The organism is Bdellovibrio sp. HAGR004, from assembly GCF_055397015.1.
Genome location: NZ_AP029176.1, coordinates 1 through 223,226, shown reverse-complemented (window position 1 = coordinate 223,226; position 223,226 = coordinate 1). Strand labels below are relative to the sequence as shown.

The window sequence follows — 223,226 nt, the reverse complement described above, 5'->3', positions numbered from 1 at the left end:
GGATTGTGCGCCGGCATGCGAGTCTGAATCACGGAGCAGACATTTCGTTGAATCTCTTCAGGGTCTGCATCAAAGTTGTGAGTGATCGTGATCACATTCTGGAAGAAGTGAACCTGACGAACACCTTCAACTTGAAACAACGCGGACGCCAGCAGGCTTTGATCAGCCTCTTTTGCGTCAGCATAGGTCGCCTTGCCCTCTGTCAGGACTGGACGATCCAACACAAACTTCCACGCGTTGGGATTTGGGGTGGCTTGAATACGGATGAGTACATCTTGGGTGCTCATAACAACATCTCCCGGGCCTTTGCCACGGCTTTAACTAAAGCATCAATATCTTCATGATTATTATAAACTGAGAACGAAGCGCGAACTGTTCCTGGGACTCCCAATCGAGCCATCAGAGGCTGGGTGCAATGGTGACCCGCGCGAACAGCAACCCCTTCCTGATCCAGAATCTGGGCCACATCCGAATGATGAGCCCCCTTCAGATTGAAGGAAAGGATCGCCCCTTTGTTGGAAGATGTTCCAAAGATCTTCACATCAGGAATCGCCAGCAGTTTTTCAGTCGCTGACTTTAGGATTTCCATTTCATAGGCATGGATCTTATCCAGACCGATCTTTTCAACAAAATCCAAAGCGGCATGCAAACCCACAGCCCCTTCCACATGCGGTGTTCCTGCTTCAAAGCGAGTGGGAACATCATTGAACGTGGTCTTTTCAATGGTGACTTTGGAAATCATGCTGCCGCCACCTTGATACGGAGGCATCTGATCCAGAATCGCTTTCTTGCCATAGACAGCACCGAAGCCGAAGGGACCAAAAAGCTTGTGCGCAGAAAAAACGAAGAAGTCACAGTCCATATCCTGCACATTCACCGGAAGCTGGGACACAATCTGGGCGCCATCCACCAGAACCTTGGCTCCGGCCTCATGCGCCAGACGAGTCAAAAGCTTCACATCGGTGTTTGTTCCCAACACATTAGAGGAAGCGGTGAAAGCCACAAGTTTTGTTTTGGCGGAAAGCTTGCTCTTGAAATCCTCAAGATTCAGCTCTCCGTTGTCGTGAATGTCCGCCGCCACGACCTTGGCGCCTACTTTTTCTGCAACCATCTGCCAAGGCACGATGTTCCCGTGATGCTCCATCACGGTGATCAAAATCTCATCCCCGGCCTTCAGGTTCGAAAGCCCCCAGGAGTTCGCCACCAGGTTCACGCCCTCGGTGGTTCCACGCGCGAAGATGATCTCTTCAGACTGGGAAGCCCCCAGGAAATCCGCCACTTTCTGGCGGGCGGCCTCAAAATGCCCCGTCGCCACATCACCGAGGTAATGCGCGCCACGGTGCACGTTGGAGGTTTCATAAGAGTAAAAATGAGAAATACGATCGATCACGGACTGGGGCTTCAAAGTTGTCGCCCCGCTGTCCAGATAAACCAGTTTCTTGCCATGAACCAATTGGGTCAAAGCCGGAAACTGACTGCGAACACTTGTAAATAACTCTTCTAAATTGCCCATAACACTTACCGATTCAGGCTGAGGTGACTAAACGCCTCATCCAAATGGCGAGACAACCAAGTCTGGATGTTCTCGTCGGAAATTTTATAAATCACTTCAGAAAGGAAGCCGTAACTTAACATTGGAATCGCTTTGTCTTTCGGAATCGCGCGGGACTGCAGATAGAAAAGCTCTTCGCGGTTCAACTGCCCCACGGTCGATCCGTGCGCCGCCTTCACGTCGTCAGCATAGATCTCAAGACAAGGCTTGCTGTCAGCTTCGACTTTGGTACTTAAAAGCAGGTTGTTGTTCAACTGAGCGGAGTTGGCTTTCTGTGCACCTTTTTCGATCAGCACCTTGCCACAGAAGACCGCCTTGGATTCACCATCCAAAATGCCCTTGTACAATTGATTGGTGTTGCACTCACCCACGTGGTGATCGATCAAAGACGTGTTATCCACATGCTGAGAACCACGAACTGCGTATACGCCCAGGATCTCAGAGTTAGAGCCCGGACCCTTCAGCACAACATCCAAAGAATGACGAGACAAAGCAGCCCCTGTTGCCAGGGCCAGACTTTCCAAGTTTGCATTCTTTTCAACCAAGATGCGTGTGCGACCGATGTTGAAGGCCTTTTCACTTTCAGCCTGCACGCGCACATAAGTCACTTTCGCACTGTCGGCGATATGCAGATCAAAAACGGAATTCACAAAATAGACGGCATCCTGAAGACCATAATGGCTTTCAAGAACCTTCACCGAGGATCTTGCACCGACCTCCAGACGAATGCGGGGGTGAACCATCAGGTTCCTGCCGCCCTCATTGGAAGTGAAGAAAACAAAATTCACAGGTTTTTCCACAGACGTTTCTTTTGCAATAGAAACTTCCAAAGCCTTCGTCAGGTAAGCACCGTTCAGAGCATCAAAGGCATCGTCAAACTGCTCAGGGTACTGAAGAGCCTCGCTCAACACCACTCCAGCTGGAAGTTCTGCCGACAATGTCTTATTCAACACACCGTTGAAGAACACCACGTTGGTAAAATCAGAATTCAGGCGCGCCTTGATCTGCAGCAGAGTTTCATGGCTGGGCTCAAAAGAGCTCGTCGCTGACGTAAAGGCTCCTTCACTGATCGCCTTCACACTGGTGTAGTGCCAGTCTTCATCTTTGCGTGTAGGCAGACCCTTGTTTAGAGCATAGTCATAACCTGCCTGGCGGAAGGTGGCTAAAGCCCCTTGCGCCGGGTGTGCCTGACTAAATCTGTCGTAAGTAGATAGCAAGTTCATAGTTTTTATTCCTACCGCCGACTAGTTGATCAACCAGTCGTAACCTTTTTCTTCCAGTTTCAAAGCCAAAGAGCTGTCGCCTGTTTCGATGATTTTGCCGTTCACAAGAACGTGAACGAAGTCCGGCTTGATATAATCCAAAAGTCTTTGATAGTGAGTCACCAGGACAATCGCGTTGTCTTTGCGGCGAAGCTTGTTCACGCCATCTGAAACCACACGAAGGGCGTCGATATCCAGACCGGAATCTGTTTCATCCAACAAAGCCAGACGCGGAGACAAAACCGCCATCTGCAAAATTTCATTCTTCTTCTTTTCACCGCCAGAGAAACCTGTGTTCACCGGACGATCCAGATATTCAGGCTTCATGCTGACAATTTTCATTTTCTGGTAAAGGAATTCACGGAACTCCCCTTCCGGCATAGGCTCAGAACCCTGATGGGCCAACACAGAGTTGAACGCCGTGTGCAGGAACGTGAAGTTGGAAACGCCGGGAACTTCGATCGGATACTGGAAGGCCAGGAAGATGCCTTCTTTGGCTCTTTCATCCGGCTCCAAATCCAGCAAGTTCGCCATTTGGAAGTTCACTTCATATTTCACTTCACCCGCGGTCACTTCATACGCCGGGTGTCCCGCCAACACTTTGGAAAGTGTGGATTTACCAGAGCCATTCGGCCCCATGATCGCGTGAACTTCACCTGCTTTCACAGTCAGGTTCAGACCCTTCAGGATTTCTTTTTCTTCAACTCGTGCGTGGAGGTTTTTAATTTCTAACATTTTTCTTTACCTTTATTGCTACTTCAGTTTCGCCGCCCCCAGGGCGACTGCACTCTGTGCGCTCAGCGCACTTAGCCGACAGAATTTTCCAGTTTCATTTCAATCAATTTCACTGCTTCGACAGAGAATTCCAAAGGAAGCTCTTTGAAGACTTCCTTACAGAAGCCGTTCACCAGCATTGAAATGGTCTTTTCCATGTCCAGACCGCGGGACTGAAGATAGAAGATCTGATCTTCGCTGATTCGGGAAGTCGTCGCTTCGTGCTCAATCGTCGCTGTTTTGTTTTTTACTTCAATATACGGATAGGTGTGCGCACTGCTTTGATCACCCACCAGCATGGAGTCACACTGGGAATAGTTGCGCGCATTTTCCGCTGACGGAAGAATCTTCACCTGCCCACGATAGGCGTTGGAGGATTTATCCGTGGAAATACCCTTGGAAATGATCGTGCTCTTGGTGTTCTTACCAATATGGATCATCTTCGTTCCGGTATCCGCCTGCATCATATCGTGAGTCAAAGCCACAGAGTAGAAAGCCCCCTCAGAGCCTTCGCCCTGCAAGATGCAGCTTGGATACTTCCAAGTGATCGCAGAACCGGACTCCACCTGAGTCCATGAAATCTTGGAGTACTTACCCAACGCTTTCCCGCGTTTGGTTACAAAGTTATAGATACCACCACGGCCTTCTTTGTCGCCCGTGTACCAGTTCTGCACTGTGGAGTACTTGATTTCGGCATTGTCCAACGCCACCAGCTCCACCACGGCCGCATGAAGCTGGTTTTCATCACGCTGAGGCGCCGTACAGCCCTCAAGGTAGTTCACATAGCCGCCTTCATCACAAACCAGCAGCGTTCTTTCAAACTGACCCGTGTCTTTGGCGTTGATGCGGAAGTAAGTGGAAAGATCAATCGGGCAACGAACCCCTTTCGGGATGTAGCAGAAGGAGCCATCCGTGAAGACCGCCGCATTCAAAGCGGCATAGTAGTTGTCCGTGTGAGGAACCACTGAGCCCAAATATTTTTTCACCAGCTCCGGATGCTTTTGAATCGCCTCAGAGATAGAGCAGAAGATCACACCAGCTTTATCCAAAACTTCGGTGTGAGTGGTCCCCACAGAGACAGAGTCAAAAACCACGTCCACGGCAATGCCCGAAATACGTTTTTGCTCGGTCAAAGGAATGCCCAGCTTTTCAAAAGTCTTGATCAGTTCCGGATCCAGATCATCCAAAGATTTTGGTTTTTCTGAATCATCCTTGGCCTTCTTCGGTGCGGAGTAATAACGGATCGCCTGGAAGTCCACAGGAGGATAAGACACATGCGCCCAGGTTGGTTCGACCATTGTCAGCCAGTGGCGATACGCCTTCAGGCGGTATTCCAGCATCCACTCGGGTTCATTCTTTTTGGAAGAGATCAAACGGATGATGTCTTCGTTCAAACCCAGGGCGACCTGATCTGTTTCAATGTCGGTTGTGAAACCGTATTTGTATTCGTAACTTTCCAAAGGGTTGTTGGAATTTTTGTTGTTATCCATGAGCCACCACCTCTGTGGATTTTTTTGCTGGCATAGCCACTCTTCCTACCAATAGTTCTTTCAGGCTCAGGCTCTTGTAGAATTCCGTAAGTCTGTGATTTAAATCTGTGATCGGGGATACAATGTTGCAGGTTCCTTGAATCTCACAAGGAGCTTCCTTGTGCAGGCACTTCACCAAGGCCGTCGGACCTTCAATGACTTCCACTAGGTCATGGATGGAAACTTTCGCCAGATCCTTGGTGATCTGATAGCCGCCGTTGGCTCCGTATTCGGCGCGCAAAATTCCGCCCTTCTGGGCCATTTGCTGCATCACACGAGCTGTCGCATCAAACGGGGTATGAAATGCGTCAGACACTTCCTTGGCCGTTGTTAGCTCGCCGGGCATTTTTTGGCTCATATACTTTAAAGCCATCAAAGCGTATTCAAGCTTGCGGTTGATTTTATTCATAAAAAGGTTCCTTCTGCGGACACTGTATGGCCTTCTATCTAATAGAAAGCCAATTGAAAAACAAGGCGAAATACGCCTAATTTTAGCGTATTTAAGATCGTGACAGGATTCTTTCCTTCGGTTTTGAAAAAATGTGCTGATTTCAAAATCTTAGGGTGCTATACGAAGGTCCTATGAGAATCCTTTTCATTACCGTCTGCAGCTTTCTAGTCCTTGGTGTTCTTCTTCTGATGGCCCGTATTTGGGGCGATGCTCAGAACTATCCCGTCTATGAACACGCCTTCTTTTCTGGCCCCGCTCCCATTGTGATCGTTAAAGCCGACACCTTGGATAAGGTTCAAGAGGCAATTAAGCTGAAATCAGACGTGGCGATCTGGGCTGACGTTCGTCTTTCCCGCGACAAAGTGCCTTTCATTTTGCCCCCTTCCCGGGATGCTGAATTCCTGAAAATGAAAGAGGCGGAACAAAAAGCCAACCCCTCCACGCCCATCATGATCGGCAGCAAGTTGTCAGAGTACCCGTGGGAGCAGATCAACGAATTTTACAAAACAACACCGGCGCTGAAAGAGTACTATGAGCAGTTCCCGCAAACACGTTTTGTGTTGAACATTGTGGATAACGTGCATGACGTGCATTCCGCCGTGGTGGAGGCGATCGACGGTCTGTCTGCGAAATCACGCACCATGATTCAAAGCGATGCCCTGGTCGTCATGACATCTGTAAAAGAGTTGAAGCCAGAGTGGGTGTACGGAACCAGCACACCGGATATTATGAGAATGCTCACTTTTGATTCTCTTTATATTTTGTCATCCACGCAGTTTAAAGGAGACGTTTTCGTTGCCCCGTTCACGCTGATGAAAAGACCGGCCTTCAACGACGACATCATCACAGAGATGCGCCGTCGCAACAAAAGAATCTTCCTGGGTCCCATCGAAACTACCGAACAATTTGCTGAGGCGAGTCGCCACAAGGCAGATGGCCTGATCACAGTGAATCTTCCAGAATTGCTCCAGCTTCTCAACCAAGGTCCTGTTCAATAGGTTGATCCCAATTGCATTTGGGCATATCTTTTTAGCTGACTGTTTGAAAAGCTTTCAGCCGGAGGTCTAGATATGTCCGCATTTAATTTCATCAACGTGGCTCAAGCCGCACCCTCTGTTTCGGTGAACACCAGCTCCATCGATGCAATTGCGCAAGCCAGCCCCGTCGTTCAACTGACTCTTTTGATGTTGATCGTGATGTCCATCTTCTGCTGGGCAATTGGCTATTCCAAATTCATGACATTCAAAAACATGAAACAGTCTGATGAGCTTTTCATGAGCAAGTTCTGGAAAGTGAATTCATTGGACACTCTTTTTGAAGACATCGATCAATATAAAGATTCTTCCATCGCTCGCGTGTTTAAAGCCGCTTATCTGGAGATGAAAAAGATCTCTGAATCCCCCCTGCTTTCCAAAACCGAAGGGGATAAGCCGATTCTGTCGGGCATCGACAACCTTGAGCGCGTTTTGAACAAAGCCACAGAAAGTGAAGTCTCCAAACTGGAATCCCGTCTGACAGTTCTGGCGACCACGGGCTCCACCGGTCCTTTCATCGGACTGTTTGGAACTGTTTGGGGAATCATGGGTTCCTTCCACAAGATCGGTCAGACCGGAACTGCCAGCTTGGCCGTTGTGGCACCGGGGATTTCTGAAGCCCTGATTGCGACTGCAATTGGCTTGGCAACAGCGATTCCAGCGGTTGTTCTTTATAACAACTTTATTTCTAAAATCCGCAAGCAGGAGATCGCCCTGAACAACTTCAGCGCCGACTTCCTGAACATTGTGAAGCGTAACTTCTTTCAAGGGAACTAGATCATGGGAATGAGTGGCGGCGGCGGAAAAAGCCGGGCGACATTAAGTGAAATCAATATCACGCCCCTTGTGGACGTGATGCTGGTTTTGCTGATCATGTTCATGGTAACGACTCCTTTAATGCAACAAGGGATCGAGGTGGATCTGCCCAAGACCTCCTCGTCCGGTGTTGAAGTGAATGAAGAGCCTTTTGTTTTGGTGATCAATTCTGACCAGAAAATGACCATCGCCAAACAAAAGATCGCCATGAATGAACTTCGTCCGAAACTAAAAGCGATCTTCGAACATAAAAAGAATAAACAGGTGTACATCCAGGCAGACCGCAAAGTGGATTATGGCTTCGTCGCGGAAGCCATGGCCGAAGTGCGTGCCGCCGGGATCTTTAACATTGGCTTGATCACACAACCAAAAGACCAGTGAACTACATAGAAGAACACGAACAGCAGAAAAACGACGAACAAGTGACCCGCGGCATAGGGATCTCCTTTGCCCTGCATGCGCTTGTTATTTCCATCTTCACCCTGAAGACCGTGTTCTTTACGCCCGAAACCATTGATTTCACTCAGGCTGTGCGTGTGGATATGGTGGGCCTTCCTGACAAGACACCTCCGAAGGATCTGGCAGCTCCCGCCAAGGAAAATCCCAAGCCGGCTCTTCCTGATAAAGAACCGGCCAAGGATAAACCCGCAGAAAAGCCACCTGAAAAAGTGGCCGAAAAGAAACCTGAACCAAAACCAGAGCCCGTGAAGCTTCCCCCGGCCAAGGCCAAAGAAGAAGGTATCAATCTGGAAAAGGTGAAGGCCAAACAGCAAAATGCCCTGGAAAAACTCAAAGCCATGGCTGCCCTTGAAAAGATCAAGGAAGACGTGGCAGAGGAAAAGAAGAAGGTCGCCGCCAATACCGGAACTGGAAAAGCCGACACCGGCAGTGCGCCGATCAAGGGCAATGTCGTGTCACCTGGCAGCTCGCTGACGGGAATCGCGAAGCTTCAGAACGACAGCTATATTTCTGATTTGGATCGTCACATCAAAAAGAACTGGACAATCCCAGAGTGGCTGTCCAAGAAGGACTACAAGGCCCAGGTGCGTCTGTTTATTGATTCGCGTGGTAATATTTTGGGCAGAAAAATTGTTAAATCCAGTGGCAATCCCAGCTACGATGAAGAAGTGTTAGCAACCATTGATCGTTCGGCGCCTTTCCCGGCTCCACCGGAAAAGCTGATCGCCGTATTCTCTGTGGATGGAATCCTGATTGGATTCCCGGAATAACTAGGAGGACATCATGATGAAGCAGATTTTGGCCTTGATTCTGGTTTTAGGCCTGTCACCCCTTATCTCTCATGCGCAATCCAACGGCATCTATATTAAACTGGGTGAAGCGCGCACAAAAAAAAGTCTGATGGCTTTTCCGCCACTGCAATACTCCGGATCCCCATCGACGGCTTCCCGCAATCAAGGCGTGGGCATTGAGATCTTCAACACGATCACCAATGACTTGAGTGTTTCCTCTTACTTCCAGTTCATCAATCAAAGTGCGTTTCTTGAGGACACGGCCAAGACGGGATTGATGCCGGCTCCGGGCCTGCCAAATGGATTTAAATTTCAAAGCTGGTCCTCCATCGGTGCCGATTTCCTGATTCGCGCAGGCTATTCCGTTGTCGGCAACGAAGTGACTTTAGAAACCTACACGTACCATGTCCCTCGCGCTGCTCTGGTTTTAGGGAAAAAATATAAAGGCCCCGTTTCCAGCGCCCGTCGTATTGCTCACACGTTCTCTAACGATGTTCTAAAAGCCCTGACCGGCGAAGAAGGGCCATTCCTGTCCCGCGTGGTTGTTTCCAGCGACCGTGCTGGCGGTCAGAGCAAAGAGATCTTTGTGATGGACTGGGACGGCGCCAATGCCGAACAGGTTTCCCGTCACCGCAGTATTTCGATTTCTCCAGCCTGGTCACCGGATGGTAAGAAGATTGCTTACACCTCTTACGTAAAACGTGTTGGCGCTAAATTCAGAAACGCCGACATGCTGTTGCTGGATCTGACGACAGGTAAAAGATCTTTGATCTCCTACCGTCAGGGCATCAACTCCGGGGCGTCCTTCTCTCCGGATGGTCGCAATATCTATCTGACAATTTCCCAAGGCACAAATCCTGACATCTATAAAATGACTCTGGATGGAACCCTGGTTGGCAAGATCACCAACGGTCCTTCCGGTGCCCTGAATGTAGAGCCGAATGTTTCTAATTCCGGCCAATTGGCGTTTTCTTCGGACCGCGCTGGCCGTCCAATGATTTACACGGCCAATGCCGACGGTTCGGGTCTGAAACGTATCACCTTTGCAGGCGTGTTTAATTCTTCTCCGTCATGGTCTCCTGATGGAAAGAAGATCGCCTTTGCCGGTCAAAGCGATAACAACTTCGATATCTTCGTAATGAATGCCGACGGCACCGGGATGATTCGCCTGACTTCCGCAAAAAAAGCCAACGGCAAGATGGCCAGCAACGAGGACCCTTCGTTCTCTCCAGATGGCCGTTTTGTGATGTACACTTCCAACCGCACCGGCAAGAATCAGATTTATATCTCGACTGTGGACGGTACGGAAGAACGCCGCGTGACCAACGACAATTACAACTACTTCAAACCGAAGTGGTCACGTAACATTGACTAACACATCCCTTGAAGATCAGCTAAGACAGGAGCGCAACGAGATCTGGTCTCGGTGCGCTCTGGCCGCCAAAGAGGACTCTCTTCCACCCGATCAAATCTGCCATCAGTGGAGCGAAGCCTCAGACCTTCTTCTTCGCCAAGCCTTTTCGACTTGTTTTCAGGATCAAAAAGTTGCTTTGTTCGTCCTGGGAAAACTGGGTTCTTCTGAACTGAATCTGAGTTCGGATGTGGATCTTCTGATCGTCAGCCAGGATGACTCCGTCAACGCCCTGCCCGGCCTTCGCCGCTTTCAAAAAATTCTTTCAGAAAGAACGGCGCTGGGTTTTGTTTTTCGCGTGGATTTTGATCTTCGCCCCGGTGGCAAACAAGGCCCTCTGATTCCAACTCTGGATCAATTCAAAGACTACTACGGAAACTATGGCGAAACCTGGGAACGACTGGCCTTTGTCCGCCTGCGGGCTCTGGCCGGCGATGAATCCTTGCAGCAGGATGTGCTCAATTTCGCTCATAAATTCTCCTTCCGCAAACATCTGGATTTCACCCTATTGGAAGATCTGAAGACTTTACGTTCAAAAATTCAGGGTCACTACTGGGGCCGATCGCAGCACGATGTTATCGACCTGAAGTTGGGTGTCGGAGGTATTCGCGATGTGGAACTTTTCACCCACGCCCTGCAGGTCATCCACGGCGGTCGGGACACCAGTTTGCAGGTCCGCGGGACAACCGAGGCTCTGTTGCTGCTGGAGATGAAAGAGCTTTTGCCAAAGGAAGAGTCTCAGTTCTTGCGCAGTCATTATTGGAATTTGCGCCGTCTGGAAAACTATGTTCAGGCCCAGAACGATGAACAGACTCATTTGCTCAGAACCGACGACAGCCATCCCCAGTTTATCCAAACGGCTTTAGCAACCTTGCGCTTTGATATGCTTCGTTGTGATTCCATCGTGAAGAGCCTTCTGGGTGAGGCCCCGCGCGAAAGCTCTCTGGAAGACGAGCTGAAGGGGGCAGGCCTTCCCGATGAGGATCTGAAAGAACTTTGGACTGAGATTTTGGATCAGGAGGTTTTGTCCCGCAACAAGGGACGTGATGAGCTGTCACGTAAGGCCTTTCTTGCTGCCTTCTTTGATACATTGAAAGAACAAAAGGGTGACTTGCGCCGTGGTCTTTTACTTTTAAAAGACTTCATCCGGGGCACTCGCGCCAAAGCCAGCTTCTTCAGTCTGCTGCTGCGGGAAAAAAATCTGCTGCAGGAGCTGGCGTGGCTGTTTGGACACTCTCCGTATCTTTCACGAATTTTGTGCAACCGGCCCGAGTTGCTGGACAGTTTTGTCTATCGCTCACAGAACACTCCCTCGGATGATCTGGGTTCTTTGCTGGAGGAACTGGCGGAAAAGAAGCTTCTGTCGGAAGTCATCAATGGTAGTGAATACCTGCGTGAAAAGAATCTGGCGCAACTGACTCAGAACCTGACCTCCACGGCGGATTCCATTGTCAACACACTGCTGACCGCTTTGAAGAAAGACTTTCCTTCGGATCTTCGTGTTCTGGCTTTGGGCAAATGGGGTGGCCGCGAACTGGGTTTTCGCAGCGATCTGGATTTTATTTTCGTTCTCAACCATCAGCCTGGGGAGGCGGACTTCAAGCTGGCCAAGCGATTCATCACCCGTCTGACAGAAAGTCATCGCGGTGGGAATATCTACTCCATTGATATGCGTCTGCGCCCCTCAGGCAAAGCAGGCCCCTTGATCATTCACGAAGATGATCTGCGCACTTACCTGCAATCCGAAGCCGCCGCCTGGGAAAGACAGGCTTACTTGAAAGCGCGTTGGGTTGATGACAACTCCCCGATGACAAAGGACTTTGTTCAGCGCGGCCTTTCCTCTGACGAACTTCTTGAGCTTGATCGCATTCGACAGCAGTTGATCTCAACCGGATCAGACCTCAGCTTGAAATACAGTGAAGGAGGATTGGTTGATCTGGAACTGGCGGCCCAGACTTTCCTTCTGCAAAAGAAACAAACTCCTGCGGCCACAGCGACCGAGCACTTCTTGTTAGCGATGGGCCCTCGGGGCAGCCTTCTGAGTAGAAATTATGACCGGATGCGGCAGATTGAACAGATGCTTCAGCTGGTTGCGTCAGAGTCACTTTCTGAACTGAAGCTAAATCATGAGTCCTTTCATGCGCTTGCCTTGGCGCTTCATACGAGTCCGTCCGAACTTTTCAAAGAGGCCCAAAGCCTTCTTTCGCAGAATATCGCCATTTTGAAGGAACTTGACCCTCGCAGGCTGCCTCACTAATAGTGAAGGAGTTGGACAAAAGTCAGGAGACAATAATGTCGAAGAATATCGATGTTAAAAAGGTATTTTGGATCTACCTTTTTGCATTCTTGCTGGCAGCTTTTAGCTTCCGTGCAGATGCCAAGACCGATTCCAAGGCAAAGACTACGAAGAAGGGAAAAGACATGATCGCAGTATTTGAAACAAATAAAGGAACTTTCAAAGTTAAACTATTTAACGACAAAGCTCCTAAGACCGTTGAAAACTTCGTAGGTTTGGCTGAAGGCACTAAAGAGTGGACTGATCCTAAAACTGGCGAAAAAGTAAAAAAACCTTTCTATAATGGTCTTACTTTCCACCGTGTGATCAAAGATTTCATGATTCAAGGTGGTTGCCCACTTGGAACTGGTACTGGTGGCCCAGGCTACCGCTTTGAAGATGAGTTCCCGGCTGGCGCTCCAAAGCACGACAAACCAGGCATCCTTTCCATGGCGAACGCGGGTCCTAACACAAATGGTTCCCAGTTCTTCGTAACAACTGTTCCAACTCCTTGGTTGGATGGCCGTCACACTGTATTCGGTGAAGTTGTTGAAGGTATGGACGTTGTAAAATCCATCGAAAACTCCAAAACAGGAGCTATGGATCGTCCGGCTGAACCGATTGTTATCAAAACTGTGACAATCCAGAAGTAATCTGAATTAAATAAGTTAAAACTAAAAAGCCCGGTGGAAACACCGGGCTTTTTTTTATGTTAACTGTTGAGTTTCAAAGATAGCTTAAAGTTCTAAGGTTTCTTCCCGCAGAATTGTTCCGCCTGGATCCAGTAAGCCGGGGAGCAATAGTCCTCCCACTGGTTGTTCTTATTTGTGGAATACGCATAGAACCAAGTCAGCTTGTCACTCTGATTCTTGAAATGAACTTGATGAGGCATTTCCATCGGTTGTTTACCGTTAACAAGATAACACCAGCCGTAAACACGCATCTCTGTATCAGAAACGACCTCGATGCTGTCTAATCCGATGGGGCTATTCAGGATCGAATTCAAACCTTCTTCGGAACCCACATAGGGGATCTTATTGGCATTAAAGATTTCAAGACTGACAGCGCCCACGGACTTCTGCAGATCCGCTTCGTAGACCCCTTCATAGACCGGCTTATTGTCACAAGCCCCGAAGATCCTCCAGGAAACCGCCTGGGCATTGAAAGAAAAAAGCAGCGCTAAAGAAAGAACTATGTATTTCATCATGGCCCTCCTCTACCGCATTCTGATTGCGGATGCACTACCAAAAAACGGGTTGCCCCCTATAAAGGGTCACCCCGCCGAATCTATTAGGAGTTTTCCTTGCGGACTTCTTCCATATCGATTTCTTTGGCTTTGACAATAATCTGCTCAAAGATCTCTTCAGGAAGGGCACCCGGCTGACTGAAGATGATGTCACTTTCCTTGATCACCATCAGCGTTGGGATAGATTTAATCTGAAACTTATCAGCCAGCTCCACTTCGGCTTCTGTGTCGATCTTGCCAAAAATCACATCCGGATGCTTGGCTGCAACAGATTCAAAGATCGGCGCAAATCGACGGCAAGGCCCACACCATGCCGCCCAGAAATCCAGAACGATCATATTATTATTTTCAACAATTTCCTGAATATTGGATTTAGTAACTTCGATAGTCGCCATACAATTCCCCTTAACGACGTAGGTCCATGATTGTGTGCACTCAGGTAAAAGCTTTGATGTTCTTCTATAAATAGGCAACGATTTAATAAAAACAACGGGAGGCTTCATGAAAAAAATTATCGTTTCTCTTCTTGTGCTCGCTGGTTCCCAAGCTTTCGCAGCAGGTGATGCCGGTTGCGGTCTTGGCAGCATGATCATTCAGAAAAACTCCAAAGGTCTGCAGCTTTTGGCAATGACCACGAACTCATTCCTATTCACTCAGCCCCTGGGCATCACTTCCGGAACTTCCGGATGCTCTTCCCGCGGCTTGGTTATGGCCGACAAAGAAGTGCAATACTTCGTGGAAGTGAATCAAGAAGAACTTTCCCGTGAGATGGCACAAGGTCACGGCGAAAAACTGGCGACTTTGGCACAAATGAAGGGTTGCCAGAATGAGGCTTCCCAGAAAGCATTCAGCACTTTCGCTCAGTCCTCTTATTCCCGCATCCTTCCGACGGCAAACACCTCGGCAGCTGATATGGTTCAGAACCTGAATAGCGAACTTTCCGGCCAGAAGGAACTTGTTCAGCTGTGCCATGGTTCCTAATTGTCCTTTTGCTTGCGGCCCCACTGACAACGTGGGGCTTTTCTGCCGAGCGCACTGAATCCTATATCCAACAAGCCCGGTCACTCCAAATCTGGGAGGATCCTCAATGGCTTCGCCTGGGACACTATCGCAAATCCTGGGGACGTTATCAGTCTGCCATTGAGGGCGACTTTTTCCTTTCATCCCGGGGCTCGCAAGATCCCAAGGACGAACTGCTGCAAACTCTGAAAGTTCTTTTCAGCCCTTCAAACTCTGCCAAACATCCACAGTGCCGATATCGGGCTCGCACTCTTTGGTTGAAAAGCAGATTGAATATTGCCAGCGACGACATTCTTGCCTGCCATGAACAATCTGAGTGGAAAAAGATTCTGAATGCCGAAGAGCTGTATATTGTCTTTGCCTCCAGCGATCTCACCAGTGCCGGCTCCAGCTTCGGACATACTTTTTTACGGGCTCACAATCCCAAAAACACCAAAGAGCGTGAGTTATTGGACTATGGAATCAACTATGCCGCCCTGACCGGCCAAGACAATGGCGCTTTGTTCGCTCTCAAGGGTCTTTTTGGATTTTATCCGGGTGCTTACTCCATGCTGCCGTACTATCAAAAAATCCGGGAATACACGAATCTGGAAGGCCGCAGTCTTTGGGAATATAAGCTTAAGCTCACTCCCGCCCAGGTCGACTTTTTGATCGATCATCTTCTGGAACTGGAAGGAAGCTATTCGCCCTATTATTTTTTGACCGACAACTGCTCTCAGCAGATTCTGGAGCTTATTGAGGTCGCTGTGCCCGAGCGGGATCTCACATCTTCGTTTCGGGATGCCACCATTCCTCTGGACACCCTGAAAGTGCTGCGTGATCAGTGGCTCTTGGAGGGCGAACGCGCCCGACCTTCATTGCAGGCCTACTGGCAGGCCCACTACAGAAATCTGAATGCCGCTGAAAAGCAAGTTGTTCGTGATCTCGTACACGCGGGACACAGCAGGGAGCTGCAAAAGCTGCCCTCGGCACCACAAGCCTCGGCTCTGGAAGCAACGCTCAGCTATTTGGCGGTTAAAGAATACCGTGATCAAAAGGAATACAAGGATCTTAAGTATCAGCTCTCGGTGCAACGGGCAAAACTTGGCAACGTCACCGAACCCGTGGTGCTGGGAACCCCGAAGTCCCCTTTGTTAAGTCCTGATTCGCAAGCCTACTATCTTTCCGTGGGCAGCCTGGATGAAAAAAATTTTGTCTCTTTTAAATATCGTCGGGCCTTTCATGACCTTCTGTCTGACGACAGCGGGCTATCGCCGTTTTCACATTTGGAAGTCCTGGGCGTCGAGTTTCGCTATGAAACTGCAGCAGAACGATTGGATCTGGATCAGTTGACCTTGCTTAAAATCTTTAACTCACCCCCCGTCACTGAGTTTGAATCCCCTTGGACCTGGCGCTTGGATCTGGGAACCCAACCCAAGCTGGATCCTTATCTGCGCTGGGCTGTGGGATATTCACTGGATCTTCCATTGAAAAACTTCTCGCGCGCCAGTCTGCTTCTGGTGAATGACAACTTCCATCTTGGCAGTATCCCCCATCCGCTTGTGGGTGTTGAAGCTCTGTTCATGAGCAAGTGGAACAGCGGACTTCGCTCCGTGATTTCCGCGCGAATTTTACAGAACACCCGCACTGGCGAGGGACTCGGTGTGGGCTCGGCCGGAGTGTCCTGGGGCGGTCGCAGTCTTGAGTATCGTTTTGAGACAGAGCTTTACAACCGGGTTCCTCTGGTCAAGGCCTCTGTCATCTTTTAGACAGAGCGGTGCCCAGATACGACCTCGTCGCGCTTTGATACAAGCAGCATGCCATTTAATTGATATAGAAGGGTCCAAAGCTTGCTTCCTAGGATCTTGAGGCCTTTTCACCTCAAGGAGACGCTATGAAGTGGTTTTCTAAAATCCTGACCGCAATTGCTACGATCAACATGGTGCTGGCACCTGTGGCACACGCCGTTGACTGGTCAGAAAAAGAAAAAGCACAACTGTCACAGTATCGCGACTTCCTTGAGCCCATGGGTTACACGCTTCACGTAGACAAAGAATCCAAAAAAGCCCAGGTCTATGACAAAAACACCAAAAAACTGGCGATGGAAATTCCTTTTGGCGAGGAAACTCATCTGCGTAAATTCTCTCCGAAATCCATGAATAAGATGATGATGGATGAAATGGTTCGCATCAAAAATGCCTCTAAAGCTTCCTTGTCCCACACGGTCAGGAATCTTCCGACTGAGTCTGCGATGTTCTTTATGGCTATGGGTGCGGTGGTGGCCGGTCAACTGATCACAAACTACTCGCAAAATCCTGTGGCCATGCAGCAGCACATTCAGCATCAGCTGTCTCCAATGGGTGTGTTTGGCTTTTTTGTCTTCATGTATTCCCAAGGTCTGACTTCAAACTTGCTGTCCATGTACATCAAAAATCCAAAGTTCCATCATATGATTCCGTACCTGGGGATGACCGTGGGTGCGTTCCTTCAGACCTATCTGTCGTCTGTGATTGCTGATCCCAATGTTAAAGCCTGCGCCAAATCCATGATGGGTGGAAAAATCAGTGATGCCGAAAAAGCCAATATAGACGCTGATCCATGCGGCAAGGCTTACGAGTATCTGGTGGTAAAAAAGAAGATCTGGGAATACGCGCCGGGCATCGCCTCCATGCTGATTTCCTCGGGCGTCGCGGCCTTGGGTCAGGCTCTTCTGACAAAAGTTGTTCTGCGTGTGACGGGTGTGGATATCGCGCTTTGGCTGGCTCCAGGCTCTATGCAGGTGAAGGGTCTTCGCCTACTTCTGGTAAAGGGCCTGCAAATTTCAGCTTTCGTTGCCTTGGACATGTGGTTCAACCGTCATGTCACCTTCGCTTGGAAGAATATCTTTGACGGTGCTGACTTCCACGACATGAACAAAGACATGGTCACTCAAGTTAACACCTTGAAAGCCGCCAAATGGAACAGCTCCAGTGAAGATTTGACCAAAGGCATGAAGCACTTCCATCAAAAGATGATGGACTGGCGCATGATCAATATGTCTGAAGTTTACGAAGCACACCACAACTGGTCCGAAGCTTTGAAACAGATGACGAGCATGTTTAACAGCAGCTATTCCTTCTATAGTGCTTTTGTTAATGAGATTCGCAATGCTCGATTCAACCAGTCAGCAGTCAAACCCCTGCTGATGGATACACCCCTGAACGGAGTGACTCCGCTTGATATGGCTGAAGGCCGTGAGGATTTATACCTGACGCATCCTAAGTTTGTGGAAGGCATGCAGATGGACACTGTGGCCGAAGCTGCGATCAAGGCGGAAGCTCTGGTCAAAGCCGACAAACTTAAATACTTCCCTGCACGCCAGAAGAAAACCGTGAATGATATCATCGCGGGTCTGGCCTCTGGCGATCGCGACACCATCGGCAAAGCCCTGAAGACCCTCAATGATGAAATGCGCGTGCCTGCGATGAGCACTGCCAGTCCCTATGGATACTATCACCTGCTGGCTGAAATCCGCAGCCTGATGGGTGCGCCGGAACCTATTCTTGAAAAAGGACGTGGCTTTGGCTTGGCCTTTGAGCGCTCCAGTGAAGGTGAAAGCCTGAAAGGCACAAACTACTATCGACGTGTGGGGATCTTCGCCACTCCGAAAATCACCGACTTCCTGGTCATGCAGATGGTCTGCGGGCCGGATGCTGAAATGGGAGAAAAAGTCATTAAAACCCCTCGTATCGCCGGTGCGCACACGGGCTTCCCTTCTGTCTTTCTGCCTCCACGCTTGGCCGATACCAACGACGAATTCGACGAGTGCTTCGGTATCACCCAAGGCACGACGGCGGCTCGTATCTATGGTCACCCAGTTCGCGCGGACAGCGGGAAGCAATACAAAGGCTTCGTCGAGTATTTGGTGCAGGAAGCTCGTCCCAATGTTGTGGGAACACCGTCTGAAACCAACTTCCCTCAGTGGTGGAACAAAACAACAGAATCACAAATGCAAGCCGCATTTAATGAGTTTGCAAAAAGCTATGATGAAATCGTGATCAAGATGGTGCGCAAGATCTTCAACTTAAAACGCAGCAGCTTCAACCGTGGTCCGATCTCTAACGGAATTATGAATGCCGTTTTCCAGGAAGAAAGAACCTATCTGGCGTTGCTGCAGGAACTGCTGCAACCATCGGCAAAGTTCAGTCTTGATTTTGAGTCTCTGATCACGACAACTCCCACTCACCCGGCGCTGCGTGCAGTAGAAACCCAGTTCATCGTGCTGAACAACCTGTTGAAAAAGATCGAGATCAAAAAAATCGACGGCCGCGAAGTGGTTCAATCGCCTCTTGAGAACTATCAGCTGGAAGAACAAGTGGCTAACATCCAAACGGCGCTGGCCTCTGTGGCAACATTGTTGGGAGTTGGTGATGCAGAAGGTGGAGCCGCAGTTCAACTGAACAAACAACAGCGCGACGTTGCGGTTCAGGCCTTGGAGCATCTTCAGTCTTTGGCTTCTGAAGTGATGATGTACGGATCCATGGCCAATGCCGTGAGCTGGGATAAAATCCGCAACATCAAGCGTCTCAATATGGAACAGCAGAAGTTTAATAACGAGGTTCAGGCCAAGATCTCTCAACTGAGAGGCATGGCTTTACCGGCTGCACCCTAACTGGTACGGCCTTTGAATTATAGGTAGTTGAAACAATTAAATTAAATAGGTTGCATCCGAGGGCAGAGAGAACCCAAAAACGGAGCCGCCTGTATAGTGTGTAAACACAGGAGAGAGAGCATGAAAAAGGCATTTATCATCGGAATGGCAGTCTTGGTTACAAGCATGTCTGTTTCTTTCGCCCACGCGGCACCTGCGGCAAAAGCCCCACGTGAGGTGTTGGTGGAATACGCAAAACAGGTGAAAGAGGCGGCTTTCGGAAAATCCCGAACCTCCAAGGGTTTGGATGCACAAAAGCTCAAGTCTGCTCAAGACAGCATCATTAATGAACTGAATCTTTCCGCAGGTAAAAACACAAGCCTGGCGATGGCTCTCAAAGCTGATCCAGCGAAATCCGCTCAGCGCCTGGACAATCTAGCAACAATCGTGGCTGCTAAAAAGATGGCGGCTGAAATTAGCAAAAGAGACTCCGCTGAAGGTCAGTCTATCGACGCGGCTGCGACAGCTTCTGCCACCTTCATGTCGAACTCTCACTTGACGGGGGCTCGCAGATCCGCAAAAGAGCTTTCCACTGCGGAACTGACTGAAACCACAGCCGCATTAACCCGCATGGAAACTTTGACGGATTCTATCCTGACTCGCTTCTCGAAAGCAGAAAGAGACTCTTACACTCAGATCCTGAAACGTCATGACGAGATTGTTGAATCCGCTCAAAAAGGCACTTCTGAAGAAGCTTTCGTTCAGGCTATCATGGAAGTTAAGGGCGTGGATAAAGCCAAGGCTCTTGAGTTGGTTCGCAAACTTAAAGAGTGCGTGTAGTTTAGAAAAAGAATTACTTTCTCCGAAAAGCCAAGTTCGTGCCCTTGGCTTTTTTTATTTTATGGGCATCAGATATCCAGTTTGGAGCTGTCGGTAACGATGAATATTTCGATACGACGATTCATGGCGCGGTGTTCATCCGTATCGTTGGGGACCACAGGTTTTTGATCTCCGTAAGATAATGCCACAAAGCGCTTGGGGTCCATCTTGTGATACTTCACAAGATAGCGAACCACGGCAGAAGCCCTTCCCCCAGCCAGTTCCCAGTTCGATGGAAAGCTGTTGTCCGCTATTGGAATATCATCTGTATGACCTTCCACAATGATGCGCTTTTGATTGGTCTTCAGAACATCTGCCACCTTGTCCAGAGATTCCAAAGATGACATTTTCAACTTTGCAGATCCTTCAGGAAAGAACGTGGAAGCCGCCAGCGCGATCCGCACCCCCACCGCATCGTGATAGACGTCCTGGATGGCTTTCTTTTTCTGCTCTTTATCCATGGACTTTTCCAGAGATCTTTCCACATAGTCCTCTGTCTCGCGAGGCCCCCCTTTTTTGGGGAAGTTCCCGACGGGCATTTCCAGTTCGGCCATCAGGGCACCGATACTGTCAGACGAATCACCATCTGATCCACCCCGACCCACCAAATGCAGATTCAGCTTGATGGAGTCTTCAAACTCTTTTTGCTTTTCTTCGTTCGAAGTTGAAGTGGCATACATCACGACAAAGAAAGCAAATAGCAGCGTGATAAAATCAGCATAAGAGACCAGCCATCTCTCGTGATTTTCATGCTCCTGATGTTTTTTATGTTTCTTTGCCATGCGCACAGGCCTACTTCTGATTGCTTTCAAGATAGGCGTACAGCTTTTGTTCCAAAACGACAGGATTCATCCCGCTTCCAACCAGAAGGCCGCCTTCCAGCACCATCATTTTTTCCCGGGTCAACGCCTGCACCCGACGCTTTAGTTTGTTTCCCAAAGGAAGGAACAAAAGATTGGCCGAACTCACTCCATACACAGTGGCCACAAACGCCACCGCAATCCCCGCACCGAGCTTGCTGGTGTCTGTCAGGTTCCCCATCACGTGAATCAACCCCAGAACCGCCCCAATGATCCCGATTGTCGGAGCAAAACCGCCCGCATCGATCCAGATCTTGGCACCGCCCAGAAGTTCTTCTTCCTCAGTTTCAATTTGGGTTTCAAAAATGTCGCGAATTGTTTGGGCATCAACCCCATCGACGACATTTCTAAGAATTCCCTTCAGCAAGGGATCTTGAATCGTGTTCAGACGGGATTCCAAAGCCAGCAAAGACTCTTTTTTAACGAATCGTGCACAGTCGACAATTTCATTCAAACGTGTTTTGATCTGACTGTCTTCTTCACGGAAAGCTGTTTTGGCCAGCTGTAAACCTGTCTTCAGATCCTTCTCAGAGCTTGAAACCATCACAGCTCCGACAGTTCCCGCCAAGACGATAATAAATGCTGTCAGCTGCATCAGCGAACTGACGTGCCCGCCCTCCAGAAGGTTTCCAAGCAAAATCCCACCAAAACCAACCAGAAGACCTAACCATGTTGCTTTGTCCATAGACAGAAGTGTGCCACAGGGGATCACATCTGACACTTGGACCTCACGAAGACCTAGACTTTCTGCGGGCGAAAAATTAGGGTACATTCACTCTGATGCTCGACTATATTGTTTCTCTCGATAAGAGCCTTTTTGTATTGGTGAATTCACACTGGACGGCCGCTTGGGCGGATCAGTTCTTCCCGTTCATCACAGACCTTCACAAGACAGATTTCTTTAAATTTGTTCTGGTCCCCCTGATCCTGGCGATCTTTATGTGGCGGCGCGGTTGGAAGAGGGGTTTGATTATCTTCTTCTTTGCCGTCCTTTCAGTTTCCGCCTCGGATGGTTTTGGCAACTGGGCCTTTAAAAAAACTGTGCAGCGTCCCCGGCCGGCAAACACACAGAATCTGGAGGTTCAGGTTCGTGCGCCCTTTGGTGGCTATAGCTTTGTTTCCAATCACGCGACCAATATGTATAGCTTTGCCAGTTTTACCTCGGCCATTTTCCCTCCGGCCACCATCCCTCTGTACACCCTGGCCACCGTGGTCGCCTACAGCCGCGTTTATAATGGAGTTCACTTCCCGGCCGATGTGGTCTGCGGCGGCCTTTTAGGAATCATCTTTGGTCTTATATTCGCGCGCCTTTGCAAACTCATCCTTGCACGCATTAACTCTGAAGGAACAGCCACGACATGAAAAAAGTATTAGTCACCGGAGCCAACGGATTTCTTGGAAGCTGGGTCACCCGCGCCCTGGTCGCCGAAGGTCATGATGTCTATGCCCTGGTTCGCGCCAAAAGTGATCTCTCTGAGCTGGAAGGTGTTAACTGCAAGTACATTCATGGAGATGTAACGGATGTTCATTCTCTGCTGGAAGCCGTCAAAGGCATGGATACCGTTTTTCATCTGGCGGGCGTCATCGCCTACAAAAAGTCCCAGCGTGCCCAGATGGAAAAGGTCAACGTGGAAGGCACCGCCAACGTGATTGCCGTCTGCCGCGAGCACCATGTGCGTCGTTTGGTTTACCTTTCTTCGGTGGTCGCTATCGGAGCCGGATACACTCCAGATCAGATTCTTAATGAGGAGTCCCCTTACAATATTGCCGAGTTGGATCTGGGGTACTTCCAGACCAAACATCAGGCCGAGATTTTGGTGCGTGAAGCCTGCAAAAAGAATGAAATTGATGCCGTTATTCTGAATCCCTCCACGATCTATGGTCGCGGCGACGCCAAAAAAGGCAGTCGGAAAATGCAGATCAAGGTTGCCCAGGGTCGTTTGAAATTCTACACCTCCGGCGGCGTCAATGTGGTCGCGGCTGAAGACGTTGTGGCTGGCATTTTAAGCGCTTGGAAAAAGGGGCGCACCGGCGAACGTTATATCCTGGCGGGTGAAAATATTCTCATCAAAGACCTTTTCGCTATGATCGCCCAGGAGGCTGGAGTAAAACCGCCCCAACATCAGCTTCCCAGCCCACTGCTTCATACAGTCGGCGCCATTGGCGATTTCATGGAGAAGATGGGCCTGAAGGGTCCGCTCAGCCGTGAAAATGCCTACACAGCCACGATGTATCACTGGTTTGATTCTGGCAAAGCTCAACGTGAGCTGGATTTCAAACCCAGACCGGCACGGGAAGCCATTCACAATTCAGTTCAGTGGATGAAAGATCACGGATTGGTTCGTAAATAAAGGGCGCATGAAACAGGTTTTCTTTTTCTTTCTAGGAGTTTTTTGCCTGATGGCTTTGGCCTTTGCAGCCCTGTGGACCTGGCTGCCAAGCCAAAGTGAAATCAAGGGTTGCCTGGTCACACGCATGTACCAAGTGGAACTGTGCCCGGGCTCAAAAAATTACGTACCGCTGAAACACATTGCCCCTATTCTGCAAAAGACCATCATCCTGACTGAGGATTCAAACTTTTATAATCACAAGGGCTTTGACTGGGATGCGATAGAAAAGAACGCCAAAGAAGGCTGGGAAACCGGGGTCTTCAAACGCGGTGGCTCGACCATCACTCAGCAGCTTGCCAAGAACATGTTCCTAACCAAGGATCGTACCTTTATCCGCAAAGGTCTTGAAGCCATCATCACCGATCGTATCGAACACACACTGACTAAAAAAGAGATTCTGGAAAGATACCTGAACGTTGTCGAGTTCGGGAAGGACATCTACGGAGTCAAAGCCGCAGCGAAGTACTATTTCAAAAAATCCCCGGCGGAGCTGACTGTTGTGGAGTCAGCCTTCCTGGCTATGGTGCTGCCAAATCCGGTGAAATATTCCATGTCTTATTACCGCAAGGAGCTGACACCCTTTGCGCGCAAAAGACTCAGCCGCATCGTCGAGGATCTGTACCGCTATCACCGTATTTCTGAAGAGGAATACAATGTTGCCATCGCGCAAGTGGCGTATTTCTTCCAACCGGAACCGCCACCAGAAGAAATCTTTGCTGAAGGCGAAGAAGTTCCCACCCTGCAGGAGTTGGAGAACATGGAGTCCCAGGAACAAATGGACCTGGGTGAGGAGAGCGAATGAAGATTGTTTCTGCCTGCCTTTCCGGCGTTCATTGTCGCTATGACTGCAAAGCACAAACACGTTCGTCTATTGAAGAAATGGTCCAAAACGGCGAAGCCATTCCGGTCTGCCCCGAACAGCTTGGCGGACTTCCGACACCCCGTCCTCCGGCAGAACGTATCGGGGACAGGGTTTTAACCAACCAGGGCGCAGATGTGACCGCGGAATATCAGCGAGGCGCACAGGAAGCCTTGCGCATCGCCAAACTTACAGGTGCCACTGAAGCTTTGCTTAAATCAAAATCCCCCATGTGTGGATGCGGAAAGATCTATGATGGCACCTTTAGCGGAAATCAGAAGGACGGCGACGGTGTCTTTGCCGAGCTTCTAAAGAATCATGGAATCAAAGTCACCCCGATTGATTAAGACTATTTCAAAAGTTTTTTGCGAATTCTAAAGAACGAAATGTTCATGCAGATCCAGGTTGCAAGCAACAGCACCAGAATATGCACACCGATCCAAAGTACCGGGCCTTGATGCAAGATCCCGCGCACTGCCGCCACGGCATGAGTCAGCGGGAACAGATAAGCGACATAGCGAAGACCCATCGGCAATTGTTCCAATGGGAAGTAAGTCCCGCTCAAAAGACTCATCGGCACGATCAAACCGGACGTGGAATATATGAACGAATCATAGTTTCGCGCAAAGGATGTGAAAATCATCCCGATACAGGAAAACAGTGCGCTCAGCAGGAACAATACCGGCAACGCCAGTAGAATGCGATAGGACTCTACCAGTCCAAAGAACATCGCCACAATCGTGACACCGATCACTCCAAAGAAACCTTTGCTGGCAGCCCATAAGAGCTCGCCACCAACGATTTCCTCCGGCCCCACACGAGTCAGCATGATCGTCGCATAAGTTTTCTGATGGGTCAGCTTTGTGTAGTTTCCGTAAGTTCCCTCAAAGAACGCCACCATCATCGCCGTCGAAGACAGTAAGGCCGGGAAGAAGAACTCAATATAGGACATTCCCCCCATATTATTTACGAAAGCCCCAAGCCCGAAACCAATTGCGCCCAGATAGATCACCGGCTCCAGCACAATCCAGAACAGGGACACCAGCCACGTTTTTTTAAAATAAAGGAAATTGCGGGACCAGACTTTCAAAGCCCCGTCGTTCATCTTCGGGATAGAGAAGTAATCTTTAAACTTCATTACTCATCCCTCAACTGATGACCCGCTAACTTCAGGAACACATCGTTCAGGGTCGGTTTACGAATATAGATCTTGTCACTGGCTATAAGGTCCACCACACGGCGGCCCTCTTGATTCTCTTTTACCAGAACCGAAACAGTGTCTTTAATAACTTGATAAGAGAAGCCCTCGGCCCGCAAACGGCCCAGATAATAGTTCAAATCCACCGGATTGGTGTCGAACTCAACAACCTCTTTGCCAATCAACTCACGAATCAGTTCGCGAGGTTTTCCCACAGTCAAAATACGGCCGTCATCAATGATCGCCACGCGATCACACATCTGTTCGGCTTCTTCCATATAGTGAGTGGTCAAAACCAACGTGCTTTTTTCAGACTTTAAATGTTTGAAGAAGTCCCAGATCCAGATTCGCGCCTGCGGATCCAAACCTGTGGTTGGCTCATCCAGGAAAACCACTTCCGGGGAATTAATAAGACCGCGGGCAATGGCCAGACGGCGCTTCATACCTCCGCTCAATGTTTCCACAGAGCGGTCCTGATATTCTTCCAGTTTCATCAGACGCAGCAACGCCTGCGCGCGCAGATCCGCCTCGGCAGAGGGTATATTGTGGAAGCTGGCGTAGACACGAAGATTTTCAAGAACTGTGAAGTCAGGATCAAGGCCGTCCTCTTGCGGGACGACCCCTATGCGAGATTTGATCTCGCGGTAATTTTTCTTAACGTTCAGGCCGAGAACATAAAGTTCCCCGCTTGTAACCAGGGCTGAGCAATACATCATCTTCATCGTAGTTGATTTGCCAGCCCCGTTAGGACCCAGAAGTCCAAAACATTCGCCCTTGTAAATTTCAAGATTGATTCCATCCACGGCGACCTTGTCGTCGTATTTTTTCGTCAGATCTTTAATTTCAATGGCGACGTTCGTACTCATTATTCCTTCGCTGCTCTTGCACGTTTGTGTGGATCAAGTTCACGCAAACGAAGACGGATATGCTTCGGCGTAACTTCGATCAACTCAGAGTCCTTGATCCATTCCATCGCTTTTTCCAAAGTGAATTTTTTCACCGGAACCAGGCGTATAGCTTCATCAGAACCCGAAGCACGTACGTTTGACAATTTCTTTTCGCGTGTGATGTTTACTTCTAGATCATTTTCCTTGGCGTGTTCGCCAACAATCATGCCTTCGTACACTTCATCACCGTGTTCAACCATCATGATGCCGCGCTCTTGCAAGTTCCAGATTGCGTACGCAGTTGCCATACCTTTACGGTCAGAGATCATCGCACCATTCAAGCGGTGTTCAATCTCACCACGGTAGTCATCCCATCCGTCGAACTGAGTGTTCAACAAACCAGTACCACGAGTGTCAGTCAGGAAGTCTGAACGGTAACCAATCAAACCGCGAGAAGGGATACGGAACTCAAGACGAGTACGTCCGGAACCTTTCTGAACCATGTTGGTCATCACACCTTTACGACGGCCCAACTTCTCAGTCACAGCGCCCACGTAAGCATCTTCGATGTCGATAACCGCAATCTCCATCGGCTCCAATTTTTTACCGTTTTCTTCTTTGAAGACAACAGTCGGCTTGGAAACCAGAAGTTCGAAGTTTTCACGGCGCATTTGCTCGATCAATACACCCAATTGCAATTCACCACGGCCGATGACTTTGAAAGCATCTGTGGAATCTGTTTTTTCAACACGGATCGCAACGTTGTACAAAAGTTCTCTTTCCAAACGCTCCAGGATCTTACGGGAAGTCACGTTCTTACCGTCCATACCAGCGAAAGGACCGTTATTTACAGAGAACACCATGCCCACAGTTGGCTCTTCAACACGGATACGCTCCAAAGGACGCGGATCAGTTGCGGAAGTGATGGTATCACCAATGGTGAAGTCTTCCATACCAGCAATAACAGCCATGTCACCTGCACCAATTTCCTGGGCCGGAACCTGAGAGTTCACTTTGTACTGGAACAAGGCAGAGACTTTTACTTTCTTCTGACCATTGGCCTGAACGCAAAGAACCTCGTCACCCACTTTGATAGATCCTGCGCGAACACGACCGATCGCCAAACGACCTACGTAGTCACTGTAAGAGATATTGGATACCATCACTTGCAATGGATGATTTTCTTCGATTTTCGGAGGTGGAACCAGATTTACGATAGCATCGTAAAGAACTTCCAAAGAACCTGTATTTACATTTGGATCCAGGGTCGCCATACCTTCACGGGCAATAGCGTAGATGGTGTGGAAATCACACTGTTCTTCAGTTGCATCAAGATCAATGAACAGGTCGAACAATTCGTTGTGAACTTCCTGGATACGAGCATCGGCACGGTCGATCTTGTTGATACAAACGATAACCTTTTTGCCACCCTCAAGAGCCTTTTTCAATACGAAGCGGGTTTGTGGCAACGGGCCTTCAGAAGCATCACAAAGAAGGATACAACCATCAACCATGTTCAAGATACGCTCAACTTCACCACCGAAGTCACTGTGCCCCGGAGTATCAACGATATTAACCTTGATATCTTTGTACATGAAAGACGCGTTCTTCGCCGCGATCGTGATACCACGCTCTCTTTCAAGATCCATGGAGTCCATCAAACGGTCTTCAACTTGCTCGTTGTCACGGAAAGTACCGGCTTTTTTGATCAACTGATCTACCAGGGTTGTCTTTCCGTGGTCGACGTGTGCGATGATAGCGATATTTCTAATTTTCTTTGGATCTTGAATCATATTTACCCTTCGTTATTGAAACTCTTAAAAACAAAACATATAAACTTAAACTAAAATCAAATACGGCTTCGTCAACTTTACGTTAAGTTAGCCGTGACCACCCATCAGGAATTCTTCTTCGCTGGTGTCTTCTTGCTCTACATTACCGATCCCAGCGAAAAACTCATTCGCTAGTGCCATGATTTCGTCATTGCTTTTGGATTGGAAAAGATTCTTTCGAAACTGAGCGGCTCCAGAATAACCTGTTGAGAACCAAGCTGCAAACTTTCTAAGCTGGATCCCGGTAATGTGCTCATCACAATGCGCCACAATCTCTTTCTGAAGACCTTGGAAAAGACTCACATAATCTCTCTTCACGTCTTTAACCGCCTCACCTCGCCACAAGGACAGGGCGTCCATAAAGATAAACGGATTTTTAAGGCAGCCTCGCCCAATCATGACACCGTCACAGCCGGACTGTTGCAGCCTTAGGTTGGCCTGGCGAGGAGTGAGGATGTCTCCGTTTCCAAGAATGGGAATCTTGGTATTGGCCTTAACTTCTGCGATAAAGTCCCAATCCGCAAGTCCAGTATAGGCCTGGGCCCGGGTACGTCCATGGATCGCCACCCAGGAAACGCCTTCGTTGTAAGCGATGTTGCAGATCTCGGTGGCATTGCGGGAATTGGCATCCCAACCCGTGCGAATCTTGATCGTCAGTGGAATTTTGATGGCCGCCTTTACGGTCGACACCATCTTTTGAACCGCGGCCGGGTCTTTCAAGATTGCAGAACCCGCGCCCTTCTTGACGACTTTGGGAACCGGACAGCCAAAGTTCAAATCCACAAAGTCACAACCATCGGCTTCGGCCACTTGGGCCGCTCGAGCTACGATTTCAGGCTCTTCACCGAACAACTGAATCCCAATCGGACGCTGGGATTCATCAAAGCTCATCAACTTCATCGTGCGTTCGGATTTGTACTCGATGCCGCTGGCACTGACCAACTCAGTGACAACAACACTGGCATCTAGTTTTTTGATAAAGGTGCGGAAAGCGTGATCCGTGATCCCGGCCATAGGGGCCAGAACAAAGGGATTTGTCTTTAAGGCTTCAACTGGATTCATAAGTCCGAGCGGTATATCAAATCCGCCCGGCAATAGATAGAGAATAATTAAAAGAAATCGCTAACTTATATGTTTTCCTTACCCTTTTACAAAGCCCCCTCCCAGGGAATGTGAGAAGGCTCCTGATATGAAACCATAAGTATCTGATATCACTAGAAATGGTTCGAACTCACAACCAGGTCACCCTTCCGTCAGTTTGGCGAGGCGCTTTGGGCGGCTGGTGGTCCGGGTAACCACAAACCATAGCGCAAAGAAGTTCCAGCTCCCCCCTTTGGTATTCCGGCAACTGATCCACACCCAGGAATTTATCCACATCCTCTTTGATTTCCAGTGGGGCTCCCATCGTGCAAGAGCCCAAACCTTCCACCAGACAGGCCAAATTCATGTTTTCCACAGCCATATACACAGAGCCAATGCTGGTATGATAGCGCTCTTCAGAATCATTGTGGGAATACGCAAAAATAATCACCGGCGCATCCCCCAAAGTGTAAAAAAATCTTTCTGTAAATTGATAAAGCGACGGCTTCAATCGCTGCTGTAAAATATCCTTAATCCCCAGCCAGGATTTCTGCGAGTACTGCAGGTACTCATCGCGTTTTTTGCCGGTCACAACAAAGAAACGCCAGTTCTGACGATTCTTGCCGGAGGGGGCTTGCATTCCCGCAGCCAAAATTCTTTCGATCACCTCTTTGGGAACCGCATCGGGCTTGTACTTACGAATCGAGGTTCGTGATTCCAACAACTTGTAAAATTCATTCTTTTCCATTCGAAAGTCCTCTCATGCCGCAGTGTTTATGCAAAAGGTACCAGGTACCTTCTAGGCCATTTCTTCGCTGCCTGCTTCGATAAAGCAAGAATGCAGGCGACGAATCGCCTCGGGACCCTGCTCATCAGAAACCAGGAAGCAGAAGTTGTGCTTGCTGGCGCCAAGGCAGATCATGCGCACGTTGATATCTGAAATGGCCTTGAAGATCTTTTCTCCCAAGCCGGCGGTGTGGTTGATATTGTTTCCGATCAAAGAAATCAGGGCCAGATTTTCTTCCACTTGAACATCGGCAATCTGGGAAAGATCCGCGATCAGTTTTTTATTCAGCAACGTGGAATCGTCCAGCGTCACACTGACGGAAATTTCCGACGTCGTGATCGCATCAATACTGACTTTGTGGTCATTGAAGATTTTAAAGATCTGAAACAGGAATCCATGGGCGTAAAGCATTTCCGGAGTGGACAGTGTCACGAGCACCTGCTTTTTTCTCAGTGCCATCGCACGAATCAGCGGATGATCCTCGACATCCTTGCGCACCCAGGTGCCACGCGCTTCTGCATCGAAGCTGGAGCCAACAAAGACCGGAATATTTTTACGAATGGCCGGAAGCAACGTCGCCGGATGCAGAATTTTTGCGCCAAAAGTCGCAAGCTCCGAAGCCTCTTTAAAGGAAATCTCTCTGATAGGTTGGGCTTTGGGACACAAGCGCGGGTCCGTGGTCGCAATCCCCGCCACATCTGTCCAGATTTCCAGAACGTCCGCTGACACACCTTCAGCCAGAATTGCAGCCGAATAGTCACTGCCTCCGCGCCCCAACGTTGTGGTATTGCCCTCTTCTGTCATGCCGATATAGCCCTGAGTGCAGACCACCCGCTGACCTTCACGCAGGAAAGATAGGTGCTTTTGTGCCAAGGCCGCCACTTCCGCGGTCAAAGGTTTTGCCTTGCCGAAAGAATCATCGGTGCGAAGAACTTTGCGCACATCCAAAAGCTCTGCGGTCTTTTCAGAATTATGTTTTTTCAAGACCTGCGACATGGCCTGGGTAAAGAGCAAAGAGGACATGCGCTCCCCCAAACTCACCAACGTATCCAGAGCTTTGACCGAGCAGTCCTTCAACAAATGAATCCCTTTGGCCAAAGAACTCATTTCTTCAAACAAAGTCTCCAGCAGCTTCACCGAGTCTGCCGGCAAACGCAGATCCCCGGCAATTTTAAGATGCCGCTCCTGAATCTTGGTAAGAATTTTTTCAGCATCCGGCCAGCTCTGTGTTTCAGCGGTTTTTCCCAGGGCGATCAGATCATTGGTTGTTCCGGAAGTTGCCGATACCACCACCAGACTTGATCCTTGGCGATAGCTGACCTCGGCACTGCGAAGCATACAGTCGGCATCTCCCATTGAAGTGCCACCAAACTTGGAAACTACGAGCTTTGCCACATTCACTCCTTGGCCCTTAGGCCAGGGAATATCCTAATGCGGTTAGGGTTTTTCATTCAACGACTTTTATGGCAGACTTTTTTTATGACTTCGATGGCCTCTGATTCTGCATTTAAGAAAAAAGAAATCCTGCTTATGGCGGGCCTTGCCCTGATTGCCATGGCCCTGACTGTGGTGGCTGTCGTTCCCTCTTTGCGCAGTAAAGTGAAGGACGCTTTCATCAGCACCAATCGCAAGATTGTGGCCAAAGTCGACGGGACCTTGGGTAAAAATGGACCTAAAGTAGTTATTCTAAAAATTCAAAGTGGCAGTGCTCTTTCCCTGGAAGTCTATCAATCCGAAGAACAGGGCGGGCTGACCTTATTAAGCAAGCTTCCACTTTATGAAACCCGGGACGGCTTCGTGCTGGTTCAGGGAAATGCGACCAATCTGGCTTTGGTGGATGTCGATAAGGATGGAACTTTAGAGATCGTGGCACCAACCTATGATGAACAGATGGTGCCTCGTTTGAACATCTTCCGCTTTAATTCAGACACCAGCTCCTTCGATCGAGTATCTGCTCCAGCGAACTTTGAACCTTAGTTTTTGCCGGGAGTTGGCGGGCGTTTCTGCAGGTCGCGCCAGGATTTTCCTTCACGCGCTTTACGATCCAACTGGAACTTCTGAACCGCTCTTTGGTGGCCTTTGTAATCTTCAGAGAACACGTGTGTTCCATCGTTCTGACTGACAAAGAACAGATACTGACTTTCCTGCGGTTTCACCGCCGCCAGCAGTGCCTCACGGCCCGGATTGGCAATCGGCCCTGGTGGCAAACCCGGAATCACATAGGTGTTGTAACGAGTTGGGGTCAGCAGATCTTCTCGCGTAATATTGATGACAATCTTACCCAGCTTTTCTGCCTTACCGTATATAACAGTCGGGTCTGTTTGCAGGCGCATTTTTTTAGCCATACGGTTGTGAAAGACCGAAGAAATCAAAGGGCGTTCTTCCGGCGCACCGGTCTCTTTTTCAATGATACTGGCCAAAGTCACAACCTGATGGCGGGTCAGGAACTTCACTTCCGCCTGAGGAAGAACCTCGTTGTACACATACAAGAATCTTTTTACCATATTGCTGATCAAAGCCTTGGTGTCTGTGTACTTCGTCAACATATAGGTTTCCGGGAACAGATAACCTTCCAGGCTGTCCACCTTTTCACCCAGCAAAGACTGAATCAATTGCGGATCGCGAGTCAAACGCATGAAATCCGCTGCCGTGCCGAAGCCCTGCTTTTCATAAAGGTCCGCGATTTCGTAGGTGCTCAACCCCTCGCTGACTGTAAAGCTGCGGGCGATGCTTTTTCCAGAGGTGATGGTTTCCAGCACCTCGGAAGGGATCATGTTCGTGCGAAGCAAATATTCACCGACTTTGATTTTGGAGCGTTCCCCTTTAAAGCGGGCATACAGATTGAAAAAGGTTGCGTTCTTCACAAGACCTTTTTCTTCAAGCTCTTTGGCAATGGTGGCAAATCCTTTACCGGGTGTGACTTCGTATACCACATCCATCGCGGTGTCGCTGGGACGGGAATGCGAGAACTCATACGCCAGGAAAGCCACACCACCGCCCAATGAGGCCAGCAGAATCACCACCGCCAGAACCAAAACCAAAATCGTCTTTTTCATTACTTCATATCCAAGTTCATGCCCGGCAAGATTTTTGTCGGATCAAATGGAGTTGCATCCTCAAGACTTGCCACAGGCACCGTGCAATACTGAATTGCAAAATGCGCTGACGGACGGTCATTGCCGGATTTACCCATTCCACCAAACGGCAAGCGAGAGCTTGAGCCATTGGTTGTGCGATTCCAGTTCAGAAGGCCGACGCGTGCTTTATGCAAAGCCTGATCGTAAAGCTCTTTGTTTTTAGAGAAGAGCGCCATCACCAGTCCGTAACCCGAGGAATTCACAATGTTCATGGTCTCATCAAAGTTGTCACTTTGATAGATCGCCACATTCGGGCCAAAGATTTCACTTTTTTGATAAACACTGTTTGGATCAAATTTGTTCACCAAGTGAATGGATGGAGTCACATAGTAACCCTTGTGCTTCAGATCCAGCGCCTTACCGCGCATCAGGCTTTCACAGTTCTCGCGATTGGCGATTTCCTGGAAGCGGATGTATTTTTCCACCGCAGCCGCATTGATCAATGGACCCATGAACGTGTTTTCCGTCCAGTGACCGATCGTTAGTTTTTTGGCCGCCTGATAGAATCTCTCCGTGAACTCATCGGCAATCTTCGGATGCAAGATTATACGACTGGTACAGGAACAGCGCTGACCGGCGGTCATATAAGAGCCCACAAGGCTTTCGTAAATCGCCTTGTCCATGTCTGCATCATCCCAAACGACCGTGGCATTCTTACCGCCCATTTCCAGCGCCAGGATTTTCCAGTAGTGATTCAAGGTCTCTTGCTTAATCTTCAGTCCCACTTCGTAAGAACCCGTGAACAGAACACCGTCCACATGTTCACTTGCCACCAAACGGCCGCCGGCTGCGCCATCACCCTGTACAAGGTTGAATACACCCGGCGGGAACTGAGCTTTTTCAAACATTTCGGCCATGAACTGACCCACGGCGGGCGTCTGCTCAGAAGGTTTAAACACAACCGTGTTCCCCGCGATCAAAGCCGGAATGATATGCCCGTTGGGCAGATGCGCCGGGAAGTTGAAAGGACCTATGACCGCCATGACTCCACGAGAACGATAGCGGATCACCCCTTCCACCTGCGGAAGAGCATTGGCAATACGTTCTTCAGCAACAAGCTTCAAAGAATGATTCAAGGTAATGTCGATCTTGGCACCCAGGGCTTTGGCTTCAGTCAAGGCCTCCCAGGTCGGTTTCCCTGTATCACGGGAAATGATCTGCGCCATTTGTTCGGCGTGAGTGTCATACATTTCTTTCAGACGAAGCAGATAGCCACGACGCTCATCCATCGTCAGCATGGACCAAGGCATGTAGGCCTTCTTCGCGGCAACACAGGCCTCATCAATGTGATCGTGCTTAAACGGCACCGTCATGACCGTGTCGTTCAGATCGGCAGGACTGATGTCTTTGAACTCGCCGTCCCCTTTGGTTACCGGAACAAAACGTCCATTGATAAAGTCACCTTTGTAATTGATTGGAAAGATGGTGGTGCTCATTTTCTATTTTCCTCTATTGTAATTAAACGGAGACATATAAACTTCTTCACCCAGCTCCACGCCCAGGAGTTGGCGCACTTTCGGAGCCAGAGCCACTTCATGACCGCGAACATCTGCGGAAGCCAAAGAAGCACGGAACTCTTCACTGGTTGTGGCAACCAAGCCCTGCTCTTTGTAAGCGGCATCTTTAAATTCTGTGACCGTCAGACGTCGGCCTTGTGTGATAGGCAGAATCTGGGACACATTTGCGCCATAATGAGGACCGCCGTCGAAAGGGTCCACTTCGTCCAGATAACTAAAACCAATGCTTTCCAAAAGATGCTGGGCCGGTTTTGTGGCTTCACCGACACGCCCCAGAACCAAACGGGCCTTAGCATCCAGAAGGCACAAATAGATGTCATCCTGCGGGAACAGACTTTCAATAAACTCTTTGTGCGACTGGCTTAGAAGATCCGCTTCTTGATAAGGAAGACCGGTGAATCGGCGGCCCAGAGCCTCCCAGAATTCACTGCGCCCTTCATCCGTCAGCGGCGGCGTCAGTTCACACAGAACTCGATCCTCGAACCGTTCCGGATAAAGTCCCATGTACAGGAAACGCGCCAGACTGATTTGTTTACCCAGCTTTTCGGGACGACGGCGATAGGTTTTATCAACAAGAAGTCCTCCGATTTCTGTTGGACCGTCAAAATCCAGCTGAAAGCGCAAAACTTGATGAATAAAGCCCACTCCCAAATCCTGAGAGAAGTGATCGCGTTTAAAGATCTTAAAATAGCTGTGAGGAACTTCTTCGTTTCCGTGCTTTGCCAGCACCAAAGAACTTCCCACTACCAGTTTTTCTTCCACGTCTTCAAGAACAAACAGATACTCGGACTGTGTTTTGGTCAACTTGCCGGCGAAAGACTGCTCACTGCGATCAATCTTTTCGCCAATCACTTTTTTATCACCCGGCAGGTTCAAAAGATTAAACTGCTTTGCCAGATCCACCAGTTGACTCAAATCATCGTGTCGCACCGGTCGCACTATAAAACTCATAGACAAAACCTTTCGATGACTCGTTTATAAAATTCAATGGCCTTGTGCAGATCCTCAATCGCCACATGCTCTTGCGGAGTGTGCACATTGCCCTCCCGTCGCCCCGGACCGAAGCAAATGCATTCAATACCCACGCGGGTAAAGATGCTGGCTTCGTTGGTTGAAGCTTGAGTGATGGGTTTGTCATCCAAACCCATATCCCGCAGCTCATCCAGGCACCCCTTCGCCAAAATGGAAGTCACTTCGGTGCGGAAGGGTTTTTTGTAATCATTCACTCGGAACGTCGCCCCGTTGGCTTCGCACACTTCACGCAGACGATTCATCCAGCCCTCGTAGATTTCGTGCGTGATCACCGGAGGAATACGGCACGAACCGGAAATCTGGATGTCTGTTTCATTGGTGCGAATCAACCCGATGTTCAACGTCGGTGTACTGGGATAAAAATCCTCATCCCTGTATTTCAGGAACTCCTGTTCCAGAGCTTTTACCGCCCGATAGATATTGGCAATCTTTCGGGAAATTGGCTCTGAAATCGGCGTCACCATGTCAATCTCCAAGAACGCGTGACTGGGAACGGTGTTAAAATTAATGCCGCCGTCCATTTCCATGACATTGACCGAATCCGGCAACATCATCAGATATTCAAACATTTTGGCAATCGCACTTTCACCCAAATGTGGCATCGAAGAATGCGCCGCCTTGCCGCGGAACATCTTTGATTGCGTCGAGGTGCTCTCGCGCAGGTTGTGCTCCTCACGATAGCGCATCTCCTCGTCCGAGAAAGGCACATGGATTTCCACACTTGCAAAACCCTTGGCGGCATTGATCACGCGCAGATCACTGGGCTCCCCAATCAGAGCCATTTTTGCAGAGATCTTGTTTTTGCGAATCAGCTTCAGCGCCCCCTGCATCCCGGATTCTTCCCCGAAAGTTCCCACCAGGACAGGCGGCAGGCGCCACGCGCGATTCTTTCCAAAAGAAGCCAGCGCCTCCAGTTTGCACAGGAAGTCCAGCTTCACATCCGCTGCACCCAAGCCATAGATTTTTCCATCTATGATATGAGCATCAAAAGGATTGGCTCCAGTTTCCGTCCACAAAGCAAACGGCCCCGGGTCCACCGTATCCAGATGTGTCTGCAACAAAAATTCGCCGCTGGGTCTTTCCGCCGAAGGCCGGGCAATCACATTGGCCTGCTCCAGCTCCCCCACGACTTCTTCCTGTTCCTCCACGTGCAATCCGCGCTGACGGCAGAAAGCCGCCACCCACTTGGATAATTCACGATTGCCGTGAGTGGGTGTGCTATCAATTGCAATCAGCTGGCGGCAGGCTTCAATGAAGTCCAACTAGACTCCTTCAAGCAAAGTTTTTTCGATCGCTTTAAGTGCGATGTCGATGTCAGCATCTTCAATGATAGCTGGAACCAGGAAGCGCGCGCGAACCGGGTCTTTACCACATGGGAAGGCAATCACCCCGTTGTGGAAAAGTTTGTTCAAAAACGCATTCACACTTTCTTTTTTTCCGTCATGCGGAGTGAAGGCAATCATCAGACCCATACCGCCGGCATCCTGAGCGATGCCTTTGCAGGATGTTTCATTCAGGCGATTGATGCCATCGATAAAACGTCTGTGAATTTGGTTGATGCGACCCTGAGGCCCCAGGAAGCCTTCGCCCAGCATATCCAGCATTTCCATACCCGCGCTTAAAGACGGAGTGGAGCCCGAGAACGTCCCGGCGATCAAACCTGGTTTTGGATTGTAGTCTTCAGTGTAAAGAGTCGCACCCACTTGCGCGGTCTTTGCGATCGTGCAGATGTCGATGTACTGACCGATATCCAAAGTTTCAAATGCAAAGTATTCACCCGTGCGTGTGAAGGTCTGAACTTCATCAGCCCAGATCGCGATATTTTTGGACTTACAGAAATCCAGAAGTGGGATGAAGAATTCACGAGGAGCCGCCTGATAACCGCCCTCACCCAACATTGGTTCAAAACCGAAGACAGAGATATTGCCTTCATGTTTTGCCACGTGTTCTTTCATCACGTTTAATGCTTTTTCGCCGGATTTTGGATCACGTTTGTCATAGAACGGCACGCGCAGAACTTCGTGATATTCAGGCAAACCCTGCTTGTAGGCCGGGTTGTCAGTCACTTCAGCCATCATTGTGGAACGACCTGCAAACGCATCCTTAAAGCCCATCACAAAACGCGCTGGAGAATTTTTTTGACGGGAAAGCTTCAGAGCGTTTTCGTTGGCCATCGTCCCGCAAGTGGCGATCCAAGCGTACTTCAAGCGACTTTTCTTGCTGGCCAGCTTTACGATCTTTTCTGTGAACAAGCGGTATTCATTGTTAGGCTGCAAGTTTCCTTGAGTCAGAATGTCAGCCAAAGAACCACGAACAGCAGCAGCGATCACGCGTGGGTGAGAATGTCCCATCAAGTGAATGCCGATACCATTGATCAAATCCAATTTGATGCTGCCATCTTCAAGCTCAACATAAGGGCCACGACCGGCACCAGTCCCCATGTATGGATAATGCAAGGGACGTCCGCGGAACTGACCAGCCAGATCGACTTTTTGTTTTCCAGAATCCTTAAATTCATCCAGAGGAGCGCGAATGCCAGTGATCTGGGCGTTCAGCTTTCCAACTTCGCCAACAAGATCCTGAATCATGGATTTGATTTTATCGGATTGCTGTATCTGATGACCTACAAGAGAACTCATAATACCTTTCGCGGGTCCAAGATGACCGGACCCATTGTTTTTTTGAAATGCCCGTCTAGTTTACTCCCGGGTCAGGACTAAGACAAGCCACGCCCTAGACATGAAGAGACTTTTATCTGTAAACTTTGAAAGCTATGTCGAACTTAAAAATGCTCTCTGTGTTCTTTCTTTTTCTGATTTTGCCCTCTCTGGGCGCGGCGCAATCTGAAAGCTCTGCAGACCTTTTTCAACAGGGGACTCAGTTTTACGTAGCCAAAGACTACACAAAGGCACAGGAAAGTTTCACAAAAGCTCTGGAAAAAGACCCACACAATGCGACAATTCTGACGAATCTGGCTTTGACGGAGTTCCACCTGGATCACAAGCCTTTGTCCGTCGGCCTTTTGCGCAAAGCCTTGCACACGGAACCAGAACTTCCCACGGCTGTGGCTGGACTAAAGTTTGTTCTGTCACAAATGCAGATTCGCGAAGTGCCTCGCCAAATCGAAACCTATGAGACGTTGCGTGTGAATCTGCTGCAACCCGTCCCGTTAACGGCCTATCTTGTTCTTTCCACTCTGCTTTTCTTTGCTGCGGGCTGGCTTCTATTGTCCTATGCCGGCCGCCGTCGCCGCGCCCTGCTAGAGGAAAAAGCTCTGCCCGGATTCCCGACAATCGCGGCCCTTCTGACCTTGGGTTTTGTGATATTTACAGGGCTTCTGGCTTTGAAAATTTATGACTCTTCCATTCTTCGTGGCACCATCATCGAAGAGAAAGTCGCATTACAAACCGCCCCAGGTGAAAATCAGGTCGCTATCCTGGATTTATTCGGCGGCATGGAAGTTATTGCGCACACCACCCAGGGGGACTGGGTGCAAGTCACTTATCCGGGATCACTTACCGGCTGGATTAAAAAATCCTCACTGCTTTTGACGCGTTGACAGCTGGACCTTGGTCAAAATATGATTTACCTCTATGTTGAAAACGCTCCGAGTCATAGTCATTCTCGCGGCTGTGGGAACTCTTGTTTCCTGTGCCTCCACTGAAAAGAACTCCAATACGCCGGAGGGGGCTTTCGCCATTGCGGAAGAGTACGACAAGTCTGAGCGTTTTGAAGAGGCCATCCGTCGCTACACCGAAGTAAAAAACAAGTTCCCATACAGCAACTTCGCGACAAAAGCAGAACTGGCGATCGCGGATGTTTACTACAAACAAGAATCCTACGCTGAAGCGCAAGTGTCCTATCAGATGTTTAAAGAGCTCCACCCGACAGTTCCCAATGCTGATTATGTGCAGTTCCGCATCGGCATGAGCTACTTCAATCAGCTGCCTTCCACGATTGATCGTGATTTATCTTTGGCCAATGACACGATCCTTAATCTGTCTGATTTGATTAAGAAATATCCAAACTCTGAGTACGTCACGGAAGCCAAAGAAAAGCGCACGGCTGCAATCAAAATGCTGGCTGAAAAAGAAGAGTACATCGCGGACTTCTACTTCAAACGCAAAATCTTCGACAGTGCCCTGGGCCGCTATGAAGGTCTTTACAACAACTTCCGCGGACTGGGTTTTGATGCCAAAGCCCTTTCTCGTGCCAGCATTGCCGCCCACAGAATCGGCGATACGGCGAAAGCCAAAAAGTATGAAGAGATTCTGGCTCGTGACTTCCCTGGAACTCGCGAACTGAAAGCCGCTGAAAAGGAGCTTGAGTAATGAACGCTCTTCATGACGACATGCTATCTGAAGCCCGTGGATATTTTATCAACGGCAACTACAAGATGGCCGAGCCGATTCTGAATCAAATGCTTCTGCAAAACACCCGCAACCCGGAAGTTTATCAGATGCTGGCAACGATCTTTTACGACAAAGGCCAGTTCAGCAAGGCGATCAAAACGTTCCGTCGCGCTCTGGAAATTGACCCAACTTACACCGATGCCAGCGTGGGTCTGTCCATTATTTTGAACGATCTGGGCAAATACGATGAGGGCAAACAGGTTTTCCTGGATGCTCAATCCCAGCTGGAAAAGAAATCCGGCAAGCAGGATCCGTTTGTGGACGAAAAAATCGCCTCCAAACACGAAGAATTGGCGGATCTTTACTATCAGTACAAACGCTACAACGAAGCTCTTGAACAGCTTTTGAAAGCGCAGAAGCTTTCCAGCAGAAAAGCTGAAATCACCATGCGTATTGCCGAAGTTCACGTTCAGTTGGGCCAGGCGGATCGCGCGGTGAAGGATCTCAAGGCCCTGATCCGTGAATACCCACACCTTATTCCAGCTCGCCTAAAGCTTGGGGCGATCTACTACAATTCAAACAATATTGCTGAAGCGACCGAACAGTGGGAGAATATCCTCATTCGGGATCCACAACACCCCGAGGCTTTGCGCTATTTGAAAATGGCTCAAGCTGCTGGCATCACTTCCATCGATTTGTAGAGGCACAACATGGCACAACTTAAAGATCAAATGGTCCCTTTCCTGACAAGCGAAGAAATCTCTGAACTTGTTTCCAACCTGGCTTCCCAAATCGAAGCTGATTACGAAGGAAAGGATGTTGTGTTTATCTGCCCACTGCGCGGCTCGATTCACTTCACTGCGGATCTGATGCGTAAAGTGGATCTGCCTCAGCAGGTGGATTTCGTGCATGTTCAGGCAGTTGAACGTGGTGGCGCGATTAAAATCGTTAAAGACATCTCTGTAAATATCGCTGGCAAACATGTGATCGTGGTTGAAGAAATCATCGACACCGGTCGCACACTGAGCTTCCTGCGAAGCCGTCTGTTTGCTTCCGCTCCGGCATCCTTGAAAATCGTGACCCTGCTGGATAAGCCTGCTCGCCGTGAACTGCCAATCAAAGCTGACTATATCGGTAAAACAATTGAAGACCGCTATGTCGTTGGTTACGGCATGGATTCAGAAGAACTTGGCAGAAATTACCCTGATATTTACGCTCTGAAGAACTAAGATTCGACCTGCATGGGAATCCTCATGCAGGGTCCTTTGACCCTCTCGACAACCAGGTCCTGACTAGGACACTACGACGTTGACGACGAAAAGAATAACTACACAAAAAGCATAGAGAAAAACAAGGTGCTTAGGCATGCTGAGAAGTCTCCTAAGGCCCAATCTATTCAGTCTTAGGACCTTCGTCAATACAGGACCCCAACAAAGGTTCAGATTTCTGACCTAGGTCGTGCGGCGGCCAAGCCTCGCGAAAGCCCCACGCACAAAGAAAACCCGGACCTTCGACCAAGTGTCGTTCAATTTCAAGCTTCCGATTCCGTCTAAGTTTTCGACAGGAGTGGGGCTTAAGTCTTTCAGAGAGCAGAATCTCATTCTGAGGCAAAGACAAAATAAGCTTCTGTAATCTGTCCTCTAAAGAGAATCCCAAAATTATCCGATATTCTGACTAAGGAGGAATATCCATGAAAAAGTTTAAGAACTTTTCTAAGAAGCTATTGAAAAATGAGGCCGGCCAAGGTGCGACGGAATACATCCTTTTGTTGGTGGTTGTTGTAGCCCTTGTTGTGCTCTTTAAAGACAAAATTAAGACCACAATGGACGGCAAGCTTGGAGAACTCTCCGAAAAGATTTCCGGCTTCCAAGGGGAATAAGTTCGCCTGAACTCTCTGCTTTTTAGCTGGGAAAAAGGGGGACCCAATGACTATTGAATACGTGCTTTTAATATTTGCCACCTTCTTCTTTATCCTGAAGGGGTTCATGACTGTTCCGGCAAAGGCCTTTAAAGAATCAGGGCCTCGGTTGGGAGCACGCGTGGAACAACAGCTCATGACAGGAGCGGGATTTAAGCCTCAGGGTGGCAATCACATTGGTTGGGTGGGTGAATGATGAAAAAGACTCTTGGTAACAACAAGGGCCAATTTCTTATCGAATCCGTCCTGCTGATGACTTTCATGGTGGGAGCGCTGGTGTGGGCCACTGGTCAACTGCGAGAGAATAAGTATCTTGCAAAGATGATCTCCGGCCCATGGCAGAAGGTTTCCGGCATGATCGAAGCTGGCGTATGGGATACGCCAGACAAGGCTAAAAGCAAACATCCCAACCAATTGAATCGTTCTTTGACTGTCGAGCCAGAGTAAAGATTCAAAGAGGAAAGAATGGGCGAAACCAAGCGCTTTGCAAAAACCTTACGAAATGAACGCGGGATGATTTCCGCTGAATTCATTTTCGCCATCGTGATTTCGGTGGGGCTTTGCATTGTCTTTTTCGCACTGAACTTCACTCTATCCATGGCTGAAGTGGCGCAGTATATCGCCTTTTCCGCCTCACGAGCCCATGCTGCGGCTCACGTCGATCAAACCAAACAGGAACAAATGGGCAAAGAAAAATACCTGGCCCTGATCAACAATCCCGTCCTGAAGCCTCTTTTCAATAAGGCTGACGGTGGTTGGTTCCAACTCTCTCCACAACTTGAAATTCGCGGCGGTGGCGCCGGGGATAACTTTGCCGATGAATACAAGGGCGAAGAAGGCCGCGTGCCGCAAGTGGGAGTCCGCTTTGATTTCAAACCAAAACTGCTAAGTCTGAAGATCGCTTTCCTGGGATCCACCAGCGAGGACGATTCGGGCTTTTCCGCCAAAATCACCGGGTTCCTGATCCGCGAACCCACCCGGCAGGAATGCTGGGAAGGTCAGATTAAAAAGCGCTATTCCGCTCTTCTTGATCTGGATCCAAGATATAAGGAACTTGGCGGCAATACGGGTGATTACATCCCGATGGAGGATAACGGATGCTGAAGAAGCAAAAGCGTAAATCCTCTTTAAAGAATGAAGAAGGGATGGCTGTTCTGGAGCTCATCCCTATTATCATTGTTATCGTGCTGCTGGTGAACTTCTCGCTGGGGTTCTTCGGGGCCATTCATACGGGAATTTTGAATTCCATCGCATCCCGAAACTATGCTTTTGAAACTTTCCGCAACCGATCGAATCTGAATTATCTCAGCGCGATCAGTTCGGACCCAAACACACTGAAGTACACCTATAACAAAATAGGCATGCGTGTTCACGGGACCTTGTCGGAAAACGCCAAAGGACAGGACTGGATTGCCAGCGCCCGTCTGATTGACTTCTTCACGTTCCAAAAACGAGCGGCCGAAGTCACTGGCAACACCAAGGCTGAGCACGAAAAGGTTCGCAATCTTCCGGGAGGAAGAAACGAGGGTGTCGCAGTGAACCCTATTTGGGTGAAAACAACTTACGGAATCTGCCTTAACGCCGGATGCACGGGCACATAAGAGAAGTGGGACTTTATGGGATCAAACGAAACTAGAAATTTATGGCTTTCGATCGCAGCAGGGGTTTTCGCCACCTTCCTTCTCTATAGTTACTCTCAAGAGAAGAAAGCCGAATACGACAAGCGCTTTGGTTCCACCAAACGTGTGGTTGTGGCGAAGGAAGATATCGCCGAAATGCAAACCGTCTATGACACCATGGTCGAAACCAAAGAGCTTCCGGCCGACTTCATTCAGCCCGATGCTATCACCGTGCCTGATGAAATTATCGGAAACGTGGCCGCAGTGCCTATTCGTAAAGGTCAGATGATCGTCAAGAACAACCTTCTGACCCCGGGACCGGACACAGGGATTTCTCTGCAAGTTGCGCCAAGCAAACGTGCCGTGACTATTCCGGTGGATGAAGTCCGTGGTGTGGCTAAGCTGATTCGCCCAGGTGATCGAATTGACATCTATGCGGCCGTTGATTCCGGTAAAGGGGTCAATCAGCGCCGTGAAGTATTCACAATGATGAATGACGTCGTTGTTCTGGCAACAGGTGTCAGTGTTGTGAATAACATTCCACGCATGTTTGAGCTGGATTCCACCGGGAAGAACCTGACTCAGATCGCACTGACTGGGGACACCAAGTACACCACCATCACGGTCGAAGCAACACCCAAGGAAGCCCAGGATCTGTTCTATATTCTTTCGACTGCACCAGGGAATCTGTTCATGGCTTTGAGAAATCCAAGCGACAGAACAATTCCGCCTCGTATGCCAAGCTCCACTTCGGACAGCGTACTGGGCAAACCGGTTGTATCCATGGATGCGCCAGCCGCGCCTGCCATTGTGATGCCACCACGACCCATGCCACCAGTTCAACAACAGCGAGTTGCGCCTCCACCAGCACAAAGACCACGCGCCAACGGATTTCAAACTTTGTAATGGGTCTGATTTAGGGGAAGTAAGGGGGATTTATGAGACGTAAAAATCTGATTGCAGGAGGACTGCTAAGTTTATTCCTGCTCAGTGGAACCATCGCCTGGGCCCAGGAAGAACTGGAAGCCGCGCCCACTTCATCCACTTCGGGTGAAGAGGGAATCTATCGTTCTCGTAAGTTCATCAATCTGACCCTGGGTATCGAGCAGGATGAGAAGCTTCCCCCGCTTCCTGACAGTATCGAATTCAAGGGTGACTTCCGCCGAATTGTGACCGCCTCTTACGCCAAAGACCTCAATATCATGCGCTTCACACCAAAAAGTGAAGGCTTTGCCACTTTGACCATTCACGACAAACGCAATGGCAAGATCGTGGCCGAGTTCCGCATCGACGTCAAAAAAAGCAAGCTCGACAAAGTGGTCCGCGAAATGCGCGCCCTGCTGGGTGATATCGAAGGTATCAATATCAAAATCGTCAACAACCGCGTGGTGGTCGATGGTCAGATTCTTTTGCCAAAAGATCTGGCGCGTATCTATAACGTCGTCCAGCAGTTCGGGGATCAGGCCTCTTCTTTGGTGACCCTGAGCCCTCTGGCACAAAAGAAAATTGCGGAATTCATTGCCCGCGACATCAACAATCCTGAAATTGAGGTCCGCGCAGTGAATGAAAAAATCATTCTGCAGGGCTGGGCCAATTCGGATGAAGAATCCAAACGCGCCGAAATCATCGCCAAAACCTATCTGCCTGACATCGTGATCGAAGCTGCAGAAGAAAAAGGTGTGATCAAAAAACGTAAGCCCGCCAACGATGGTGTGATCAATCTGATCCAGATCAAAGCGGCCCCTGCGGCAGCCCCTGCCAAGATGATCCAGCTGGTGGTTCACTACGTGGAGCTGAACAAAGACTATTCCAAGGCCTTCAAGTTCCAGTTCACTCCGGAATTGGGGGATAACTCCACGATGACATTCCAGACCGGCGGAGATTCTCCAGGTGGTGTGATCAGCTCCATCACTGGAACGGTTTCCAATCTTTTGCCTAAACTGAACTGGGCCAAACAACACGGTCATGCCCGCGTCCTGGAAAGCACCAGTCTGATTGTGGAAGACGGCAAAAAAGGTGAAATCAAACAAGTCACCAATCAGCCGTATCCAGTGATTGGCAAAGACGGCACTCAAGGAACGGCCTTTGCCGAAGTTGGTATTGTGACTTCGATCACACCACGACTGCTGGGCGAAAAATCCGGAAGTGTTGCGATGGAGATGGCCTTCAAAGTGTCCAGCCTTTTGGGGAACACACCCAGCGGTGCTCCCATCACCAGCGCCAACGAAATGACGTCCTCGGTGACGGTGCGTGACCGCCAAAGTGCTGCCGTGGGGGGATTGATTCGTAACTCGACCTCGACCGGGTACAATCGTCCAGCGGGGCAAAAGAATCCGATCATCAGTTTGTATGCATCCAAAGATTTCGTGAAACAACAAAGCCAGTTCGTGGTCTTTGTCACACCGATAGTGAAAACTTCTGCGAGTGCTGGTGCCGAGCAAATTAAGAAGAAGTTCCGTTTACGCGATTAAGGTCTCGTAAACGGACCTCCCGTTTCAGCCGATAGGAAAGCTGGAGGTCTGTTTTGGCTATCAATCCTAATTGTAATCTCATCGCAGTGGTGGGCGGCAAAGGCGGCGTCGGTAAATCCGTATTCGCAGCCAATTTCGCCTGCACCATCATGAACGAACTCCGCAGTCAGGTTCTTTTGATTGATGCTGATGCCAAGAGCGTCGGCGATCAAAACGTTATCATGGGTCTGAAACCACAAAAGACCCTGAAAGAACTGGCTAACTTCCAAGGCTCTTTAAATTCTCAGCCGATGAACACTCTTGTGACCATGCACCAATCTGGCTTGGCTTACCTGGGCGCGGTTCGTGGACCGGAAGAAAGTTTGAATATCTCTCCTGACTTGTTGGGAAAACTGCTGGATTTCTTCGGCCGTGCCTTTAAGTATGTCGTGGTCGATGTCGGCACGGATTTGGGACCGGCACAAATGGCTGTTCTTCAGGAAGCCACAGCCATTATGATCGTTACCACACCGGAAGTTTTAGTCGTCACACAAACACAGCGTTTGGTGAACGAGCTTTTGTCAGCCACTTTCCCGAAAGACATGTTCCAGTTGGTGATCAACAAAGCTTCTCCGACGGGTCTTTCCCCCCAGACAATCTCCAACCAGTTGCAGCTGCCTTTCCTGGGGATCATTCCTCAGGATGAAGCCACTTCCATGATGTCCCTGCAGAAATATACACCGTTTGTGATCTCTTCTCCAAAAGCTCCGATCACAGCGGCCTACTATGATGTTGCCAGAAAATTGACTGGCGGCGTTTTGCAGCGACTTAAGACAACAGCTCGTCCGAAACCCACTCCACCACCAGCCGCAGCCTCTGCGGATGGTGGGTCGTCTGTTTCCACTCAAGGAATGGATTCCCGGACTCTTTTAAAGATTCGCATCCATAACGAGCTGATCCGCACCGTGGATCTGAAAAAGCTTCTGGTCGATGGCAAGCAGGATGAAAACAAAGAAAAAGAAGTTCGAGAAAAAACCAAACGTGAAATCACCCTGATCGTGGATCGTGAAGCTCCGGATTCTCCGCGTGAAGAACGCTCCAAACTGATCAAAGAGGTTTTGGAAGAAGCTCTGGGCCTAGGGCCACTGGAAGATCTTCTGGCTGATCCCGATGTCACCGAGATCATGGTGAACGGAAACAAAAGGGTCTTCGTCGAGAAAAGCGGTAAGGTTCAGCTCAGTCCTGTGACCTTCACCTCTAACGATCACTTGCGCCGAATTATCGAACGTATCGTGACGCCGCTGGGTCGTCAGATCAATGACTCCACTCCTTATGTGGATGCGCGTTTGAAAGACGGTTCGCGTGTGAACGCCGTGATCGAGCCTTTGGCAATCGACGGTCCTGCACTGACTATTCGTAAATTTAAAAAAGGTGGTATCACCGCTGAAAAATATATCGGCTACGGCAGTATCACCAAGAACATGATCGACTTCTTGCGCATCTGCGTGGAAAACGGTCTGAATGTGGTGATCTCGGGTGGTACCGGTTCAGGTAAAACATCTTTGCTGAATATGCTGTCTTCATTCATCCCGTCCAACGAACGTGTGATCACGGTCGAGGACGCGGCCGAGTTGCAACTGCAACAGGAGCACGTGGTGCGTCTGGAGACACGCCCGGCTTCCATGGAAGGCTCTAATGCCATTCACATCCGCGACCTGATCAAGAATGCTCTGCGTATGCGTCCTGACCGTATCATCGTCGGTGAGTGCCGTGACGGCGCCGCTTTGGACATGTTGCAAGCCATGAACACAGGTCACGATGGTTCCATGACTACGACTCACGCCAATTCTCCGCGCGAGTGCGTCGCCCGTCTGGAAACACTTTGTATGATGTCCGGCATGGATCTTCCCATGCGCGCCATTCGCGAGCAGATCGCAGGCGCAGTAAACCTGATTGTGCAGATCTCCCGTCTTTCTGATGGCAGTCGTAAGATTCTGAGTATCACCGAAGTTGCCGGCATGCAGGGTGACGTTGTCACTTTGGCAGAAATCTTCCGCTTTAAGGAAACCGGATACGACAAGAACAGAAGAATCCAAGGCGTGTTCCAGGCTACGGGGACGATCCCAAGCTTTATCCAAAAGCTGAGTGACAAAGGTGTCGTGATTCCTCGCGAGATCTTTGCCAATGATCCGAATGCTGGCAACCCGGCTGTGGGAGCCCCGACACAAAACAAACCACCAATTCCGGCGGCAATGGCACCGAAAATGCCCGGCATTCCTCCGGTGAAAAAGTCAGGATAGATTATGAGCTTCCTGTTTAACGAATGGATCATGATTCCGTTGTTTGGCCTCTGCGTTTTCGTCATTGTCATCGCTTGGGCGGACAAGGCCATCACGTGGTTGCACAAACGCAGTCTTGGACAACGAGACGAAGTCATGCGTCTGATTCGTATTATGGGAATGGAAGTTGAGGAAAAGAAAGTCACCATTCTGATTTTGATGATGAGCTTTGGCTTGGGTGCCTTGGCATTTCTGATTTTCTGGCCCAATGTTTTAATGGGCTTTGTTTTCGGCGCTTCCATTACCGTTGCAGGCTGGCAGTTGCCTTTGCTTTTAGTCCGCATGATTTATGAAAAACGTTGTGCCCGCTTTGTGGATCAGATGGTGGATGGCCTGACTATCATGGCCAATGGAATCAAAGCCGGTTCCAATCCTCAAGAGTCCATGAAACGCGTTGTGGAGATTATGGGAAACCCCATGAGCCAGGAATTCGCTCAAGTCCTGTACCAGATGCAAGTTGGTGACAGCTTTGAAAGCGCACTGAACGACCTGGGCAATCGCATTCCACGCCCTGACGTACAAATGTTCGTGACCTCTATCAACATTCTGAAAGAGACCGGTGGTAATCTGGCGGAAACTTTCCAGACCATCGTACTGGTTGTGCGTGAGCGACAAAAGGTCGAGAAAAAAATTCAAGCTCTGACTGCTCAAGGTCTTATGCAGGGAATTATCGTCACGCTGATTCCATTTATCTTAATGGTCGTTTTTTCCATCATCGATCCCACCTTCATCAAACCCATGTTTAGCACAACCTTAGGTCTAGTGTTGCTCGTGGCAATGCTGGGTCTGCAAATTATCGGTGGCGTGCTCATTAAAAAGCTTGTTACCATTAAAGTGTAGTTTGTCAGTTTCAAGGAAGAGGTATCGATAATGAAGAAAGTACTCTTGGCGTTCGCCTTTCTTTTTTCTGCACAGGCGTACGCGCTTGTTGACATGAAAAATGCCAACTACTCCAACACCTGGATTGATATGGATGTTCCAGGCAGCGGGTATGATCTAAAAATCGTTCGCACTTATAACAGCCGTTCTCTTTTCAATGGTATGTTCGGCTTTGGCTGGTGCTCGGATTTTGAAACAGCGATGGAAGTGACTGCCGAAGGCAACATCAAAGTCAAAGAATGTGGCGGCGGCTTGGAAGTTACTTTCTCTGCGCGTGAAATCACACGTAAAGAAGTCGATGGCACCATCAATCAGATCATCAACAAGATGAAAGCAGAAAAAAAGGTCGGACTGACCGAAGCCGCTATCACAAACCTGAAAGCTCAGCTTCTGGAAGACGACAGTCTTCGTTCTGAATATGCAAACCACTACAAAATCACAGTACCCGTTAAAGAAGGCACCAAGTTCTTTGCCAACGGACGTGAAGTTGAACACTTCATCTTCAATAAGACCTACTACACTCGCAATCTTCCCGATGGCAGCGCCCAGCGCTTTAGCCCCCAGGGCAAGCTGACGCACATCTATGACAAGAACAACAACTTCCTGAAGTTTGACTATGACAAAGACACCATTGCCACCATTCAGGACAACAATGGCCGTCGTCTGAATTTCAAATACTTCCAAAATAAAAAAGTAAAATCCATCACGGGTCCCAACGGTCTGATGGCTGAATACAAGTTCGCAAATCTGGATGACCTGGCTTCCGTAAAGAATGCTTGGTTGAAGACGTACACTTATGAGTACGATGAACTTCACAATCTGACGAAGGCTTCATGGCCGGACAAAACATTTGTGGCTATCAAGTATGATAAAAAGAATGACTGGGTTGTGGCTTTTGCAGATCGCGATAAGTGTATTGAGGCCTATAGCTACGAATTTTCTCAAAATGATCCAAAAAATCACTATTGGTCCACGGTAAAAAAGACCTGTGGCAAAGAAGTGGTTGCGGATAACAAGTACGAGTTCTGGCACCAACAACGCCCTGACGGTCAGTACTTCCTGCAACGTGTGATGACTACGGTGAGCGGTAATGTCACTGATATCACTTATCACGAGGTCTTCGGCAAACCGGTTTCCATTCGTCGTAATGCCGACCGTATCTCTTATGAATACTATTCAGACGGATTGGTTAAGGTAAAGGCCGCTCCGAATGTTAAAATGGCATTTGAGTACGATCCTAAGTTCAAAAAAGTCAGTTCTGTGACCAGTACGTATTTTAATGAGAAAGGCGCCAAAGCTGCGGTTAAGGCAACTCAGTTCAAATACGATGGCAAAGGGAATCTGAACTATGCCCAGAACACTGATGGGCAGAAGATCAACATGACCTACGATGCCCGTGGCCGTATTGCAACTATTACAGATCAGGCTAAAAAGGTCGTTAAAATCGAGTACGAGGAACGTTACGGAAAACCTGCTGTAGTTACTCGTCCCGGTTTGGGAACTATTGTGGTAAGCTATAAACAGAACGGTGAAATCAACAAAGTTGATAGTAAAGAGGGACCGTCTGTGGCAATGCAAGTTGCAAGTACCTTTAATAACCTCTGGGACATTATTGCCCCCGCAACAGCGGAACTGTATCTCTAAGGAGAAGGTGATTATATGAAAAGACTTTTGGTTCTTTCCATTATGCTGGCTCTGGGCTTCTCCTTTGTAGGCGCAACTTCATTTGCTCAGGAAGATGACTCTAAACGCACGGTGAATCCGGGCGACGATCCAAATGAGGCTCGTTCTTCCGAAGCGACAGAAAGCAGTGTTTCCGCCACAGGCATCTGCCGTGAATGTATCGCCCGCCGCTTCGGCGCAGGTGCTGGCTATGGCAGCCGCCCTATGGACAACACCAACAGCAGAGTCAGCCCCTTCTCTGAAGGCAAAGCTGGCTCATCTGGCGCCACCGGCACTGAATCCGGCGTTAAAGGGACCCGCTAATTTCTGTCTAGATTCTTAACACTCGCCTTACACAAAAGGGCTTTGGTCATCCAAAGCCCTTTATTTTTGCCCTAAAACCCACCTATTTGTCTCACCCTGATACAAAACCCCTGGCACACGCGATGCAATAGCCTTCATTGAGCTGTTAATTAAGTATTTATAGCGAGAGCTATGAGTTCAAAGGAGTATTTATGAAGAAAATCGTGAAAGCTACAATCGCAGTTTCTTTGATGGTCTTTGCATCCACGGCAATGGCAAATCCAAAGTGCTCTCACAGAGTTGCTTCTGCTACGAATGACCTTTTCAAAAACACCAATCCAGTTCGTGTAGCAAAAGCTGATACGAAATCTGGTAAAGAGACGACAGTCCGCGGTACTCGCTAAGACTGTTGAATTGAATATGCCCCCTAGGGAGAGTGACTTCCCCCCCCTTACGGTCGCTCTCCCTTCCCCTTTTTCAAGAAGACTAGCGGATTGCTTTTTCGTGAGCGCCTTCTTGGAAGCCATCGACTGTGCTGGCAACGCCATCACTCAGCCCACGCCCCAAATTACGCAAAGCCATCGCGCCACCAGCAGCAGCACTTTGAATGTATTGAGAAACCGTTGAGCGTTGCAACCAGTGGAAAGTATGTGACTCAACTGATGCGCCACCAACCTTAACCTGCATCAGCACAACCATCAATGATGTGAATGCCAGGCATTTAGTTACAAACTTAAGTTCTTCCATGAGTGGATTCTCCCAGATGCGGTAATACTTTTGAAATCTCTTTTAAAATTTGATCTTTATTGAAGGGCTTCGTCAGATAAGAGTCAAAACCAGCCTCATACGCCTTCTGCACAAGCTCTTCCTGATCAATTGTCGAACAGCCGATGATTTTGATTGAGGGATGCAGCTCTTTCAGAATTTTCGCCGTTTCAATTCCATTGCGAAGTGGCATCACCATATCCAGGAAAACCAGATCGGGCAGGGTGGATTGAACCAATTCAACAGCCTCGTCACCATTGGAGGCCTCGCCCACGCAAATGCCTCCGTCAGAAACGACGATATTTTTTATGAGTTCTCTCAGAAAGGCGGCATCATCAACAACGGCGAAACGTATCTTCATGATGCCAGTATAAGATCTTGGAACGCTTTTGATGAGTGGATTCTAGTGACCCCAACGATAGCCCAGAGAGAGCATATAGAAGGCGTTTGTCACACTGACATTGTTAGGAGTCAAACCTGTACTTGGGTCTGGGATGCCTGCCGCGCCATCAAAGACATTTCGCTCTACGCTGGCGCCCAGATTCCAGATCATCTGACTTTCACGGGTGAACTTCCATTCCCCGCCGATATCCAAGCCAATACGCACACTTTCCTCAGCGGCTCCTGATTGAATGGCTACACCCGTTTCGGACTCGGAATGCTGCAAGCGTGGGAAGAAAGACCCCCCGACTGTCCAGGCATAATCCGCCGAAGTGGGAATGCGACCTTTCAGCCCCAAGCCCAAGCCTTGCGTTTTCAGACGAGCGCGCGAAGTGTTGTCACTTGGAACAGTCATTTTGCTATCGCTCAAAAGAATAGAAAATTCCAGCGAGTTGGCCTTGCGGGAAACACCGAAGAACTTGCGGAAGTTCACACCCAGATCCACCATTTCATATTTTGCTGGAATACGAGATTGGTCCGCTGTCACAGAGTCCACGTCCGCAGCAAAAGAGAATAGAATGCGCCCACTGACACCAATCAAAGGTGTAAACCAAACATTGGCACGAATGCTCAATGCATTGAAGAAGCTCTGATAATCGCGGAAACCATAATTAGACTGGGAGTCGTTATAGGCTACCACTGGCATCACATCCAACTCCAAGCGGTTGTTGCGAATGTCATCAGGGTGAATCTGTTCACGGTAAAATTCATAGATTTTGCCGGCTTTATTGGAAAACAAGCTCTCGGCCTGTTCGCTGATCCCCGGCTCCTGGACTTCAGACGAGTCAGTATCCACGGTCTTTTCCATGGCAGGCTTTGCTGCCACGGCCGGAGCTGGCGCAGTGTTTGCTTTCTGCTCTTCCGCTTTCTTCTGCTCTAAAGCCAGCTTTTCAGCTGCCTTCTTAGCTTCGGCTTCTTTACGAGCTTTTTCTTCCGCTTCCAGCTCACTTGTTTTCAAAGTGCGTACTGCAACACCGTCAGAGTCTGTAACAACTGGTGCTGATTCCGATGCCGGAGTTCTTTTATTGGATTTTCGCACTTCATAGCGTCCCGAAGAAAAACCTTCCAGACCCACTTGGGCGGAAGACTCAAAGGTCAGGGAGAAAAGCGCGATAAAAATCAGAAAAGAAAATGAAGACTTCATAAGAAATCTTTCGGCTCCCGGTCCGAATTACTTGACGTCAAATTGACCTGTTTTCAGAGGCAGTGCAGAATAAAAATATGAAATCATTCTTGCTGAGTTCTCTCTTCGTCGCGTCCTGTTTCATTTCAATCTGCCCGACTGCTGAGGCCCAGACCAATGCCCAGAACACCTACGTCAGCGCAGCCGACCAAGATCTTGCAATCAAATCCATCGTACTTATTCCCACCACTGACAATGTTGGTGGCATTTATGCAAAACCCGCAGAAGAAGAACTGCGCAACCTTCTGAACGATGACAAACAATGGTCGCTGTCCAATTTCCCAAAAGATCTAAAAATCAAATCTGAAACCTTGGATGAAAATCCTTCTGATGTTCAGCAAATTCTGCAAAACACACGCAGCGAAGCCGCACTGACTTCCAAAATTATTCGTGGACCGCGAGGGATCTCCATCACCCTGACGCTGTTTGTGGGACGAGAAGGCCTTCCTCTTTTGCAAGAATCCCTGACTGACTACAAAGGGTTTGAAACAGCCGAAATCCGCAATGAGGTTCGCCGTCTGTTTGAAAATCTAAAATACCGGATGCCATTCCGTGCGACGATTCTTAGCCGCCGTGGTCAGCAAGTAACACTGAATCTGGGCAGCAACTATGGCTTAAAACCTGAAAGCCGCGTGTCCGTCGTTCAGATCATCAAAGTCAACCGTCATCCTAAACTGAACTTCATGGTCAGCACCGAAAAAGAAGTTCTGGGTCGTGTGAAGCTTTTCAAAGTAGAGCCCTATCTTAGTTTTGGTTACATCGAAATGGAAAAAGATCCCGGTGTGATTTCCGTCGGCTCCAAAGTGATGCCTGATGAGTTCGTAAAGTACTCAACACCCATCACTACTCCTTCTGGAAAAGTTCTTCAGGATGTCAGCACTCGCCCGGACAAAGACGTGGCCTTCGGCGAAGACCCACAAGAATGGCTGCCGACAATGCCCCCGCAGTTCGGAAAGATCGAGCTGATGGCGGGCCTTGGCAACTACACGCAAAACACCAGTCTGGTGACGGCGGGGTCCATCAGTGGCAGCAACAATATCACTCCAAATATTCTGGTGCGCGGCGAGCTGTGGCTAAATCCAGAGTGGTACGTCGGTGTTCAGCTGCGCCAATCCGTATTTTCGATCGACAACAACCAAACAGGATCCTCCCCGGGGTCTTTGAATATGTCAGTCGGGCAGTATGGGGTTTCCGCCGGATACAACTTCCTGCTGACCAGCGACTTCTTCGGTCCCAAGCTGCAAGTGGGGGCCGGATACAATACAACGAAGTTCTCTGTCGATAACAGCACCCCGACAACCTTTACGACCATGGACTACAGTGGCTTCCTGGTCAGCCTGGCAGGCCAGTTCCCACTTTCTGAAGAGCTTCCGGTGGATATCGGAGGACGTTTTGATTTCTATATGAATCCGAATGTCAGCGAAAGCAAAGACAGCGGGTCTTCCTCTGACAGCAAGATCAATTCATTCAGCTTCTTTGTCGATTATCGCATGAAAACAAGATTTAAGATTCGTGGGGAATTGATGCTGGAAAACTACAGCACTGATTTCTCAGGAACTGGCCAGCGGGCGGATCCGGCCACCAGCACCAGCCACAAAATGACGACTTTGTTCGGTGGCGTTCAGTATCTTTTCTAAGATCTAATTTCAGAAAATAAAAAAGCCTGGGCTATAAACCCAGGCTTTTTGCGTTTAAGCAGTTTCAGTAGTCAGCAGACTACATCATGCCGCCCATACCGCCCATGCCACCGTGGTCAGGCATTGCCGGAGCCGCGGATTCTTTCTTAGGTGCTTCAGCGATCATAGTCTCTGTAGTCAGCATCAAAGAAGAAACGGAAGCCGCGTTAGTCAAAGCACAACGAACAACTTTAACTGGATCGATAACACCGTCTTTGATCAGGTCAGTGTATTCGTCAGAGTATGCGTTGAAGCCCCAAGTAACGGACTTGTTCTGAAGGATACGATCCAAAACGATCGCGCCATCCAAACCAGCGTTAGCCGCGATTTGACGGATAGGCTCTTCACAAGCACGTTTGATGATAGTCGCGCCGAATTGTTCTTCTTCAGCGAACTTGGATTTGTCGATTTTTGTAGAAGCGCGAAGCAAAGCAGTACCACCACCAGCTACGATACCTTCTTCAACCGCTGCGCGAGTCGCGTTCAAAGCGTCTTCTACGCGGTGTTTTTTCTCTTTCATTTCAACTTCAGAAGGAGCACCAACGTGGATAACAGCTACGCCGCCAGCCAATTTAGCCAAACGCTCTTTCAGTTTTTCTTTGTCGTAGTCAGAAGAAGTCTCTTCGATTTGAGCTTTGATCTGAGCAACACGGCCATTGATGTCGTTCTTTTTACCAGCGCCATCGATGATTGTTGTGTTGTCTTTATCTACAACGATGCGTTTTGCGATACCCAGGTCAGCAACAGTTGCCGCCTCAAGTTTCAAACCAACATCTTCAGAGATCACTTTCGCGCCAGTCAGGATCGCGATGTCTTCAAGCATAGCTTTACGACGGTCACCGAAGCCTGGAGCTTTAACAGCAGCGATATGAAGAGTGCCGCGCAATTTATTAACAACCAAAGTTGCCAATGCTTCGCCTTCAACGTCTTCAGCGATGATCAACAACTGACGACCTTGCTTAGCAACGCCTTCAAGAATACCGATCATGTCTTTCATGGAAGAGATTTTTTTGTCGTAAACAAGAACGTAAGCGTTCTCAAGAACTGCTTCCATTCTTTCTGCGTTAGTTACGAAGTATGGAGACAGGTAACCACGGTCGAATTGCATACCTTCAACTACAGTCACTTCCGTTTTTGCAGTTTTGGATTCTTCGATAGTGATAACGCCTTCACGGCCTACTTTATCCATAGCATCTGCCAACATCTGACCGATTTCTTTGTCATTGTTTGCAGAAATAGCACCAACTTGAGCTACTTCGTTGGAACCTTTTACTGGTTTGGACATGGATTTCAATTCGTCGATAACGATTGCTACTGCTTTATCGATACCACGCTTGATGGACATTGGGTTGTGACCAGCGGAAACAAGTTTCGCGCCTTCACGGTAGATCGCTTGAGCCAAAACTGTTGCAGTTGTTGTACCGTCACCAGCTTCGTCGTTGGTTTTGGAAGCAACTTCCTTAACCATCTGAGCGCCCATGTTTTCGAATTTGTTTTCAAGTTCGATTTCTTTCGCAACAGTCACACCGTCTTTAGTGATCAGTGGAGAGCCGAAAGATTTATCGATAACAACGTTGCGACCTTTAGGTCCCAAAGTTACTTTTACTGCGTTCGCCAAAGTGTTCACACCTTTAAGGATGTGTGTACGAGCGTCTTCTGAGAATGTAATTACCTTACTCATGATTTTCTCCGTTCAAATCTGATTCACTCCAGCGTTGCTGGAGCAGACATTAAAAATAAAATTAGTTGAATACGCCCAGGATGTCTTCTTCGCGCATCATCAGGTATTCAGCGCCATCCAGCTTCAATTCTGTTCCAGCGTATTTGCCGAAAAGAACTTTATCGCCAACTTTAACTTCCAAAGGCAAAACTTTGCCATCTTCAGTCACGCGACCTTTACCTGTAGCGATGATTTCACCTTTTTGTGGTTTTTCTTTTGCAGTGTCAGGAATGAAAAGACCGCCAGCGGTTTTTTCTTCTTCCGCCATTCTGCGAACTAGAATTCTGTCATGAAGTGGACGAACGCCAATTTCGTTCTTAGCCATACTATGCCTCCGTTTTAAGTAAATCTAACGAAAGATAATATGAATCGCCTCTGAAAAGAGTCAAGGTCGGGTGCTGCAAAAACTTGCTCACATCTCTATGACGCACCCCTTAAAGATTATAATTTTATAAGAATTTCCGCAGACTTATTTAATACCGTCTTTTGACAAGTTATTCGCGCTCACAGGCAGATCTGCCGACTGCGCCCCAAAAACAGAGTTCGCATAGGCCGTCATCAGCTCCGCCACCTCTTCCGGGGACAGCTTGCCAGCCACTTCATTAAAGGCCGTCTTTTTATCCTGAATCTTGGTAAGGTAACCCACGAAGTAGTCCGTCACGGACAGGTCTTTGGCAACTTCCAGATCATAGATTTCTTCACGAAGTTCCCTTTCCAACTTTTCCACGGACATATCCTGAGTCGAAACTGCCTCCAGCCCCGCTTTATGGGCCATGTTAGGATCGGTCCCGTTTGCCAAACTGCGACCCACGGATTTTTTAAGATCGATCTGCGCCTTCAAAGTCATGACCTTGCTTTGCGCGGCCTGAACTCGTTCCGTTTTCCATTCACGATAGCTCTTAACCTCGGCGCCCGCTTTCATGGTGAAAGCCGTAAAGCCCCAAAAGGCGATCAGTGGGAGATATTTAATAAGGCGCATGGGTCCTCCAGCAGACGTCCGATAATTCCAAAGTCCCCTTATTACAAAGGGTGTGCCCGCTGGAAGATGGCTCATTTGCAATATAAGCGATTTGAACCCCGAATTATGGCCCAATTGGGTCACTTTGAGACAAATAAGGCTTTACAGGAAATTGATACAAAAAGACCCCGAAAAAAGGCTCCCCATGGATTTACAGCGCCTTGGAAAACTTAAGAAGGTCTCTTTGCAAGGTCTGCGCTTTTTTATCAACAGACTTAGAGAAGTTCGGATTCGCCATTCTGAAAACCACAACTGCCATGATAAAGCCGGACTTGTCTTTATAACTCTGAGCCAGCTCACGCTTGGCCTTCAGCAGCTCCTCATCTTTCTGCAGGGTCGCGATCAGCTCGTTGGCTTTTGTTTCTTTCAGAAGGTCTTTGGCCGACTTCACACCCTGATCACGCAGCTTCAACTCCTCAAAGAAGGACTTCAGATACTTTGTTTCCTGCTCAGTGACAGCTTTCCCCACCGCTACAGCCGGGCCCTTCGCGCCTTTGATGTAATCCACCACCGCGGCTACGGGTTTAGCACCCTCGCCCCAGTCAAAACTTCCATAACCTTCCGGATACAAAAGCTGGATCAGACCAAAGAATCCAACCAGGGGTTTTTCCTGGGCGCTTTCTTCAAGCTCTTCCCTGTTGAATTCAAACTTTCCCGATTTTAGTTCTGGCAACAGCAAGGCGCTGGTCAGAGCCATTTCAAATCGGAAGCCTTTTTCCAAAAAGGCCGAGGCACTCCATCCCTGGATCTGACGCTTAAGTTCGGCAAGTTTTGTGCGATCATCGTCGCTCATGTTTTCCTTGGAAAGTTTTGCCATTTCCGCCAGCGTTTCCTTGAGCATCTGCATACCGATCTGACCTGCGATCACCGGCATTTCACAATTGCCAAAGTTCCACCAAAGATTCGCCAGCTTCAGACTTTGTTCCCAGGATTTTGCAGCCACGGCATCATGATTTAGCTTTTTCGCTGTCTCTAACAGGCCCGTCATTGGCAGCAATCCCGAGGGGGTTGTCGCATGGAACGCTGAGCAGGTGACAAAGTCCCCTTCATTCGCCAGCGCCAGCAACGCTTGCGCGGGATTTTCAGTGGACAGGGCCTTTTCCATGCGCAGATAAAGATCCTTGTCATGAGTGGCAGGAATTTCAAATTTTGCAGCTCTGGTCAGATGAGAATTAATACCTGCCACAGAGTCCTGAAAAGACGGGGTCGAAGCAATAACTTGGACGGGAAGAATCAAGGCACTGAAAATCCAAAACCTCATGACAACTCCTTTTCAGAGTTTCATGCTATCGACTTCCGTTTTGTTGCTCAAAGTGCAATTTGCAGGAGGTCCAGCTGGCTTGGGTGGCAAAATCGGGGACACAGTGGATGATCAGATTCTGTCAGAGGCAAAAATAAAAAAACCAAGCCTTGAGGACTTGGTTTTCTTAATCACATTTATTTGAAAATAAATGGCTCAGAAGGAGGGATTAAAACCACCAACCCGTTAAGGCACTAAAGTAGCGATATGATTAAAAAAAATCAAGCCTTTGTTTTGCCTTTTCAGACAAAACTGGTTGGTGTTCAGTTATTTGGGGATTTAGATTTTAGAAATAAAAAAACCTCCTCATTCGTTTTTCACAATGGGAGGTTGCGATTTTAAGCAGTCTTTTCACCCGCACCGCCTTCTTTGAAAGCGACTACATTTTTATGTAGGGGTTTTCTCCATTTCAATTTAAATGCCTACTCAAATAGTATACCAAACCAAAGTCTGGTTGTCCAAAAAGTGGGCATTTTTCAATATATTCAAATCAAATATATGGGACTTGATTGTATTAAATTGAGACCGAATCATTTTTTTGTAGATTTTTTTATTAAATATAAGGTTTTAGCCTGATTTAGATTTTTAAAAATCCATTTAACTCCATAGGTGAGCATTTCGCCACTGAAAACAAATAACCTATGGAGGTTTTATGAAAGATAAAAAACAGGAACAAAAGACAGAGGCTAAAGTAAAAAATAAATGGTCGGTCTTTAAAAACAAAGGACCATTTGGAGATTACTACTCAATAAAAAATAGTGAACAAAAAATCAATATCAATTGTGGATTGCTTTTAGATTTAATCAACAGAGCCAATTCATATTTTGAAAAAGAAAAACTAAAATCTACTGAAAAGAAAGAGGGGGAATAAATATGATTTCCACCCTCTTAATAAAATATAAATGGATTATTGCTTTCATTACCTCATTGATTATTCTAAAAATAATTTCTTGGGTCAGAAATAAAATCAACTCTGATATTGAAAAAAGATTTTCTTCAACCGAAGAAAAAGCCAAAGTCTCGGTTGATTTATTTGGTCGCTTTGTCCAAGTCAGACCTGCTCAATTTGTTTTTGATAGTCCTGAAAGATTTTACCCTTACCTTTTTAATAAGTTTAATAGGTATGTGATTGCCCACCAATTCAAAAAATCAAATCGTGAAATTAGATTTGTCTTTGAGGCTTTTCCAAACCTGATTCACCTCAAAGAAAAAGATATTGAACCAATGAAAATAAAGTTTGGTGTTTCTGGTGGAAGAAAAATTGTTGAAATGGATTTAAATGATAATTTTTCAAATCTTCGTCTTATAGGAACAATGGGGATTGGAAAATCCAACATTGCCAAAATCTTAACTCAACAAGTTTCAAATGCTTTCAATGTGGTTATTGTAAGCACCAAGATTTCTGATTTTTCTGATTTTAAAAATCAAGGTATTGAACTTTTGAATCCAAACAAAGATTCTGACCTTGAAAGACTCTTAAACCTGACAAATGAACTCAAAACCAAAATCGTTAATGAAGAAAATTGTAGAACTTGGATTATATTGGACGAAGCAATTAAAGATTTAATGGTTCACGGTTATGAGGTAAAAAAGCCAAGAGAGAAAATAAAAGAAACTATTGTTGAAAATATAAACTATTTTTTATCATTGGGTCGTAAGTTTAAACTTTTTCTTTTAATCAACACCCAAGACGAAAATATAAAAAATGAAGCCAAATTAGATTTGGGTAAAATAGGAAATGTTATATCTGGCAGAATTACCAACCAAGCCTCTGCTGATTTGTATGGTATTCCAATTGGAATTGCCCAGCGAAGAGACCTCACCAATGGAAAGTTGATATTTGCCACTCAAAGCAATCGTGAATGCTTTGTTTTTAAGTCATATTTATATAAGCCAAAGGGGACTCAACAATGAGTTCTCCATTTTTAACTAACAAACTTCTTTGTGATTGGTTGAGTTATAATTTTCATTATTCTTTTTCAATTCAAAGGGAACAACAGAGACAAATTATAAACGAAGCCCTTGTTGCCATTGGTGAAAAACACCAAGCGGTCAAAATGGGTGATTTCGCCACCGCTTACCAAACTGATAATTTTTTATTTGTGAATATAAACAAAAGATTTCTTCAGGTTCAATTTCAGGGAAAGTATTTTTTAGAAAACAACTTAGTCAGTGCTGGAACACTTATTAAGAAAATATCTGAAAAATTAAACCGTCTTGAAATAATTGAAAAGCGAATTGATACGACAATTACCCACTCAATCAGTAGAATGGATAGTGAACCCTGCGTAATACGCGCTATTGACGAAGAGCCCGAGCATGTGCCAATGGCGTGGGCGGAGCTTTTCCCGCAGCGACTAAATGCAGAGCCATCGACAAATAACTTCGCGGATCAAGGTCATTCTTTTTACAAGATTCAATTACAGTGAAAAGTGTGGCGGCGGTATCTGCGCCAGCGTGATTTCCAGATCCGTAATAATTCTTTCTTCCGACTACAGCATGACGGATCGTACGTTCGGCCTCATTGTTTGAAAGAGGAATACGGTTATCATTTAAGAACAACATAAATCCGGCCCACCTTTCTGTGAGATACTCTATAGCCTTTCTTTTCTGACTGCCAGGGCGTGAATTTGAGTACTCTCCTATGAGATTTTTATGAAGACCCTCGGTAATCAACTGACTTTTCTCTTTTCGTAGCCGCAAAAGGTCTTCAAAAGAGGAAGCCTCTCTTTCAATTTCAAATAATCGATCAATATCATCTAAGATTGGTTTTACTGTTGGATCGTGGTCTTCAATTTTTATAAATTCTCTGCGTGCATGTGCCCAACAGAATGCTTGGGGAATTTCTAATTTCGCTAGTATGTTGTATCCAACATAACCATCAGTAACGACAGGTCCACTGTATCCACTCAAAAAATCCTTAACAACTTGTCCTGATCTGGTGGGCTTAAAACAATAATGACTACCGTAACGATTGCTTACCACCCACATGTAGCCATCTTTTTCAGTCTTATCTTGGATTTTCCAAGGGGTTTCATCCAGGTGTAAGGCAAGATCGCTTGATTTCAATTCTTTGAGAATTTCAGCTTGTACAGGTTCAAGACTAGCAGCTGCAAGTCCAGACAATCTTGAGAGAGTACTATTTTGGATCCCTTTTAAACCCAGCGATTCCATTTCTCGGGTCTGTCTTTCTAAGGGCATGTGGCTGATATATTTATCAGCCACAACACTGATAACAAAGTCAGTTGAATAGTTCATTCCTGGCAATAGGCCCGAAGGGCCATTGGCAGTGATAATAACTTCTTTATCTGAGTCTGGAATGAACTTTGGATCCAGTTTATATTTATACTTCTTGTGGATTTCTTTGACATAGGATCTTTCAATGATTTGTATTTGAAAAGATTCATCATAAAGACCCGTATTTTTCCACATTGATGGATGTGGATTGTCGATACCACGAAGTTTTGCTTCTTCATTAAGTTCGTCATCTGAAAGATGGTGCGCAACTTCGCAGCTAGGTAAACCTGACCATTTATTTTTCTTTTGCTCTTCACGTGACACTTCAGCAGGGAACGCCGCTTGGCTGAATAACATAGCCTCGGTTTGGCTTTTGTCACGAGGACGATCTGTGGCTTCAGCTCGTTTTTCAGTGGATTTACCAAAAATACTTCTACGGAGCAGCTTTATACGCTCATCTAGGTTGAATTTAGACTGCAGGCTAAGCGCTTGCTCCTCTTGAAGTTTGGCAACTAATAGTTTTTGCTGTGCAATGAACTCGAGAGCTTGCGACAGAAGTGCCTGCAATATGCGGGGATCTTTTTCGCTTTCAATAATTTTTCGAGTTCTTTCATCCATCAGCCGGGAGTTTGTAAAAACCCTTGCGGAAGATCAACAGCTTCCCTTTGCGTCACTGGGATTTGTGGCGCTAAAGCTGCCATAGAGCGGTCAACAATAGGTGTTCTGATCACACTTCCGTGGAAAATCAGCTTTAATTCTGACAAACTGACCTCCGATCGCCCCAATAGTTCGGCCAAAGACATAAAGTTCCCTTTTTCCATACGTTTTGAAATCAGTACCAGCCCTGTCCCATCATAGAAAATAGCTTTGATGCGCTTACGGTTTTTCCCGAAGAACAAATACACATGTCCCTGATCCATAATCGCCTGCATTTGATGGACACATAAAGAATGTAATCTTTCAAAACCACACCGCATGTCGATACTTTCGCGATATACAAATGCCCGAAGCCCCTTGCGGTCTAAAAACATGATTTACCTCGCTGAAGTTCAAGGATGGTTTTTACGGCAATAGATTCTGGTATCTCTAAAATATATCCTTCTGGAGTTCTAACCGTCACAGTTAGACCCAGATTAGTTTTTTCTTCTAATGAAGGTCCAACTGTGACAGTTGGACCTGGTTGGACTGTTAATGCATGAAAGTCAGATTTAATATTTTTCTTGGGCTTCAATCGCCACGACATAATAGTTGCATAGGGGATGTCGATTTGTTGGGCTGTTGCTTTAACTGGTACATCCAGGGCAAATAATTCTTGGATTCTGGACTTTATGGATTTCGGCCAAGGTTTTCTGACGGAGCTCACTTCGGAATGATATTGCCGAGTCAGCTCTTGGATTTCTTCTATTAGTTGGTTCGCACGCTGTGTTTTCATGAATCGCAGCATGCTGGATATTGATTTCAGTTCCTAGACGCGTTTTATGCAGTGGTTACAATGGATATTCAGAAAACAAAAGTTTCAAATGAGGTATTGAATCTAATGGAGGTCAGTAAGTCATTTAATAGCCTGACCTCATTTTTTCATTTAATCTATGCGGTCAAAACAGAGGGACAGTATAAGATTTTAGGCGAAACAATAAAGGACAAGATTCGTTGGAAATTAAGAAGATATGACAAACTGGCTCAAATCACTTCAGAATATAGTGAGGACGAAAAAAATATATTTTTTAACAAATATCCCAATGTGCCACTCGTTAGAACTGAATTACAAATCTCGGACACTCAATTTTTAAATCAGTTTCAACCTCATTTTTTGAATCAGGAAATTGACTTGGTGGATATTCTTAAAAAGTGGAATGTAAGCGCCCCATGACGCCTTTTTGTTAAACCGGTGCCTCGGATGTTAAGATGGCGTCGGCGAGACGTTCATAATCTTCCACGGTTTTGGCCAGAGGAACATCAGTCAAGATTTTACAGAGGGCCTTGTAAGCATTGACGCCATTGAGCTTTGCTGTCACCACGAGACTGTAAAGAATACTGCTGGCCTCCGCGCCATCGGGCGTGTCGCTAAAAAGCCAATTGTTTCTGCCGATAGCAAACTTGCGGATGGCGCGCTCAGCGAACCCATTGTCTGGCTCCATCAACCCATCGTCTAAGTACCTCGTCAGATACGTATGCTCATTCAAGTAGTACTTGAAAGCCTGTCCCAGCTTGCTCTTGTCTGGAACCTTTGCGATATTGGATTCCGCGATTTGCTTAATTTCCTCAAGCAGAGGTTTTTGATCTCTCAATCTCGCTTTGACTTTTTCTTCGGGTGCGTGATCTCGTATTTTTTCTTCGAAGTCATAAAGCTTTTTGTAGATGTCCATCACTTGAGCCGCCATGGTTTTTCCGGATTTAGCACCATCTTTGACCGCTTGTTCAAACCGGCGGCGCGCGTGCATATGGCAGCCGAAGCGAACCAATGTTTCACTTTCAAGACCGTTGTACACATCAAGACCATCACACAATAGGCGCCCCTCGTAGCCCGCAAAGAGGCTCTTCATCACTTCGCCGCTACGAGAAGGGCTGTAATCAAACAATACGATCTTGCTTTTCTCACACGGAGTTGCCCGCACAATCATCCACGATTTGCTCTCGACAGAACGGCCATTTTCTTTTAACACCTGAACACTCGTCTCATCGCAGGAAATGGCGTGTGCACTCAACATCCGGTCGGATAAGACGTTTCTGATTGGCATCAGGGCTTGAGCTACTTGCACCATCCATCTAGCCATTGTTGTACGGCTCAACTCCACGTCCTGACGGGCGAAAATCTCTTCTAAACGATAAAGTGGCAAGCCGTCGCTATACTTACCTACAACGATAGCGGCCAATAACTCTGGTGTAGCAATGCCTTTTGGGATCACTGAAGGAACCGGCGGCGCGGTCTTTTCGTAATCACCACTGCCAACACCGTATTTGGCCCGGTGATACTCAAGCACGCTGATCCTGGCCGGCTCGTACCTAAGTTTCTCAGAGATTGTCCAATCCCACGTAGTTTGACCGGTTTCAAGGGGGGCAAATCCCACGTAAGTGGACCGGCTTTGGGGGAAGTAAATCCCACCTAATTTGACCGGGCAATTGCTTACGTTTTCAGCACATTTTCTCCATCTGATCCCATGCGCTAAGCTGCTGGTTTAACAACCAGACTACAGCAAGGAATACGCATGCGGAAACTCAGAAAAAAGGACTTGGAGAAAATCACAGTGGACCGAAAAATCGTCGAAGGCCTTCGCGAAGGACACTCACTCACCGCACTGACTAAATCAACTGGTAAAGGCAAAGGTTACGTCATAAAAATCCGCGACCAGGCGATAGAGCATGGCTATGTAGCCGTCGCAAACCCAGAGAAGAAAATCTACTGCAAAACCTCAAAAGAAATCCCACCTTACCCAGAGGCGCTGTTTCCGCTGCGCGATGGTCGCAGCGAGAAGGCCATTGAAACGGATGCCATCTTAGATCCCAAGCGCGAATGGATCAAGGAGCGCATTGAACTTGGCTGGAGTCCGCAAAGTATTTTTGAAGAGCTTCCGCTCTCTGTCCCGCGATCTAACTTCTACCGCTACATTCACCGCCACAAACTTATGCGATCCGCACCTGCGCGCAATGTGATGGAGCTTGTTCACTCACCGGGGGAATGTCTGCAGGTGGACTGGGGAAAGCTCTTTGACGTCGTCGATCCTGTCACAAAAAAGAAAAAAACAATTTGGATTTTCGTTGGCGTTCTTGGGCATTCTCGTTACGAGATGGCCCGAGTTGTAGAGAAACTCGACTTTGAAACAACTGCCGAAGTTTTAATAAGCATGTTTGAGGAACTTGGCGGAGTCCCTCGTAAAGTGACTTCTGATAATCCCAAAGTCTTTGTTCATGAGGCATCAAAGCACGAGCCGACGTTGAACCCGGCCTTTGAAAGACTGGCCTCGCACTACGGGTTCGTTGTCGAGGCATTGCCGCCTTATTCTCCAGAGAAAAAAGGCAAAGTGGAGCGAATGGTTCCAATGAAGCGTCGCCTTTTTGAATCCTACGATAAGTCCCAATATTCACTGAGCGGCGCACAGTCACACATGAATAAAAAGATGAGTATCGCCAATGAGAGAAAGCACGGGACTCACCTACAAAAACCTTTGGATGTGTTTCTTAACGATGAAGCCTCGTTGTTAAAGCCTCTTCCTTTATTACGCTACGAAGTGGAAACCATCACTCGCTCAACAGTGAGGTCTGATGGTTATGTTCGCTTTGCAAACAAGTACTACCGAGTAGACACAAGACTCAAAGGCGAAATAGCTTTGGTGATTGGTAATTCAGTTCAAGTAAGTATCTACTGCAACGGTCGACTGTTAGAAGTTTACGAGCGCATCCAAGATAAATTCACAAGTAAAGCCTGTAAAGATCATTACAAGGAGTCTTGGGAGAAGACTCTTCAAGATCATGGTCACTATCTGAAGCAAGCAAAAATTATCGGCGTCAATGTTGAGCGCTTTGTAGGAATTATTTTGGCTCGAGGCGAAGGTTTTGTTGATACACGCAGCGTATGGGGTCTTCTGACGCTGAACAAGAAGTACAGCAATGCCGACATCGACAAGGCCTGCCTTTCAGCGCTGGAGTTATCACAGGTAAATTTAAAAACAGTTCATCAACTATTGAATATTATGGCAAAGCCAAAACCCAAAGCTCCTCGTCATGAGGAGGTTTTATCCGCGCAGACGGTGGGAGGTAAGTTTGCGCGCGACATGAGTGAGTATAAAAACCATTTACGTCTGGTTCATAGCAACCAGGCCCACTGAAAGGAAAGACAGTTATGACAATAGATGTGATACGCGATCAGTTAAAGCAGTTACGAATGCCCGCGGCATCCGCAGAGATCGAGGGTTTAGTTCAAAAAGGAAAACGCAGCCAGGATCTTAAGTGGCTCAGTGAGCTTCTATCCACGGAATTAGATGCAAGGGCAGATAACGCCGTAGAAAAAAGGATTAAGAAAGCGGAGTTCCCAGAGCGAAGAAGCTTTGAGCAGTTCAATTGGGATTTCAATAAAAAACTCCCGCGCGAAAAAATCGAGGATCTGAAAGATTTAAAGTTTATCGAGAACAACGAAATTGCATTGTTTTTGGGAAGTCCCGGCACGGGCAAGAGTCATCTTGCGATTGCTCTTGGGATGAGCGCTGCGCAGGCTGGTCACAGTGTTTTTTGTACGAGTGTAAAAAGACTTGGGACAAAGATCCGTAAAGCGCGCGAGAACAATAAGCTCGATGTTTTATTCAAACAAATTCTAACATCAAAGCTATGGATCTTGGATGACTGGGGCGTCGTAACAATGCCACGAGACGTGAGTGAGGAGATCTTCGATTTATTTGATCGACGCAAGCACAATTCGGCTATGATCTTAACCAGCAACCGCGACGTTGAAGAATGGCCACAAGTTTTTACCGATCCGATCCTGGCAAGTGCTGCCATCGACAGGATGTTCGAGAATGCCCATATTTGCATTTTTGAAGGCCCCAGTCACCGCATGAAGGGACGAATAACTTTCAACGATATTGACAGCGAGTAGAAAGACCAATAAACCCTCAAAAATCAGGTGGTCAAAGTATCTGAAACGAACCCGGTCAAACTAAGTGAAACGGAACACAGAGATCTCCCAGCCAATGACTTTGAGCCTTTCACCTTGCTCCGTGATTTGTTCGGACTCTGGAAGTTCGACTTTTACAATCTCGCGGGGCAGATTCTCCGGCAGGGGCTTTCTATGCCCCCGAATCTTCTTGGTATGCCCTCGCACTTCAACTGTGTAGTCTTCTTTGTCGGGGGTAGGACTTTGAGATTCCACTTCGGCTTCATTAAACTTTAACTGTTCTTGGGATTCCCAGCGCTCGGACTTTGCTCCGAATTGATTGCGCTTTAAAGCTTTAAGTTGCTCCGTCAACCAACTGACCTGACTCTCAAAGTTTTTATTCTTTTCACGCTCTTGCTTTAAAAGCTTTTCCAGATCTGCAATTCGCAGAGCCATTTCTTGTTCTGGTGTAGAAAGTGTTTCCGACTTTGACATGCCTTTTGCGAGTATCAAGCATTCAGCTAAAGCTCTCAACAAACTTTTTCAAATTTTAACTCCGCGTGCGGCTTCATCTTCCAGACATCGTAGCCCTCAAGTAGCCAAGTAAATTGTTCTGTGGATAACTGCACGTTTTCCACAGAGGATTTCTTGGGCCACGGAAACTTGTCCTTTTCCAATCGCTTTTGCCAAAGCGCGAATCCGGATCTGTCAAAATAAAGAACCTTCATCACGTCCCGGCGCTTACCGCAAAAGACAAATAGATAAGGCCCCATTAGATCCCCCATACCAGCTTCTTGCACTATAACGCTGAGGCCGTTGATGGCTTTCCTCATATCCACGGGATCTCTGTGAAGAAAGACTCCTTTAAACTCTTTCGGGGATTTCATCGCAAGCCCTCCTGAAGATGCAGGATCAGCTCTGCAACCCACTTTGCATCGGGCATATTGTGCTTTGAAGGGGGGGACTCAACTTGAACCTCAATAAATGGCGATGGCTCGATGATCTGTACTTCGCGATCTGTTTGATGAAACTTGCGGTACCAATACTGGAATGTACTGACTGAGAGCCCGTGGTGTCTGCAGAACGCCGCCTGCGATCCGTGAAACCTGGCGAATGATCGTACCTGGTCCCGCCAGAATATCTCTTTGTCGGAATGTTTGGATATTGATCTCATACTGAACCTCCTTGTGAAGTTCAGACTATGTGCTTTTAAGAGGTCCGGCAAAAAGGCGTCATGGGGCGCTTACAGTGGAATAAAAGAAGAAAAGTTGATATTATTGAAAATGAACTAATCCAAACAAGCCCTTTGATTGAAAGTTCATTAGAAACTTTCAATCAAAATGGGCTTCGGGTTGGCTTATGTAAAGCAAACCCGTCTGGTGTATCTGATAGTCTGAATAAACTCATTGAGTGGATTGACAATGACCCACTGGCAAAGCCCGAAGAAATTGTAAATCAAATGGTCTCGGCTATGGGACACAATGAACAAGTGGCGGAATTAGTAAAAAAGATTTGGTTCAGATTTTAAGCCCTCAATTAAGAGGACTTATCAAAAAAGTCAGGCTCAATGTCGTCCGCATTCTTAAAAATCTGGATTACATTTTCACCGTCTTCTGGTTTGTGAAATGAGGCGGTCTTTTCATTGTTGCGAACAATTATTTTTGAAGTTTTAACTTGGGCAAGTTTCACCAAGAACCATTGTGAAATTAAAAGCCGAATTGTGGCAGATACGGTGTAAACCCTGCGTAATACGCGCTATTGACGGATGGCTCGTGCGTGTGCCAGGGGTGTTGGTGGGATTTTTCCTTCGGCCACCATGTGTAGCGCCATTGAAAGGTACGTTCTCGGATCGAGGTCGTTCTTTTTGCAGGATTCGATAATTGTGAATAACGTAGCAGCAGTTTCCGCGCCAGCATGATTTCCAGATCCGTAATAGTTCTTGCGCCCCACTACGGCATGACGGATGGTGCGTTCAGCTTCATTGTTGGACAGCGGGATACGCTGATCCCTCAAGAATAACGTAAACCCATTCCATCTCTTGGTAAGATACTCAATGGCCTTGCGCTTCTGGCTTCCCGGACGGGACTTGGGGTGCTCTTCTAAAAGTTTTTGGTGAAGATCTTCGGCGACGGCGCGACTTTTCTCATTTCGCAAACGCAGAAGTTCTTCAAACGACGTGGCCCCTCGCTCAATCTCAAACAACCTGTCAATGTCATCCAGTATTGGTTTTACGGTGGGATCATGGTCTTCAATTTTTATAAATTCTCGGCGCGCATGCGCCCAGCAAAATGCCTGAGGAATGCCAGCTTCTTCAAGTACGTTGTAACCGCCATAACCATCGGTAACCACGGGACCAGTATAGCCACTTAAAAACTCTTGCACGACTTGCCCAGAACGAGTTGGTTTGAACAAATAGTGACTGCCGTAGCGATTGCTCACGATCCACATGTATCCGTCTTTTTCGTTCTTATTTTGGATACCCCATGGGGTTTCATCCAAGTGAAGTGCTAGATCGCTTGATTTTAGCTCGCTCAAGATTTCCGTCTGAACAGGTTCAAGGCTTGCTGCTGCAAGCCCGCTAAGGCGTGACAATGTACTGTTCTTGATCCCTTTAAGACCAAGGGACTCTATCTCTCGGGTTTGCCGTTCCAAAGGCATGTGACTGATATACTTATCAGCCACGACACTGACCACAAAGTCAGTCGAATAGTTCATGCCAGGCAATAGGCTGGAGGGGCCATTGGCGGTGATGATGACTTCTTTGTCCGGATCCGAGTTAAATTTGGGATCAAGCTTATATTTGTACTTTTTATGAACTTCTTTGACGTAAGAGCGTTCGATTATCTGAATACGGAAGGATTCGTCGTACAGGCCAGTATTTTTCCACATCGCAGGCTGTGGGTTTTCAATGCCACGTGATTTGGCTTCTTCGTTGAGTTCGTCGTCGTTAAGGTGGTGAGCAATTTCTAATTCTGGCAGGTTGGCCCATTTATTCTTCTTTTGATCTTCTCGGGATACTTCCGCCGGGAAAGCTGCCTGACTAAATAGAAGTGCTTCGGTTTGGCTTCTATCGCGGGGACGGTCTGTAGCCTCGGCGCGCTTCTCAGAGGATTTACCGAAAAGACTGCGACGAAGAAGCTTTACTTGCTCCTCCATTGCAAATGCCGACTGCTCTTTCTCAAACCGCTGCTTTTCGATGGCCTCAATCCGAGCTTCAAGCTTGCGATTATGCTCAATAAGATTCGCCATCAGCTGCGCAACCAGCTCTGGGCTTTCCTCTTTGAGGATTTTCTTTATTTTCTTGAGATCATCTTGTGCCATCTATGGATGACTTTGGCTGAGTCCTTTCGGGAGTTCAACAGACTCCCTTTGCGTCACTGGACTTTGTGGCGACAATGATCTGTCAACGACGGGTTTGCGTACAACACTGCCATGAAGAATCAACTTAAGCTCGTCCTGCGAAATCTCGTACCGACCGAGGAGCTCAGATAATGACATGAACCGACCTCGTTCAATCCTCTTTGCAATCAGCACCAGGCCACTGCCGTCATAAACCAGTATTTTAACCCGCTTCCTGTTCTTTCCAAAAAACAGGTAAATGTGCCCTTGATCCATAATGGCATTCATTTGATGTACACACAGAGAGTGCAATCGCTCAAATCCACAACGCATATCAATCTCGTCGCGGTACACAAAAACTCGGAGTCCTTTTCGGTCAACAAACATCACATTTCCCGAAGCTGACTTAGAAAGGATACAGCCTTGTGTTCTGGGAGGCAGATTAGGTATCCATCTGGAGTTGTGACTGTGACCATCTCAACTTTATGATCCGGTGATAAAGTTGGTATTGTGACGGTCCCAATTTTAGTTTTTTTGACCACCGGCAGGCTATGAAAATGACTGGCGGCCTTGCGGCCGCGGCTATCCGGAAGTCCCTCTGGCCGCCATTCCAGAATCGAGTAGTATGATATATCAATGGCCACAGATATGGCCTTGCCGTTCATACCAAGGGCGTACAGCTTGCTAACTCGATCTTTGATGGCATTGGGCCAGGCTTTACGTTCGCTACCAACCTCGGCTTGGTATTGTTCTTTGATCTGCTTGATTTCTTCGATGATTTTATTGGTTTCGCTCATGCCCCGAGCATGACAGGACGGTGGATCGGACGGAAGACGCGTATTACGCAGGGGTTACTATTCTTTTGATTTGTTCACTTTCTTCAAGTTCAGACAATTTTGTTTGAATGGCTTTAATTGCGGTGATTCCATTTATATTCAAAATTGATTTGTCTTTGATTACTGAATCACATTCAGAGGGACGAAGTCCAAAAACAAATGAGATAAAAACCCAATTATATTTGTAAACCTCTTCTAACTTTGTCGTATCAATTTTACTTCTTAATTTTTTAAGAAGTTCCAAAGTCATTGGTAAACTTTCTCTACGGACACCACTCTTTTTGATATTTTCAGATTTAATTGATTTTCTGGTTTTATTTTTAAGTCTACCAATGGGTTCAAAAAAAGTCTTCCTATGACGACTATAAAAATGTCCCCACTTATTTAGAACCCACAAAATGTCTTCTGAGTAAGAAACAGAGTATTGTCGGCTTTCGTCCTTGAAATAGGCGGTGATTTTATCAAGATTGGCCTCGTAATCGTGTGGAAGCAAATTAAGTTCAACACACATTTCTTGAACGATTTCAAAATTACGAACCAATCTATTTTTAAATCTATCTTTACCCTCGCTTCGTGAACGAAGACGACTGACAAACTCTGAAACTAATTGAGGAGGAAAAATTGTTTTATCATATTCCTTCATTTCTTGGATTCGTTTCAAGGCTCTGATTTGTGATTGTGAAATCTTAATGTCTTTTTTTCTAATTTTATTGTAGTCAGTGATTGCTTGCTTGGCATCGTCCACAGCCATTTCTGGATATGGCTTGAGACCAAGTTCTGGATACATTGATTTTGGAATAGTTTCAGTTTTTTCTTTTTTTCCGTTAGACCAATTTTGAAAGAGGACTCTCCACTTTCCGTTTTCTCTTTCGTTCACCCAAAAAGTTCCACGACTTTTTAATGTTTTTTCTGGTGATTTTAATTCAGGATTTATCTCTGAAGATTTTGATTTTTTAGTATTTGCTGATTTGGTTTTCTGGTCTTTTTTCTTTGCCATTTGTCCACTCCACCGAATGAATCGGATAAAATGGATTGGGGCTTTAATGTAGCCACCTACAAACCCTACCTGAAAACCACCTACAATATGACTTAAATTATTGAAATCATTAAAGAAATGGCTCAGTACTTCAGAGCCATTACTACTACTGTTCCGCTGCCGGAATCCGTAGTGCTTTCAACAGTTAACTGCATTCCTCGATCCTTGTCAAAGAGCTTCCTCTGGCAGAAATATGCGTTAGAAATGAACTCCGTTAGTCAGATTGCAAGAGAGATTTCTTCCGCCAAAGAAACCGTAAGACGCTATTTAACGCTTTGGGATATTCCACTGAGACCCACGGACTCCAAGCAACGCCTGAATAAAGGCCAAGTTGGATTCGGTGAAAAAAGAGTCAAAGCCCTTATTCAACAGAATAAACAAGAACTAGCAGTGATCGAAAAAATGAAGGCTTTGCGAGGTCAGGGTTTCAGCTATTGGAAGATCGCCGAAATTCTAAACTCAATGAAGGTTCCAACCAAATCACGAAAAGCGAAATGGCAAGCGGCTACGGTTATGAAAATTTTGAAGAAGAACGGAGTCTTTTAGTCGGTGATGGGGCACCCAGGCCCCTAAAGCCTTTCAGAGACTCATAGCTGGACACTCGCCAATCGGCCTGTAATTTCACGATAAGGGCCATTTTATGAGGTCTGGCGTCTCAATTTGAGAAAATCAGCTTTCGACTTGCATTAACTACTACTCTGTAGTACCTTGATGAAGTGAGACGAGTCTTTGTATACGCACCACCGATTCAGCCCCGACTCGCAGAGTTTAGCGACTCTGATGCGAAAGCTCGTGAGATTGAAAACGCCATTCTCAATAACCCCGAAGTGGGAGACATCGTACCTGGAACTGGCGGCGTTAGAAAGTTCCGACTGGCCGATGAATCCAGGGGCAAAGGCAAGCGAGGCGGCATCAGAGTTTTGTTTTTGGATTTGCCCCACGTCGAAAAAACGCACTTGTTGTTTCTTTTGAAAAAGGGTGAGTCCGACGACATCACGCCGGATGAAAAGAAAATGATTCGTGAACTGGTCGTGACTTTGAAAAAGGAGAGCAAGCCATGAAAGCAAAAAAGAAATCCGTTTTAGGGCAAGCTTTAATCTCTGGCCTAACTGACGCTGTGGCGCACGAACGTGGCGAGATCAAACTTAAAACTGTCGAGCGGGAACTAGCTCCACCTGCACCCGAATTTTCCAAAACTGAAATCAAACGCCTTCGCACTGAGGTGCTTGATTGCACGCAACTCGAATTTGCATCGCTTCTTAATGTGGATATTGGAACCATTCGCCATTGGGAACAGGGGTTGCGAAAACCCTCTGGCTCTGTCTATCGTCTGCTGGAAATCATTTTTAAGAAGCCAGAAATTGTTGAAGAGCTAAAAGGCGCATAACGATTCCCACTGAAGATTTGAAATCACGTTGTCTGCGATTTCGTTCGATTCGCAACTGAGGCCATTCACCGATTGCCATGCGGTCATCTTACCGAGAAATAGTAAACCAGTAGACCCATAAGCCAGCCGTCAGCGGGGGCCAGCAAATACTTGTCTATCGTGAATGGTAGAAACGAATTTGTAAGGTCTCGGTAAATGAGATTCGTTCCGAAGTGAACAAGCACCCAACCGCAAATTGCGGAGAATAACGAAACGTCGGATAACTGGAAAACGCCAACAATGGGCTGGATCAGGTCTTGTCGTGAAAAGACAAAGGCTTGTCCGATCAGGAAAAATAAAAAACCGAACATGGGCATACTCAGGTTGGCTAAAAAGCTTATGGGATACTGTTTAGCGAATGAACCAAATTCCGTGAGCTTGCAATTGTTCTTTATGAACGCATACACCGACAAAAACCCCGTCAGATAGATCGGAACAAATTCCTTCGGCGTTGGCGTCTGACCGTTCAAGATCAAGTGTGCGGATAAAATTCCCAGAAAGCTGGCACCGACCCGCACGGCCACAAGCTCTAATGCCTTGTCGCTACTATTTGATTTTCTTGGTCCTTTGATGTTCTGCACCCCTTCAGGGTATGGCCTCCGCTTTTGAAATCCAACCGTTGAAACGGCCTTCCAAAAAGTCCGGCTTATTCAAAACCGATAATTCCTTCCGAGGCGGCAATCTCGCACGCCCTAACGAAAGGATCTCAGAATGAGACAGTTTAAGACCATGATTATGATTTTTTGCTTCACACTCGCTGCATGTAGTGGCGGCGGGGGTGGAGGGAGCGGAAGCCTTCCAAGCCACACTCCAGAAAACACCGTTTTAAGTTATGCGAATGCCCCAGGACGGCAGACCGTGTTCGGGTTTGGCTCTTTGCACGTTGAAAACCAACTCACTCCAAGTACGTCGATTGTGGAATGTAGACTTGGCACGAATGCAGCCTTGTTTACGAGTCTTGGCCTCAGCCTTGACCCAGTGACATGTGCGATCAGTGGCACGCCGAATGCTCCTTTGGCCCCTACAGATTTTTCAATTGTGGCTGAGACGACGGATTCGGAATTCGATACCCCACTGAATTTATCTGTCATGCCATTTTCATTTAAGATGGAATTTGAAATCGTGAACGGCTCGGGTGCTGGGCCAGGACAAGTTCAAACTAGATGGGTATTGCCCGACGGCAGCAAGGTCGATAAGGAACTCAAACTCCTCGCCACAAATCAATCTCTCACGCAGATAGGGGTCATATCGAATCTGCTTCACTACTACATTGATGGCATTGGTCACGCCACTCAGCAGATTGATAGCCTGGGAAGCTTCTCGGGAACATGGAGTCCCGAGCCGGATTTGAGTGACTATGAAAGCGGCCCAGGGACTATGGCAACGATGCGTGTTCGCAATCGGTTCATTTATTCGGCTCAAGGAAGTTCCATAAAACTCGAAACTCTGAAGCCAAGCGATCCAAGTCAATCGGTCACTATCGAAACTCTGAATCTATCGGCTGCGCCTACGCATTTGGAATACGATGCTGCTGGTCCTTACTTGCGGGTTTACAATACTGACGGAGTATTTCGCTACCACATTGATGATGTCTATGGCGTTTTATCGCTGGATGTCCGTGAATCAGACCAAGTAGCGGTCGGTTCACCCATTACAAGTCTTGAGGTGCCTTGAGTATCCGTGGAGGGGTGGGATTTTCTCACCCCTTCTTTAAGACGCCGCTTTCACTGGTCCTTGTCGTTCCTTGAGAATTGATCCTAACTGAGCCTCGAATTGACTTGCCATGAAAGCCCACACGATTGCTCCGACGATGCCCCAGAATGTCGTGACGGCGAATAAGATAAAGCCGATTCCGACTATTCTTGCACCGATTCCCTGACTCGCTATCGCCAGATTCCAGGTCTGAAATCCTCTGTACCATGTCTTTGTGATGTCGAAGCGTTGAGGTGAAACAACATTCCAAAGGTCTTCTTTTTCGTCCGCTAAAAGGTCGGACAACTTCAAAGTTGAGGCAGCCAATTCAAACGAGATTTTCTTTCCAGTCTTTCGGACGTTTTTGAGTTCGGCGGACCTTTTTAGGATCACTGCCTCTGCATCGTTAGGAAGAGAATTTATTTCGTTTTCAAGTCGGCGTTTTGCTTTTAAGAAAAAATATCCGTGCATGAAAACAAGATTCAATAGGAATAACACCGCCCCTATCACTAAGATTTTTTCTGCCATCTGGATGTCCTTTCTTTGCAGTTCAAATGCCTATTGAAGATTTAAGATCGCAGCATCCGTAATTTGATTTTCACGAACACAAGAGAATCCATTGACGGTCTGCCATGTGGTTTCAAGACCGCCGACCATATAAGAAAACAAATGTACTGAGTTACTGTCTTGAACAGGCTCATAGGACCGAACAAATGTGCGTCCTGAAGGATTTCCAGTTAAGTCCATTGTGTCTAAAGCATAGTAGAGCCGACGCCCCCAAGGGTCTGGGGTAGGATCGCCGCTAGGGACTCGGTTTTCTGTGAAGTCATAGCGTCCAATTGCATTCGGACTCGCTACAGATACACCGTCGCAATATCCTAAAACAGACGGAGGATTCGGCTGAACGTAAACCCCGCTATAGTATTTGTATAAAGGTTTACCTGCGTCGCTGTCATTGTGGCCCAAGACGTAAACCGAACAAGTTCCGCCATAAATATAGCCGCTCCAAAGAAGCGAATAACGTTTGTATGGGGTGGAATAGTAAATTTGATTGATACAGACGCTTTCACAAAAGCCGGAACGCCGTTCGCAAATAAGCACGTCGTTAAAATTCGCCGCATCTTCTTTTGTGATTTCGGTTCCATTCAAATCAGCAATGTAGAATTGAGATTTAAGATAGCGTCCGCCATCGTCGAGAGTCTCATTGGACGAAGGCGAATCGCTTTGACCGGAATTTTGTCCGAGGCACGACGTTAATACGAGTGAAAGCATAAGGACCAAAAAAATTTTGCTTCTCAGCGATATTACACAGTCCAAGCATCCTCCTCACCGACAGCCTGTTTTGCACTGGTCGATTTGGCTGGCGATGTTCCGTTGACACGAAGAAATGCAATTCTGTCTTGCGACGGTTCCGCCGCCGCATCTTTGGCAACTAACTTCCAGATTCATTCTCTGCGAGTCACAATTTTTGTGACAAGTTTTTGCCGACTCAGATAGACCTCCGTATTTCGCTTGATCAAGACATTGATTGCGGGCTTCGAGAGAGAGCGAACGATCATTGCAAGCAAGAGCGGCCTTGAGTTGTGCATTTTGCTTTGCGGCTTGGGCGTTCATTTCACGAAGCGCATTGGCCTTCACTTGCTCTAGATATTCAAGATTCTTTTTGTCGGCTTCTGATTCTGATAAATTTTTGTCGGTATCTGGCACAGATGATTTTTGGTTTTGAACTACAGTCACGGTCTTGGCTTCGTCATATCTGATGGGCAAAATCACGGAGTCTGTTGAATCGGATGCCGGAACCGGAAATTGTATTTCGCCCAAAGCTTTACTAACACAATCCAGTGCATTGTCAGACGGCAATGGATAGCCATTGTTTGCAATGGCCCGAGCCTTGCCTTTTTGATCAATCTGAAATTCCACGCTGAAATCAATCGACGACTGGGTAGATTTGCAGAGTTGAAATTTTGTTTTGTGCGCTTTTACTGAACGGCGAATTGCTTCCCTGTCAAAATCGCCAGCGAATCGAATCTGATCTGTATCGACTTTCGGAGCAATGTCATTTGCATTGGCATTGAGTCCAAGCAGTGCAAAAAAAATAAGAAAGGCAAATCTCATTTTGGACCGCCTTCCTCACCATCAGGAATCGCCCTTTCAATTTTTAAACGCACCCAACCGGAGAATAGATTTTCTGTTTTAAGTGAGTTCAATGCTTTGGTGCCGGAATGTTTGCCCGTTAAAAGAAAGTCAGTCGTGACACCAAAGAATTCAGCCAAAGCAATAAGGTGCTCCGCCTGGTAAGTTGCCTTCTTCGAGGCAAAATAGGTCGAGAGGGTACTATGTGGAATACCTACGGCCTTGCTCAGGTCTTTCATATTTAAACCACGCTCATCAGCGAGCGTTCTAAGAATGTCGTGAACTTTAACTTTGCTCATACTCCACCTTATCGGCCTCAACCCATTGTAATCACGTAACTATTTATGATCGTGTTACGGGAATTTACATTCTTGGATCGGGACCGAGACCAAGCTCCGAACTCATCGTCAGTGCTGCCTTTTCAGGGGCTTTAAAACCGACTCGTATTGATCCGATTCACGATCATGGATCATCTACATTTTGACAACTTGCGTAAAATAATGCAAGATAGATTGTAAGTAAGTTGACAAATTGACTCTGGAGTATCCAAAATTGAGAAATGAAGAAGAAACCAGAAAACAAAACCATCAGCGTGTCGGTGCGACTAGAGCCGGAGTATTTGGAACTGATCTACGTTATCAATGCTCTTTCTGGCGGAGCTATGACCGATGCCGATGTGATTCGTGTGTCAGTAAAAGAAAAGTATGATCGTGATTGCAAGAAAGATGGGGCGATGGCTGAAACACTAAGACAGCGAGCCGCCAAAGCAATCGCAGAAAAAATGAAAAAATGAGGGCCTAAGTTATTGGCCCTTTTTGAAAGGGCTGAAAATGGCACTTCAAGTTTTCAAACCAAACGATTTAAAAGCTCGTCCTGAAGCGAGCAAATTTCTCATTGATCGTCTACTTCCCTCCTCTTCTGTCGGAGTTATATCCGGTCCACCGAAATGTCGAAAGAGTTGGGCCTGTGCGGAACTTCTTTTGAGCCTTAGCACTAGCTCAAAGTGTTTTGGCGTTTATGATGTTCCAAATCCAGAGACCGTTCTTTATCTGCCCCTTGAAGACTCCTCTGAAATTGTTCGCTCACGACTTGAGTTGATGGCGCATGGTCGTGGCATTTCACTTTCGGAAATGAGTCGACTGATGGTCTGCCCAACGAACGAATTTCGTCTGGATTCCGACGAGGCACTGGCTGACTTGAAACTGCTGATTGAGCGCCATTCAATCCGCTTTACGGTGATTGACCCGTTGGTTCGCTGTTTAGGAAATGTCTCAGAGAATCACTCTGGACAGTTGAACTCAGTTCTTTCAAGCCTACGGCAAATTCAACTCGATACTGGATGCACGATTACATTGGTCCACCACAACCGCAAGGGAAGTAAAACGGGCGGCGAGTCTCTTCGAGGAAGCGGCAATCTATTTAGCTGGATTGATTTTGGTTTCTATTGCTCGAAGCCCGCCGAACGAGTGACTCAGATAGACCTTCAATTCAAAGGCTTTCCCGAGGCTAATCCCGTGTTCTTTGAACTTAAAACTTCCGGTGCGGGTTTGATTCCGAAATGGATCGGCCTCGATCAAGAGACATGAGGATAAAATGAGATACTTGATTAAATTAGTCCCCTTTATTTTTAGATACCAAAAAATAATTTTGAAAACTCTCATTATGAAACCGTCCAGTCAGTACCCCTTTTGGGACTCCAATTTTACGAGATTCGACAACGCCCCCCGTATATCAAAGGAGGATCTGCTTGAGATGCGCCATTTATGCTAGATGCTCAACGGCAACCAAAGACCAGAATCCAGACTTGCAGATTTCACGGATGAAATCATTCGTGAATCACAAGGGTTGGAAAATCACAGAGGAAATTGTCGATCACGGGTACACGGGTTCAAACGACAACAGACCTGGATTTCACAAGCTCATGGAACTTGCTCGAACGAAACAAATCGACGCCATTGTAATAACGAAGTTTGATCGACTTTTTAGAAGCCTCAAGATGCTTTTAACGACATTGGATGAATTCAATCAGCTTGGTATTGTATTCGTCGCTGTGGATGACAACATCGACTACAGCAGTGCAAGTGGGCGTTTGATGCTGCAAATTCTGGGAAGCCTCGCAGAGTTTTACAACGCTCTTCTGAAGGAAAGAACCTGCCAGGGACTCGAATATGCCCGAACAGTAAAAGGAAAGCGCCTTGGCGCCCCAGAGCGTTTTAACAAAGACTTGATTCTACAATTGGGGCAGCAAGGAAAGTCCTACGTTGAAATTGCCAAGCTGATGAAATGCTCAAAATCGACCGTTGGGCGCATCCTTCAGAGACGAGTCCAAAAATGGTCGGCCTAACCTTTATTGGAATTCCACATGACGAACGTATATCGGACTCAAACGGAGGGCTGTAGAATATGAAATCTGATAAGGCCGAGACTTTATGGCTGTCAGCGGTGGAAATCATACGGCACAGTCCCGCACCTATGAGCGCATTGAATTTCGAGACAACGCTGGGTTTGCTTTTCATCCTTTTAGAAATTGACCTCACAACTGAGTTGCTGGCGATTTCATATTTCGCTGCCTGTGAAGGCGACAGCTTTAGTTTTTTCTTGGATCGCCTGGAATACGAGCGAACAAAATCAGCGTAGGGCCGAAGAGGGGGTGACTAGGAAGTTCGGTGCTTTCGTAGAGCTTTCGTGAAGAATCGTTCCGGTTCCTCTCCGGTTTGGGCATTTTCAGGACAGCCGACGTGCCCGTGTAAGCAGGAAATATCCTCAAGTCATTTCAACAGTCTGTGGAGTGCAAGTTTACTGTGCGCCTGTCTGCTAACCGGAACGACCGGACCACAGCAAAGCCGTATGATACTGACTGTAAGCAATGAATTTTCCTGAAGATGCTCACTACACGATTTCTTGCTGAAGTCGCAAAATGTATTCAAGCTCACGCTTGCGTGCTGCTAGATGGTTTTTTAAGTGCCTTGGCCAAGTCTTTCTATAGTAGGTTTCGATCATGTGGTCGAGAATTTGATTGGCTGGCTTGCCAAGGGCTTCAGCCATTTTGTCGAGCGACGCCTTATTTTCGACGTTGATTGTGGTCGTCAGTTTAACTTTCTTTGCCATATAGATTCGCCTTGATTGCCATAAGCTTTTGCAGCAATCGGTATGGCTTTAGTTTATCATTATTTTCTATAAACTTTTTTTTGAAAGTCTGACTCGCTATCCGCAGATAAAAAAAATCAACATGCTGAGTGGACATGCAGAGAGAACGGAAAGGCTATCGACACTCCCAAGTCGTGTCTACGCTTCACTTGCGTTCAGCCGCTTTCCTATACTGTCCAAAATAAGGAATCTTACTTTTTTATAGAGATATTGGGAGCTTGCACCTCTCCATTCCGAATCTTTGAAAGCACTTGTATCCAGGCTTGCTTCATTGTTTGGCGAAGCAACTCTTCATCCTCAATCTTGACGATAAAAGAATCGTGTTTAGGTATGATCGACTTATTTAGTTGAGCAAACTGGTCAACTATCTCAAGGCAAATGTCGGACTCGATCTTCATCAAATAAAGTCCCGCACCGCTGAAGAAGTATTCCTTTATTGCTTGATGTCGCCCTATAATCTCCGCAATCACGTCTGGAATTGAAATGCCAAGGTCGGCCTTATACTTGATACCCTCATCAGCAAATGCCTTACCGATGGCTTGGGCGGCGGCTTTGCGTGAATCCGCATTGAGTATGATATTCGTGAACGCTTTGCCGAGTTTTCGTCTTAGGTCAGGATTTTCAATCGACGCCAACGAGTGCAGGACATAAACATCTTTGCTTGGCATTGGAACACCCTTGATTGCGTAGGCAATTGCGGTGTGAGTGGAAGAATAGTCAAGTTCGACGGTGGGCTGGTCGTCAATTAGCAGGTCTCGGACAAATTTCTTTTTCCAGTTCTGGATTGATCCACCCTCAGAGTAAATGCGGCCATGCTTTGCATAGTCTGGGCTGAAACTACGGCAAAAGGTCGGCGCTTCAATCGAAACGCTTCTGATCTTGAATTTGGCTTTCTGTAAAACCGTATCCAGCATGGTCAATACATGGATTGTTCTTGCCACATCAGGATGACCAACATCGGGTTCATAATAACGTCGCTCATCGTTTTCGTCGGTCTCGTAGACAACGGCTTTGCTTGTTGTTTGCCCCTCTGACTTGAATCGTCGAATGAAAAGTTGATTCCCGCCTTTCGTTGCCATTCGCTTAAAAAGATTGAAGCTTTCTGTCGGCATATAAAGCGACAGCCCCGAAGCCTTATAGTTTTTCCTGTCGTGAAATCCTCGGCGCACGAGTTTGACTAGCCCTATGTTGTTATCACTCAACTCTTTCAAGACGGCTGTCATAATGTAGGCAGATATTCGATTCGGATTTGGCCTCGTCTTTTTCTTATTCTTATAAAAATCTTCTCTGTGGCCTATAGCTATGGGCAGTTCTTGAAGGGCAGATTCGACAAGATTCGCAAGCAAACAATTGAGGGCTGTGGTGTACTTCTTATTGCGACTTCTCGGCTTAATGCCTGTAAGAGCTTTCGCCTTTAGCGTTGCCCGATTGATTTCATTCCGCATTGCCTGAATGTCGGCAAAGAGATTGCCTTCGACGTATGAATCAAGACGTAGCTTAATCGTGTCTGAGGGCTTTAATTTTTTACGACTCCCATTTTGGCGTTTTGATTCCATAGATCATTCACTTGAGTAATTCGCTCATTTATTCTTTTTCTTCTTAACCACTTTGGCATTGCCGTTCAGAGGCGAAGAGCTTTTTCGTTCAAGCTTTATCAGCCATCCTCTTTGTTCAATTTCTTGCACCAACTCGTCGAGACTTGCGGAAGCCAAGCCCGTTGCGGACGCAAGACCTTGAGGAGTCGGCGTACCACTCGCTGAAAGCCTCTGTCTCATACTGGCGTTCTCTTCCATCTTGATTTCGCCCTTGGATAGATACAGAAGCGTCACCGGAATTTTGAAAGTGTTTATCTGCATTCGCACGGCTTCGAGATTTTCGTCGGTGGGTTTTGCTTCAATATAGAGGTGCTCACCTTTATTGAAGAAATCTTTCACCATGAAATCGAGGACTTTGGCGTTTTCATTTCCAATAGTCGGCTTCGCCTCAATTTCGTAGCCATTGAATTTATTGAGAACCAACAAATGCCCGAGCTTATCAGCAGGTATGATGCCCTTGGTTTGCCATTTATAAAATCCAGCATGAGAAACCTCGAAAAGCCGTTCCAACTCCATGCCCTTTAACCCAGTCGCTTCAAAGAGTTGCTTCAGTTTTTCGGAGCCAACAAAAACCATGTTTCCCTTTGCCACGCCCGCCTCCTCATATCTATCAAAAATATACCTTTTATTTACTCTAAAGACAATACATCGCAATGTATCCGTCTCATTTTGATAAACATCTACCTAAAGTTTGCTTTTTGATGCAATGCGAAATATGATGATGGTATGGGTAAACAATTGGTTAACAAAATGGAGGGGCGCTGTGGTTGGCTTGCAACAGCCGACCTCGACCTTTGTTTGGGTTTAACCAAATACCCTGATTGCAGTTCGATTAGAGGCACTCAGCAAGAGGTCGATCACTGATGGACCTACTGAGTAGCCCACCGCAAGCAGTCCAGATCAAGAACGAACCGGATAACACCGACTCAGTAAAGACTTGCACAGGCTGTGGTACGACCAAGCCACTCAGGAGCTTCCATAAAAATCGCTCAAAGATTCTTGGCGTCGAATCATCTTGTCGAACTTGCGTTGGAAAACAAAAGAAACGGGCACGATTGGCAGCAAAGAAGAAAAGACTCAGCACTGTTTCATTCACCGCTACTGTCATCGGTGAGCTTGGCGAGGACACAGGACAACGTTTTGCTGAATCCTATTCAGAAATCATAAGGGACTTACGTTATGACAAAAAAATCTGAAATTTCAAAAGCACTCAAAAAGAGAATCCTCATCGAAAAAATAGTGGAGGATTGCCGAAAGGCCATATCAAAATATCATGCCTCTTGGAGACCTCAAAACGAAGATTGGCCGACACTTGAGGGTTGCGCTTACTTACGCCTGTCCACAGAAGACCAGGTGACAATCGAAAAAGGCTCTTTAGAACAACAAGTGAACATCGCCATAAGTGAAGCTGAAATTCGCAGTCAGGCGGGACATGTAAACTACAAAATTACGGAATTTTTTATTGAACCTGGTTTGACAGGTCGTGACGATGATCGACCTGAATTTAAGAGAATGAGCTATGAGATAAAAAGGGAGAAATTTAAGTTTGTTGTCATCAAAGAAATATCTCGAATAGCGAGAGATGCGACGATCTGGGAGACATTCTTTCGGCTTTGCACAACTAGCGAATGTGAAATAGTCATCCGAAGTTTTCCGTTCAATCCAAACGATCCAGGCCAGCTTTTCCAACTCAGAATTTTATCGGCGTTCGCACAGTATGAGTCTGAGCAAACCTCCAAGCGTGTAAAGGAAAGCAATTTTTCGGCAATGGTCAATTCTGGAAAATTCAATTCTACCCATCCTGTTTTGGGACTCGATCAACTCAAGGTCGGTGACGAATTGAAGGTGGGATTTTACACGCCAAATGCCGATGAGCTAAAGACCGTCGAATGGCTCATGCGAACTTTCGTGAAATTCGGATCATTCCAAAAGACTCTTGAAGAAAGCCATTCAAAAGGAATTCTGAATAAACACGGCGAGCCATTCAAAAAGCATAGTCTGCACACTCTGCTGACGAACAAGAAATATATTGGACTTTGGGAAGTCAACAGAGACAACAAGGACAAAAATCAAAAGAAGCTGATGCCCTACGAAAAATATGAAGAGGTGGAACTGCCTCACGGTTGCGTCGTCGATAAAAAGCTTTGGGCTGAAGTTCAAAAAACTATCGGCAAGGTGTCCAGCGACAAAATCAAAAACACGAAGGTGACAAAAATCTATCTTCTGTCGGGCTTGCTAAAGAATAAGGATGGCAAAGCCCTCTCTGGTAGAAGTGGCGTCGGTCAACATAACAAAGAACGATACCACTACTATGGCGGACCTGGAGTCAGAAACATGCGGGCGGATTCCCTGGAGCAAGAGGCTTTTAAGATTGTGAAAGACATTGTGGACAAAAACGCTCGTCTTAAAGAGGCTGTGAAACGAAGAATTTCAGACCTTAACAGTCGCAACGATCTTTTAAAAAACGAAGCGCAGAAAATAAAAGACAAAATCTCATCCTTGAATGACGAAAAGGACTCTCTTAAAAAATCGTTGATCCAAATTACCAAGGGTGCAACGGAACAAGAAATCAAAGAGATTCGGGACGAGTTTATGAGGAACATCAGCGAGAAAAACTCAGAAATAGAGACCTTGGAACAAAACTTTAAAAATATCGGAGAGTCTTTGAAACAGGGCGAGAGTGATGGATTTGATTGGAGTTATGTCGCTGAAAATGCAGAAAAGATTCAGCGGTTGATCGCCGAGAATGATCCGGTGTCCTTGAGGACGGCCTATCAGAAACTTTTTAAGGAAATTATCGTCGGCGATTTAGACGACAAGGGAAACAGACCGCTTCAGTTCGTCCTCAGAGGGGACGACTTATTCGACCCTGTTAATCCGGCGGACTATAGTAGCGTTGGAAAAGAATTGGCTCAGAAGGAGTTAGTCAAAACCCCTAACCAGGCTCGTACCATATTGAATTAACTGAGTTTTTGCAAATACTTTATTGGCGATTCTGAAAGCCATGAAAATAAAGCCAATAAAAAGCTAATTTCTTAGCTTTATTTTAGCTTTTTATTTGGCTTTTTCCATTGCGACTTGGCTTTTTTAGCTTTATTCTCAATATGAGACATAAAAAGCTAAGTTTTTGGCTTTTTCCAATGGAGCGGATATGCCGAAGGTTCCAATGATTGAAATTGATAAATATGAATTGCTGGCATTGCAGATGAGAGTGGGCACACGAGAGGATTTGGCTGAGAAACTGGGAATTGCGAAGTCAGTCGTTGATAGGTGGCTTTCGCAAGGGCGACTTCCTGTAGCCCAGCTAGAGCGCATAAAAGCCCTTCCAGCCGGACCTGACTACAGTCCAACATCATCATTGAAGTCTGTCGATATGGAAGGACCAAAGCTGTTCATGGAGCAAAAGGGCGAATCCATTGGCTCGTCGGTTCTAGGTTCGTTTAAGACCGAAGACCTCATCCAAGAGCTATCCAATCGTGGCCTGGACGTATTTATTAAGAAGCCAGCACGAAAGGCAAAATCTGCCTCAAAATGAGACATATTTTGGTTGTTTTATATTGATTTTAGTTGATATTTAATGTTTTTTTGGGTAATGTCGATAAGGAGAGTGTGAGTGGCTACTGAGGTTTGGCTGACAGAAAAATACTATGAGGAGTTTCACGAGCGAAAAGACAATGTATTTTCCGATGATCAGGCGATTGAGGTCTACAAAGACACTCAAACCCTGAGAGCAAACTGGCCTCAGTGTGTTCATCAGCCGCCGCCAGAAGTCGGTACGAGAAGCGGCCTTTACTACGTTAAGTTCAAGTGGCCGACGTGCCAGTTGAGAATTTGTTTCGGGGCTAGGCGGGAGAATGGTGTTGATAAAATCATTGCCCTCACCTGTCGAACGAAGCAGGAGTTGTCTAAGGGCAATTCCAATGGTGACCGAGAATGGTATCGCCATATCGACACTCACGGCGTGGACTATTGGGATAGTTACCGTCGAGGACTGTTAAAATCATGGAAGATTTATCCATGAGAAAGGAAAGTAGAATATGAGCACACTAGCAACTCGAATGAGCCATATTGATTCCGTTAGAAATACAATTAAGCCCGTACTTGATCATTTTGCTAAACTATCACTTCCAAAACATATTGAGCAAAGCCTCGTACTTGCCGCTGATTTGGCATTCAGTGACGATCTTCTGTTTGAAAAATTCCAAATGTGGAATGCAGAGCAAGATGATGAAACTCTTTTGTTCCACATCAGACGCTTTTTTGAAAAACGTGACCAAAAGCCTTTGACTGACAATGAGAAAGACCTCACTTCGCAAAGACAGCAGGTTGAAGCGACTATCAAAGAGAATGTGCGCAGTCGGACGAAGCAAATTTTTGGTCAACGGATAACGAGACTGGCAACAGAAAGAAATCTTTTAACCAACGATCAATTGGGAGAATTTCTAGGCGTATCCGGCGAACAGGCTAGAAAGTTCAAGGCTGGTGAGAATAAACCACAGCTTGCCACAATCAAAAGCATTGCAGACCGATTTAAAGTTTCAGTCGAGTTCCTCGTTGGCCTCAGTGATGAAAAATAACGAGGACCTTGATGAAAGGGAGATTGATCCGCCAGTGGTCAATCGAATAGCGGCGATTGTGAAGGTCAAACAGCCATACATTGACTGGGCCAATCGTCTTCCAGACAACTCAGGAATGATTGTTTCTGCCGAAGAACTGAATCAAAGCCCGACGGCATTTTTAATTCCTAGCTATGAAACGGAATCTTCAATTGAGCGTTTTCTTCAAAAAGTAAAACCTCGAATCTTCGAGCAACAGTTGAATGCATGGTGTACCGAACCAGCATGGTGGCCGAAGGATCGTTCCGCACGAGAGTTCAATAAATGGTTCGACATTGAAGTTAGCGAAATGGTGTTTGACCTCGTCGAAAATGAATCACTCGCTCACGAAGAATACTGAACCTAACGATAATTGTTTATTATCATCGACTCAGATCGAATTAGCGTGGCCTTGAGAAATTCAGAAGCTCGCTCTAAAATGTAGCTATCCCACACATGATTTCATCAGCACAGAAAGGGGTTTTACTTTAGGAGGCTACTTTGAATCAGGGTCCACTCATACTCCCGTTTTTTCTTTCTCCCTCTTTTGTTGGGAGCGAAACAACAAACTCATTTCAATCAATCTGCATTCCGGTAAAGAAATTTAAGCAGTACGACTTCAGATATGTTGGCAATCACGAGTTAAAAGCGGCTCTTATCGACAGAAGCAAGTTAAGTGAGCATTTATCAAGTCTTATCTGGCAATGGATCAGAGAGGTCAAGGCTTCTCCTGAAGCCAAGGCCGTCATTTCACATCGTCAAGTGCCTGATCTTAAATCCTATGGGCGGATGCGGTTCAGAAAGGCATTTCGTCGAAACACCGCTATTCACATTCCAATCGAACCTAGTGAAATCCAAATCGTCGGCAACAAATGGCGACAGGCTCGTAAAACAGTTCGTGTTGGATTGTTGACTAAAATACTATGGGATAAGCAAAGTTTTAAACCCATCAAATTGAATACCCTTTGCAAGTACAACGAAGACATCTCCACAACGAAACGACTTTCTGATAATGAGCGTGCTGCACTTGCTGTTGAGCTAAAAGGCTTCAATCTGAAATCAAACGTGTACCTGCTTTTAAACAGGCGCCGAACTGGGCCAAAGTATCTTCCAAACGGAAGTAAGTATTGGGATTGGTTTTCTTCAACTGGTTCAAAAACCCAGTTGGAGTTGATGTCATTTATCAGCGTTGACGTTGATGGGCGAGATTTGAAGAGGCGATTTCCGCATTTGAGTGATCAAGACATCGTTGATCGAATCGTCGCCAATATCGAAAAGCTTCCACTGAAGCCAGACATTGTGATTGCGACTGGAAGTCATCTTAGTTTTCATTTTCATTGGTCCATAAAAGCTGAGCAATTTGGTCAACAATTAACATCTGAAGATCGAGCCAGACAGAAGTTGGCTAAAGATGTTCAGGTTGCTCTGGTTGATCTTATTGACGGTGATCATGGGGCAATAGGAATCAATCGCCCCTGGCGGCTTCCAGGCACTTTTAATTTCAAATCCAAAGATGACGGTTTGAGGCAGTGTCTTTATTGTGTCGGAAGTCGAACCTTTGAAGATGCGCTGAAAAGCCCGAAATATACACTAGATGAGTTGTGTGCAGTGTATGTGACGGCGGATAGCGTGACAGACGAGCAATCGCCGCTGATGATCGAGCAATCGGCTTTGGCCAAAGCCCAGCCTTATAATCCGATAGAGGAAATCGACAGGGGTTGGGAAGAAAAGTTTGATGAAGTCATTGGCTGGGACTCAATTGAAAGTCTGTCAGCAACGGATGCGCACAATGTGACGGTTCTGTTTCGGCACATCCATCAGTTTCGGCATCGTCCCAATGAAATCACGTTTCCAAAGAAAGGCATCTTGAGAGCGATACGAGGCAAGAAGCGGCCATATCCGCCGTTTCACCGTGCCCTTGGCTTCATCAATTCGCTATCTTCAAAGCCAATCATTGAAATGTCGGAAGGACCTAAGTGGCGCTCCAATCCTAAATTTTCTAAATCCACAGAGTATTCACTGACTGATTATGGCCGAGAAGCTTTGCAAAGTCGTCCTGGTGGAAGAAACGACGTTCAATCTGTTTTGGAGACGCTTTACATGAAAGGCAAGCGACATAACGATCTTCATAGCGATGCCATGATTCTGTTTAAGAACGGCTGGCACAAGAAGGATGTCATTGCTGCTTTGACCAAGAAGAACAGGTTGAGCGCAGGGGGACCAGACGGTTGTGCTTTTGACGAAGTTGATCTGTTTCGCCAGGTTGATCGAGCAGAGGATTTTGTGCAAAAAGTGAAAACGAAACGAGTCCGGTGATACAATAGAGCCGTATGCAGATTGTCACAAATCTATGGCAGTCAAGGTGAAACCAATATGGCAAAGAAAATCAAATTTACCACTACGATTGATGTGCAAACCAAAGAGTCGCTCGACAGAATGTCTGAAGCTCTTGGAAAACCCACGAATCAATTGCTCGATTTTATCGTCGAAAATTTTTATTTGCGGACTTGGCCACGCAAGTACAACACCTATCTGGCGAAGCGCAAGGCGGAGCTTGAACGGATTTTGAAGCTTCAGCAAGAAAACGTGTAAAACTCGAAGCGAGCAATTTCCAACACTTATAATACTACTCGCACGGCAACGATGCTGTCCGCCCTTTCCTTGGAAGGAAAATCACAAGGGTATCTCGATATAGGCGTAGCAGGGAAGTCACTACAGCTAATTCTCGTGCCTATACGGGCGAGTTGGAGACTCTCAAAATTAGCTGACCGGACAGAAAACTGAAAGAGGCCAGACACCTCCCAGGAGGTTTGACGCAACTGAACTTAGGGGCATTTGGATTTTTGAAAATGTAGTCGATCCAGAAACCATTCAAGGTTTTCACCTTCCACCGCCGCAAAGTACGCAATGGCAATTGATTGCTCGTCTGATGGAAGGTCAAGCATGGTGAGCACCAAACCGGCAGCAGTCTCAAATTCTAGTGCGGCCATCGGTTCAGGACTGCGCCGTATAATGTCCACCGCCGTCTGCCATAAATCCTCTGCTTTGGCGTTTACCAAGTTAGACTTTGTTGGACGCATTTGGACCTCCAGTGGAATCAGTATTTATGGACGAATTTTTGGCCGACTTTTCAGAGAGGACTTTGTGGACGTTGGCTTTAGAGCATCCGACTCGTTTGGCGATCTCTCGCATTGACAGACCTTGTTCACGAAGGGTGAAGATCAGCGAATCATTGAATTGTTTCTTGCGCCCAAACTGTACCCCTCTCTTCAAAGCAGCTTCACGTCCTATTCGACATCGGGTTCTGATTGTTTGAAGCTCCAGGTCTGCGAATACCGCTAAAAGATGCAATAAAAGCCTTCCGGTCGGTGAATCGTTCGAGGTGTCCAGATTGTCCTGAACGGAAATGAATCTAACGCCGTGATCATTCAGGGTTTTAATTGAGTTTACGCAATCGACGAGTGATCTAGCAAAGCGGTCGATTTTGAAAACGACCACGCAATCAATTTCTCCTCTTATCGCCATGTCGAGAAGTTTTTGAAATTCCGGTCTGGCAGATGCCGATGCTCCTGAAACTTTCTCGGAAAGGGTCGCCACCACGGTCAAATTTTTTGATGCGCAGAATTTTTCCAGCGTCTCAAGCTGAATATCCAGGCACTGGTCAATTGCCGAAACACGGCTGTAGGTTAAGCAGCGCATGGCACCTTCCCTGGGGGAAGTCGCTGCTGCAGGTTGAGGGTCAACGACGGTTCTATCCGGTGGGATAAAAATTTTTTTGTTGTCCAAGAATAAAAGGGGACAAAAATGATCAAGTAATTACTCATACCACTTTCTCCAAACCCACAGCCATCGGTGCAAAACCACCGTTCAAGTTTTCCAAGCGCACATATTGTTCTGGCTGTAGCGGAAAGCCTTTCCATTCGGATCTGATGCGGGTGATGCCGTTAAAAGATTTCTCGGCGAGTAGCACCCCATCCCAGAAAGAGCTAATGTGTGAGCTACCCCTCGATTTTGAATTTATGCTGCCGTCAGAGGACTGTTTTTTCGTGTGATGGCAAATGAGAACGGTGCAATCGAGTTCCATTTGAAGTTTACGAACCCGACGAAGGACTTCGGTCATTTGTTTTGCGCTGGATTCATGGGTTCGAGACAAAAGTTGGGCAAAAGGGTCCAAGGTCACTAGCTTCGGGCGGATTTCGAGCATCGCACATCTGAACTGTTCAAAAGATTCAGCGTCGTCGAGGAAAACGTCATTGGAGCGATCTACAATGTGGATGTTGGCTAAATCCTTATCGGAGCAATTCATGGCCCTAGCGATGCCGCTCAATCGCTCGCCAACGATACAGGCCGCATCCTCGGCGGCGAGGTGAACAACGGAGCCGGTCTCCATCGTCATCACGTTTCCAAAGCAGGACTTACCAGAGGCAACCGCAAGTCCCATTGAAAGAGCACAAAAACTTTTTCCAACTTTGGGTTCAGCAATCAGAAAGACGCAGCTTGAAGCTGGCAATAGAGATTGAAGGAGCCAGCGGCTTTGTGTCTGACTGTATTGAAGTTCAGAGCCACGATAAATTTTGAGCGACATAAAACTCCCTTTACGGAGCCTCAGTCGGCTCCTTTTTCTTGGGTCTGCCCTTGGACCTCTTTGCTTTCTTTACTGCCCACTTCTTTGCTGCTTCGCTAACCGCTGCCTTATTGCCATCGAACTGCGCTGAAAACTGTGCGTGGATCAAATCCTTAACCGTCGCTGCCATTGACCGTCCAAGATGAACACTCAACATTCCCAGCTTATCCATGGTTTCTTCGCCAAAGCGAAAGCTCATTGACGGAACATTTGGCTTATTCTCGTCTAAGGCATCCTTTTCCAGTTTTGTTTTCTTGATCTTCTTGTTCATTCCTCCAGTTTCTAACATTGAGACGCCAAGATCAAGTTATATATACTCTACAAAAATACTCTACTTTGTGTATCGCATAATGTCAATAAATGTCATAATGAATGAGACACACGAACGTATCGACTTAGGACTGGCGGTCAATTTGATGACCACAAACTGATTCGTTCATTTGATTTATTTAGCGGTCATTTGACTTTCATGGCAGTCAAAAAAAATGCCGCCGAAAAGATAAAGGATGCGAATAAAGGAACAGTTAAAGCTTTATATGGAGTTACGAGATATATCGGCAGCGGAGCTAAGCCGACGGTCGGGCGTTTCCAAACAAGTGATCAGTACATGGCTTGCGGACGTTGAGCCAAAAAACATAACCCACGTCCGCAAAGTCGCTGAAGTATTGCAGACGACCGTTGATCATCTTTGCTTTGGCGAAGGAAAGGACGAAACTCAGGAGAAGATCACGGAACTGGATGCCTTGCTTGGAGATCAATGGATTTCTGGAATTTTTGAGGTCCGATTGAGACGAGTGAGGAAAAAATGATCAGGTATCTAATCCTCATTTTATCAATTGCATTTCTCGCCTCCTGTGCATCTGTTCCGTTTCACTTAGTTTGACCGGGTTCGTTTCAGATACTTTGACCACCTGATTTTTGAGGGTTTATTGGTCTTTCTACTCGCTGTCAATATCGTTGAAAGTTATTCGTCCCTTCATGCGGTGACTGGGGCCTTCAAAAATGCAAATATGGGCATTCTCGAACATCCTGTCGATGGCAGCACTTGCCAGGATCGGATCGGTAAAAACTTGTGGCCATTCTTCAACGTCGCGGTTGCTGGTTAAGATCATAGCCGAATTGTGCTTGCGTCGATCAAATAAATCGAAGATCTCCTCACTCACGTCTCGTGGCATTGTTACGACGCCCCAGTCATCCAAGATCCATAGCTTTGATGTTAGAATTTGTTTGAATAAAACATCGAGCTTATTGTTCTCGCGCGCTTTACGGATCTTTGTCCCAAGTCTTTTTACACTCGTACAAAAAACACTGTGACCAGCCTGCGCAGCGCTCATCCCAAGAGCAATCGCAAGATGACTCTTGCCCGTGCCGGGACTTCCCAAAAACAATGCAATTTCGTTGTTCTCGATAAACTTTAAATCTTTCAGATCCTCGATTTTTTCGCGCGGGAGTTTTTTATTGAAATCCCAATTGAACTGCTCAAAGCTTCTTCGCTCTGGGAACTCCGCTTTCTTAATCCTTTTTTCTACGGCGTTATCTGCCCTTGCATCTAATTCCGTGGATAGAAGCTCACTGAGCCACTTAAGATCCTGGCTGCGTTTTCCTTTTTGAACTAAACCCTCGATCTCTGCGGATGCCGCGGGCATTCGTAACTGCTTTAACTGATCGCGTATCACATCTATTGTCATAACTGTCTTTCCTTTCAGTGGGCCTGGTTGCTATGAACCAGACGTAAATGGTTTTTATACTCACTCATGTCGCGCGCAAACTTACCTCCCACCGTCTGCGCGGATAAAACCTCCTCATGACGAGGAGCTTTGGGTTTTGGCTTTGCCATAATATTCAATAGTTGATGAACTGTTTTTAAATTTACCTGTGATAACTCCAGCGCTGAAAGGCAGGCCTTGTCGATGTCGGCATTGCTGTACTTCTTGTTCAGCGTCAGAAGACCCCATACGCTGCGTGTATCAACAAAACCTTCGCCTCGAGCCAAAATAATTCCTACAAAGCGCTCAACATTGACGCCGATAATTTTTGCTTGCTTCAGATAGTGACCATGATCTTGAAGAGTCTTCTCCCAAGACTCCTTGTAATGATCTTTACAGGCTTTACTTGTGAATTTATCTTGGATGCGCTCGTAAACTTCTAACAGTCGACCGTTGCAGTAGATACTTACTTGAACTGAATTACCAATCACCAAAGCTATTTCGCCTTTGAGTCTTGTGTCTACTCGGTAGTACTTGTTTGCAAAGCGAACATAACCATCAGACCTCACTGTTGAGCGAGTGATGGTTTCCACTTCGTAGCGTAATAAAGGAAGAGGCTTTAACAACGAGGCTTCATCGTTAAGAAACACATCCAAAGGTTTTTGTAGGTGAGTCCCGTGCTTTCTCTCATTGGCGATACTCATCTTTTTATTCATGTGTGACTGTGCGCCGCTCAGTGAATATTGGGACTTATCGTAGGATTCAAAAAGGCGACGCTTCATTGGAACCATTCGCTCCACTTTGCCTTTTTTCTCTGGAGAATAAGGCGGCAATGCCTCGACAACGAACCCGTAGTGCGAGGCCAGTCTTTCAAAGGCCGGGTTCAACGTCGGCTCGTGCTTTGATGCCTCATGAACAAAGACTTTGGGATTATCAGAAGTCACTTTACGAGGGACTCCGCCAAGTTCCTCAAACATGCTTATTAAAACTTCGGCAGTTGTTTCAAAGTCGAGTTTCTCTACAACTCGGGCCATCTCGTAACGAGAATGCCCAAGAACGCCAACGAAAATCCAAATTGTTTTTTTCTTTTTTGTGACAGGATCGACGACGTCAAAGAGCTTTCCCCAGTCCACCTGCAGACATTCCCCCGGTGAGTGAACAAGCTCCATCACATTGCGCGCAGGTGCGGATCGCATAAGTTTGTGGCGGTGAATGTAGCGGTAGAAGTTAGATCGCGGGACAGAGAGCGGAAGCTCTTCAAAAATACTTTGCGGACTCCAGCCAAGTTCAATGCGCTCCTTGATCCATTCGCGCTTGGGATCTAAGATGGCATCCGTTTCAATGGCCTTCTCGCTGCGACCATCGCGCAGCGGAAACAGCGCCTCTGGGTAAGGTGGGATTTCTTTTGAGGTTTTGCAGTAGATTTTCTTCTCTGGGTTTGCGACGGCTACATAGCCATGCTCTATCGCCTGGTCGCGGATTTTTATGACGTAACCTTTGCCTTTACCAGTTGATTTAGTCAGTGCGGTGAGTGAGTGTCCTTCGCGAAGGCCTTCGACGATTTTTCGGTCCACTGTGATTTTCTCCAAGTCCTTTTTTCTGAGTTTCCGCATGCGTATTCCTTGCTGTAGTCTGGTTGTTAAACCAGCAGCTTAGCGCATGGGATCAGATGGAGAAAATGTGCTGAAAACGTAAGCAATTGCCCGGTCAAATTAGGTGGGATTTACTTCCCCCAAAGCCGGTCCACTTACGTGGGATTTGCCCCCCTTGAAACCGGTCAAACTACGTGGGATTGGACAGTGCATCATCGCAAAAGCAGAACGCACAGACTAAAGAAGTATGGCCACGAGTCCAACAGGCAGTTGAGAATCGAGATGAAGCAGCCGCACATGCCGCCTTGTCAGGTCTTGGGAATTACATAACTGTAGAAGATGACAATGGCGAGTTCACATATTTTGAGACTTCAAAAGTTTCCGCAAACGTTTCTCGAATCATCAACACACTAAAGAACTGCGATATAGGACTCAAAAACAAAAATCGAACAGAAATTAACAAATGTACGAGCATGAATGGCGAGAAAAATCATCTCAGCATTTGGCTTGACGAATTTTCAAGACGGTATCCCAAGACAGTTCCTCTTAATGAGAAAAATTTGACGGCGAAATTCGACGCTGCTGAGGAAAAATATAAATCTGAGGATGCAGTTCGAGAAAAGGAAAGACAAGCTCAAAACTTGAAAGACAAGGCCGAACTAGCAAAGGCGGAATTTGAAGCGAATCAGAAAGCCATTCAACTTGAAGAGCAGAATAGAAAGCACGAGGCATACTTAAACAGTCCACTCGGTCAGGCTTGTTCTGCAAACAATATGATTCAAATTGCCAAGAAAACTATTGCAGATGAAAAAGCCGCTGCCAAACACAGTGGAGTCGTTGATCAAGGTCGGCTGTACGGCGCAGGTCATTTGATCGAAATGCAATCTAAGATTTTGGCAGAGAAAGTCGCTGAGTACAAAAAAACGTCTGGCAAGGAGTGGAATGCTAGTCAATGTAAGTGATCAAGGGTGTTCACTGAAAAAGATTTCCGAAAGGAGTCTGAATGCGTTTATTAAAATTCGTTTTCCTAATTGGGCCTATGGCCCTATTGGTTGGCTGTCTTGATAAATCAAGCGACTCGTCTGGATCGACGACAGGCGATTCAATAACTCAACCCAAAGCCCCAGCCTCTTCTATTGATTCAGCGGTTGCTCATCCATCCAGCGGACTTATTTTCCGTGACCTTGATGGCAGTCCTGTCGATGGGTCAGAAAATATCATCATGGCTTGTACGAGTGACGGCAGCTATTGCTTCAGCACATGTATAAGCGTCTATTTTCCTCAATATGTTCGCTACAGTCTGTTTCGCACGGACTTTTTACTTGGAAGCAAATGCGTAGTATCCTTGCTTGCATACCCTGATGACAGCGGACTTCCAGCGCCGTTTTATTATTGGCAAGGGCAGTACGTCGCCACCCCTGGAAGAGTTGTCGGTTCTTGCCAGGTCAATCTCGCAAGTCCAACATATATGGGCCGCAGTGCCTTCTTTGAAGTTCGAGTGCCAGAAGGTCAACCGGCGACTGGTCCACGAATCTACTACACGCATAATTGGTACGACACGAGCGGCAATCCATTCAAGACATGGACGCTTCAAAATTATTCCCCGCCAAGCTACTACACGTTCAAAGATCCGGCATTCACGAACTCAGATATGACAATGGCTCTCGTTCCAGGATTTTCGTGCGTGAAGCTCAGTGAGGTTGGAAATGCGTTTCAGTAAAACTCTCACCGCATTTCTATTGGTATCAACATCAACAGCGTTTGCGCAAAACGGATCGTGTACCGCATCTAGGATTCAGGCAAACTTCCTTCAAAATTGTCAGATGGCGGGAATGCAGTATTATGATAGTTTTGCTGGAAAATCCGACTCAGATAAAATCAACTCCATTTGCCGATGCGTGGTTAATCATTTCGTCGTCGAATCGAATCCTGGTTTGGATAAAACGAAATGCGAAACACCCGTGCGTTGGATCGCAAATTTTCTCAAGCGAGATGATTCCAAGGCCGCATGTGGATATTTTTAAAGTTTACATTTTTTAGAGATTGCTGGGGTTTCAATGAATAATTTTGCAAATATGTTTGTGGATGGATTTTTAATTGCTGGCATACCAACTGGAATTGCCGCATTTCTTGTCTGGTTGGGAGTTCGTCGTGACCCGATAAAGGCTGTGGTCATCGGAACGTCTTTTCCATTGATTGGTGGGTTATTTGGATTCATCGGAGCTATTCCGTGTCTCCTTTTTATTGGATATTTTGCTTTAAAAGGTCAGACATTTACATTTCTAAAAAGAGAAACCGAAGCGCCAGACCTAGAATCTAAAATTATTAAGCTTAAAAAAATGAAAGACAGCGGCCTCTTATCTGAGGCTGAGTTTGAGATGGCGAAAAAGGAAGCTATTTCTAAGTCTGCTTGATTTGAGAAATACAATCTCTCACCCTCACCCAACCAGCTTAGGAGTTTTTCGTCCTTCGGTGAACGGCGTTGGTGTGTAGTGCAGATTTTCCTTATCTTTGTAGTGAACGTAGGAAGTCGTCACAGAGCTATGTCCAAGGTATACGCTAATGTTTTCTAACTTCTGATTGTATTCAGGACTCAGCATTAGGTCGATGAAGCCTTTTCTGCCAGAATAACAATCGAACTTGTGCCCTTGTGGACGGTACTTTTTGTCTTTTATTCTCAGTTTTTTATCCATCCAGTCAGGATGAGGTCGTCGAGTTGGTTTGGTTAAAATTTCCTCAAGTGCATCCTCCTGCTCCTTACTCAGGATAGGTATCTTCTTATATCCATGTCGAAAGCCGCTTTTATTCACCGTCTTTGTTTGCTTTACATTGATACATTTGACGCCATTTTCAAGTAACACTCGGTCTTCCCCTTGGTCGCCAAGAACAAACCGATCAAGTTCAGAAGGACGCAAGCCAAAAAGCCAACTGGCGACAACCCATCGGCAGTAGCTCATTTCCTCGTGATTCAATTTACTGATTTGAGAACGCATGTTTTCAATTTCGTCACGAGTGATCGGTAAGGCTCTTTTTCGTATTGATTCTTCCTTTGTATCATGGGCATCTTTGATTGCCTCTCGATAAGCAGGGGCCATTTTCTCGATTAGGTCAGCATAGACACCCTTGTGCTTGGCATAGTGCTTCGCCCACATATTCATCACCATAATGATGTCACTCGAATAGCTGATGGAGTATTTTTGTTTGCAAAAGTAATTGACGATTTTTTTGATACTCGAATTGTACTGATGCGGTTGAGCTTGGACATGCTTGGGAATCATTTCGGTAACGACCTCAAAACATCGGACCAGGCGATTCAGATACTTCGTTTTTATTTTGGGTGTGTCTTTAATGTCTTGAAGGAAGCTCTCTAAAATTTCAGGTGGAAAATAAATTTTGTCGATGCTCTTTTGCCACTCGGCTCGCTTCGCAGAAAAGATTTTTGCTCGATATTCTGATTTTTTTTGACGATCTAATTTATTTACTTCTCTCACTCTTGCTCTAGCTTGTTCAAGAGTCATCGTTTTGGAAAATCCCAAATCGTGATAGCGAGCTTGATCAACTGGTCGCTGACTTCTTTTTCCATCAAGATACGTTTCAATCATCAAATACCAATTCTTACCGCTCTTACGAGCATAGTAAGAGCCAGCACTCTCAATTGGTGCTTTGGCTGTTTGCTGAAACTTCTTCTTTTTGATTTTTTTCTTCATCTGACTTCCTTTCGGTAGAAAGGAGAGATGACTAAAGCTCTGAACCCCTACATCCCCGACATTCAATCCCCTACAAAAACACATGTAAGTTATTGAAATTATTGAGGATAATGGCTCAGAAGGAGGGATTAAAACCACCAACCCGTTAAGGCACTAAAGTAGCGATATGATTAAAAAAAATCAAGCCTTTGTTTTGCCTATTTCAGACAAAATTGGTTGGTGTTCAGTTGTTTGGGGATTTAGATTTTAGAAATAAAAAAACCTCCTCATTCGTTTTTCACAAATGGGAGGTTGCGATTTTAAGCAGTCTTTTCACCCGCACCGCTTTCTTTGAAAGCGACTACATTTTTATGTAGGGGTTTTCTCCATTTCAATTTAAATGCCTACTCAAATAGTATACCAAACCAAAGTCTGGTTGTCCAAAAAGTGGGCATTTTTCAATATATTCAAATCAAATATATGGGACTTGATTGTATTAAATTGAGACCGAATCATTTTTTTGTAGATTTTTTTATTAAATATAAGGTTTTAGCCTGATTTAGATTTTTAAAAATCCATTTAACTCCATAGGTGAGCATTTCGCCACTGAAAACAAATAACCTATGGAGGTTTTATGAAAGATAAAAAACAGGAACAAAAGACAAAGGCTAAAGTAAAAAATAAATGGTCAGTCTTTAAAAACAAAGGACCATTTGGAGATTACTACTCAATAAAAAATGGTGAACAAAAAATCAATATCAATTGTGGATTGCTTTTAGATTTAATCAACAGAGCCAATTCATATTTTGAAAAAGAAAAACTAAAATCTACTGAAAAGAAAGAGGGGGAATAAATATGATTTCCACCCTCTTAATAAAATATAAATGGATTATTGCTTTCATTACCTCATTGATTATTCTAAAAATAATTTCTTGGGTCAGAAATAAAATCAACTCTGATATTGAAAAAAGATTTTCTTCACCCGAAGAAAAAGCCAAGGTCTCGGTTGATTTATTTGGTCGCTATGTCCAAGTCAGACCTGCTCAATTTGTTTTTGATAGTCCTGAAAGATTTTACCCTTACCTTTTTAATAAGTTTAATAGGTATGTGATTGCCCACCAATTCAAAAAATCAAATCGTGAAATTAGATTTGTCTTTGAGGCTTTTCCAAACCTGATACACCTCAAAGAAAAAGATATTGAACCAATGAAAATAAAGTTTGGTGTTTCTGGTGAAAGAAAAATTGTTGAAATGGATTTAAATGATAATTTTTCAAATCTTCGTCTTATAGGAACAATGGGGATTGGAAAATCCAACATTGCCAAAATCTTAACTCAACAAGTTTCAAATGCTTTTAATGTGGTTATTGTAAGCACCAAGATTTCTGATTTTTCTGATTTTAAAAATCAAGGTATTGAACTTTTGAATCCAAACAAAGATTCTGACCTTGAAAGACTCTTAAACCTGACAAATGAACTCAAAACCAAAATCGTTAATGAAGAAAATTGTAGAACTTGGATTATATTGGACGAAGCAATTAAAGATTTAATGGTTCACGGTTATGAGGTAAAAAAGCCAAGAGAGAAAATAAAAGAAACTATTGTTGAAAATATAAACTATTTTTTATCATTGGGTCGTAAGTTTAAACTTTTTCTTTTAATCAACACCCAAGACGAAAATATAAAAAATGAAGCCAAATTAGATTTGGGTAAAATAGGAAATGTTATATCTGGCAGAATTACCAACCAAGCCTCTGCTGATTTGTATGGTATTCCAATTGGAATTGCCCAACGAAGAGACCTCACCAATGGAAAGTTGATATTTGCCACCCAAAGCAATCGTGAATGCTTTGTTTTTAAATCATATTTATATAAGCCAAAGGGGACTCAAAAATGAGTTCTCTATTTTTAACTAACAAACTACTTTGTGATTGGTTGAGTTATAATTTTCATTATTCTTATTCAATTCAAAGGGAGCAACAGAGACAAATTATAAACGAAGCCCTTGTTGCCATTGGTGAAAAACACCAAGCGGTCAAAATGGGTGATTTCGCCACCGCTTACCAAACTAATAATTTTTTATTTGTGAATATAAACAAAAGATTTCTTCAGGTTCAATTTCAGGGAAAGTATTTTTTAGAAAACAACTTGGTTAGTGCTGGAACACTTATTAAGAAAATATCTGAAAAACTAAACCGTCTTGAAAAAATTGAAAAGCGAATTGATACGACAATTACCCACTCAATCAGTAGAATGGATATTCAGAAAACAAAAGTTTCAAATGAGGTCTTGAATCTAATGGAGGTCAATAAGTCATTTAGTAGTCTAACCTCATTTTTTCATTTAATCTATGCGGTCAAAACAGAGGGAGAATATAAGATTTTAGGCGAAACAATAAAGGACAAGATTCGTTGGAAATTAAGAAGATATGACAAACTGGCTCAAATCACTTCAGAATATAGTGAGGACGAAAAAAATATATTTTTTAACAAATATCCCAATGTGCCACTCGTTAGAACTGAATTACAAATATCGGACACTCAATTTTTAAATCAGTTTCAACCTCATTTTTTGAATCAGGAAATTGACTTGGTGGATATTCTTAAAAAGTGGAATAAAAGAAGAAAAGTTGATATTATTGAAAATGAACTAATCCAAACAAGCCCTTTGATTGAAAGTTCATTAGAAACTTTCAATCAAAATGGGCTTCGGGTTGGCTTATGTAAAGCAAACCCGTCTGGTGTATCTGATAGACTGAATAAACTCATAGAGTGGATTGACAATGACCCACTGGCAAAGCCCGAAGAAATTGTAAATCAAATGGTCTCGGCTATGGGACACAATGAACAAGTGGCGGAATTAGTAAAAAAGATTTGGTTCAGAGTTTAAGCCCTCAATTAAGAGGACTTATCAAAAAAATCAGGCTCAATGTCGTCCGCATTCTTAAAAATCTGGATTACATTTTCACCGTCCTCTGGTTTGTGAAACGAGGCGGTCTTTTCATTGTTGCGAACAATTATTTTTGAAGTTTTAACTTGGGCAAGTTTCACCAAAAACCACTGAGAAATTAAAAGCCTAATTGTGGCAGACACAGTAAGTAAAAGGGCAATATGCCAAGAAGTTTCTGAAAGTTTATTGATTAAAAAATCCCAATTCATAACCTGACTCCCTTTGTGGTTGGTTGTTCTTTCATAGAACTTTGAAGAACACCAATCACTAAAAGAAAAAATCAAATCACAAATGAAAAATACTAAACTGAACGGAAAAACAAATGCCACTCTTTTGGAGTGGCATGGTTTTTAAAGTGAAAGTATCCTTGATTTGATTGAATCAGGATTTTGAATTACTTTTTTGAGCAGACAGCATAATAACTAATGCTTTTCTCATGAACTAATCCACCTTTATCTAAACCCAGCACCATTACGAAATCTGAAGAAAGTCCGCTTTTTGCTTCAATAACAGTGTTGTTTACTGGTCTACGGTGTTGCCAGTTTTGTGGACTGCCAGACTCTAAAACTGATAATTGAAAGTAAGTTGCTTCATTGCCAGCCTGATTCGTCCTATTCGTTAGAACAAACGACATATCTGACTTAATGAGGCTTAAACTAATGCCTTGCCCACAGTTAAAAAAGGCAGAAAATTCTTTTTCAGTATCAAGAATAGCAGAACCGCATTGTTTTTCAGTTGCAGAATCTTTTTCACCAGTGATTTTATTCGCACCAGTATATTGTCTTTCCATTACTCCGCATTCATATTGAGTCGCAAAGGCACTTGTTGCCATAAGCAATGTAGCCATTGTTAAGATAGTTTTTTTCATTATAATACTCCTTTGTGTTTAAGTTTTTGACATATACCAATTTGAGGCAGTCATTTACTGCCTTTAAACCAATATAAGTCGGTTTAATCTCTCATAAGGAGTATTAAGCAAGAATCATTCACAGTTTTCAGGTAGGGTTTGTGTAAAGCAAACCCGTCTGGTGTATCTGATAGACTGAATAAACTCATAGAGTGGATTGACAATGACCCACTGGCAAAGCCCGAAGAAATTGTAAATCAAATGGTCTCGGCTATGGGACACAATGAACAAGTGGCGGAATTAGTAAAAAAGATTTGGTTCAGAGTTTAAGCCCTCAATTAAGAGGACTTATCAAAAAAATCAGGCTCAATGTCGTCCGCATTCTTAAAAATCTGGATTACATTTTCACCGTCCTCTGGTTTGTGAAACGAGGCGGTCTTTTCATTGTTGCGAACAATTATTTTTGAAGTTTTAACTTGGGCAAGTTTCACCAAAAACCACTGAGAAATTAAAAGCCTAATTGTGGCAGACACAGTAAGTAAAAGGGCAATATGCCAAGAAGTTTCTGAAAGTTTATTGATTAAAAAATCCCAATTCATAACCTGACTCCCTTTGTGGTTGGTTGTTCTTTCATAGAACTTTGAAGAACACCAATCACTAAAAGAAAAAATCAAATCACAAATGAAAAATACTAAACTGAACGGAAAAACAAATGCCACTCTTTTGGAGTGGCATGGTTTTTAAAGTGAAAGTATCCTTGATTTGATTGAATCAGGATTTTGAATTACTTTTTTGAGCAGACAGCATAATAACTAATGCTTTTCTCATGAACTAATCCACCTTTATCTAAACCCAGCACCATTACGAAATCTGAAGAAAGTCCGCTTTTTGCTTCAATAACAGTGTTGTTTACTGGTCTACGGTGTTGCCAGTTTTGTGGACTGCCAGACTCTAAAACTGATAATTGAAAGTAAGTTGCTTCATTGCCAGCCTGATTCGTCCTATTCGTTAGAACAAACGACATATCTGACTTAATGAGGCTTAAACTAATGCCTTGCCCACAGTTAAAAAAGGCAGAAAATTCTTTTTCAGTATCAAGAATAGCAGAACCGCATTGTTTTTCAGTTGCAGAATCTTTTTCACCAGTGATTTTATTCGCACCAGTATATTGTCTTTCCATTACTCCGCATTCATATTGAGTCGCAAAGGCACTTGTTGCCATAAGCAATGTAGCCATTGTTAAGATAGTTTTTTTCATTATAATACTCCTTTGTGTTTAAGTTTTTGACATATACCAATTTGAGGCAGTCATTTACTGCCTTTAAACCAATATAAGTCGGTTTAATCTCTCATAAGGAGTATTAAGCAAGAATCATTCACAGTTTTCAGGTAGGGTTTGTGTAAAGCAAACCCGTCTGGTGTATCTGATAGACTGAATAAACTCATAGAGTGGATTGACAATGACCCACTGGCAAAGCCCGAAGAAATTGTAAATCAAATGGTCTCGGCTATGGGACACAATGAACAAGTGGCGGAATTAGTAAAAAAGATTTGGTTCAGAGTTTAAGCCCTCAATTAAGAGGACTTATCAAAAAAATCAGGCTCAATGTCGTCCGCATTCTTAAAAATCTGGATTACATTTTCACCGTCCTCTGGTTTGTGAAACGAGGCGGTCTTTTCATTGTTGCGAACAATTATTTTTGAAGTTTTAACTTGGGCAAGTTTCACCAAAAACCACTGAGAAATTAAAAGCCTAATTGTGGCAGACACAGTAAGTAAAAGGGCAATATGCCAAGAAGTTTCTGAAAGTTTATTGATTAAAAAATCCCAATTCATAACCTGACTCCCTTTGTGGTTGGTTGTTCTTTCATAGAACTTTGAAGAACACCAATCACTAAAAGAAAAAATCAAATCACAAATGAAAAATACTAAACTGAACGGAAAAACAAATGCCACTCTTTTGGAGTGGCATGGTTTTTAAAGTGAAAGTATCCTTGATTTGATTGAATCAGGATTTTGAATTACTTTTTTGAGCAGACAGCATAATAACTAATGCTTTTCTCATGAACTAATCCACCTTTATCTAAACCCAGCACCATTACGAAATCTGAAGAAAGTCCGCTTTTTGCTTCAATAACAGTGTTGTTTACTGGTCTACGGTGTTGCCAGTTTTGTGGACTGCCAGACTCTAAAACTGATAATTGAAAGTAAGTTGCTTCATTGCCAGCCTGATTCGTCCTATTCGTTAGAACAAACGACATATCTGACTTAATGAGGCTTAAACTAATGCCTTGCCCACAGTTAAAAAAGGCAGAAAATTCTTTTTCAGTATCAAGAATAGCAGAACCGCATTGTTTTTCAGTTGCAGAATCTTTTTCACCAGTGATTTTATTCGCACCAGTATATTGTCTTTCCATTACTCCGCATTCATATTGAGTCGCAAAGGCACTTGTTGCCATAAGCAATGTAGCCATTGTTAAGATAGTTTTTTTCATTATAATACTCCTTTGTGTTTAAGTTTTTGACATATACCAATTTGAGGCAGTCATTTACTGCCTTTAAACCAATATAAGTCGGTTTAATCTCTCATAAGGAGTATTAAGCAAGAATCATTCACAGTTTTCAGGTAGGGTTTGTGTAAAGCAAACCCGTCTGGTGTATCTGATAGACTGAATAAACTCATAGAGTGGATTGACAATGACCCACTGGCAAAGCCCGAAGAAATTGTAAATCAAATGGTCTCGGCTATGGGACACAATGAACAAGTGGCGGAATTAGTAAAAAAGATTTGGTTCAGAGTTTAAGCCCTCAATTAAGAGGACTTATCAAAAAAATCAGGCTCAATGTCGTCCGCATTCTTAAAAATCTGGATTACATTTTCACCGTCCTCTGGTTTGTGAAACGAGGCGGTCTTTTCATTGTTGCGAACAATTATTTTTGAAGTTTTAACTTGGGCAAGTTTCACCAAAAACCACTGAGAAATTAAAAGCCTAATTGTGGCAGACACAGTAAGTAAAAGGGCAATATGCCAAGAAGTTTCTGAAAGTTTATTGATTAAAAAATCCCAATTCATAACCTGACTCCCTTTGTGGTTGGTTGTTCTTTCATAGAATGTTCCGTTTCACTTAGTTTGACCGGGTTCGTTTCAGATACTTTGACCACCTGATTTTTGAGGGTTTATTGGTCTTTCTACTCGCTGTCAATATCGTTGAAAGTTATTCGTCCCTTCATGCGGTGACTGGGGCCTTCAAAAATGCAAATATGGGCATTCTCGAACATCCTGTCGATGGCAGCACTTGCCAGGATCGGATCGGTAAAAACTTGTGGCCATTCTTCAACGTCGCGGTTGCTGGTTAAGATCATAGCCGAATTGTGCTTGCGTCGATCAAATAAATCGAAGATCTCCTCACTCACGTCTCGTGGCATTGTTACGACGCCCCAGTCATCCAAGATCCATAGCTTTGATGTTAGAATTTGTTTGAATAAAACATCGAGCTTATTGTTCTCGCGCGCTTTACGGATCTTTGTCCCAAGTCTTTTTACACTCGTACAAAAAACACTGTGACCAGCCTGCGCAGCGCTCATCCCAAGAGCAATCGCAAGATGACTCTTGCCCGTGCCGGGACTTCCCAAAAACAATGCAATTTCGTTGTTCTCGATAAACTTTAAATCTTTCAGATCCTCGATTTTTTCGCGCGGGAGTTTTTTATTGAAATCCCAATTGAACTGCTCAAAGCTTCTTCGCTCTGGGAACTCCGCTTTCTTAATCCTTTTTTCTACGGCGTTATCTGCCCTTGCATCTAATTCCGTGGATAGAAGCTCACTGAGCCACTTAAGATCCTGGCTGCGTTTTCCTTTTTGAACTAAACCCTCGATCTCTGCGGATGCCGCGGGCATTCGTAACTGCTTTAACTGATCGCGTATCACATCTATTGTCATAACTGTCTTTCCTTTCAGTGGGCCTGGTTGCTATGAACCAGACGTAAATGGTTTTTATACTCACTCATGTCGCGCGCAAACTTACCTCCCACCGTCTGCGCGGATAAAACCTCCTCATGACGAGGAGCTTTGGGTTTTGGCTTTGCCATAATATTCAATAGTTGATGAACTGTTTTTAAATTTACCTGTGATAACTCCAGCGCTGAAAGGCAGGCCTTGTCGATGTCGGCATTGCTGTACTTCTTGTTCAGCGTCAGAAGACCCCATACGCTGCGTGTATCAACAAAACCTTCGCCTCGAGCCAAAATAATTCCTACAAAGCGCTCAACATTGACGCCGATAATTTTTGCTTGCTTCAGATAGTGACCATGATCTTGAAGAGTCTTCTCCCAAGACTCCTTGTAATGATCTTTACAGGCTTTACTTGTGAATTTATCTTGGATGCGCTCGTAAACTTCTAACAGTCGACCGTTGCAGTAGATACTTACTTGAACTGAATTACCAATCACCAAAGCTATTTCGCCTTTGAGTCTTGTGTCTACTCGGTAGTACTTGTTTGCAAAGCGAACATAACCATCAGACCTCACTGTTGAGCGAGTGATGGTTTCCACTTCGTAGCGTAATAAAGGAAGAGGCTTTAACAACGAGGCTTCATCGTTAAGAAACACATCCAAAGGTTTTTGTAGGTGAGTCCCGTGCTTTCTCTCATTGGCGATACTCATCTTTTTATTCATGTGTGACTGTGCGCCGCTCAGTGAATATTGGGACTTATCGTAGGATTCAAAAAGGCGACGCTTCATTGGAACCATTCGCTCCACTTTGCCTTTTTTCTCTGGAGAATAAGGCGGCAATGCCTCGACAACGAACCCGTAGTGCGAGGCCAGTCTTTCAAAGGCCGGGTTCAACGTCGGCTCGTGCTTTGATGCCTCATGAACAAAGACTTTGGGATTATCAGAAGTCACTTTACGAGGGACTCCGCCAAGTTCCTCAAACATGCTTATTAAAACTTCGGCAGTTGTTTCAAAGTCGAGTTTCTCTACAACTCGGGCCATCTCGTAACGAGAATGCCCAAGAACGCCAACGAAAATCCAAATTGTTTTTTTCTTTTTTGTGACAGGATCGACGACGTCAAAGAGCTTTCCCCAGTCCACCTGCAGACATTCCCCCGGTGAGTGAACAAGCTCCATCACATTGCGCGCAGGTGCGGATCGCATAAGTTTGTGGCGGTGAATGTAGCGGTAGAAGTTAGATCGCGGGACAGAGAGCGGAAGCTCTTCAAAAATACTTTGCGGACTCCAGCCAAGTTCAATGCGCTCCTTGATCCATTCGCGCTTGGGATCTAAGATGGCATCCGTTTCAATGGCCTTCTCGCTGCGACCATCGCGCAGCGGAAACAGCGCCTCTGGGTAAGGTGGGATTTCTTTTGAGGTTTTGCAGTAGATTTTCTTCTCTGGGTTTGCGACGGCTACATAGCCATGCTCTATCGCCTGGTCGCGGATTTTTATGACGTAACCTTTGCCTTTACCAGTTGATTTAGTCAGTGCGGTGAGTGAGTGTCCTTCGCGAAGGCCTTCGACGATTTTTCGGTCCACTGTGATTTTCTCCAAGTCCTTTTTTCTGAGTTTCCGCATGCGTATTCCTTGCTGTAGTCTGGTTGTTAAACCAGCAGCTTAGCGCATGGGATCAGATGGAGAAAATGTGCTGAAAACGTAAGCAATTGCCCGGTCAAATTAGGTGGGATTTACTTCCCCCAAAGCCGGTCCACTTACGTGGGATTTGCCCCCCTTGAAACCGGTCAAACTACGTGGGATTGGACACATAGAACTTTGAAGAACACCAATCACTAAAAGAAAAAATCAAATCACAAATGAAAAATACTAAACTGAACGGAAAAACAAATGCCACTCTTTTGGAGTGGCATGGTTTTTAAAGTGAAAGTATCCTTGATTTGATTGAATCAGGATTTTGAATTACTTTTTTGAGCAGACAGCATAATAACTAATGCTTTTCTCATGAACTAATCCACCTTTATCTAAACCCAGCACCATTACGAAATCTGAAGAAAGTCCGCTTTTTGCTTCAATAACAGTGTTGTTTACTGGTCTACGGTGTTGCCAGTTTTGTGGACTGCCAGACTCTAAAACTGATAATTGAAAGTAAGTTGCTTCATTGCCAGCCTGATTCGTCCTATTCGTTAGAACAAACGACATATCTGACTTAATGAGGCTTAAACTAATGCCTTGCCCACAGTTAAAAAAGGCAGAAAATTCTTTTTCAGTATCAAGAATAGCAGAACCGCATTGTTTTTCAGTTGCAGAATCTTTTTCACCAGTGATTTTATTCGCACCAGTATATTGTCTTTCCATTACTCCGCATTCATATTGAGTCGCAAAGGCACTTGTTGCCATAAGCAATGTAGCCATTGTTAAGATAGTTTTTTTCATTATAATACTCCTTTGTGTTTAAGTTTTTGACATATACCAATTTGAGGCAGTCATTTACTGCCTTTAAACCAATATAAGTCGGTTTAATCTCTCATAAGGAGTATTAAGCAAGAATCATTCACAGTTTTCAGGTAGGGTTTGTGTGTGTGATTTTTTAGCCTGATTTTTTCTTTTTGTATTTTTCCAAAGTAAAATCAGTGTCTTCAAAGTCAATGCGATTTCTATCCTTGTAGTGTTTCCAACTGGTTTCAACACTTTTATGACCGCACCAAAGAGATATGTTTTCAAGGGTCTGCCCTTTATCCAACATAAAATCAACAAAACCTTTTCTTCCACAGTAAAGGTCATAGTTTTCGGGTGAGGTCTTTGATTGTTTTAAATAGTCAGCAATCCATTTGGGACTGGGTCTTTTTGCTTGTCCCTTTTTTATGTATTCAAGGGCTTCTTCTTGCTCCACACAAATGACAGGTATTCTTTTAATTTGTTCGCTTTCTTCAAGTTCAGACAATTTTGTTTGAATGGCTTTAATTGCGGTGATTCCATTTATATTCAAAATTGATTTGTCTTTGATTACTGAATCACATTCAGAGGGACGAAGTCCAAAAACAAATGAGATAAAAACCCAGTTATATTTGTAAACCTCTTCTAACTTTGTCATATCAATTTTACCTCTTAATTTTTTAAGAAGTTCCAAAGTCATTGGTAAACTTTCTCTACGAACACCGCTCTTTTTGATATTTTCAGATTTAATTGATTTTCTGGTTTTATTTTTAAGTCTGCCAATGGGTTCAAAAAAAGTCTTCCTATGGCGACTATAAAAATGTCCCCACTTATTTAGAACCCACAAAATGTCTTCTGAGTAAGAAACAGAGTATTGTCGGCTTTCGTCCTTGAAATAGGCGGTGATTTTATCAAGATTGGCTTCGTAATCGTGTGGAAGCAAATTAAGTTCAACACACATTTCTTGAACGATTTCAAAATTGCGAACCAATCTATTTTTAAATCTATCTTTACCCTCGCTTCGTGAACGAAGACGACTGACAAACTCTGAAACTAATTGAGGAGGAAAAATTGTTTTATCATATTCCTTCATTTCTTGGATTCGTTTCAAGGCTCTGATTTGTGATTGAGAAATCTTAATGTCTTTTTTTCTAATTTTATTGTAGTCAGTGATTGCTTGCTTGGCTTCGTCCACAGACATTTCTGGATATGGCTTGAGACCAAGTTCTGGATACATTGCTGGAGGGATTTGTTCGGGCTTTTGTTTTTTTCCACCCGACCAATTTTGAAAAAGGACTCGCCATTTTCCATTTTCTCTTTCATTGACCCAAAAAGTTCCACGACTTTTTAATGTTTTTTCTGGTGATTTTAAATCGGGATTTATTTCTGAAGATTTTGATTGTTTGGTATTTACTGATTTGGTCTTCTGGTCTTTTTTCTTTGCCATTTGTCCACTCCACCGAATGAATCGGAAAAAATGGATTGGGGCTTTAATGTAGACCACCTACAACCCCTACCTGAAAACCACCTACAAAATGACTTAAGCTATTGGAATCATTAGGAAAATGGCTCAGAAGGAGGGACTCGAACCCCCGACCCAGCGGTTAACAGCCGCTTGCTCTACCGACTGAGCTACTTCTGAACTCGGTGAAGGGCTAAATTAGCGGCTTTGGCCCATTCTTGTCAAACAGAAATAATCTTAAGGGGCTGCAAGCCTATCTAAAGCCTTGGAAAGCATTGGCGAACTAAAAGGCATCCCTTTAACGCGGAAAACCGGCTTTCCAGCCACCCCCTCCAGGATCACGATCTCGGATTCGGCGATCCCGTGGGCCGCCAAAACCTTTTGATAAGAGCTTTCCTCGATCCCTTCGCTGGAAAAAGCCCCCATCATGATTTCGCACACCGCGCTGACGTCAGCGGGAACCTCTAAAGTTCGGAGCAGAGTGCCCTCGTTTGTGAATACATCCACTTTGGTGGTCTTTTCCGGACACCAGTTATAAGGGCGATAGTCGCTGCCAATCAAAAGGCCCAAGGCGCTTTGCGGATCCGAAAGTTTATCGGCCACATCCCCGGTGTTAAGGGCTCGGATCGCATATAGAACCCCCGCCAAAGCAATCAGCATCATTGATATTTTTAGAAAAAATGAGATCTTCATCGCTTAAATTTAACTCGGCGAGTTGAAACTAGCTAGCTATAACATGGGAGGCTATTGCACGGATTGTGGCTGAAGCAGGTCTTCCAGAAAGAAGGCCGCCAGTTCCGACCGTCCTGCCAGGCCTGACTTGGAATAGATCGCAATCGACTGAACGCGCGCCGTTTTTTCGGTGGTATGGCGGATCTCGGCGATCTCTTTGAGCGAAAGCCCTTTTAGCAACAACAAAGCCACTTCTTTTTCGGCCTGAGACAGATTCCACTTGGAAAGCTGCAGATCAATGGATTTAGAAAGACCTTCGATATATTTCTGAGCTTCTGTTTTCCAGTCCTGGGCTTCTTGTTTAAGTTTGGCATTTTCACTTAATGAGTCCGACAGTTTGTGCTGCAGATTGAACGAGTCCTTCAGGACATAAAAAATCCCAAACAGGGCCGCCAATCCGGCCCCGCCTTCAACCAGAACATGCCAAACCGCCACACCTTCCTGGGAATCTGTGACTAAATCAATGGCGACCATCAGGGCCACTGTGGCAAGCACAACAATAAGGACTGCACGCTCTTTGTGGTTCATGATTGCATCCTATAAGGAAACTTCTCAGTCGTCATCACCCTCGTACTGTGTTTCGGCCTCACCCATCTGCAGCGTTTGACCAAACAAAGATAGAGTCCGCTTCTGAGAGTCAAAGTTTTTAGCCAGATACAATCCGCCTGAGACCACCAGGGCCAGCAACAACACCGCAGCGAATCCACGCGAGGACGGAATGGCTTCGCCAGATTCATCCAGCTCTTTTTTCCCGTCGATCATGCTCAGCGCAATTCCATCTTGATGACGGAGCGAGTGTAAAACCACACCAGCCACATGCAGTGCCGCCACCACGATGAAGGTGTTGGCCATAAACTCATGAATGTCCTCGAAGGTTTCCTTGCTGCCAGTGCTCATAAGATAACCGGTGATGGCCAACCCCAGCGCCAAAACAAACATGGTCACGGCCGCCCAGCTTGAAGCCGGGTTGTGTCCCGACCAACGTTTTTTGGATCCTGACAAAATACCCCAGAAATAATCTTTCAGATCAAGAGGGTTCAGGCTAAAGCCCGTGAATTTAGCGTGTTTTGATCCGACAACACCCCAAAGCAGTCTCCACACCACCAGGCCCCCCAATAGCAAGCCCGCCAGCATGTGATAACTAAAGGTCACAGCCTCGTCATCGACAGTCTTAGCTATGATAAATGACATCAAAAATAAGCCAGAAAACAACCAGTGGAAAAGTCGCGTGGGCAGATCGTAGATTAAAGCCGATCTCATCTTGAACCTCCTAAGGAAATAGTGCCTTTGACACCTCTAAACTCGTCTCTTTTGCAGGCTACGTCCATTGGGCAAAAGGTCTATTGTGCCTTTAATCAAGCACTTAGGCCTTTCAGACCATTCCCAATTTTTAAATAATGGCGATACTGAGTCCAAGTGATTGGGAATAATCCCAGCTCAAAAGGAGAAAAAACATGAAACATCTTATTCTAACCCTGCTACTAGTGAGCGCTGCTTCCTCTGCCTATGCCAAGAAAGAGTGCACGACGGAACCTAAAGAAAAATGGATGACCGAAGAGGCCTTTAAGAAAAAGGTCGAGGCCGAGGGCTACAAGATTTCAAAATTCAAACAACCCGGCACATGCTATGAAATCTATGGCACCAATAAAGACGGCAAAAAGGTAGAGATCTACTTCAACCCCGTGGATGGATCGATTGTGAAATCAAAATAGCCGAAAAACGAACGGTCTTAGCGAAGCTGGGTAGAATTTGCGCTACGCATTAAATAATCATGTCAGGGGAATTTAAAAGAGAAAAAATGGTGCACTCGAGAGGATTCGAACCTCTGACCACATGATTCGTAGTCATGTACTCTATCCAGCTGAGCTACGAGTGCACTGTGAAAGAGAAGTATAGATAGACTGCGGCCAGGGAAAAATCAAGCATTCTTGATAAAATTACAAAAATGGTCCGGCCAAGTCCTTGATTAAAGCACCCGGCTATGGCACTTTGAATCCTCAGTCGAAATAAACCGACCGCGGAAAGGTGGGTGAGTGGCTGAAACCAAGCGTTTGCTAAACGCTCGTACACTCAAAAGGTGTACCGCGGGTTCAAATCCCGCCCTTTCCGCCAATTTTCAGCAGTAACAAAATCAGCGATCAGCGCAAAATCAGTAAAACTAAATACTTAAAATCACAGAGAAGAGCCTGGCGCCCTCGGATCGAATCTTTCAAAATCTTTCGGCAAATTTCGTGTGTGTGCTTCTTTTTTGCTTCTCTAATGCTTCTTTATTGAATTACTTAGCCATGCATTTTGCCAATGCGTGTCCCGCTACACGATCTCGTTGGAGTTGTTTCAAAGTTGGTGTTGGCACTTGTTTTAGCAGAATGTCTAAAGGAGTTTGCTGCGAAGTTTCGACCGAATTCTTCCAATTATTGTTACCGTTTACGTCGAGGGCCAGAGAAGCTAGAGAATTTAAAACATATGGACTATCTCTAATACCAGCCTGCTTCGATACTCGATCCGACAAAAATGCAGCCATGGACCTTTTGATCTCCTCTTCTTTAGCATCGCAGCCAAGACTATGGAGCCCATGGGATCGCGCTTCGACATAAAATGCGACTCCCTCGAACTTGTCATTCAATTGGCTAAAGGATTCAGGAAATGAGGCCTTCATTTCGTCATAATAGCCTTTCGTGAATACAAGATGCGTTTCAGCTTCTTTATTCCGCCCTCCCAATCGTAGCTCAATGTACGTCTGCAGATGGTAAGTCAGGCGTTCGCGAAGCAGTTCAATTTTTTCCCTGTATCCCTCAGTATGCATCTCCTTTTTCAAATTCTCTGAGTTTCCGATTACTCTTGGCCAGCTTCGCTGAAATAAGTGAAAGTGTTCGTGGATGCAGAACCCGGCGACGTCGCTCCGATTGTTGAGTTGGATATCCAGTTGTTTAGGCCTTAATGTCCCTTCGCTAGCAAAGCGGCCACACTTACGTGTTCTCGAATTGACCTTATTGAGAAAATCTCGATTGGCACTTTCAGCACGATCTCGAAATGTCCCGCTTTTTTGTTAATCGGACTTTTGACGCGGATATTTAAGGGATGATTTAATCTCGATATTGCGTCAAAAGGAGTTGAAGTAAATGGAACAAGATCAGGGTAAAGCACGTCGGCACTACACGCCAGACCAGAAATTCAAAATCGTAAAAGAGCAGATGACGACAAAGACCTCTGTGTCGGAGATTTGCAAGAAGTATGATATCAGTCCCGCCGGGTTTTATCGCTGGCAGGAACAGTTTTTAAAAGCTGCTCTGAATGGGTTTAAAAAGCCTGACTCTGGCCCCACTAAGGCGGAGCTTCGTAAGATCGAGGAACTTGAAAAGAAGAACTTACGCCAACAAGCCATTATTGCCGACATCGCCGGTGAAGTTATTGAATTAAAAAAAAGTCTTGGGGAATCGGGCCTTCTGTAGAGATTCCGAGGCATTTAAGATCCGTTGCGGCCGCTGACATTTCTAATTTTCAGCAGCGAACGGATCTTTCTTTAGAAATTATTTTAGAATTATTTGGTATAAAAAAATCCACCTATTACGACTGGCAAAAGCTGCCGAATGTCGTTTCAGAAAAAAAGCCTGTCCTAAGTGCCGCAAGCGTTCGTCCTGATGAGGTGGCGGCAGTGTTAGCGTATCGAGATCTACATCCGGATATTGGCTACCGCAAGTTCACCTGGCAAATGGTCGACGAAAATGTGGCCTTTTTATCAGAGAGTAAAGTGTACGATATTTTATCTGAACACAATCGACTTCAAGGCTGGAACCGAGTCGAAAATAGCGGCACTGAAAAAGAATACCGCCACAAGCCCAAGCATGTTCACTATCACTGGCACACGGACATCGCATACGTCAAAGTTGGTGGAGTTTTTTATTTTTTAATTATGATGCTTGATGGGTACTCAAGATACTTGCTCGACTGGGAATTAATGACTGACATGCTGGGTGGTTCAGTTGAAGGCTTTGTTCAGCGAGTGAAAGACAAGTACCCCCATGCCAAGCCAAGGCTGATCAACGACAATGGCAGCCAATTTATCAGTCACGATTTTAAAAGACTTTTACAGAAGCTCGAGATCCAGCAGGTATTTACGCGCAGAAATCATCCTCAGACCAACGGAAAGATCGAAAGGCTCAACGGCACGGTCAAACAAGAAGCTCTTCGCCCAGGGCAGCCTAGCGACTTTGCAGAGGCCTGGGAAATACTGAACAAGTACAGCTACGAATACAATCACCAGCGGCTGCATGCGGGAATCAACTTTTTACGCCCAGCAGATATGTTTTTTGGTCGCGGTGGTCTGGTATTAAATGAACGCCGTGAAAAAATTGAAAATGCCAGAGCAGATCGAAAGTCAAAAAATCGGGAAGAAAAAATGAAAACTCTACACTAAATTATTGCGTCAAACTTCCGGAAAGAAAAAAGCTAGACAGAAAGTCTTTCCAGCTTCGATTCAAGACTAAATATTCTCGGCTGTTTTTTTGATCGAAGTATATCGCGTATCCAACAAAGTCAGCCAGATACCGTTTGGCAGAATCTTTCTCCAAAACATCATTACTGTCTAAACATACCGAATCTTTGTTTTCTAACTTGCACATTGTAGATTCAGAGGCGCGATAGAAGTATGTCGGAATTGTACCTAATTTTATATGCGGCGAATTCCATACCCTATCAGGGCACCTCAACGCCTCCTGATAAATTGCAGCCATATCATCGTTAAAATTTTCCGAAATGGTCTTTGATAGGTTAAACAAATCAAATTGATTATTTTGATCTCGATGTTGGCAGATCCCTTCTGCTCGAACAGAGGTGCCCCAAAGCAATATCCCAATTCCTAAAAGGTTCAAAAAATGGGAAACTAAAAGATCCGACCTTCCAATAGTTTTTTCCTGCAATTCACTCAAGCTAACTCCTGAGATGTGATTCTCCAAATGCTATCGGTAACTTCAATGATTTCCTTGATAAACGAGAACGTGCTGTAGAGCCTCAATTAACCAAAGGGCGTATCAATTTGAAACAAGACCAAAGATTTGATAGCTACCGAATACGCGAACACCGCTGAATTTAGACACAGGTGCCAAATGTCATCATGAGAGTTGGCAGTGAGGCCCCGGCCTCAGTTCCCGTATTATGGGCGCACAAATTTTTCAGGGATCGAAAGTCGAATCGCTCAGCCCGAAAGGGACGCGAGAACTAGCAACACCATGCGCACATGAATGAGATAGCTGTCTCATTTTTTGAATGTAACGAATGGGATAAAATCGACTTCGAAACGAAGTCCGAATCGTGAGCTAAGCAACCAAAACAACTGCTGTTTTAATAAATTGAGACTTTCTTTAACCAAGCCGCCTTGGGCCGGGGGATCTTTGTCCGGACGACCCGAGACCCCTCCCACCCAACAAGTTGATTGAGAGGGGTCTCGGGTCTGGCCAAAGAATTGAAAACCCAAGGCTTTAACTGGGTGAAAACATGATTTTAGAAAAGAAAAAGAGATTGTTTAGAGACGAGGAATCGGAATTGAAGAACGCGGAATCAGACAAGCTAAAAGCTCTGGTGAGGGCACGATGCATGGCAAGAAAACAGGCATCTTTACTTGTAGCTACAAATGAGGTACAATAGGTATGTCTGGTCTTACGGGAAAGCGTTGGTACTTCTTCATTTGGGATGAGGACAACGAAGAGCACCTTGGAGCACACCACATAAGCCCAGAAGAGGCCGAGGAAGTGTTCTTCAATCGCTATGTGATAACGCCCAACAAGAAAAAACATGGGCCAAGACGGTATCGCATAGACGGAAGAACCAACGGCGGTAGAAGTCTTCGACTGATCTTTGAAGACCTTGGCGCATCAATGGCTAGAATCATAACTGGATGGGACTTATGAAGAAAAAAGTAAAAGCATACAAATACAATCCTAGCGAATGGGATGAATCAAAGTCCGTTGAGGTGAAGCCCGAAAAGAAAGCTTCCGGGGTTTCAACAAGTATCAGGCTTCCAAAAGAGATGGTGGCTAAACTGAAAAAAGTGGCTCGCAAGAAAGGCGATATCGGTTATCAGACGCTACTTAAAATATGGATTGCCGAGCGTTTAGAGAAGGAAACTGCTTAAAGCAGTCGTGCTTTAAAATGATAGATTTGAGATTTTAAGATATAACGATTTGCGCGCATTTTTGAGTTCTATGTTTCACCTTTTGTTGGGTGGAAATTTTAGGAATAAAAATGCAGAACGAAAACACGGTGCTGGCTTTTCCAGTGCCAAGGCTCTTTGACAATCAGAATAGCAAAGAATGGCTAACAACGAATGAGGCCGCAAAGTTTTTAGGAGTGTCTTCAAATGCACTTAGGATCATGGTCCATCGAGATCAGGTTCCTGGTTACAAGTTTGGTAGAAGGCTCCGGTTTCGTCTGAGGGATTGCCAAGCCCTTTTCATCAGAAAAGGAGCCTAAGTTATGGCAGTCAGAACGATAATCAAAGACGGGAAAAAACTTTTTGAAGTCTATGTGAATGGATTTAACGCCCGAGGAACAAGGGTTCAGCGAAAGCGAACGAACATCGAATCACTTCGCAAAGCCGAGGTGATCGAGTTCGAGCTAAAGCGCGAGCTTGCGGTTCTAAAAGAATCCAAGGTTGATCCACGATGGGAAGAATGGACAGAAGAGTGTCTGAACATCATGAAGGTCACTTACCGCCCTTCTACTCTTTATAGCTATCAGAAGACGCTTGATAAGTGGGTGAATAAACCCTTCAAAGGCAAAGAGCTTAAGGACATCACAAAACTTGATGTTCACTCTTTGATCTTCGAGGTGATTCCCCCAGAAACCACGATGCATACACGCAAATGGGTTCTAAAGATCATCAAGCGTGTTCTTCAGATGGCTGTGGATCACGGAAAGCTTGATCGAAACCCTTGTAACGGAATGATGGTAAAGGTGCCTGAAACCGAAAAGAAGGTTTTAACCAATAAAGAGGTTGAGATTTTTCTAACGGAAGCCAAGGCAACGAATCATCGTTTCTATCCAATATGGGTTGTGGCTCTTTTTACGGGAATGCGTTCAGGTGAACTCTACGCTCTTAAATGGTCAGATGTGGATATTGAGAATGGAACTATATCCGTCTCGAAGTCATGGAGTTCTAAAAATGGATTCACCAGTACAAAGAACCAAAAGATGCGGATTGTGCCGATCTCGGGCGAGCTTTCGAGTTTTCTCAAAGAGTTGAAACTCGAAAGAGGCCCAGAAGAATTTGTACTTCCGCATCCGACAGAGTGGACCAGAGGCGAGGCTGCAAAGGTGTTAAAATGCTTTTGCAAATCAATTCAGATCACAGAGATTCGTTTCCATGACTTACGAGCGACGTTTATCACAAACCTACTGGCAAGGGGCGAAAGCCTTGCGCGAGTGATGGCGATAGTGGGACACGCCGACATGGAGACAACAAACGTCTATCTACGCAAGTCAGGTATTGAACTTAAAGATGGCACTGAGAAGTTGGGATACAGGCTCCCGGCAGCTCAGGCTGACAATGTTGTTCAATTACGAAACTTACGGAAATAGACAGTGCGTGCTACTGAGAGCTTCTTTTTGCTATTGCTGAGACTTGAGACAGCAATGATCTCAATAACTTGGCGAGTACGGGAGGATCAAAACTCCCTCTCCGCCATTTTATTCCCATAAAATTTGTTTCTTAGGCGCTTGTACTATCTATCAAGCTTCGAAAATAGGGTCTTCAGCAACGCTGTCGTTAGTTGATCCTTGCTGTGCTGTTCGAACGGGATATTTACGACCGTTTCGCCGTGGTCTACGCCCTCAAGGCGAATGAAGTCGGCGGAACCAATTTTAGAGCTTTCAAACGGAACCATGCCATCGCTGGAGTCATAGGGCCCCTTGAAAGACGTGCGGATCACACATTGACCCAGAACAACTTTAAAGCAGCCTGTCGCGATGATATTGACGGCCGGAGTGAACAAACTGCTGTGGCCGTTCACGACGCCCCCGACGGTGATTGTCGGAACTCGTTGAGTCAACTCCTGAATAATCATTCGGTTTTCAGTCATAAACTGTCTGCGAACGGCAGTGCTCAAATAATGTATGGTGTCTGGAGAGGTGTTGAAGTACGGAATGATCGGTCGCAGCCATTTGTGTAAATGCAATGGCCCTTCAAAGTAAACATCAGCCACTGGGGAACCTTGAAATGGACTTTGTAAAAAAATGATTCCCGCGATCACACTCTGATGGCCGGGAAAACTCACTAGCTCTTCTAGCAAGGCCAGCCCACCCAAGGAATGGGTAACAAACAAAGCCCTTCTTTGCGCCGACCGCGATACGGTAAGAGCATGACGAATGTTGGCTCTGATCTCTGCAACAGACTGTGAAGAACTGGAAAGACGTTGAACCTTCAAGCCGTAATGGTTCTGAAGTAGTTTTTGCTGAGCTTCAAAATATTCCCCCGTCAAACGAGAAAACGTGATCGAGGATCGTTCATCACCATCCAGGAAGGACTCAGACAAGATACCCGGCACTAGATAGATATCATAAGCCCTAAGGCCTTCTTGCTCCTGCGCACTTAACGATGGCTGGCTATTTAAAACAGTGTAAAAGGTGGAGGTAAGGTCGGCAGCAAAGGCACCAAGGCTCAGAGTGAGCCCGACAGCCGCAAAAAGAATGTGTATAATATACCGCTGAACCATATTGCTCACCTTGCAAGTCATGCCAAGGGTGAAACTTTCCAAATTCAGCCTTAGTACAGCTTGGAAAGCTCCATGGAGTATTTTCCCGGGGCGTATTCACTCATGCGCTTTTTATACAAGTCCTGGAAGAACTTATCCTTTGCTGCGTAGTTTGCGTAAGGATAAATCGCGATGCCTCCGCGCGGAGTGAATTCACCTATAACTTCGATGTACTTCGGTTTCATCAACTTCACCAGGTCATCACAGATCGTCTGCACGCAATCTTCATGGAAGTCCCCGTGGTTGCGGAAACTGAAAAGGTACAGCTTTAAAGATTTGGATTCGACCATCTTCTTGTCAGCGATGTAATTCACAAAAATCTTGGCGAAATCCGGCTGACGGGTTTTGGGGCACAACGAGGTGAACTCGGTACACACAAAAGTCGTCCAGGCAATCTTGCCGGGATTTTTATTGTCGAAGGCTTCTAACACCTCCGGCGCATAGGTTTCTGGATACTTGGTTTGATTTTCACCCAAAGCAAAGTCGGCCAGTTCTTTTGAGTCTCTTCCAGTTTTCTTTTTCATAATGCAGCCTTTTTAGAGGAAGTTCCCCGGTTTAGCAAATCCTACTTTTTTGACTTCCCTGACTTTTTCGAGCTTGGCGTTCGAGTGCCATCACAGGATAGTTCTTTTGTGAGTATCATTCCCGAATCCAGATCCGGATGCAGAGGATCTGGCACGCGTTCTTTGATATCCTCGCGAAGGAAGCGCGCTGAATATGGCGACTCAGGGCCTAAAAGTTTTTTAACTTCCTCATCAGAAAGAAGGGACTGCACCACGCCACGAGTGTCCTTCACAGGGGCCATCATCTTCGCCTTTAAGAGCACAGCTTTGTTTTCATAAACCTGGGCCGCCGCCTCAAGATCGACCGGCAAAGACAGGGTGATTTCGCTCATCGAGCCTTCGTACAACTTCAACACAAATTTACCATCGGATTTTTTGACGACTCCGGTAATATCGTACTCACCGCATTTGAAGCTTTCTTGCGCAAAGGATTTCACAGAAAAGCCCAGCATCACAGATATTAACAAAGTTTTCCACATTCTAGATTTCATAATTTAAAGTCCCTGCACGGATTCGGTGCTTTGGATTCTTTTGAGTAACGAGTGTAAAGAGCATCGTATATCTTTCTTTCCGCCTGGCCGACCTTTTCCGCCTTCCAGTAAAGATCATCAGCCTGCTTTGCGTAGGAGGCCGCAGCTGCCTTCCATTTTTTGAAGTCCTCTCGTTTTACAAACTTCTCATAGGCCCGAAGTTCCGCCTTGATGGCCGGAGACGGGTTGGAGGCCGCTTGTTTTTTTACTTCCTCGTAGCCGAAATCAAATTGAGTCATTGTTCCACAGTAATTCATCTTCGGCACCAGCTCTAAGCACACCTCTTGGTCGTATTTACTCTGGGCACGATGAGCTGCCAACGCCTGATTGCGGGCCGATTCATAGGTCTTAATTGCCTGCTGAAGCTGAGCCTTGGCTTGATCCACATCCGGCAGTCCCGCCAAGGCACGAATGCCTGACAGTCGTCCATATGATTCCTTAATGTCTTTGAGCTCTCGTGCAAGTTTCACATACGATGCATTTGTCAGATTGCAGGCTTCCGCCTTCTTGCCTTTTTCAGCCCAGGTATCCAAGGAACTTCTTTCTCTCATGGAGTCAGAAAGAAAGGCTGTGGCCTGGTAGGTTTTTCTGCCTGCCTCTGTGGAAATCTGCGGTGTCCCTGGAGACAAACCCGCCGGCGAAGATCTGGCCCCCAGAAAGGCATACTCTAAATTTCCCCCGGCCCTCAAATTGCCCGCAATCGAAGATCCCGTCGTATTATAGCCCACATTGGAAGATGCAGCCGAGATCACACATGTTTTATCTGTGCCCAACTTTAAGGTGGCCCCGGAATGGCAGCTAAAATCCATGATCGCAAGTTTGACGCCTTTTTTTTCTGCCAGATCACGAAGAGCTTTCAGACGATCCATGTTGAAAGTGCCATTTTTTGATGACACCGCATGAGTTTCAAAAGGAGGAGCCGCCTCCAGCCCATGGGTCGCCACACTGATCATCAGCTGATCACCCTTTTTCAGTTCGCCTTTTTGAATCTTCTGCTTAAACAATTCAATTTGTTTGTTCAGATTGTCGGTCGTTGCAGGGATATTTTTTCCGCCGCCGGCTTGTTTGGCCAAAGCTTCCGTTGTCTTGTGGCCACCGTTAAACACCACGGTGGGCTTCCACCCGGCGCTTTTGGAAAACGTGCCCAAGTTCTTAAGTGTCTCATCAAAGATTGTGGTTGCGCCCTCGGGTTCTCCGCCCCCGCCTAAAACCAGAATCTCTTTCTTTGCCCAAGCCGCATCTGCCAGGAACACCATTAAGGCAGCGGTATAGATCCATTTACTCAACATTACTCGCACCCACGTATTTTGCTAACCAATAGGCATAAAGATAGTCCACTCCGGATTCCTCTTCACCCTTGACATGTGAAATCTGATAACCAAAAGCCGTGTCCTTCCAGACAAAGTTGCTGGCAAAGGCCTGCAGCTCAAAGATCGGATAGTTGTAAAGCCCTTGATAGAAATAATCGATCGGGGGTTCTGGCTTCTTCAAAGCCTTCCAGAACAACCTTGGAATCGGTGACATGCACCAATCAGGTCGCAGCGAATGGTCGATGCTGACATTCAAGTTAGGACGGGGATAGGGGATCTCTCGCAAACCCCAACTTGCCTGCTTTAAGGATTCGGCAAATTTCGCATCACTGCTTTCTGAACGGAAGTTTCCTCCGCGCGTTCCATGCTTGTAAGCAAAGCCGTAAGCCACCAGTGTTTGCAGGTGTCTTTGTGCGGGGGCGTAAGTCACCCATGCATCCATCAGGCGCTCGCGCAATTGATCGCGAATTTTTGTCTGCCCCAACAGATCGGCAATCGTAATATCGGTGATATCCCCCACCAGCCCTAAGTTAATCCCACTCCAGTCGGCAGATCCATGCCAATAGAAAGTGGTGTCGAAGCTAAATCCACTGAGTTTCGTTTTAGTTTTGCCATAATATCCGATGTACTGTTCTTTGAAGGCGGGATCATTGGTCAGCCATGCCGCCAACCCCAAAGCCGCCGCTTTGTTCTGTGGTTTATCCCAGACGACCTGCAGGTCAATCAGCTTGCGAGAATAAGATTTTAAATCTCGCCACAGCTCCACTTCAGATTTGGGCAGCACCAGTCCTGCCCAAAGGAATCCATGTGTGATTCCTTTGACCATGTCGTTGTTGCCACCTTCTTGCCACATCAGATGCTGGAACTTGCCTTTGCCCTGGTGCCACATGGAATCGGGAAGTCCTTTGGCCGGATTATAGATCGCAAGCGTTCTGGCAAACTGCTGCGGATCTCCGGTTATTTCCATCAGTGTCATCAAGCCGCGTAGGGTGCGTTTGATGTTATCCAACGCCTCAACTTCTTTGGTTAGCTGATAGCGCATTGCCTGAGACCCCAGGTACATTCCCGTCCACAGCGCAGCATCCCCGTGAAGATTGAAAGCAACCAAGCGCCCCTGCTCATCAATCTGGGAGGGAGTTACAATCCCGGCTTCATTGATATGAAAGTCCCGTGCATTTCGATCATAGCTGCGGGCCTTTTCTTCTAAAGTCGGTGCATAGGCGTTTCGTTTCACAACGGCTTCAGTGATGCTGATGTCGTCCACGATCTTATTGGCAACGCGAATTATATCCTTGTTGCGACGATAGAATTCAAAATCCGTTGGATCAAAGACGATATAAGGATTTTCATCCTTGTACTCTTTTCTGTTCTTGTAAGACTTCACCAAAGGGTCTTTTTCATAGCCAATGTCTTTCTTAAAGACATTGATTACTCCACGCACAACCAGGGGAATCTTAGGGCCCTTGGCGCTGATCAGTTGCCTTTGATTCACCCAGAGAGGTTTGGATTCAAGCTCCCTTTTTGTCGTAATCCACTCGGTATAGCTTGAAACTTTCTTATCCGCATAGGACGTCGCCAGCCCATTGGGGGTGACGGTGTAACGGGACACCACATTAATAGTATTGCTGAAGTCCGAAGGATCCCGCTTCAGGTCGCCCAAACGAGTGATGAAGTCGGCTTGCTTCAGATCATAAGAGATCGTCAGGCTTTCGCCTGTGGCAACGGCTTTTCCAGTCCAGACTTCCTGAACTTTCAAGCCATCGAAGAAATAGTTGATATAGGTGACCATTCGGACAACGTCGTAGGTCCCGTCGTGAGACTTACGCAGTTCCAACTCTCCATTGTACGGACCCCGCGTAGACGAGGTGCCTTGTAAAAACCAAATACCCTCCATCCCCCCATTAGCTTGTAATGAGGCGATATCTCTAGGGATTTGTTTTTCCTTATGCTGACAAGATACGACGGAAAAAACGCTCAAAAACAGAAAAAGGAATGAAAGTGCTTTCATTCCTTTATTCTCTCTAAGAAGACTTCCGGGCAGGAGTCCTGAACTATTTCTTGGGCTTTAGTAGGGGATTTTGTCGGACTTGCTGTCCCACTCTTTAAAGACCTCAAGGGCTTCCGCATGAGCACATTGGATCATGGGAACTTTACGGTCTTTAATATCTTTAGGGATTTCCTGATAAAGGAAGTCATCGTCAAAATTGATCTCGGCTGCGTCTTTACGTGTATTTCCATAGTAAATCTTAGAAATACGCGCCCAGTAAATTGCTGATAAGCACATCGGGCAAGGTTCGCAGCTTGTATAGATCTCTGCACCCGCCAGTTCGAAGCTGTTGCTCTTCGCGCAGGCGTCGCGAATCGCAGAAACCTCAGCATGAGCCGTTGGGTCATTGGAAGAGGTTACTTTATTCCAACCTTCACCAATGATCTTTCCGTCTTTTACAATCACAGCCCCAAAAGGACCGCCCGCACCCGCGTTCATATTGTTTCTGGAAAGTTCGATGGCTCTTAACATAAATTCTTTGTTCATAGGTCGACGAATTTATGGGGCCGCATGAACTTAGTCAAGTTGAGGTTGGGGGCTTCAGGTCAATATAATCCTCATACGAGGGTGCGACCGAGCCCCCGAAAATCAAAGGGGGGCTCACGAAAATGGCGTCCCAAGGGGGGTAACACAGCTTCATTTAGTAAGAGGGAATCGTCAGCTTTTGCATCCTATGGAAGTCGATATAAGTCTCAACCGCTGCAATCTCTTGAGCTGTGGCTCCGGCCTCATAAATACTCACCGGCAACGTCTTGCCACCAAACTTAACGCCCGTTACTTCGTTGTCTGAGCCGTACACCAATTCAACCGCAACTCCGGGGCGTTGTACTTGCGTCAGAACATCGTCTTCTGACCACTTAAATTCAATTTTTGTTTTGTCAGGTTTTAGCGCAAAGATAAGTCGATCATTTCCGTCATAGCCAAAAGAATAAGCTTCCAGCGATGCTACTTTGCCCAGAACCACCAATTCAATCTCTGCCTTCACCACCAAGTCCCGAGTATCCCCAGTCTTGTAGCTATAACGTTTGACCTCAAAAGGGTTCTCTACAGAAATAATATGACCTTTGGAGTTTCTTTTGATTGTTGTGGCGATTTGATTTTCTCCGCGATTGTCCAATCCCACGTAGTTTGACCGGTTTCAAGGGGGGCAAATCCCACGTAAGTGGACCGGCTTTGGGGGAAGTAAATCCCACCTAATTTGACCGGGCAATTGCTTACGTTTTCAGCACATTTTCTCCATCTGATCCCATGCGCTAAGCTGCTGGTTTAACAACCAGACTACAGCAAGGAATACGCATGCGGAAACTCAGAAAAAAGGACTTGGAGAAAATCACAGTGGACCGAAAAATCGTCGAAGGCCTTCGCGAAGGACACTCACTCACCGCACTGACTAAATCAACTGGTAAAGGCAAAGGTTACGTCATAAAAATCCGCGACCAGGCGATAGAGCATGGCTATGTAGCCGTCGCAAACCCAGAGAAGAAAATCTACTGCAAAACCTCAAAAGAAATCCCACCTTACCCAGAGGCGCTGTTTCCGCTGCGCGATGGTCGCAGCGAGAAGGCCATTGAAACGGATGCCATCTTAGATCCCAAGCGCGAATGGATCAAGGAGCGCATTGAACTTGGCTGGAGTCCGCAAAGTATTTTTGAAGAGCTTCCGCTCTCTGTCCCGCGATCTAACTTCTACCGCTACATTCACCGCCACAAACTTATGCGATCCGCACCTGCGCGCAATGTGATGGAGCTTGTTCACTCACCGGGGGAATGTCTGCAGGTGGACTGGGGAAAGCTCTTTGACGTCGTCGATCCTGTCACAAAAAAGAAAAAAACAATTTGGATTTTCGTTGGCGTTCTTGGGCATTCTCGTTACGAGATGGCCCGAGTTGTAGAGAAACTCGACTTTGAAACAACTGCCGAAGTTTTAATAAGCATGTTTGAGGAACTTGGCGGAGTCCCTCGTAAAGTGACTTCTGATAATCCCAAAGTCTTTGTTCATGAGGCATCAAAGCACGAGCCGACGTTGAACCCGGCCTTTGAAAGACTGGCCTCGCACTACGGGTTCGTTGTCGAGGCATTGCCGCCTTATTCTCCAGAGAAAAAAGGCAAAGTGGAGCGAATGGTTCCAATGAAGCGTCGCCTTTTTGAATCCTACGATAAGTCCCAATATTCACTGAGCGGCGCACAGTCACACATGAATAAAAAGATGAGTATCGCCAATGAGAGAAAGCACGGGACTCACCTACAAAAACCTTTGGATGTGTTTCTTAACGATGAAGCCTCGTTGTTAAAGCCTCTTCCTTTATTACGCTACGAAGTGGAAACCATCACTCGCTCAACAGTGAGGTCTGATGGTTATGTTCGCTTTGCAAACAAGTACTACCGAGTAGACACAAGACTCAAAGGCGAAATAGCTTTGGTGATTGGTAATTCAGTTCAAGTAAGTATCTACTGCAACGGTCGACTGTTAGAAGTTTACGAGCGCATCCAAGATAAATTCACAAGTAAAGCCTGTAAAGATCATTACAAGGAGTCTTGGGAGAAGACTCTTCAAGATCATGGTCACTATCTGAAGCAAGCAAAAATTATCGGCGTCAATGTTGAGCGCTTTGTAGGAATTATTTTGGCTCGAGGCGAAGGTTTTGTTGATACACGCAGCGTATGGGGTCTTCTGACGCTGAACAAGAAGTACAGCAATGCCGACATCGACAAGGCCTGCCTTTCAGCGCTGGAGTTATCACAGGTAAATTTAAAAACAGTTCATCAACTATTGAATATTATGGCAAAGCCAAAACCCAAAGCTCCTCGTCATGAGGAGGTTTTATCCGCGCAGACGGTGGGAGGTAAGTTTGCGCGCGACATGAGTGAGTATAAAAACCATTTACGTCTGGTTCATAGCAACCAGGCCCACTGAAAGGAAAGACAGTTATGACAATAGATGTGATACGCGATCAGTTAAAGCAGTTACGAATGCCCGCGGCATCCGCAGAGATCGAGGGTTTAGTTCAAAAAGGAAAACGCAGCCAGGATCTTAAGTGGCTCAGTGAGCTTCTATCCACGGAATTAGATGCAAGGGCAGATAACGCCGTAGAAAAAAGGATTAAGAAAGCGGAGTTCCCAGAGCGAAGAAGCTTTGAGCAGTTCAATTGGGATTTCAATAAAAAACTCCCGCGCGAAAAAATCGAGGATCTGAAAGATTTAAAGTTTATCGAGAACAACGAAATTGCATTGTTTTTGGGAAGTCCCGGCACGGGCAAGAGTCATCTTGCGATTGCTCTTGGGATGAGCGCTGCGCAGGCTGGTCACAGTGTTTTTTGTACGAGTGTAAAAAGACTTGGGACAAAGATCCGTAAAGCGCGCGAGAACAATAAGCTCGATGTTTTATTCAAACAAATTCTAACATCAAAGCTATGGATCTTGGATGACTGGGGCGTCGTAACAATGCCACGAGACGTGAGTGAGGAGATCTTCGATTTATTTGATCGACGCAAGCACAATTCGGCTATGATCTTAACCAGCAACCGCGACGTTGAAGAATGGCCACAAGTTTTTACCGATCCGATCCTGGCAAGTGCTGCCATCGACAGGATGTTCGAGAATGCCCATATTTGCATTTTTGAAGGCCCCAGTCACCGCATGAAGGGACGAATAACTTTCAACGATATTGACAGCGAGTAGAAAGACCAATAAACCCTCAAAAATCAGGTGGTCAAAGTATCTGAAACGAACCCGGTCAAACTAAGTGAAACGGAACACTCCGCGATGTTCCACAACCTTGACCACATTGTCGCCCTCATAGACGTATTCTCGCTTCACGCCGCTTTCATCATAGTCTGCGGCAACGATGCGGCTGTTATCCAATGCATAGGTGTAAGCATAGGCGCGCTCAATCTTGACCCCATCAGGACAGTCCTTCTTCACAGTCACGGCATAACGAGGCGGCTTTCGAGAGTTGTCCAATTTATAAGAATAAAATTCTTTGCAGATCTCCGTTCCGCTGACAGATTGAACCCAATCACTATTATTATAAGATATCGTGACAGACTTTTCTCCTGGCCATTTTGCGCCAATCATATTGTGTTTTTTGTCGTACTCATATGTATAAGTGTTACCCCAGGCGTTCTTCGCTTCGACAAGATTATCGGCGACATAAGAGTACTGCCCAATGGTCACCGGTTTGATATCTTTGCCTTTGGCGTTGAGCTGGAATTGGATAAGGGAAATATTTCCCTGGGAATTTGAAAGTATGCTGACCAAGCGCCCACCGCTGTCAGTAATCTCGGAAGGGACACCTTTACTATTATACTTTACCTGAATGAAGAGCTTTCCCTTGCGGATTTCGACAAGAGCTCCTTCAGAATTAAAGGTCTCTATAGTTCCATCGGGCAAAGTTCGTTTGTAGACTGAGTCCACCTTTTTAACTATTCCATCAGACGCCAGGGCCCCTTTAAACTGTGAACCTTCGGCTTTAAATACGGCCACACGTCCATCACCACAGTAGTTTATCTCAAGAAGATCTTCGCTTCTCTTCAGGTTTGTTTCTAAGCCTGTGCACCAGCCATAACCAAACCACCCACGATGATTGGAGCGGCTATGATAAGTCCTGACAAGACTTAGCCTAAGATCCATCCCACGCCCTTCGAAGTCAGTCCATGAATGCACGAAAGAACCGGTGGACGTATCGACAACTGCGGACGCTGAACAGGTTACAATAAGAACAAAAACAAAAGCGAAAAATCTAAACATCATCAATCCTTTGATGTTTAGATTATCACCTCAGTAAATTGGTCCTGCCAAAAGTTTTTTTTAGACACCGACCGAGGTATGAATATATTCTAGTTTACATAAGGTGGTTAAAAATGTGTCGACTTCTGCTTGCTCTTTTAATTCTGACTCCATCGACTTTATTGGCTGATCCTAATCTGCAATCTTATAAAAATGCCGGAGAATGTTCCCCATTGGAAAAAGCAAATAATTGCTTCTACTGCCCAGAGCAAAAGAAGTTTATTGCATTGGGGACAAGCTCAGAAGACGCAACACCCAAAGACAGTGACTACGAGTTCGTAGATCCCTCAGCACCTACATCCGAAGTGGATGGCACCAGATAATGAAAAAAGTTGTCCTGCTATTGGCTCTTACTTTGACGGTACAAAGTGTGCCTATGGAAGCCATTGCAATGGCGAAGGCTTTAAGTTTCTTTTCCACACTTGGCTCAAACATAAAGGGACTTTTCGGAAAAGCCCTGGGCACCTCGAGCTCGTGTACTGACTGTGTCGCTCAATATCGCGGACCGAAGCCGCCCGAAGGATCGGGCCTTCCCGTATGGGCCGAGCACCCAGATGGTGAAAAATGGACTCAGTACACCATGGAGGCCATCGAAAAAGAAGGACTGGCAAATCTAAACCCAAAAGATGCTGCTTATTACTGCCCGAATTGGAAAGGTCTAACGTTGGCCGAACGCAAGAACTTTTGGCTGAACATGGTTTCAAAAATGGCCGAAATAGAGAGTGTTTTAAATCCGTCGATGGTTCACCACGACAAAGGTGCGGCGGCAGGCCAGGAAAGCAACGGCCTATTGGCGATGTCGACCACTCAATGTAGCTACTTGAAATCCAGAGCAGACACACTGGACCCCCAAAAGAATCTTCGGTGTGGGGTGTACACAATGAAGTATTGGTTGGTACACACCAATGCCATCGGTGGGCATGACGGAATCAAAGGGCTTGGAGGTAACTGGCAGATATTTGTACCTAACCCCATCTATGATCGCGATTGGACCTTCGCCAGTCAGAAAGCCTTGAAAAAGCACCTGCGTTCCCTGCCATATTGTAAAAAAACGGGAGATGCAGATTGAAGTCAGTTCCAAGACATGTCCTGCTTATTCTGTTCATCGGAGTTGCATCGAATTTGTTCACTCCTGAAAGCTCCTCTGCGATGTCAAAGGCCTTGAATCTTTTCTCAATGGCAGGTTCTAAGATAGGGTCCTTTTTTTCCGGCCGCTTTGGTTCTGGCAGCTCTTGCACAAACTGCGAATCAAGCTATGACGGACCTAAGCCACCTTTGGGAACGGCCTTGCCGGTTTGGCACTATCATGACAAAAGCCAAACATGGTCCACCTACACACTTGAAGCCATTGATCGAGAGGGCCTGGCCAACTACAATCCGAAAGATGCCACGAGCTATTGCCCCAACTGGAATAATTTAACTCTCAGTCAACGACGCGCCTTCTGGCTTCAGTTCGCATCGAAACTGTCAGAAATTGAAAGTGGCTTTAGATCCACGGCGACATATATGGAGCATTTTGGGGTTAGCAGCAATGGACTCTTCAGCATGTCTAAAGGTGATTCTTGTGGCTTATTAAAAACCACAGCAGACACCTTTAACGACAAGAAAAACATTGATTGCGCGATCAAGACGATGCGAATGTATTTGGACTCTTCACCCTATATTGGAACAGGTAGTAATCGTGGATTGGGTCGATATTGGCAGCCACTAATTGACAACCCCAAAAGGTTGGTCGCGCAGACGAGGGCGAATAAAAGGGCGATTCTGAACTATACGCGCTCGTTGCCTTACTGTCGAGCGCAGTAGATCTTCGCCGGAGCCCCGTTGCAGAACCGCTCCAGCAGCACAAGCTAGTTTCATAAGAAGGGACCAATGAAGTCTTTCACTTTAACATAGTCAAGATTGGTAATTACCGCACGCTGGGTGCATAAAGGCAATCGGTCGTCGATCAAGATCTCAGCCACGGAGGTTCCTATCAAATACGGTTTGCCATCTCTGAGAACGAAGACAGGTCCTCCGGAATCACCTCCACAGACGTTCTCTTCAGCCGTCCCACGAACCTCGAAACTGTTGTGCAGGATGCCTGCCAATGGAAGAAAAACTGATTTGAGATATGTTGGTTTTGTTCGAGGATTAATAGAACTAAGACCATATCCCAGAACATGAAGTCTTTCACCCAACTCCAATGATCGGAAATCTGTAAATATCTTGGCTGGCACAAAGGGAGCAGGAGCATCTTTGGCTATTGTGAGGACCGCAAGATCATGAGGGTCTCCAGTTTTAGAATAGTCAGGATGGATCTTTACCTCGGACGTCGCCCATACGGTAATATTAGATGGAACAGAAATATCAGCTCCAAATGCGACAACAGTCTTTAGCTTATCGTAATCAACTCCATCATTACCATCAACGCAATGTGCAGCAGTTAGAATAGCCCTCTTGGATATAAGGACGCCAGAGCACCGAGACTCATGAACAATCTTGCCGTTCTTATAAAGTCCTATTACAACATAAACCGTAGAGCGTGCTGCCAAAGAAGCTGCGTCCTCTCTGATCCCACCTATAATACTTCCGTTAGTGTCTTCAAAACTAATGCTCTCGTGAGGGGCTTCATTACAGCCCACGGATAAAATCAAAGTCAAAAATACTATAATTCTTTTCATAGAAGAGTCCTAAGCTCACTGTTGAATATACGGCGCAATGAAGTCTTTCACTTTCACGTAGTCAAGACGGGTGATAACCGCACGCTGGGTGCATGAAGGCAATCGGTCGTCGATAAACATCTCTCCTACTGACGTTCCTATTAAATAAGGTTTGCCATCTCTGAGAACGAAGATAGGTCCTCCGGAATCACCTCCACAGACGTTCTCTTCAGCCGTCCCACGAACCTCTAAGCTGTTGTGTAGGATGCCTGCCAATGGAAGCGAAACTGACTTCAGATATGTTGCTTTTGTTCGGGGATTAGCAGAAATAAGACCATATCCCAAAATAAGAAGTCTTTCGCCTAGCTCCAGTGATTGAAAGTCTTTAAATATTGTGGCTGGTACAAAGGGGGCAGGAGCATCCTTGGCAATTGTAACCACCGCAATATCGTGGGGTGCTCCCCTGCGAAAAGCAACCTCTGCTGAATAGTCAGGATGGATCTTTACGCCGGACGTCCACCATAAGGTAACATTGGATGGCTTAGAATTATCCGCTCCAAACGCTACATAGATATGCATTTCGTCGTATTCTACCCCAGTGACACCATCAACACAGTGTGCAGCAGTTAGAATAGCCCTCTTGGATATAAGAACTCCTGAACATCTAGCCTCATGAACAGGCTTACCATTCTTATAGTACGCCAAGCCGACATAAACCGTTGATCGAGCCGGGATAGACATCGGATCTGTTCTAGTTCCACCTATAATACTTCCGTTAGTTTCTTCAAAACTAATGCCCTCGTGACGAGCTTCATTACAGCCCAGAAATAAAATCAGACTCAAGGATATTACAATTTTTTTCATCACAAATTCTCCGAATCCGCTCTATATACACAAAACTTAGTACTGTTTAAAGTGACAACTGATTTAAACGATTTTCAGTGAACTATTTATAGACATGAATCAATTGAAAACAGAACCTTGTAAAAACGAAATGTTTATAAACCTCTTAGGCAGAACAGGTGTCATGCCGATAGGTAGAGCATGAAGTATGAACGAACACTTCTTCTATCGGCGCTCCTTTCCAATGCCGTTTTTATTTTTTCAAATGTTGCCTTTGGTAGTCAGCAATGCGTGAAAGAGTGTGATCAAAGGGTCTTACAGTATGATGATATACAGCGAAGACAAGATGAGTTTAGGTTGTGCTATCGGCTGTGTTCAATGGAAGAGAGAAACCCATCTCAAAATTACGACAGCGGGAAGGGAAGAGAAGAACCCGCTCCTGAGCCAACACCACCGGACGATGGGCATGGACTCTTTGGAACGCTCCCCGGCCGACCAGACGATGAAAAATCCAAAGCCACCGGCGAAAAGGATGACGATAAAGATGAAGACTCAGGCGCCAACGCCCCAACCGAAAGCGCAGATACCCAATGCTTGGAAAACTTCGACGCCGAGGTGAATGCATGCGAGCAGGCAACATTAAAAGCCGCTAGTTCGTGTGACGAAAACAACTCCGCCATGAGCAACGTTGCAAACATGGCCGCCCAATTGACATTATATGCTGGTCAGAAAAGTGCCATGGGGATTCGGGAGAGTTGCACTAAAATGGCCAACCTGGCAAAGGCAGCTAATGCAGCTCTTATGTCTTATCGTCTTTTGTGTGGGAATGCGATCACCACTTGTTCAACAGCCTGCTCAGCACAGCTCACCCCCAAGTGCAACAACGGAGCGGAATCTGCACGCCTAGCCGGTGAAGCCCGAACCGCCATGGCCGGAAACCTATCTTCCTGCCAGGGATTTTCCTCAAAAATGGGTCAGGCATCTGCAGCCGCACAAAACTATTCCGAAATGCACGCGAACTCACAGTCCTGCGCCCTGCTTACCAACGGGGCGGCAGCGACTGCAGAAATCTGCTCAACCTACCCGGACTATCCCGGATGCGCAAACCTGCCTAAAATGGACTGCAACAATCCAGAGATGGCAGAACAAACCGTCTGCATTTGCAGCAAAACACCGACGAATCCCATTTGCAAAAGGCAGGCAGACAACCAAGTTGATCTACCCTCTAACATAAATTCAACCGCAAGGCTAAAACCGCAGGTACAGGCAACGCCGCTAAGAGACGAAAAGAAGCCGCACATTATCACTTCATGGCCGACCTCTTCAGGAGGAGAGGAGCCCGTTGATGGGCAGCAAGGGCAGGGTGCAAACCTTTCTTCGCCACATCTGCAGCCCGGCTTGATTAAACGACTGAAGGCGAAGAACTCCAAGGAGCCTGCAGTTCTAAGTGGGTTCTACGGTGGCGGCGCTGCGTCCGCCGATAAACGGTACGAAAAGCTTCAGATGGAAGAAAACTCAAAGACGGTCGGAAAGCAGAATGTCCCCACAGTTGCTGCGCGCAATCCTGACTTGGCACGATTTCTTCCTGGGGGACAACACTATCAAAATAGATTCAGAGGTATTGCCGGTTCAACCGAGTCCATAGGCATAGACGGTATCACCGGCCCCAATAGTAATATCTGGAAAAAGATTCAGAATAGATACAGGTCTTTGCAGGACTCGTTACATCCTTAAAAGCTCTAATCCTTCTCTGGGAAAACCGGTTGCCAAGATTTACTTTCCGCTGACTTTTGCAGGGCCTCAATATACTTGTTATCGATTTCCTCAAGTTTGACCTCATAAAGCTCGGCCTTCGGAATATTCCTGTCTTTGAAATAGAACTCAACTTTTCCTTTATTGAAGTTGCGGAACTTAACCGCGTCCACAGACTTCATACTTTCCAAGCTATTCATTGTCGGGCGAGTGCCGCCTGTTGAGCCTGAGCCAGTGCCTCCCGCCCAAGTCACAGAAACAAAAATCATGGTCATAAGAAACAAAAATGCCGCTTTCATACTATTCACCTTTCTTTCCATTCTTTGAAGGCACAGGACGAGTCACTTCTGTCATCGAGAAATTAAAGCCCACAAGCATATCTTTCTCGGTATTAGTTAATGCCGCCTCTTTGTTGGCCTGGGTGATTAAAATCTGAAGGCCCGTAGTAAATTTATGATAAATTTCCTCTGTCCATAGATAGGTACCAGTAGCTTGAGTGTTAATGACTTCGGGATTATTTCGTATCAATTGGCCTAGCTCTGTTGAAAACAGATACTGGGCTGAAAGACTGTCCAGGTGTGAAAGATAGTCATCAAAGTCGATATCAACAGAAATATATCGACCATCTGAGCCTTTTAGCAGCATTCCAAATTCGTGAAGATTCTGAAGGGCGAAATCCACGTCTTCGCTTTCTGCCCAGATCAGACGACTGAGAACCCACTCAGTTCGAGGTTCAAATCCGTTCAGCTCAACCAGACCCAAAATCGAACGCATAAGAAGTGACTCTGCCACCTCACGAACATGCTCTTCCTTAAAGGTCACTGACCCCAATCCCTTCAACGTGGTTCTTGGTGACCCCAGAACCGTATTTGCAAGGGCATAATTTTTTACGTACATGATTGCTCCTTATTTATTAAGCGTTTCTTCCATTTTTTTTCGAATTTTTGAAACCTCGTAAGACTTGGTCCCTTTGGATAAAGCCAACAGATGTTCGATTGCATTTCTTCTTTTATTCTTCGGCAGCAGCTCCAGAAGTCGGTCAACGTCCGTACTTTCTGAATCTTCCTGAAGACCCGACGCCTTGTTGATCTCTTTATGCAGAACAGCCGCAAGATCAATTTTCAAACAAGCCAGAATCGCCGTGAAGGTGGTTAGCTTGATGTCCGTTTTTTCGCTTAGAAAGCGGCTTAGTGTGGCCTCGGTGATATCGGACTGATGGGCAATATCTTTCTGCAGTCTTCCTGCAAAGTGGATGGCCCTGTTAAGCTGTGTTGCAATTGAACTTTGCTTCATTTGAGTCCTTTGTTCTGTCAGCAAATTAGACAGGGCCAACATTTTTCGCCTTGCTATGCCTTTATAATCTAAACAAACAGGTTTTGATGTTTTCCGAAGTCTTCTGCAATAGCTAGAGCAAGCGTCATACCGCTTCTTCTAAGCTCAGAAACAGATACTATTATCGAACTTCGGACACCCTGTTTGCTGATTGGACCAAATTATACTGGCGTATAATCTTTTGTAGCTCGCTTTATTTGATTGAGGTTCGATACACGCTTGAAGGAGCCTCTTGATATAAAAATGAATACGAAATATTACAAAAACAACATGCTGTTCTAAAGCGAGAACCTTTGCCTTAGAAAAGGTCCATTACATTTTTCGTCGGAGGATGAAATGGACAAGAAGATGCGCATAATTTCGTTTGTGGTTATAGCAGCCATAGCCACCGCCTGCAGTAGATCGAACAACTCAGGTACTTTAACTCTGAAATCAGCGTCTGCCCTAACAGAGTCTGAGGCCAAACCATCCGATCTTACGCTGGATCAATATAATTCAATTACCATTACAAAAGAGCCTTCGAAGGTGGAGTTGAATGGCGTACTTCAAGATGGCACCGCTAATAATATCTCCATTGCGGGTACAGAAGTCGTGTTGGATGCCAATGAAGCACCCTTTAACCTGTATAGCCCGAGCTCAGTATCCGCGGGGAAAAGTATCAATTCAATTTTTTCAGTAAAAGTAGACGCAAAACGAATCATCATCAAAAACAAGATCTATTTGCCACACACAAGAGTTTCACTGAATGCAGAAATAATTGTTTTTGAAGATGACGGTGTAATCGAGGTCACACCAAATTCCAAAAGTCCGATCCAAGAACCTCTCAAAGAAAGAACTCAAGGTATAGACGGAAACGAAGGTTATACGGGAGGTCATATCCAAATCGCCGCAAACGAGATTATCACTCACGGCGATAAGAGCATGAAAAGACTTATTGCGGAAGGTGGCAAGGGACAAGATGCCGGTGGTGGCCGCTCTGGCACTGACGGCGTTAGCATTCCAGCTTTTGAATCCATAACTGAAATGGGAATATCTTATGGCGTCGTTTATCGCGAGGCTCTGCATGAATCACCCACTTGTAACCCGGAAATTGTTAGAACCAAAGAAGAAGTCCTGCGACGCGCTGGAGGAAAGAACTGCGTTGGGGGACAGAGAACGCCTGCCCGAGGCGCACAGCAATGGCCTTCTGACGGGGGCGATGCGGTACCCGGTGGTCATCCAGGAGCTGGTGGTCAGGGAGGTACTGTGATCGTTGTGGCAAATATGATTAACGGTGAACGTGTGACTGGTTCAGCTTTAGACACAATTGCCAGCGTTGCGCCAGGGAAGTCTGGCAAGGAGGCAGGCGTGTATAAGGGTGGAAAAGCCGGATCACCTCAATACGCCGCGATGTGGGCAGTACAGGACAACTTCACAGTCAATCCCAGATATGTACTCATCAAAAACAAGGCCACGCAGAACGGGAAAGATGCCGTCTCTCCAACCTCTCCCCTTAAAGCGGCAAGCTTCGGAACAGCGACGGCCGAGTCCCTTCCTCGCTTAACACACTCCGAGCCATTCTATAAATCTCGTCTTAAACTAATTCGCGACAGATATATCGCAAAAAACTTCACCTTTGTAAAAAAAGTTCTCGAAGAGGACCTTTCAAGCATGCGCGGTCTTTCAAAAGAGTACTCCAGTCACTATCTTGAAGTTGGGGCCCGATATGCGCTTCTGCTGAATCGAATCAACCTGCAACAGGATTACTTTGGCCGTTCCTACAAAGAGGCGCCATTGTACACCTTGGACTTCGGACTAACACAGCTTGATTCAGAGATTGATATGGCACTAACAAACTACTATCTGACGGCGAAGATTCTTGATTTGCTGGACAAAAAGCAACTTAGCCGCAATCACCTGGCGGTATTAGTCCAACAGCAAAACAAGATTATCAACGCAGAGTCCGACAAGCAAAACATCAGAATTTCCTCTATCAACGAGCTCGAAGGCATGCGAATCAGCCTCAAGAATAACGAGGCCGCTTATGATCGTTTGTTGTTAAGTCTGAATAAACAAATTGAAGAACAAGCAAAGAATAATGTCGCCAGAAAACATCAATGGGACTCCTTAAGGCAGAACATTAAAGTATTGGCGTCTCTATCCAAAGTGATCCCGGCAGGGCAGCCGACCTTGGCCGCCGCTGGAACGGTGATGGACTATCTTGCCGATGTTCCGACTTCCGGCAGCGTTGCGGACTACATCGCCTACGGAGCAAAAGCCAAAGCCGACTGGGAGAAGGCATTTTCCAAAGAGAATTTGACTAAATCTCGCTCCAGTTTCGATGCTCTGCTAAATAAAATGAAGATTTCAAATCTTGAAGACAAGAGCCTTCAGGAAAAAATCGATTATCTTAACAAGCTTAAAGAAGAAGTGACTCCTGTCTTTGAAAAGATGACTGAAATCAGCAAAGGCTTCACTGGAGCTGTCGTCCCTGAGGACGAGCTGCAACAAGAGATTGAGAGAATCAAGAATTCCGACCAGTTCTTTAAAGCTGCTGCTGCAGATCTAGAGAGAATTGTTAAACAAAGAGCAGAGGTGTACCACAAACTGCAGGAGACTTTGCAAGATATCGCCAACTCCTCTGCCTTGATCGAGCAATCCATCGCTTTGTCACTGGTTGCTCAGGATAAATATCTGGCATTGGCGAACTTGGGGGATTCGACACTGCGGAACCTTGTTCGGTCTATTCAAGATACGTCGACAGAAAGACTTCTATATGTCTACAACGAGGTGATCAAAGCTTATGAATATACAACGTTAGAGCCCCTTCCACAGTCATCACATTTTGAACTTTTGAAAGAAAAAACTATGGAATTGGCTTCTGCATCTGAGTCACTAGAAGAATCCGTTCGTCTTATGAAGAGTTTTTATATGTCTTTCATACATAAAATAGTTCTATCCCTGGACAACAAGTTCCACAGCGCCTCACCGACGATGCTTGTGCGCAAAGATGCGGTTTATGTCGAGTTAAATGAAAAGCAGATTCTAGATCTCAACACTTTTGGATCAACGAAAATTCATTTAAACAAAGAGTTTTTTGGTGGTCACCAGAAGAACCTACGGATCGCAGATATTGAACTTGAACAAACTCGCTTTGACGAAAACCTTTCCGGTACAGGAAGTGTTCAGAAGACATTCCTAGAGGTCTCTCACGGAGGGGCGGGCACCTTAGAAGGGGCTGACGGGTCAATTCATAACTTTACATATCGTACCACAAACCGTTTGCATACCTGGGGTTCGTCTTATCAGTTTATAGGGAGCGATATTATTAATTCGCGTCTTATTCGCGACGAGTCAGTAAAAGGAATTTTGGGCTTACTCTTGCGCGACAGAACAAACGTTCTGCTGTATTCCCCAATCTTTTCTCAACCAGCTGCTCTAGCGACTTTCGATCTTGTTAAACGAGATCAGGGCGGCTCGTTTCCTTTGAAGTCTTTAAGAATTAAACTGGTTTATACATTCTTCTAAAAAGGACATGGTTATGAAGTACTTGGTATTATTTATCTCTTTAGCAGTTGCCTTTCTGGCGCAACCAGCACTTGCAAACGACGAGGGCATCTTGTTTGAAGGCTGTGTTTCTTCAGGGCAGCAGAACTACTATTATGGCCTTAGCAGATCGGCCATTTCGTGCAAGGATCTCAAAAGCCTCAAGGATGGTCTGCAGATCGTGAACATGGCGATTCTGCCCGCAACGGTCGCACTACGTACACCTGGTGTTCGCGAATCCTTGTCTTTAGAATTGGCAGCATTGGGTCTTTCATTTGCCAACCCCGCAGTATTAACCATCACCGTGGTCGGCGCAGTCGGCGTTGCTTCACTTTATTTTGTTGTTAAACGAAAGGCTGACGACTGTGCTAAAGAAGATCGTGAACTGCTTAAACGACAACTATTGGATGAGATAGAACGACGGCACGGACTTTACAGTCCGGCGAACGTAGATCTTCGAGTGATTGCGAACTAAACATAGTGGTATATAACTTGCACCTTGTTTAGCGCCTAAAGTAATAGCGATTTTAAGGATCCATGACATGAAATATTCAGAAAATAAATCCGACAAGCCTGTAATTTTGTTAACGCTTGCGGCAATGCTTACTGCATTTGTACTATCAGGATGCAATTCAGATAGTGTTGAAAGAGATGAAAAAGCTGAGCCTATCTATCCAGCTCCAGCTCCAGCTTATAAATACTGCACTTCACATGAATTAGTCGATCTGCGCATTGAAAATGAGCAACTGGCTATCTCCGCCGAAAGAGATGGTGAAATGGGTGCCTGGATGCTCTTTTACATCTACGGTCCAGTTGGTGGATTTGGCAGCAATACAGAGGTTAGCCCCCTAAGACTGCCCTATGCAGCAAAACTGATGAATTCCTATAAGAGAATTTACGACAATTGCAAAGTATTTTCCAATTGTGTTGCTAAAGACGGAGCTTATGCACATCCGGTTACTGAAGCCATTTTCCGCGGTGGTCGTTTGAATATTTGCGATGAAGCCATGGCTCAGACTCAAAACTTCATATCAGATATTTACGCCTATTCCTGGAGAGAACAAGAAGAACCATCTACTTTATGCCCAAAAGTTGGGGAGAAAGACGAGCGTGGGAAGACTGAGATTATCGGAACAAGCCCATATATTGAAGTCGTTCTCACCAAAGGAATCGAATCACTTGATACAATGACAGATCAAAGCAATGCGGAAAGCTTTAAAAGCGAACTAAAAACACTTTGTGGTCACTACCGACAAATTGATTACTGTGGATTAAATAAAAAAGAAGTTTATGAAGCCTGCGAGAAAGCCTTTGGCACAAACCAACAATAGGAGAAACTGATGAAACTACCCAATATTACCAATATGTCACGTGCCGCACTTTTGCTTTGCACTGCTGTTTTGCTTTCAAACTGCACAAGTCTTCAGTCTCACTCTGGGGGAGCCGTCACTACAAGCGGTCAAAGAGTACAAGCGGAATCCACCAAGGTGGCAATTCTGAATCTAGCTTCTATGAATGAAGCGGCTCTGCAAGATATCCGAGTTTATAAGAAGCTTCATGCACAATGCCCTGATGGAAAAATCACTGACGTCGAAACTACAATGTGGAAAAGAGACTGGATCCTGTTCCAAACTTACAACATTGATGCAACGGCCACCTGTACAAAGTAAGTTTTAGATTTCTCCGGCGTCAACGGGTGTCTAAGGACTGCACACCTGTTACGCCAAGTTTGCCCTTTTAGACCCTAAATGTGAATAAATTTACAAAGGAAGTGTCACAGATCTTGAAGTAAGACCTGGGTATGAAACGAGCCCTTCCTTTTTCAATACTCATGCTTTCGGGGACTTTTGCGCTGGGCGCAGATATCTCTTTCCAGGATCTGTTTTATTTAAGGTCAAAGCCTTCTTTTTCCGCCTCTGACACCAAAAGCGTTGTTGGGACTATCGGAACTGGGGATCGGGCTGAGTTACTTGAATCCGCGCGCACCCCGGGAGGCCATCTTGGAATCAAAATTCGTATCAAAACGGGACGTCATGCAGGCAAGGAGTCCTGGGTCTACTATGACTTAAAAAGACCGAACATCACTATCACAGAGAACGGCCGCAAACTAAGCCCGGCAGAGATAGCTAAGTTCACAGCAGCCAATGCATCACCAGCTACTCCCCCGGCTGCTAAAAAGAGCGAGTCAGAAGCAAGATACGCCAATGACTGCCCCAGCTGTCGTGCGCCTGAGCAGCCTTCTCCGGTAACTGAAATCCAAAAGCCCCTGGCGGCCCAATACTCCCCGGCGTTTTTAGGGGCTTTAAAAACGATGGCTGTGATGTATCAATCCTGCGACGCGATCTCGAAGCCTGCCTATACATATCAGACAAGTATCGATGGATATCTTTCCTACCGTTCTGCTCGGGGAAATATGGGACATTCCTACAAGATTAGAACCATCCCCAATGCAAATCAGACCAAACTGGTCCGAAGCCATTACTATATTGATCAGAATGGCCCCGATAACAGTCAGTGCCGCGATATGCGCAAGGCTCCACCAATATACACTTATGGAGGCTGGCCATCTATCAGCGGTAGCAATATCAATATCTTGCAAACTCACTCCACAAGGGGCGCTCCGTTCACGGGCCTTGATTGTTCATCGTTCGTGTCGACTGCCCTGTCCGCGGCCGGCCTTTCTTTGACTCCTTATGCGAAAACAGCTTCAAACACTGCTACTTCCACTGAGTACGCTTCATTTACGTCAAGAAACTCTTGCTTTAGTGCCCCGACTTTTACTAAAGACGAGACGTTAAAATCCGGCGATGTTCTAGCTTGGTCAGGACACGTCTTTATGATCGACCGGGTCGGCGAAGATCCTTTTGGACTAAATCGTCTGATGGGCATTGGCTATCGTTTTAAATCGACACGCGACTGCGATAATCTGCCAAGTGACTTTGCAAAGTATCTTAACTTCGACATCATCCAGAGCGCTGGACTTGGAAGTCTTGCCATTTCCAGAGTTCAAGCAAAGCAATATATTTCCATGTCAGGACTGGCGGGAAAAATACGTCCCCTTGCGATTGCAGCTTGTAAGACAAAGGTGACTGGCGGTGTTCTGCCTTTGTCTTTTATGAGGACATCAAATCTGATTCGCCACAAAGGTAACACCAAGCCCGGATGCACCATGAGCAAAAAAGCTAATTTAGTCGGCGAACAATGTGTCGCCAGATGCACTTAGGAGAAATCATGAGAGCGATATTACTTTCATTCATTTTACTATTCACTGTACAATCGCAGGGCCTCACTGAAGCAGACTGTGCCAACATGAAGCCATCCACAATAGCCAAGCAGTTTGTCACCGCAATCAGACTAGGCGCTATGGGAGGCTTTGGCAGCAATGCATGCCTTGAAAAAGCACAGAGCCTTAATATTCAGCTTGTGTCTGAAACCTATGAAGGCTCCAGCCAAATCACCCTTTCAGGAAGGGATAAGGTGCGAATCGTGAATATCGTCAACGAAGACGACGAGAAGTTTACGGTTATCTATGAGCTCACCAAAGGGGATAAGAAAATCCCAGGCGAATTCAGTTTCTTTAAAAACAACAGGTTTAACGACCCAGATTCTGTGCACACATTTAAATGTGCCTTCATCGCTGAAGAACCCTCTGTGCGATTTATCGACGAACGATGTCTGGACTGACTCGCCTAAGGGTGCAGAGAATCCTGAACGGCTTTATACCTGTTTTGAATCTTTCTCCAGATGCTGCTGTGAGGGCCTGTAAGCTACTTTCAAATAGCACCTCTATTACACAAGCACTCCATATATTTGAGTACCGGCCGGCCCGGGAGCTGTATAATTTTTAGACAATCCAATACGATAGGCTTTTTGACTGAGATCGCTTGTAAGGATTGCCCGTTAGAATACTGACAGTGGAAGAATGTGAGCAAAACATTTATAAGTTTGGACTATGAAAAGCAGAAAATCGAAATCCTTTTTTCTAATGATTCTAGCCTTCGTACTTTTGAGCGGGGCTGGATGTGCGTTTAAAAAAGATGATCCGAAGAAGGCAACATCTGCAGCACCCACCGCAGAAGACGTTGCTGATGAGCTTGAGCGCAAAAAAAATGAACAGCTTCAGAAGGAAACAATTGCTGCTGAGGATTTCACCTTCGAATTGCTTGAAGACAAAGCCCCCAACAAATACTCCGTTAAAGTGACATATCCCCAAAAAAACGGACTAACAGTTCACCTTGTCCTTAATGATGAGCCCGTTGAAACAACAGCAAGCCCCCCGATCTTAATCTCCGTGCTCGGTGGAAGTGAGCTCAATTTCAGATTAATTGCTTATAACAGCAATGGAGTGATGGTCTTGAATGCTGTCAAAAAAATTCTGGCTCCATCAGATCTTGTTATCTCTGACACGGTAATTTTAAATAAAGACACCATCTGGAAGCTGGGAAGACTTTATCTGAACGACGATTCAATCGTCCAAACTAAAGGTTTTCCTTTATCGATTGAGGCCAATAAAATTATCGCGCGACCTAATGTTAGGATTATGAACTTCAGCGGCAATGAGGTTTGGGGCTCTTCTCAACAAAAGATGGGAGGCTCCATCGTCATCAGGGCAAAAGAAGCCGCAGGTTATTTGATGATCAATATGACTGGGGCCAAAGGGAAAAATGGCCGCTCTGGTTTAGAAATTGAAAACCTCATTGGTATCCGCAAAGCCACCGATGGTTACGACGGTAACGACGGCGAATGGGATGGCGACGAAGACTGCACAGAGGATCGTTATTCAGGCCGGACACGCTGTGGCATCATTAATCTTCGCTGTGTAAGTCAGCCAACAAATGGCGAAGACGGTGAGGATGGTCCCAATGGAGCCGACGGAGAAAATGGATCCGACGGTGGCGACACCGGCAATCTGTTCGTTCAAATCGACAATCACGTTAATTTCACGCTGAAAGTGTTGCTGAAGCCCGGCATGGGCGGACTTGGGGGGCAAGGCGCCCCTGGAAAAGCAGGCGGCAAAGGTGGTAAGGCAGGATCTCTGGATGACCAGAGAGTCTGTAAGCCAGCAGCCAATGGAAAAGACGGAGCCCCAGGCAAACCAGGCCGAGCCGGACAAACCGGCAAGCCAGGGAAAGTTGGGACTATTGAATTAAATGGTTTGAAGAACGCGATTATTGAGTAATTGACCTGAAGCTATATTCTATCGTTCAAGCCAAGTAAAAGATTGAAGACCAACAGACTCAGACTTTATCTCTTTTTGAAAAAATCAATAAAATGGAGCCAAGCTCCTGGTTTTCGCTCGATCATGTGCTTACCTTCCTCACACATTCTTTCTAATGCGGCAGATTCGACATAGTCTTCAATGTTGAATTCAATATTTGGCCAATGACTACCTTCAACCACCAAGGCTAGATCCGCACGTAGATGACGCTTTAGCACTTCTAAATATAATGGCCATTTTTCTTTCCAAGAACTTTCTTCCGCAATTTCAGACAACGCTCGAGCGTCCTGCCAATTTTTTAAGTACTCAGATAAATACTTAACAAAGAAGAAGTGCGTACTCATTTTGCCCTTCTTATCAGGGGATGAATTCTCAAATGATACTCCTACCATGTAGCTCGGGTAATACATTGATATATTCATTGTAGTTTCACTATTGGGTCTTGCCAGACTCCAACTCCACCTATCATCTTTGTATGACTTCATTAGATCATCCATCTGTGAATGATGAACATAGTCTCTACCCACTATTTTAAAACCAAATTCGGTAGCCAATGCATCAATAGCGGCAACAACATTTGGATCAGGAAAAGCAATATAACTCATAACCTATTTACTTCACCAAAGATCTCGAGAACCTCGTCGCAGTAAAATTGACTTGAACGATTTGAGAAACGCGATTATCGAGTAGTTAAGTTTAAGTTGGAGCCTATTTCTCAAGCCATGTAAGAGTCTGAGTTCCGTAGAAGCTGCGATCTAGAAGTTCTTTTGCGTCAACCCATCCGTCATCATTTTCATTCTGCCAGGACTGACCCCATGAGTTTTGAACCTGAACTGCGTCGTAGCATTCTTTTGTGGTCTTGCCAGCATTGACCTTACAGACTCGTCTATACCCTCTGATCACGACCTCATGACCAAAACCAGTAATCGTACCAGATGCATTTGTCGCTTCATTACACGCTTTTATGCTCTTTACGGTAAGAGGTTCTTGGGTGCAAAAGCCAAACGCCATGGGCCTTTTGTTTGCAAGGTTCTTTTTGATCATGGCGAGCATTTTGTTGTAATCTGATTTTTCACCTGATTTGGGGTAAATGCTTACGCCCCAACCACCAAGTAGAGAAAGTCCCTTCTTAAACTCCCAGCACTCTTCCGGCACAAGAAGTCTATCTAGGAACTTTCCATAGGTATCTTGTGCAAATGCCTGGAGAATTTCTTGGTTTGAAGTTTTAAGATTAAACTTGTCTTTGAGTTCCTGCGATTTTGCTGTCGCGTATTCCAATCCGCAAGCAGCACATTCTTTGGACTTCTTCTTATAGGTCTCATAGCTATCTTGAAATCGTTTCCACATAGCCAATTCAATTTTTTGCGCTTCGTTGGGGTTCTTCACTTTAGCCACAAGTTGATCAAAAGGTGCACACGATTCACTTGCATTGTGCAGGACTCCCAGGGAGTTATCTAATGCCAATGCGGCACTTCCACCCTCGCGCAGCTCTTCATAATTGAATTTGTCTCTTGAATCTAACCCGTCAGGCAGATTGACACTGAATCTCGCCATATCCACCGCTGACACACGGCTTTCATCCGGCAAGGATCCACAGTCAGCGATTTCATTTTCAACACAGCTTGCTTGATCGTAAAGTACCGATGCCGCAAAAGCATAACAAATCCCAAAGGAATCCTGGCTGCGCACTCTGGGCATGTTTGTGATCTGAGACTGTGTCCCAGGCTCAACTGCATACTGAAACTTAAATGGATTTAAGCCGTCTGCTGCAAAAACACTCTGAGAAATAAGTAAAATGATTGAAAGAAGCATCTTCACAAGAAAACCCTCTACTTTTTAAAATGCTTATAATACAAAGACCAGGAATCAATCATGGAGCCGTCAGAAAAGACGCAATAATCATACTCGTTCTTCTTTGCATCCAAGACGATCAGGTTGTTCGCATTATAGTCGTGGCAGTATCGAGCCGCCGGATTACCAACAACACCAACTCCGGGAGTGGGGGTGAGCGCCTTCTTATTCCGGACGGCATCCCAAGCCTGGCATTTCATTTTTCCAGATTTGAGACAGTCTTTAGAAATAGTAACACCGTCTTTTTCGATAACTTGAAGCGGTTTATAAGTTTTTTTAATGCTGTCATAGTATCTAAGCCCCAGATCCGCGGCAGAAACCATTTCAACACCCAACATGAGCCAGCCTAAAAACAAAAGTATTCTCATAATAATATGTTGTTCCAGTCAGTCAAAGTTAGGAAGAGGCCCCAACAAAACTAGCCTGAAGCCCAGCTATTTTCTTAACCATAAACCATTATTAGATTTTTACCGAATAAACTGAAGTGAAGATCCTAATCACCCTTCTCTATCTGATTCCAAACTTGTGGGCGCAAGCACCACAACGTACACTATTGGATCCACACAAGATTATTTATAATCCTGAAAATGATAAAATCGGTCGTTTTGTTATCTCTTATAAAGAGTACGAAGACATACGTATTGATAGTGATTGGGATGGCCAGATTGACTATTGGTATCTGCGCAAAGGCCCCCTTCAAGTAACTGTGCAATTCAACGCAGGACAACCAAGTAAGTTGGAAATCAAGAATGTCGGGGACAGCATAGTCAGTCTTGCCTCTTACAGATGGAAAAATTCAAAATTTATAATAGAAAAGTTGTCACAGCGTACTCCCATGTTGATGAATCTTTCGGCCACGGATGCAAAATGCCAGATCGACGAAATCAAAGGTAAATTAGCTTCCTTTAGTCGAAAAATTGAACTTGCTTCACTAAGGCAAATGATTGCAGAGAAGTTGGTCGCCAAAGACTGTAGTAGTGCGCTCAATCCACGCGAACTAGCTCGCCTGCAGAACAGCCTAAATGCAGCACTAGCAAGTTCTATTAACTCTGAGACAAATATAAAAACAAAAACTATCGCAGGATGCCTTCATAAGCCCAAATTCAAAGAAGCCTACGACAAGAAATTCAAGTCTGGCATTCCCGCTGACTTAATCGCAGCCCGCTTTCAGCTTCAGGCCATGCAACTTGCTCATCAAGCAGATGACCACGCTCCGCTGATTACCTGTGAGCCAGCTGAGGGCCAAAAAGGTCCTTTGGCAACTTCAGAGAAGCGAAAGATTCATCTTAATGCTCAGATCTACAAAGAAAAAAATTCCGTACCCAGCACTGAAGATCTAGAGCACGAACTGTTGCATCGCTCGGGCCTGGAGTCCGAAGAGCAGGTGGAAGCTGTTGTCTCTGTATGTAAGCAGATTTCAGAAAATAAGTTCGATATGGGCCTGAAGTCCGTCAGGGGAAATACAGACGATGCTGCAAGCCAGGCTACCAAAGATCAAAGCGGTAAAGCGTCAGCCGACACTAAAGCTGCATTAGAAACCAGAGCTCCAGCTTCTGATTCAGGTGGGAAATCCGGTGTCGAGGTAGCGAAGCCATCTTCTCCGCCAGCGGCAAATAGTCCGTCTTCGAGTTCCACTCCAGCCGCTAATGGGAATCAGATTGCGGCCTCTCAGGCTTCTGCAAACATTCCCAAGGAAATGACCTTGGCTCAGTCTGGAATCCCAGATTCACCAACATTGTCGAAATCGATTACAAGTCCGCCTCCAGCAACAGAAGCTGGGTCTCAGCAAGCGTTGGTTCAATCAGCTTCAGAAAGTAGCGGCGTTCTGCGCATGGCAAATAACTTAGTTGGTGCGATGAACACACGAGCGGGAGCCACCGACAAAATGGCCTCTGCAGAATCCAACATCACAAATTCGGAGGTTTCCTCCAAAAGCTCGGCCACTGCAAAAAGCTCCGATAGCAATAAAGCAAAGTCCAATCCGTTCGCCGCTCTGTCTCGAGACAAAGTGAGTTCCAACGAGAGAATTGTCGAACAGATCACCCTTGACGGCAACCAGGCCCCCAGCTCCTCTCCGGCGCCTTCATCCTCTCGCGCAGTTAGTGCCAATCGATCTAGCCAGGCAGCAGCAGGGCAAAGCAACACACCGTTTGAACAAAGTGAGGTGGCAAGAGGTGCCTCTGCATCAGCAGCCAGATCTTCAGGCGACACCGGGGCCAGCTTTAACGCCACAGCGCCGGCTATGGGCGGAGGGTCGGGAGGCTCTCCCTCGAGATCTCCCGCGGCCGTAAAGCCTTCCATTGCGGCAAAGACACGATCTGCAAATAGGAATCCAAACGGCTTAGCACCCTCGCAGCAAGCCTCTTCCACTGTTACCCGGGAAGAGGTTGTCACATACATTTCAAACAGCAGCTATCAGGCGACAAAAGAGAAGTTGCAAAAGCCGGACTTTAGAAAACAACTGGAAACTCAAAAAATCACAGTGCTTGACCTCTACGGTAATACCGTAGGTGCGCCCAAAGGCGAAGTCATCTTCCTTGACCAAGGAGATAAATTTGTTCGCCAAAAATAATGGTCGCAGATCTGTCGTCATTTCAATCGTCGCAGTGTTCTGGCTGGGATATGTCATTGCCAGCTCCACTCAGTTCTTTTTTGACGTAAAAAGCGCCACTGAAAATGAAATTCTAAAACGACAACAGCAGATGCAATTTGTTCAGGAAAGCTTTATTCCAGCAGTGCTTTCCGAGAACCGCAGTCTTCTTAAGGACCGCCTGGAAGCCGCCCGGAAGATTCACATGCTGGATTTCTATATTTTACAAAAAGATCGCGAAGTCTTGGAATGGTACAACAACTTCAACAATCTTGCCGGTATCAATGCGGACTATAAGGTTTTCAATCAGGTCTTGCAAAATGATCAACTGGCTTTCCGGACTGTCAAGTTGATGGACTATCGCTTTACTGTGGGCGTCCTACAAGACAAGAAGAACATCATGTTGCAAACAGCTCTAAACATGAAAGGTCAAATTATTCAGGATATTCTTATCGTGACCCTTCTGGCTGGTCTTATTGTCTATATCTTCCTCAAAGATATTTTAAGTCTAACCAAAATCCTTTCCACACGCGATCGCTCACAGCTTGCAAGCATAAAGTCCCTCTCCAAAGAAGGCCAGACCCTTCTTAAGGCCACACAAAGCTATGAAAGCACAAAGCAGTATCTAGAGCATGAAAACAGATACTATTCCGACTCTCTAACACCCGCGATTCTGCATGAGATGAAGTCGGGGCAAAAAGCTCCTTATGCATTCCAAAGCACGATGATCCGCGTAGATCTTAACGGCTATACGCAGATTTTTTTGGAAAAGAAAGACGAATACGTCACCGACATCATGAACGCTTATTTTATCCAGGCGCGCGAGCTGATTGAACGCTATAACGGTTTGATCTATCAGTACGTCGGCGATGAAATCGTCTTTCACATCAAAGAAGGCCCCCAGAACTCCCAGGCCATGGCTCTGGCCTGCCTGCGCAGTGTCTTTAAGGCCGCTCAAGATATTGAAGACTCTTTACCTGCGGGCGCCGATCACTGCTTTAAGGTCAAAGGCAGCTTTGTCTTGGGTAAGATTCGCTTCGTAAATCAAGACTCAGGCTTTGCCCTCAGTGGATTGCCTTTGATCGAATCCGCTCGACTTCTCAGTCAGGTGGACGACAAAGCTTCCAGCTCTGCCACCTTCTATGCAGAGGCCTCCGAGTCTCTGAAGGAACTTTGTACGATTGCCGACACCAAAGAAACTCTGCTCAAAGGCTTTTCGAAGCCGTCGACTTTGTATCGCGCCAAAGAGTTCACCAACATCGAGAAGGCTCTTGCTGCCGATATCACCTTGCTGACCTACTTCCGCAGCGATGAAGATCTTTGTTATGCTTATAAGTTCCTGACCCAAGAACTTGAGGCAGGGAAGGACAGCACCTTCTTCACAGCCTTCAATATTCTAAAGACATTTAAACTGAAAATGAGCACAGAGGCGCAGGCTGATGGCTTTACGCGGTTCCTTTCTGACATTTTGAAACTCAACCAAGAACAAAAAGCCAACGACAAGGCTCTTTCGGCCGTGATTTCTTTAGCTTCGAACTTTGTTCCTGCTTACCTGGTGAAAGAAAATCTGCTGGAACAACTGGGTGTCTGCCTTGAACACAAAGATCCCCGCGTGCAGGCCAATGCGATTATCGTGTTAGGGGATCTAGCCAAAGACATCGCCTTCCTGCGCCGTTTTGTTTATTCCAAAAACAACCGCGTGTCGGCCGATGCTCTATTAGTCAGTGGTAAAAGAGATTTAGATAAAGAGCTGACCGAAAAGCTGAAAGAGTATCTGGATTCCAAGAATCCACTCTTCCAAGCCAGTGGTCGCTTTGTGGTGAAATCATTGGGCGAGCACTATAAGAGCTCAGATCCCATTTTCTATGAAACCAATCCGCATCTGAAAGAGCTTCTGACGAAGCTCAGTGCTTAGGCTTTTTTCTTTTTAAGCTTACTGGAAATCCACGGCCAAACCATTGGGATCAAAGACACCCCAATCACGCCGAAGATCACAATGTGGAAGTTCTGCTTCACCACCGGAAGATTCCCGAAGAAGTGACCGGCCAGAACAAAGCTCCACACCCAAGCAATCGCGCCACCGACGTTGTAAACGATGAACTTGCGATATTGCATTTCACCGATACCCGCCACGAACGGTGCAAAAGTACGAACAATCGGAGCAAAACGGGCCGCCACAATCGTGAAAGCTCCCCAGCGCTCATAGAACGCGTGAGTTTGATCCAAGTATTCTTTTTTGAAGAAGCGTGAATTGGATTCAAAGACCTTCGGCCCCAGATACTTTCCGATGTGATAGTTGACCGTATCCCCCAAGATGCCGGCAATGGTCAGACTGATCAGGATCACCCACAGATTCAAACCACCTTCCACAACAGTGAAGGCACCCAGCGCAAATAGCAGGGAATCCCCCGGAAGGAATGGCGTCACGACAAGGCCCGTTTCAGCAAAGATGATCAGGAACAAAATCACATACAGCCACGGTCCGAAGAACACGATCCATTCGGCAATATGTTTATCAAGATGAAGGATGATATCGACAAGTTCCATCATAGGGACCCCCGAAGGAAAAGAGGAATGCTCCAGAAACACAAAAACCGCCTTGTGGGCGGTTTATGATGGCGGAGAGTGAGGGATTCGAACCCTCGAGCCCCGCGAAGGGCTGCCAGTTTTCAAGACTGGTGTATTCAACCGCTCTACCAACTCTCCGTCGACCGTTTTATGGGTTTTGACGAGAGTATTCAAGCAGTTGTTTCCATGACGCAGCACAAGGTCGGGGCCTCATGCTGCTTGGAAGGAAAGACCTACTTTCTGATTTCGGTACGGCCGCCCATATAAGGCTGCAAGGCCTTTGGAATGCCCACGGAACCGTCTTCGCGCTGGTAGTTTTCTAGGATCGCCACCAAAGTTCTTCCCACCGCCAGGGCAGAGCCGTTCAGCGTGTGAACGAACTGAGGTTTGCCACCGGCACTGCGGAAGCGAATGTTCGCACGACGAGCCTGGAAGTCCTCGAAGTTAGAGCAAGAGCTGATCTCACGATACGCATTCTGGCCCGGCAACCAAACTTCCAGATCATAAGTTTTCGCGGATCCAAAGCCCATGTCCCCGGTGCACAGAAGCACACGGCGGAACGGCAGCTCCAAATCAATTAAGATCTGCTCTGCGTGGGATGTCAAAGCCTCATGAACTTCGTGGGATTTGTCCGGATGAGCAAACACCATCAATTCAACCTTGTCGAACTGGTGCTGACGAATCAGACCTTTGGTGTCGCGACCCGCAGACCCCGCTTCAGAACGGAAGCACGGAGAATAAGCACAGAAGCTTTGAGGCAGATCTTTTTCATCCAGGATTTCGTTATTGTAGTAGTTCGTCACCGGTACTTCCGCCGTTGGAATCAGATACAGGTCAGAACCTTCCAGATGGAAAACGTCCTCTTTGAATTTTGGGAAGTTCCCAGTGCCCAACAAGCTGTTGCTGTTCACCATGAACGGGGGAATCATTTCGGTGTAACCATGTTTCATGGAGTGTTTATCCATCATGAACTGGATCAACGCGCGCTCCATTTGCGCCGCCGCCCCTTTCAGGAAGGCAAAACGAGTGCCCGTGGTTTTACCAGCACGCTCAAAATCAATGATGTTCAGCGCTTCCCCCAGTTCCCAGTGTTCTTTGGCTTTGAAAGAGAACTTGGTCGGAGTGCCAACAACTTTGATCTCTTTATTGTCTTTTTCAGAAGAACCCACCGGCACAGAAGAATGCGGCTTGTTCGGGATCACCAATGCCAGGTTTGTCACCTGTTGATCGGCTTCTGCAGCCTTGGCTTCAAGGTCTTTCACCTGAGTTTTCAACACATCCACTTCTGCCAAAATTGCAGAAGCATCGCCACCTTCGCGTTTGATCTTGCCGATCTCACCGCTGAGTTTGTTTTGGTTGGCCTTGGCCGTCTCGGCCAGAGTGATAAGCTCTTTGCGCTTTTTATTGAGCTCCATGATCTGCTCAAGCACTTCTGTGGAAGCCCCACGATTCACAAGCCCTTGCTTGTACTCATCATAGTAAGAGGTCCCGTTCTCAGCTTTCTTTTCCAGAAGTTTAATATCAATCATCTCAATTTCCTTTTCCAAAAACAGATCTCAAAAATCAAATCGCTCTACCACTTTAAAGGTTGGTCAAAAGTGTTCGAGCGCAAGGCGGAGGGCTTTCCCGCAGCGGAGGCGTGCTCTATGCACGTCGGAGCGAGGACAATGCCCGACAACGCAGTCGATCGGGCACTTTTCACCAGCCGGCCATTAAGGGGCAACAAGTATATACATTCTTAGCAACATCACGACAAGGACGCAGATCAGGTCAAAAATTAAAATCTGACCGATGCTCCAGTTCGCCAGAATCTTCATCAGCGCAGCAACAACCACAACCATTACGAACAACAAGGCGAATGTGCCATAGCCCATCAGCTCTTGTCCGATCAGCGCCAAGGTCAAACCCAGAACAAGCCCGGTCACCAAGCGCAGTAAAATATGAAACAGTGAGATTGTGGATGACTTAACACCCTCTTGAGCGCTGCTTGCCAGCCCCCGCATTTTATCGCCGATTCCCATGGCTTAGATTCCTCCGTTGTCCGTCCTTAGTTGCCAAGTCTCATCATTTTCGCTTCTATTTCAGCACGATCTAATGCGTTTGGCGAGAGTCCCAAATATTTATTATAAGCTTGCGCCGCAGAGCGAGTATCACCCTTCATCTCATAGATGGCACCCTGTTCACGATAGATTTCGGCATAACCACTTTCCCGGGCGGAGGCCAGGGCAAGCATGTCCTCTGCCACATCCAGGGAGCCGGACTGACGATAACACTGGGCTGACTTGACATAGATGTCCGCCCCTTGAGGACGAAGCTTCATGGCCGTGGAATACTCTGCCGCACATTCCGCATACTGACGACGTGCTGTAAATACTTCGGCCGCCAGAATGTAAGAATCTGCCACATTGGGATTTAATTTCTTTTCAGCCTTCGCCGCCTCCAAGGCCGTTGCAAAATCCCCCGATGAAAAAGCCGCCTTACCAATATAGTAATGCGTTCGCGGATAGTTTGGATTCAACCTTTGAACACGTTTGAATTGCTGGATGGCTTCCTCGAAACGACTGGTTTCCAGATACAATTTCCCGGCCTGGAACAAAGCTTCCCCATCGGTAGGGTCCAAAACCGCCGCACTTAAGAAGGCCTTCAAAGCCCGGTCATTTAAGCCCAGGGCCTTTTCACTTTCACCCAACCCCAGCCACGCTTTTTTGCTGCGAGGATCGGCTTCGGTGGCGCGCTCATAAATCTCTTTCGCCTGGCTGTAACGGTCTTCTGACTTGTAAACTTCTGCTAGAGCGATTCGGTAGTCCATAGTGTAGGAGAATCGTTTGATCAGCTCGTTCAGATAGGTGATTCCCGAATCCACCCCATTGGTCTGCGCCAGCATCTTGGCATAGGTGATTTGTGCTTCAGGGTTGGTGGCATCAATTTCCACTGCCTTGGTCGCATAACGAATGGCATCTTTGGCGGCGTTTTCCTTGCGCTCAATTTCTTTTTTATTAATAGGAACTATCGACCGTGCCAGCAATCCGTTGGCTTTGGATAAAAGAATGAAAGTCTCAATATCCCCATCATAGGCTTTCGCTGCACGCAGGGCATAGTTGATGGTCCCCACCATATTGTTTTTACGGAACTCCAGCTGCGCTAATCCCCTCAGAACTTCATAGTTGTTCGGCGCAATCCGCATGGCATTGGTCAGAATCTGCAAAGCCCCGACAAAGTCAAAACGTTGGGACATGTAATCGGCCTGCAAGACATAGGCTGATACCAACTTTGGTTCCGCCTTGATGGATTTGTTCAGCCACTCGATGGCCTCAAAACTTTGATTCAGTTGCCACAGGGCTTTGGCTGCCTTCATTGCGGCGGTTCCGTTTTTCGGGTCCGCTTCAAAGGCCGCTTTGAATTCAGCCTGCGCCGCCAGGAAGTCCCCTTGGCGCACGTACTGATCCCCCAAATACAGCAGTTCATTGTTTCGGCCTTTTTCACCTTTGATCTTGTCACTACCACCCAGACGAATCACCAATTGGCGAAGTTCGCCGTTATTGGGATTTAACGCAAAGGCCTTCTGGGCAATATCCAGGGCTTTCTTTTTCTCTCCGCGCAGAACGAAGATTTCTGCCAAGACACCATAACCTTCGGCTTCGATCAACGACGGAATGCGACCTTTCGATTCCAATGCCGCGTTCAGAAGAGCGTAGGCCGTATCGGATTTTTTAAAGCCTTTATACTCCACCAAACCTGCAGCCACTTTGGCTTCCTTGTGTTTGGGGTTTTTTGCCAGCACATTGCGAAGGATGGTCGCCGCTGATGTAAAGTCACCTTGCTGGTAAAGGACTTCCGCCAGTGCCACCTGGGGATCCAGCCATTTTTCCCAAAGCTGAGTGGCCTTTTCAAAATAGGGGACGGCATTCATATAGTCTTTTTCACCCGCCAGAAGCTCAGCTTTAAAGCTGTACAAAACCGGCAACAGCGAGAACGGCTCTGAACTTTCCAAAGTGGCTTCAATGGCTCCTTTGGCTTCCTTGTAACGTCCCGCCGTCATCAGCTTCACAGCTTCACAGACTTGTCCGAACGGACTGATTACATTCAAGGCCCGCGTGGCCTGAGTCACCGACGCTATCGTACGGACATCCTGTGCGTCCTGAACCGCAAAAGGCCACAGCTCATAATACACCACGCACAACAAAGCACGCACCTCGATGTTCATCGGCGCACCTTCGATAATGCTCACCAGTTTATTCTGAGCCGATAGGTAAGATTCAAACGTGTCCTGCTCCATTGCAAAAAGGGCTTCGTTCAATTTTTCTTTCACAGCCTGATCCGACAAAGCCGAACCTGCTTTTCCAGGAGCTAACAGGTGAATCTTCGAACCATCCGCCGGCCCCGTATCCCACAACAACCACACGCCCAGCACAATAGCCACAGCCAGAATCAGAGCGGGGATCTTGAGAGATTTTTGCAGCTCTCCTTTTTCCATGTTCTTCACATTGGAAAGCTCAATAACGGATTCTTTGTCCCCACCGGAGGGCACAGAGGCAATCTTTGCTGCCGGAGGAACGTAAGCCGGGGTGTCCAACACATCAATTTGCTGCAAAAGCGGCTTTGGATTCGGTGAGGGATTGATACTGTGTTCTGTGCTGGTTTCTGTTTTCGGTTTTGCAGGCTTCGGAGCCTGAATGATGACCGTTTCCGCTTCCATCTTCTGGGCTTTTTTGGGATCGACATCAACGATGCCTTCCAATGCCTCCAGAAGTTTGTCATAGAAGGCTGGTTCCTTGGAAATTAACGTCCACTGACCATCAGGCAAGCGCGAGATCATCTCCTGACCGGAAAACACACCCTCACCAATCATGCGAAGAATGGCTTCCGTCGAGTAAGGTCCCTTGACCTGACCCTTCCTAGTTTTAACAACCCAAGTTACCTGTATGCGTGACATAGACACTTGATTATATTGTGGTTTTTAACAAAGAACTATGTCCCCGAAAGGACCGTCTAAAGGTCTGTGCTTTAGTCAAGGAACTGGTTCCAGAATAGAACCTAAAACCCATAATGGAATTACCCCTGGTTCCGAATTGAGATTGGCGACCTCTTTAATCGGATCTCAAATCGAATTTAAGGCACTTTGGCGGCTGTCTCATATTGGCACAGCCTTTGCTGTATAAGACATCGTTAGATCGTGATTTGGGGAGTTTAATAGTGATCCGAAACGCATTGATAGCAGTTTACATCTTGGTAGTTCTCGCGATTTCCGCAGTGGCTCGCGCGGGTGTACTTCCAAACAATGCATTAGGTGAAGAGGCCGGTGTTTCCGACCTTCAAAATTATAACTTCAAAACTCACACTGGCGAAGTTGTGGCTTTGGCTGACGGCACCCTTGTTTTGGCAATGGCTGATCAGCAGACTTTCTTCGTATTGAAGTCACAGTTCGACCTAACACCTTATATTGGTTCTAAAGTTATGATGAGCGGTATTGAACTTGAGCATCAACTTGCTCCCAACTTCGAACTTGAAACTGTGGACCCCCTCCCTGGTTTCGGTTTTGGGAACAAAACGGTCGTCTTCTTTGTGTTTGGTATCAGCGAAGCTACTTTGTAGTTTCATGTCATTAAGTCTCAGCCCCATCCCCTCCGCGGGCTGAGACTGTTCTTTTTTCTCTTAAAAAGGCCTACGGATCCCCCTCCTTGTAGGCCTTTTTCTTTTTTAAAATACCACTAGAAAACTTCGGATCTCCTTGATTGATTCAAGGAGCCTAGAGTTACTGTCGCTGAAAAAACAAAAGCCCTGATTTTGATCTGTACCCCAAAAAGTGGACAGATAAATAAAAGGGTCCTCTAAGTGAAACCTCGGCATTCTGCCGGGGTTTTTCCTTTTAAGCCCCATTGGGGACGTTCGTTATTGTAGTAGTTAATATAACGGTCTATCTCTGCTACCAATTCCTCAAACGTATGGCAACTTTGAAGATCCACTTCATCTTTTAAATGACCAAAAAAACTTTCTATAGGCGCATTGTCCAGGCAGTTGCCTTTTCTGGACATGGACTGGGTGACACCCCACTTAGACAAAAGATCTCGATACGTCTTGGATGTATAGTGACACCCTTGGTCCGAATGCATGATCAAACTCTCTGGCTTTCGGCTGAATAGGTCTTCCAGGCCTCGAATCGCAACGTGTAGTCCAGCTCCAGGAGAAACCGTATAGTGGACGATATCTTTCACTGCCAAGTCTTTTACGGCTGACAGATAAGCCCTGTTTCCTTTGCCATAGTCTAAGTAGGTAATGTCTGTTGAATAAACTGTGTCTTTCTTTTCAACATTAAATTGCCTGCTTAGGATGTTCGGACTTACCCGGTGTTCCTCACCTGATGCCCAGCCTTGCTTGTACTTATTCTTACGTCGGATAGTCGCCTGAAGGCCGTACTTCTTCATTAACCGTCTAATTTTCTTCAGGTTCATGTTGATCCAGAAGTGGCGTTGCAAAAGCATCTTTATTGTCCTAGCGCCGGCTTTACCCCTTCTATACGCAAAAATGATTTGCACCCATTCCGCGTCTGTTGTGATGACCTGGGGAGATGCTCTTTGGGCAAACCAGTAGTAATAGCCACTGGTACTGACTTGAGCCTGAGCGCACAGCCTGCTGAGACATAGATCAGGCCGATGATTGACCGCCTTGCTAATCAACGCGAACTTTTCTTGTTTGCGTATTTTGCCTCCAAGGCGCGGAGCTTTTTTAGGAAGTCGTTCTCCGCGCGAAGATAAGCGATTTCATCTTCTGCTGATTTAAGCTTTTTTCCCTTGGGTCGACCTGTAGACTTAGAACCTCGGCGGTCTTTCTTTAATCCACCTTCTTGGGTAGACATCTTTTCCCAACGCTGAAGGCACTTCTTGGCATAATCCACACCAAATAAGGATAGGTTAATACCAGCATCTTTAAAAATTTGACTAGGAGTTTGTCCCTCTTCCCGAAGCCTTAAGGCCCTAACCTTAAATTCGGGGGTATAGGCAACATTGGACTGCGTTACCTTTAGAACATTCGGATTCTTCTCAAGATCTCGGCGATCTCTTTCGGACAGTGAGCCCATGATCTGCTTCCTTTTTATACGAAAATACCCCAAAAATGGGACAGGGTCTTTTATTTTCCTGTCCGAAATTTGGGGTACAGATCACTTCTCAGGGCTTTTTTATTATTCAATTCTTTTGATCTTCGCACCCAGAGAAGACAGCTTGTCTTCCAGCTTTTCGTATCCGCGATCCAGGTGATAGATGCGGCTGACAACAGTCTCTCCCGAAGCCACAAGGCCCGCAAGAACCAACGAGGCACTGGCACGCAAGTCGGTGGCCATCACCGGTGCTCCCGTCAATTGACCCGGTCTGCCACGCACAACAGCTACGCGGGTTTTCGGAGTGATATCTGCACCCAAACGAGAAAGCTCCGTCACGTGCATGAAGCGATTTTCAAAGACCGTTTCAGTGATCACACTGGTTCCGTGAGCCACAGTCATCAAAGCCATGAACTGCGCCTGAAGATCTGTCGGGAACAGCGGGTGAGGAGCTGTCGTCACATCCACAGCTTCCCATTTTTCACATGGGAATACTGTCATGGAATCAGCCGTTGTTTCGATTTTGAAACCTGCTTCACGCATTTTCAAAATCAAAGCTTCCAAATGAGCCGGCACACACTTGGTCACAGTCACTTGACCTTTCGTGATCGCGCCTGCAATCAACAGGGTTCCTGCTTCAATACGATCAGGCATGATGGCGTGTTTTGCGGGCTTTAGTTGCTCAACACCTTCGATGCGAATCACGCTGGTTCCATGGCCTGTGATCTTTGCGCCCATTTTGTTCAGGTACTCAGCAAGATCCACAATCTCTGGCTCTTTCGCAGCATTTTCAAGAATGGTCACGCCCTTTGCCAAAGTCGCCGCCATCATCACGTTTTCGGTTCCGCCGACAGTCACTGTTTCAAACAGGAATGTCGAACCTTGAAGCTTCGGAGATCCTGCATGAACGTAACCTTCTTTTTGCGTGATAGTGGCACCCAACGCTTTGAAACCATCCAAGTGCAAATCAATGGGACGACTTCCGATGGCACATCCACCCGGCTGGGAAACAACCGCCTCACCATATTTGGCCAACATGGGGCCCATACACAGGAAACTTGCGCGCATTTTGCGAACTAGATCATAAGATGCTTCAAAGGAAGAGGGTTTGTTCACGGTTACGTGAAATTCGTCGCCCACCCATTTTGTCTCACAACCCAGGCTGTTCAGTAACTCAGAAGTGGATTCGATATCCTTTAGCTTCGGCATGTTTGTGAAAACGTGTGTGCCTTCTGCCAGAAGAGTTGAAAATAGAATTGGAAGAGCAGCGTTCTTCGCACCACTCGTCGCGACAGTACCTTTTAGTGGGCCATTGCCCGTAACGACCATTTTATCCATGTGTTTCTCCGCGGATGACTCTATCATGCCCAGAAAGATCTTTGATGACACTGATTTCGTTAAATATTTTTAAGCTTTCAAAGGACTGCTTCATCGCCGCCCCCTGGCCCATTCCCATTTCCATCAGCATCAATCCGGGTTTCTTCAGGTAGGGGGCAAAAGCTGCCGACCATGCCTTTAATAGTGCCAAACCATCTTCTTCCGCATAAAGCGCGGAATTGGGTTCATATTTCTTTACGTTTTCTTCAACTTGGGGGTCATTGGGAGCAATGTAAGGCGGGTTGGAAACCAAAACGTCAATCTGGTCTTTGCCAGTGAAGTCCCTGTAAGCCGACATAATTCTATCCACATTGCTGGCATCACAGTTCAGGAACTGAACCCGGTCTGCCACACCCAGGGCTTCAGCGTTTCTTTGTGCTGTTTCCACGGCTCCGGCAGAAAGATCCACGGCGACAAGTTTTGCCAGCGGATATTCCTTTAAAAGACTCAACCCAATGCAACCCGAGCCACAGCCAAGGTCGACAAAACCCCAGGGTTGATCTTTATCTTGCGCCCACGCCAGAACATCTTCCACAATATGCTCTGTTTCCGGGCGCGGAATCAGGACGTTTGAATTCACTTCAAAACGGTGGCCGAAGAAATCACGATAGCCCAAAATATAAGCCACAGGCTCTCCGGCCGCACGACGGCGAACCAATTCACGCAAGACGGCCAGCTCTTCTTCTTTCATGGGCTGATCAAAACGCAGATACAATTGAATGCGTTCCAGCTTCAGCCCGTGGGCCAAAAGCAGTTCCGCATCCAAACGTGGAGTATCGATTTTTTTGTCTTTGAAGAAAGCTGTGGTTTTATCGAGTATTTCTTTTAGTTTCATTCATTAAGCAGAGACTTGTTTTTTAAGTGCCTCTGCCTGGAAGTTAGCAATGAGTGGATCAATCAGCAACTCAAATGAACCGCTCATAACCTGATCCAACTGGTGGATCGTCAAACCAATACGATGATCCGTGATGCGAGTCTGCGGGAAATTGTAAGTGCGAATGCGCTCTGAACGATCCCCGGTCCCGATTTGCTCCAAACGAACGTCGGATGCTTCTTTGCGGGCTTTTTCGTCTTCGATCTGCTGCAATTTCGCGTAAAGGATCTGGAAAGCACGCTCACGGTTGGTGGACTGTGATTTTCCTTCCTGACATTTTACGTCGATCCCGGTCGGCAAATGCACAACACGAACTGCGGATTCCGTTCTATTTACCGACTGACCGCCGGAGCCTTGGGAACGCATGGTTTCAATGCGAACATCAGACATCGGGATCTTGATTTCAGAAACTTCCACCTCTGGGATCACCGCCACAGTCACAGTGGACGTGTGGATACGGCCCGCAGCTTCCGTTTTTGGAACACGTTGAACGCGGTGAACGCCGGATTCGTACTTCAGCTTGCTGAAGACAGAATCCCCGGTGACGCTGGCAATAATCTCTTTGGCTCCTCCGGCGTTACCTTCAGAGAAAGAAATCATTTCCACCTTCCAGCCCTGGGAAGCGGCATAATGAACATAGCCACGGAATAGTTCATCAGCAAAAAGGGCTGCTTCGTCCCCGCCGGCACCCGCACGAATTTCAAGAATCGTATTCTTGTCATCGTTTGGATCTTTCGGGATCAATGCCACCTTCAACTGGTGCTCAAGCTCTGGAAGCTCGGCTTCCAGCTCTTTCACTTCCTCGCGGATCAGCTCACGCATTTCTGAGTCTTGTTCTGCAGTCAGAAGTTCTTTGCTGGCTTTCAGATTTTCAGTCTTCTTTTTATAGTCGCGATAAACCAGAACAATCTTTTCCAGATTGCCCAGCTCCTTCATCAACGCCCGGTACTGCGTCTGATTAGAGGCAATATCCGGTCTTTGAAGAGCCATATTGACTTCTTCGTAACGAGATTCAACTGCGTCTAACTTCGAGAACATGAAGAGCTCCTGCTCATGCTGAGATGGAAAATGACTGTGGCTGAAAACGAAAATGCGGCTCGAACTTTGAACCGCATTTCATACAAGAACGTCCCCCGAACGGAGGTCTGAAATTTACTTCTTGCCGTAACGTTTTTTGAAACGATCGATACGACCTTCAGTATCCATCACACGTTGCTTACCAGTGAAGAACGGGTGAGATGCAGAAGAGATCTCAACTTTGATTAGTGGATATTCTTTACCGTCTTCCCATTTAACAGTTTCGTTAGAGTGAAGAGTAGATGTTCCCAAGAAACTGAAGTCGCAAGAGATATCTTTAAATACAACAGTATTTACTTTTGGGTGTAGGTTTTGTTTCATGACCTGATTCCTTCTAAATAATTTAACCTATGGGTCTTAAGCTGTAAGGATGTAACATACTGACCACCCTGTGTCGAGCATAAATCGCTGATTTTATTGGCATCCTCAGAGGCCCTCAGGGGGTCTGGTAGTTTTAATAAAACTTAGATATTTCAAGTACTTAATTAACCTATTTCCCGAGTTTAATAGGATTATCGTGTTTTTCGAGACAGGGCAAATCAGGACCTTGGAACCACGAGGGTCGCCCTTGTATTTTACCTCAAAGCCCCGGGGATCGTTGAGCTCCACCTCCGAAGCCACCTACTCTTGATGGACCTACAAGGAGGTATTCCATGAAGTTTTTGGTCCCGTTCGCGGCCGTCTTGACCCTGTCTCATGTGGCTTCAGCAGAAAGTATCTACTGCACCTTCACTGAACCTTTTATTTCTGTGTCCTATAATTCTGATACAAATAAAGTCAAAGTCGAGTCCCCGGATCAGGGAACCCTGGAGGTCCCCGGCAAAGTGACTTTTGATAAAGGTGGCATTATTACAATCACCAGCGAAGGCATCAGCCACCGACTTGTGATTGACACCACCAAAGAAGGCTCTGATGGCATGTCTGATTTCGTCTATCCTTTTGAAGGCGTGATTGATGACAGCCTCTATGGCGGCTGCGAAACAGACGCTTTAAAAAAGACCGAACCCACTCCGGAACCTCAGCCTCAACCGGAACCCCAACCTAATCCTTAAAAACAAAAAGGGAGTCTTGCGACTCCCTTTTTTCTTCAATTTGCCAATCTCTAATTTCCAGGGCTAAGCAATGCTTAGCCTGGTCCGGACATGGCTTTCAAGAAGTCCGTATTGGTTTTTGTGCCTTCCACTTTGTCGATCAGGAATTCCATCGCATCGACAACGTTCATAGGTGCCAATACTTTTCTCAGGATCCACAGACGATTCAGATCAGCTTTATCAACCAACAAATCTTCCTTACGAGTGCCGGACTTATTGATGTCCATGCACGGGAAGATACGTTTTTCCATCAGCTTGCGATCCAAGTGGATCTCGGCGTTACCAGTACCTTTAAACTCCTCGAAGATAACCTCATCCATACGGGAACCCGTATCGATCAAGGCTGTGGCGATGATCGTCAAAGATCCGCCTTCTTCGATGTTACGAGCCGCACCGAAGAAACGTTTTGGTTTATGAAGGGCGTTGGAATCCACACCACCAGACAAGATTTTTCCAGATGGAGGAACAACGGTGTTGTATGCACGCGCCAGACGAGTGATGGAATCCAGCAGGATCACCACGTCGTGTTTGTGCTCAACCAGACGTTTTGCTTTTTCAATAACCATCTCTGCAACCTGAACGTGACGAGTTGGTGGCTCATCGAACGTGGACGATACAACTTCACCTTTTACAGTACGTTGCATATCAGTCACCTCTTCCGGACGTTCATCGATCAGAAGAACGATCAATTTTACTTCCGGATGATTGTGTGTGATCGCATTGGCAATTTGCTGCATCAGAACTGTCTTACCAGTTCTTGGCGGCGCCACGATCAAAGCACGCTGACCTTTACCCAGCGGAGCCATCAAATCCACAACACGCGTGGTGTATTCACCAGGGCTGTGTTCCAGTTTCAGACGCTCGTTTGGATAAAGCGGTGTTAAGTTGTCGAAAAGGATTTTGTCCTTGCCGTTTTCAGTGGTCTCGAAGTTCAAAGAGTCCACTTTCAATAGTGCAAAGTAACGTTCGCCATCTTTGGGTGGACGGACAGTTCCTGTCACCGTGTCACCGGTTCTTAGGCCGAAACGACGGATCTGGGACGGAGAAACGTAGATATCATCCGGACCCGGAAGATAGTTGTAATCCGGAGAACGCAAGAAGCCATAACCGTCTGGAAGGATTTCCAGAACGCCAGAACCATAAATGTCCTGACCCAGTTTCGCGGCACGTTTCAGAATTTCGAAGATCATATCCTGACGGCGAAGACCGGCAGCGTTTTCGATTTTCAGTTTATTTGCAAGCTCTGTCAGCTGCGTGATGTTTTTTGATTTCAAGTCCTTGGAGGACAACCAGCTCTTTTCCTCATCGGTCAAAGAGATGTCGGCCAAATCCACATCCTGCGTTTGTGCCGATTGTGTGGAGTGAGCGTCGTCAGCCATTGGTTGGCCTTCGTCGCGATTGCGATCGCCTCTGAAGTCGCGGCGTTGATTGGCGTTACGGTCATGACGATGACCCCCGCGATCACCCCTGTCCCCACGGTCGTTGCGATCACCACGATCATTACGATCACGGTTGTCACGATTGTGTGGGCGGAATTCACGGCGTTGATTGTTTTGCTGGGGTCTGTCTTGGCGCGCTTCTGGAGCGGCAGCTTGTTGAGCAGCTGCAGGAGGTGGTGTGGTGGCAGAAGTGGCTGGGGCGGCCGGTGCCGCTTCAACTGCAGGGGCTGGAGATGCCTCTGCAGGAGTCGGAATCGAGGTGTCTTCAGACGCACTCTTTGTTGTACGAGTACGTTTTTTTACCACCTCAACGCCTTGTTGATCTTTAGGTTCAGACAAACAAATTCTCCTTGTAGGATTTTAATCAGAAAAAAGAGCGATAATTAAATGGGAGCAGATCCGATTGGATTTGTGCTTACGTTATGAACACACTGTCCTAGAGGCGCCCCCTGCTTGTCAACCGGAAAACCTGTTTCAAACTGAAACGAAGGCCCCAGAAAACAGGAATATATTCATGATGTCTTAAGCTTAGACGATTTTTCAGTTTTATAAAAATGAAGCTATTTCAGGTGTTTAAATATGAGCCTGAGACGTCCAGTTTTCAAAAAATTAACCTTATTTTTAAAAAATGGGGTTCTTGGGCTATTAATTTTTGGTTTGTAATACCGAAAGGATAGTATCCAAGATTTAAGCACAAGGAGTCTAACGTGGAGGACACTTATAAAGTTCGGGCACCAAGAACCCCTCTTAACCTAGAGGTCTCTTTCAAGCGTAATTACGCGCGCGAAGAAACTAAAGGCACGCTTAAGAATATCAGCATCACTGGAGCCTTTTTGGAGTTTGAGGGCGGAGAAGTTCGCGCCAATGAAAAATTAAACCTGGTCATCGTCGTGGCCGGTCGTGAAAGAAAAATCGCGGCCAATGTCATCTGGACCAACTCCGTGGGGGTCGGCGTAAAGTTTATGCCGGTCAATAACCGCGATGTTCAGATTGTGGACGACCTGATCTATTTCGTGGAGAACTCACGCAACGACCGTCGTTCCGTGATGGATACTATCTTCAAAAAAGTCGGCTGATCACAGAGTCACAGATACAAAAACAAAAAAAGAGCGAGTATGAACTCGCTCTTTTTTATTTTCCACCGACCCCGGATTAAGTTCCGACGTGAGTGTTGTCCATAGCTTGTTGTTCAAGCTCTTTTTGTTTTCTTTTCTTTCTCATCACGATCAGCACAGCCAAACCTGCCGCCGCCAGACCCACAACAGCCAAAGCCATTGTTGTGTCATTATCCATACCCGTTGGAGCCTCTTCAGCCACTTGCGGCGCCGGAGGATTGATGGCTTCAACCGGTGGTGGTGGTGGTGGTGGTGGCGCCATTTCCTGAGCCATATCCGGTGGCGGAGGCGGAGGAGCCATTTCGCCAGCCTGATCCATTGGAGGTGGAGGTGGGATGTCCATCTGCGCCTGTTGAGCCATTGGATCTTCAGGCATTGGCGGAGCTGGAATCTCTTCCTGCATTGCAGGCGGAGCCTGCTCTGGCATCGCAGCCGCTACTTCCTGATGCTGTTGAGGAGCGGGAGCTGCAGCCACTGCGCCACCTCTCCAGTAACGAAGTTCTGTTCCCTCTGCTATCTCACCTTTGGAATCCACAGAGTTGGAAGCCCAAACTTCTTTCCACGCATTATCATAACCCAGAAGAGTCTTGGAAATTTTTCTGATATTGTCGCCAGCTTTTGCCACATATGTTTCAGGAGCCAGACCGTTGTCTTCATAGTAAGTGATCATACGGGCCGAATCATCCGGACGGTGTGGGGAGTTGTAATAAACTTTGTCTCCAGGACGCACATCACGTGAATGATAAGTTGGATTTCCTTTTTTCAACTCAGCTCTTTTATCCGTGCCGTAGATCATCTGGCTGATGCTCTTAAGCGTGTCGCCAGGACGGGCAAAGTAAACTGTATTAAACCAAGTGCCGCCGGCTTTCCATGGCGTCGTTGCGACTTTCTGCAAAGGAACGTTGGCTTTTTTCGGAGCTTCCGAAGGGGCTGAATCAACAACAGTTGTGGAGGAGTCACTGACTGAGGAGCTTTCAAACACTGAACTGGATGTTTCAGACTGTGCTACAGATGTGGAAGTTTCAACAGGTTCTGGAGTTGTGGCTGTTGTTGTGGTTGATTCCGCGAAAGGATCTGCCGGAAGAGTTTCTGTCGTTGTAGCGACATCTGTTTGTTCCGTTGTCGCCTCACTGTCGGCAACCGTAGTTTCAGTTGTTGTGGTCGTGGTTTCCGTCGTGGTGGTTGTTTCACCCAGAGCGTCTTCAGGAAGTTGATCACTGGCCAGGGAATCATCGCCCGCGACCTCAAGAGCCTCATCACCTTCCAGCTTCTCAAGGTCAGCAGAGTCAAAATCAGCAGCTACTTCAGAGTCTGCTTGGCTATCCTTAGACGTACAGCTTGTTACTTGGAATGCCAGACCGAGGCACGCTAGTAAGACAACGAGTTTTTTCATCATGTATTCATCCTTGATTGATGCCACGAAACATACTGTTTCAGTTAAGCGTTATTAACAATCTAATGCACAAGATCGAAGGCTTGCAAATACTAAGAAATTCACTGGACTTTCGATCTAGTGAATTTTCAGTTTCGTTCCCAGCTTTATCTTATTCTTATCGAACCAACCTGCGTTCATTTCAAGTGCGTACTTTGCTGGTTGTGCGCTGGCATAAGAAGGCAGAGCCGAGTCCGGGACACCTTTGCCGGATTTCATCTCTTTGATATCTATCAGTTTCATTTCTGCATCGAAGTAGCCAATAGACAAATCAATCAGGGTGTTCTTCATCCAGAAAAAACGTGTCTCAGAGTTCTTAAAGAGGAAGAGCATGCCTTCATCTTCCCCCATTTTAGTCCTGAACATCAAACCGCGTTCGTGTTGATCCGGTGTCTCCGCCACCTCTACGACAAAGGTCTTGCCACCCAAAGAGATTTTCTTTTTGGAAAAATCCTTGGCAAAAGCTGATGGCACTATAAGGACAACAAGCAGACTGACCTTCGCAAAAAAATTAACGAGACCTAAGCATTTCAAGCGCCACGCCATAACGAACTCCTTTGGTAGATACCATCATCCCGTCCAGGCCCAGGGCCTCGACGACAGCCAGTAAGATGGAAGCCCCCGCAAAAATAATATCAGCTCGTCCACCGAGTTGATACTTGGTCTTTTTTTCTTCGACTGTGGTACGGGCAAACTCTTCCACCCAGTGATGCAGACGATCTTTCTTTAAGAAGTATCCATCCACTTTGGCCTCGTCAAAACCGCCCACCTCAATAGCCACCAGAGATGTCGGAGTTCCGGCCACAGCAATAATTTGATCAATGTTGTGCTTTTCCAGCTCGGGAAGAACTGTCTTCAGCTGTTCCTGAATATATGCTTCCAGGCGACGGCGATCGTCTTCCTTCACTGGTTGAGCGCTGATAAACTTCTCTGTCAGTCGCACGCCACCGATATCTAGGCTTTCCCCGAAAAGAATGTCCGAGGCCTTGCCCACAATCAGTTCTGTTGAGCCGCCCCCCACGTCCACCACCAAAGATGTCAGTTGAGGATTTTTGGCGCCTGCGGTGGCCCCTTGATAGGTGATACGGGCTTCATCTTCGCCGGGGATGATCTCAATCGGAATGCCCAGCTCTTCACCAATACGGAAGAGCTCCTGACCGTTGCGCGCATCACGTGCGGCTGATGTCGCCATCGCCAGAACCTGATCAACACTTTCAGTGTCAATTTCCTTCTTGAATTCCGTCAGACACTTTCGCGCCCTTGCCAAGGCATCAGGATGAAACTCGCCCGTTTGACCAACACCTTGACCTAACCGCACCACCTGAACAAGATCCCGATGCACTTTGCGAATACCGTTTTCATCACCATCAGCAATCAGACACAAAAATGTGTTCGTTCCCAGATCAAGAGCAGCAACCTTCTTCATTCCTTTTCCTATCTACTTTAACTTTTCCTGCAGAATCTTATTAACCATATCCGGATTTGCCTGCCCCTTGGAAGCCTTCATAACGGCCCCCACGAAGAAACCAAAAAGATTCTTCTTTTTGCCCGAACGGTGGTCCTCAACCACCTGAGGGTTGGCTGCCAGAACTTCATCGACAATTTTTTCAATGGCCGCCGGATCAGAAATCTGCACCAGACCTTTTTCTTTAATCACAACTTCAGGGTCTTTGCCGGTATCCCACATTTCCTGAAAGACAGTCTTGGCTATCTTTCCAGAGATAGTTCCTTTATCAATCAACGCAATCATGCGCCCCAACTGGGCTGGCTTGATCGGGGAGTCCTTGATATTTTTCCCTGCGCTGTTGAGCTCACGCATCAGCTCCGTCATAATCCAATTTGACGAAGCTTTAAAGTTCTTCGCTTCCCTGGCGGTTTCTTCATAATAGTCCGCCACATCTTTTTCCATGGTCAGAACCGAGGCGTCGTAGGCCGGCAGGGCATGTTCCGTTGCAAATCTTTGGGCCCTTGCAATTGGCAACTCGGGAAGCTCCTGGCGGAATTTTTCAATCATGCCGTCTGTCACGATGATTGGCAGCAGATCCGGATCTGCAAAATATCGATAGTCTTGAGCATCCTCTTTACTGCGCATCGAGAACGTCCGGTTCTTATCCGGGTCCCACAGGCGGGTCTCCTGCACGATCTTTTCCCCGCGTTCAACCTCATCAATCTGCCTTTCGATTTCATATTCGATGGCTTTTTCAACGAAGCGGAACGAGTTGATATTCTTAATCTCGACACGAGTCCCAAGCTGCGGATCGCCGATCTTGCGTACGGAAACGTTGCAGTCACAGCGCAACGATCCTTCCTCAAGATTTCCGTCGCAGACATCCAGATAGCGAACAATCTGGCGAATGGTGCGTGCGTATTCGGCGGCTTCCGCCGGTGATCTGATATCAGGCCCGGAAACCACCTCCAACAAAGGAATGCCCGAGCGGTTGTAATTGATCAGTGTGTATTCACCAAAGTGTGTGGATTTGCCCGCATCTTCTTCCATGTGCGCACGCGTGATGGAAACGGTTTTTTCCTTCCCATCAACTGTGAATGTCACAGAACCATTTTCACAGAGCGGCAGATCATATTGAGAGATCTGATATCCTTTGGGTAAGTCCGGATAGAAATAGTTCTTACGGGCAAAAACAGATTTTCTTCTGATGTCACAGCCCAAAGCCAAACCCGTTTTTATGGAGTACTCAATCGCCTTGGAATTAACAACAGGCAAAGTTCCCGGCATTCCCACACTGACGGGAGAGGTATTTTCATTATCCCCAGCCTCAAAAGAAGTGGAGTCACCACAGAACATTTTTGTTTTTGTGCTGAGCTGAACGTGAATCTCTATGCCTATGACGGCTTCATAACCTCTATATGACATGGGGATTTTTACCTTTCACCGACGAAACGCCTTCTAAAGCATAAGCCACATTCAGCATCTTTTGCTCCTCGAAATGCGCCGCCGTCAGTTGCACACCGATCGGCAGCCCCTCTTTGGACATTCCAAAGGGAACACTCATCCCCGGAAGTCCCGCCAAATTTGTGGAGGTGGTAAAGATGTCATTCAAATACATCGTCAAAGGGTCCGAAATGCGCTCGCCCAGCTTAAATGCCGGCGCCGTGGTGACCGGACTTAGAATCACATCACATTGTTTGAAGGCAGACTGATATTCTTCCAGTAACAAACGGCGAACCTGACCCGCCTTGGTGTAATAAGCATCATAGTAACCACTGGACAGACAGTAGGTCCCCAGCATAATTCGACGCTTTACTTCGGCGCCGAAACCCTGCCCGCGTGTTTGGCTGTAAAACTCTGCCAGATCAACTGACGACAGATTTTTAAATTCGGCTCTGAATCCGTACTTGACCCCGTCATATCGGGACAGATTCGAAGACGCTTCACTGGCTGCGACCAGATAGTAGACTGGGACCGCATACTCGGCCAGCGGCAAAGACACTTCAACAATTTCAGCGCCGAGTTTTTTAAGCTCAGTGACGGCATTTTCCACAGTTTTTTGCACATCAGAGTCCAGACCCTGGGCGGATAAATATTCTTTGACCAGCCCGACCTTTAAGCCCTTCATATTGGCATTGAGGTTGTGACTCCAGGCGGGTACGGCTTTCTGAGAAGTGGTGCCATCCTGCGCATCAAAACCTGAAATCACTTCAAGAGTCAGGGCCGCATCCTTGACCGTGCTGACCATGGGGCCGGCCTGATCCAATGAAGACGCATAGGCGATGATGCCATAACGACTGACACGGCCATAAGTGGGCTTCACACCCACAATGCCGCAGAAGCTGGCGGGTTGGCGAATCGATCCGCCGGTGTCTGTGCCTAGTGTGCCCGCCACTAAGCGCGCCGCCTGTGCCGCCGCAGAACCACCCGATGATCCTCCTGGAACTCTTTCCAGATCCCATGGATTTCTGACAGCTCCATGAAAAGACGTTTCATTGGAGGACCCCATGGCAAACTCATCCTGATTCAATTTTCCCAGAACAACGGCACCAGCAGTTTTTAACCGAGCCACCGCCGTGGCATCATATGGCGGCACAAAGTTTTCCAGCATCTTAGAACCCGCTGTCGTCTTAAGTCCTTTGGTGCAAAACATTTCTTTGATACCAAAAGGAACTCCCGCAAGAACGCCCGCATCTTCACCTTTGGCGATGCGCGCATCAAGAAGTTCGGCTTCTTTCAATGCATTTTCATTCAGCGAGGTGAAGGCGTTGAGTTTTCCATTCAGCGAATCGATGCGACTTTGAAAGTGCGTTGTGACTTCTTTGGCGCTGATCTGTTTGCTCTTCACAGCCTCGGCAATTTCGGACAGGGTGGCAAAAGTTAAATCCATAACGTTCCTTAAACTACCGGTGGCACCTGGAAAAGGTTTCCTGATTTTGCTGGCGCGTTGTTTGTCATCTCTTCAGCAGAGAAGTCCTGTTTTACGACGTCTTCCCGCCAATAGGATTCAATTTCTGTGGGTGTAATCAGGGGCTCAACACCGGCCGTGTTGACCTTGGATATCTTTTCAAAATGCCCTAGGGCTTTCGCCAGCTGGGTGCTGTATTCCAGCGCCTCCTGTTCAGTCACATGAAGTCGGGCCAGTTTGGCAATATGCTCAATGGTTTCTTTATCGATCATTTGAAAAACTCCTTGAGATGGCACATACAAGCTATCTTAAACGGCAACACACGTCACTCTTGGGACGTGCAATTTCTTGGTGACTGGACCTTCAATCATGGTACAAAGAGGGCATGTCCAAGAAACGCCACGAAGAGCTTAAGAAGATCATCTCCGAACACGACCATAGCTATCATGTTCTTGATAAGCCCACCATTACGGATTTTGAATACGACAAACTCTTTTCCGAGCTGTTAGAGCTTGAGAAAACAGAGAAAGGTCTGGACCTGGCGGATTCTCCCTCTCAACGAGTGGGTGGAAGCATTTTAGAGGGGTTTGAAAAAGCCCCGCATCGTCTGCCCATGCTTTCTTTGGCGAATAGTTATTCCCCCGAGGACATCTTTGATTTTGATGAACGCATAAAAAAATTTCTCAATACCGACGAGCCCATAGAATACCTCTGCGAACTGAAATTCGATGGACTGTCCATGGAGCTGATCTATGAAAATGGTCACTTCGTCAGGGCGATCACACGCGGTGATGGTTCCGTGGGCGAAGACGTCACCCAGAACATCAAAACCATCAAAAGTATTCCATTAAAATTACGTCATAAAGATCCGCCGGCTCTTTTTGAGGTTCGCGGAGAGGTTCTGATGTTCAAGCAGGACTTTGCCAAGCTCAATGAAATGCAGCAGGAGAATGGCCAGCAGACGTTTGCCAATCCTCGCAACGCCGCCGCGGGAACAGTTCGTCAATTGGACTCAAAAATTGCAGCCTCCCGTCCTTTGCGGTTCTTTGGATATGCCCTGGGAGCCACCGATGGGGTTGCTTTTGAAACACAAAAAGAGATCCAAGAGTACTTCGCTGCACACGGCATACCGACAACTCTGAAATACAAGGAAGACCTTCTGCGGGTTGCAAAAGGACCTGAAGAGGTGGTCGAGTACTATCACCACATCGAGAAGGTTCGGCCCACTCTGCCTTTTGATATCGATGGCGTCGTTATCAAGGTCAACTCTCTGAGATTGCAAGAGGACTTGGGACTTGTCGCACGCAGCCCTCGATGGGCCACGGCCGCCAAGTTTAAACCTGAACAGGCTTTGACGACCATTGAAAATATCGTGGTGCAAGTTGGTCGCACAGGGGCGCTGACCCCCGTGGCGATCATGAAGCCCGTCAAAGTCGGCGGCGTCACCATCACCAACGCCACCTTACACAATCAAGACGAGATCACCCGTAAAGATATTCACATCGGGGACACGGTGGTTATCCAACGTGCCGGGGATGTCATCCCTGAAGTTGTCGAGGTTGTGAAGGACAAACGCCCCAAGGGAAGCACGCTGTTCTTGATTCCTGAAAATTGTCCTGCCTGCGGCTCCAAGGCGGTGAAGGCCGAGGGTGAGGTCGTTACCCGCTGTGTGAATCCACTTTGTATCGCCATGGTCAAAGAATCACTGAAACACTTTGTGGCTCGACGTGCGATGAATATCGACAAAGTCGGTGACCGTTTGATTGAGACTCTGGTCGATAATAAACTGCTTTCCAGCTTTTCAGACTTCTATCGCCTGTCCAAAGAAAACATCCTGTCTTTGGATCGCCAGGGCGATAAGTCCGCAGAGAACATCATCAAATCCATCGAAGCCAGCAAACATCCAACACTGGCACGATTCATCTTTGCCCTGGGAATTCGTTTCGTCGGAGAGCAGACCGGAAAACATCTGGCCGATCACTTCCTGACTATTGAAAAGTTCCTTGGCGCCAGTGAGGAAGAGCTGCTTCTGGTGCCAGAGATCGGCCCTAAAGTGGCAAAGTCCATTCGTGATTGGACCTCCAATCAACGTTTGGTGGATGATGTCCATGCCATGATCAAGTTGGGAGTGAAGATCGCAGAACCCCTGCGCTCTCAAGAGGGGGCTTTGTCCGGAATGAGCTTCCTGATCACTGGAACGTTGCCCGTGAAGCGGGATGATGCCAAAGACCTGATTGAAAAGAATGGCGGAAAGATTCTCAGCTCTGTTTCCTCTAAGCTGAACTACTTGGTGGTGGGTGATGATCCCGGCTCTAAAGTTGAAAAAGCTCAAACTCTGGGCGTAAAAATCATCTCTTGGGACGACTTGCAGAAAATGATCTAAGCACCAAAAAACAAAAACCCACGGTTACAAGCCGTGGGTTTTATAAGCGCCTTGCAAAGGCTTTTGACCGAATTAAAGGTGGTCAATAACGATGTCACGCGCCATAACAGTCTTACGACCGTCAGCTTTTGCGCTTTCAACACCTTTTAGGCAAAGTTGCTCAATTGCCTTACTGAGTACGTCGATAGTCTCAGCAGATGTGTTCATTTGACCTTTTTCTTTGATAAGTTTTTTTACTTTGCTTGTAACTACAAGTACTTCTGCCATGATATACCTCTCCATCCATGTTTAAACGAACAATAAAAGGTTTGCATAGGGTCCTGGGATTGACAATATGAAATCTTCTTGCGCCGCACTAATTTACAGAGCGGCCCGGGTTCAATAAGAGCTCTGACTTTCCATCGACGAACTTGAAAAGCTCTGCCTGCCTTGTCCCACTTTCACCTGGGGATATCCATACAAAAGTTTTTTGATCCAATGGCTTTGTACATTCAACATCCAGGAATGCGGGGGACCAGCAGCCACTATTTAAGTGTTCGACCGAACCGATGATCTCATGCCGGGTGTGGTGTGTGTGTCCATAAACTATTCGATTCACCTTGGTGATTGCACTGGTCATTGCCAGCACACGGTCGTCGGGCTCTTTGTACCCAGACACCAAAGATGTAACTGACTTACTATAAAACAAGAAGAATGGCAGAAGCAGAAACAACGGAATGAAAGCCCAGAAGAAGGAGATTTCATAGATTGAGCGAACAACCACCATCAGCTGAAAGATCAGATAGAACGCGACAAAAATAATAAACGCACGATCCAGCCACAGCTCTCTTGCCAATAAAAAGGGATTGCTGGCAGCCGGGGCCACAAAGAGTTCTTTCAGTTCGCGAACCATCCGCGGCTCTGCATTTGCTTTTTCAGCAATGAAGGCCACTCGATCTTCGATCTTCAGCGGATTACGTATCGGGGCCGCCAGGCGATCAAAGAACGAATGCAGCAAAGTCACCACCGAACCCCAGAACCACGTCAACACCAGCCCGGGTTGAGCCCGCAACATATACTTTAGGAAGAAGCGAATATACTCCGGAATCGACATGATGTAGTTGCTGTCCACGTGGGGGTTAAAAAATCCCATACCATTCATTAGATAACGGCAGGCCAGATTTCCGAATGGGAGCTTGAGCGACACAAAGTTATAACCCCGAACATAAGGATTGATCGGGTCTTCACACATGCAATACGGATCGTATTGATTGCCATGCTCAATCAAGGTGTCCTGGTTGCTGATGTAGAACCATTCCACAAAACGCACCTGCATCTTTTTGTCTTCTGGCAAAGCCAAGTGCTTATAAACTTCCGCCTGCACTTCCGTGAAATGCAACTCGAGGTCATGATTGCCAATAACAAACACAGCCCGATTCCCACGCAAAATAAATTCCCGTAAAGCACGAACCCACTCGGCGTGATCTTGCAGAATGACTTCAATTTTGTAACGGGACCGCTCTTCGATCGGGAAAAGTCCCCGATGCTTCTCCAGCCAGCTCATGTGGAACACGGGTTCATCAGGCAGCTTTAATACACTGTCAAAGTCGAAAATATCCCCATTCAGCACCAGCTCCACCGGAGCCCCTTGAGCCCGTTCTTCGCAATGCTTTAGGAAAGACTCAAAAACATCGTCAAAGAAAAACTGACGTGTCTTAAACTTCTTCCACAGTGGAAAACGCAGGTTGACCGGTTCGGCTTCGCACAAATGCAGATCACTGATGATTGCCGTATGCGAGGCTGTTTTAAAATCAGGAAAGGGTCTTGAAAAAAAAGTGGGCAAAGCTGCCTCCCACGATCTATGATCGTGCAGATGAAAGAATTTATCAAGAACCTGAAGACTCCAATTGCAATTGTCGGCATGGGTAAAAGTGGTGAAGCCGCTCGACGCCTGCTGCTTCTGGCGGGATATGCCCCAGAAACCATTCTTACTTTCGACGGCAAACTAGAGTCTGCTCACTTTCGTGATCCACAGGCTCTTATGTCGCAAGGCGCACCACGCACTTTGGTGGTTTCTCCCGGGGTACCGCTGGCTTCACCATGGATACAGGAAGCTCGCACCAAAGGTATTGCCATAACCAGCGAAATTTCGTTGGCCTGCGCCACACTGGAAAACGAAAAACTTATCGGTATCACGGGATCTGTTGGCAAAAGTACCACCGTATCCATACTGGGCGCTGGCTTGCATGCCTTTTCCAAAACGGGTTTTGTGGGGGGCAATCTAGGGACACCCTTTGCCGACTATGCCGCCGATGTTCTGGAAAAAAAACGTCCTCGTGCTGACTGGATTATACTTGAGCTTTCCAGCTATCAGTTGGAAAACTGCGAGGGTCTGGAATTGGATTATTCCGCCATCACGTACTTCACTTCGAACCACCTTGAGCGATATGAAAACCTAGAGCACTACTATCAGACAAAGTGGAAGATCCTTTCTTTGACGAAAAATGTGCTTTTATTGAATCGCGAAGGTGGCGATCTTGTGGAGTACTTCAACAAGAATGGCTCTTCCCAGCAGATTCAGGTCATTTCCCGTCAGGATCCATCTTTACAAGCCCTGCATCTGGAGCAGGCTGAACTGATTGGACAACACAACCAGGACAACCTGGCGCTGGCAAGCTCACTGGCGCTGGCCGCTGGATGGCCAGCGACGGCCATTGCGGGCATGAAGGCGTTCAAGGGGCTTGCCCATCGCCTTGAAAGCGTCGGCACTGTCAAAGGTGTGCGCTTTATCAATGACAGCAAAGCCACGGCCATGGACAGCGTTCTGATTGCCGTCACCGCAGCTCATGACACTCTTCAGTCCGCGGGCAAACTATGGGTTCTTCTTGGTGGCCGCGACAAGAACCTTCCCTGGCAGGATCTAAAACCGCTGGAGGCCCTGCAAAACACAGAGTTTGTTTTCTTCGGCGAATGCCGTCAAACGGCTCAAGCCAAGTCAACCTTGCCGGGAAAATCTTTCGTCAGCATGCAAGACGCCATGGAGTTCATCCTGTCGCAGGTAAAACCCGCCGACACAGTATTGTTAAGCCCTGGGGGCACCAGTCTTGATGCCTTTAAGTCCTTTGAAGATCGCGGAGATGTCTTTAAAGCGATTGTGCGGGATTTCGCACGATAGTTATTCTCTGAAGTTCAAAACAGATAGCGTGTTCGGATCCACAGGAAGAACACGCGAATAGATTTTCTGAGTTCTCTCGCCAACGACAACTACTTCATGAATATCTTCAGGGACGTTGTAGATAATAAAGCCGCCGCCAGCGATCCCTTTTCCATTCTGCAGAATGCGACCTTGCATATCAAAGTACACTATCTGACGTGGATTGATATTGTCGTAGGCGGCCAGATACACCTCGAAGTTTTCATCCGGGACAAAACCTACGATCACGCCTGCTGATGGCAAATCATCAATCTTCAGATAGTTCTTAATCGCACTCAACCACGACCAGTGAACAACTGGAGCGTGCACGAACTCATCGTTGTCGTTATAGACATAACGAGCTGCCACGTAATCTGCACCCTCGGGCTGAACACGCATCAGACCGTAACGCTTCAGATTCGGCAGTGTGACTGTTGCGACCCCTGTAACCTGCAGTTCTTCAGAAAGACTTTGCATAGTCACAAGACCCGTCACAGGTTCACCTGTGAAAGCATCGTAAACCCTTAACGGCACGGATTCATTTTTAATCGTAGCGGCAATATCACCCTGAGCAACTGAGCCTTCTTCCACAACCACGTTCTGGTAGCCGAGAATCACATCCGCTCGAGTCGCCAGAAGGGAATGGAATCCGGGGGAAGCATCGACAAAAGCAAACAGACCGTTTTCACTGGTGGCCTGCAGACTTGGATCAGGAAGCATAAATTGATTGAAGTAAACCGGCACCAAGCTTTGATCAGATTCCACCTGCACTTCGATACCTGCCAGGGTCTTGCCATCCAAAGTCACTTTACCCCAAATGACTGTTGGAGCCCCATCAAATGACATCTGCCTTTGCTGAGAAAGAATGTCCTGCAAAGCCTGAATCATCGTATTTGGATAAAGGGGAGTCTTAAATTCCGAACCGGAAACTACAATTGCCGCCGTCTGCATGTGAGAAGGGGCTGCGGCTCGCATCACCGTGGTGGAACCACGGGTGACGTTGTCCATCGCCACGGCTCCATCTTTTCTGGGGGCGACTTCTTTAGCACCTTTTACAAAGGTCACAAGTGTTTTTGCCGGGGCTGCATCATCCGGTCGCGGGTTGTAGGCGCTTGTCACAATACCCGCAAAGTCAGGATGCGGTTGGATGCGGATCTTGGGTCCCTGCAGAGTATTCTGTCCCACGGACGCAACCCGGTTCAGGCGGAAGCTGCCTTCACCCAAAGTCTTACCTTCTTTATCCACCAGCTTGGCGACAATAGATCCGGTCACATCCTCGACCTCAATATTATATTGTCCCTGCACCAGATTCACACGACCCAGTTCTTTCAGGACACCTTCGTCACTGCGACGGATCTCGATATGGTGCTCGTTGGTCACTGCAAGTCCGCCAGTGATTTCCAACGGCCCAGAGATGGTCCGAATTCCAGCCGGCTTTTCTTCCACCAATCCATAGGAAGGCAAGTTCGGATCTTCCCCGGTAGAATCGTTCTTAGGTGCTACATAGACATCTGCTTTGGGGACTGACGTTTTGGCGCGCCCCTTCGAGTCGATTCCCGCAACATACACTTTCGAATTTGCTACGCCTGTTTCGGCTGTGATCCCGGACTTCTGCAGGACTTCCCGAGCCATGTCCGACCAGGTTGGTTGGCTCCAATCCTGAGACAACACTTCATTTTTTTGCTGGGCCACCTGCAGGCGTCTGGCTTGCGCAGCAGGAAGTTCATTTATCCACTGCGAAGGATCGCTGTCGATGGTTCCTGGAGTCTGTGCTGATTGCGAGGCAACAAATCTTTCCGGCGTTTTCTGAATGACCATTTCGGTCAGCTCGATCTTCTTGGCAAAAAGAGGAGCAGAGGATTTTTCCGACGCCAGATTCAGTGGTTTGATTTTTTCGATGCGGACCCATTCCGAAAGTTGCCTCTCGGATTCCAGCATCTCTTCAAACGCAATGTGTGGTGGTGAATTTTTCTGAGCCTTGATGACAAGTGCATCGTAAATAGGAATGAACTTCAAGCCACCTGTGGGGCTTGACCAGTATAAGCATCCAGCAAATACGGTCAGCGGTATCAACAACCGCTTCAGTCGCAGTCCTTGCAACAGTCACCTCATTATAAGAATAGTCACTTCTGACTAGTCTTTATCGTATTTAGAAGGAACGGAAGTCGTCAATCACGTTGCGACTGTCGCGACTTTGGTTAAGCGTCTGGCGCAGCTTTTCCGCGATGGGAGCGGCTCTGTCGTCATCGCGGTCAAGGAGGTCAAAACCTCCTTCTTCATTACGACCTTCGACCAGAACCTGCACTTGCACATCATAAGGACGGCGATCGCCCAGAATTGTGACGTGCGTATAATATCTTTCTTTGGCCATATCCATCTTCTCGATATTGCTGCCTTTTTTGTCGTAATAGCGGGACGTCATTTCGCGCCCGTTCTGGCTTACCGTGCGAGGCTCACCAATCACAGACATGACCACACGACGTGTCTCGCTGAGGTTCAGGGGCGTTTCACGTAGAATCACGCCCCCAGTTCGACAACTGGACAAAAGAACAGTCATTAGAAAGACAAATAACAAAGAAAGTTTGTTCATTACTTCTTCTGAGCCTTATTCCAATCGTCCATAAAGGCTTTAATACCTTTGTCGGTCAGTGGGTGATGAGTCATCTGCTGCATCACTTTAAATGGAATTGTAGCGATATCGGCACCCATTTCAGCTGCAAGTTGAATATGCATCGGGCTACGCACGCTTGCGACCAAGACTTCAGTGTCGAAATCATAGTTGCGATACATTTGGATAACCTGATCAACCATCTGCATACCTTCAACACCAATGTCGTCCAAACGACCCACAAACGGGGACACCATGGTCGCACCAGCTTTTGCAGCCAACAAGGCCTGCATTGGAGAGAACACCAACGTGACGTTGGTCTTGATCCCTTCCGCTTTCAGTTTCTTAACAGCAATCATGCCGTCTTCGCACATAGGGATTTTTACAACGACATTTGAAGCCAGCTTTGCCAGCTCTTTACCTTCGCGCACCATCTCTTCATGTTGAAGACTGATCACTTCGGCGGACACTGGACCTGAGATCTCTTTGCAGATTTCTTTGATCACTGTGTGGAAGTCTTTACCGCTTTTTGCGATCAAAGAAGGGTTTGTGGTCACACCATCAACCCAACCACGCAGGTTGGCTTGCTTGATTTCTTCAATTTCTGCCGTGTCGATAAAAAACTTCATGGGAACTCCAAGATTCTAATCAGTGATTTTAGATACTCACAATTTGTACGTTGGCTGATTTTAAAAATCAACCAGGCTTTTACCCTGAATATAAAACTCTGCCTGCTTCGCTGGTTGTGCCGTCTTGGCAATCTCACTGAGGCTCTTTTGATAGATGGGATGCTCATAAGCTCCCCAGGCCTCTGCGGCACACCGGATAATCAGCGGATCCTGATGCATCTGCGGGTATGGCAGAGTCAGGCGGGGAGACATCACAATCATGTCATCAAAAGTCAGCAGCGTCAGTTCCGCATGGCTGCGCTGAAGTAAACCCGGGGCACCCTGTTCACACTGGGATAAAACCAGATGCAGGCACTGATCCACTGATAGAGATGTCTCAAATCGCACAACAAATTCCATGCGTGCGCTCAGATCCTGACGTTCGTCGGTAAGGTAACGCTTGTAAACAGAGGAGATGGCGACGATCTCCCCACACTCTGAAAGCTTCTCCAATAGTCTTTTGGCTTTTTCGACCCCGCCGACAAGATCCAAAGTCAGATAAATCAGCGCGATATGCCGCTTGGAATTCATTTCTTCTTCCCGAAAAGAACATCGCGGATCTGATAAAGGCCTGGCTTCTGTTTTACCAGCCATTCCGCCGCCTGGACGGCTCCTTTGGCGAACACCGTGCGATTTAAAGCCGTGTGTTCGAAGGTCAAAACCTCTTCGTCACTCATCGCGAAAATCTTATGAACCCCGAACACACCACCCCCACGAATGGCCAAAGCGTCTGGCAGTTTTTTGCCAACCGCTTTTTCCAGATTCTCCTGAAGAGTGATCGCCGTTCCTGAAGGACGGTCTTTCTTGCGATTGTGGTGAATTTCTTCAATTTGAAAGTCAAAATGTGAAATAGCCGACAGAGACTTTAAAGCCTCGTTCAGTACCGCCACACCCAGGCTCATATTTGAAGACCACAGAACAGGGATCTTCGCGCTGTACTTTTGCAGAAGATCCTTTTCTTTTTTTGAAAAACCCGTCGTGCCGCAGACAACAGGGGTTCTGTGCTCGGCCGCTTTTTTTAAGACATCCTTCAAGGCCTCTGGAGACGAAAAATCAATCCACACATCCACAGTCGAAGCTTTCTTTTCATCCCACTTTTCACCCCGCAAGGGGGCATAGACCAGATCGCACCGAGGATTTGCCTCGATAACAGCGGATATTTCCTTGCCCATTCTGCCGGCGGACCCGAACAGTCCGATTTTGATTTTTTTCACAGAAGACCCACTTTTTTCATTTCTGCACGCAAGGCCTCGGTGTGTTCCGGCGCCAGCTCAACCAGCGGCAATCGAAGCTCTGCAGATTCAATCAGACCCAAAAGCTGAACAGCTTTTTTAACCGGGATGGGATTTGCTTCCACAAACAGAAGATTGATCAGGTCATTGTACTTCGCAATATCCGCGCGAGCTTTTTCGATAGCGCCCTCAGATACCCACTTCTTCCACTGCACCATTTGGGCAGGGATCACGTGCGTTGCAACCGAGATCACACCATGACCACCGACACCCAGGAACTCCACGTAGGTTCCATCATCACCGGAAAGCATCACAAAGTCCTTCCCGCAGGCAGCAATCAGCTCTTTGGCAACATCGATTTTTCCCGTGGCATCCTTGATGCCGATAACTCCCGCGACCTTGGATAGATCACGAGTGGTTTCTGCGGATAAAGAAGTGATCGTTCTTCCCGGGACATTGTATAAGATCGTCGGAATCTTGACTGAACTGGCCACCGCCTTAAAGTGTTCATACAAACCCCGCTGCGGAGGTTTGTTGTAGTACGGAACAACAACCAGGATTGCATCAGCCCCCAGTTCTTCCGCTTTGCGTGAATCTTCAATCGTTTGCGCCGTGCTGTTCGAACCCGTTCCCATAATCAAAGGAACGTTGTTTCCACAGACTGAACGCAGGTGCTGCAACAGCTCTGCTTTTTCCTGTCCTGTCAGCGTCGGACTTTCCGCCGTTGTCCCATTGACGACGAAACCGTCAATGCCGTTTTGCAATTGGTGCTTCACCAGCTTATCCAACGACGCAAAGTCTATTTTGCCATTTTTAAATGGCGTAATCAGCGCCGTGAAAGTTCCTTTGAAATTTTTCATCCCACCACCTCAAGATTATATTTAAAATCACCAATAAACACGGCATCGCCCTCCATCAGTGGATGGGGGTCGCCCGCGATGAAGCTGACAAACATCACTCCACCAGGCATCTGCACTTCAACGCGGGATTCTTTGGTTTGTTGCGAATACACAAAGGCAGCGGCCACCGCGCCGGTCCCGCAGGCCAGAGTGTAATCCTCAACGCCACGCTCGAAAGTCACGGCACGAATTTTCGCAACAGATTCTTCGGCATAAAAAGTGACATTGGCCCCCGCAGGCTGCAAGTCATGATGCGAACGTGCTTCACGCGCCATATCCTTCAGCGCAACGGTGTCAGAGAAAGCGTGGATCTTCTGAACCAGATGAGGGACGCCGGTGTTCACCAAAGCAAACGTCTCCGTCGAACTGGATTTGGTTTTTAGTTCAATCTGCTCCTGAATGAATCGTGCCTCAGGCATACGAACGCGGACACGAGTGTCCCCAAGAACATGGGCTGTCACCAGACCCGCACCGGTTTTAAAGCGTAAGGCCCCCGTGGGACTGCCGCCCAGGTTTTCATAACAAAAACGGGCCGCACAGCGTGCAGCATTGCCGCACATTTCTGCGGTTGATCCGTCATTGTTGAAGAAGTCCCAGTTGTAATCAAATCCCTCAGATCCTGATTCAATCAAAAGAAAGCCGTCCGTTCCCACGCCCAGAACCCGGTCACAGACCAGCTTCGCAAATTGAGCCCGGGTCATCTTCAGATGGCTTTCAATGTCCTTCCAGATCGAACCATCGCGAGCATCCACCAAAGCGAAGGTGTTACCCGCGCCAGACATCTTCGTGATCGTGATTGGCAAAAAGGCACTCATGGCTGTCCAGCCTCTGAATCCTTGGACTTCTTTTTAACGGGAGTTGGGGATGTGGAATCTTTGAAAGTCGGCTCACCGCGCCCCAAAGGCGCCGGATTCAGCGGAGGAAGAGGGCGTCCTTTCACTCCGCAACCGAACATCGCTAGTGAAAGAGCTGCCAAAATGATCGTTTTATTCAGATGTTCCATGGATCCCCTTCAAATCGCCTTCCACCTCGGTGATACGGCGACAAAGCATGGGGTCTATCATATACTGTCTATACTGGTTCGCTGAAATGTTTTTGCAGGTCATCACGTATTTCTGAGCTTCCTCAGTATTGGGGCTCTTCTGCATCTGACTGACCTTCCAGATCCAATAGAAAGACTCAGGATATTTATCATCAGCCTTCTTTAATAGAGCCAAGGACTCCTGAGCTTTGACAGGGCTGTTGAGCTCCAGATACTTCTGCACTTCCAGGGCATACCAGAATTTCTGCTGGGGACTCTTTTTAACTGCCACTGAGTCGATAACTTTCTGATATTCAACCCATTTCGACTGGCAGGCCAATGCCTGAGCCTGGGTCAATTTCAGCTCTTCATCAAAAGGGACCACCAAAAGCTGCTTTCTAACAGTCTCAAGACCACCTTTGCAGTCTCCTTTTGCGATCATCAGACGTGAAAGTTCGTTCACGATCGGGAAGTTATCAGGCTCGATACGAGCGGCCTCAGCCACCTTGTCCAGAGCTTGATTGATCTCGGACTTACGCAAGGACACGCCGGTCTCAAAAAGTTGCTGAGCCTTGTCACTGAAGAAGATGTTGGAAACCTCATTCACTGTCTTTTTCAGTTCACTGACAGCCTGAGGACGGGTTTCTCTTTGAATCGCGCTGGACAGAATATTGAGCGCCTGTTGGCGATCGCGCTGCAGACTCAAGTTGTAGGCTTTTTCAATAATGTCTTTATAGGTCTCAGACTTGGGAGCTTTGGCCTGAGCAAAAACGAAAGGGCTGGAAAGAGTAAGAGCCGCTAAGACAGCGGCTCTTAAGAACTTCAACTTCATTGAACTATTTCTTTTGGAAAGACTTCAAAGCAACAGTCACGTTACCGAACTGGCTTGGAGCCACTTGTTTCAAAAGACCGGACATTGGGATTTGCTGTGGGTTGATCCAAGCATTGATCTCAGAGTTGTCTTCTTTGTTTTTCAAACGAGCGTGGATGCAATCGAAAGTACCTGCTGGAACAGTGATACGATCTTCTTTAACTTCAATTACTTCTACGTCTTGTTTAGGTACTTGTTGTTCTTTACCGTTCACCAACAACTTTTTAGTTTCGCCAGTGTTTGGATCGATCAACATTTCCATTTTTTGCTTACCAGCAAAACCAAGATCCACATCCTGATTCAACCAGATGCCATCAGCTCCGATGGATTTTACAGACATGATCATGGAACCTTTGATGAAACCCATGTCCACGCTGTAGTCAGCTCTGTCGCCAACTTTCCAGTCCAAACCGGTTGTCTGAGCTTGCTCCAGAATACCAGGCATTTGTGCCTGAACCAGAACGTCCGTTACAGATGGTGCTGCAACTGCATTAACAGAGAACGCCAAACCTAGGGCCGCAATAATAGCCTTGAACATAAATTCCTCCTTGAATGGTTATATGGTCTCCTAATGAGACCACGACCAAGGGTGGTGCAGTCAAGGCTCTATTTATTGTTCTCTGTAACTACTCACCAGAACTTGACGCGGCTTGCTGCCGTTCGCTGGGCCGACGACGCCTTCTTTTTCGAAGATCTCAATCATGCGTGCTGCTCGCGGATATCCGAGTCTGAATTTGCGCTGAATTAAAGACGCAGAGATTTCTTTCTGCTCAGAAGCCCACGACAGAATTTCATCGTATCTCTCATCGTACTCTTCTTCACCAAAGCCACCACCGTCGCCGCCGCCAGCTTCACCGCCATCCCCCCCAGCAAATCCATCCAGCGCTTTCATGGCCAGAGGATCGTATTCAGGTTCTGCTTGAGATGCCCAGTGTTTTACAACATTGCCAATTTCACCATCAGACAAATAAGGACCGTGGTGACGGGTCGGCTTACCAACACCTGGTGCCTGGAACAACATATCCCCATTCGGAAGCAAGCGTTCCGCACCCGAGTCATCAATGATGATTCGCGAGTCCATCTTAGAAGCCACCTTCAGGGCCACGCGGCCCGGGATGTTTGTTTTAATCAAACCCGTCACGACGTCTTTACGCGGAGACTGGGTCGCCAGAATCAAGTGGATACCGCAGGCGCGCGCTTTTTGTGTCAAACGCTGGATCGGCTCTTCGATGTTTTGTTTTTCCACGATCATCAAGTCTGCCAACTCGTCTACCACGATCACGATATAAGGAAGTGGCTGATAGTAGTACTGATCCAGCTTCGCTTTGCCTTCTTCCAGCTCCAGGTTGATCTTTTCATGCTCTTCAACTTCAGCCTTGGAAAGGTTGCCGGTTTTTTCGTTGAACGCCTCAATTTTACCAACACCGAATTTGGACAAAGACTTATAACGCTTTTCCATTTCACGCACAGCCCACTTCAGTGCTGTTGCCGCCTTCTTCGGCTCGGTCACGTGTGGTAGCACCAGATGCGGAACAGTGGAGAACGGCGCCAGGTCGACCATCTTCGGGTCAATCAAAACCAAACGAAGTGTTTTAGGGGAGTGACGGAACAAAAGCCCCGTGATGATAGAACCCACAAACACCGACTTACCCGACCCCGTTGTACCGGCAATCAGCAAATGCGGCATCTTTCTTAGATCCACCACCTTCGGCTCTCCATCCACCGCACGGCCCACGGCCATCGGCAGCGCCAGGTCTTCGCTCCAGAACTGATCCTCGGCAATCAGGTCTTTGTAATAAACGGTTTCACGCTTCAGGTTCGCGGTTTCGATACCAACCACATCCGTGCCCGGAATGTGACCCACCACACGCACAGATTCTGAAGATAGGGCCAAAGACAGGTCATCTTCCAGCTCCGAAATCTTCGAAATTTTCACATCGGCATTGGGCTTAAATTCATACATGGTCACCAAAGGACCCGGCTTGGCATCCTGAATGGTTCCTTCGATCGAGAAGTTTTTCAGCTTCTCAACCAAAGAGTCGGCTTTGCGCTGAATCTCGGCCTTGTCAATCTTGATACGGGACGCTGGAGGGTCTTCCAGCAGCGCCAGTTTCGGCATATCCCAGTTTTCAATACGACGAGGCGGCTTGGCCTTCATCACAACTTTGCGCTTCTGTGCCAGACGAACCGCAGGAACCTCTTCTTCCTCTTCTTCGTCAGACTCCTCGGAATCCTCTTCGTCAGATTCTTCTTCGTCTTCTTCTTCGGCGGCGGCCAGAAGTTCTTCCAGCTCTTCGTCCTCTTCTTCTTCCTCGGCGTCTTTTTCTACGAACTTCTTGTCGGAAAGAGGGAAAATGCTCTTGGCTTTGGTTTCTTTGGCATCAGATTTTTTAGATTTTCCTTTTTTACCTTCCTGCACAAACATTCCAGAGAAGAATGCCGCCACCTTATCCATGACTTTCTTTTTCTTCATGGAGGCCAGAAGTCCCTGTGGAACTTCGGCAAGCTCTTGCAGTGTTTTTTCAGAATAGAAGACCACCAACACGGCCATCAGTGACCACAGGATGACCTGCACACCCACAGAGTTAAAGGCCCCCATCAAAGCCTGAGAAACGCCCAGACCCAATAAGCCGCCTAAATAGATTTGCCCCTGGAAAATCTTGGTGTTCGGCAAATACAGCGAGAATAGAGCGGCCACATTCACTATCAGCAGAAAGGCCCAGACAAAACGAATGTTTTTAAGGTTCAGGGACTCACCTTTGAAAGCAGCATAGGCAATTTTGACAAAACAGGCCACGACCACCCAGGCTGCCAGGCCCATGCCCTGATACAACATATCGGCAAGGAAACTGCCCACAATTCCGCAATAATTTACAGCTTTTAGCCCTTGCCCTATGGAATTTAGGGAGGGGTCTAGGGGGTTGTAGCTAATCAGGGAAAGAGCAAAGAACAGCCCTAAACCCAAAAAGCCTATTGCAATGACGTCCTGTCGAAACTTTTTAAGGAATTGGTTCATTTAAAAAATTTACGAAATTCCCAGCAGTTAGTCATGCACCCTGGGGCCTTCCTTGACTTAAGCCCCGGGGTGCAGGACAAAGAGCCAGTCAAATGCTTAAAATAAATGAGATTTTCTATAGTATTCAAGGTGAAACCACCTATGTCGGCTGTCCAACAGTCTTTGTGCGCCTGACCGCCTGCAATCTGCGCTGCACCTATTGCGACACCAAATATTCCTATTATGAAGGCGAGATGCAAACGCTGGAAAATATTCTGGCGGAAATCGATTCCCACAAAGCCCCGAACGTCTGCATCACGGGTGGAGAACCTTTGTTGCAAAAAGAAGTGCACACATTGATGAGAATTCTTTGCGATCGCGGTTACAAAGTTTCTTTGGAAACAAGTGGATCAAAAAGCATTGCTGAAGTTGATGCGCGTGTGAAAATTATTTTGGATGTGAAAACTCCAGACAGTGGTGCAGCAAATTCATTTGTGATGGAGAACATCGGCTTTTCCACTCCCAGCACGGAATACAAGTTCGTGATTTGTTCAGAAAAAGATTTCGAATGGTCTGAGGAATTCTGCCGTCAACATAATTTATTTGAAAAATTTGTGGTTTTATACAGCCCATCATACGGCCAAGTCTCTGAACGCTGGTTGGCAGAAAAAATTTTGCAGAAAAATTCATCAGCAAGGTTGCAATTACAGCTGCATAAGTATATTTGGAATCCCGAAACACGCGGAGTATAGTCCTTAACGATTCATCTGAAATTTTGGGAGTTCCATGACGCCGAACCTAAACAGTTCCGATAATCTTTTTGTCGCCAACCTTCAATCTGTAAGCTTGGAGAAGTTAGTTAAAAGCAAACTTGAAGTTTTGTTTGCTCAACAAAAAGAAGCACAAGTTGAGTTGAATGGTTTGTACAATGTAGTTCTGGAACAAGTAGAAAAGCCACTTCTTGAGCTTGCTTTGCGCGCCTATAATGGCAACCAAGTGAAAACCGCGCAAATGCTGGGCATCAATCGCAACACTCTTAAGAAGAAAATTGACAACTACAAGATTCGTGTAAAGAAAATGAACTAAGATTCGTTCAAGTCTTGCATCAGCGGGCCAACCGAGAACCACCACCACGCACGAGGCCCGCAAACTTTGAGTTCTATTAATTTTCGCCACTCTAGAGGGGTTCAATGAGTACGCGAATACCACCACAAAATATTGACGCCGAACAGTCCATTCTGGGCGGTTTGATGCTTGATCGTGAAGCACTCGATCAGGTCGGTGACGTTCTGATGGCTGATGACTTTTATAAGCCAGGCCATCAAAAGATCTACGAAGCCATTAAAGAGTTGCACGCCAAAGGCCAGCCTATTGATATCATCACTGTGACGAACGTTTTGCAGTCACAGGGACACATGGATATTGCCGGCGGCCCTGAATATCTGATCAGCCTTTTGGATAAAACCATTTCTTCTGCCAATATCGGCACGCATGCCAAGATCGTTAAAGACAAGGCCACTTTGCGTCGCTTGATTGCAATTAATTCCTCTTTGATCGAAAAAGCCTACGAACAAGATTTCGTGGACGTGGAATCTTTCGTCGATCAGGCAGAATCTGAAATCTTTAAGGTGGGCGAAAACAAAACCAAAACAGGTCTTGTGGGCTCTATGGAAATCGTCAAGGCTTCCATTCAAAAGATTGAAGAACTTTACAAGAACAAAGCCGAGATCACCGGTCTTGCCACAGGCTTCAAGAAGCTGGATGAAATGACCGCCGGTCTACACCCGGGCGAGATGACGATCATTGCCGCTCGTCCGTCCATGGGTAAGACAGCCTTCTCTCTGAACATTGCTCAGCACGTTGCCCTTCGTCTGAAAAAGACTGTGGCTTACTTCTCTTTGGAGATGGGTAAAGAGTCCATGATGATGCGTATGCTGTCTGCGGAATCCAAAGTCAGCATGAGTGAAATCCGTAACGGTCGTATTCAGGATTCGGCATGGCCGAAGCTGATTAACGCGGCCAGTGCGCTTTCTGAAGCATCTATCTTCATTGATGATACGCCGGGTGTTTCTCCGTTTGAGATCCGTTCCCGTGCCCGTCGTTTGAAAGCCGAACACGGCCTTGATCTGATCATGATCGACTACTTGCAGTTGATGAGCATGAAACAAAAGATGCAATCACGTGAGCAAGAGGTTGCCGAGATTTCCAAATCTTTGAAAGCCATCGCCAAGGAACTTCAGATTCCAGTGATCGCTCTGGCCCAGCTGAACCGTGGGGTTGAGGGACGTACAGAGAAGAAACCAATGCTTTCTGACCTGCGTGAGTCCGGATCTATCGAGCAGGATGCCGACGTTATCATGATGCTTTATCGTGATGACTACTACGACAAAGAAAATCCAGACAAACAAGGTCACGCCGAAGTGATCGTGGGTAAGCAGCGTAACGGTGCCACGGGCCCTGTGAAAATGCGCTTCGATGCCCAGTACAATAGATTCCGCGATGCAGACCCGGAAGGCCCAGTGAGTCCACTGCCTCCGCCGCAGGCGCCCCCACCAATGCCGGGCGGCAGACCTAAAAACTTTGCACCTGGATCAACCGTCTAAGATAATGGGGCCCTATGAGGCCCCTTATTTATTTTTTCCAACGTAAGAAACCTCAACACTATAAGCCTGTCGTTCTGATCACGGGATGCAGCTCGGGTATCGGCATGGCTGTCGCCAAACTTCTGCATGAACGCACAGAATATCGTGTGGTCGCCACCGCTCGCGAAAAAAGCCTGGAAAAAGTTCGCAATGAGTTTCGCGAAGACGATCGTTTCCTGATCCGGGCTCTGGATGTGACTGACGAAAAAAGCCGCCAGCATCTGATCCACGATATCAGTCGCACCTGGGGTGGCGTGGATATTTTAATTAACAACGCCGGCATTTCCTATCGCGCCGTGGTTGAGCACATGACGGAACAAGATGAAGAACTTCAGATGGCCACCAACTATTTCGGTCCCATGGGGTTGATTCGTCTGTGTCTGCCACATATGCGTGAAACGGGTCGGGGCAAGATCATCAATATCTCCTCGGTCAGCGGGATGCTGGCCATGCCGACGATGTCTTCATATTCAGCCTCTAAGTTCGCCCTGGAAGGCGCCAGCGAGGCTTTGTGGTATGAGATGCGCCCCTTTGGCGTCAGAATCTGTCTGGTTCAACCGGGCTTTATCCACAGCCCTTCGCACAAGAACGTCTATCACACGCCGCAATCAGATCCGACTCGGAACTGGAGCGGGCCGTACTGCGATTTCTACAAGAACATGACCCCCTTTGTGGAGCGTATGATGAACATGTCGCTCACAACGCCAGAAAAGGTGGCCAAGCAGATCCTGAAGGCCATGAAAACTGAAAATCCGCCACTGTGGCTTCCGGCCACTCTGGATGCCACAGTGTTTTACTATATTCGCCGCTTGCTGCCGCGACGGGTGCTTTTGCCGTTCCTGTACTGGTGCCTGCCGGGCGCACGGAATTGGGCCAAGGAACATTCCCATCGGCGCAGCTAGGGGTTTTGTAAGTCCAAACTGGACCTTGGACTTGATTGCGCCTTTGGGGTTGAGTTCGCGTTAACCTCTTGATGGACTGGATTCGTCTTCACTACAGAGACCTTTGAAAAGCATGGAGGCTGATCATGGGAAATAAACTGGCGAAGGCAGTGGTTGCGGCAACAGGACTGCCCCAGGACCCTGTCGAAAGAGAATTTAACAACCTGCTGGAAAAGCATGGCAAGAACCCCGAAAGCCTCACGCTCGAGGAACTGCGGGAAGTGATGGCAGACTACCTGCAAACTGTGTTTTTGGAAATGCAGGTCGAAAACAGCGCCGAGAGCGCATAAAAAAAGGGTCCTCATCGGGACCCTTTTCTATTTTCTAAATCTCTTCAGATGAAGATTATTGTTGTTGAGCCAGGCGCTGTTGTTGTTGCTCTCTTTTGCTCAAAGTTTTGATCGCTTTGTTGATGAATGTCGCTTGAGATTTTACCTTCGTGTAAACCGCTACAAGTGAACAGTCATCTTTGCCGTCCTTACCAGCTCCACGGCTTGTGATGCCCCAAACGTATTGAACACCATTCACTTCAAGGAATGCTGGGCCACCAGAGTCACCATGGCAAGCGCCTTTACCTTGAGTTTGATCCAACAGCATTTCAGTTTTACCGAAGCTGTCAGCGATCTCGACATCCACCTTGCGAAGACGATCGTCAGATTTTGTATTCACACCATCGGTTTCAATCAATCCGTAACCTGCCAATGTCACCTTTGTGCCCGGAACAAGAAGGGATTCGTCAGACAAGAACTTTGCAATCTGGTAGCCCGGCGCCATGCCGCCTGCGAATCTTAGAACCGCAACGTCACTGGCGTCTTCGCCATCCTGACCGATTTTACCGTAGTCTTCATGAACTTCAGAATCCACCACCAGGCGGATGTCAGTTCTTTGCATTTTATTGATGTCTGTATTGAAGATCACATACAAAGACACTTCTTTGTATTCTTCACCCACCTGAGGAACACAGTGGCCTGCAGTCAGAACCATATTGTGTTTAAGAAGGGAGCCTGTACAGATGAACTGACCTTCTTGATCGTCCGCTGTCTTTACAGAAGCGATGATCGCCACAGTCGTCTTTGCAATGCTGTCTTTGGTATCCACCGGCTGACCACCGATAATACCTGTGCTTTGTGTGCCGGACTGAACAGAGTTTTGAGTTGCTGGGGAACAAGCCGCCAAGGCCGCCGCCACACCCGTAAGAACCAAAGATTTTGTAACATTGATAAGTTTCATATGCCCCCCACCTTCCCCTAAAAGGTGAGGCCTTTAAACACCCAAAATGGCACCGGTGCAATACAATTTTTCAAATCAAATCCATAAGAAAGTCTTATGGCAAAAAAGTAAAAGGGACCCGTTGGGGTCCCTTTTAAAGAAACTTTCGCTTCAGATGCTATAAATCGGCTTACGCGCGCTCAACAGCGATCTGGATCTTTGCTTCCATACCTTCAGAGTAGCGAACCACAGCTTTGTGTTGACCCAAAACTTTGATTGGCTCTTCAAGATGGATGTCACGACGATCTACGGAGTGACCCATTTTTTGAAGTTCTTTGGAAATGTCTGTAGTAGTTACAGTGCCGAAAAGCTTATCAGTTTCACCAGCAGCCAACTTGAATGTGATAGTTGTGCCGTTGATCTTGTTAAGAAGCTCTTGTCTTTCAGCTTGAGCTTTTTTCTTCTTAGCTTCAGCAACGCGTTTCAAGTGTTCGTACTCTTTTACGCGTTTTTCAGTAGCTTCCGCAGCCAATTTGCGTGGGAACAGGAAGTTTCTTGCGAAACCTTCAGAAACGTTCACCAACTCACCAACACGACCTACATCTTTAACATCTTTTTGAAGAATAACTTTCATGTGATCTCCATTTTTTAGCTGTTTTCAGTCGGAGTCTTCATCTTGCGAAGACGCGCCCTGAAATCAACCCAGTAATCGACCAAGCCAACCACTGCCAGAATCGGCAATAACTGACCGACCAAGATTATGTACGTCAAAACTCGCATGAACAATCCTGCTCGCATCGAGTTTAGAAATACCTCCAACACCGCCAGCCCCTGAAAGAAATAAAGAACGATTGAAACGTTCAGTATATTAACTGCGAGGATAGCAGTGGCCTTACCGCCAAAACTCACCATTGTCAGAAGGAAGGCTGTCATCGCCACCCAAATAAAATAATCGGGCAAACGATATTCCAACAACTTGAGCTGAGAGGCAATTTTCTCGCGGGGCAAATTGAGCCACGAAAAAACCCTTCTCTCAAAAATAAGTCCCAAACCCAGGGCTAACACTAACATGATAACCACGGCTGAGGGCACCTGCTGGATCAAAACACCCGGATCCAACTTCACCGCCGGATTCATTTCCTGAACCTTTTGGGAGAACTGTTCCACCAGCTTCTGAACTTCAGCATACGTGTTGATCCCGTTTCTTTTGAAAGCTCCCATGATCCCCAGGCCCGCAGCCACAGATCCCACAGCAACACTCAAGAGTCCCGAAATCCACCACCCAAGTCCTCTTTGTTCTAATTCCATGTAGGCACCTAAAGTCATCCAAACGGAGCCTAAGAACAGAGCCAGAGGTTGAGCGTTCAGGAGCCACGCAGCTCCTGTGACTACGATCCCTAAAATCCAAAAGGCGATAGGACCGTAGGCTTTGCGCAAGACACGGAGAAGGGGGGCGCCCATAATCCCCGTGAGCATCGACAACAAAATCGAGAGTGATGAAATTGTGATGAACTTTTGGGGGGTCGCCGTCTTCTTCATGGCTTACGCCTTTACTTTAATTATTCGCCTTTATCGAAACGCTCAGAACGCTCTGCTTTTGCAGCTGCGAAAGCAGCTTTACGAGCAGCAGCTTTTGCTTCACGTTCTTTTTCACGAGCAGCAGATTCAGCAAGACCTTTTTTGAAGCCTTCCATGAATTTTGCCAAAGAAACGCGATCATCCAAGCGAGTGTGCATGAAGCGAAGAACTTTATCGTTGATGCGCATTGTACGTTCCAGCTCAGCGATAGCTTGTGTGTCAGCTTCGAATGTAGAGTGGAAGTAGATTGCCTTTTTCAACTTGCCAATTGGAGTTGCCAAAGTTCTTTTGCCCCAAGTTTCCAAAGAGTTAACAGAACCTTTGTAAGATTCGATTGTCGCTTTGTTCTTCTTGAATAGATCTTTTTGATCTTCCAGAGTTGCATCTGGATGCATGATAACGACAACCTCGTAAGGTTTTTTCGTTGTAGTAGTTTCCATTGAACTATCCTTTCGGTTTATAGCCCCCACTTCTGTAAGCGGGAGCAAGGATGACTTTTTTAAATGTTTAACGGGTTTAGCACGGCTTTGGCCCAAGCACAAGGATTAGGCAATTGAATCCCCAAGAAACCAGTCCTAGAATGTGTAAATGGTCACTTTTATTGAGATAATGGACGGCCCCAACGAAGGCTCCCGCTTTAAGGTGGAAGAGGGTTTGACCCTCGGTCGATCGAAAGCCGACATCATCATTAAAGACGGTAAAGTCTCTAGCACCCACGCCCAGTTTGCCCTGGACGGGAAGGGGCAGTACGTTCTGCAGGATCTGGATTCCTCTAACGGGATTCACATTAACGGCCGGCGTGTGAAAAAAGTGGCGTTATTACCGGGGGTTATCTTTGAGCTGGGCAGAACCCAGTTCAAAGTCGTGACCGTCGAAGAAGAACTCGCATTGGACTTCTCCCGCCTCATAACTTGGCGCAGCATTTTACGGGACCGTCTTGGGGACATCCCTGCGCCGGAAAATTCAACGCCTGCCAATCTGCAAAGCTTCAGTCCGGCTTTGCGGCTTCAGTTCATTCAGGGCATTCAAACTGATGAGGAAATTATTTTAGGGTACGGACCCCGATCGGCGGGGGCGGACTCTTTGGATATTGAGCTTCTGGACGACGAGGCCCCGCAAGAGGCCTTCGAACTGCACCCCGGTCCAGGCATGGTCGAAATTAAAATCAAAGCCAAGGGGCGGGTGACCCTTAACCAGAAGACAATAGATGCCGAAATGCTCAAAGACGGGGATTTGATTTCAGTAGGAAATACCCTTATTAAGGTCAGCTACGTCTAGAGGAAAGGCATCATGGAGACCACACCAAAAACCACCGGCAGCTTTGAAAGCTTCGATGGCACACCCATCTACTACGAAGTTCGTGGAGAAGGAGAGCCACTGGTGCTGGTGTATGGCATCGCCTGCCTTTTGAATCACTGGCATCATCAGATCGAATACTTTTCAAAGAAGTATAAAGTCATCAGCTTTGATTTGCGTGGCCACCAGAAAAGTTGTCCCGTAGCCGACGCCAGTCAACTGACCGTGGAAGCCCTTTCCAAAGACATGATCGGCCTGCTAAAGCATCTGAACATCAAGAAAGCTCATTTTGCCGGGCACAGCTTCGGCGCACCGTTGCTTTTGGATCTATATTCACGCCAACCGGATCTGTTCATGTCGATGATCTTCATCAATGGATTTGCTAAAAATCCGATCAAAGGCATGTTTGGTTTGGACGTGATTGAGCCGTTCTTTTATTTTGTGAAATCCCAGTACGAACATCAGCCGGACCTGTGGAATACTCTGTGGAAATTGGCGGTGGATAATCCAATGTCGATGTACCTTGCGGCCTTGGCTGGTGGATTCAATTTAAAAGTGACACACTTTAAAGACATCGAAGTCTATGCCCGCGGTGTCGCGCGCATGAATCTGGAAGTGTTTCTGCGACTGTTTGAAGAGCTGATGAAATACGACGGCGAAAGTGTGCTGGAAACCATCGAGGTGCCGGTACTGATTATTTCGGGTGAAAAGGACATGGTCACACCCATTCGATTCCAGTATCACTTCAAAGAAAAAATCAAACACTCCGAATTCGTGCTTGTTCCTTACGGATCTCACTGCACACAGCTGGATTTCCCCGACTATACCAATCTGAAGATGGAAAAGTTTCTTATCGAAAGCTCCGTCAAATAGATCTTGGCATTCCTGATTTTGATTTCGGATAAAAATAGAATATGAAAAAGGCCACTCTAAAGAGTGGCCTTCCTCTTTTGATAGATCACGGAGCTAGCCTTTATCTCCAAGCAGCTTTTGTGATGTCAAATCCGTATTTATTAACAGAGTCGTCGGAAGTGAACACGATTTTCACGTAGTCACCATCGATCACCGGAGAGAACGTTTCATCGTTCTTACCGCTCATAGTGCCGTAAAGTTTGCCCGCGGCATCGTAGAACTTCACGTTGTCATAATCTCTCTCAGTGTCGAACTTAGAGAAGAAGATGGAGATCTGTTTTGCACCTGGAACAGAAACCTCATACGTCAGGTTCGCCTTACCAGCATAAGGGTGAGGAGTGGAGTGAGCCACATCCACCGTCTGCCAGTTCACTGGATCGTTTGGATCCGGCTGTGGAAGAGTGTTTGTCAGCATGGCGTAGGCATTTGCCAAACCACCTCTTGCTTTACCACGCAAACCTGCAATTGGTCTGGATGTGGAAACAATTCTTTCCTTCATCTCAATACCAGTCAGGTTGGGCTCAGCGGAAGCCAGAAGAACTGCCATACCAGACACGTGAGGTGTCGCCATGGAAGTACCAGACCAAGAGTCATAACCAGTTCCAGTGATGGAAGAAACGATGTTCACACCAGGGGCACCCACGTGAACTTTTGTTTTACCGTAGTTAGAGAAGGAAGCAATCTGACCACGATTGTCGATCGCTGCTACTGAAAGCACGTTTGGCACATCGTAAGTTGCAGGGTAAGTCGGGTTGGAATCATTGTTGTTGGATTCGTTGCCCGCAGCTGCCACGAACAAAGCCCCGGCTGCATTGGATCTTTCGATCGCCTGCTTCAGTGTTTCAGAGTAGCCGCCGCCACCCCAGGAGTTGGAAAGAATCTTTGCACCTTTGGAAGTCGCGTAATCAATCGCTTTCAAAGCTCCATCCAAAGAACCCGAACCGCTTGCAGAAAGGAACTTCACACCCATGATGCGCACATTCCAAGCCACACCCACGATACCTTTACCATCGTCGCCAGTAGCACCGATAGTACCAGAACAGTGAGAACCGTGACCGTGGTCATCCAGAGGGTTGCCGGTTGGTTTAGCAGCTGTCACGAAGTTCGCGCCGTAGATGTCGTCGATGATACCGTTGCCATCATCGTCAACGCCGGGCTGACCGTTCAACTCTGCATCGTTTGTCCACATGTTACCTTTAAGATCTGGGTGGTTGTAGTTCACACCCGTGTCGATCACCGCCACGATAACGTCTTTAGAACCTGTGGTGATATCCCAGGCTTGAGCGGCTCCGATATCCACGCCGGCAATGCCTTCGCGCTTTTGAGAATCCGGTTGACCGTTATTGATCATGCCCCAAAGTTGACCCAGCATCGGATCGTTTGGAGTTCTGTTGATTCTGTAGATATAGTTTGGCTCGATGATGTCGATGTTTGGATTTTGTGCCAATGACTTTACAACATTGGATTGAATCTCAAACACGGGACGTTTGATCACCACGATATTTTGACCAGGGATGGTGTCCTTCACGTAAGAACCTAATTCTTGGCTCAAGATATTCAAAGAAGATGTCGCGACTGCGTCGTCTTTGAATTTTACGATGAATTCACCAGGTACTGCCTCAGGTGCAGCCGCAAACGCGTTTAATCCAGTAAGCAACAAGCCAAGTGCCAGCGCTTTGGAGGCTCTTTCCATAAGCCTTTTCATGTGATCCCCTCCTTCAATGGGTGATTTTCTATCGACAGAGAGGGGAAAAATTTTCCCCAGACGTCCCTAGTTCCAAAATGGTACCAATGAGGGTAGGGGCTGGTTATCTATTTTTTATTGTGGTTAAGAATTTCTGAATTTTTGGCTGAAAGTCCAGCTTATCCCACGACCAAGGTCTAGGAGAAGCCGGACTTTGCACTTGTTAGCTGGACTAAGAAACGGCTTTTTTACCGGTCTTAGGTGTGGGATTTTCATCAATAAAATCAAAACTCATTTGTTGAGGAGCTTTGAATTGAACGATTCTTTGCGGATTCGCTGCGATCTCTTTGCGCTCTGAAGGTGTCACGACATTGACGCCCGCGGAAGCCTTAATAAGGTGTTTGATAAAGGCTTCTTTCACGCTGTCAGGTGCATCGTTTTTGAAACCCAGTTCTGCCATTAGTTCATTGATCTTCTTCATAAGCCCAATCCTTGGTCTAGTTTCGGAAGTTTGTTGAACGAGCTTTAGAAGAATGTCGAAGAAGAAAAGATCAAAGATGTCTCTCAATGAGAAAGACCCATGCCGCAGAATTTAAAGGTTAAAGGTGCCTGGTTGTTTTTTCTGGCTACAGCGCAACAAAGTGCTCTAAATCCGTAATTAAGCATTCAATATTAAAGGACTATTTCAGAACTAAAAATTTGGGTGACGCTTGCTTTAGGGAAGGATTTGATGCGGCTTAGCCAGAAAAAACAACCAGGCACCTTTTGAGGACGGAAATAAAAAAGGGAGTCCGTGGACTCCCTTTTCTTTTTTTTAGCCGGCGCCGCCGTCTTTGTGTTTTTCACGTTTGGTGACGTTGGCTACGAAGAATTCGCGGTTCATGCGCGAGATGTTCGTCAGCTGAATCTCTTTCGGGCAGGCCGCTTCACAAGCACCCGTTGTTGTACATGAGCCGAAGCCTTCTGCATCCATCGCGCCCACCATGCGGATGGCGCGCTCTTTTCTTTCCACCTGACCCTGTGGCAACAACGCCATATGGGAGATCTTGGCAGAAGTGAACAAAGCAGCAGAAGCATTCTTACAAGCTGCCACACACGCGCCGCAACCGATACAAGTTGCTGAAGACATTGCTTCATCAGCATCCGCCTTCGGAACCAGAATCGCGTTGGCGTCCACAGCATTACCCGTGTTCGCAGTGATATAACCACCAGCGGAGATGATACGATCCAAAGCGGATCTGTCCACCATCAAATCCTTGATCATCGGGAAAGCTTTCGCGCGGAATGGTTCAATCGTCAGGGTTGCACCATCAGCGAAGTTTCTCATGTGCAACTGGCACACGGTTGTGGATTTCATCGGGCCGTGAGCTTCGCCGTCGATCACAAAGCCGCAAGTCCCGCAGATGCCTTCACGGCAGTCATGGTCAAAGGCGATAGGCTCATCACCCTTTGCGACCAGCTCTTCATTTACTGCATCCAGCATTTCCAGGAAAGAAGCGTCTTCAGAAACATTCTTTGCCTGATACTCTGCAAAGCCCCCTTGGTCTTTAGGGCCTTTTTGTCTCCAAACTTTCAAGGTCAGATTAATATTTTTTCCAGACATGCTACGCCTCTTATTTATAGCTACGAGTTGCTAGATGTACGTTTTCAAACTTCAGTTCTTCTTTGTGGCGAACAGAAGTCTCGATTTTGCCAGTGTATTCCCACGCAGCCACGTGACAGAAATTCGTATCGTCACGTTTAGCTTCACCATCCACCTGGTATTCTTCACGGAAGTGACCACCGCAGGATTCTTGTCTTTCCAGGGCATCACGACACATCAACTCACCCAGCTCCAGGAAGTCCGCCACGCGACCGGCTTTTTCAAGCTCTGTATTCAGGTAATTTGCCTCACCTGGGATACGCACGTTATTCCAGAACTCTTCGCGGATTTTTGGGATTTCTTGAAGCGCTTTTTTCAAGCCCGCTTCATTACGACCCATACCGCAGTATTCCCACATCACATGACCCAGCTCTTTGTGGAAGCTGTCAACCGTGCGAGAACCCTTGATGTTCATCATCTTGTTAATTTCTTCTTTCACGCCGTGTTCAGCCGCTTTGAAGGCTTCATTCGTCGTGGAAACTTTCTCTAGCTTCGTGCCGCCCAGGTAATTACCCAAAGTGTACGGAAGAACGAAGTAACCATCCGCCAGACCCTGCATCAATGCAGAAGCCCCCAGACGATTGGCCCCGTGGTCAGAGAAGTTTGCTTCACCAGCAACAAACAGACCTGGAATTGTGGATTCCAGATTGTAGTCCACCCACAATCCACCCATGGTGTAGTGAGGAGCCGGATAGATCATCATCGGTTGCTTGTACGGATTCTGACCTGTGATTTTTTCATACATTTCAAACAGGTTACCGTAACGCTCAGAGATTTTTTCTTCGCCCAAACGCTTGATCGCATCAGCGAAATCCAAATAAACAGCCTTGCCTGATTCATTCACGCCACGGCCTTCATCACAACGATACTTCGCTTGACGAGAAGCCACGTCACGAGGAGCCAGGTTACCGAAAGACGGGTACACGCGCTCCAAGTAGTAATCGCGTTCATTTTCTGGAATCTGGTTCGGATGACGTTTGTCACCGACAGCCTTAGGAACCCAAACACGTCCGTCATTACGCAAAGATTCAGACATCAACGTCAGCTTGGATTGGTTTTCACCGTGAACCGGAATGCACGTTGGATGGATCTGTGTGTAACAAGGGTTCGCGAAGTAAGCACCACGCTTGTGTGCCTTCCAGGCTGCTGTCACAGCGCAATTCATCGCATTCGTGGAAAGGAAGAACACGTTTGAATAACCACCGGACGCGATCACCACCGCATCGGCTTCGTAAGATTCAATTTCACCTGTTAACAGGTTGCGCACGATGATGCCGCGGGCTTTTCCGTCGATCACAACAAGATCCAGCATTTCACGACGGCTGCGAAGCTCGACGTTTCCTGCATCCACCTGTCTCATCATTTCAGAGTAAGCACCCAACAAAAGCTGCTGACCGGTCTGACCGCGGGCATAGAAAGTACGGGAAACCTGCGCACCACCGAAGGAACGGTTTGCCAAAGTTCCGCCGTATTCACGCGCGAATGGAACCCCTTGAGCCACCATCTGATCGATGATGTTCGCTGACACTTCTGCCAGACGATAAACGTTGGCTTCACGAGCACGGAAGTCACCACCTTTTACGGTGTCGTAGAAAAGACGGTAAGTGGAGTCACCATCGTTTTGATAGTTTTTTGCAGCATTGATACCACCCTGAGCCGCCACAGAGTGGGCACGGCGAGGGGATTCATGCACGCAGAAGGCTTTAACTTTGTAACCCAGTTCTCCCAAAGAAGCTGCAGCGGAAGCGCCGGCAAGACCGGTGCCCACGACGATGATGGAGTGCTTTCTTTTGTTCGCAGGGTTAACCAACTTGTAGTCAAATTTGGTTTTAGTCCATTTGGATTCAATTGGGCCGCTTGGAATTTTGCTGTCTAATTTGTTAGCCATTGATTCGTCCCCTTAGTTGCCGTTCAGGAAAATAAATACGGGTTGAGAAATGAAACCCAAAGCCACAATCACTGCGTATGTGTAGCTTAGTTTTTTCCATGTATTGCGATAAGTGCCTTCCATCAAACCCAGAGATTGGAATGTGGACCCGACACCGTGACTCAAATGGAAGCCCAAAAGAACCAGAGCAACCACGTACCATACGATGTAACCCGGGCTTTGGAAGACTTCGACCATCAACTTCGCCAGATCACGCATCACCACGCCATTCACTGTCGTTTCATAGTGGGTGCCATATTTGAATGTGATCAAGTGAAGAATGATGAAGACCAGAATCAAGCTTCCTTGAACCGCCATTGTTCTGGAGGCCAATGAAACTTTCTTTTTGCCGCCAGCCGCAACTGCGTAGCGCTGCTCTTTGGCTTCACGATTGTTTTTCGTGAGACTGATGGCGCAGAACACGTGAACTATCAACGCCAGAACCAGAACGGTTTCCGCGACGTAGATGATATTTCCACTTGTCAGCGCGTGTCCGTAAGCATTGTAGGCATCATGGCTTACGAAGATTAAAAGATTACCGGCCATGTGTGCGAGAACAAATCCCGCCCAAATCAAACCGGTGATTCCCATTACGTACTTTTTCCCGACGGTAGAACCGAGAAATCCAGACATGGTGTAGAACCCCTTGTTTTTTGGTATGTATTTTCTCAATAAGTTTCCACTTACCTTACTCCCGGGTGCAGCTTTTTGTCCATGTCCCCCGTCATGTTTCGCGACACGTTAAATATACAATTTAGTTTTGCCTTTCCTGGACTTGCGATAGAACAAAGCCCTCTTAAAAACGGGGTAAAATATGAAGATTTTTGTGTGTATCAAGCAGGTGCCTGACACCGAAACAAAGATTAAGATCTCTCCCGACCAAACCGGAATCGACACGGCGGGTATTAAATGGGTTATGAACCCATATGACGAGTATGCAGTTGAGGAGGCCAACAAACTTCGCGATGCAAACCCAGGGTCCCAAGTATGGGTTCTGAGTGTTGGACCAAAGGCTCGTGTTGTTGAATCTTTGCGCACAGCTTTGGCTATGGGTGCTGATGAAGCCATCGTGGTCAACGGCGAGGGTCTGGACAACTTCTCTACCGCAAAAGCTTTGGCTGAAGTGATCAAGGCCGAAGGCGGCGCGAAAGTCATCTTCTCCGGCAAACTTGCGATTGACGACAACGCCTCTTCTGTCAGCCAGATGCTTGCTGAATTCCTGAATGTTCCTCACACTACAGTGGTATCGAAATTCAATTTCAATGGCGAAAACGTTCTTGTTGAGCGTGACATTGAAGGCGGCGCCAAAGAAGTGGTGCAAATGATGACTCCAGCGGTTGTGGCTGCGAACAAGGGCTTGAATATGCCTCGTTACGCAAGTCTTCCAGGCATCATGAAAGCCAAAAAGAAAGTGATCAAAGAAATCGAATTCGCTTCTTTGAACATCCCGGCTTCTGACATCAAAGTTAAATACACAGGTTTTGCTCTTCCACCGGAAAAACCGGCTGTGAAAATGATCTCTGGTGATGCTTCTGCACAGGCATCCGAACTGGTTAAACTTCTTCGCGACGAAGCGAAGGTTCTGTAAGGAGCTTGCGACATGGGTAAAATTCTAGTTTTTGCGGAACACACAAACGGTAAAATCAAACGCAGCGCTCAAGAACTGGTTCAGGCAGCGGCGGCATCCGGTAACACGGTTGTGGCAGTGGCTTTCGGTTCTCACGCAGGTGATGTAACAGCTGCTTTGGGTCACAATGGAGCTTCTGAGGTTCACGTTGTTAAAGACGCCTCTTTGGATGCTTACAATCCAGAGTCCTTCACTGCGAACATGGCGGCGATCATCGCGAAAGTTCAGCCTTCCATCATCCTGGCTTCTGCTTCTTCTACAGGGAAAGATCTTTTCCCGCGTGTAGCAGCTCGCTTGGGTGTCGGTGTGGCAAGTGATTGCACATCTTTGACTATTTCCGGTGACAACGTGACGGCTGTTAAGCCTATGTACTCCGGTAAGTGCTTTGCGACTGTAAACTTTGAAAACAGCTCCACTAAAATTGTTTTGATGCGTGCAAACCAACTTCCAGTTGCAGCGGTGGACACTTCCAAAACTGCAAGCGTGGTTGAACACGCAGCAGCTGCGGTGGACCTAAAAACTTTGGTAAAAGAAATCGTCAAAGGCGCCAGTGAAAAGTTGGATCTGACGGAAGCTAACATCATCGTTTCCGGCGGTCGTGGACTTAAAGAGGCTGCGAACTTCAAGGTTTTGAATGATCTTGCTGATGTTTTGGGTGCGACAGTCGGCGCTTCTCGCGCAGTTGTTGATGCTGGTTGGGTTGGTCACGGTATGCAAGTGGGCCAAACAGGTAAAACTGTAGCTCCAACTTTGTACATCGCGGTTGGTATTTCCGGCGCGATCCAGCACTTGGCGGGCATGAGCGGATCCAAAGTGATTGTTGCGATCAACAACGATCCAAATGCGCCAATCTTCCAAAAAGCGACTTACGGTATCGTGGGTGACGCTTTGGAAATCGTTCCGAAACTGACTGAAGAGTTCAAGAAGGCTCTTCACCACTAATCGTGTTTAGAAAATATATTCTTCCGATTATTGTTTTCATCTTTTACCGAACCCTCTCATGGACATGGAGGGTTCGGCTTATTGAGCCTGATTCCCTGAAAAATTCGGTCGATTCTTCCACTCCATCGCCGGTGGTGTTAGCGCACTTTCACGGAGATGAGCTCGCACTTTTATCTGTCGTAAAAAGATATCGTATTGCCACGATTGCTTCGCAATCCAAAGACGGCGAGCTGATAGCCACCGTCTTGAAATGGTTAGGGGCAAGAACCAGCCGCGGTTCTTCCACGCGCGGTGGTGTGCAGGCATTAAAAGGTCTTTTGCGTTTGGTAAAAGACGGGGGAAATTGCAGCTTTGCCGTGGATGGTCCAAAAGGCCCGTTACACAAAGTCAAACCCGGGGTCTTTGAACTTTCCCGCATGATTCATGGTCCGATCTACGCGGCGGGCGTGGCGTGCGATCGCGCGATTCACTTTCCTAAATCGTGGAATAAAACCTTCCTGCCAAAACCTTTCGCCAAAGTGATCATCTACTGGATTGGCCCCATGTCTCCGGTGAGTAAAGAGGTTGATCCAAGAAACCCAGACCTTGCTCTAGAGTTAGAGGGGCTTTTACACCAAGCTAGACAGCAAGCTCTTAAATTCATTGCGGATAATGATGCTCAGTGCTAGCCTTTTAGCGTAGAACTCGCTTTCAGATCTTCGAGGCAATGACGCCACTTGATTTGGAAATAGCGCTAGTGTGTCTTCAACTTTTTAGAGGGACTTTTAAAGTATGAAACTTGTAATCAGCATCTTGTTGCTCATCTCTGCGACCTCTTTCGCTCAGAAATCCAATGAAGTCGTGGCTCAGGTGGGTAAAAAAACCATCACACTTGAAGATTTCAATAAAAAGTACAATGAGGTGAAGTCACAAACGATCAATCCTCCAACCAAGGAACAATTCCTGGAAGATCTGGTTCGTTTTGAAATGGGCGTGCAAGAGGCTGAGAAACGCAATTTGCAAAAAGACCCTATCGTTCAAGAGCGCTTCGATCAGGAAATGTACAAGGCTCTTCTTGAAAAGGATATCGGCCAAAGAATTCAGAAGATCCAGGTTTCTGATGCTGAAATGAAAGCTTGGTACGCTAAAAATCCGGAGCTTCGCACCAGCCATATCCTGATTGAGTTCAAAGCAGGCGCCACTCCAACTCAGGTTGCAGAAGCGAAGAAACGTGCCACTGAAATTTATGACGAAGTTAAAAAAAGTAAAAGACCGTTTGAGGAACTGGTGAAGTTGTACTCTGACGATGCGCTTTCCAAACAGGTTGGTGGTGACATCGGATGGCAGTCTCGTATAACTCTGGTTCCGAACTACTATGATGCTGTTGCCAACATGAAAGTCGGTGAGATTACGGGGCTTATCGAGACGAAGTTTGGCTTCCACATCATTAAGTTGACGGGTCGTAGAAGCTATGAGAACGCGAACAAACGCCAGATCAGAGCGGCTGTTTACGACGAGAAAAGAAAAGACGTCTTCAATGACTACTTTGAGAAGATGAAGAAGTCTTATCCGATCAAAGAAAACAAAAGTCTTTTAAAATAAGGATTTGATTCGATGAAAATCAATAAGAGCCCCGCACTGACGGGGCTTTTTATTTTTATGAGCCTCGCCCTGGCGGGATGTCCATCAAGCTATCAGAAGATCTCTACCAAGCCGGTAGAGAAGGTGAATGATCACGTTCTGACCTCAAAACAGTTCGCCAATCAGCTGGCGCGCCGGCTGCGCAACTTCGATGCTCTGGCCGCCAAAGACCCGAACAATATCCACCGAATCAAAGAAGAAATTCTGCGTGATTTCCTGGTGAAGAGCCTGACGCTGGATTGGTCCCGTGCTCAGAGCATAGTGATTTCCGAGGCCACCCTGGATAAAGAGGTCGATACCCTGCGCGCCAACTATCCGGACGATCTTTCCTTCCGACGGGCCCTGGCGCAGGAAAATCTGTCCTTCTCGGAATGGCGTGAAGAGCTTCGTTATTCTCTGATCGAGCGTGAGGTCTTTAAAAAGATCAATGAAAAGGTCAAGACGCCCACAGAAGAAGAGATTAAGCGCTATTATGAAGACAACAAAGACCGCTACAAACGCAAAGAACGCATTTATCTGCGCCAGATTGTTGTTGATGAAGATGCCAAGGCCGATGCCATCAAGGTCGATCTGAAATCCGGGGACTTCGCGGAGCTGGCTCGAAAATACTCGATCACACCTGATGCCAAACAAGGCGGCGTCGTGGGGTGGATCGAAAAGGGGACCGTGGACTACTTTGATCCCCTGTTCAGTGCCGGATCCGGAGTGCAAACAATCAAAAGTCCCTTCGGAATCCATCTCATTCGCGTGGAAAAGAAGGCCGCAGCCTCCACGTTGCCACTTGAGGAGGTCAAACCACAAATCATCAGGGCCCTGCGCGCACAACGCGAGCAGGCGGAATACGTCGCATGGCTTGATGCTCAGCTCAGAAGTAGTAAAGTCTTAAAGGACTACGAATTGATGAACTCCATTAAAGTGGATACAAGAGGAACCAATGATTAATCTTCTTTTTGCTTTGCTAGTGGCTACACCAAGTCATGCTGAGGTTGTGGAAAAAACTGTGGCTATCGTCAATAGCGAGTTGGTTTTGGAATCAGACTTTAAAGATCTTGAAAAACGCATTCCCAAGCCCGGCATGGTTGACGAGGCTCTGCTGTTTGATAAGCCCGTCACCAGCCTGAAGGGGAACCGCAAGGCGCAGCTGGACTATCTGATCCATGAAAAGATCCTTCAATCCGAGATCAAGCGCCTGAACCTGACGGTGACAAGTGACCGCGTGGATTCCGAACTGAAAGAGATGGCGAAAAAGAATAACGTCTCTGAGGCCGAGCTTGCCAATGTGATCAAGCAGCAAGGCGTGACTCTTGAAGACTACCGTCGATTCCTGAAAGACAGTATTGAAAAACGTTCTTTGATGGACGCCGAGATCATTTCCAAACTGCGCATTTCAGATGAAGACGCCTTAAATGAGTATCTGAAATCCAATCCTAACAATCGTCCCTCGATCGATGAATTTAGCGTATCCCACATCTTCTTTAACCCCAAAAAAGGGGGCGCAGAGGCGGCCATCAAACGCGCAGAGACTGTTTTGGGTAAACTTCGCAGCGGTGACAACTTTGAAAATCTGGCGCAGCAGTACAGTGAAGATCCGAACTTTTCTTCTGGCGGGGCCCTGGGAACCTTCAAGTCCGGTGAATTCCTGCCAGAAATTGAAGAAGCGATTTCAAGCCTGAAGGCGAATGAAACCACTCCTATTGTCAGATCCCGCATGGGCTTTCATATCGTGAAACTGACTGGGAAAAAGCTGACAACTGATCCGAAGTTTCAGGCAGCAAAAGAAAGAATCAAATCTCAGTTGCTGGAGATCAGCTTCCGTCGTCAGCTGAAGAACTGGCTGCAAACCAAACGTGACGAGTCTTTCGTTCGTATCAATGAGTAGAAAAAGAATTGCGCTTACTACAGGGGATGCTGACGGTATAGGGCTGGAAGTCACAGCCAAGGCTTTGCATCACCTGGGGCCTCAGTCCAACACACAGTTCATCATGTGGCGAGCTGAAGGGGCTCCGGATAAGTATTTGAAACTTATAGACAAGAAATTTGAGCGCATTGTGGTGGATTCACTTTCAGAAGCCCTGAAGGTGACAGGACCCTACCTGATCGACATCGCCTCAGAAGAATCACCAGCCCACTGGGTGGAAACATCTGCCAAGGCCTGTCTGAAAAATGAATTGCAGGCCATGGCTACAGCCCCGCTGTCCAAAACCTCGATCAAAGAGGCTGGCTATAAGGATCTGGGACATACAGACATACTCAAACGTGTCTCCAAAACCCGTCATGTTCATATGGGTTTTTTGGGGGATAAGTTCAATGTGGTGCTGACCACCGCCCATATTCCCGTTCGTGATATTTCAAAACACCTAAGTTTTAGCACCCTGGCTGAAGCTCTTTTAAATGCCGATGCCCTTCGTAAAAAGCTGCCTGCGGCTCAAGCGAAAAAACCTATCGGTATTCTGGGATTGAATCCCCATGCGGGCGAGCAGGGATTGATCGGACAGGAAGAGCTTTTGTTCTTCCCGGAATTGATCTCTTTCGCGAAGGAAAGAAAGATACCTGTTCAAGGGCCTCTGGTCCCCGATGCGGCCTTCTTCCCGGCGAATTGGCGCAAATATTCTATATACCTTTGCCTTTATCATGACCAGGGGCTTATTCCCTTTAAAATGATCCACGGACAGGACTCCGGCGTGCATATGACCCTGGGTATCCCTTTCATCCGCACCAGTGTGGACCATGGCACAGCCAAGGATATTTTCGGTCAGAACAAGGCCAATCCCCATTCGATGATTGATGCCGTTCGCTGGGCGGTAAAATTAGCTCGACTCTAGAGCGCAAAAATTATACTCCTAAGCTCTTGAAATAATTGAGGTGATATATGTTTCAACCTGTGATTTTTAGAGAATACGACATTCGCGGTGTCTATAACGGACAGTTCGACGATAACTTCGCTTACCTTCTGGGTCGCGCTTATGTCGTGTACATGAAACAAAATAAGAACATCGACAACCCGACAGTGGCTTTGGGTTGCGATGCCCGTGAAAGCTCTCCAGCGATCATCAAAAATCTTGCAAAGGGTTTGATGGAATCTGGAGCTAAAGTCATTCACTTGGGCCTTGTGACAACTCCTGTATGCTATTTTGCCACTTTCGAACTGAAAGTGGATGGCGCTGTTCAGGTGACCGGTTCCCACAATCCGCCAGAATACAACGGCTTTAAAATCTCTGTTGGTAAAGGCACTATCTTTGGTGCAGAAATCCAGAAACTTCTGCACATCATTCAAAAAGGCGAATTCATCGACGGAAAAGGTTCTGAAGAGTCCTTCGACATCAAGCCAATGTACTATGCTCGTTACGCAAAAGAGTTCGGCACAATCAAAGACACAAAAGTTGTTTTAGACTGCGGAAATGGTGCCGGTGGTTCTGTCGTAAAAGGTCTTTTCAACGCCGTTGGTTTGAACCCAACCATTTTGTTCGAACAGCCAGATGGCACTTTCCCAAATCATCATCCAGATCCAACAGTGGAAGAAAACCTTGTCGATTTGAAAGCCCAGGTTCTGAAAGAAGGCGCTGTGGCCGGTATTGGTTTTGACGGCGATGCGGACCGCATCGGTGTCGTCGATCACACGGGCCGCATGGTTTATGGTGATGAGTTGATGGTGATTATCTCCCGCGCGATTTTGGCTGAACAAAAAGGCGCAAAAATCATCGGCGATGTGAAGTGTTCTGATCGCTTGTATCACGATGTTGCAAAACACGGTGGTCAGCCGATCATGTGGAAAACAGGTCACTCTTTGGTGAAAGAAAAAATCAAAGTTGAAAAAGCACCTTTCGGTGGAGAGATGTCAGGCCACGTGTTCTTCGCGGATCGCAATTACGGCTACGATGATGCTCCTTATGCGGCTTTGCGTTTGGTAGAGATTCTGGCGAAAACTGGTAAAACCATTCCACAACTTCTGGAAGGCTTGCCACCTTCTTTCAACACACCTGAAATCCGTATCGATACTACAGAAGAGAAAAAAGTTTTGATCGTCCAAAAGATGATCGAAGCTTTCCCGAACACTCCGGATGCTGACTACAAAGTGGACTTCACTGATGGCATTCGTTTGAGCTTTGCCGACGGTTGGGCTTTGTGCCGTTCTTCGAATACCCAGCCTGTGGTGGTGGTTCGCTATGAGTCTTCTTCGCAGGAAGGCTTGGATAAAATCCGCGGCCGTGTGGAAGCGATTGTAAATAAGTATCTTTAAAAAAAGAGCCGGGTGAATAGCCCGGCTTTTTTTATGTCTATTTTCTTTTTGTTTTCCTAGAGGTCGAGATCTTTTTCGAAACCTTCTTGCGAGAGACTTTCTTTTTTTTCTTTTGCTGTGGCCAGACACCGATTCTTGGATCTCCGGAGCGAACAAGTTTTATGATGGAATCTGCCAAGGATTCCCAGCTTTCTGACGTGAAGGGCACATAAAGCCACTTAGGCAATACCGGATGTAGAACGAGTGAAGGAAACTGGGCCTGCAGGGCAGGGTGCTGTTCACGCGATGTGCAGATCAGCAGACCATTCCAGATATCATAGGGATACTTCTTTCCGCGATAGAGATCATTTCCAGCATCCTCCATGATCACAAGCTTCAATTGCCCCTGATAGTACAAGGCCAGTCCGCCGAACATGGACTTGATAATGGCATCGGACTTTTCCTCGAAGAACTCATAGATCCAGCGGTTTTCAAATTGTTTCATACACCATAGATACCAAGGCCCAAAGAAGCTCTCAAGACGGAAAAAGTCCTCTGTCAAAGCCTTAGACACTTGGAATGTCTCCGCTGTAATCTAGAGCCTCTGAGATGTCATAGCCTTTGCATTTCAAGCCTCCGAGGTGCGCGACTATGAATCTGATTATGCTTGGGGCCGCTGTTCTTTCATTCCTTTTAACAACTTCCGTGGCCTTGGCTGAATGTCGCGATTGCACCACTGTGGATTTCGAGAAAGAGATTCAACTCAACCTGCTAACACCGATGCTGGACATGAATTTAAGGCAGAAGATAGCCTATATTCAGTCCCAGGGAATTGATGTCTTTCGCGTGAAACATACGGAAAATCTGCCCGTGACAGTTCCGTATTTACCGTATGCTACAGAAGAAATAATTCCGAAGAAGTTCTTGAAAGTGTTTTCAGAAGGCGCCATCGGTCTGTATATGACAGAATCCAATTACGCCTATGGAGTTAAAAATCCCACTATTCTTTTGATCGAAAGTACCGACGATTGGACGGTCATCCATGAATACGCACACTACCTTTTTGACCGGGCTCGCATGATGACCGACAACACACGGGAATCTCTTCATCTGATGCACACCGAAGATGCCCAGGAAGATTTCTTCGAAGCCAAAGAGATCTATCGCAACCTAGGGCAATATCACGATGAAAGCCATAAGAATAGAACCATTCAAAGCTTCGTTCTATATGCGAAGATGCAGGTGTTTTTTGAACGCTCAGCAAGCCTGGAAGAAACCACAATCGAAAAGCTTTTGCGCAGATACTATGTCACACACAAACCTCATGGCTTTAGTCACAACGACATCGAACGCAGCGACAGATACGTCTTCAACACGTCACAAAAGGCCCAGGAATCTTTGCGCCTTATTCTGGAAGACTGTGTTGATCTGGCGAAAACTTTGAATGTTCAAGATCAGGATCTTCTTAAGGAGCTTTCCAATGTTTGCACTCAAGCAGACCGATTAAAGAAAGACGGCGTGAAGGTTTACGAAAGCACAGGCCTTAAAAAGCCGCTGGAAGAGTCCAACTAGAAGGTTTTCATTTCCAGAAAATAAAAAACCCACAACCGATGAAAGTTGTGGGTTTCTAAAGACCGTTTAACCGGCCTTCTTGATCAAGAGATCAAGCCTGAATTATTTCAAGCCCAAAGCGATGATCAATGCGTAGATAACTAGGGATTCGATAAGAGCTAGACCCAAGATCATTGGGATCAAAAGCTTACCAGAAGCCGCTGGGTTACGAGCGATACCTTCCAAAGCTGTGGAAGCTGTTTTACCTTGAGCCATAGCGCCCGCGAAAACAGACAAAGAGATAGCGATAGCTGCTGCGATAGCAACAAGACCGCGGTCTGCGTTAGCAACAACAGTTTCAGTTACAGCAACAGCTGCGTCTTGAGCGAAAGCGGAAGAAGCAAGCAAAGTGATAGCTGCGATGATCATTTTTTTCATGTGAACTCCTTATGGTTTAAAATTTTGCCTTTTAGTGATCGTGTGCAATCGCGAATGCCACGTAGACCATTGAAAGCAAAGTAAATACAAAAGCCTGAACAAAACAAACGAACAATCCCATGATGTAGAATGGAATTGGTACACCGATTGGTACCAGATCCAGGAACACGGAAAGAACCGTGTGGTCACCCATCATAACGTTCGCAAGACGAAGACCCAAAGAGAACGGACGAACAACGTGAGACACGATCTCGATCACGAACATCAATGGCGCCAGGAAAATAACCGGACCCATGAAGTGTTTAAGATAAGCCACCGGGCCATTTTCTTTCACACCTTGGAAGTTATAGAACAAGAACATCAAAACACCGAAACCGAAAGTGGTGTTCATGTTCTCTGTCGCAGGAGTCATACCCGGAATCATACCCAACAAGTTGTTGAACAAGATGAAGAAGAAGACGGAAGCAAAGAACGGGATATAGTGCTTACCGTGTTCACCGATAACCATCTCAGCCAGGCCGGATGTCATTTCAGTTAGAAGTTCGAAGATCCCACGAAGAGAGAACTTGCTCGCAGGCATAACAGCAGTTTCACCTTTTCCAAGTGAAGCTCTTGCCATCAAACCAATTCCAAACGCTGCAACAGTTGCGATACCCAAAGTAGCAACGTGTGCGTATTCGTGACCTACTCCAGGAGCCAGTTGTGTCCAGTTAAATGACATCTTCTTTTCCTTCTCTTAAGGCTTCTTTCGTCGCGTAAGCGAGTGCTGAAAGAATAAAACTTGCAACACCGAGAGCGAACCACAAGGTATCGAACCACGGCAAGGCAACAAGCTTAAAGATAATAATCCCTAAAATCGCGTACTTAAATACAATGATCCCGATGGCTAGGGCAACCAATTTCTTATTGAAGATCAAGACCCAGGCAATTCCCGCCAGAAAGAAGCTCAGAAAAATGACCAAGCTACCGGAAATGAAGGAATAATTGTGTTGTGGCGCAGCAAAAAGCCCTAAAAGAAGGCCTCCTAGGAGGATAAGAAGGGCTTGAATGGTAAGAACAAATTTCATGGCGTTCCGGGTGGTTTCTTGGATTCTGATTCCTTCTCATCTTGTTTCTGCATTCTTTGCAGCAACCAGATGACCCTCCACAACCAGCCCACCAAACTGGCCAGGCTTAATCCGGCAAAGATTAGGCCCTTGGTTTGATATTTCTGATCAAGGTATTGCCCAAGGTAAAAACATCCCAGAATCAAACCGACAAGCTCAAAGCCGATGGATGCAAAGATTATATACTTTTTCATTACTTCCTGAAGCCTTTCGCGCCGGGGGCATTCTTCATACGTTCCTGAAGGCGCTTGATTCGCAGTTCAATATACTCCGGAGGATTGTATTTCCCTCGATGTTCTTCCAAAACGGCAATCGCACTCTTGAAATCAAGATTCTCTTCGTAACAAACCGCCAGGGTCAATGCGACATTCTCCTGCACGGCTTTGTCAGGATAGTCATCAATCAGATCCTTAAAGATCACTGCGGCGTTCTTAAAGTCTTTCTTCGCAACCAGAATATTCCCTTTTAACATCATCGCGCTAAAACGGATATTGTCGTCACTTTTAAGCTTCAAAAGGGAATCAATCTCCGACTCGGCCTGAAAGAAGTTGTTTAGGTAGTACTGAGCCCGCGCGATGTTCATTTTATATTGAGCAGCCTCCAGATCCGTGTGAGGCATCTGCTGCAACTTACTGAACTCAATAATGGATGCCTGATAATCCTGAAGGTTATTGAAGTAGATTGAAGCAATCTGTCTTTGGGATTCCAGCCGTTCTTTTTCGTCAGTGGAATTCAACACAATATAGTGGTGATAAGCGACGGCCTTTTTAAAGTCCTTGATTTCAAAATAGGAAATTCGGGCGGCTTCGCGAGCGGCCTCCAGTGGGTATTTACTGGGGGCGTCTCGTTTAATGACTTGATCCAGGTACCCCAGGGCAATTCGATAATGTCCCTGGGATATGGATTTTTGCGCTTGTTTAAAGTCTGCTTCCTCCTGAGAAGAGCAGGCTGACAGAGCCAAAACTAGGGCAACCAGCAAGGCTCTGATCATTTTAGTGAGTGACTCCCTCTGGAGCTGCTTCTTCAGCCGCAGATTCATCCTCTGTTACAACAGCAACACCGGTTACAGTCTCTTCCTTCTCATCAATGTTGATCAGGCGGACACCTTGAGTGTTACGACCAAGAACAGAGATATCAGTCACCTTCATGCGGATAACCTGACCCTTGTCTGTAGAAAGGATAAGCTCCATGTTGTCGGCCACTTTTTTGGTTCCGATAACAACACCGACTTTGTCTGTGGTTTTCTGAGTGATAATACCCACACCACCACGAGACTGAATACGGTACTCGGCCACTTCGGAGCGTTTTCCATAACCTTTGGAGGTCACCATCAAAATAGTGTCTTTGGTGTTCTTTTCAAGAACTTCCATCGCCACCACGATATCGTCCTTCGCCAGAGTGATCGCTTTCACGCCGCGGGCGGTACGGCCCATGCCACGCACATCAGCCTCATTGAAGCGGATGGACATACCTTCTTTGGTTGCAATGAAGATATCACTTTGACCGTCAGAAATTTTCACGTCGATAATCGCGTCATCCAGATCGGTCGTCAGCGCAATCACGCCGGCCGTTCTTGGGTTGGAGAAGGCATCCAAAGATGTTTTCTTGATCACACCTTTTTCCGTCAGCATCACCACGTATTTACTTTCACTGAACTCATTCACCGGCAAAATCGCACGTACGCTTTCACCATTGGAAAGCTGAACCACGTTGGCCAAAGACTTCCCTTTGGAAGTTCTGGTGCCCAGAGGCAGACGGTGAACTTTACACCAGTAAACTTTACCTTTGTCAGTGAAGACCAGCAGCATGGTTTTAGTGCTCGCAGAGAAGATGTCCGTGACGTAGTCTTCTTCTTTGGTCTCCATGCCTTTCAGACCTTTACCGCCACGTTTTTGCACGCGGTATTCTTCCACCGGGATACGCTTGATCAGGCCTGTGTTAGTCACAGTCACAACCATTTGTTCGTCGGCAATCAGGTCTTCATCTTCCAGATCACTCAGGTCACCCGTGATTTGGGTGCGTCTTGGATCGGCATAACGTTTTTTCAGGTCTTCAAGTTCGGTAACGATGATTTTGTAGATTTCGCGAACATCAGAAAGAACGAACTTCAACCAGTCGATTTGTTTCATCAACTCAGCCAGTTCAGCGATGATCTTGTCACGCTCTAGACCCGTCAGACGCTGCAAACGCATTTCCAGGATCGCAACGGCTTGTCTTTCAGAGAAGTCGAATTTTTCCATCAGGGCTTCACGAGCCGTGTTGGCTTCTTTGGATGCTCGGATGGTTTTGATTACTTCTTCGATGTGATCCAGGGCTTTTTTCAGACCTTCCAGGATGTGGGCGCGCTCCTGGGCTTTTTTCAATTCGAAGATACAACGTTTCGTAACAACGTCACGGCGGTGATCCACGAACGCTTCCAGCATGCCCTTCAAATCGAAAGTCACTGGCTGATTCTTCGCATCCAGCGCCAGCATGATGATACCGAAGCTCGTCTGCATCTGTGTGTACTTGTAAAGTCTGTTCAGGATCACGCTGGCGTTTTCACCGCGTTTCAGAACAACCACGATACGCATACCTTCACGCGAAGACTCATCGCGGATGTCCGAAATGCCTTCGATTTGTTTGTCACGAACCAGGTCCGCCATACTTTCAATCAGTTTGGCTTTATTCACCTGATACGGGATCTCGGTGATCACGATCTCTTCACGGTCTTTGACCTGAACGATTTCTGCCACCGCTTTGATTGTGATAATACCACGGCCTTTTTTATAAGCCTGCAAGATACCTTCACGGCCGGCAATCACACCAGAAGTCGGGAAGTCCGGACCCTTAATGTGTTGCATGAGATCTTCAATCTGACAGTCCGGGTTGTTGATTAGGTGGATACATCCATCAATAACCTCACCCAGATTGTGCGGAGGAATGTTGGTCGCCATACCCACCGCGATACCCGCTGAACCGTTCACCAAAAGATTTGGGAATTTGGAGGGCAGAACCGTTGGGATCAACAAAGAGTCATCGTAGTTCGGACCGTAAGAAACAGTTTCTTTTTCCAGGTCGTTCAGAAGCTCCTCTGCCAAAGCCGTCAGACGGATCTCAGTGTAACGCATGGCTGCCGGGCTATCACCGTCGATGGAACCAAAGTTCCCCTGACCATCCTCAAGCGGGTAGCGCAAAGAGAAGTCCTGAGCCATACGAACCATGGTATCGTACACAGACACATCACCGTGCGGGTGATATTTACCGATCACGTCACCCACCACACGGGCAGACTTCAAATACGGTCTGTTGTGGCGGTTGTTCATTTCACTTTGAGCAAACAAAACACGGCGGTGAACCGGTTTCAAACCGTCACGCACATCGGGAAGCGCACGGCCCACGATCACGGACATGGAGTACTGCAGATAAGCTCCGCGCATCTCCTTGCTGATATCAACTAACGTGACGCCTTTTTCTTCTTGATTATTTTCCATAAAATTTCAAATCCCTTAAAAATTAAACGTCCAGGCTTCGTGCCAACAATGCGTTGTCGTGGATGAATTGACGACGAGGTTCAACCATTTCACCCATCAGGATGGAGAAGGTTTCGTCGGCGGCAACAGCATCGTCGATAGTCACTTTCAGAAGAGTTCTGTTTTCCTTGTTCAGAGTGGTTTCCCACAGCTGCTCTGGATTCATCTCTCCCAATCCTTTATAGCGCTGGATGTAGATTCCTTTTTTCGTGGATTCCATCACGTGAGTGTAGAAGTCGTTGTAGTTCTCAAACTGAACTTCGTTTTCACCTTCAAGAATGGTCAAAGGCAGAGTGCTGATCGCCTGAATATCGGCCCAGATTTTTCTAAGCTCGATGATTTCAGAAGAACGCAGATTGTCCGTGCTGAATTTCGTCGTCATGCGGTCAGCATAACGAACGGTGTAGATGTCAGCATAGATTTTGCCGGTTTCAGCTTCTGTTTTAACTTCGCCTTTGTATTCAGTAATACCCAGGGTCTGATCAGAGTTAACCCAGGCACCCAGATCGGTAAGAACCTGTTCAATCTTTTTGGCATCTGTGAAGGTTTTTTCAAAGTCAGATACTTTACTCAACAGGAAGTATAAAACGTCCTTGTCGTATTTCTTGGAGGAAACACGCAGAAGATCATTGAAGCGCTGGATATTCAGGATCAACTGACGCAGTTCTGTTTCAGGTAGGGACTCTTTACCTTTGATTTTGAAGTTTCCAAGACCGGAGCTAAGAAGATATTCCGTCAAAGCCGCTTCATTTTTCAGGTAAGTTTCCTCTTTGCCTTTTTTCGCGCGGTACAGAGGTGGCTGGGCGATATACACATAACCACGCTCAAGCACCAACGGCATCTGGCGATAGAAGAAGGTCAGAAGCAACGTCATGATGTGTGATCCATCGACGTCGGCATCGGTCATGATGATGATTTTGTGATAGCGGATTTTATCCACATTCACGTTGTCTTTGCCGATACCGGTACCCAATGCAGAGATGATGACCTTAATCTCTTCCGAAGAAATGATTTTATCGAAACGCGCTTTTTCGACGTTCAGGATTTTACCCTTCAACGGCAAGATCGCCTGAGTGCGACGGTCACGTCCTTGCTTTGCGGAACCACCCGCGGAGTCACCCTCCACCAGATATAGTTCACAAAGAGCCGGATCACGTTCCTGACAGTCAGCCATTTTCCCTGGCAGGGATCCGCCATCCAAAACAGTTTTACGACGGGTCAGATCACGGGCTTTTCTGGCAGCTTCACGGGCACGTGCTGATTCCACACACTTGCCGATGATATTTTTTGCCACTGATGGATTGCGATCCATCCAGTCCGCAAGCTTTTCATTCACCATCGTCTCGACAATACCCTTAACTTCGGCATTACCAAGTTTGGTTTTTGTCTGACCTTCGAACTGAGGTTCACGAACTTTGACAGAGATCACAGCCGCCAAACCTTCACGGATGTCCTCACCCTCAAGGTTGGCTTTCAAATCTTTCAGAAGATTTTTTTCGGTCGCATACGCATTCGTTGTACGAGTCAAAGCGGCACGGAAGCCGACCAGGTGAGTACCACCTTCATGCGTGTTGATGTTGTTACAATAAGTGAAAATGGATTCAGAGTAGGAGTCATTCCACTGCATGGCGATTTCCACGTCGACATTGTCTTTTTCGCCCTTGAAGTAAATCACTTCGTTGTGCAGGGATTTTTTGGACTGATTCATGTATTTGACGAATTCAGCCACACCTTCGGAGTACTGGAAGTCCTGTTTTTTACCGTTGCGTTCGTCGGTCAAAGAGATATGCAGGCCAGCATTTAAGAAAGCCAGTTCACGGAAACGGTTGGCAAGAGTGGTGAAATCGTAACTGAGAGTTTCGTCTTTGAAGATGGTGCGATCCGGTTTGAAAGTCACTTTCGTTCCGGTTTTTGTTGTTACTTCACCTTTTGCTACAGGAGCCAGAATTTTTCCACGCTCGTAGTTTTGTCTCCAGAAGTGTCCATCGCGCTGAACTTCAACTGACACACGGTCAGATAGTGCATTCACAACTGAAGCACCAACCCCGTGCAGACCGCCGGAAACTTTATAACCACCGCCGTCGAATTTACCACCAGCGTGCAAAACGGTCATAACCAGTTCCAGAGCGGATTTACCAGTTTGTGTTTGAGTCGCCACCGGAATACCACGACCGTCGTCTTCAACGGTGATGGATTCATCGGCATTGATGGACACACTGATTTTTTTGCAGTAGCCAGCCAAATGTTCGTCTACCGAGTTATCCACAATCTCATACACAAGGTGGTGATAACCTTTGAAAGCGGTATCCCCGATATACATCCCGGGACGCTTACGAACTGCTTCAAGACCTTCAAGAACCTGAATTGAATCGGCCGAATAGGATTTTTGTTCTTCTACTGACACTGGAACCCCTCATTGCTTTGCATACCCTTCGACACTCTCGAAGAAGTCGCGTTCATCATTCGCTTCCGGTTTAGAAACCGAAAGGATCTACTCAAGGATATGACCATCCTTGATGCGCACAACGGAAAGCTGATCGAGGCTGAAAGAGTCGGGTAACGTGAAATCCGTGGTCGTCACAAAAATCTGCGTATTGATCTCGTGTAAGAACGTAATCAGTGCATCTCTTTTGGCTTTATCGAGCTCGGAAAGTACGTCATCCAACATCAGCACAGGATAGGTCCCGTGAGCCTTCCTATGATACACAATTTGGGCCATTTTGAAAGAAAGAATGATCGCTCTCTGCTGCCCCTGGCTACAGAAAAATCGTGAGTCTTTTTGCCCATATAGGAACACAATATCGTGCTTATGTGGACCGACCAAACTTGTCCCGCTTGAGAGCTCCGCATCATGCAGTTCACGCAGACGTTTGGTGAGCGCGTTTTCGACTTCTTCTCGTGTAAAACTCACCGCGTTTTGATCGGAAATCAGGTATTCCACCGAGATATCCACATTCATGTTACCGGAAATGTATTGCATGGCATTATTAAACTCTTTGGAGAGTCCTGCCAAAGCAGTGATGCGGGCATGGGTCAAATCGGTCGCTAAACGCACAAATTGGGGCTCCAGGGACTCCAAAAGTCCTTCCGTGACCGTTTTGTCCTGTAAGCCCTCTAAAAAGTTCTTAAGGATCTTGTTGCGCGTTTTCAGGGCTTTTCGATAATCCGCAATCAAACTCACATTTCGGCGGTCAAAAGTGACTAGCAGTTCATCCACCAATTCACGGCGATGATCAGCCCCTTCTTTGATTGAAGCCAGACTTTCCGGACTAAACACAACACTAGCGAAGATTTTTCGAACATCGGCCGAGTTCACACGTTTTTCGTTTAACGTCAGAACCTTGCGACTTTTTGAAAGTCCCATCTTCAGTTTGTAGTGAAGTTCATTTTGACTGATCAGCGCCTGGATGACGGATTCGCTGTACTGGGAATTAATCAAAGTGGAATTGTCAGAGTAGCGGAAGGAGTCCCCTTGAGAGATCATGTACATGGCCTCAAGGAGATTTGTTTTCCCTTGTCCGTTTTCCCCGAGGAAGACATTCACTCGAGGAGAAAAGGACAAGACCACGTCCCGATAATTTCGGAAATTAACCAGACGCAGTCGTTCGAAGATCATTAGATTCTCATCGGCATCACAACGCAGGTGTAAGTCTGATCGTTGTGAGGTCTCATCAAACCAGGGGACAGGTGATCGTTCAATTCAAAATCGATCTTGTCCTGGTTCATACTTGTCAGGATGTCGGTGATGTACTTGGCATTGAAACCAATTTTGATTTCGTTACCTGCGTAATCCACTTCGATTTCCTCTTTCGCATCACCCAGCTCTGGATTGTTGGAAGAAATTTCCATACGACCGTTGGATAGATTCAACAACACCGCTTTGGACTTTTGATTTGCCAACAAAGAAACGCGCTTCAGTGAAGTCAGGAATGCATCACGGCTGATCATCACTTTTTGCGGAAGCTTCTGTGGAATAAACTGTTGATAATTCGGGTACTTTCCTTCGATCAAACGAATCATCAGAATTGTTGATGAATGTTTCAATACGAATTGGGAGCCTTCCACAGCTATTTCCACAGTGCCTTCGATGCTTTCAAGAATTTTCTTAATTTCATGAAGACCTTTGCGTGGAATGATCACACCTTGAGTCGCATTCACTTTGATTTCTGAGGATGGTTTATTCACCAAACTCATACGGTGACCGTCAGTTGCCACCATTTTGAATCCAGACTGTGGATTGAGCTCAAAGAAAACGCCATTGAGGTGATAGCGAGTTTCGTCTGTGGAAACGGAGTAGATTGTTTTATCAATCATCTCTTTCAAAACTTGTGCATCAATTTTAATAAAAGCCTGAGAGTTGTAAGTTGGGAAGATTGGATATTCTTCAGCAGAGATACCCACAATCTTGGATGTGTACTTCCCTTGTTTGATCTCCAGCCAGTTATTTTCTTTTTTAATCAGAGTGATAGGGCCTTCAGAAAGTTCTTTGGCAATATCGAATAAACTTTTTGCACTGACGGCGACTTTGCCTGGTTGATGAACTTGAACTTTGATTTGGTCTGTCAGGCTGACTTCCAGATCTGTGGCAAAAACCTTCAACGTGTTTTGGTCTGCTTCCAGCAAAACATTGATCAAGATTGGCATTGTGTTGCGTTTCTCAACAATGTTCTGAGTTTTTCCGATAAGGCTTAACAGATCTCGCTTATCAATTTCTAATTTCATGAAAGACCCTCTTTTGAACGCTCTTATTATCTAATTCTATATATATAAATATCTAGTAGTAGTAGTAGGGGCGTGGAAAACCTAACAAATCCCCTAAGTGCATGTAAACACTAAAAAACATTTGTGGATAAAGACCCTGTACAACTTTGCAGTTTTTGAGCCTTTTTTGGGGGTAACTTTGATCCACATTTTAAGCCCCAAACTCTTCCACAACTCTTTCCACAGTCCACATTCACACCCCTGTGATATTGTGGATACGCTGTTCTAAATCTTCGATATCCTTGGCAATATCCTGGTCCGCTGCTTGTAGATTCTTAACCCGTTCCAGAGCATTCATCACAGTTGTGTGATCTTTACCACCAAAAGACTTCCCGATATCCACCAAAGATTTATCCAGGAACTTCTTAATCAGATACATCGCGATTTGACGTGGAACGACAATCGGCTTAGCTCGGGTGGAAGATTTTAGATCCAAAACACGCACCTTAAAGTGGTCAGCGACCAGCTTCATGATCTCTTCCACAGAAATAGTGGATTGAGTTTCGTGGTGCGATAGAATGCGCTTCACCAAGTCATAATCAATCGGAAGACCCTGGAGCTCAGAGAACATCTTTACTTTTTTCAGATTGCCTTCCAACTCTCTGATCGAGCGTTTGGATATTCTGGCTATATAGTTCACGACGTCTTCAGGAAGGCGCACATTGAACTTTTCGGCCTTGTAGCGAAGGATGGCAATACGCGTTTCCAGATCCGGCATTGTGATGTCTGCGATCAACCCACGCTCCAAACGGGTGCGGCTGCGGTCTTCCAGGCCGTGGATATCTTTAGGCATCCGGTCGCTGGCCAAGATGACCTGCTTACGGCTGTCGATAAAGCTGTTCACAGTGTGGAAAAACTCTTCCTGGACAGCCTCACCACGAGCAATAAACTGCACGTCGTCGACCAGAAGGATGTCGGAGTTCTCGCGGTATTTTTGGCGGAACTTATCCATTTCATGGCGTCGGATGGCTGAAATACACTCATTCATAAAGCGTTCAGCCGAGATGTATGTAATTCTAAGTTGCGGATATTGTTCGCGAATATGATTTCCAGCAGCGTGCAGCAAGTGGGTTTTACCCATTCCCACAGGTCCATATATATAGAGTGGGTTATAATCGTCGGCCCCCGGATTACGGGCGACGTTAAAACAGGCGGCATGGGCAAATTCTGAGTTCTTCCCCACGACAAAGGTAGAGAATGTCAGATCTGAATTGAGACTATCCGTACTAGACCTTGGTTGAGTAGGCTGGATATTCTGAGCACGCGCCAATTGTGCTTGGAGGATCTCAGACCCACTTAAAAGTTCGTCCGGGGTGGAGGATGTCTCAATATGAGAATTTATTTTATTCCCCGTAATACTGAACTCGACTTCAAAGGGTTTTCCATAAGTATCTGAAATCTCTGTATAAATCTTATCCTGAAGGTTCTCAATCACGAAGTACTGGTGAAGGGCATTGGGCACTCCAAGGACTAGGCGAGGGCGTTCGCTTGGCCCCGTAGTGCTTACGTACTCAATAGGGTCCAGCCAGGTATCCAACAACTTGTTATTGTCGTTCCTGCTTTTCATCTTGGTTTTGATAAGTGTCCAAAAAGACGAGTTTAATTCCACGTGATTCCCCTCAAGTACCGGGTCCTCTTAACAAGGGGAGCTGAAGTTTTCAACAGTTGACCTTATTGCCGCATTGTGCTTTATTAATGCCCCACGTATC

The 223,226-nt window shown here is 46.6% G+C and carries 239 protein-coding genes and 4 tRNA genes (1 of these 243 running past the window's edge); 104 read left to right on the top strand and 139 right to left on the bottom strand.

The window, feature by feature from the left end; all coding sequences use genetic code 11:
* From ACZ5ZV_RS01215 to ACZ5ZV_RS01190, 6 genes are all read right to left on the bottom strand, one after another.
* Nucleotides 1-287, bottom strand: partial view of a NifU family protein gene (locus tag ACZ5ZV_RS01215; protein WP_464119482.1) — the 5' portion only. 274 nt of this gene lie to the left of the window's left edge; the window shows 287 of its 561 coding nt (coding positions 1-287); its start codon is at nucleotides 285-287; its stop codon lies beyond the left edge, outside the window.
* Nucleotides 284-1,513 carry an aminotransferase class V-fold PLP-dependent enzyme gene (locus ACZ5ZV_RS01210; RefSeq protein WP_464119480.1) on the bottom strand — a complete coding sequence of 410 codons (1,230 nt, stop codon included), beginning with the start codon at nucleotides 1,511-1,513 and terminating at the stop codon, nucleotides 284-286. Before ACZ5ZV_RS01210 ends, ACZ5ZV_RS01215 begins: the two co-directional genes overlap by 4 nt.
* Before the next feature lie 5 nt (nucleotides 1,514-1,518).
* On the bottom strand, nucleotides 1,519-2,775 hold the full coding sequence (gene sufD / locus ACZ5ZV_RS01205; RefSeq protein ID WP_464119478.1) for a Fe-S cluster assembly protein SufD: 1,257 nt from the start codon (nucleotides 2,773-2,775) through the stop codon (nucleotides 1,519-1,521).
* Between the two features lie 21 nt (nucleotides 2,776-2,796).
* Nucleotides 2,797-3,549: a Fe-S cluster assembly ATPase SufC gene (sufC, locus tag ACZ5ZV_RS01200; RefSeq protein ID WP_464119476.1), complete on the bottom strand. Its 753-nt coding sequence runs from the start codon at nucleotides 3,547-3,549 to the stop codon at nucleotides 2,797-2,799.
* 71 nt (nucleotides 3,550-3,620) lie between these two features.
* Nucleotides 3,621-5,078: a Fe-S cluster assembly protein SufB gene (gene sufB, locus ACZ5ZV_RS01195; RefSeq protein WP_464119474.1), complete on the bottom strand. Its 1,458-nt coding sequence runs from the start codon at nucleotides 5,076-5,078 to the stop codon at nucleotides 3,621-3,623.
* On the bottom strand, nucleotides 5,071-5,526 hold the full coding sequence (locus tag ACZ5ZV_RS01190; RefSeq protein ID WP_464119472.1) for an RrF2 family transcriptional regulator: 456 nt from the start codon (nucleotides 5,524-5,526) through the stop codon (nucleotides 5,071-5,073). The genes sufB and ACZ5ZV_RS01190 overlap by 8 nt, the downstream gene beginning before the upstream one ends.
* A gap of 173 nt (nucleotides 5,527-5,699) precedes the next feature.
* On the opposite strand from ACZ5ZV_RS01190, the gene ACZ5ZV_RS01185 reads away from it, so the two are divergent.
* The 7 genes from ACZ5ZV_RS01185 to ACZ5ZV_RS01155 all read left to right on the top strand — a co-directional run bounded on the left by ACZ5ZV_RS01185 (nucleotide 5,700) and on the right by ACZ5ZV_RS01155 (nucleotide 13,007).
* Nucleotides 5,700-6,566 (top strand): hypothetical protein, encoded by an 867-nt coding sequence (locus tag ACZ5ZV_RS01185; protein ID WP_464119470.1) that lies wholly within the window; start codon nucleotides 5,700-5,702, stop codon nucleotides 6,564-6,566.
* A gap of 72 nt (nucleotides 6,567-6,638) precedes the next feature.
* Nucleotides 6,639-7,379, top strand: coding sequence for a protein TolQ (gene tolQ, locus ACZ5ZV_RS01180; protein WP_464119469.1), 741 nt, complete (start codon nucleotides 6,639-6,641; stop codon nucleotides 7,377-7,379).
* Between the two features lie 3 nt (nucleotides 7,380-7,382).
* A complete protein-coding gene (locus ACZ5ZV_RS01175) occupies nucleotides 7,383-7,799 on the top strand; it encodes an ExbD/TolR family protein (protein WP_464119467.1) in 417 nt (138 codons plus the stop codon).
* The gene (tolA, locus tag ACZ5ZV_RS01170) at nucleotides 7,796-8,647 is read left to right on the top strand and encodes a cell envelope integrity protein TolA (RefSeq protein ID WP_464119465.1); all 852 of its coding nucleotides are present in this window, start codon (nucleotides 7,796-7,798) and stop codon (nucleotides 8,645-8,647) included. Before ACZ5ZV_RS01175 ends, tolA begins: the two co-directional genes overlap by 4 nt.
* A 13-nt stretch (nucleotides 8,648-8,660) precedes the next feature.
* Nucleotides 8,661-10,043, top strand: a complete 1,383-nt coding sequence (locus ACZ5ZV_RS01165; protein ID WP_464119463.1) for a translocation protein TolB — start codon at nucleotides 8,661-8,663, stop codon at nucleotides 10,041-10,043.
* Entirely contained in the window at nucleotides 10,036-12,336 is a 2,301-nt protein-coding gene (locus tag ACZ5ZV_RS01160; protein ID WP_464119462.1) for a [protein-PII] uridylyltransferase family protein, read from the top strand. Before ACZ5ZV_RS01165 ends, ACZ5ZV_RS01160 begins: the two co-directional genes overlap by 8 nt.
* Nucleotides 12,337-12,371: 35 nt before the next feature.
* Nucleotides 12,372-13,007 carry a peptidylprolyl isomerase gene (locus ACZ5ZV_RS01155; RefSeq protein WP_464119460.1) on the top strand — a complete coding sequence of 212 codons (636 nt, stop codon included), beginning with the start codon at nucleotides 12,372-12,374 and terminating at the stop codon, nucleotides 13,005-13,007.
* A gap of 92 nt (nucleotides 13,008-13,099) precedes the next feature.
* Here ACZ5ZV_RS01155 and ACZ5ZV_RS01150 read toward each other — a convergent pair whose 3' ends face one another.
* Nucleotides 13,100-13,561, bottom strand: coding sequence for a DUF4430 domain-containing protein (locus tag ACZ5ZV_RS01150; protein WP_464119458.1), 462 nt, complete (start codon nucleotides 13,559-13,561; stop codon nucleotides 13,100-13,102).
* Nucleotides 13,562-13,644: 83 nt separating this feature from the next.
* Nucleotides 13,645-13,995 (bottom strand): thioredoxin, encoded by a 351-nt coding sequence (gene trxA, locus ACZ5ZV_RS01145; RefSeq protein ID WP_464119456.1) that lies wholly within the window; start codon nucleotides 13,993-13,995, stop codon nucleotides 13,645-13,647.
* Between the two features lie 106 nt (nucleotides 13,996-14,101).
* Here trxA and ACZ5ZV_RS01140 point away from each other — a divergent pair, with 106 nt between their 5' ends.
* The 4 genes from ACZ5ZV_RS01140 (at nucleotide 14,102) to ACZ5ZV_RS01125 (ending at nucleotide 20,069) form a co-directional block, all read left to right on the top strand.
* On the top strand, nucleotides 14,102-14,581 hold the full coding sequence (locus ACZ5ZV_RS01140; RefSeq protein ID WP_464119454.1) for a DUF3015 family protein: 480 nt from the start codon (nucleotides 14,102-14,104) through the stop codon (nucleotides 14,579-14,581).
* Nucleotides 14,566-16,368: an Lnb N-terminal periplasmic domain-containing protein gene (locus ACZ5ZV_RS01135; RefSeq protein ID WP_464119452.1), complete on the top strand. Its 1,803-nt coding sequence runs from the start codon at nucleotides 14,566-14,568 to the stop codon at nucleotides 16,366-16,368. Before ACZ5ZV_RS01140 ends, ACZ5ZV_RS01135 begins: the two co-directional genes overlap by 16 nt.
* 125 nt (nucleotides 16,369-16,493) lie before the next feature.
* On the top strand, nucleotides 16,494-19,250 hold the full coding sequence (locus ACZ5ZV_RS01130; RefSeq protein ID WP_464119450.1) for a hypothetical protein: 2,757 nt from the start codon (nucleotides 16,494-16,496) through the stop codon (nucleotides 19,248-19,250).
* 120 nt (nucleotides 19,251-19,370) lie between these two features.
* On the top strand, nucleotides 19,371-20,069 hold the full coding sequence (locus ACZ5ZV_RS01125) for a hypothetical protein (RefSeq protein WP_464119448.1): 699 nt from the start codon (nucleotides 19,371-19,373) through the stop codon (nucleotides 20,067-20,069).
* Nucleotides 20,070-20,137: 68 nt separating this feature from the next.
* On the opposite strand, the gene ACZ5ZV_RS01120 is transcribed toward ACZ5ZV_RS01125, so the two are convergent.
* Both ACZ5ZV_RS01120 and ACZ5ZV_RS01115 read right to left on the bottom strand, forming a co-directional pair.
* Nucleotides 20,138-20,890, bottom strand: coding sequence for an OmpA family protein (locus ACZ5ZV_RS01120; protein WP_464119446.1), 753 nt, complete (start codon nucleotides 20,888-20,890; stop codon nucleotides 20,138-20,140).
* Between the two features lie 10 nt (nucleotides 20,891-20,900).
* On the bottom strand, nucleotides 20,901-21,689 hold the full coding sequence (locus tag ACZ5ZV_RS01115) for a flagellar motor protein (RefSeq protein ID WP_464119444.1): 789 nt from the start codon (nucleotides 21,687-21,689) through the stop codon (nucleotides 20,901-20,903).
* A 59-nt stretch (nucleotides 21,690-21,748) separates the two neighbouring features.
* On the opposite strand from ACZ5ZV_RS01115, the gene ACZ5ZV_RS01110 reads away from it, so the two are divergent.
* The 4 genes from ACZ5ZV_RS01110 to ACZ5ZV_RS01095 are packed head-to-tail and all read left to right on the top strand — an operon-like array spanning nucleotide 21,749 to nucleotide 24,564.
* Nucleotides 21,749-22,330: a phosphatase PAP2 family protein gene (locus tag ACZ5ZV_RS01110; protein ID WP_464119442.1), complete on the top strand. Its 582-nt coding sequence runs from the start codon at nucleotides 21,749-21,751 to the stop codon at nucleotides 22,328-22,330.
* Nucleotides 22,327-23,319 (top strand): SDR family oxidoreductase, encoded by a 993-nt coding sequence (locus tag ACZ5ZV_RS01105; protein WP_464119440.1) that lies wholly within the window; start codon nucleotides 22,327-22,329, stop codon nucleotides 23,317-23,319. The genes ACZ5ZV_RS01110 and ACZ5ZV_RS01105 overlap by 4 nt, the downstream gene beginning before the upstream one ends.
* A gap of 7 nt (nucleotides 23,320-23,326) precedes the next feature.
* Entirely contained in the window at nucleotides 23,327-24,160 is an 834-nt protein-coding gene (mtgA, locus tag ACZ5ZV_RS01100; protein ID WP_464119438.1) for a monofunctional biosynthetic peptidoglycan transglycosylase, read from the top strand.
* Nucleotides 24,157-24,564 (top strand): 2-thiouracil desulfurase family protein, encoded by a 408-nt coding sequence (locus tag ACZ5ZV_RS01095; RefSeq protein ID WP_464119436.1) that lies wholly within the window; start codon nucleotides 24,157-24,159, stop codon nucleotides 24,562-24,564. Before mtgA ends, ACZ5ZV_RS01095 begins: the two co-directional genes overlap by 4 nt.
* A gap of 2 nt (nucleotides 24,565-24,566) precedes the next feature.
* On the opposite strand, the gene ACZ5ZV_RS01090 is transcribed toward ACZ5ZV_RS01095, so the two are convergent.
* The 6 genes from ACZ5ZV_RS01090 to lysC form a co-directional block, all read right to left on the bottom strand.
* Entirely contained in the window at nucleotides 24,567-25,355 is a 789-nt protein-coding gene (locus ACZ5ZV_RS01090) for an ABC transporter permease (RefSeq protein WP_464119434.1), read from the bottom strand.
* Nucleotides 25,355-26,281, bottom strand: a complete 927-nt coding sequence (locus ACZ5ZV_RS01085) for an ABC transporter ATP-binding protein (RefSeq protein ID WP_262554895.1) — start codon at nucleotides 26,279-26,281, stop codon at nucleotides 25,355-25,357. The genes ACZ5ZV_RS01090 and ACZ5ZV_RS01085 overlap by 1 nt, the downstream gene beginning before the upstream one ends.
* Nucleotides 26,281-28,095 carry a translational GTPase TypA gene (typA, locus tag ACZ5ZV_RS01080; RefSeq protein ID WP_464119432.1) on the bottom strand — a complete coding sequence of 605 codons (1,815 nt, stop codon included), beginning with the start codon at nucleotides 28,093-28,095 and terminating at the stop codon, nucleotides 26,281-26,283. Before typA ends, ACZ5ZV_RS01085 begins: the two co-directional genes overlap by 1 nt.
* 87 nt (nucleotides 28,096-28,182) lie before the next feature.
* Complete coding sequence (gene dusB, locus ACZ5ZV_RS01075; RefSeq protein WP_464119430.1) at nucleotides 28,183-29,196, bottom strand: tRNA dihydrouridine synthase DusB; 1,014 nt, start codon at nucleotides 29,194-29,196, stop codon at nucleotides 28,183-28,185.
* A 169-nt stretch (nucleotides 29,197-29,365) separates the two neighbouring features.
* On the bottom strand, nucleotides 29,366-29,962 hold the full coding sequence (locus ACZ5ZV_RS01070; RefSeq protein WP_464119428.1) for a nitroreductase family protein: 597 nt from the start codon (nucleotides 29,960-29,962) through the stop codon (nucleotides 29,366-29,368).
* Between the two features lie 51 nt (nucleotides 29,963-30,013).
* Nucleotides 30,014-31,396, bottom strand: a complete 1,383-nt coding sequence (lysC, locus tag ACZ5ZV_RS01065) for a lysine-sensitive aspartokinase 3 (protein WP_464119426.1) — start codon at nucleotides 31,394-31,396, stop codon at nucleotides 30,014-30,016.
* Nucleotides 31,397-31,432: 36 nt separating this feature from the next.
* Between lysC and ACZ5ZV_RS01060 the strand changes: the two genes are divergently transcribed.
* Nucleotides 31,433-31,978 (top strand): hypothetical protein, encoded by a 546-nt coding sequence (locus ACZ5ZV_RS01060; protein WP_464119424.1) that lies wholly within the window; start codon nucleotides 31,433-31,435, stop codon nucleotides 31,976-31,978.
* On the opposite strand, the gene mltG is transcribed toward ACZ5ZV_RS01060, so the two are convergent.
* Genes mltG through ACZ5ZV_RS01035 form a run of 5 tightly spaced genes read right to left on the bottom strand, consistent with a single transcriptional unit; the run spans nucleotide 31,975 to nucleotide 38,326 of the window.
* Nucleotides 31,975-33,057, bottom strand: a complete 1,083-nt coding sequence (gene mltG / locus ACZ5ZV_RS01055; protein WP_464119422.1) for an endolytic transglycosylase MltG — start codon at nucleotides 33,055-33,057, stop codon at nucleotides 31,975-31,977. The two genes, ACZ5ZV_RS01060 and mltG, sit on opposite strands and share 4 nt — an antisense overlap.
* A complete protein-coding gene (locus tag ACZ5ZV_RS01050) occupies nucleotides 33,057-34,574 on the bottom strand; it encodes a succinylglutamate-semialdehyde dehydrogenase (RefSeq protein ID WP_464119420.1) in 1,518 nt (505 codons plus the stop codon). Before ACZ5ZV_RS01050 ends, mltG begins: the two co-directional genes overlap by 1 nt.
* Nucleotides 34,575-34,577: 3 nt before the next feature.
* Nucleotides 34,578-35,606, bottom strand: coding sequence for an arginine N-succinyltransferase (locus ACZ5ZV_RS01045; protein ID WP_464119418.1), 1,029 nt, complete (start codon nucleotides 35,604-35,606; stop codon nucleotides 34,578-34,580).
* The gene (locus tag ACZ5ZV_RS01040) at nucleotides 35,603-36,949 is read right to left on the bottom strand and encodes a M20 family metallopeptidase (RefSeq protein ID WP_464119416.1); all 1,347 of its coding nucleotides are present in this window, start codon (nucleotides 36,947-36,949) and stop codon (nucleotides 35,603-35,605) included. The genes ACZ5ZV_RS01045 and ACZ5ZV_RS01040 overlap by 4 nt, the downstream gene beginning before the upstream one ends.
* Nucleotides 36,950-38,326 (bottom strand): aminotransferase class III-fold pyridoxal phosphate-dependent enzyme, encoded by a 1,377-nt coding sequence (locus ACZ5ZV_RS01035; RefSeq protein WP_464119414.1) that lies wholly within the window; start codon nucleotides 38,324-38,326, stop codon nucleotides 36,950-36,952.
* 134 nt (nucleotides 38,327-38,460) lie between these two features.
* On the opposite strand from ACZ5ZV_RS01035, the gene ACZ5ZV_RS01030 reads away from it, so the two are divergent.
* The 16 genes from ACZ5ZV_RS01030 (at nucleotide 38,461) to ACZ5ZV_RS00955 (ending at nucleotide 51,613) form a co-directional block, all read left to right on the top strand.
* Nucleotides 38,461-39,246, top strand: coding sequence for a hypothetical protein (locus tag ACZ5ZV_RS01030; protein WP_464119412.1), 786 nt, complete (start codon nucleotides 38,461-38,463; stop codon nucleotides 39,244-39,246).
* Between the two features lie 34 nt (nucleotides 39,247-39,280).
* Complete coding sequence (locus ACZ5ZV_RS01025) at nucleotides 39,281-40,018, top strand: outer membrane protein assembly factor BamD (RefSeq protein ID WP_464119410.1); 738 nt, start codon at nucleotides 39,281-39,283, stop codon at nucleotides 40,016-40,018.
* Entirely contained in the window at nucleotides 40,018-40,740 is a 723-nt protein-coding gene (locus ACZ5ZV_RS01020; protein WP_262554921.1) for a tetratricopeptide repeat protein, read from the top strand. The genes ACZ5ZV_RS01025 and ACZ5ZV_RS01020 overlap by 1 nt, the downstream gene beginning before the upstream one ends.
* A gap of 9 nt (nucleotides 40,741-40,749) precedes the next feature.
* Nucleotides 40,750-41,268 carry a hypoxanthine phosphoribosyltransferase gene (gene hpt, locus ACZ5ZV_RS01015; RefSeq protein ID WP_464119408.1) on the top strand — a complete coding sequence of 173 codons (519 nt, stop codon included), beginning with the start codon at nucleotides 40,750-40,752 and terminating at the stop codon, nucleotides 41,266-41,268.
* A gap of 461 nt (nucleotides 41,269-41,729) precedes the next feature.
* On the top strand, nucleotides 41,730-41,918 hold the full coding sequence (locus tag ACZ5ZV_RS01010; protein WP_464119406.1) for a Flp1 family type IVb pilin: 189 nt from the start codon (nucleotides 41,730-41,732) through the stop codon (nucleotides 41,916-41,918).
* A gap of 46 nt (nucleotides 41,919-41,964) precedes the next feature.
* Complete coding sequence (locus ACZ5ZV_RS01005) at nucleotides 41,965-42,153, top strand: hypothetical protein (protein ID WP_262554936.1); 189 nt, start codon at nucleotides 41,965-41,967, stop codon at nucleotides 42,151-42,153.
* Entirely contained in the window at nucleotides 42,150-42,404 is a 255-nt protein-coding gene (locus ACZ5ZV_RS01000) for a hypothetical protein (protein ID WP_464119403.1), read from the top strand. Before ACZ5ZV_RS01005 ends, ACZ5ZV_RS01000 begins: the two co-directional genes overlap by 4 nt.
* A gap of 18 nt (nucleotides 42,405-42,422) precedes the next feature.
* Nucleotides 42,423-43,061, top strand: coding sequence for a hypothetical protein (locus ACZ5ZV_RS00995; protein WP_464119401.1), 639 nt, complete (start codon nucleotides 42,423-42,425; stop codon nucleotides 43,059-43,061).
* Nucleotides 43,055-43,558, top strand: coding sequence for a hypothetical protein (locus ACZ5ZV_RS00990; RefSeq protein WP_464119399.1), 504 nt, complete (start codon nucleotides 43,055-43,057; stop codon nucleotides 43,556-43,558). The genes ACZ5ZV_RS00995 and ACZ5ZV_RS00990 overlap by 7 nt, the downstream gene beginning before the upstream one ends.
* A 15-nt stretch (nucleotides 43,559-43,573) precedes the next feature.
* Nucleotides 43,574-44,482, top strand: coding sequence for a Flp pilus assembly protein CpaB (cpaB, locus tag ACZ5ZV_RS00985; RefSeq protein WP_464119397.1), 909 nt, complete (start codon nucleotides 43,574-43,576; stop codon nucleotides 44,480-44,482).
* Nucleotides 44,483-44,514: 32 nt separating this feature from the next.
* Entirely contained in the window at nucleotides 44,515-46,047 is a 1,533-nt protein-coding gene (locus ACZ5ZV_RS00980; protein ID WP_464119395.1) for a BON domain-containing protein, read from the top strand.
* A 53-nt stretch (nucleotides 46,048-46,100) separates the two neighbouring features.
* Nucleotides 46,101-48,326 carry an ATPase, T2SS/T4P/T4SS family gene (locus ACZ5ZV_RS00975; protein WP_464119393.1) on the top strand — a complete coding sequence of 742 codons (2,226 nt, stop codon included), beginning with the start codon at nucleotides 46,101-46,103 and terminating at the stop codon, nucleotides 48,324-48,326.
* 3 nt (nucleotides 48,327-48,329) lie between these two features.
* Nucleotides 48,330-49,205, top strand: coding sequence for a type II secretion system F family protein (locus ACZ5ZV_RS00970; RefSeq protein ID WP_347357852.1), 876 nt, complete (start codon nucleotides 48,330-48,332; stop codon nucleotides 49,203-49,205).
* A 30-nt stretch (nucleotides 49,206-49,235) separates the two neighbouring features.
* Nucleotides 49,236-50,888 carry a DUF6531 domain-containing protein gene (locus ACZ5ZV_RS00965; protein WP_464119391.1) on the top strand — a complete coding sequence of 551 codons (1,653 nt, stop codon included), beginning with the start codon at nucleotides 49,236-49,238 and terminating at the stop codon, nucleotides 50,886-50,888.
* Between the two features lie 15 nt (nucleotides 50,889-50,903).
* Complete coding sequence (locus tag ACZ5ZV_RS00960; protein WP_347357854.1) at nucleotides 50,904-51,230, top strand: hit locus; 327 nt, start codon at nucleotides 50,904-50,906, stop codon at nucleotides 51,228-51,230.
* Nucleotides 51,231-51,421: 191 nt separating this feature from the next.
* Nucleotides 51,422-51,613 carry a hypothetical protein gene (locus tag ACZ5ZV_RS00955; protein WP_347357855.1) on the top strand — a complete coding sequence of 64 codons (192 nt, stop codon included), beginning with the start codon at nucleotides 51,422-51,424 and terminating at the stop codon, nucleotides 51,611-51,613.
* 82 nt (nucleotides 51,614-51,695) lie between these two features.
* Here ACZ5ZV_RS00955 and ACZ5ZV_RS00950 read toward each other — a convergent pair whose 3' ends face one another.
* The 3 genes from ACZ5ZV_RS00950 to ACZ5ZV_RS00940 are packed head-to-tail and all read right to left on the bottom strand — an operon-like array spanning nucleotide 51,696 to nucleotide 53,559.
* A complete protein-coding gene (locus ACZ5ZV_RS00950) occupies nucleotides 51,696-51,956 on the bottom strand; it encodes a hypothetical protein (RefSeq protein ID WP_347357856.1) in 261 nt (86 codons plus the stop codon).
* Nucleotides 51,943-52,335, bottom strand: coding sequence for a response regulator (locus tag ACZ5ZV_RS00945; protein WP_347357857.1), 393 nt, complete (start codon nucleotides 52,333-52,335; stop codon nucleotides 51,943-51,945). The genes ACZ5ZV_RS00950 and ACZ5ZV_RS00945 overlap by 14 nt, the downstream gene beginning before the upstream one ends.
* A gap of 42 nt (nucleotides 52,336-52,377) precedes the next feature.
* Entirely contained in the window at nucleotides 52,378-53,559 is a 1,182-nt protein-coding gene (locus tag ACZ5ZV_RS00940; protein ID WP_464119389.1) for a hypothetical protein, read from the bottom strand.
* A 77-nt stretch (nucleotides 53,560-53,636) separates the two neighbouring features.
* On the opposite strand from ACZ5ZV_RS00940, the gene ACZ5ZV_RS00935 reads away from it, so the two are divergent.
* Nucleotides 53,637-55,235, top strand: coding sequence for a hypothetical protein (locus tag ACZ5ZV_RS00935; protein ID WP_464119387.1), 1,599 nt, complete (start codon nucleotides 53,637-53,639; stop codon nucleotides 55,233-55,235).
* A 79-nt stretch (nucleotides 55,236-55,314) separates the two neighbouring features.
* On the opposite strand, the gene groL is transcribed toward ACZ5ZV_RS00935, so the two are convergent.
* From groL to ACZ5ZV_RS00915, 4 genes are all read right to left on the bottom strand, one after another.
* The gene (gene groL, locus ACZ5ZV_RS00930) at nucleotides 55,315-56,955 is read right to left on the bottom strand and encodes a chaperonin GroEL (RefSeq protein WP_464119386.1); all 1,641 of its coding nucleotides are present in this window, start codon (nucleotides 56,953-56,955) and stop codon (nucleotides 55,315-55,317) included.
* A 61-nt stretch (nucleotides 56,956-57,016) separates the two neighbouring features.
* A complete protein-coding gene (groES, locus tag ACZ5ZV_RS00925) occupies nucleotides 57,017-57,304 on the bottom strand; it encodes a co-chaperone GroES (RefSeq protein ID WP_316963679.1) in 288 nt (95 codons plus the stop codon).
* Nucleotides 57,305-57,463: 159 nt separating this feature from the next.
* Nucleotides 57,464-57,973 (bottom strand): hypothetical protein, encoded by a 510-nt coding sequence (locus ACZ5ZV_RS00920; protein WP_464119384.1) that lies wholly within the window; start codon nucleotides 57,971-57,973, stop codon nucleotides 57,464-57,466.
* Nucleotides 57,974-58,163: 190 nt separating this feature from the next.
* Nucleotides 58,164-59,273 carry a hypothetical protein gene (locus ACZ5ZV_RS00915; protein ID WP_464119382.1) on the bottom strand — a complete coding sequence of 370 codons (1,110 nt, stop codon included), beginning with the start codon at nucleotides 59,271-59,273 and terminating at the stop codon, nucleotides 58,164-58,166.
* Nucleotides 59,274-59,964: 691 nt separating this feature from the next.
* On the opposite strand from ACZ5ZV_RS00915, the gene ACZ5ZV_RS00910 reads away from it, so the two are divergent.
* Nucleotides 59,965-60,183, top strand: a complete 219-nt coding sequence (locus ACZ5ZV_RS00910) for a hypothetical protein (RefSeq protein WP_464119380.1) — start codon at nucleotides 59,965-59,967, stop codon at nucleotides 60,181-60,183.
* 2 nt (nucleotides 60,184-60,185) lie between these two features.
* A complete protein-coding gene (locus ACZ5ZV_RS00905; protein ID WP_464119378.1) occupies nucleotides 60,186-61,226 on the top strand; it encodes a hypothetical protein in 1,041 nt (346 codons plus the stop codon).
* A 384-nt stretch (nucleotides 61,227-61,610) separates the two neighbouring features.
* On the opposite strand, the gene tnpC (ACZ5ZV_RS00900) is transcribed toward ACZ5ZV_RS00905, so the two are convergent.
* From tnpC (ACZ5ZV_RS00900) to ACZ5ZV_RS00890, 3 genes are read right to left on the bottom strand one after another with little or no spacing between them, the layout of a single operon-like run.
* Complete coding sequence (gene tnpC, locus ACZ5ZV_RS00900) at nucleotides 61,611-63,167, bottom strand: IS66 family transposase (protein ID WP_464118795.1); 1,557 nt, start codon at nucleotides 63,165-63,167, stop codon at nucleotides 61,611-61,613.
* Nucleotides 63,167-63,580: an IS66 family insertion sequence element accessory protein TnpB gene (tnpB, locus tag ACZ5ZV_RS00895; protein WP_464118794.1), complete on the bottom strand. Its 414-nt coding sequence runs from the start codon at nucleotides 63,578-63,580 to the stop codon at nucleotides 63,167-63,169. The genes tnpC (ACZ5ZV_RS00900) and tnpB (ACZ5ZV_RS00895) overlap by 1 nt, the downstream gene beginning before the upstream one ends.
* Nucleotides 63,571-63,981, bottom strand: coding sequence for a hypothetical protein (locus ACZ5ZV_RS00890; RefSeq protein ID WP_464118793.1), 411 nt, complete (start codon nucleotides 63,979-63,981; stop codon nucleotides 63,571-63,573). Before ACZ5ZV_RS00890 ends, tnpB (ACZ5ZV_RS00895) begins: the two co-directional genes overlap by 10 nt.
* Before the next feature lie 60 nt (nucleotides 63,982-64,041).
* Here ACZ5ZV_RS00890 and ACZ5ZV_RS00885 point away from each other — a divergent pair, with 60 nt between their 5' ends.
* On the top strand, nucleotides 64,042-64,419 hold the full coding sequence (locus ACZ5ZV_RS00885) for a hypothetical protein (protein WP_464119376.1): 378 nt from the start codon (nucleotides 64,042-64,044) through the stop codon (nucleotides 64,417-64,419).
* A gap of 10 nt (nucleotides 64,420-64,429) precedes the next feature.
* Here the strand turns inward: ACZ5ZV_RS00885 and tnpC (ACZ5ZV_RS00880) are convergent, their stop codons facing one another.
* Nucleotides 64,430-65,617: an IS66 family transposase gene (gene tnpC, locus ACZ5ZV_RS00880; RefSeq protein WP_464119374.1), complete on the bottom strand. Its 1,188-nt coding sequence runs from the start codon at nucleotides 65,615-65,617 to the stop codon at nucleotides 64,430-64,432.
* Nucleotides 65,618-65,755: 138 nt separating this feature from the next.
* Here tnpC (ACZ5ZV_RS00880) and istA (ACZ5ZV_RS00875) point away from each other — a divergent pair, with 138 nt between their 5' ends.
* Nucleotides 65,756-67,372 carry an IS21 family transposase gene (gene istA / locus ACZ5ZV_RS00875; RefSeq protein ID WP_464117241.1) on the top strand — a complete coding sequence of 539 codons (1,617 nt, stop codon included), beginning with the start codon at nucleotides 65,756-65,758 and terminating at the stop codon, nucleotides 67,370-67,372.
* A 14-nt stretch (nucleotides 67,373-67,386) separates the two neighbouring features.
* Nucleotides 67,387-68,136, top strand: a complete 750-nt coding sequence (gene istB, locus ACZ5ZV_RS00870; protein WP_464117240.1) for an IS21-like element helper ATPase IstB — start codon at nucleotides 67,387-67,389, stop codon at nucleotides 68,134-68,136.
* Nucleotides 68,137-68,196: 60 nt separating this feature from the next.
* Here the strand turns inward: istB (ACZ5ZV_RS00870) and ACZ5ZV_RS00865 are convergent, their stop codons facing one another.
* The 3 genes from ACZ5ZV_RS00865 to tnpA are packed head-to-tail and all read right to left on the bottom strand — an operon-like array spanning nucleotide 68,197 to nucleotide 69,307.
* Nucleotides 68,197-68,628 carry a transposase domain-containing protein gene (locus ACZ5ZV_RS00865; protein WP_464119372.1) on the bottom strand — a complete coding sequence of 144 codons (432 nt, stop codon included), beginning with the start codon at nucleotides 68,626-68,628 and terminating at the stop codon, nucleotides 68,197-68,199.
* A gap of 35 nt (nucleotides 68,629-68,663) precedes the next feature.
* Nucleotides 68,664-69,020, bottom strand: coding sequence for an IS66 family insertion sequence element accessory protein TnpB (gene tnpB, locus ACZ5ZV_RS00860; protein ID WP_464118799.1), 357 nt, complete (start codon nucleotides 69,018-69,020; stop codon nucleotides 68,664-68,666).
* Complete coding sequence (gene tnpA / locus ACZ5ZV_RS00855) at nucleotides 69,017-69,307, bottom strand: IS66 family insertion sequence element accessory protein TnpA (protein ID WP_464118800.1); 291 nt, start codon at nucleotides 69,305-69,307, stop codon at nucleotides 69,017-69,019. Before tnpA ends, tnpB (ACZ5ZV_RS00860) begins: the two co-directional genes overlap by 4 nt.
* Before the next feature lie 60 nt (nucleotides 69,308-69,367).
* On the opposite strand from tnpA, the gene ACZ5ZV_RS00850 reads away from it, so the two are divergent.
* Nucleotides 69,368-69,661: a hypothetical protein gene (locus tag ACZ5ZV_RS00850; RefSeq protein WP_464119370.1), complete on the top strand. Its 294-nt coding sequence runs from the start codon at nucleotides 69,368-69,370 to the stop codon at nucleotides 69,659-69,661.
* 227 nt (nucleotides 69,662-69,888) lie between these two features.
* Here the strand turns inward: ACZ5ZV_RS00850 and tnpC (ACZ5ZV_RS00845) are convergent, their stop codons facing one another.
* The 4 genes from tnpC (ACZ5ZV_RS00845) to ACZ5ZV_RS00830 are packed head-to-tail and all read right to left on the bottom strand — an operon-like array spanning nucleotide 69,889 to nucleotide 73,305.
* Nucleotides 69,889-71,454, bottom strand: coding sequence for an IS66 family transposase (tnpC, locus tag ACZ5ZV_RS00845; RefSeq protein ID WP_464118790.1), 1,566 nt, complete (start codon nucleotides 71,452-71,454; stop codon nucleotides 69,889-69,891).
* Nucleotides 71,455-71,859 carry an IS66 family insertion sequence element accessory protein TnpB gene (tnpB, locus tag ACZ5ZV_RS00840; RefSeq protein WP_464118791.1) on the bottom strand — a complete coding sequence of 135 codons (405 nt, stop codon included), beginning with the start codon at nucleotides 71,857-71,859 and terminating at the stop codon, nucleotides 71,455-71,457.
* A complete protein-coding gene (locus tag ACZ5ZV_RS00835; protein WP_464118810.1) occupies nucleotides 71,859-72,269 on the bottom strand; it encodes a hypothetical protein in 411 nt (136 codons plus the stop codon). The genes tnpB (ACZ5ZV_RS00840) and ACZ5ZV_RS00835 overlap by 1 nt, the downstream gene beginning before the upstream one ends.
* Nucleotides 72,270-72,312: 43 nt before the next feature.
* The gene (locus ACZ5ZV_RS00830; protein WP_464119369.1) at nucleotides 72,313-73,305 is read right to left on the bottom strand and encodes a hypothetical protein; all 993 of its coding nucleotides are present in this window, start codon (nucleotides 73,303-73,305) and stop codon (nucleotides 72,313-72,315) included.
* Nucleotides 73,306-73,548: 243 nt separating this feature from the next.
* On the opposite strand from ACZ5ZV_RS00830, the gene ACZ5ZV_RS00825 reads away from it, so the two are divergent.
* The 3 genes from ACZ5ZV_RS00825 (at nucleotide 73,549) to ACZ5ZV_RS00815 (ending at nucleotide 74,731) form a co-directional block, all read left to right on the top strand.
* Nucleotides 73,549-73,890: a recombinase family protein gene (locus tag ACZ5ZV_RS00825; protein ID WP_464119367.1), complete on the top strand. Its 342-nt coding sequence runs from the start codon at nucleotides 73,549-73,551 to the stop codon at nucleotides 73,888-73,890.
* Between the two features lie 170 nt (nucleotides 73,891-74,060).
* The gene (locus ACZ5ZV_RS00820) at nucleotides 74,061-74,405 is read left to right on the top strand and encodes a hypothetical protein (protein ID WP_464119365.1); all 345 of its coding nucleotides are present in this window, start codon (nucleotides 74,061-74,063) and stop codon (nucleotides 74,403-74,405) included.
* On the top strand, nucleotides 74,402-74,731 hold the full coding sequence (locus ACZ5ZV_RS00815) for a helix-turn-helix domain-containing protein (RefSeq protein WP_464119363.1): 330 nt from the start codon (nucleotides 74,402-74,404) through the stop codon (nucleotides 74,729-74,731). Before ACZ5ZV_RS00820 ends, ACZ5ZV_RS00815 begins: the two co-directional genes overlap by 4 nt.
* Nucleotides 74,732-74,814: 83 nt before the next feature.
* Here ACZ5ZV_RS00815 and ACZ5ZV_RS00810 read toward each other — a convergent pair whose 3' ends face one another.
* A complete protein-coding gene (locus tag ACZ5ZV_RS00810) occupies nucleotides 74,815-75,351 on the bottom strand; it encodes a hypothetical protein (RefSeq protein ID WP_464119362.1) in 537 nt (178 codons plus the stop codon).
* A gap of 130 nt (nucleotides 75,352-75,481) precedes the next feature.
* On the opposite strand from ACZ5ZV_RS00810, the gene ACZ5ZV_RS00805 reads away from it, so the two are divergent.
* Complete coding sequence (locus tag ACZ5ZV_RS00805) at nucleotides 75,482-76,444, top strand: hypothetical protein (RefSeq protein ID WP_464119360.1); 963 nt, start codon at nucleotides 75,482-75,484, stop codon at nucleotides 76,442-76,444.
* Between the two features lie 36 nt (nucleotides 76,445-76,480).
* Here ACZ5ZV_RS00805 and ACZ5ZV_RS00800 read toward each other — a convergent pair whose 3' ends face one another.
* The 4 genes from ACZ5ZV_RS00800 to ACZ5ZV_RS00785 are packed head-to-tail and all read right to left on the bottom strand — an operon-like array spanning nucleotide 76,481 to nucleotide 78,894.
* A complete protein-coding gene (locus ACZ5ZV_RS00800; RefSeq protein ID WP_464119358.1) occupies nucleotides 76,481-76,990 on the bottom strand; it encodes a hypothetical protein in 510 nt (169 codons plus the stop codon).
* Nucleotides 76,991-77,020: 30 nt separating this feature from the next.
* Entirely contained in the window at nucleotides 77,021-77,779 is a 759-nt protein-coding gene (locus tag ACZ5ZV_RS00795; RefSeq protein WP_464119356.1) for a hypothetical protein, read from the bottom strand.
* 9 nt (nucleotides 77,780-77,788) lie between these two features.
* Entirely contained in the window at nucleotides 77,789-78,577 is a 789-nt protein-coding gene (locus ACZ5ZV_RS00790) for a hypothetical protein (protein ID WP_464119354.1), read from the bottom strand.
* Nucleotides 78,574-78,894: a helix-turn-helix domain-containing protein gene (locus ACZ5ZV_RS00785; protein ID WP_464119352.1), complete on the bottom strand. Its 321-nt coding sequence runs from the start codon at nucleotides 78,892-78,894 to the stop codon at nucleotides 78,574-78,576. Before ACZ5ZV_RS00785 ends, ACZ5ZV_RS00790 begins: the two co-directional genes overlap by 4 nt.
* Nucleotides 78,895-79,154: 260 nt before the next feature.
* Between ACZ5ZV_RS00785 and ACZ5ZV_RS00780 the strand changes: the two genes are divergently transcribed.
* The 4 genes from ACZ5ZV_RS00780 to ACZ5ZV_RS00765 all read left to right on the top strand — a co-directional run bounded on the left by ACZ5ZV_RS00780 (nucleotide 79,155) and on the right by ACZ5ZV_RS00765 (nucleotide 81,232).
* Entirely contained in the window at nucleotides 79,155-79,388 is a 234-nt protein-coding gene (locus ACZ5ZV_RS00780) for a hypothetical protein (protein WP_464119350.1), read from the top strand.
* A gap of 37 nt (nucleotides 79,389-79,425) precedes the next feature.
* Nucleotides 79,426-80,181, top strand: a complete 756-nt coding sequence (locus ACZ5ZV_RS00775; RefSeq protein WP_464119348.1) for an AAA family ATPase — start codon at nucleotides 79,426-79,428, stop codon at nucleotides 80,179-80,181.
* A gap of 161 nt (nucleotides 80,182-80,342) precedes the next feature.
* Nucleotides 80,343-80,939, top strand: a complete 597-nt coding sequence (locus ACZ5ZV_RS00770) for a recombinase family protein (RefSeq protein ID WP_464119346.1) — start codon at nucleotides 80,343-80,345, stop codon at nucleotides 80,937-80,939.
* 59 nt (nucleotides 80,940-80,998) lie between these two features.
* The gene (locus tag ACZ5ZV_RS00765) at nucleotides 80,999-81,232 is read left to right on the top strand and encodes a hypothetical protein (RefSeq protein WP_464119344.1); all 234 of its coding nucleotides are present in this window, start codon (nucleotides 80,999-81,001) and stop codon (nucleotides 81,230-81,232) included.
* Between the two features lie 252 nt (nucleotides 81,233-81,484).
* Here the strand turns inward: ACZ5ZV_RS00765 and ACZ5ZV_RS00760 are convergent, their stop codons facing one another.
* From ACZ5ZV_RS00760 to ACZ5ZV_RS00750, 3 genes are all read right to left on the bottom strand, one after another.
* Nucleotides 81,485-81,703, bottom strand: coding sequence for a hypothetical protein (locus ACZ5ZV_RS00760; RefSeq protein ID WP_464119342.1), 219 nt, complete (start codon nucleotides 81,701-81,703; stop codon nucleotides 81,485-81,487).
* Nucleotides 81,704-81,933: 230 nt separating this feature from the next.
* Entirely contained in the window at nucleotides 81,934-83,298 is a 1,365-nt protein-coding gene (locus tag ACZ5ZV_RS00755; protein ID WP_464119340.1) for a hypothetical protein, read from the bottom strand.
* Between the two features lie 24 nt (nucleotides 83,299-83,322).
* Nucleotides 83,323-83,928: a hypothetical protein gene (locus ACZ5ZV_RS00750; RefSeq protein WP_464119338.1), complete on the bottom strand. Its 606-nt coding sequence runs from the start codon at nucleotides 83,926-83,928 to the stop codon at nucleotides 83,323-83,325.
* Between the two features lie 588 nt (nucleotides 83,929-84,516).
* Between ACZ5ZV_RS00750 and ACZ5ZV_RS00745 the strand changes: the two genes are divergently transcribed.
* From ACZ5ZV_RS00745 to ACZ5ZV_RS00715, 7 genes are all read left to right on the top strand, one after another.
* On the top strand, nucleotides 84,517-86,301 hold the full coding sequence (locus ACZ5ZV_RS00745) for a recombinase family protein (protein WP_464119336.1): 1,785 nt from the start codon (nucleotides 84,517-84,519) through the stop codon (nucleotides 86,299-86,301).
* 202 nt (nucleotides 86,302-86,503) lie between these two features.
* The gene (locus tag ACZ5ZV_RS00740) at nucleotides 86,504-86,872 is read left to right on the top strand and encodes a hypothetical protein (protein WP_464119334.1); all 369 of its coding nucleotides are present in this window, start codon (nucleotides 86,504-86,506) and stop codon (nucleotides 86,870-86,872) included.
* 78 nt (nucleotides 86,873-86,950) lie between these two features.
* The gene (locus tag ACZ5ZV_RS00735) at nucleotides 86,951-87,358 is read left to right on the top strand and encodes a hypothetical protein (RefSeq protein ID WP_464119332.1); all 408 of its coding nucleotides are present in this window, start codon (nucleotides 86,951-86,953) and stop codon (nucleotides 87,356-87,358) included.
* Nucleotides 87,359-87,374: 16 nt separating this feature from the next.
* Nucleotides 87,375-87,914 (top strand): helix-turn-helix domain-containing protein, encoded by a 540-nt coding sequence (locus tag ACZ5ZV_RS00730; protein WP_464119330.1) that lies wholly within the window; start codon nucleotides 87,375-87,377, stop codon nucleotides 87,912-87,914.
* Entirely contained in the window at nucleotides 87,904-88,293 is a 390-nt protein-coding gene (locus tag ACZ5ZV_RS00725; protein ID WP_464119328.1) for a hypothetical protein, read from the top strand. The genes ACZ5ZV_RS00730 and ACZ5ZV_RS00725 overlap by 11 nt, the downstream gene beginning before the upstream one ends.
* A 140-nt stretch (nucleotides 88,294-88,433) precedes the next feature.
* On the top strand, nucleotides 88,434-90,248 hold the full coding sequence (locus ACZ5ZV_RS00720; protein ID WP_464119326.1) for a hypothetical protein: 1,815 nt from the start codon (nucleotides 88,434-88,436) through the stop codon (nucleotides 90,246-90,248).
* A gap of 57 nt (nucleotides 90,249-90,305) precedes the next feature.
* Nucleotides 90,306-90,524 (top strand): hypothetical protein, encoded by a 219-nt coding sequence (locus tag ACZ5ZV_RS00715; RefSeq protein ID WP_464119324.1) that lies wholly within the window; start codon nucleotides 90,306-90,308, stop codon nucleotides 90,522-90,524.
* Nucleotides 90,525-90,757: 233 nt separating this feature from the next.
* On the opposite strand, the gene ACZ5ZV_RS00710 is transcribed toward ACZ5ZV_RS00715, so the two are convergent.
* The 4 genes from ACZ5ZV_RS00710 to ACZ5ZV_RS00695 form a co-directional block, all read right to left on the bottom strand.
* Nucleotides 90,758-91,012: a hypothetical protein gene (locus ACZ5ZV_RS00710; protein WP_464119322.1), complete on the bottom strand. Its 255-nt coding sequence runs from the start codon at nucleotides 91,010-91,012 to the stop codon at nucleotides 90,758-90,760.
* Nucleotides 90,993-91,631 (bottom strand): recombinase family protein, encoded by a 639-nt coding sequence (locus ACZ5ZV_RS00705; protein WP_464119321.1) that lies wholly within the window; start codon nucleotides 91,629-91,631, stop codon nucleotides 90,993-90,995. The genes ACZ5ZV_RS00710 and ACZ5ZV_RS00705 overlap by 20 nt, the downstream gene beginning before the upstream one ends.
* Nucleotides 91,632-91,752: 121 nt before the next feature.
* Complete coding sequence (locus tag ACZ5ZV_RS00700) at nucleotides 91,753-92,517, bottom strand: AAA family ATPase (protein ID WP_464119319.1); 765 nt, start codon at nucleotides 92,515-92,517, stop codon at nucleotides 91,753-91,755.
* A gap of 10 nt (nucleotides 92,518-92,527) precedes the next feature.
* Nucleotides 92,528-92,827, bottom strand: a complete 300-nt coding sequence (locus ACZ5ZV_RS00695; protein WP_464119317.1) for a hypothetical protein — start codon at nucleotides 92,825-92,827, stop codon at nucleotides 92,528-92,530.
* 235 nt (nucleotides 92,828-93,062) lie between these two features.
* Here ACZ5ZV_RS00695 and ACZ5ZV_RS00690 point away from each other — a divergent pair, with 235 nt between their 5' ends.
* The gene (locus tag ACZ5ZV_RS00690; RefSeq protein WP_464119315.1) at nucleotides 93,063-93,365 is read left to right on the top strand and encodes a helix-turn-helix transcriptional regulator; all 303 of its coding nucleotides are present in this window, start codon (nucleotides 93,063-93,065) and stop codon (nucleotides 93,363-93,365) included.
* A gap of 129 nt (nucleotides 93,366-93,494) precedes the next feature.
* Here the strand turns inward: ACZ5ZV_RS00690 and istB (ACZ5ZV_RS00685) are convergent, their stop codons facing one another.
* Nucleotides 93,495-94,244 (bottom strand): IS21-like element helper ATPase IstB, encoded by a 750-nt coding sequence (gene istB, locus ACZ5ZV_RS00685; protein ID WP_464117240.1) that lies wholly within the window; start codon nucleotides 94,242-94,244, stop codon nucleotides 93,495-93,497.
* Nucleotides 94,245-94,258: 14 nt separating this feature from the next.
* Nucleotides 94,259-95,875 carry an IS21 family transposase gene (gene istA, locus ACZ5ZV_RS00680; RefSeq protein ID WP_464117241.1) on the bottom strand — a complete coding sequence of 539 codons (1,617 nt, stop codon included), beginning with the start codon at nucleotides 95,873-95,875 and terminating at the stop codon, nucleotides 94,259-94,261.
* Nucleotides 95,876-96,054: 179 nt separating this feature from the next.
* Here istA (ACZ5ZV_RS00680) and ACZ5ZV_RS00675 point away from each other — a divergent pair, with 179 nt between their 5' ends.
* The 3 genes from ACZ5ZV_RS00675 to ACZ5ZV_RS00665 all read left to right on the top strand — a co-directional run bounded on the left by ACZ5ZV_RS00675 (nucleotide 96,055) and on the right by ACZ5ZV_RS00665 (nucleotide 98,268).
* Nucleotides 96,055-96,816, top strand: a complete 762-nt coding sequence (locus tag ACZ5ZV_RS00675) for a hypothetical protein (RefSeq protein WP_464119313.1) — start codon at nucleotides 96,055-96,057, stop codon at nucleotides 96,814-96,816.
* 41 nt (nucleotides 96,817-96,857) lie between these two features.
* Nucleotides 96,858-97,574: a hypothetical protein gene (locus ACZ5ZV_RS00670; protein WP_464119311.1), complete on the top strand. Its 717-nt coding sequence runs from the start codon at nucleotides 96,858-96,860 to the stop codon at nucleotides 97,572-97,574.
* 337 nt (nucleotides 97,575-97,911) lie between these two features.
* Complete coding sequence (locus ACZ5ZV_RS00665; RefSeq protein WP_464119309.1) at nucleotides 97,912-98,268, top strand: SHOCT domain-containing protein; 357 nt, start codon at nucleotides 97,912-97,914, stop codon at nucleotides 98,266-98,268.
* A gap of 24 nt (nucleotides 98,269-98,292) precedes the next feature.
* Here the strand turns inward: ACZ5ZV_RS00665 and ACZ5ZV_RS00660 are convergent, their stop codons facing one another.
* Nucleotides 98,293-99,561, bottom strand: a complete 1,269-nt coding sequence (locus ACZ5ZV_RS00660; protein ID WP_464119307.1) for a hypothetical protein — start codon at nucleotides 99,559-99,561, stop codon at nucleotides 98,293-98,295.
* Between the two features lie 613 nt (nucleotides 99,562-100,174).
* Between ACZ5ZV_RS00660 and ACZ5ZV_RS00655 the strand changes: the two genes are divergently transcribed.
* Genes ACZ5ZV_RS00655 through ACZ5ZV_RS00645 form a run of 3 tightly spaced genes read left to right on the top strand, consistent with a single transcriptional unit; the run spans nucleotide 100,175 to nucleotide 102,428 of the window.
* Nucleotides 100,175-100,393 (top strand): hypothetical protein, encoded by a 219-nt coding sequence (locus tag ACZ5ZV_RS00655; protein ID WP_464119305.1) that lies wholly within the window; start codon nucleotides 100,175-100,177, stop codon nucleotides 100,391-100,393.
* A gap of 2 nt (nucleotides 100,394-100,395) precedes the next feature.
* On the top strand, nucleotides 100,396-101,436 hold the full coding sequence (locus ACZ5ZV_RS00650) for a hypothetical protein (protein ID WP_464119303.1): 1,041 nt from the start codon (nucleotides 100,396-100,398) through the stop codon (nucleotides 101,434-101,436).
* Nucleotides 101,433-102,428: a hypothetical protein gene (locus tag ACZ5ZV_RS00645; RefSeq protein ID WP_464119301.1), complete on the top strand. Its 996-nt coding sequence runs from the start codon at nucleotides 101,433-101,435 to the stop codon at nucleotides 102,426-102,428. Before ACZ5ZV_RS00650 ends, ACZ5ZV_RS00645 begins: the two co-directional genes overlap by 4 nt.
* Nucleotides 102,429-102,436: 8 nt before the next feature.
* On the opposite strand, the gene ACZ5ZV_RS00640 is transcribed toward ACZ5ZV_RS00645, so the two are convergent.
* The 15 genes from ACZ5ZV_RS00640 to ACZ5ZV_RS00570 form a co-directional block, all read right to left on the bottom strand.
* A complete protein-coding gene (locus tag ACZ5ZV_RS00640) occupies nucleotides 102,437-102,697 on the bottom strand; it encodes a hypothetical protein (protein WP_464119299.1) in 261 nt (86 codons plus the stop codon).
* Nucleotides 102,698-102,882: 185 nt separating this feature from the next.
* Nucleotides 102,883-103,356 carry a hypothetical protein gene (locus tag ACZ5ZV_RS00635; protein ID WP_464119297.1) on the bottom strand — a complete coding sequence of 158 codons (474 nt, stop codon included), beginning with the start codon at nucleotides 103,354-103,356 and terminating at the stop codon, nucleotides 102,883-102,885.
* 317 nt (nucleotides 103,357-103,673) lie between these two features.
* Entirely contained in the window at nucleotides 103,674-103,934 is a 261-nt protein-coding gene (locus tag ACZ5ZV_RS00630; RefSeq protein WP_464119299.1) for a hypothetical protein, read from the bottom strand.
* A gap of 185 nt (nucleotides 103,935-104,119) precedes the next feature.
* The gene (locus tag ACZ5ZV_RS00625; protein ID WP_464119297.1) at nucleotides 104,120-104,593 is read right to left on the bottom strand and encodes a hypothetical protein; all 474 of its coding nucleotides are present in this window, start codon (nucleotides 104,591-104,593) and stop codon (nucleotides 104,120-104,122) included.
* 317 nt (nucleotides 104,594-104,910) lie between these two features.
* A complete protein-coding gene (locus tag ACZ5ZV_RS00620) occupies nucleotides 104,911-105,171 on the bottom strand; it encodes a hypothetical protein (protein ID WP_464119299.1) in 261 nt (86 codons plus the stop codon).
* 185 nt (nucleotides 105,172-105,356) lie between these two features.
* The gene (locus ACZ5ZV_RS00615) at nucleotides 105,357-105,830 is read right to left on the bottom strand and encodes a hypothetical protein (protein ID WP_464119297.1); all 474 of its coding nucleotides are present in this window, start codon (nucleotides 105,828-105,830) and stop codon (nucleotides 105,357-105,359) included.
* Between the two features lie 317 nt (nucleotides 105,831-106,147).
* Nucleotides 106,148-106,408, bottom strand: a complete 261-nt coding sequence (locus ACZ5ZV_RS00610) for a hypothetical protein (RefSeq protein ID WP_464119299.1) — start codon at nucleotides 106,406-106,408, stop codon at nucleotides 106,148-106,150.
* Between the two features lie 116 nt (nucleotides 106,409-106,524).
* The gene (istB, locus tag ACZ5ZV_RS00605) at nucleotides 106,525-107,274 is read right to left on the bottom strand and encodes an IS21-like element helper ATPase IstB (RefSeq protein ID WP_464117240.1); all 750 of its coding nucleotides are present in this window, start codon (nucleotides 107,272-107,274) and stop codon (nucleotides 106,525-106,527) included.
* A 14-nt stretch (nucleotides 107,275-107,288) separates the two neighbouring features.
* A complete protein-coding gene (gene istA, locus ACZ5ZV_RS00600; RefSeq protein ID WP_464117241.1) occupies nucleotides 107,289-108,905 on the bottom strand; it encodes an IS21 family transposase in 1,617 nt (538 codons plus the stop codon).
* 339 nt (nucleotides 108,906-109,244) lie between these two features.
* Nucleotides 109,245-109,718, bottom strand: coding sequence for a hypothetical protein (locus tag ACZ5ZV_RS00595; RefSeq protein WP_464119297.1), 474 nt, complete (start codon nucleotides 109,716-109,718; stop codon nucleotides 109,245-109,247).
* Between the two features lie 154 nt (nucleotides 109,719-109,872).
* Nucleotides 109,873-111,165: a hypothetical protein gene (locus tag ACZ5ZV_RS00590; protein WP_464119295.1), complete on the bottom strand. Its 1,293-nt coding sequence runs from the start codon at nucleotides 111,163-111,165 to the stop codon at nucleotides 109,873-109,875.
* Between the two features lie 119 nt (nucleotides 111,166-111,284).
* A tRNA-Asn gene (locus tag ACZ5ZV_RS00585) sits at nucleotides 111,285-111,360 on the bottom strand.
* Between the two features lie 57 nt (nucleotides 111,361-111,417).
* Nucleotides 111,418-111,873, bottom strand: coding sequence for a hypothetical protein (locus ACZ5ZV_RS00580; RefSeq protein WP_464119293.1), 456 nt, complete (start codon nucleotides 111,871-111,873; stop codon nucleotides 111,418-111,420).
* Between the two features lie 51 nt (nucleotides 111,874-111,924).
* The gene (locus ACZ5ZV_RS00575; RefSeq protein WP_464119292.1) at nucleotides 111,925-112,440 is read right to left on the bottom strand and encodes a helix-turn-helix transcriptional regulator; all 516 of its coding nucleotides are present in this window, start codon (nucleotides 112,438-112,440) and stop codon (nucleotides 111,925-111,927) included.
* Between the two features lie 24 nt (nucleotides 112,441-112,464).
* Complete coding sequence (locus ACZ5ZV_RS00570) at nucleotides 112,465-113,172, bottom strand: cytochrome b/b6 domain-containing protein (protein WP_464119291.1); 708 nt, start codon at nucleotides 113,170-113,172, stop codon at nucleotides 112,465-112,467.
* A gap of 194 nt (nucleotides 113,173-113,366) precedes the next feature.
* On the opposite strand from ACZ5ZV_RS00570, the gene ACZ5ZV_RS00565 reads away from it, so the two are divergent.
* The gene (locus ACZ5ZV_RS00565; protein WP_464119290.1) at nucleotides 113,367-113,624 is read left to right on the top strand and encodes a PepSY domain-containing protein; all 258 of its coding nucleotides are present in this window, start codon (nucleotides 113,367-113,369) and stop codon (nucleotides 113,622-113,624) included.
* Between the two features lie 87 nt (nucleotides 113,625-113,711).
* Here ACZ5ZV_RS00565 and ACZ5ZV_RS00560 read toward each other — a convergent pair.
* Nucleotides 113,712-113,788: transfer RNA gene (locus tag ACZ5ZV_RS00560), tRNA-Arg, on the bottom strand.
* A gap of 143 nt (nucleotides 113,789-113,931) precedes the next feature.
* Here ACZ5ZV_RS00560 and ACZ5ZV_RS00555 point away from each other — a divergent pair.
* Nucleotides 113,932-114,024, top strand: a tRNA-Ser gene (locus ACZ5ZV_RS00555).
* 163 nt (nucleotides 114,025-114,187) lie between these two features.
* Here ACZ5ZV_RS00555 and ACZ5ZV_RS00550 read toward each other — a convergent pair.
* Nucleotides 114,188-114,727, bottom strand: coding sequence for a hypothetical protein (locus ACZ5ZV_RS00550; protein WP_464119288.1), 540 nt, complete (start codon nucleotides 114,725-114,727; stop codon nucleotides 114,188-114,190).
* Nucleotides 114,728-115,031: 304 nt separating this feature from the next.
* Between ACZ5ZV_RS00550 and ACZ5ZV_RS00545 the strand changes: the two genes are divergently transcribed.
* Nucleotides 115,032-115,361: a transposase gene (locus ACZ5ZV_RS00545; protein WP_034953877.1), complete on the top strand. Its 330-nt coding sequence runs from the start codon at nucleotides 115,032-115,034 to the stop codon at nucleotides 115,359-115,361.
* Between the two features lie 203 nt (nucleotides 115,362-115,564).
* Nucleotides 115,565-116,326, top strand: a complete 762-nt coding sequence (locus ACZ5ZV_RS00540; protein WP_464117477.1) for a transposase — start codon at nucleotides 115,565-115,567, stop codon at nucleotides 116,324-116,326.
* 1 nt (nucleotide 116,327) lies between these two features.
* Here the strand turns inward: ACZ5ZV_RS00540 and ACZ5ZV_RS00535 are convergent, their stop codons facing one another.
* Entirely contained in the window at nucleotides 116,328-116,837 is a 510-nt protein-coding gene (locus ACZ5ZV_RS00535) for a hypothetical protein (RefSeq protein ID WP_464119287.1), read from the bottom strand.
* Between the two features lie 974 nt (nucleotides 116,838-117,811).
* Between ACZ5ZV_RS00535 and ACZ5ZV_RS00530 the strand changes: the two genes are divergently transcribed.
* From ACZ5ZV_RS00530 to ACZ5ZV_RS00520, 3 genes are all read left to right on the top strand, one after another.
* Nucleotides 117,812-118,039 carry a CopG family antitoxin gene (locus ACZ5ZV_RS00530; RefSeq protein ID WP_464119285.1) on the top strand — a complete coding sequence of 76 codons (228 nt, stop codon included), beginning with the start codon at nucleotides 117,812-117,814 and terminating at the stop codon, nucleotides 118,037-118,039.
* A gap of 110 nt (nucleotides 118,040-118,149) precedes the next feature.
* On the top strand, nucleotides 118,150-118,377 hold the full coding sequence (locus tag ACZ5ZV_RS00525) for a helix-turn-helix domain-containing protein (RefSeq protein WP_464119283.1): 228 nt from the start codon (nucleotides 118,150-118,152) through the stop codon (nucleotides 118,375-118,377).
* Between the two features lie 3 nt (nucleotides 118,378-118,380).
* The gene (locus ACZ5ZV_RS00520) at nucleotides 118,381-119,484 is read left to right on the top strand and encodes a tyrosine-type recombinase/integrase (protein WP_464119281.1); all 1,104 of its coding nucleotides are present in this window, start codon (nucleotides 118,381-118,383) and stop codon (nucleotides 119,482-119,484) included.
* A 143-nt stretch (nucleotides 119,485-119,627) separates the two neighbouring features.
* Here ACZ5ZV_RS00520 and ACZ5ZV_RS00515 read toward each other — a convergent pair whose 3' ends face one another.
* The 7 genes from ACZ5ZV_RS00515 to ACZ5ZV_RS00485 form a co-directional block, all read right to left on the bottom strand.
* Nucleotides 119,628-120,617 (bottom strand): hypothetical protein, encoded by a 990-nt coding sequence (locus ACZ5ZV_RS00515; RefSeq protein ID WP_464119279.1) that lies wholly within the window; start codon nucleotides 120,615-120,617, stop codon nucleotides 119,628-119,630.
* Nucleotides 120,618-120,667: 50 nt separating this feature from the next.
* On the bottom strand, nucleotides 120,668-121,180 hold the full coding sequence (gene queF / locus ACZ5ZV_RS00510) for a preQ(1) synthase (RefSeq protein ID WP_464119278.1): 513 nt from the start codon (nucleotides 121,178-121,180) through the stop codon (nucleotides 120,668-120,670).
* Between the two features lie 41 nt (nucleotides 121,181-121,221).
* A complete protein-coding gene (locus tag ACZ5ZV_RS00505; RefSeq protein WP_464119276.1) occupies nucleotides 121,222-121,710 on the bottom strand; it encodes a hypothetical protein in 489 nt (162 codons plus the stop codon).
* Nucleotides 121,707-123,038: a hypothetical protein gene (locus ACZ5ZV_RS00500; RefSeq protein ID WP_464119275.1), complete on the bottom strand. Its 1,332-nt coding sequence runs from the start codon at nucleotides 123,036-123,038 to the stop codon at nucleotides 121,707-121,709. Before ACZ5ZV_RS00500 ends, ACZ5ZV_RS00505 begins: the two co-directional genes overlap by 4 nt.
* Nucleotides 123,028-124,953, bottom strand: coding sequence for a hypothetical protein (locus tag ACZ5ZV_RS00495; protein ID WP_464119273.1), 1,926 nt, complete (start codon nucleotides 124,951-124,953; stop codon nucleotides 123,028-123,030). Before ACZ5ZV_RS00495 ends, ACZ5ZV_RS00500 begins: the two co-directional genes overlap by 11 nt.
* 171 nt (nucleotides 124,954-125,124) lie before the next feature.
* Complete coding sequence (locus tag ACZ5ZV_RS00490; RefSeq protein ID WP_464119272.1) at nucleotides 125,125-125,592, bottom strand: nucleoside deaminase; 468 nt, start codon at nucleotides 125,590-125,592, stop codon at nucleotides 125,125-125,127.
* 154 nt (nucleotides 125,593-125,746) lie between these two features.
* Nucleotides 125,747-126,229, bottom strand: coding sequence for a hypothetical protein (locus tag ACZ5ZV_RS00485; protein ID WP_464119270.1), 483 nt, complete (start codon nucleotides 126,227-126,229; stop codon nucleotides 125,747-125,749).
* A 173-nt stretch (nucleotides 126,230-126,402) separates the two neighbouring features.
* Here ACZ5ZV_RS00485 and istA (ACZ5ZV_RS00480) point away from each other — a divergent pair, with 173 nt between their 5' ends.
* Both istA (ACZ5ZV_RS00480) and istB (ACZ5ZV_RS00475) read left to right on the top strand, forming a co-directional pair.
* The gene (istA, locus tag ACZ5ZV_RS00480) at nucleotides 126,403-128,019 is read left to right on the top strand and encodes an IS21 family transposase (protein WP_464117241.1); all 1,617 of its coding nucleotides are present in this window, start codon (nucleotides 126,403-126,405) and stop codon (nucleotides 128,017-128,019) included.
* A 14-nt stretch (nucleotides 128,020-128,033) separates the two neighbouring features.
* Nucleotides 128,034-128,783, top strand: coding sequence for an IS21-like element helper ATPase IstB (gene istB / locus ACZ5ZV_RS00475; protein WP_464117240.1), 750 nt, complete (start codon nucleotides 128,034-128,036; stop codon nucleotides 128,781-128,783).
* 60 nt (nucleotides 128,784-128,843) lie between these two features.
* Here istB (ACZ5ZV_RS00475) and ACZ5ZV_RS00470 read toward each other — a convergent pair whose 3' ends face one another.
* Nucleotides 128,844-129,851, bottom strand: a complete 1,008-nt coding sequence (locus ACZ5ZV_RS00470) for a DUF6531 domain-containing protein (RefSeq protein ID WP_464119268.1) — start codon at nucleotides 129,849-129,851, stop codon at nucleotides 128,844-128,846.
* A 113-nt stretch (nucleotides 129,852-129,964) separates the two neighbouring features.
* On the opposite strand from ACZ5ZV_RS00470, the gene ACZ5ZV_RS00465 reads away from it, so the two are divergent.
* From ACZ5ZV_RS00465 to ACZ5ZV_RS00455, 3 genes are read left to right on the top strand one after another with little or no spacing between them, the layout of a single operon-like run.
* Nucleotides 129,965-130,213 (top strand): hypothetical protein, encoded by a 249-nt coding sequence (locus ACZ5ZV_RS00465; RefSeq protein ID WP_464119266.1) that lies wholly within the window; start codon nucleotides 129,965-129,967, stop codon nucleotides 130,211-130,213.
* Nucleotides 130,213-130,959, top strand: coding sequence for a hypothetical protein (locus ACZ5ZV_RS00460; RefSeq protein WP_464119265.1), 747 nt, complete (start codon nucleotides 130,213-130,215; stop codon nucleotides 130,957-130,959). The genes ACZ5ZV_RS00465 and ACZ5ZV_RS00460 overlap by 1 nt, the downstream gene beginning before the upstream one ends.
* Nucleotides 130,956-131,696, top strand: a complete 741-nt coding sequence (locus ACZ5ZV_RS00455) for a hypothetical protein (protein WP_464119264.1) — start codon at nucleotides 130,956-130,958, stop codon at nucleotides 131,694-131,696. Before ACZ5ZV_RS00460 ends, ACZ5ZV_RS00455 begins: the two co-directional genes overlap by 4 nt.
* Before the next feature lie 50 nt (nucleotides 131,697-131,746).
* On the opposite strand, the gene ACZ5ZV_RS00450 is transcribed toward ACZ5ZV_RS00455, so the two are convergent.
* Together ACZ5ZV_RS00450 and ACZ5ZV_RS00445 are read right to left on the bottom strand one after the other, a co-directional pair.
* A complete protein-coding gene (locus ACZ5ZV_RS00450) occupies nucleotides 131,747-132,553 on the bottom strand; it encodes a S1 family peptidase (protein ID WP_464119262.1) in 807 nt (268 codons plus the stop codon).
* Between the two features lie 15 nt (nucleotides 132,554-132,568).
* A complete protein-coding gene (locus ACZ5ZV_RS00445; RefSeq protein ID WP_464119260.1) occupies nucleotides 132,569-133,396 on the bottom strand; it encodes a S1 family peptidase in 828 nt (275 codons plus the stop codon).
* Nucleotides 133,397-133,576: 180 nt separating this feature from the next.
* Between ACZ5ZV_RS00445 and ACZ5ZV_RS00440 the strand changes: the two genes are divergently transcribed.
* Complete coding sequence (locus ACZ5ZV_RS00440; RefSeq protein ID WP_464119258.1) at nucleotides 133,577-135,109, top strand: hypothetical protein; 1,533 nt, start codon at nucleotides 133,577-133,579, stop codon at nucleotides 135,107-135,109.
* A 5-nt stretch (nucleotides 135,110-135,114) separates the two neighbouring features.
* Here ACZ5ZV_RS00440 and ACZ5ZV_RS00435 read toward each other — a convergent pair whose 3' ends face one another.
* Genes ACZ5ZV_RS00435 through ACZ5ZV_RS00425 form a run of 3 tightly spaced genes read right to left on the bottom strand, consistent with a single transcriptional unit; the run spans nucleotide 135,115 to nucleotide 136,420 of the window.
* Nucleotides 135,115-135,426 (bottom strand): hypothetical protein, encoded by a 312-nt coding sequence (locus ACZ5ZV_RS00435; protein WP_464119257.1) that lies wholly within the window; start codon nucleotides 135,424-135,426, stop codon nucleotides 135,115-135,117.
* A 1-nt stretch (nucleotide 135,427) separates the two neighbouring features.
* Nucleotides 135,428-136,024, bottom strand: a complete 597-nt coding sequence (locus tag ACZ5ZV_RS00430; protein WP_464119255.1) for a hypothetical protein — start codon at nucleotides 136,022-136,024, stop codon at nucleotides 135,428-135,430.
* A gap of 9 nt (nucleotides 136,025-136,033) precedes the next feature.
* On the bottom strand, nucleotides 136,034-136,420 hold the full coding sequence (locus ACZ5ZV_RS00425) for a helix-turn-helix domain-containing protein (protein ID WP_464119253.1): 387 nt from the start codon (nucleotides 136,418-136,420) through the stop codon (nucleotides 136,034-136,036).
* A gap of 375 nt (nucleotides 136,421-136,795) precedes the next feature.
* Between ACZ5ZV_RS00425 and ACZ5ZV_RS00420 the strand changes: the two genes are divergently transcribed.
* The 7 genes from ACZ5ZV_RS00420 (at nucleotide 136,796) to ACZ5ZV_RS00390 (ending at nucleotide 145,163) form a co-directional block, all read left to right on the top strand.
* Nucleotides 136,796-139,966 carry a hypothetical protein gene (locus ACZ5ZV_RS00420; RefSeq protein WP_464119251.1) on the top strand — a complete coding sequence of 1,057 codons (3,171 nt, stop codon included), beginning with the start codon at nucleotides 136,796-136,798 and terminating at the stop codon, nucleotides 139,964-139,966.
* Nucleotides 139,967-139,979: 13 nt separating this feature from the next.
* Entirely contained in the window at nucleotides 139,980-140,459 is a 480-nt protein-coding gene (locus tag ACZ5ZV_RS00415) for a hypothetical protein (RefSeq protein ID WP_464119250.1), read from the top strand.
* Nucleotides 140,460-140,526: 67 nt separating this feature from the next.
* Entirely contained in the window at nucleotides 140,527-141,315 is a 789-nt protein-coding gene (locus ACZ5ZV_RS00410) for a hypothetical protein (protein ID WP_464119248.1), read from the top strand.
* 9 nt (nucleotides 141,316-141,324) lie between these two features.
* Nucleotides 141,325-141,654, top strand: coding sequence for a hypothetical protein (locus ACZ5ZV_RS00405; protein ID WP_464119246.1), 330 nt, complete (start codon nucleotides 141,325-141,327; stop codon nucleotides 141,652-141,654).
* Between the two features lie 131 nt (nucleotides 141,655-141,785).
* Nucleotides 141,786-143,207 (top strand): hypothetical protein, encoded by a 1,422-nt coding sequence (locus ACZ5ZV_RS00400; protein ID WP_464119244.1) that lies wholly within the window; start codon nucleotides 141,786-141,788, stop codon nucleotides 143,205-143,207.
* Between the two features lie 8 nt (nucleotides 143,208-143,215).
* Nucleotides 143,216-143,668, top strand: a complete 453-nt coding sequence (locus ACZ5ZV_RS00395; RefSeq protein WP_464119242.1) for a hypothetical protein — start codon at nucleotides 143,216-143,218, stop codon at nucleotides 143,666-143,668.
* 268 nt (nucleotides 143,669-143,936) lie between these two features.
* Nucleotides 143,937-145,163, top strand: a complete 1,227-nt coding sequence (locus ACZ5ZV_RS00390; protein WP_464119241.1) for a hypothetical protein — start codon at nucleotides 143,937-143,939, stop codon at nucleotides 145,161-145,163.
* Nucleotides 145,164-145,228: 65 nt separating this feature from the next.
* On the opposite strand, the gene ACZ5ZV_RS00385 is transcribed toward ACZ5ZV_RS00390, so the two are convergent.
* The 3 genes from ACZ5ZV_RS00385 to ACZ5ZV_RS00375 all read right to left on the bottom strand — a co-directional run bounded on the left by ACZ5ZV_RS00385 (nucleotide 145,229) and on the right by ACZ5ZV_RS00375 (nucleotide 147,421).
* On the bottom strand, nucleotides 145,229-145,807 hold the full coding sequence (locus ACZ5ZV_RS00385; RefSeq protein ID WP_464119240.1) for a hypothetical protein: 579 nt from the start codon (nucleotides 145,805-145,807) through the stop codon (nucleotides 145,229-145,231).
* A 103-nt stretch (nucleotides 145,808-145,910) separates the two neighbouring features.
* A complete protein-coding gene (locus ACZ5ZV_RS00380; RefSeq protein ID WP_464121440.1) occupies nucleotides 145,911-147,014 on the bottom strand; it encodes a C1 family peptidase in 1,104 nt (367 codons plus the stop codon).
* A gap of 17 nt (nucleotides 147,015-147,031) precedes the next feature.
* Nucleotides 147,032-147,421: a DUF333 domain-containing protein gene (locus ACZ5ZV_RS00375; protein ID WP_464119239.1), complete on the bottom strand. Its 390-nt coding sequence runs from the start codon at nucleotides 147,419-147,421 to the stop codon at nucleotides 147,032-147,034.
* 155 nt (nucleotides 147,422-147,576) lie between these two features.
* Between ACZ5ZV_RS00375 and ACZ5ZV_RS00370 the strand changes: the two genes are divergently transcribed.
* Together ACZ5ZV_RS00370 and ACZ5ZV_RS00365 are read left to right on the top strand one after the other, a co-directional pair.
* On the top strand, nucleotides 147,577-149,625 hold the full coding sequence (locus tag ACZ5ZV_RS00370) for a hypothetical protein (RefSeq protein ID WP_464119237.1): 2,049 nt from the start codon (nucleotides 147,577-147,579) through the stop codon (nucleotides 149,623-149,625).
* Nucleotides 149,609-151,558: an adenylate cyclase gene (locus tag ACZ5ZV_RS00365; protein WP_464119235.1), complete on the top strand. Its 1,950-nt coding sequence runs from the start codon at nucleotides 149,609-149,611 to the stop codon at nucleotides 151,556-151,558. The genes ACZ5ZV_RS00370 and ACZ5ZV_RS00365 overlap by 17 nt, the downstream gene beginning before the upstream one ends.
* Here ACZ5ZV_RS00365 and ACZ5ZV_RS00360 read toward each other — a convergent pair.
* From ACZ5ZV_RS00360 to ACZ5ZV_RS00340, 5 genes are all read right to left on the bottom strand, one after another.
* On the bottom strand, nucleotides 151,555-152,190 hold the full coding sequence (locus ACZ5ZV_RS00360; RefSeq protein WP_464121439.1) for a DedA family protein: 636 nt from the start codon (nucleotides 152,188-152,190) through the stop codon (nucleotides 151,555-151,557). The two genes, ACZ5ZV_RS00365 and ACZ5ZV_RS00360, sit on opposite strands and share 4 nt — an antisense overlap.
* 69 nt (nucleotides 152,191-152,259) lie before the next feature.
* A tRNA-Ser gene (locus tag ACZ5ZV_RS00355) sits at nucleotides 152,260-152,349 on the bottom strand.
* Between the two features lie 95 nt (nucleotides 152,350-152,444).
* On the bottom strand, nucleotides 152,445-153,740 hold the full coding sequence (gene serS / locus ACZ5ZV_RS00350) for a serine--tRNA ligase (RefSeq protein WP_464119234.1): 1,296 nt from the start codon (nucleotides 153,738-153,740) through the stop codon (nucleotides 152,445-152,447).
* Nucleotides 153,741-153,923: 183 nt separating this feature from the next.
* Nucleotides 153,924-154,232: a hypothetical protein gene (locus ACZ5ZV_RS00345; RefSeq protein WP_347359458.1), complete on the bottom strand. Its 309-nt coding sequence runs from the start codon at nucleotides 154,230-154,232 to the stop codon at nucleotides 153,924-153,926.
* A 26-nt stretch (nucleotides 154,233-154,258) separates the two neighbouring features.
* On the bottom strand, nucleotides 154,259-157,144 hold the full coding sequence (locus tag ACZ5ZV_RS00340; RefSeq protein WP_464119233.1) for a tetratricopeptide repeat protein: 2,886 nt from the start codon (nucleotides 157,142-157,144) through the stop codon (nucleotides 154,259-154,261).
* A 260-nt stretch (nucleotides 157,145-157,404) separates the two neighbouring features.
* Between ACZ5ZV_RS00340 and ACZ5ZV_RS00335 the strand changes: the two genes are divergently transcribed.
* Complete coding sequence (locus ACZ5ZV_RS00335) at nucleotides 157,405-157,803, top strand: hypothetical protein (RefSeq protein ID WP_464119232.1); 399 nt, start codon at nucleotides 157,405-157,407, stop codon at nucleotides 157,801-157,803.
* A 236-nt stretch (nucleotides 157,804-158,039) separates the two neighbouring features.
* Here the strand turns inward: ACZ5ZV_RS00335 and ACZ5ZV_RS00330 are convergent, their stop codons facing one another.
* From ACZ5ZV_RS00330 to ACZ5ZV_RS00305, 6 genes are all read right to left on the bottom strand, one after another.
* Nucleotides 158,040-158,885 (bottom strand): IS3 family transposase, encoded by an 846-nt coding sequence (locus tag ACZ5ZV_RS00330; RefSeq protein WP_464117088.1) that lies wholly within the window; start codon nucleotides 158,883-158,885, stop codon nucleotides 158,040-158,042.
* On the bottom strand, nucleotides 158,882-159,286 hold the full coding sequence (locus ACZ5ZV_RS00325) for a transposase (RefSeq protein ID WP_464117089.1): 405 nt from the start codon (nucleotides 159,284-159,286) through the stop codon (nucleotides 158,882-158,884). The genes ACZ5ZV_RS00330 and ACZ5ZV_RS00325 overlap by 4 nt, the downstream gene beginning before the upstream one ends.
* Before the next feature lie 102 nt (nucleotides 159,287-159,388).
* Complete coding sequence (murA, locus tag ACZ5ZV_RS00320; protein ID WP_464119230.1) at nucleotides 159,389-160,642, bottom strand: UDP-N-acetylglucosamine 1-carboxyvinyltransferase; 1,254 nt, start codon at nucleotides 160,640-160,642, stop codon at nucleotides 159,389-159,391.
* Complete coding sequence (gene prmC / locus ACZ5ZV_RS00315; RefSeq protein ID WP_464119229.1) at nucleotides 160,635-161,516, bottom strand: peptide chain release factor N(5)-glutamine methyltransferase; 882 nt, start codon at nucleotides 161,514-161,516, stop codon at nucleotides 160,635-160,637. The genes murA and prmC overlap by 8 nt, the downstream gene beginning before the upstream one ends.
* Nucleotides 161,517-161,519: 3 nt before the next feature.
* A complete protein-coding gene (gene prfA, locus ACZ5ZV_RS00310; RefSeq protein WP_464119227.1) occupies nucleotides 161,520-162,593 on the bottom strand; it encodes a peptide chain release factor 1 in 1,074 nt (357 codons plus the stop codon).
* Between the two features lie 114 nt (nucleotides 162,594-162,707).
* Nucleotides 162,708-162,953, bottom strand: a complete 246-nt coding sequence (locus ACZ5ZV_RS00305) for a type B 50S ribosomal protein L31 (RefSeq protein ID WP_063205867.1) — start codon at nucleotides 162,951-162,953, stop codon at nucleotides 162,708-162,710.
* Between the two features lie 332 nt (nucleotides 162,954-163,285).
* Here ACZ5ZV_RS00305 and ACZ5ZV_RS00300 point away from each other — a divergent pair, with 332 nt between their 5' ends.
* Nucleotides 163,286-163,684, top strand: coding sequence for a hypothetical protein (locus ACZ5ZV_RS00300; RefSeq protein ID WP_464119226.1), 399 nt, complete (start codon nucleotides 163,286-163,288; stop codon nucleotides 163,682-163,684).
* A gap of 74 nt (nucleotides 163,685-163,758) precedes the next feature.
* Here ACZ5ZV_RS00300 and rho read toward each other — a convergent pair whose 3' ends face one another.
* Nucleotides 163,759-165,501 (bottom strand): transcription termination factor Rho, encoded by a 1,743-nt coding sequence (gene rho / locus ACZ5ZV_RS00295; protein ID WP_464119225.1) that lies wholly within the window; start codon nucleotides 165,499-165,501, stop codon nucleotides 163,759-163,761.
* A 368-nt stretch (nucleotides 165,502-165,869) separates the two neighbouring features.
* Between rho and ACZ5ZV_RS00290 the strand changes: the two genes are divergently transcribed.
* On the top strand, nucleotides 165,870-166,238 hold the full coding sequence (locus tag ACZ5ZV_RS00290; protein WP_464119224.1) for a PilZ domain-containing protein: 369 nt from the start codon (nucleotides 165,870-165,872) through the stop codon (nucleotides 166,236-166,238).
* Nucleotides 166,239-166,314: 76 nt separating this feature from the next.
* Here ACZ5ZV_RS00290 and ACZ5ZV_RS00285 read toward each other — a convergent pair whose 3' ends face one another.
* The 6 genes from ACZ5ZV_RS00285 to gatC form a co-directional block, all read right to left on the bottom strand.
* Complete coding sequence (locus ACZ5ZV_RS00285; RefSeq protein WP_464119223.1) at nucleotides 166,315-167,673, bottom strand: LPXTG cell wall anchor domain-containing protein; 1,359 nt, start codon at nucleotides 167,671-167,673, stop codon at nucleotides 166,315-166,317.
* 114 nt (nucleotides 167,674-167,787) lie between these two features.
* A complete protein-coding gene (locus tag ACZ5ZV_RS00280; RefSeq protein WP_464119222.1) occupies nucleotides 167,788-168,255 on the bottom strand; it encodes a DUF192 domain-containing protein in 468 nt (155 codons plus the stop codon).
* Nucleotides 168,221-169,135: a Ppx/GppA phosphatase family protein gene (locus ACZ5ZV_RS00275; RefSeq protein ID WP_464119221.1), complete on the bottom strand. Its 915-nt coding sequence runs from the start codon at nucleotides 169,133-169,135 to the stop codon at nucleotides 168,221-168,223. The genes ACZ5ZV_RS00280 and ACZ5ZV_RS00275 overlap by 35 nt, the downstream gene beginning before the upstream one ends.
* Nucleotides 169,136-169,147: 12 nt before the next feature.
* On the bottom strand, nucleotides 169,148-170,581 hold the full coding sequence (gatB, locus tag ACZ5ZV_RS00270; RefSeq protein ID WP_464119220.1) for an Asp-tRNA(Asn)/Glu-tRNA(Gln) amidotransferase subunit GatB: 1,434 nt from the start codon (nucleotides 170,579-170,581) through the stop codon (nucleotides 169,148-169,150).
* On the bottom strand, nucleotides 170,571-172,046 hold the full coding sequence (gene gatA, locus ACZ5ZV_RS00265; protein ID WP_464119219.1) for an Asp-tRNA(Asn)/Glu-tRNA(Gln) amidotransferase subunit GatA: 1,476 nt from the start codon (nucleotides 172,044-172,046) through the stop codon (nucleotides 170,571-170,573). Before gatA ends, gatB begins: the two co-directional genes overlap by 11 nt.
* A gap of 8 nt (nucleotides 172,047-172,054) precedes the next feature.
* The gene (gene gatC / locus ACZ5ZV_RS00260) at nucleotides 172,055-172,336 is read right to left on the bottom strand and encodes an Asp-tRNA(Asn)/Glu-tRNA(Gln) amidotransferase subunit GatC (protein ID WP_464119218.1); all 282 of its coding nucleotides are present in this window, start codon (nucleotides 172,334-172,336) and stop codon (nucleotides 172,055-172,057) included.
* A 113-nt stretch (nucleotides 172,337-172,449) separates the two neighbouring features.
* On the opposite strand from gatC, the gene ligA reads away from it, so the two are divergent.
* Complete coding sequence (gene ligA, locus ACZ5ZV_RS00255) at nucleotides 172,450-174,447, top strand: NAD-dependent DNA ligase LigA (protein ID WP_464119217.1); 1,998 nt, start codon at nucleotides 172,450-172,452, stop codon at nucleotides 174,445-174,447.
* A gap of 72 nt (nucleotides 174,448-174,519) precedes the next feature.
* Here the strand turns inward: ligA and ACZ5ZV_RS00250 are convergent, their stop codons facing one another.
* Nucleotides 174,520-174,714, bottom strand: a complete 195-nt coding sequence (locus tag ACZ5ZV_RS00250; RefSeq protein ID WP_011162677.1) for a histone-like protein — start codon at nucleotides 174,712-174,714, stop codon at nucleotides 174,520-174,522.
* An 88-nt stretch (nucleotides 174,715-174,802) separates the two neighbouring features.
* The gene (locus tag ACZ5ZV_RS00245; RefSeq protein WP_464119216.1) at nucleotides 174,803-176,269 is read right to left on the bottom strand and encodes a metallophosphoesterase; all 1,467 of its coding nucleotides are present in this window, start codon (nucleotides 176,267-176,269) and stop codon (nucleotides 174,803-174,805) included.
* Nucleotides 176,270-176,299: 30 nt separating this feature from the next.
* Here ACZ5ZV_RS00245 and murD point away from each other — a divergent pair, with 30 nt between their 5' ends.
* On the top strand, nucleotides 176,300-177,601 hold the full coding sequence (murD, locus tag ACZ5ZV_RS00240; protein ID WP_464119215.1) for a UDP-N-acetylmuramoyl-L-alanine--D-glutamate ligase: 1,302 nt from the start codon (nucleotides 176,300-176,302) through the stop codon (nucleotides 177,599-177,601).
* Here murD and ACZ5ZV_RS00235 read toward each other — a convergent pair whose 3' ends face one another.
* From ACZ5ZV_RS00235 to ACZ5ZV_RS00185, 11 genes are all read right to left on the bottom strand, one after another.
* Nucleotides 177,602-179,635, bottom strand: coding sequence for a hypothetical protein (locus ACZ5ZV_RS00235; RefSeq protein WP_464119214.1), 2,034 nt, complete (start codon nucleotides 179,633-179,635; stop codon nucleotides 177,602-177,604).
* Between the two features lie 133 nt (nucleotides 179,636-179,768).
* Nucleotides 179,769-180,209, bottom strand: a complete 441-nt coding sequence (locus ACZ5ZV_RS00230; protein ID WP_464119213.1) for a hypothetical protein — start codon at nucleotides 180,207-180,209, stop codon at nucleotides 179,769-179,771.
* Nucleotides 180,209-180,856 (bottom strand): fructose-6-phosphate aldolase, encoded by a 648-nt coding sequence (fsa, locus tag ACZ5ZV_RS00225; protein WP_464119212.1) that lies wholly within the window; start codon nucleotides 180,854-180,856, stop codon nucleotides 180,209-180,211. The genes ACZ5ZV_RS00230 and fsa overlap by 1 nt, the downstream gene beginning before the upstream one ends.
* A gap of 60 nt (nucleotides 180,857-180,916) precedes the next feature.
* Nucleotides 180,917-181,426, bottom strand: a complete 510-nt coding sequence (locus tag ACZ5ZV_RS00220) for a hypothetical protein (RefSeq protein WP_464119210.1) — start codon at nucleotides 181,424-181,426, stop codon at nucleotides 180,917-180,919.
* On the bottom strand, nucleotides 181,423-182,109 hold the full coding sequence (locus tag ACZ5ZV_RS00215; RefSeq protein ID WP_464119209.1) for a 4-hydroxy-tetrahydrodipicolinate reductase: 687 nt from the start codon (nucleotides 182,107-182,109) through the stop codon (nucleotides 181,423-181,425). Before ACZ5ZV_RS00215 ends, ACZ5ZV_RS00220 begins: the two co-directional genes overlap by 4 nt.
* A complete protein-coding gene (dapA, locus tag ACZ5ZV_RS00210; protein WP_464119208.1) occupies nucleotides 182,106-182,987 on the bottom strand; it encodes a 4-hydroxy-tetrahydrodipicolinate synthase in 882 nt (293 codons plus the stop codon). The genes ACZ5ZV_RS00215 and dapA overlap by 4 nt, the downstream gene beginning before the upstream one ends.
* Nucleotides 182,984-183,841: a diaminopimelate epimerase gene (gene dapF / locus ACZ5ZV_RS00205; RefSeq protein ID WP_464119207.1), complete on the bottom strand. Its 858-nt coding sequence runs from the start codon at nucleotides 183,839-183,841 to the stop codon at nucleotides 182,984-182,986. The genes dapA and dapF overlap by 4 nt, the downstream gene beginning before the upstream one ends.
* Entirely contained in the window at nucleotides 183,838-184,029 is a 192-nt protein-coding gene (locus ACZ5ZV_RS00200; RefSeq protein ID WP_464119206.1) for a hypothetical protein, read from the bottom strand. Before ACZ5ZV_RS00200 ends, dapF begins: the two co-directional genes overlap by 4 nt.
* Nucleotides 184,013-184,879, bottom strand: a complete 867-nt coding sequence (locus ACZ5ZV_RS00195; RefSeq protein ID WP_464119205.1) for a tetratricopeptide repeat protein — start codon at nucleotides 184,877-184,879, stop codon at nucleotides 184,013-184,015. Before ACZ5ZV_RS00195 ends, ACZ5ZV_RS00200 begins: the two co-directional genes overlap by 17 nt.
* Before the next feature lie 4 nt (nucleotides 184,880-184,883).
* Nucleotides 184,884-185,456 (bottom strand): hypothetical protein, encoded by a 573-nt coding sequence (locus ACZ5ZV_RS00190; RefSeq protein WP_464119204.1) that lies wholly within the window; start codon nucleotides 185,454-185,456, stop codon nucleotides 184,884-184,886.
* 72 nt (nucleotides 185,457-185,528) lie between these two features.
* Complete coding sequence (locus ACZ5ZV_RS00185; RefSeq protein WP_464119202.1) at nucleotides 185,529-187,934, bottom strand: DNA translocase FtsK; 2,406 nt, start codon at nucleotides 187,932-187,934, stop codon at nucleotides 185,529-185,531.
* Between the two features lie 92 nt (nucleotides 187,935-188,026).
* On the opposite strand from ACZ5ZV_RS00185, the gene ACZ5ZV_RS00180 reads away from it, so the two are divergent.
* From ACZ5ZV_RS00180 to ACZ5ZV_RS00160, 5 genes are all read left to right on the top strand, one after another.
* A complete protein-coding gene (locus ACZ5ZV_RS00180; RefSeq protein WP_464119201.1) occupies nucleotides 188,027-188,665 on the top strand; it encodes a radical SAM protein in 639 nt (212 codons plus the stop codon).
* 34 nt (nucleotides 188,666-188,699) lie between these two features.
* Nucleotides 188,700-188,999, top strand: a complete 300-nt coding sequence (locus ACZ5ZV_RS00175; RefSeq protein ID WP_011162662.1) for a helix-turn-helix domain-containing protein — start codon at nucleotides 188,700-188,702, stop codon at nucleotides 188,997-188,999.
* 104 nt (nucleotides 189,000-189,103) lie between these two features.
* The gene (gene dnaB / locus ACZ5ZV_RS00170) at nucleotides 189,104-190,516 is read left to right on the top strand and encodes a replicative DNA helicase (protein ID WP_464119200.1); all 1,413 of its coding nucleotides are present in this window, start codon (nucleotides 189,104-189,106) and stop codon (nucleotides 190,514-190,516) included.
* A gap of 14 nt (nucleotides 190,517-190,530) precedes the next feature.
* Nucleotides 190,531-191,457 (top strand): SDR family oxidoreductase, encoded by a 927-nt coding sequence (locus ACZ5ZV_RS00165; protein WP_464119198.1) that lies wholly within the window; start codon nucleotides 190,531-190,533, stop codon nucleotides 191,455-191,457.
* Between the two features lie 125 nt (nucleotides 191,458-191,582).
* A complete protein-coding gene (locus tag ACZ5ZV_RS00160; RefSeq protein WP_464119197.1) occupies nucleotides 191,583-191,786 on the top strand; it encodes a hypothetical protein in 204 nt (67 codons plus the stop codon).
* A 55-nt stretch (nucleotides 191,787-191,841) separates the two neighbouring features.
* Here ACZ5ZV_RS00160 and ACZ5ZV_RS00155 read toward each other — a convergent pair whose 3' ends face one another.
* The 4 genes from ACZ5ZV_RS00155 to rpsF all read right to left on the bottom strand — a co-directional run bounded on the left by ACZ5ZV_RS00155 (nucleotide 191,842) and on the right by rpsF (nucleotide 194,723).
* Nucleotides 191,842-192,726: a S1 family peptidase gene (locus ACZ5ZV_RS00155; protein ID WP_464119195.1), complete on the bottom strand. Its 885-nt coding sequence runs from the start codon at nucleotides 192,724-192,726 to the stop codon at nucleotides 191,842-191,844.
* Between the two features lie 169 nt (nucleotides 192,727-192,895).
* Nucleotides 192,896-193,339 (bottom strand): 50S ribosomal protein L9, encoded by a 444-nt coding sequence (gene rplI, locus ACZ5ZV_RS00150; RefSeq protein WP_464119194.1) that lies wholly within the window; start codon nucleotides 193,337-193,339, stop codon nucleotides 192,896-192,898.
* Between the two features lie 14 nt (nucleotides 193,340-193,353).
* Nucleotides 193,354-194,244, bottom strand: coding sequence for a DUF2232 domain-containing protein (locus ACZ5ZV_RS00145; protein WP_464119193.1), 891 nt, complete (start codon nucleotides 194,242-194,244; stop codon nucleotides 193,354-193,356).
* A gap of 20 nt (nucleotides 194,245-194,264) precedes the next feature.
* Entirely contained in the window at nucleotides 194,265-194,723 is a 459-nt protein-coding gene (gene rpsF / locus ACZ5ZV_RS00140) for a 30S ribosomal protein S6 (RefSeq protein WP_464119192.1), read from the bottom strand.
* A 148-nt stretch (nucleotides 194,724-194,871) separates the two neighbouring features.
* Here rpsF and ACZ5ZV_RS00135 point away from each other — a divergent pair, with 148 nt between their 5' ends.
* Complete coding sequence (locus tag ACZ5ZV_RS00135; protein WP_464119190.1) at nucleotides 194,872-195,561, top strand: FHA domain-containing protein; 690 nt, start codon at nucleotides 194,872-194,874, stop codon at nucleotides 195,559-195,561.
* 12 nt (nucleotides 195,562-195,573) lie between these two features.
* On the top strand, nucleotides 195,574-196,452 hold the full coding sequence (locus ACZ5ZV_RS00130; RefSeq protein WP_464119189.1) for an alpha/beta fold hydrolase: 879 nt from the start codon (nucleotides 195,574-195,576) through the stop codon (nucleotides 196,450-196,452).
* Between the two features lie 100 nt (nucleotides 196,453-196,552).
* Here the strand turns inward: ACZ5ZV_RS00130 and ACZ5ZV_RS00125 are convergent, their stop codons facing one another.
* The 5 genes from ACZ5ZV_RS00125 to ACZ5ZV_RS00105 all read right to left on the bottom strand — a co-directional run bounded on the left by ACZ5ZV_RS00125 (nucleotide 196,553) and on the right by ACZ5ZV_RS00105 (nucleotide 202,377).
* Nucleotides 196,553-198,196 carry a S8 family serine peptidase gene (locus ACZ5ZV_RS00125; RefSeq protein WP_464119187.1) on the bottom strand — a complete coding sequence of 548 codons (1,644 nt, stop codon included), beginning with the start codon at nucleotides 198,194-198,196 and terminating at the stop codon, nucleotides 196,553-196,555.
* Nucleotides 198,197-198,407: 211 nt separating this feature from the next.
* On the bottom strand, nucleotides 198,408-198,656 hold the full coding sequence (locus ACZ5ZV_RS00120; protein WP_464119186.1) for a hypothetical protein: 249 nt from the start codon (nucleotides 198,654-198,656) through the stop codon (nucleotides 198,408-198,410).
* A gap of 333 nt (nucleotides 198,657-198,989) precedes the next feature.
* The gene (locus ACZ5ZV_RS00115) at nucleotides 198,990-199,778 is read right to left on the bottom strand and encodes a succinate dehydrogenase/fumarate reductase iron-sulfur subunit (RefSeq protein WP_464119184.1); all 789 of its coding nucleotides are present in this window, start codon (nucleotides 199,776-199,778) and stop codon (nucleotides 198,990-198,992) included.
* A 10-nt stretch (nucleotides 199,779-199,788) separates the two neighbouring features.
* Nucleotides 199,789-201,705 (bottom strand): fumarate reductase/succinate dehydrogenase flavoprotein subunit, encoded by a 1,917-nt coding sequence (locus tag ACZ5ZV_RS00110; RefSeq protein WP_464119183.1) that lies wholly within the window; start codon nucleotides 201,703-201,705, stop codon nucleotides 199,789-199,791.
* Nucleotides 201,706-201,717: 12 nt separating this feature from the next.
* Entirely contained in the window at nucleotides 201,718-202,377 is a 660-nt protein-coding gene (locus ACZ5ZV_RS00105) for a succinate dehydrogenase cytochrome b subunit (RefSeq protein ID WP_347355627.1), read from the bottom strand.
* Between the two features lie 181 nt (nucleotides 202,378-202,558).
* On the opposite strand from ACZ5ZV_RS00105, the gene ACZ5ZV_RS00100 reads away from it, so the two are divergent.
* From ACZ5ZV_RS00100 to ACZ5ZV_RS00065, 8 genes are all read left to right on the top strand, one after another.
* On the top strand, nucleotides 202,559-203,332 hold the full coding sequence (locus ACZ5ZV_RS00100; protein ID WP_464119182.1) for an electron transfer flavoprotein subunit beta/FixA family protein: 774 nt from the start codon (nucleotides 202,559-202,561) through the stop codon (nucleotides 203,330-203,332).
* A 12-nt stretch (nucleotides 203,333-203,344) separates the two neighbouring features.
* On the top strand, nucleotides 203,345-204,313 hold the full coding sequence (locus ACZ5ZV_RS00095) for an electron transfer flavoprotein subunit alpha/FixB family protein (RefSeq protein ID WP_464119180.1): 969 nt from the start codon (nucleotides 203,345-203,347) through the stop codon (nucleotides 204,311-204,313).
* 134 nt (nucleotides 204,314-204,447) lie between these two features.
* Nucleotides 204,448-204,981, top strand: coding sequence for a lysophospholipid acyltransferase family protein (locus tag ACZ5ZV_RS00090; RefSeq protein ID WP_464119179.1), 534 nt, complete (start codon nucleotides 204,448-204,450; stop codon nucleotides 204,979-204,981).
* Between the two features lie 103 nt (nucleotides 204,982-205,084).
* The gene (locus ACZ5ZV_RS00085) at nucleotides 205,085-205,894 is read left to right on the top strand and encodes a peptidylprolyl isomerase (protein ID WP_464119177.1); all 810 of its coding nucleotides are present in this window, start codon (nucleotides 205,085-205,087) and stop codon (nucleotides 205,892-205,894) included.
* A 12-nt stretch (nucleotides 205,895-205,906) separates the two neighbouring features.
* Nucleotides 205,907-206,875: a peptidylprolyl isomerase gene (locus ACZ5ZV_RS00080; RefSeq protein ID WP_464119176.1), complete on the top strand. Its 969-nt coding sequence runs from the start codon at nucleotides 205,907-205,909 to the stop codon at nucleotides 206,873-206,875.
* Entirely contained in the window at nucleotides 206,868-207,812 is a 945-nt protein-coding gene (locus ACZ5ZV_RS00075; protein ID WP_464119174.1) for a peptidylprolyl isomerase, read from the top strand. The genes ACZ5ZV_RS00080 and ACZ5ZV_RS00075 overlap by 8 nt, the downstream gene beginning before the upstream one ends.
* On the top strand, nucleotides 207,805-208,755 hold the full coding sequence (locus ACZ5ZV_RS00070) for a 4-hydroxythreonine-4-phosphate dehydrogenase PdxA (RefSeq protein ID WP_464119172.1): 951 nt from the start codon (nucleotides 207,805-207,807) through the stop codon (nucleotides 208,753-208,755). The genes ACZ5ZV_RS00075 and ACZ5ZV_RS00070 overlap by 8 nt, the downstream gene beginning before the upstream one ends.
* A 47-nt stretch (nucleotides 208,756-208,802) precedes the next feature.
* Nucleotides 208,803-210,170: a phosphomannomutase/phosphoglucomutase gene (locus ACZ5ZV_RS00065; protein WP_464119170.1), complete on the top strand. Its 1,368-nt coding sequence runs from the start codon at nucleotides 208,803-208,805 to the stop codon at nucleotides 210,168-210,170.
* A gap of 37 nt (nucleotides 210,171-210,207) precedes the next feature.
* On the opposite strand, the gene ACZ5ZV_RS00060 is transcribed toward ACZ5ZV_RS00065, so the two are convergent.
* The gene (locus tag ACZ5ZV_RS00060; RefSeq protein ID WP_464119168.1) at nucleotides 210,208-210,654 is read right to left on the bottom strand and encodes a hypothetical protein; all 447 of its coding nucleotides are present in this window, start codon (nucleotides 210,652-210,654) and stop codon (nucleotides 210,208-210,210) included.
* Nucleotides 210,655-210,800: 146 nt separating this feature from the next.
* Between ACZ5ZV_RS00060 and ACZ5ZV_RS00055 the strand changes: the two genes are divergently transcribed.
* A complete protein-coding gene (locus ACZ5ZV_RS00055) occupies nucleotides 210,801-211,721 on the top strand; it encodes a hypothetical protein (protein ID WP_464119167.1) in 921 nt (306 codons plus the stop codon).
* 102 nt (nucleotides 211,722-211,823) lie between these two features.
* Here ACZ5ZV_RS00055 and ACZ5ZV_RS00050 read toward each other — a convergent pair whose 3' ends face one another.
* From ACZ5ZV_RS00050 to dnaA, 10 genes are all read right to left on the bottom strand, one after another.
* Nucleotides 211,824-212,138 (bottom strand): ATP synthase F0 subunit C, encoded by a 315-nt coding sequence (locus tag ACZ5ZV_RS00050; RefSeq protein WP_464119165.1) that lies wholly within the window; start codon nucleotides 212,136-212,138, stop codon nucleotides 211,824-211,826.
* A gap of 31 nt (nucleotides 212,139-212,169) precedes the next feature.
* Complete coding sequence (atpB, locus tag ACZ5ZV_RS00045; protein ID WP_464119164.1) at nucleotides 212,170-212,859, bottom strand: F0F1 ATP synthase subunit A; 690 nt, start codon at nucleotides 212,857-212,859, stop codon at nucleotides 212,170-212,172.
* Nucleotides 212,849-213,205, bottom strand: a complete 357-nt coding sequence (locus ACZ5ZV_RS00040; protein WP_464119162.1) for a hypothetical protein — start codon at nucleotides 213,203-213,205, stop codon at nucleotides 212,849-212,851. Before ACZ5ZV_RS00040 ends, atpB begins: the two co-directional genes overlap by 11 nt.
* The gene (locus tag ACZ5ZV_RS00035; RefSeq protein WP_464119160.1) at nucleotides 213,202-213,438 is read right to left on the bottom strand and encodes an AtpZ/AtpI family protein; all 237 of its coding nucleotides are present in this window, start codon (nucleotides 213,436-213,438) and stop codon (nucleotides 213,202-213,204) included. Before ACZ5ZV_RS00035 ends, ACZ5ZV_RS00040 begins: the two co-directional genes overlap by 4 nt.
* Nucleotides 213,438-214,235 carry a tetratricopeptide repeat protein gene (locus ACZ5ZV_RS00030; protein WP_464119159.1) on the bottom strand — a complete coding sequence of 266 codons (798 nt, stop codon included), beginning with the start codon at nucleotides 214,233-214,235 and terminating at the stop codon, nucleotides 213,438-213,440. The genes ACZ5ZV_RS00035 and ACZ5ZV_RS00030 overlap by 1 nt, the downstream gene beginning before the upstream one ends.
* A gap of 1 nt (nucleotide 214,236) precedes the next feature.
* Nucleotides 214,237-216,717 carry a DNA gyrase subunit A gene (gene gyrA / locus ACZ5ZV_RS00025; protein WP_464119157.1) on the bottom strand — a complete coding sequence of 827 codons (2,481 nt, stop codon included), beginning with the start codon at nucleotides 216,715-216,717 and terminating at the stop codon, nucleotides 214,237-214,239.
* Between the two features lie 22 nt (nucleotides 216,718-216,739).
* Nucleotides 216,740-219,160, bottom strand: a complete 2,421-nt coding sequence (gene gyrB, locus ACZ5ZV_RS00020) for a DNA topoisomerase (ATP-hydrolyzing) subunit B (RefSeq protein WP_464119155.1) — start codon at nucleotides 219,158-219,160, stop codon at nucleotides 216,740-216,742.
* Between the two features lie 87 nt (nucleotides 219,161-219,247).
* Nucleotides 219,248-220,372 (bottom strand): DNA replication/repair protein RecF, encoded by a 1,125-nt coding sequence (gene recF / locus ACZ5ZV_RS00015; RefSeq protein WP_464119153.1) that lies wholly within the window; start codon nucleotides 220,370-220,372, stop codon nucleotides 219,248-219,250.
* Nucleotides 220,372-221,478 carry a DNA polymerase III subunit beta gene (gene dnaN / locus ACZ5ZV_RS00010; protein ID WP_464119151.1) on the bottom strand — a complete coding sequence of 369 codons (1,107 nt, stop codon included), beginning with the start codon at nucleotides 221,476-221,478 and terminating at the stop codon, nucleotides 220,372-220,374. The genes recF and dnaN overlap by 1 nt, the downstream gene beginning before the upstream one ends.
* Before the next feature lie 232 nt (nucleotides 221,479-221,710).
* Nucleotides 221,711-223,126 (bottom strand): chromosomal replication initiator protein DnaA, encoded by a 1,416-nt coding sequence (dnaA, locus tag ACZ5ZV_RS00005; RefSeq protein ID WP_464119149.1) that lies wholly within the window; start codon nucleotides 223,124-223,126, stop codon nucleotides 221,711-221,713.
* Nucleotides 223,127-223,226: the final 100 nt, after the last annotated feature.

Bases quoted from the DNA above. Each gene is read 5' to 3' on its own strand.
- ACZ5ZV_RS01210 (WP_464119480.1), bottom strand. From the start codon at position 1,513: ATGGGCAATTTAGAAGAGTTATTTACAAGTGTTCGCAGTCAGTTTCCG.
- sufD (WP_464119478.1), bottom strand. From the start codon at position 2,775: ATGAACTTGCTATCTACTTACGACAGATTTAGTCAGGCACACCCGGCG.
- sufC (WP_464119476.1), bottom strand. From the start codon at position 3,549: ATGTTAGAAATTAAAAACCTCCACGCACGAGTTGAAGAAAAAGAAATC.
- sufB (WP_464119474.1), bottom strand. From the start codon at position 5,078: ATGGATAACAACAAAAATTCCAACAACCCTTTGGAAAGTTACGAATAC.
- ACZ5ZV_RS01190 (WP_464119472.1), bottom strand. From the start codon at position 5,526: ATGAATAAAATCAACCGCAAGCTTGAATACGCTTTGATGGCTTTAAAG.
- ACZ5ZV_RS01185 (WP_464119470.1), top strand. From the start codon at position 5,700: ATGAGAATCCTTTTCATTACCGTCTGCAGCTTTCTAGTCCTTGGTGTT.
- tolQ (WP_464119469.1), top strand. From the start codon at position 6,639: ATGTCCGCATTTAATTTCATCAACGTGGCTCAAGCCGCACCCTCTGTT.
- ACZ5ZV_RS01175 (WP_464119467.1), top strand. From the start codon at position 7,383: ATGGGAATGAGTGGCGGCGGCGGAAAAAGCCGGGCGACATTAAGTGAA.
- ACZ5ZV_RS01165 (WP_464119463.1), top strand. From the start codon at position 8,661: ATGATGAAGCAGATTTTGGCCTTGATTCTGGTTTTAGGCCTGTCACCC.
- ACZ5ZV_RS01155 (WP_464119460.1), top strand. From the start codon at position 12,372: ATGTCGAAGAATATCGATGTTAAAAAGGTATTTTGGATCTACCTTTTT.
- ACZ5ZV_RS01150 (WP_464119458.1), bottom strand. From the start codon at position 13,561: ATGATGAAATACATAGTTCTTTCTTTAGCGCTGCTTTTTTCTTTCAAT.
- trxA (WP_464119456.1), bottom strand. From the start codon at position 13,995: ATGGCGACTATCGAAGTTACTAAATCCAATATTCAGGAAATTGTTGAA.
- ACZ5ZV_RS01140 (WP_464119454.1), top strand. From the start codon at position 14,102: ATGAAAAAAATTATCGTTTCTCTTCTTGTGCTCGCTGGTTCCCAAGCT.
- ACZ5ZV_RS01130 (WP_464119450.1), top strand. From the start codon at position 16,494: ATGAAGTGGTTTTCTAAAATCCTGACCGCAATTGCTACGATCAACATG.
- ACZ5ZV_RS01125 (WP_464119448.1), top strand. From the start codon at position 19,371: ATGAAAAAGGCATTTATCATCGGAATGGCAGTCTTGGTTACAAGCATG.
- ACZ5ZV_RS01120 (WP_464119446.1), bottom strand. From the start codon at position 20,890: ATGGCAAAGAAACATAAAAAACATCAGGAGCATGAAAATCACGAGAGA.
- ACZ5ZV_RS01110 (WP_464119442.1), top strand. From the start codon at position 21,749: ATGCTCGACTATATTGTTTCTCTCGATAAGAGCCTTTTTGTATTGGTG.
- ACZ5ZV_RS01105 (WP_464119440.1), top strand. From the start codon at position 22,327: ATGAAAAAAGTATTAGTCACCGGAGCCAACGGATTTCTTGGAAGCTGG.
- mtgA (WP_464119438.1), top strand. From the start codon at position 23,327: ATGAAACAGGTTTTCTTTTTCTTTCTAGGAGTTTTTTGCCTGATGGCT.
- ACZ5ZV_RS01095 (WP_464119436.1), top strand. From the start codon at position 24,157: ATGAAGATTGTTTCTGCCTGCCTTTCCGGCGTTCATTGTCGCTATGAC.
- ACZ5ZV_RS01090 (WP_464119434.1), bottom strand. From the start codon at position 25,355: ATGAAGTTTAAAGATTACTTCTCTATCCCGAAGATGAACGACGGGGCT.
- ACZ5ZV_RS01085 (WP_262554895.1), bottom strand. From the start codon at position 26,281: ATGAGTACGAACGTCGCCATTGAAATTAAAGATCTGACGAAAAAATAC.
- typA (WP_464119432.1), bottom strand. From the start codon at position 28,095: ATGATTCAAGATCCAAAGAAAATTAGAAATATCGCTATCATCGCACAC.
- dusB (WP_464119430.1), bottom strand. From the start codon at position 29,196: ATGAATCCAGTTGAAGCCTTAAAGACAAATCCCTTTGTTCTGGCCCCT.
- ACZ5ZV_RS01070 (WP_464119428.1), bottom strand. From the start codon at position 29,962: ATGGAAAAGAATGAATTTTACAAGTTGTTGGAATCACGAACCTCGATT.
- ACZ5ZV_RS01060 (WP_464119424.1), top strand. From the start codon at position 31,433: ATGCGGTTAGGGTTTTTCATTCAACGACTTTTATGGCAGACTTTTTTT.
- mltG (WP_464119422.1), bottom strand. From the start codon at position 33,057: ATGAAAAAGACGATTTTGGTTTTGGTTCTGGCGGTGGTGATTCTGCTG.
- ACZ5ZV_RS01050 (WP_464119420.1), bottom strand. From the start codon at position 34,574: ATGAGCACCACCATCTTTCCAATCAATTACAAAGGTGACTTTATCAAT.
- ACZ5ZV_RS01045 (WP_464119418.1), bottom strand. From the start codon at position 35,606: ATGAGTTTTATAGTGCGACCGGTGCGACACGATGATTTGAGTCAACTG.
- ACZ5ZV_RS01035 (WP_464119414.1), bottom strand. From the start codon at position 38,326: ATGAGTTCTCTTGTAGGTCATCAGATACAGCAATCCGATAAAATCAAA.
- ACZ5ZV_RS01030 (WP_464119412.1), top strand. From the start codon at position 38,461: ATGTCGAACTTAAAAATGCTCTCTGTGTTCTTTCTTTTTCTGATTTTG.
- ACZ5ZV_RS01025 (WP_464119410.1), top strand. From the start codon at position 39,281: ATGTTGAAAACGCTCCGAGTCATAGTCATTCTCGCGGCTGTGGGAACT.
- ACZ5ZV_RS01020 (WP_262554921.1), top strand. From the start codon at position 40,018: ATGAACGCTCTTCATGACGACATGCTATCTGAAGCCCGTGGATATTTT.
- hpt (WP_464119408.1), top strand. From the start codon at position 40,750: ATGGCACAACTTAAAGATCAAATGGTCCCTTTCCTGACAAGCGAAGAA.
- ACZ5ZV_RS01010 (WP_464119406.1), top strand. From the start codon at position 41,730: ATGAAAAAGTTTAAGAACTTTTCTAAGAAGCTATTGAAAAATGAGGCC.
- ACZ5ZV_RS01005 (WP_262554936.1), top strand. From the start codon at position 41,965: ATGACTATTGAATACGTGCTTTTAATATTTGCCACCTTCTTCTTTATC.
- ACZ5ZV_RS01000 (WP_464119403.1), top strand. From the start codon at position 42,150: ATGATGAAAAAGACTCTTGGTAACAACAAGGGCCAATTTCTTATCGAA.
- ACZ5ZV_RS00995 (WP_464119401.1), top strand. From the start codon at position 42,423: ATGGGCGAAACCAAGCGCTTTGCAAAAACCTTACGAAATGAACGCGGG.
- ACZ5ZV_RS00990 (WP_464119399.1), top strand. From the start codon at position 43,055: ATGCTGAAGAAGCAAAAGCGTAAATCCTCTTTAAAGAATGAAGAAGGG.
- cpaB (WP_464119397.1), top strand. From the start codon at position 43,574: ATGGGATCAAACGAAACTAGAAATTTATGGCTTTCGATCGCAGCAGGG.
- ACZ5ZV_RS00980 (WP_464119395.1), top strand. From the start codon at position 44,515: ATGAGACGTAAAAATCTGATTGCAGGAGGACTGCTAAGTTTATTCCTG.
- ACZ5ZV_RS00970 (WP_347357852.1), top strand. From the start codon at position 48,330: ATGAGCTTCCTGTTTAACGAATGGATCATGATTCCGTTGTTTGGCCTC.
- ACZ5ZV_RS00965 (WP_464119391.1), top strand. From the start codon at position 49,236: ATGAAGAAAGTACTCTTGGCGTTCGCCTTTCTTTTTTCTGCACAGGCG.
- ACZ5ZV_RS00960 (WP_347357854.1), top strand. From the start codon at position 50,904: ATGAAAAGACTTTTGGTTCTTTCCATTATGCTGGCTCTGGGCTTCTCC.
- ACZ5ZV_RS00955 (WP_347357855.1), top strand. From the start codon at position 51,422: ATGAAGAAAATCGTGAAAGCTACAATCGCAGTTTCTTTGATGGTCTTT.
- ACZ5ZV_RS00950 (WP_347357856.1), bottom strand. From the start codon at position 51,956: ATGGAAGAACTTAAGTTTGTAACTAAATGCCTGGCATTCACATCATTG.
- ACZ5ZV_RS00945 (WP_347357857.1), bottom strand. From the start codon at position 52,335: ATGAAGATACGTTTCGCCGTTGTTGATGATGCCGCCTTTCTGAGAGAA.
- ACZ5ZV_RS00940 (WP_464119389.1), bottom strand. From the start codon at position 53,559: ATGAAGTCTTCATTTTCTTTTCTGATTTTTATCGCGCTTTTCTCCCTG.
- ACZ5ZV_RS00935 (WP_464119387.1), top strand. From the start codon at position 53,637: ATGAAATCATTCTTGCTGAGTTCTCTCTTCGTCGCGTCCTGTTTCATT.
- groL (WP_464119386.1), bottom strand. From the start codon at position 56,955: ATGAGTAAGGTAATTACATTCTCAGAAGACGCTCGTACACACATCCTT.
- ACZ5ZV_RS00920 (WP_464119384.1), bottom strand. From the start codon at position 57,973: ATGCGCCTTATTAAATATCTCCCACTGATCGCCTTTTGGGGCTTTACG.
- ACZ5ZV_RS00915 (WP_464119382.1), bottom strand. From the start codon at position 59,273: ATGAGGTTTTGGATTTTCAGTGCCTTGATTCTTCCCGTCCAAGTTATT.
- ACZ5ZV_RS00910 (WP_464119380.1), top strand. From the start codon at position 59,965: ATGAAAGATAAAAAACAGGAACAAAAGACAGAGGCTAAAGTAAAAAAT.
- ACZ5ZV_RS00905 (WP_464119378.1), top strand. From the start codon at position 60,186: ATGATTTCCACCCTCTTAATAAAATATAAATGGATTATTGCTTTCATT.
- tnpC (WP_464118795.1), bottom strand. From the start codon at position 63,167: ATGGATGAAAGAACTCGAAAAATTATTGAAAGCGAAAAAGATCCCCGC.
- tnpB (WP_464118794.1), bottom strand. From the start codon at position 63,580: ATGTTTTTAGACCGCAAGGGGCTTCGGGCATTTGTATATCGCGAAAGT.
- ACZ5ZV_RS00890 (WP_464118793.1), bottom strand. From the start codon at position 63,981: ATGAAAACACAGCGTGCGAACCAACTAATAGAAGAAATCCAAGAGCTG.
- ACZ5ZV_RS00885 (WP_464119376.1), top strand. From the start codon at position 64,042: ATGGATATTCAGAAAACAAAAGTTTCAAATGAGGTATTGAATCTAATG.
- istA (WP_464117241.1), top strand. From the start codon at position 65,756: ATGCGGAAACTCAGAAAAAAGGACTTGGAGAAAATCACAGTGGACCGA.
- istB (WP_464117240.1), top strand. From the start codon at position 67,387: ATGACAATAGATGTGATACGCGATCAGTTAAAGCAGTTACGAATGCCC.
- ACZ5ZV_RS00865 (WP_464119372.1), bottom strand. From the start codon at position 68,628: ATGTCAAAGTCGGAAACACTTTCTACACCAGAACAAGAAATGGCTCTG.
- tnpB (WP_464118799.1), bottom strand. From the start codon at position 69,020: ATGAAATCCCCGAAAGAGTTTAAAGGAGTCTTTCTTCACAGAGATCCC.
- tnpA (WP_464118800.1), bottom strand. From the start codon at position 69,307: ATGAGATCAATATCCAAACATTCCGACAAAGAGATATTCTGGCGGGAC.
- ACZ5ZV_RS00850 (WP_464119370.1), top strand. From the start codon at position 69,368: ATGGGGCGCTTACAGTGGAATAAAAGAAGAAAAGTTGATATTATTGAA.
- tnpC (WP_464118790.1), bottom strand. From the start codon at position 71,454: ATGGCACAAGATGATCTCAAGAAAATAAAGAAAATCCTCAAAGAGGAA.
- tnpB (WP_464118791.1), bottom strand. From the start codon at position 71,859: ATGTTTGTTGACCGAAAAGGACTCCGAGTTTTTGTGTACCGCGACGAG.
- ACZ5ZV_RS00835 (WP_464118810.1), bottom strand. From the start codon at position 72,269: ATGAGCGAAACCAATAAAATCATCGAAGAAATCAAGCAGATCAAAGAA.
- ACZ5ZV_RS00830 (WP_464119369.1), bottom strand. From the start codon at position 73,305: ATGGCAAAGAAAAAAGACCAGAAAACCAAATCAGCAAATACTAAAAAA.
- ACZ5ZV_RS00825 (WP_464119367.1), top strand. From the start codon at position 73,549: ATGAACTCCGTTAGTCAGATTGCAAGAGAGATTTCTTCCGCCAAAGAA.
- ACZ5ZV_RS00815 (WP_464119363.1), top strand. From the start codon at position 74,402: ATGAAAGCAAAAAAGAAATCCGTTTTAGGGCAAGCTTTAATCTCTGGC.
- ACZ5ZV_RS00805 (WP_464119360.1), top strand. From the start codon at position 75,482: ATGAGACAGTTTAAGACCATGATTATGATTTTTTGCTTCACACTCGCT.
- ACZ5ZV_RS00800 (WP_464119358.1), bottom strand. From the start codon at position 76,990: ATGGCAGAAAAAATCTTAGTGATAGGGGCGGTGTTATTCCTATTGAAT.
- ACZ5ZV_RS00790 (WP_464119354.1), bottom strand. From the start codon at position 78,577: ATGAGATTTGCCTTTCTTATTTTTTTTGCACTGCTTGGACTCAATGCC.
- ACZ5ZV_RS00785 (WP_464119352.1), bottom strand. From the start codon at position 78,894: ATGAGCAAAGTTAAAGTTCACGACATTCTTAGAACGCTCGCTGATGAG.
- ACZ5ZV_RS00780 (WP_464119350.1), top strand. From the start codon at position 79,155: ATGAAGAAGAAACCAGAAAACAAAACCATCAGCGTGTCGGTGCGACTA.
- ACZ5ZV_RS00775 (WP_464119348.1), top strand. From the start codon at position 79,426: ATGGCACTTCAAGTTTTCAAACCAAACGATTTAAAAGCTCGTCCTGAA.
- ACZ5ZV_RS00765 (WP_464119344.1), top strand. From the start codon at position 80,999: ATGAAATCTGATAAGGCCGAGACTTTATGGCTGTCAGCGGTGGAAATC.
- ACZ5ZV_RS00760 (WP_464119342.1), bottom strand. From the start codon at position 81,703: ATGGCAAAGAAAGTTAAACTGACGACCACAATCAACGTCGAAAATAAG.
- ACZ5ZV_RS00755 (WP_464119340.1), bottom strand. From the start codon at position 83,298: ATGGAATCAAAACGCCAAAATGGGAGTCGTAAAAAATTAAAGCCCTCA.
- ACZ5ZV_RS00745 (WP_464119336.1), top strand. From the start codon at position 84,517: ATGACAAAAAAATCTGAAATTTCAAAAGCACTCAAAAAGAGAATCCTC.
- ACZ5ZV_RS00740 (WP_464119334.1), top strand. From the start codon at position 86,504: ATGATTGAAATTGATAAATATGAATTGCTGGCATTGCAGATGAGAGTG.
- ACZ5ZV_RS00730 (WP_464119330.1), top strand. From the start codon at position 87,375: ATGAGCACACTAGCAACTCGAATGAGCCATATTGATTCCGTTAGAAAT.
- ACZ5ZV_RS00725 (WP_464119328.1), top strand. From the start codon at position 87,904: ATGAAAAATAACGAGGACCTTGATGAAAGGGAGATTGATCCGCCAGTG.
- ACZ5ZV_RS00715 (WP_464119324.1), top strand. From the start codon at position 90,306: ATGGCAAAGAAAATCAAATTTACCACTACGATTGATGTGCAAACCAAA.
- ACZ5ZV_RS00710 (WP_464119322.1), bottom strand. From the start codon at position 91,012: ATGCGTCCAACAAAGTCTAACTTGGTAAACGCCAAAGCAGAGGATTTA.
- ACZ5ZV_RS00705 (WP_464119321.1), bottom strand. From the start codon at position 91,631: ATGCGCTGCTTAACCTACAGCCGTGTTTCGGCAATTGACCAGTGCCTG.
- ACZ5ZV_RS00700 (WP_464119319.1), bottom strand. From the start codon at position 92,517: ATGTCGCTCAAAATTTATCGTGGCTCTGAACTTCAATACAGTCAGACA.
- ACZ5ZV_RS00695 (WP_464119317.1), bottom strand. From the start codon at position 92,827: ATGAACAAGAAGATCAAGAAAACAAAACTGGAAAAGGATGCCTTAGAC.
- ACZ5ZV_RS00690 (WP_464119315.1), top strand. From the start codon at position 93,063: ATGCGAATAAAGGAACAGTTAAAGCTTTATATGGAGTTACGAGATATA.
- istB (WP_464117240.1), bottom strand. From the start codon at position 94,244: ATGACAATAGATGTGATACGCGATCAGTTAAAGCAGTTACGAATGCCC.
- istA (WP_464117241.1), bottom strand. From the start codon at position 95,875: ATGCGGAAACTCAGAAAAAAGGACTTGGAGAAAATCACAGTGGACCGA.
- ACZ5ZV_RS00670 (WP_464119311.1), top strand. From the start codon at position 96,858: ATGCGTTTATTAAAATTCGTTTTCCTAATTGGGCCTATGGCCCTATTG.
- ACZ5ZV_RS00665 (WP_464119309.1), top strand. From the start codon at position 97,912: ATGAATAATTTTGCAAATATGTTTGTGGATGGATTTTTAATTGCTGGC.
- ACZ5ZV_RS00660 (WP_464119307.1), bottom strand. From the start codon at position 99,561: ATGAAGAAAAAAATCAAAAAGAAGAAGTTTCAGCAAACAGCCAAAGCA.
- ACZ5ZV_RS00655 (WP_464119305.1), top strand. From the start codon at position 100,175: ATGAAAGATAAAAAACAGGAACAAAAGACAAAGGCTAAAGTAAAAAAT.
- ACZ5ZV_RS00650 (WP_464119303.1), top strand. From the start codon at position 100,396: ATGATTTCCACCCTCTTAATAAAATATAAATGGATTATTGCTTTCATT.
- ACZ5ZV_RS00645 (WP_464119301.1), top strand. From the start codon at position 101,433: ATGAGTTCTCTATTTTTAACTAACAAACTACTTTGTGATTGGTTGAGT.
- ACZ5ZV_RS00640 (WP_464119299.1), bottom strand. From the start codon at position 102,697: ATGAATTGGGATTTTTTAATCAATAAACTTTCAGAAACTTCTTGGCAT.
- ACZ5ZV_RS00635 (WP_464119297.1), bottom strand. From the start codon at position 103,356: ATGAAAAAAACTATCTTAACAATGGCTACATTGCTTATGGCAACAAGT.
- ACZ5ZV_RS00630 (WP_464119299.1), bottom strand. From the start codon at position 103,934: ATGAATTGGGATTTTTTAATCAATAAACTTTCAGAAACTTCTTGGCAT.
- ACZ5ZV_RS00625 (WP_464119297.1), bottom strand. From the start codon at position 104,593: ATGAAAAAAACTATCTTAACAATGGCTACATTGCTTATGGCAACAAGT.
- ACZ5ZV_RS00620 (WP_464119299.1), bottom strand. From the start codon at position 105,171: ATGAATTGGGATTTTTTAATCAATAAACTTTCAGAAACTTCTTGGCAT.
- ACZ5ZV_RS00615 (WP_464119297.1), bottom strand. From the start codon at position 105,830: ATGAAAAAAACTATCTTAACAATGGCTACATTGCTTATGGCAACAAGT.
- ACZ5ZV_RS00610 (WP_464119299.1), bottom strand. From the start codon at position 106,408: ATGAATTGGGATTTTTTAATCAATAAACTTTCAGAAACTTCTTGGCAT.
- istB (WP_464117240.1), bottom strand. From the start codon at position 107,274: ATGACAATAGATGTGATACGCGATCAGTTAAAGCAGTTACGAATGCCC.
- istA (WP_464117241.1), bottom strand. From the start codon at position 108,905: ATGCGGAAACTCAGAAAAAAGGACTTGGAGAAAATCACAGTGGACCGA.
- ACZ5ZV_RS00595 (WP_464119297.1), bottom strand. From the start codon at position 109,718: ATGAAAAAAACTATCTTAACAATGGCTACATTGCTTATGGCAACAAGT.
- ACZ5ZV_RS00590 (WP_464119295.1), bottom strand. From the start codon at position 111,165: ATGGCAAAGAAAAAAGACCAGAAGACCAAATCAGTAAATACCAAACAA.
- ACZ5ZV_RS00580 (WP_464119293.1), bottom strand. From the start codon at position 111,873: ATGAAGATCTCATTTTTTCTAAAAATATCAATGATGCTGATTGCTTTG.
- ACZ5ZV_RS00575 (WP_464119292.1), bottom strand. From the start codon at position 112,440: ATGAACCACAAAGAGCGTGCAGTCCTTATTGTTGTGCTTGCCACAGTG.
- ACZ5ZV_RS00570 (WP_464119291.1), bottom strand. From the start codon at position 113,172: ATGAGATCGGCTTTAATCTACGATCTGCCCACGCGACTTTTCCACTGG.
- ACZ5ZV_RS00565 (WP_464119290.1), top strand. From the start codon at position 113,367: ATGAAACATCTTATTCTAACCCTGCTACTAGTGAGCGCTGCTTCCTCT.
- ACZ5ZV_RS00545 (WP_034953877.1), top strand. From the start codon at position 115,032: ATGGAACAAGATCAGGGTAAAGCACGTCGGCACTACACGCCAGACCAG.
- ACZ5ZV_RS00530 (WP_464119285.1), top strand. From the start codon at position 117,812: ATGAAGAAAAAAGTAAAAGCATACAAATACAATCCTAGCGAATGGGAT.
- ACZ5ZV_RS00525 (WP_464119283.1), top strand. From the start codon at position 118,150: ATGCAGAACGAAAACACGGTGCTGGCTTTTCCAGTGCCAAGGCTCTTT.
- ACZ5ZV_RS00520 (WP_464119281.1), top strand. From the start codon at position 118,381: ATGGCAGTCAGAACGATAATCAAAGACGGGAAAAAACTTTTTGAAGTC.
- ACZ5ZV_RS00515 (WP_464119279.1), bottom strand. From the start codon at position 120,617: ATGGTTCAGCGGTATATTATACACATTCTTTTTGCGGCTGTCGGGCTC.
- queF (WP_464119278.1), bottom strand. From the start codon at position 121,180: ATGAAAAAGAAAACTGGAAGAGACTCAAAAGAACTGGCCGACTTTGCT.
- ACZ5ZV_RS00505 (WP_464119276.1), bottom strand. From the start codon at position 121,710: ATGAAATCTAGAATGTGGAAAACTTTGTTAATATCTGTGATGCTGGGC.
- ACZ5ZV_RS00500 (WP_464119275.1), bottom strand. From the start codon at position 123,038: ATGTTGAGTAAATGGATCTATACCGCTGCCTTAATGGTGTTCCTGGCA.
- ACZ5ZV_RS00495 (WP_464119273.1), bottom strand. From the start codon at position 124,953: ATGGAGGGTATTTGGTTTTTACAAGGCACCTCGTCTACGCGGGGTCCG.
- ACZ5ZV_RS00490 (WP_464119272.1), bottom strand. From the start codon at position 125,592: ATGAACAAAGAATTTATGTTAAGAGCCATCGAACTTTCCAGAAACAAT.
- istA (WP_464117241.1), top strand. From the start codon at position 126,403: ATGCGGAAACTCAGAAAAAAGGACTTGGAGAAAATCACAGTGGACCGA.
- istB (WP_464117240.1), top strand. From the start codon at position 128,034: ATGACAATAGATGTGATACGCGATCAGTTAAAGCAGTTACGAATGCCC.
- ACZ5ZV_RS00470 (WP_464119268.1), bottom strand. From the start codon at position 129,851: ATGTTTAGATTTTTCGCTTTTGTTTTTGTTCTTATTGTAACCTGTTCA.
- ACZ5ZV_RS00465 (WP_464119266.1), top strand. From the start codon at position 129,965: ATGTGTCGACTTCTGCTTGCTCTTTTAATTCTGACTCCATCGACTTTA.
- ACZ5ZV_RS00460 (WP_464119265.1), top strand. From the start codon at position 130,213: ATGAAAAAAGTTGTCCTGCTATTGGCTCTTACTTTGACGGTACAAAGT.
- ACZ5ZV_RS00450 (WP_464119262.1), bottom strand. From the start codon at position 132,553: ATGAAAAGAATTATAGTATTTTTGACTTTGATTTTATCCGTGGGCTGT.
- ACZ5ZV_RS00445 (WP_464119260.1), bottom strand. From the start codon at position 133,396: ATGAAAAAAATTGTAATATCCTTGAGTCTGATTTTATTTCTGGGCTGT.
- ACZ5ZV_RS00440 (WP_464119258.1), top strand. From the start codon at position 133,577: ATGAAGTATGAACGAACACTTCTTCTATCGGCGCTCCTTTCCAATGCC.
- ACZ5ZV_RS00435 (WP_464119257.1), bottom strand. From the start codon at position 135,426: ATGAAAGCGGCATTTTTGTTTCTTATGACCATGATTTTTGTTTCTGTG.
- ACZ5ZV_RS00430 (WP_464119255.1), bottom strand. From the start codon at position 136,024: ATGTACGTAAAAAATTATGCCCTTGCAAATACGGTTCTGGGGTCACCA.
- ACZ5ZV_RS00425 (WP_464119253.1), bottom strand. From the start codon at position 136,420: ATGAAGCAAAGTTCAATTGCAACACAGCTTAACAGGGCCATCCACTTT.
- ACZ5ZV_RS00420 (WP_464119251.1), top strand. From the start codon at position 136,796: ATGGACAAGAAGATGCGCATAATTTCGTTTGTGGTTATAGCAGCCATA.
- ACZ5ZV_RS00415 (WP_464119250.1), top strand. From the start codon at position 139,980: ATGAAGTACTTGGTATTATTTATCTCTTTAGCAGTTGCCTTTCTGGCG.
- ACZ5ZV_RS00410 (WP_464119248.1), top strand. From the start codon at position 140,527: ATGAAATATTCAGAAAATAAATCCGACAAGCCTGTAATTTTGTTAACG.
- ACZ5ZV_RS00405 (WP_464119246.1), top strand. From the start codon at position 141,325: ATGAAACTACCCAATATTACCAATATGTCACGTGCCGCACTTTTGCTT.
- ACZ5ZV_RS00400 (WP_464119244.1), top strand. From the start codon at position 141,786: ATGAAACGAGCCCTTCCTTTTTCAATACTCATGCTTTCGGGGACTTTT.
- ACZ5ZV_RS00395 (WP_464119242.1), top strand. From the start codon at position 143,216: ATGAGAGCGATATTACTTTCATTCATTTTACTATTCACTGTACAATCG.
- ACZ5ZV_RS00390 (WP_464119241.1), top strand. From the start codon at position 143,937: ATGAAAAGCAGAAAATCGAAATCCTTTTTTCTAATGATTCTAGCCTTC.
- ACZ5ZV_RS00385 (WP_464119240.1), bottom strand. From the start codon at position 145,807: ATGAGTTATATTGCTTTTCCTGATCCAAATGTTGTTGCCGCTATTGAT.
- ACZ5ZV_RS00380 (WP_464121440.1), bottom strand. From the start codon at position 147,014: ATGCTTCTTTCAATCATTTTACTTATTTCTCAGAGTGTTTTTGCAGCA.
- ACZ5ZV_RS00375 (WP_464119239.1), bottom strand. From the start codon at position 147,421: ATGAGAATACTTTTGTTTTTAGGCTGGCTCATGTTGGGTGTTGAAATG.
- ACZ5ZV_RS00360 (WP_464121439.1), bottom strand. From the start codon at position 152,190: ATGGAACTTGTCGATATCATCCTTCATCTTGATAAACATATTGCCGAA.
- serS (WP_464119234.1), bottom strand. From the start codon at position 153,740: ATGATTGATATTAAACTTCTGGAAAAGAAAGCTGAGAACGGGACCTCT.
- ACZ5ZV_RS00345 (WP_347359458.1), bottom strand. From the start codon at position 154,232: ATGGGAATCGGCGATAAAATGCGGGGGCTGGCAAGCAGCGCTCAAGAG.
- ACZ5ZV_RS00340 (WP_464119233.1), bottom strand. From the start codon at position 157,144: ATGTCACGCATACAGGTAACTTGGGTTGTTAAAACTAGGAAGGGTCAG.
- ACZ5ZV_RS00325 (WP_464117089.1), bottom strand. From the start codon at position 159,286: ATGGGCTCACTGTCCGAAAGAGATCGCCGAGATCTTGAGAAGAATCCG.
- murA (WP_464119230.1), bottom strand. From the start codon at position 160,642: ATGGATAAAATGGTCGTTACGGGCAATGGCCCACTAAAAGGTACTGTC.
- prmC (WP_464119229.1), bottom strand. From the start codon at position 161,516: ATGAAACTAAAAGAAATACTCGATAAAACCACAGCTTTCTTCAAAGAC.
- prfA (WP_464119227.1), bottom strand. From the start codon at position 162,593: ATGTTCTCGAAGTTAGACGCAGTTGAATCTCGTTACGAAGAAGTCAAT.
- ACZ5ZV_RS00305 (WP_063205867.1), bottom strand. From the start codon at position 162,953: ATGAAACAAAACCTACACCCAAAAGTAAATACTGTTGTATTTAAAGAT.
- ACZ5ZV_RS00300 (WP_464119226.1), top strand. From the start codon at position 163,286: ATGAAGTTTTTGGTCCCGTTCGCGGCCGTCTTGACCCTGTCTCATGTG.
- ACZ5ZV_RS00285 (WP_464119223.1), bottom strand. From the start codon at position 167,673: ATGATGAAAAAACTCGTTGTCTTACTAGCGTGCCTCGGTCTGGCATTC.
- ACZ5ZV_RS00280 (WP_464119222.1), bottom strand. From the start codon at position 168,255: ATGGCGTGGCGCTTGAAATGCTTAGGTCTCGTTAATTTTTTTGCGAAG.
- ACZ5ZV_RS00275 (WP_464119221.1), bottom strand. From the start codon at position 169,135: ATGAAGAAGGTTGCTGCTCTTGATCTGGGAACGAACACATTTTTGTGT.
- gatB (WP_464119220.1), bottom strand. From the start codon at position 170,581: ATGTCATATAGAGGTTATGAAGCCGTCATAGGCATAGAGATTCACGTT.
- gatA (WP_464119219.1), bottom strand. From the start codon at position 172,046: ATGGATTTAACTTTTGCCACCCTGTCCGAAATTGCCGAGGCTGTGAAG.
- gatC (WP_464119218.1), bottom strand. From the start codon at position 172,336: ATGATCGATAAAGAAACCATTGAGCATATTGCCAAACTGGCCCGACTT.
- ligA (WP_464119217.1), top strand. From the start codon at position 172,450: ATGTCCAAGAAACGCCACGAAGAGCTTAAGAAGATCATCTCCGAACAC.
- ACZ5ZV_RS00250 (WP_011162677.1), bottom strand. From the start codon at position 174,714: ATGGCAGAAGTACTTGTAGTTACAAGCAAAGTAAAAAAACTTATCAAA.
- murD (WP_464119215.1), top strand. From the start codon at position 176,300: ATGAAAGAATTTATCAAGAACCTGAAGACTCCAATTGCAATTGTCGGC.
- ACZ5ZV_RS00230 (WP_464119213.1), bottom strand. From the start codon at position 180,209: ATGAACAAACTTTCTTTGTTATTTGTCTTTCTAATGACTGTTCTTTTG.
- fsa (WP_464119212.1), bottom strand. From the start codon at position 180,856: ATGAAGTTTTTTATCGACACGGCAGAAATTGAAGAAATCAAGCAAGCC.
- ACZ5ZV_RS00220 (WP_464119210.1), bottom strand. From the start codon at position 181,426: ATGAATTCCAAGCGGCATATCGCGCTGATTTATCTGACTTTGGATCTT.
- dapA (WP_464119208.1), bottom strand. From the start codon at position 182,987: ATGAAAAATTTCAAAGGAACTTTCACGGCGCTGATTACGCCATTTAAA.
- dapF (WP_464119207.1), bottom strand. From the start codon at position 183,841: ATGAGTGCCTTTTTGCCAATCACGATCACGAAGATGTCTGGCGCGGGT.
- ACZ5ZV_RS00200 (WP_464119206.1), bottom strand. From the start codon at position 184,029: ATGGAACATCTGAATAAAACGATCATTTTGGCAGCTCTTTCACTAGCG.
- ACZ5ZV_RS00195 (WP_464119205.1), bottom strand. From the start codon at position 184,879: ATGAAGTTGAAGTTCTTAAGAGCCGCTGTCTTAGCGGCTCTTACTCTT.
- ACZ5ZV_RS00190 (WP_464119204.1), bottom strand. From the start codon at position 185,456: ATGTTCAAGGCTATTATTGCGGCCCTAGGTTTGGCGTTCTCTGTTAAT.
- ACZ5ZV_RS00185 (WP_464119202.1), bottom strand. From the start codon at position 187,934: ATGAACCAATTCCTTAAAAAGTTTCGACAGGACGTCATTGCAATAGGC.
- ACZ5ZV_RS00180 (WP_464119201.1), top strand. From the start codon at position 188,027: ATGCTTAAAATAAATGAGATTTTCTATAGTATTCAAGGTGAAACCACC.
- ACZ5ZV_RS00175 (WP_011162662.1), top strand. From the start codon at position 188,700: ATGACGCCGAACCTAAACAGTTCCGATAATCTTTTTGTCGCCAACCTT.
- dnaB (WP_464119200.1), top strand. From the start codon at position 189,104: ATGAGTACGCGAATACCACCACAAAATATTGACGCCGAACAGTCCATT.
- ACZ5ZV_RS00165 (WP_464119198.1), top strand. From the start codon at position 190,531: ATGAGGCCCCTTATTTATTTTTTCCAACGTAAGAAACCTCAACACTAT.
- ACZ5ZV_RS00160 (WP_464119197.1), top strand. From the start codon at position 191,583: ATGGGAAATAAACTGGCGAAGGCAGTGGTTGCGGCAACAGGACTGCCC.
- ACZ5ZV_RS00155 (WP_464119195.1), bottom strand. From the start codon at position 192,726: ATGAAACTTATCAATGTTACAAAATCTTTGGTTCTTACGGGTGTGGCG.
- rplI (WP_464119194.1), bottom strand. From the start codon at position 193,339: ATGAAAGTTATTCTTCAAAAAGATGTTAAAGATGTAGGTCGTGTTGGT.
- ACZ5ZV_RS00145 (WP_464119193.1), bottom strand. From the start codon at position 194,244: ATGAAGAAGACGGCGACCCCCCAAAAGTTCATCACAATTTCATCACTC.
- rpsF (WP_464119192.1), bottom strand. From the start codon at position 194,723: ATGGAAACTACTACAACGAAAAAACCTTACGAGGTTGTCGTTATCATG.
- ACZ5ZV_RS00135 (WP_464119190.1), top strand. From the start codon at position 194,872: ATGGTCACTTTTATTGAGATAATGGACGGCCCCAACGAAGGCTCCCGC.
- ACZ5ZV_RS00130 (WP_464119189.1), top strand. From the start codon at position 195,574: ATGGAGACCACACCAAAAACCACCGGCAGCTTTGAAAGCTTCGATGGC.
- ACZ5ZV_RS00125 (WP_464119187.1), bottom strand. From the start codon at position 198,196: ATGAAAAGGCTTATGGAAAGAGCCTCCAAAGCGCTGGCACTTGGCTTG.
- ACZ5ZV_RS00120 (WP_464119186.1), bottom strand. From the start codon at position 198,656: ATGAAGAAGATCAATGAACTAATGGCAGAACTGGGTTTCAAAAACGAT.
- ACZ5ZV_RS00115 (WP_464119184.1), bottom strand. From the start codon at position 199,778: ATGTCTGGAAAAAATATTAATCTGACCTTGAAAGTTTGGAGACAAAAA.
- ACZ5ZV_RS00110 (WP_464119183.1), bottom strand. From the start codon at position 201,705: ATGGCTAACAAATTAGACAGCAAAATTCCAAGCGGCCCAATTGAATCC.
- ACZ5ZV_RS00105 (WP_347355627.1), bottom strand. From the start codon at position 202,377: ATGTCTGGATTTCTCGGTTCTACCGTCGGGAAAAAGTACGTAATGGGA.
- ACZ5ZV_RS00100 (WP_464119182.1), top strand. From the start codon at position 202,559: ATGAAGATTTTTGTGTGTATCAAGCAGGTGCCTGACACCGAAACAAAG.
- ACZ5ZV_RS00095 (WP_464119180.1), top strand. From the start codon at position 203,345: ATGGGTAAAATTCTAGTTTTTGCGGAACACACAAACGGTAAAATCAAA.
- ACZ5ZV_RS00085 (WP_464119177.1), top strand. From the start codon at position 205,085: ATGAAACTTGTAATCAGCATCTTGTTGCTCATCTCTGCGACCTCTTTC.
- ACZ5ZV_RS00080 (WP_464119176.1), top strand. From the start codon at position 205,907: ATGAAAATCAATAAGAGCCCCGCACTGACGGGGCTTTTTATTTTTATG.
- ACZ5ZV_RS00075 (WP_464119174.1), top strand. From the start codon at position 206,868: ATGATTAATCTTCTTTTTGCTTTGCTAGTGGCTACACCAAGTCATGCT.
- ACZ5ZV_RS00070 (WP_464119172.1), top strand. From the start codon at position 207,805: ATGAGTAGAAAAAGAATTGCGCTTACTACAGGGGATGCTGACGGTATA.
- ACZ5ZV_RS00065 (WP_464119170.1), top strand. From the start codon at position 208,803: ATGTTTCAACCTGTGATTTTTAGAGAATACGACATTCGCGGTGTCTAT.
- ACZ5ZV_RS00060 (WP_464119168.1), bottom strand. From the start codon at position 210,654: ATGAAACAATTTGAAAACCGCTGGATCTATGAGTTCTTCGAGGAAAAG.
- ACZ5ZV_RS00055 (WP_464119167.1), top strand. From the start codon at position 210,801: ATGAATCTGATTATGCTTGGGGCCGCTGTTCTTTCATTCCTTTTAACA.
- ACZ5ZV_RS00050 (WP_464119165.1), bottom strand. From the start codon at position 212,138: ATGAAAAAAATGATCATCGCAGCTATCACTTTGCTTGCTTCTTCCGCT.
- atpB (WP_464119164.1), bottom strand. From the start codon at position 212,859: ATGTCATTTAACTGGACACAACTGGCTCCTGGAGTAGGTCACGAATAC.
- ACZ5ZV_RS00040 (WP_464119162.1), bottom strand. From the start codon at position 213,205: ATGAAATTTGTTCTTACCATTCAAGCCCTTCTTATCCTCCTAGGAGGC.
- ACZ5ZV_RS00035 (WP_464119160.1), bottom strand. From the start codon at position 213,438: ATGAAAAAGTATATAATCTTTGCATCCATCGGCTTTGAGCTTGTCGGT.
- ACZ5ZV_RS00030 (WP_464119159.1), bottom strand. From the start codon at position 214,235: ATGATCAGAGCCTTGCTGGTTGCCCTAGTTTTGGCTCTGTCAGCCTGC.
- gyrA (WP_464119157.1), bottom strand. From the start codon at position 216,717: ATGGAAAATAATCAAGAAGAAAAAGGCGTCACGTTAGTTGATATCAGC.
- recF (WP_464119153.1), bottom strand. From the start codon at position 220,372: ATGATCTTCGAACGACTGCGTCTGGTTAATTTCCGAAATTATCGGGAC.
- dnaN (WP_464119151.1), bottom strand. From the start codon at position 221,478: ATGAAATTAGAAATTGATAAGCGAGATCTGTTAAGCCTTATCGGAAAA.